At 46.0% G+C, this 230,686-nt stretch carries 191 protein-coding genes, 2 tRNA genes and 1 pseudogene (2 of these 194 cut by a window edge); 89 read left to right on the top strand and 105 right to left on the bottom strand.

The genetic code is table 11. The features are described 5' to 3' along the window. The 3 genes and pseudogenes from KOD92_RS27395 to KOD92_RS08510 all read left to right on the top strand — a co-directional run. Positions 1 to 146: the 3' end of an ABC transporter permease gene (locus tag KOD92_RS27395; RefSeq protein WP_229254597.1), read on the top strand. 211 nt of this gene lie to the left of the window's left edge; 146 of the gene's 357 nt are visible here — the last part of the coding sequence; its start codon lies beyond the left edge, outside the window; its stop codon occupies positions 144 to 146. A gap of 27 nt (positions 147 to 173) precedes the next feature. Next, positions 174 to 533, top strand: a pseudogene (locus tag KOD92_RS27690) (ABC transporter permease); the annotation flags it as partial. Positions 534 to 599: 66 nt separating this feature from the next. Continuing rightward, entirely contained in the window at positions 600 to 2,237 is a 1,638-nt protein-coding gene (locus tag KOD92_RS08510) for an FtsX-like permease family protein (protein WP_406566164.1), read from the top strand. 601 nt (positions 2,238 to 2,838) lie between these two features. Here KOD92_RS08510 and KOD92_RS08505 read toward each other — a convergent pair. Then, positions 2,839 to 6,867, bottom strand: coding sequence for a hybrid sensor histidine kinase/response regulator transcription factor (locus KOD92_RS08505; protein WP_215233116.1), 4,029 nt, complete (start codon positions 6,865 to 6,867; stop codon positions 2,839 to 2,841). 220 nt (positions 6,868 to 7,087) lie between these two features. Between KOD92_RS08505 and KOD92_RS08500 the strand changes: the two genes are divergently transcribed. From KOD92_RS08500 to KOD92_RS08485, 4 genes are all read left to right on the top strand, one after another. Continuing rightward, the gene (locus tag KOD92_RS08500; protein ID WP_229254595.1) at positions 7,088 to 10,174 is read left to right on the top strand and encodes a SusC/RagA family TonB-linked outer membrane protein; all 3,087 of its coding nucleotides are present in this window, start codon (positions 7,088 to 7,090) and stop codon (positions 10,172 to 10,174) included. 20 nt (positions 10,175 to 10,194) lie between these two features. Further along, the gene (locus KOD92_RS08495) at positions 10,195 to 11,700 is read left to right on the top strand and encodes a RagB/SusD family nutrient uptake outer membrane protein (RefSeq protein WP_215233115.1); all 1,506 of its coding nucleotides are present in this window, start codon (positions 10,195 to 10,197) and stop codon (positions 11,698 to 11,700) included. Between the two features lie 85 nt (positions 11,701 to 11,785). Further along, positions 11,786 to 14,299 (top strand): membrane or secreted protein, encoded by a 2,514-nt coding sequence (locus tag KOD92_RS08490; RefSeq protein ID WP_215233114.1) that lies wholly within the window; start codon positions 11,786 to 11,788, stop codon positions 14,297 to 14,299. 100 nt (positions 14,300 to 14,399) lie between these two features. Further along, positions 14,400 to 14,834 (top strand): helix-turn-helix domain-containing protein, encoded by a 435-nt coding sequence (locus KOD92_RS08485; RefSeq protein WP_215233113.1) that lies wholly within the window; start codon positions 14,400 to 14,402, stop codon positions 14,832 to 14,834. Between the two features lie 174 nt (positions 14,835 to 15,008). Here KOD92_RS08485 and KOD92_RS08480 read toward each other — a convergent pair whose 3' ends face one another. From KOD92_RS08480 to KOD92_RS08465, 4 genes are all read right to left on the bottom strand, one after another. Next, positions 15,009 to 15,938 (bottom strand): hypothetical protein, encoded by a 930-nt coding sequence (locus tag KOD92_RS08480; protein ID WP_215233112.1) that lies wholly within the window; start codon positions 15,936 to 15,938, stop codon positions 15,009 to 15,011. Positions 15,939 to 15,940: 2 nt separating this feature from the next. Further along, positions 15,941 to 16,936, bottom strand: coding sequence for a DGQHR domain-containing protein (locus tag KOD92_RS08475; RefSeq protein ID WP_215233111.1), 996 nt, complete (start codon positions 16,934 to 16,936; stop codon positions 15,941 to 15,943). A 552-nt stretch (positions 16,937 to 17,488) separates the two neighbouring features. Next, complete coding sequence (locus tag KOD92_RS08470; protein ID WP_215233110.1) at positions 17,489 to 17,899, bottom strand: type II toxin-antitoxin system VapC family toxin; 411 nt, start codon at positions 17,897 to 17,899, stop codon at positions 17,489 to 17,491. Continuing rightward, on the bottom strand, positions 17,896 to 18,147 hold the full coding sequence (locus KOD92_RS08465) for a hypothetical protein (RefSeq protein WP_215233109.1): 252 nt from the start codon (positions 18,145 to 18,147) through the stop codon (positions 17,896 to 17,898). Before KOD92_RS08465 ends, KOD92_RS08470 begins: the two co-directional genes overlap by 4 nt. Before the next feature lie 277 nt (positions 18,148 to 18,424). Between KOD92_RS08465 and KOD92_RS08460 the strand changes: the two genes are divergently transcribed. Continuing rightward, positions 18,425 to 18,991 carry a cupin domain-containing protein gene (locus KOD92_RS08460; protein WP_215233108.1) on the top strand — a complete coding sequence of 189 codons (567 nt, stop codon included), beginning with the start codon at positions 18,425 to 18,427 and terminating at the stop codon, positions 18,989 to 18,991. Between the two features lie 28 nt (positions 18,992 to 19,019). On the opposite strand, the gene KOD92_RS08455 is transcribed toward KOD92_RS08460, so the two are convergent. The 6 genes from KOD92_RS08455 to KOD92_RS08430 form a co-directional block, all read right to left on the bottom strand. Further along, the gene (locus tag KOD92_RS08455) at positions 19,020 to 19,832 is read right to left on the bottom strand and encodes a sulfite exporter TauE/SafE family protein (RefSeq protein WP_215233107.1); all 813 of its coding nucleotides are present in this window, start codon (positions 19,830 to 19,832) and stop codon (positions 19,020 to 19,022) included. A 91-nt stretch (positions 19,833 to 19,923) separates the two neighbouring features. Continuing rightward, positions 19,924 to 20,832, bottom strand: a complete 909-nt coding sequence (locus KOD92_RS08450; protein WP_215233106.1) for an alpha/beta hydrolase — start codon at positions 20,830 to 20,832, stop codon at positions 19,924 to 19,926. Between the two features lie 42 nt (positions 20,833 to 20,874). Further along, a complete protein-coding gene (locus tag KOD92_RS08445) occupies positions 20,875 to 23,073 on the bottom strand; it encodes an alpha-galactosidase (protein WP_215233105.1) in 2,199 nt (732 codons plus the stop codon). Positions 23,074 to 23,100: 27 nt separating this feature from the next. Beyond that, positions 23,101 to 25,842, bottom strand: coding sequence for a PQQ-dependent sugar dehydrogenase (locus KOD92_RS08440; protein WP_215233104.1), 2,742 nt, complete (start codon positions 25,840 to 25,842; stop codon positions 23,101 to 23,103). A gap of 53 nt (positions 25,843 to 25,895) precedes the next feature. Next, the gene (locus KOD92_RS08435) at positions 25,896 to 27,206 is read right to left on the bottom strand and encodes a serine hydrolase domain-containing protein (RefSeq protein WP_215233103.1); all 1,311 of its coding nucleotides are present in this window, start codon (positions 27,204 to 27,206) and stop codon (positions 25,896 to 25,898) included. Between the two features lie 42 nt (positions 27,207 to 27,248). Next, positions 27,249 to 28,370, bottom strand: coding sequence for a glycoside hydrolase family 26 protein (locus KOD92_RS08430; protein ID WP_215233102.1), 1,122 nt, complete (start codon positions 28,368 to 28,370; stop codon positions 27,249 to 27,251). Positions 28,371 to 28,804: 434 nt separating this feature from the next. On the opposite strand from KOD92_RS08430, the gene KOD92_RS08425 reads away from it, so the two are divergent. The 4 genes from KOD92_RS08425 (at position 28,805) to KOD92_RS27390 (ending at position 31,854) form a co-directional block, all read left to right on the top strand. Continuing rightward, positions 28,805 to 29,224, top strand: coding sequence for a helix-turn-helix domain-containing protein (locus KOD92_RS08425; protein ID WP_215233101.1), 420 nt, complete (start codon positions 28,805 to 28,807; stop codon positions 29,222 to 29,224). Between the two features lie 202 nt (positions 29,225 to 29,426). Beyond that, positions 29,427 to 30,662: an AbiH family protein gene (locus KOD92_RS08420; protein ID WP_215233100.1), complete on the top strand. Its 1,236-nt coding sequence runs from the start codon at positions 29,427 to 29,429 to the stop codon at positions 30,660 to 30,662. A gap of 135 nt (positions 30,663 to 30,797) precedes the next feature. Continuing rightward, complete coding sequence (locus KOD92_RS08415) at positions 30,798 to 31,619, top strand: PDDEXK nuclease domain-containing protein (protein WP_229254594.1); 822 nt, start codon at positions 30,798 to 30,800, stop codon at positions 31,617 to 31,619. Then, positions 31,612 to 31,854: a PDDEXK nuclease domain-containing protein gene (locus KOD92_RS27390; RefSeq protein ID WP_229254618.1), complete on the top strand. Its 243-nt coding sequence runs from the start codon at positions 31,612 to 31,614 to the stop codon at positions 31,852 to 31,854. Before KOD92_RS08415 ends, KOD92_RS27390 begins: the two co-directional genes overlap by 8 nt. Before the next feature lie 15 nt (positions 31,855 to 31,869). Here the strand turns inward: KOD92_RS27390 and KOD92_RS08410 are convergent, their stop codons facing one another. The 7 genes from KOD92_RS08410 to KOD92_RS08380 all read right to left on the bottom strand — a co-directional run bounded on the left by KOD92_RS08410 (position 31,870) and on the right by KOD92_RS08380 (position 46,595). Next, positions 31,870 to 32,181: a helix-turn-helix transcriptional regulator gene (locus KOD92_RS08410; protein ID WP_215233099.1), complete on the bottom strand. Its 312-nt coding sequence runs from the start codon at positions 32,179 to 32,181 to the stop codon at positions 31,870 to 31,872. A gap of 251 nt (positions 32,182 to 32,432) precedes the next feature. Next, positions 32,433 to 36,014 carry a VCBS repeat-containing protein gene (locus tag KOD92_RS08405; protein WP_215233098.1) on the bottom strand — a complete coding sequence of 1,194 codons (3,582 nt, stop codon included), beginning with the start codon at positions 36,012 to 36,014 and terminating at the stop codon, positions 32,433 to 32,435. Positions 36,015 to 36,101: 87 nt separating this feature from the next. After that, entirely contained in the window at positions 36,102 to 37,631 is a 1,530-nt protein-coding gene (locus KOD92_RS08400; RefSeq protein WP_215233097.1) for a RagB/SusD family nutrient uptake outer membrane protein, read from the bottom strand. A 26-nt stretch (positions 37,632 to 37,657) separates the two neighbouring features. After that, the gene (locus KOD92_RS08395) at positions 37,658 to 40,840 is read right to left on the bottom strand and encodes a SusC/RagA family TonB-linked outer membrane protein (protein WP_215233096.1); all 3,183 of its coding nucleotides are present in this window, start codon (positions 40,838 to 40,840) and stop codon (positions 37,658 to 37,660) included. A gap of 71 nt (positions 40,841 to 40,911) precedes the next feature. Then, positions 40,912 to 43,974 carry a glycosyl hydrolase gene (locus KOD92_RS08390; RefSeq protein WP_215233095.1) on the bottom strand — a complete coding sequence of 1,021 codons (3,063 nt, stop codon included), beginning with the start codon at positions 43,972 to 43,974 and terminating at the stop codon, positions 40,912 to 40,914. Positions 43,975 to 44,152: 178 nt separating this feature from the next. Next, complete coding sequence (locus KOD92_RS08385; protein ID WP_229254593.1) at positions 44,153 to 45,829, bottom strand: sensor histidine kinase; 1,677 nt, start codon at positions 45,827 to 45,829, stop codon at positions 44,153 to 44,155. Between the two features lie 118 nt (positions 45,830 to 45,947). Further along, positions 45,948 to 46,595, bottom strand: coding sequence for a response regulator transcription factor (locus KOD92_RS08380; RefSeq protein WP_215233093.1), 648 nt, complete (start codon positions 46,593 to 46,595; stop codon positions 45,948 to 45,950). A 190-nt stretch (positions 46,596 to 46,785) separates the two neighbouring features. On the opposite strand from KOD92_RS08380, the gene KOD92_RS27530 reads away from it, so the two are divergent. Further along, positions 46,786 to 46,914 (top strand): nucleotidyltransferase family protein, encoded by a 129-nt coding sequence (locus KOD92_RS27530; protein WP_255567382.1) that lies wholly within the window; start codon positions 46,786 to 46,788, stop codon positions 46,912 to 46,914. A 707-nt stretch (positions 46,915 to 47,621) separates the two neighbouring features. Here KOD92_RS27530 and KOD92_RS08370 read toward each other — a convergent pair. The 5 genes from KOD92_RS08370 to KOD92_RS08355 form a co-directional block, all read right to left on the bottom strand. Then, positions 47,622 to 48,725 (bottom strand): hypothetical protein, encoded by a 1,104-nt coding sequence (locus KOD92_RS08370; RefSeq protein ID WP_215233092.1) that lies wholly within the window; start codon positions 48,723 to 48,725, stop codon positions 47,622 to 47,624. A 56-nt stretch (positions 48,726 to 48,781) separates the two neighbouring features. After that, positions 48,782 to 48,967: a hypothetical protein gene (locus tag KOD92_RS27685; protein ID WP_406566162.1), complete on the bottom strand. Its 186-nt coding sequence runs from the start codon at positions 48,965 to 48,967 to the stop codon at positions 48,782 to 48,784. A gap of 429 nt (positions 48,968 to 49,396) precedes the next feature. Next, positions 49,397 to 49,795 carry a gliding motility-associated C-terminal domain-containing protein gene (locus KOD92_RS08365; RefSeq protein WP_215233091.1) on the bottom strand — a complete coding sequence of 133 codons (399 nt, stop codon included), beginning with the start codon at positions 49,793 to 49,795 and terminating at the stop codon, positions 49,397 to 49,399. 31 nt (positions 49,796 to 49,826) lie between these two features. Next, entirely contained in the window at positions 49,827 to 50,477 is a 651-nt protein-coding gene (locus KOD92_RS08360) for a hypothetical protein (RefSeq protein ID WP_215233090.1), read from the bottom strand. Beyond that, positions 50,465 to 51,154: a polymorphic toxin type 23 domain-containing protein gene (locus KOD92_RS08355; RefSeq protein ID WP_215233089.1), complete on the bottom strand. Its 690-nt coding sequence runs from the start codon at positions 51,152 to 51,154 to the stop codon at positions 50,465 to 50,467. The genes KOD92_RS08360 and KOD92_RS08355 overlap by 13 nt, the downstream gene beginning before the upstream one ends. 163 nt (positions 51,155 to 51,317) lie before the next feature. Between KOD92_RS08355 and KOD92_RS08350 the strand changes: the two genes are divergently transcribed. After that, complete coding sequence (locus KOD92_RS08350; RefSeq protein ID WP_215233524.1) at positions 51,318 to 51,854, top strand: helix-turn-helix domain-containing protein; 537 nt, start codon at positions 51,318 to 51,320, stop codon at positions 51,852 to 51,854. On the opposite strand, the gene KOD92_RS08345 is transcribed toward KOD92_RS08350, so the two are convergent. From KOD92_RS08345 to KOD92_RS08335, 4 genes are all read right to left on the bottom strand, one after another. Next, positions 51,851 to 52,309 (bottom strand): phage integrase SAM-like domain-containing protein, encoded by a 459-nt coding sequence (locus tag KOD92_RS08345; protein WP_229254592.1) that lies wholly within the window; start codon positions 52,307 to 52,309, stop codon positions 51,851 to 51,853. The genes KOD92_RS08350 and KOD92_RS08345 overlap by 4 nt on opposite strands. Further along, positions 52,306 to 52,506, bottom strand: coding sequence for a hypothetical protein (locus KOD92_RS27385; RefSeq protein WP_229254591.1), 201 nt, complete (start codon positions 52,504 to 52,506; stop codon positions 52,306 to 52,308). The genes KOD92_RS08345 and KOD92_RS27385 overlap by 4 nt, the downstream gene beginning before the upstream one ends. Before the next feature lie 72 nt (positions 52,507 to 52,578). Beyond that, positions 52,579 to 52,743: a hypothetical protein gene (locus KOD92_RS08340; RefSeq protein WP_215233088.1), complete on the bottom strand. Its 165-nt coding sequence runs from the start codon at positions 52,741 to 52,743 to the stop codon at positions 52,579 to 52,581. 27 nt (positions 52,744 to 52,770) lie between these two features. After that, positions 52,771 to 52,843: transfer RNA gene (locus KOD92_RS08335), tRNA-Lys, on the bottom strand. Positions 52,844 to 53,317: 474 nt separating this feature from the next. Between KOD92_RS08335 and KOD92_RS08330 the strand changes: the two genes are divergently transcribed. Then, positions 53,318 to 54,670: a WG repeat-containing protein gene (locus KOD92_RS08330; protein WP_215233087.1), complete on the top strand. Its 1,353-nt coding sequence runs from the start codon at positions 53,318 to 53,320 to the stop codon at positions 54,668 to 54,670. On the opposite strand, the gene KOD92_RS08325 is transcribed toward KOD92_RS08330, so the two are convergent. The 9 genes from KOD92_RS08325 to KOD92_RS08285 all read right to left on the bottom strand — a co-directional run bounded on the left by KOD92_RS08325 (position 54,667) and on the right by KOD92_RS08285 (position 64,537). Continuing rightward, on the bottom strand, positions 54,667 to 55,641 hold the full coding sequence (locus KOD92_RS08325; protein ID WP_215233086.1) for an ABC transporter permease: 975 nt from the start codon (positions 55,639 to 55,641) through the stop codon (positions 54,667 to 54,669). The genes KOD92_RS08330 and KOD92_RS08325 overlap by 4 nt on opposite strands. Further along, on the bottom strand, positions 55,638 to 57,158 hold the full coding sequence (locus KOD92_RS08320; RefSeq protein WP_215233085.1) for a sugar ABC transporter ATP-binding protein: 1,521 nt from the start codon (positions 57,156 to 57,158) through the stop codon (positions 55,638 to 55,640). The genes KOD92_RS08325 and KOD92_RS08320 overlap by 4 nt, the downstream gene beginning before the upstream one ends. Positions 57,159 to 57,160: 2 nt before the next feature. Continuing rightward, on the bottom strand, positions 57,161 to 57,808 hold the full coding sequence (locus KOD92_RS08315) for a DUF2291 domain-containing protein (protein WP_215233084.1): 648 nt from the start codon (positions 57,806 to 57,808) through the stop codon (positions 57,161 to 57,163). A 2-nt stretch (positions 57,809 to 57,810) separates the two neighbouring features. Then, positions 57,811 to 58,767: a D-ribose ABC transporter substrate-binding protein gene (locus KOD92_RS08310; protein WP_215233083.1), complete on the bottom strand. Its 957-nt coding sequence runs from the start codon at positions 58,765 to 58,767 to the stop codon at positions 57,811 to 57,813. 11 nt (positions 58,768 to 58,778) lie between these two features. Next, positions 58,779 to 60,185, bottom strand: coding sequence for a DUF1593 domain-containing protein (locus tag KOD92_RS08305; RefSeq protein ID WP_215233082.1), 1,407 nt, complete (start codon positions 60,183 to 60,185; stop codon positions 58,779 to 58,781). Between the two features lie 57 nt (positions 60,186 to 60,242). After that, the gene (locus KOD92_RS08300) at positions 60,243 to 61,208 is read right to left on the bottom strand and encodes a transketolase family protein (RefSeq protein WP_215233081.1); all 966 of its coding nucleotides are present in this window, start codon (positions 61,206 to 61,208) and stop codon (positions 60,243 to 60,245) included. 39 nt (positions 61,209 to 61,247) lie between these two features. Beyond that, the gene (locus KOD92_RS08295) at positions 61,248 to 62,075 is read right to left on the bottom strand and encodes a transketolase (RefSeq protein WP_215233080.1); all 828 of its coding nucleotides are present in this window, start codon (positions 62,073 to 62,075) and stop codon (positions 61,248 to 61,250) included. 5 nt (positions 62,076 to 62,080) lie between these two features. After that, positions 62,081 to 63,550 carry an L-fucose/L-arabinose isomerase family protein gene (locus KOD92_RS08290; protein ID WP_215233079.1) on the bottom strand — a complete coding sequence of 490 codons (1,470 nt, stop codon included), beginning with the start codon at positions 63,548 to 63,550 and terminating at the stop codon, positions 62,081 to 62,083. A gap of 219 nt (positions 63,551 to 63,769) precedes the next feature. Further along, positions 63,770 to 64,537: a DeoR/GlpR family DNA-binding transcription regulator gene (locus KOD92_RS08285; RefSeq protein ID WP_215233502.1), complete on the bottom strand. Its 768-nt coding sequence runs from the start codon at positions 64,535 to 64,537 to the stop codon at positions 63,770 to 63,772. A gap of 224 nt (positions 64,538 to 64,761) precedes the next feature. On the opposite strand from KOD92_RS08285, the gene KOD92_RS08280 reads away from it, so the two are divergent. From KOD92_RS08280 to KOD92_RS08265, 4 genes are all read left to right on the top strand, one after another. Further along, on the top strand, positions 64,762 to 65,535 hold the full coding sequence (locus KOD92_RS08280) for a 3-keto-disaccharide hydrolase (RefSeq protein WP_215233078.1): 774 nt from the start codon (positions 64,762 to 64,764) through the stop codon (positions 65,533 to 65,535). Positions 65,536 to 65,660: 125 nt separating this feature from the next. After that, positions 65,661 to 66,041 carry a helix-turn-helix domain-containing protein gene (locus KOD92_RS08275; protein ID WP_215233077.1) on the top strand — a complete coding sequence of 127 codons (381 nt, stop codon included), beginning with the start codon at positions 65,661 to 65,663 and terminating at the stop codon, positions 66,039 to 66,041. Between the two features lie 171 nt (positions 66,042 to 66,212). Then, positions 66,213 to 66,506 carry a type II toxin-antitoxin system HigB family toxin gene (locus KOD92_RS08270; protein WP_215233076.1) on the top strand — a complete coding sequence of 98 codons (294 nt, stop codon included), beginning with the start codon at positions 66,213 to 66,215 and terminating at the stop codon, positions 66,504 to 66,506. A 2-nt stretch (positions 66,507 to 66,508) separates the two neighbouring features. Continuing rightward, the gene (locus tag KOD92_RS08265) at positions 66,509 to 66,727 is read left to right on the top strand and encodes a hypothetical protein (protein WP_215233075.1); all 219 of its coding nucleotides are present in this window, start codon (positions 66,509 to 66,511) and stop codon (positions 66,725 to 66,727) included. Positions 66,728 to 66,733: 6 nt separating this feature from the next. On the opposite strand, the gene KOD92_RS08260 is transcribed toward KOD92_RS08265, so the two are convergent. From KOD92_RS08260 to KOD92_RS08235, 6 genes are all read right to left on the bottom strand, one after another. Then, positions 66,734 to 68,764 (bottom strand): aceric acid hydrolase, encoded by a 2,031-nt coding sequence (locus KOD92_RS08260; protein ID WP_215233074.1) that lies wholly within the window; start codon positions 68,762 to 68,764, stop codon positions 66,734 to 66,736. Between the two features lie 11 nt (positions 68,765 to 68,775). Further along, positions 68,776 to 70,611, bottom strand: a complete 1,836-nt coding sequence (locus KOD92_RS08255; RefSeq protein ID WP_229254589.1) for an exo-alpha-sialidase — start codon at positions 70,609 to 70,611, stop codon at positions 68,776 to 68,778. A 10-nt stretch (positions 70,612 to 70,621) separates the two neighbouring features. Then, on the bottom strand, positions 70,622 to 72,034 hold the full coding sequence (locus KOD92_RS08250; RefSeq protein WP_215233073.1) for a RagB/SusD family nutrient uptake outer membrane protein: 1,413 nt from the start codon (positions 72,032 to 72,034) through the stop codon (positions 70,622 to 70,624). Between the two features lie 19 nt (positions 72,035 to 72,053). Next, entirely contained in the window at positions 72,054 to 75,200 is a 3,147-nt protein-coding gene (locus KOD92_RS08245; protein WP_215233072.1) for a SusC/RagA family TonB-linked outer membrane protein, read from the bottom strand. A 267-nt stretch (positions 75,201 to 75,467) separates the two neighbouring features. Continuing rightward, a complete protein-coding gene (locus KOD92_RS08240) occupies positions 75,468 to 77,057 on the bottom strand; it encodes a DUF5060 domain-containing protein (protein WP_215233071.1) in 1,590 nt (529 codons plus the stop codon). 18 nt (positions 77,058 to 77,075) lie between these two features. Next, positions 77,076 to 78,590 carry an FGGY family carbohydrate kinase gene (locus KOD92_RS08235; protein ID WP_215233070.1) on the bottom strand — a complete coding sequence of 505 codons (1,515 nt, stop codon included), beginning with the start codon at positions 78,588 to 78,590 and terminating at the stop codon, positions 77,076 to 77,078. A gap of 140 nt (positions 78,591 to 78,730) precedes the next feature. Between KOD92_RS08235 and KOD92_RS08230 the strand changes: the two genes are divergently transcribed. Continuing rightward, the gene (locus KOD92_RS08230) at positions 78,731 to 81,049 is read left to right on the top strand and encodes a DUF5703 domain-containing protein (protein ID WP_229254588.1); all 2,319 of its coding nucleotides are present in this window, start codon (positions 78,731 to 78,733) and stop codon (positions 81,047 to 81,049) included. Here KOD92_RS08230 and KOD92_RS08225 read toward each other — a convergent pair. The 10 genes from KOD92_RS08225 to KOD92_RS08180 all read right to left on the bottom strand — a co-directional run bounded on the left by KOD92_RS08225 (position 81,038) and on the right by KOD92_RS08180 (position 97,005). Then, positions 81,038 to 81,634 (bottom strand): DUF3826 domain-containing protein, encoded by a 597-nt coding sequence (locus KOD92_RS08225; protein ID WP_215233069.1) that lies wholly within the window; start codon positions 81,632 to 81,634, stop codon positions 81,038 to 81,040. The genes KOD92_RS08230 and KOD92_RS08225 overlap by 12 nt on opposite strands. 7 nt (positions 81,635 to 81,641) lie before the next feature. After that, positions 81,642 to 82,535: a sugar phosphate isomerase/epimerase family protein gene (locus KOD92_RS08220; protein ID WP_215233068.1), complete on the bottom strand. Its 894-nt coding sequence runs from the start codon at positions 82,533 to 82,535 to the stop codon at positions 81,642 to 81,644. A 1-nt stretch (position 82,536) separates the two neighbouring features. Next, positions 82,537 to 83,622 carry a sialidase family protein gene (locus tag KOD92_RS08215; RefSeq protein ID WP_215233067.1) on the bottom strand — a complete coding sequence of 362 codons (1,086 nt, stop codon included), beginning with the start codon at positions 83,620 to 83,622 and terminating at the stop codon, positions 82,537 to 82,539. Between the two features lie 5 nt (positions 83,623 to 83,627). Continuing rightward, positions 83,628 to 85,196 (bottom strand): MGH1-like glycoside hydrolase domain-containing protein, encoded by a 1,569-nt coding sequence (locus KOD92_RS08210; RefSeq protein ID WP_229254587.1) that lies wholly within the window; start codon positions 85,194 to 85,196, stop codon positions 83,628 to 83,630. 10 nt (positions 85,197 to 85,206) lie between these two features. Next, positions 85,207 to 88,347 carry a DUF6298 domain-containing protein gene (locus KOD92_RS08205; RefSeq protein WP_229254586.1) on the bottom strand — a complete coding sequence of 1,047 codons (3,141 nt, stop codon included), beginning with the start codon at positions 88,345 to 88,347 and terminating at the stop codon, positions 85,207 to 85,209. A gap of 108 nt (positions 88,348 to 88,455) precedes the next feature. Beyond that, positions 88,456 to 90,168 carry a pectate lyase family protein gene (locus KOD92_RS08200; protein ID WP_215233066.1) on the bottom strand — a complete coding sequence of 571 codons (1,713 nt, stop codon included), beginning with the start codon at positions 90,166 to 90,168 and terminating at the stop codon, positions 88,456 to 88,458. Between the two features lie 98 nt (positions 90,169 to 90,266). After that, entirely contained in the window at positions 90,267 to 92,021 is a 1,755-nt protein-coding gene (locus KOD92_RS08195) for a RagB/SusD family nutrient uptake outer membrane protein (RefSeq protein WP_215233065.1), read from the bottom strand. A 10-nt stretch (positions 92,022 to 92,031) separates the two neighbouring features. Continuing rightward, complete coding sequence (locus tag KOD92_RS08190) at positions 92,032 to 95,160, bottom strand: SusC/RagA family TonB-linked outer membrane protein (RefSeq protein ID WP_215233064.1); 3,129 nt, start codon at positions 95,158 to 95,160, stop codon at positions 92,032 to 92,034. A gap of 284 nt (positions 95,161 to 95,444) precedes the next feature. Beyond that, the gene (locus KOD92_RS08185; protein WP_215233063.1) at positions 95,445 to 96,662 is read right to left on the bottom strand and encodes an RNA polymerase sigma factor; all 1,218 of its coding nucleotides are present in this window, start codon (positions 96,660 to 96,662) and stop codon (positions 95,445 to 95,447) included. Beyond that, entirely contained in the window at positions 96,652 to 97,005 is a 354-nt protein-coding gene (locus KOD92_RS08180) for a YciI family protein (protein ID WP_215233062.1), read from the bottom strand. Before KOD92_RS08180 ends, KOD92_RS08185 begins: the two co-directional genes overlap by 11 nt. 228 nt (positions 97,006 to 97,233) lie before the next feature. Between KOD92_RS08180 and KOD92_RS08175 the strand changes: the two genes are divergently transcribed. The 3 genes from KOD92_RS08175 to KOD92_RS08165 all read left to right on the top strand — a co-directional run bounded on the left by KOD92_RS08175 (position 97,234) and on the right by KOD92_RS08165 (position 99,331). Next, entirely contained in the window at positions 97,234 to 98,535 is a 1,302-nt protein-coding gene (locus KOD92_RS08175; protein ID WP_215233061.1) for an amidohydrolase/deacetylase family metallohydrolase, read from the top strand. 72 nt (positions 98,536 to 98,607) lie between these two features. Further along, positions 98,608 to 98,691: transfer RNA gene (locus KOD92_RS08170), tRNA-Leu, on the top strand. 157 nt (positions 98,692 to 98,848) lie between these two features. After that, positions 98,849 to 99,331 carry a hypothetical protein gene (locus KOD92_RS08165; protein ID WP_229254585.1) on the top strand — a complete coding sequence of 161 codons (483 nt, stop codon included), beginning with the start codon at positions 98,849 to 98,851 and terminating at the stop codon, positions 99,329 to 99,331. A gap of 3 nt (positions 99,332 to 99,334) precedes the next feature. Here KOD92_RS08165 and KOD92_RS08160 read toward each other — a convergent pair whose 3' ends face one another. Next, on the bottom strand, positions 99,335 to 99,949 hold the full coding sequence (locus KOD92_RS08160; protein ID WP_215233060.1) for a deoxynucleoside kinase: 615 nt from the start codon (positions 99,947 to 99,949) through the stop codon (positions 99,335 to 99,337). A 153-nt stretch (positions 99,950 to 100,102) separates the two neighbouring features. On the opposite strand from KOD92_RS08160, the gene trhO reads away from it, so the two are divergent. Continuing rightward, positions 100,103 to 101,089, top strand: a complete 987-nt coding sequence (trhO, locus tag KOD92_RS08155; protein WP_215233059.1) for an oxygen-dependent tRNA uridine(34) hydroxylase TrhO — start codon at positions 100,103 to 100,105, stop codon at positions 101,087 to 101,089. Here the strand turns inward: trhO and KOD92_RS08150 are convergent. After that, positions 101,086 to 101,577, bottom strand: a complete 492-nt coding sequence (locus KOD92_RS08150) for a GNAT family N-acetyltransferase (RefSeq protein WP_215233058.1) — start codon at positions 101,575 to 101,577, stop codon at positions 101,086 to 101,088. The two genes, trhO and KOD92_RS08150, sit on opposite strands and share 4 nt — an antisense overlap. A gap of 116 nt (positions 101,578 to 101,693) precedes the next feature. On the opposite strand from KOD92_RS08150, the gene surE (KOD92_RS08145) reads away from it, so the two are divergent. Further along, positions 101,694 to 102,461, top strand: coding sequence for a 5'/3'-nucleotidase SurE (gene surE, locus KOD92_RS08145; RefSeq protein ID WP_215233057.1), 768 nt, complete (start codon positions 101,694 to 101,696; stop codon positions 102,459 to 102,461). A gap of 13 nt (positions 102,462 to 102,474) precedes the next feature. Then, positions 102,475 to 104,040, top strand: coding sequence for a GH3 family domain-containing protein (locus tag KOD92_RS08140; protein ID WP_215233056.1), 1,566 nt, complete (start codon positions 102,475 to 102,477; stop codon positions 104,038 to 104,040). Here KOD92_RS08140 and KOD92_RS08135 read toward each other — a convergent pair whose 3' ends face one another. Next, complete coding sequence (locus tag KOD92_RS08135) at positions 104,041 to 104,655, bottom strand: LysE family translocator (RefSeq protein WP_215233055.1); 615 nt, start codon at positions 104,653 to 104,655, stop codon at positions 104,041 to 104,043. It abuts the gene before it with no gap. A gap of 1 nt (position 104,656) precedes the next feature. Beyond that, the gene (locus KOD92_RS08130) at positions 104,657 to 105,202 is read right to left on the bottom strand and encodes an NUDIX domain-containing protein (RefSeq protein WP_215233054.1); all 546 of its coding nucleotides are present in this window, start codon (positions 105,200 to 105,202) and stop codon (positions 104,657 to 104,659) included. A gap of 47 nt (positions 105,203 to 105,249) precedes the next feature. Between KOD92_RS08130 and KOD92_RS08125 the strand changes: the two genes are divergently transcribed. Both KOD92_RS08125 and KOD92_RS08120 read left to right on the top strand, forming a co-directional pair. Continuing rightward, the gene (locus tag KOD92_RS08125) at positions 105,250 to 106,263 is read left to right on the top strand and encodes a cation diffusion facilitator family transporter (RefSeq protein WP_215233053.1); all 1,014 of its coding nucleotides are present in this window, start codon (positions 105,250 to 105,252) and stop codon (positions 106,261 to 106,263) included. A 25-nt stretch (positions 106,264 to 106,288) separates the two neighbouring features. Then, complete coding sequence (locus KOD92_RS08120) at positions 106,289 to 107,212, top strand: sugar phosphate isomerase/epimerase family protein (RefSeq protein ID WP_215233052.1); 924 nt, start codon at positions 106,289 to 106,291, stop codon at positions 107,210 to 107,212. Positions 107,213 to 107,441: 229 nt separating this feature from the next. Here the strand turns inward: KOD92_RS08120 and folE are convergent, their stop codons facing one another. Then, positions 107,442 to 108,131: a GTP cyclohydrolase I FolE gene (gene folE / locus KOD92_RS08115; protein ID WP_215233051.1), complete on the bottom strand. Its 690-nt coding sequence runs from the start codon at positions 108,129 to 108,131 to the stop codon at positions 107,442 to 107,444. After that, a complete protein-coding gene (locus tag KOD92_RS08110; protein WP_215233050.1) occupies positions 108,091 to 108,507 on the bottom strand; it encodes a 6-pyruvoyl trahydropterin synthase family protein in 417 nt (138 codons plus the stop codon). The genes folE and KOD92_RS08110 overlap by 41 nt, the downstream gene beginning before the upstream one ends. Positions 108,508 to 108,852: 345 nt before the next feature. On the opposite strand from KOD92_RS08110, the gene KOD92_RS08105 reads away from it, so the two are divergent. From KOD92_RS08105 to KOD92_RS08085, 5 genes are all read left to right on the top strand, one after another. Beyond that, positions 108,853 to 110,079, top strand: a complete 1,227-nt coding sequence (locus tag KOD92_RS08105; protein WP_215233049.1) for a sugar MFS transporter — start codon at positions 108,853 to 108,855, stop codon at positions 110,077 to 110,079. A 3-nt stretch (positions 110,080 to 110,082) separates the two neighbouring features. Beyond that, positions 110,083 to 111,174 carry a mevalonate kinase family protein gene (locus KOD92_RS08100; protein ID WP_215233048.1) on the top strand — a complete coding sequence of 364 codons (1,092 nt, stop codon included), beginning with the start codon at positions 110,083 to 110,085 and terminating at the stop codon, positions 111,172 to 111,174. Positions 111,175 to 111,248: 74 nt separating this feature from the next. Further along, entirely contained in the window at positions 111,249 to 113,255 is a 2,007-nt protein-coding gene (gene ispG / locus KOD92_RS08095) for a (E)-4-hydroxy-3-methylbut-2-enyl-diphosphate synthase (RefSeq protein ID WP_215233047.1), read from the top strand. Positions 113,256 to 113,280: 25 nt separating this feature from the next. After that, the gene (locus KOD92_RS08090) at positions 113,281 to 113,460 is read left to right on the top strand and encodes a DUF6728 family protein (RefSeq protein ID WP_215233046.1); all 180 of its coding nucleotides are present in this window, start codon (positions 113,281 to 113,283) and stop codon (positions 113,458 to 113,460) included. Beyond that, complete coding sequence (locus tag KOD92_RS08085) at positions 113,457 to 113,810, top strand: MmcQ/YjbR family DNA-binding protein (protein WP_215233045.1); 354 nt, start codon at positions 113,457 to 113,459, stop codon at positions 113,808 to 113,810. Before KOD92_RS08090 ends, KOD92_RS08085 begins: the two co-directional genes overlap by 4 nt. Here the strand turns inward: KOD92_RS08085 and gldC are convergent, their stop codons facing one another. Together gldC and KOD92_RS08075 are read right to left on the bottom strand one after the other, a co-directional pair. Next, positions 113,811 to 114,152: a gliding motility protein GldC gene (gldC, locus tag KOD92_RS08080; protein WP_215233044.1), complete on the bottom strand. Its 342-nt coding sequence runs from the start codon at positions 114,150 to 114,152 to the stop codon at positions 113,811 to 113,813. Positions 114,153 to 114,209: 57 nt separating this feature from the next. Beyond that, a complete protein-coding gene (locus tag KOD92_RS08075) occupies positions 114,210 to 114,935 on the bottom strand; it encodes a DUF4197 domain-containing protein (protein WP_215233043.1) in 726 nt (241 codons plus the stop codon). Positions 114,936 to 115,041: 106 nt separating this feature from the next. Here KOD92_RS08075 and KOD92_RS08070 point away from each other — a divergent pair, with 106 nt between their 5' ends. From KOD92_RS08070 to KOD92_RS08050, 5 genes are read left to right on the top strand one after another with little or no spacing between them, the layout of a single operon-like run. Then, entirely contained in the window at positions 115,042 to 116,313 is a 1,272-nt protein-coding gene (locus KOD92_RS08070; protein WP_215233042.1) for a competence/damage-inducible protein A, read from the top strand. Between the two features lie 43 nt (positions 116,314 to 116,356). Continuing rightward, on the top strand, positions 116,357 to 117,649 hold the full coding sequence (locus KOD92_RS08065) for a dihydrolipoamide acetyltransferase family protein (RefSeq protein ID WP_215233041.1): 1,293 nt from the start codon (positions 116,357 to 116,359) through the stop codon (positions 117,647 to 117,649). Continuing rightward, complete coding sequence (locus KOD92_RS08060) at positions 117,649 to 118,182, top strand: 5' nucleotidase, NT5C type (RefSeq protein ID WP_215233040.1); 534 nt, start codon at positions 117,649 to 117,651, stop codon at positions 118,180 to 118,182. The genes KOD92_RS08065 and KOD92_RS08060 overlap by 1 nt, the downstream gene beginning before the upstream one ends. Continuing rightward, positions 118,179 to 118,856 carry a response regulator gene (locus KOD92_RS08055; RefSeq protein ID WP_215233039.1) on the top strand — a complete coding sequence of 226 codons (678 nt, stop codon included), beginning with the start codon at positions 118,179 to 118,181 and terminating at the stop codon, positions 118,854 to 118,856. The genes KOD92_RS08060 and KOD92_RS08055 overlap by 4 nt, the downstream gene beginning before the upstream one ends. A gap of 3 nt (positions 118,857 to 118,859) precedes the next feature. Continuing rightward, positions 118,860 to 120,236: a sensor histidine kinase gene (locus KOD92_RS08050; protein WP_215233038.1), complete on the top strand. Its 1,377-nt coding sequence runs from the start codon at positions 118,860 to 118,862 to the stop codon at positions 120,234 to 120,236. Between the two features lie 176 nt (positions 120,237 to 120,412). Here KOD92_RS08050 and KOD92_RS08045 read toward each other — a convergent pair whose 3' ends face one another. The 3 genes from KOD92_RS08045 to KOD92_RS08035 form a co-directional block, all read right to left on the bottom strand. Continuing rightward, positions 120,413 to 121,159 carry an acyl-CoA desaturase gene (locus KOD92_RS08045; protein WP_215233037.1) on the bottom strand — a complete coding sequence of 249 codons (747 nt, stop codon included), beginning with the start codon at positions 121,157 to 121,159 and terminating at the stop codon, positions 120,413 to 120,415. A gap of 137 nt (positions 121,160 to 121,296) precedes the next feature. After that, the gene (locus KOD92_RS08040) at positions 121,297 to 121,968 is read right to left on the bottom strand and encodes a DUF4159 domain-containing protein (protein WP_215233036.1); all 672 of its coding nucleotides are present in this window, start codon (positions 121,966 to 121,968) and stop codon (positions 121,297 to 121,299) included. Positions 121,969 to 121,990: 22 nt separating this feature from the next. After that, positions 121,991 to 122,698, bottom strand: coding sequence for an RsmE family RNA methyltransferase (locus KOD92_RS08035; RefSeq protein WP_215233035.1), 708 nt, complete (start codon positions 122,696 to 122,698; stop codon positions 121,991 to 121,993). A 389-nt stretch (positions 122,699 to 123,087) separates the two neighbouring features. Between KOD92_RS08035 and KOD92_RS08030 the strand changes: the two genes are divergently transcribed. Then, entirely contained in the window at positions 123,088 to 124,098 is a 1,011-nt protein-coding gene (locus tag KOD92_RS08030) for a glutamine synthetase beta-grasp domain-containing protein (protein ID WP_215233034.1), read from the top strand. Between the two features lie 74 nt (positions 124,099 to 124,172). Here KOD92_RS08030 and KOD92_RS08025 read toward each other — a convergent pair whose 3' ends face one another. Next, entirely contained in the window at positions 124,173 to 124,724 is a 552-nt protein-coding gene (locus KOD92_RS08025; RefSeq protein WP_215233033.1) for a hypothetical protein, read from the bottom strand. 32 nt (positions 124,725 to 124,756) lie between these two features. Next, positions 124,757 to 126,943 (bottom strand): glutamine synthetase III family protein, encoded by a 2,187-nt coding sequence (locus tag KOD92_RS08020; protein ID WP_215233032.1) that lies wholly within the window; start codon positions 126,941 to 126,943, stop codon positions 124,757 to 124,759. 153 nt (positions 126,944 to 127,096) lie between these two features. On the opposite strand from KOD92_RS08020, the gene KOD92_RS08015 reads away from it, so the two are divergent. Then, positions 127,097 to 128,932, top strand: a complete 1,836-nt coding sequence (locus tag KOD92_RS08015) for an LTA synthase family protein (protein WP_215233031.1) — start codon at positions 127,097 to 127,099, stop codon at positions 128,930 to 128,932. A gap of 37 nt (positions 128,933 to 128,969) precedes the next feature. Next, positions 128,970 to 130,298: a tRNA (N(6)-L-threonylcarbamoyladenosine(37)-C(2))-methylthiotransferase MtaB gene (gene mtaB, locus KOD92_RS08010; protein WP_215233030.1), complete on the top strand. Its 1,329-nt coding sequence runs from the start codon at positions 128,970 to 128,972 to the stop codon at positions 130,296 to 130,298. 859 nt (positions 130,299 to 131,157) lie between these two features. Here mtaB and KOD92_RS08005 read toward each other — a convergent pair. The 3 genes from KOD92_RS08005 to KOD92_RS07995 form a co-directional block, all read right to left on the bottom strand. After that, entirely contained in the window at positions 131,158 to 132,477 is a 1,320-nt protein-coding gene (locus KOD92_RS08005; RefSeq protein ID WP_215233029.1) for an ammonium transporter, read from the bottom strand. 47 nt (positions 132,478 to 132,524) lie between these two features. Continuing rightward, positions 132,525 to 133,724 (bottom strand): porin, encoded by a 1,200-nt coding sequence (locus KOD92_RS08000; protein WP_229254584.1) that lies wholly within the window; start codon positions 133,722 to 133,724, stop codon positions 132,525 to 132,527. A 345-nt stretch (positions 133,725 to 134,069) separates the two neighbouring features. Continuing rightward, on the bottom strand, positions 134,070 to 134,417 hold the full coding sequence (locus tag KOD92_RS07995; protein WP_215233028.1) for a 4Fe-4S binding protein: 348 nt from the start codon (positions 134,415 to 134,417) through the stop codon (positions 134,070 to 134,072). Between the two features lie 129 nt (positions 134,418 to 134,546). Here KOD92_RS07995 and KOD92_RS07990 point away from each other — a divergent pair, with 129 nt between their 5' ends. Then, on the top strand, positions 134,547 to 135,563 hold the full coding sequence (locus KOD92_RS07990; RefSeq protein WP_215233027.1) for an acyl-CoA reductase: 1,017 nt from the start codon (positions 134,547 to 134,549) through the stop codon (positions 135,561 to 135,563). A 3-nt stretch (positions 135,564 to 135,566) separates the two neighbouring features. On the opposite strand, the gene KOD92_RS07985 is transcribed toward KOD92_RS07990, so the two are convergent. Next, positions 135,567 to 136,364 (bottom strand): alpha/beta hydrolase, encoded by a 798-nt coding sequence (locus KOD92_RS07985; protein WP_229254583.1) that lies wholly within the window; start codon positions 136,362 to 136,364, stop codon positions 135,567 to 135,569. 104 nt (positions 136,365 to 136,468) lie between these two features. Between KOD92_RS07985 and KOD92_RS07980 the strand changes: the two genes are divergently transcribed. The 7 genes from KOD92_RS07980 (at position 136,469) to KOD92_RS07950 (ending at position 143,812) form a co-directional block, all read left to right on the top strand. Further along, complete coding sequence (locus tag KOD92_RS07980; protein WP_215233026.1) at positions 136,469 to 137,176, top strand: esterase family protein; 708 nt, start codon at positions 136,469 to 136,471, stop codon at positions 137,174 to 137,176. Positions 137,177 to 137,212: 36 nt separating this feature from the next. Further along, on the top strand, positions 137,213 to 138,373 hold the full coding sequence (locus KOD92_RS07975) for a glutathione synthase (RefSeq protein WP_215233025.1): 1,161 nt from the start codon (positions 137,213 to 137,215) through the stop codon (positions 138,371 to 138,373). A gap of 22 nt (positions 138,374 to 138,395) precedes the next feature. After that, entirely contained in the window at positions 138,396 to 139,496 is a 1,101-nt protein-coding gene (locus tag KOD92_RS07970; protein WP_215233024.1) for a carboxylate-amine ligase, read from the top strand. Between the two features lie 139 nt (positions 139,497 to 139,635). Continuing rightward, the gene (locus KOD92_RS07965; RefSeq protein ID WP_215233023.1) at positions 139,636 to 140,478 is read left to right on the top strand and encodes a type 1 glutamine amidotransferase; all 843 of its coding nucleotides are present in this window, start codon (positions 139,636 to 139,638) and stop codon (positions 140,476 to 140,478) included. After that, positions 140,471 to 141,661: an ATP-grasp domain-containing protein gene (locus KOD92_RS07960; RefSeq protein ID WP_215233022.1), complete on the top strand. Its 1,191-nt coding sequence runs from the start codon at positions 140,471 to 140,473 to the stop codon at positions 141,659 to 141,661. Before KOD92_RS07965 ends, KOD92_RS07960 begins: the two co-directional genes overlap by 8 nt. Before the next feature lie 50 nt (positions 141,662 to 141,711). Further along, entirely contained in the window at positions 141,712 to 142,923 is a 1,212-nt protein-coding gene (locus KOD92_RS07955; protein ID WP_215233021.1) for an aspartate aminotransferase family protein, read from the top strand. 10 nt (positions 142,924 to 142,933) lie between these two features. Then, entirely contained in the window at positions 142,934 to 143,812 is an 879-nt protein-coding gene (locus tag KOD92_RS07950; RefSeq protein WP_215233020.1) for an aldose 1-epimerase family protein, read from the top strand. A 21-nt stretch (positions 143,813 to 143,833) separates the two neighbouring features. Here KOD92_RS07950 and KOD92_RS07945 read toward each other — a convergent pair whose 3' ends face one another. From KOD92_RS07945 to KOD92_RS07925, 5 genes are all read right to left on the bottom strand, one after another. Next, the gene (locus KOD92_RS07945; RefSeq protein WP_215233019.1) at positions 143,834 to 144,229 is read right to left on the bottom strand and encodes a type II toxin-antitoxin system HicB family antitoxin; all 396 of its coding nucleotides are present in this window, start codon (positions 144,227 to 144,229) and stop codon (positions 143,834 to 143,836) included. Beyond that, complete coding sequence (locus KOD92_RS27680) at positions 144,226 to 144,417, bottom strand: type II toxin-antitoxin system HicA family toxin (RefSeq protein ID WP_215233018.1); 192 nt, start codon at positions 144,415 to 144,417, stop codon at positions 144,226 to 144,228. The genes KOD92_RS07945 and KOD92_RS27680 overlap by 4 nt, the downstream gene beginning before the upstream one ends. A 106-nt stretch (positions 144,418 to 144,523) precedes the next feature. Then, the gene (gene trxA / locus KOD92_RS07935; protein ID WP_215233017.1) at positions 144,524 to 144,856 is read right to left on the bottom strand and encodes a thioredoxin; all 333 of its coding nucleotides are present in this window, start codon (positions 144,854 to 144,856) and stop codon (positions 144,524 to 144,526) included. An 86-nt stretch (positions 144,857 to 144,942) separates the two neighbouring features. Beyond that, the gene (gene dnaE, locus KOD92_RS07930) at positions 144,943 to 148,593 is read right to left on the bottom strand and encodes a DNA polymerase III subunit alpha (RefSeq protein ID WP_215233016.1); all 3,651 of its coding nucleotides are present in this window, start codon (positions 148,591 to 148,593) and stop codon (positions 144,943 to 144,945) included. 52 nt (positions 148,594 to 148,645) lie between these two features. After that, a complete protein-coding gene (locus KOD92_RS07925; RefSeq protein ID WP_215233015.1) occupies positions 148,646 to 149,317 on the bottom strand; it encodes a DUF2461 domain-containing protein in 672 nt (223 codons plus the stop codon). A 114-nt stretch (positions 149,318 to 149,431) separates the two neighbouring features. Here KOD92_RS07925 and KOD92_RS07920 point away from each other — a divergent pair, with 114 nt between their 5' ends. The 6 genes from KOD92_RS07920 to KOD92_RS07895 are packed head-to-tail and all read left to right on the top strand — an operon-like array spanning position 149,432 to position 153,119. Continuing rightward, positions 149,432 to 149,629, top strand: a complete 198-nt coding sequence (locus KOD92_RS07920) for a hypothetical protein (RefSeq protein WP_215233014.1) — start codon at positions 149,432 to 149,434, stop codon at positions 149,627 to 149,629. A 13-nt stretch (positions 149,630 to 149,642) separates the two neighbouring features. Continuing rightward, positions 149,643 to 149,966 carry a type II toxin-antitoxin system RelE/ParE family toxin gene (locus KOD92_RS07915; RefSeq protein WP_215233013.1) on the top strand — a complete coding sequence of 108 codons (324 nt, stop codon included), beginning with the start codon at positions 149,643 to 149,645 and terminating at the stop codon, positions 149,964 to 149,966. 20 nt (positions 149,967 to 149,986) lie between these two features. Beyond that, positions 149,987 to 150,964 carry a tryptophan--tRNA ligase gene (trpS, locus tag KOD92_RS07910; RefSeq protein ID WP_215233012.1) on the top strand — a complete coding sequence of 326 codons (978 nt, stop codon included), beginning with the start codon at positions 149,987 to 149,989 and terminating at the stop codon, positions 150,962 to 150,964. Next, the gene (locus KOD92_RS07905; protein ID WP_215233011.1) at positions 150,961 to 151,536 is read left to right on the top strand and encodes a phosphatase PAP2 family protein; all 576 of its coding nucleotides are present in this window, start codon (positions 150,961 to 150,963) and stop codon (positions 151,534 to 151,536) included. The genes trpS and KOD92_RS07905 overlap by 4 nt, the downstream gene beginning before the upstream one ends. A 38-nt stretch (positions 151,537 to 151,574) precedes the next feature. Beyond that, entirely contained in the window at positions 151,575 to 152,519 is a 945-nt protein-coding gene (locus tag KOD92_RS07900) for a ribose-phosphate pyrophosphokinase (RefSeq protein ID WP_215233010.1), read from the top strand. Positions 152,520 to 152,555: 36 nt separating this feature from the next. After that, positions 152,556 to 153,119 (top strand): 50S ribosomal protein L25/general stress protein Ctc, encoded by a 564-nt coding sequence (locus tag KOD92_RS07895; RefSeq protein ID WP_215233009.1) that lies wholly within the window; start codon positions 152,556 to 152,558, stop codon positions 153,117 to 153,119. Between the two features lie 60 nt (positions 153,120 to 153,179). Here the strand turns inward: KOD92_RS07895 and KOD92_RS07890 are convergent, their stop codons facing one another. Continuing rightward, positions 153,180 to 154,106: a 2-hydroxyacid dehydrogenase gene (locus tag KOD92_RS07890; protein WP_215233008.1), complete on the bottom strand. Its 927-nt coding sequence runs from the start codon at positions 154,104 to 154,106 to the stop codon at positions 153,180 to 153,182. Positions 154,107 to 154,202: 96 nt separating this feature from the next. On the opposite strand from KOD92_RS07890, the gene pdxA reads away from it, so the two are divergent. From pdxA to KOD92_RS07860, 6 genes are all read left to right on the top strand, one after another. After that, positions 154,203 to 155,309, top strand: coding sequence for a 4-hydroxythreonine-4-phosphate dehydrogenase PdxA (pdxA, locus tag KOD92_RS07885; RefSeq protein WP_215233007.1), 1,107 nt, complete (start codon positions 154,203 to 154,205; stop codon positions 155,307 to 155,309). Positions 155,310 to 155,381: 72 nt separating this feature from the next. Next, the gene (locus KOD92_RS07880) at positions 155,382 to 156,269 is read left to right on the top strand and encodes a YicC/YloC family endoribonuclease (RefSeq protein WP_215233006.1); all 888 of its coding nucleotides are present in this window, start codon (positions 155,382 to 155,384) and stop codon (positions 156,267 to 156,269) included. Positions 156,270 to 156,273: 4 nt separating this feature from the next. After that, positions 156,274 to 156,900 carry a DNA-3-methyladenine glycosylase gene (locus KOD92_RS07875; RefSeq protein ID WP_215233005.1) on the top strand — a complete coding sequence of 209 codons (627 nt, stop codon included), beginning with the start codon at positions 156,274 to 156,276 and terminating at the stop codon, positions 156,898 to 156,900. A 175-nt stretch (positions 156,901 to 157,075) separates the two neighbouring features. After that, positions 157,076 to 158,872, top strand: coding sequence for a tetratricopeptide repeat-containing sensor histidine kinase (locus KOD92_RS07870; RefSeq protein ID WP_215233004.1), 1,797 nt, complete (start codon positions 157,076 to 157,078; stop codon positions 158,870 to 158,872). Next, positions 158,865 to 160,055: a class I SAM-dependent methyltransferase gene (locus KOD92_RS07865; RefSeq protein ID WP_215233003.1), complete on the top strand. Its 1,191-nt coding sequence runs from the start codon at positions 158,865 to 158,867 to the stop codon at positions 160,053 to 160,055. Before KOD92_RS07870 ends, KOD92_RS07865 begins: the two co-directional genes overlap by 8 nt. Before the next feature lie 63 nt (positions 160,056 to 160,118). Next, a complete protein-coding gene (locus tag KOD92_RS07860) occupies positions 160,119 to 162,437 on the top strand; it encodes an efflux RND transporter permease subunit (RefSeq protein ID WP_215233002.1) in 2,319 nt (772 codons plus the stop codon). 79 nt (positions 162,438 to 162,516) lie between these two features. Here the strand turns inward: KOD92_RS07860 and KOD92_RS07855 are convergent, their stop codons facing one another. Then, positions 162,517 to 163,254, bottom strand: coding sequence for a peptidase (locus KOD92_RS07855; RefSeq protein ID WP_215233001.1), 738 nt, complete (start codon positions 163,252 to 163,254; stop codon positions 162,517 to 162,519). A gap of 324 nt (positions 163,255 to 163,578) precedes the next feature. On the opposite strand from KOD92_RS07855, the gene KOD92_RS07850 reads away from it, so the two are divergent. After that, complete coding sequence (locus KOD92_RS07850) at positions 163,579 to 164,268, top strand: SGNH/GDSL hydrolase family protein (protein WP_215233000.1); 690 nt, start codon at positions 163,579 to 163,581, stop codon at positions 164,266 to 164,268. 9 nt (positions 164,269 to 164,277) lie between these two features. On the opposite strand, the gene KOD92_RS07845 is transcribed toward KOD92_RS07850, so the two are convergent. Further along, positions 164,278 to 165,180, bottom strand: a complete 903-nt coding sequence (locus KOD92_RS07845; protein WP_215232999.1) for a diacylglycerol/lipid kinase family protein — start codon at positions 165,178 to 165,180, stop codon at positions 164,278 to 164,280. An 83-nt stretch (positions 165,181 to 165,263) separates the two neighbouring features. Here KOD92_RS07845 and surE (KOD92_RS07840) point away from each other — a divergent pair, with 83 nt between their 5' ends. The 3 genes from surE (KOD92_RS07840) to KOD92_RS07830 all read left to right on the top strand — a co-directional run bounded on the left by surE (KOD92_RS07840) (position 165,264) and on the right by KOD92_RS07830 (position 169,826). Continuing rightward, entirely contained in the window at positions 165,264 to 165,998 is a 735-nt protein-coding gene (gene surE, locus KOD92_RS07840; RefSeq protein WP_215232998.1) for a 5'/3'-nucleotidase SurE, read from the top strand. Positions 165,999 to 166,161: 163 nt separating this feature from the next. Continuing rightward, positions 166,162 to 167,460, top strand: a complete 1,299-nt coding sequence (locus KOD92_RS07835; RefSeq protein ID WP_215232997.1) for an MFS transporter — start codon at positions 166,162 to 166,164, stop codon at positions 167,458 to 167,460. 44 nt (positions 167,461 to 167,504) lie between these two features. After that, complete coding sequence (locus KOD92_RS07830; protein WP_215232996.1) at positions 167,505 to 169,826, top strand: DUF7133 domain-containing protein; 2,322 nt, start codon at positions 167,505 to 167,507, stop codon at positions 169,824 to 169,826. Positions 169,827 to 169,840: 14 nt separating this feature from the next. Here KOD92_RS07830 and KOD92_RS07825 read toward each other — a convergent pair whose 3' ends face one another. The 7 genes from KOD92_RS07825 to KOD92_RS07795 form a co-directional block, all read right to left on the bottom strand. Next, entirely contained in the window at positions 169,841 to 170,398 is a 558-nt protein-coding gene (locus tag KOD92_RS07825; RefSeq protein ID WP_215232995.1) for a gliding motility-associated C-terminal domain-containing protein, read from the bottom strand. 66 nt (positions 170,399 to 170,464) lie between these two features. Then, positions 170,465 to 170,794, bottom strand: a complete 330-nt coding sequence (locus tag KOD92_RS07820) for a hypothetical protein (protein WP_215232994.1) — start codon at positions 170,792 to 170,794, stop codon at positions 170,465 to 170,467. An 801-nt stretch (positions 170,795 to 171,595) separates the two neighbouring features. Continuing rightward, entirely contained in the window at positions 171,596 to 172,024 is a 429-nt protein-coding gene (locus KOD92_RS07815) for a hypothetical protein (RefSeq protein ID WP_215232993.1), read from the bottom strand. A 333-nt stretch (positions 172,025 to 172,357) separates the two neighbouring features. After that, on the bottom strand, positions 172,358 to 172,774 hold the full coding sequence (locus tag KOD92_RS07810) for a hypothetical protein (RefSeq protein ID WP_215232992.1): 417 nt from the start codon (positions 172,772 to 172,774) through the stop codon (positions 172,358 to 172,360). Positions 172,775 to 173,076: 302 nt separating this feature from the next. After that, on the bottom strand, positions 173,077 to 173,628 hold the full coding sequence (locus tag KOD92_RS07805) for a hypothetical protein (protein WP_215232991.1): 552 nt from the start codon (positions 173,626 to 173,628) through the stop codon (positions 173,077 to 173,079). A gap of 102 nt (positions 173,629 to 173,730) precedes the next feature. After that, the gene (locus KOD92_RS07800) at positions 173,731 to 174,192 is read right to left on the bottom strand and encodes a hypothetical protein (protein ID WP_215232990.1); all 462 of its coding nucleotides are present in this window, start codon (positions 174,190 to 174,192) and stop codon (positions 173,731 to 173,733) included. 2 nt (positions 174,193 to 174,194) lie between these two features. Then, positions 174,195 to 177,386 carry an RHS repeat domain-containing protein gene (locus KOD92_RS07795; RefSeq protein WP_215232989.1) on the bottom strand — a complete coding sequence of 1,064 codons (3,192 nt, stop codon included), beginning with the start codon at positions 177,384 to 177,386 and terminating at the stop codon, positions 174,195 to 174,197. 139 nt (positions 177,387 to 177,525) lie between these two features. Between KOD92_RS07795 and KOD92_RS07790 the strand changes: the two genes are divergently transcribed. From KOD92_RS07790 to KOD92_RS07775, 4 genes are all read left to right on the top strand, one after another. Next, positions 177,526 to 178,080 carry a TetR/AcrR family transcriptional regulator gene (locus tag KOD92_RS07790; RefSeq protein WP_215232988.1) on the top strand — a complete coding sequence of 185 codons (555 nt, stop codon included), beginning with the start codon at positions 177,526 to 177,528 and terminating at the stop codon, positions 178,078 to 178,080. Between the two features lie 52 nt (positions 178,081 to 178,132). After that, positions 178,133 to 179,044, top strand: coding sequence for an NAD(P)/FAD-dependent oxidoreductase (locus KOD92_RS07785; RefSeq protein WP_215232987.1), 912 nt, complete (start codon positions 178,133 to 178,135; stop codon positions 179,042 to 179,044). A 34-nt stretch (positions 179,045 to 179,078) separates the two neighbouring features. After that, positions 179,079 to 180,257 carry a THUMP domain-containing class I SAM-dependent RNA methyltransferase gene (locus KOD92_RS07780; RefSeq protein ID WP_215232986.1) on the top strand — a complete coding sequence of 393 codons (1,179 nt, stop codon included), beginning with the start codon at positions 179,079 to 179,081 and terminating at the stop codon, positions 180,255 to 180,257. 77 nt (positions 180,258 to 180,334) lie between these two features. Continuing rightward, on the top strand, positions 180,335 to 180,508 hold the full coding sequence (locus tag KOD92_RS07775) for a hypothetical protein (protein ID WP_215233523.1): 174 nt from the start codon (positions 180,335 to 180,337) through the stop codon (positions 180,506 to 180,508). Positions 180,509 to 180,617: 109 nt separating this feature from the next. Here the strand turns inward: KOD92_RS07775 and KOD92_RS07770 are convergent, their stop codons facing one another. Further along, entirely contained in the window at positions 180,618 to 182,057 is a 1,440-nt protein-coding gene (locus KOD92_RS07770) for an arabinose isomerase (protein ID WP_215232985.1), read from the bottom strand. 175 nt (positions 182,058 to 182,232) lie between these two features. Between KOD92_RS07770 and KOD92_RS07765 the strand changes: the two genes are divergently transcribed. Continuing rightward, a complete protein-coding gene (locus KOD92_RS07765) occupies positions 182,233 to 183,120 on the top strand; it encodes an AraC family transcriptional regulator (RefSeq protein ID WP_215232984.1) in 888 nt (295 codons plus the stop codon). Between the two features lie 59 nt (positions 183,121 to 183,179). Beyond that, entirely contained in the window at positions 183,180 to 183,749 is a 570-nt protein-coding gene (locus KOD92_RS07760; RefSeq protein WP_215232983.1) for a hypothetical protein, read from the top strand. On the opposite strand, the gene treZ is transcribed toward KOD92_RS07760, so the two are convergent. Both treZ and glgX read right to left on the bottom strand, forming a co-directional pair. Beyond that, positions 183,744 to 185,576: a malto-oligosyltrehalose trehalohydrolase gene (treZ, locus tag KOD92_RS07755; protein ID WP_215232982.1), complete on the bottom strand. Its 1,833-nt coding sequence runs from the start codon at positions 185,574 to 185,576 to the stop codon at positions 183,744 to 183,746. The two genes, KOD92_RS07760 and treZ, sit on opposite strands and share 6 nt — an antisense overlap. Then, entirely contained in the window at positions 185,573 to 187,753 is a 2,181-nt protein-coding gene (gene glgX / locus KOD92_RS07750) for a glycogen debranching protein GlgX (RefSeq protein WP_215232981.1), read from the bottom strand. Before glgX ends, treZ begins: the two co-directional genes overlap by 4 nt. A 193-nt stretch (positions 187,754 to 187,946) precedes the next feature. Here glgX and KOD92_RS07745 point away from each other — a divergent pair, with 193 nt between their 5' ends. The 7 genes from KOD92_RS07745 to KOD92_RS07715 all read left to right on the top strand — a co-directional run bounded on the left by KOD92_RS07745 (position 187,947) and on the right by KOD92_RS07715 (position 196,000). Next, positions 187,947 to 188,210: a hypothetical protein gene (locus KOD92_RS07745; RefSeq protein WP_215232980.1), complete on the top strand. Its 264-nt coding sequence runs from the start codon at positions 187,947 to 187,949 to the stop codon at positions 188,208 to 188,210. A 97-nt stretch (positions 188,211 to 188,307) separates the two neighbouring features. Beyond that, positions 188,308 to 189,903: a response regulator gene (locus tag KOD92_RS07740; RefSeq protein ID WP_215232979.1), complete on the top strand. Its 1,596-nt coding sequence runs from the start codon at positions 188,308 to 188,310 to the stop codon at positions 189,901 to 189,903. 14 nt (positions 189,904 to 189,917) lie between these two features. Further along, the gene (locus tag KOD92_RS07735) at positions 189,918 to 193,517 is read left to right on the top strand and encodes a response regulator (RefSeq protein ID WP_215232978.1); all 3,600 of its coding nucleotides are present in this window, start codon (positions 189,918 to 189,920) and stop codon (positions 193,515 to 193,517) included. Positions 193,518 to 193,755: 238 nt separating this feature from the next. Further along, on the top strand, positions 193,756 to 194,121 hold the full coding sequence (locus tag KOD92_RS07730; RefSeq protein ID WP_215232977.1) for a response regulator: 366 nt from the start codon (positions 193,756 to 193,758) through the stop codon (positions 194,119 to 194,121). A gap of 9 nt (positions 194,122 to 194,130) precedes the next feature. Continuing rightward, entirely contained in the window at positions 194,131 to 194,940 is an 810-nt protein-coding gene (locus tag KOD92_RS07725) for a CheR family methyltransferase (RefSeq protein ID WP_215232976.1), read from the top strand. After that, entirely contained in the window at positions 194,922 to 195,503 is a 582-nt protein-coding gene (locus tag KOD92_RS07720; protein WP_215232975.1) for a chemotaxis protein CheB, read from the top strand. The genes KOD92_RS07725 and KOD92_RS07720 overlap by 19 nt, the downstream gene beginning before the upstream one ends. A 122-nt stretch (positions 195,504 to 195,625) precedes the next feature. Further along, positions 195,626 to 196,000 (top strand): DUF983 domain-containing protein, encoded by a 375-nt coding sequence (locus KOD92_RS07715; RefSeq protein WP_215232974.1) that lies wholly within the window; start codon positions 195,626 to 195,628, stop codon positions 195,998 to 196,000. 190 nt (positions 196,001 to 196,190) lie between these two features. Here KOD92_RS07715 and KOD92_RS07710 read toward each other — a convergent pair whose 3' ends face one another. Beyond that, a complete protein-coding gene (locus KOD92_RS07710; RefSeq protein ID WP_215232973.1) occupies positions 196,191 to 197,090 on the bottom strand; it encodes a helix-turn-helix domain-containing protein in 900 nt (299 codons plus the stop codon). Positions 197,091 to 197,307: 217 nt separating this feature from the next. Here KOD92_RS07710 and KOD92_RS07705 point away from each other — a divergent pair, with 217 nt between their 5' ends. The 6 genes from KOD92_RS07705 to KOD92_RS07680 all read left to right on the top strand — a co-directional run bounded on the left by KOD92_RS07705 (position 197,308) and on the right by KOD92_RS07680 (position 205,906). Continuing rightward, positions 197,308 to 198,822: a tail fiber domain-containing protein gene (locus tag KOD92_RS07705; RefSeq protein ID WP_215232972.1), complete on the top strand. Its 1,515-nt coding sequence runs from the start codon at positions 197,308 to 197,310 to the stop codon at positions 198,820 to 198,822. Next, entirely contained in the window at positions 198,819 to 200,291 is a 1,473-nt protein-coding gene (locus KOD92_RS07700; protein WP_215232971.1) for a tail fiber domain-containing protein, read from the top strand. Before KOD92_RS07705 ends, KOD92_RS07700 begins: the two co-directional genes overlap by 4 nt. After that, positions 200,288 to 201,703, top strand: a complete 1,416-nt coding sequence (locus KOD92_RS07695; protein ID WP_215232970.1) for a tail fiber domain-containing protein — start codon at positions 200,288 to 200,290, stop codon at positions 201,701 to 201,703. The genes KOD92_RS07700 and KOD92_RS07695 overlap by 4 nt, the downstream gene beginning before the upstream one ends. Before the next feature lie 103 nt (positions 201,704 to 201,806). Further along, a complete protein-coding gene (locus KOD92_RS07690) occupies positions 201,807 to 203,216 on the top strand; it encodes a tail fiber domain-containing protein (protein ID WP_215232969.1) in 1,410 nt (469 codons plus the stop codon). Beyond that, positions 203,213 to 203,908, top strand: coding sequence for a T9SS type A sorting domain-containing protein (locus KOD92_RS07685; protein WP_215232968.1), 696 nt, complete (start codon positions 203,213 to 203,215; stop codon positions 203,906 to 203,908). The genes KOD92_RS07690 and KOD92_RS07685 overlap by 4 nt, the downstream gene beginning before the upstream one ends. Positions 203,909 to 204,001: 93 nt before the next feature. After that, complete coding sequence (locus KOD92_RS07680; RefSeq protein ID WP_215232967.1) at positions 204,002 to 205,906, top strand: CocE/NonD family hydrolase; 1,905 nt, start codon at positions 204,002 to 204,004, stop codon at positions 205,904 to 205,906. A gap of 9 nt (positions 205,907 to 205,915) precedes the next feature. Here KOD92_RS07680 and KOD92_RS07675 read toward each other — a convergent pair whose 3' ends face one another. The 4 genes from KOD92_RS07675 to KOD92_RS07660 are packed head-to-tail and all read right to left on the bottom strand — an operon-like array spanning position 205,916 to position 210,406. Continuing rightward, the gene (locus KOD92_RS07675; protein WP_215232966.1) at positions 205,916 to 207,634 is read right to left on the bottom strand and encodes a HAMP domain-containing sensor histidine kinase; all 1,719 of its coding nucleotides are present in this window, start codon (positions 207,632 to 207,634) and stop codon (positions 205,916 to 205,918) included. A 1-nt stretch (position 207,635) separates the two neighbouring features. Then, the gene (locus tag KOD92_RS07670; protein WP_215232965.1) at positions 207,636 to 208,751 is read right to left on the bottom strand and encodes a sensor protein KdpD; all 1,116 of its coding nucleotides are present in this window, start codon (positions 208,749 to 208,751) and stop codon (positions 207,636 to 207,638) included. Continuing rightward, positions 208,752 to 209,849, bottom strand: coding sequence for a porin (locus KOD92_RS07665; protein ID WP_215232964.1), 1,098 nt, complete (start codon positions 209,847 to 209,849; stop codon positions 208,752 to 208,754). Then, complete coding sequence (locus KOD92_RS07660) at positions 209,846 to 210,406, bottom strand: K(+)-transporting ATPase subunit C (RefSeq protein ID WP_215232963.1); 561 nt, start codon at positions 210,404 to 210,406, stop codon at positions 209,846 to 209,848. Before KOD92_RS07660 ends, KOD92_RS07665 begins: the two co-directional genes overlap by 4 nt. 32 nt (positions 210,407 to 210,438) lie before the next feature. Here KOD92_RS07660 and KOD92_RS07655 point away from each other — a divergent pair, with 32 nt between their 5' ends. Beyond that, complete coding sequence (locus KOD92_RS07655) at positions 210,439 to 210,705, top strand: hypothetical protein (RefSeq protein ID WP_215232962.1); 267 nt, start codon at positions 210,439 to 210,441, stop codon at positions 210,703 to 210,705. Between the two features lie 52 nt (positions 210,706 to 210,757). Here KOD92_RS07655 and kdpB read toward each other — a convergent pair whose 3' ends face one another. The 10 genes from kdpB to KOD92_RS07600 form a co-directional block, all read right to left on the bottom strand. Then, on the bottom strand, positions 210,758 to 212,797 hold the full coding sequence (gene kdpB / locus KOD92_RS07650) for a potassium-transporting ATPase subunit KdpB (protein WP_215232961.1): 2,040 nt from the start codon (positions 212,795 to 212,797) through the stop codon (positions 210,758 to 210,760). A gap of 12 nt (positions 212,798 to 212,809) precedes the next feature. Further along, positions 212,810 to 214,498 carry a potassium-transporting ATPase subunit KdpA gene (gene kdpA, locus KOD92_RS07645; protein ID WP_215232960.1) on the bottom strand — a complete coding sequence of 563 codons (1,689 nt, stop codon included), beginning with the start codon at positions 214,496 to 214,498 and terminating at the stop codon, positions 212,810 to 212,812. A gap of 343 nt (positions 214,499 to 214,841) precedes the next feature. Next, positions 214,842 to 216,179, bottom strand: coding sequence for a sigma-54-dependent transcriptional regulator (locus KOD92_RS07635; protein WP_215232959.1), 1,338 nt, complete (start codon positions 216,177 to 216,179; stop codon positions 214,842 to 214,844). A gap of 13 nt (positions 216,180 to 216,192) precedes the next feature. Next, the gene (locus KOD92_RS07630; protein ID WP_215232958.1) at positions 216,193 to 216,618 is read right to left on the bottom strand and encodes a response regulator; all 426 of its coding nucleotides are present in this window, start codon (positions 216,616 to 216,618) and stop codon (positions 216,193 to 216,195) included. A gap of 128 nt (positions 216,619 to 216,746) precedes the next feature. After that, positions 216,747 to 217,514 (bottom strand): SDR family NAD(P)-dependent oxidoreductase, encoded by a 768-nt coding sequence (locus KOD92_RS07625; protein WP_310589442.1) that lies wholly within the window; start codon positions 217,512 to 217,514, stop codon positions 216,747 to 216,749. Positions 217,515 to 217,601: 87 nt separating this feature from the next. Then, a complete protein-coding gene (locus tag KOD92_RS07620; RefSeq protein WP_215232957.1) occupies positions 217,602 to 218,507 on the bottom strand; it encodes a helix-turn-helix domain-containing protein in 906 nt (301 codons plus the stop codon). 28 nt (positions 218,508 to 218,535) lie between these two features. Then, positions 218,536 to 218,805: a UBP-type zinc finger domain-containing protein gene (locus KOD92_RS07615; protein ID WP_215232956.1), complete on the bottom strand. Its 270-nt coding sequence runs from the start codon at positions 218,803 to 218,805 to the stop codon at positions 218,536 to 218,538. Next, entirely contained in the window at positions 218,805 to 220,466 is a 1,662-nt protein-coding gene (locus KOD92_RS07610) for a response regulator (protein WP_215232955.1), read from the bottom strand. Before KOD92_RS07610 ends, KOD92_RS07615 begins: the two co-directional genes overlap by 1 nt. Before the next feature lie 33 nt (positions 220,467 to 220,499). Next, positions 220,500 to 221,900 carry an ATP-binding protein gene (locus KOD92_RS07605; protein ID WP_215232954.1) on the bottom strand — a complete coding sequence of 467 codons (1,401 nt, stop codon included), beginning with the start codon at positions 221,898 to 221,900 and terminating at the stop codon, positions 220,500 to 220,502. Positions 221,901 to 222,011: 111 nt separating this feature from the next. After that, complete coding sequence (locus KOD92_RS07600; RefSeq protein ID WP_215232953.1) at positions 222,012 to 222,371, bottom strand: hypothetical protein; 360 nt, start codon at positions 222,369 to 222,371, stop codon at positions 222,012 to 222,014. A gap of 107 nt (positions 222,372 to 222,478) precedes the next feature. Between KOD92_RS07600 and KOD92_RS07595 the strand changes: the two genes are divergently transcribed. Then, positions 222,479 to 223,228 carry a DUF72 domain-containing protein gene (locus KOD92_RS07595; RefSeq protein WP_215232952.1) on the top strand — a complete coding sequence of 250 codons (750 nt, stop codon included), beginning with the start codon at positions 222,479 to 222,481 and terminating at the stop codon, positions 223,226 to 223,228. A gap of 15 nt (positions 223,229 to 223,243) precedes the next feature. Continuing rightward, positions 223,244 to 225,967: a DNA ligase D gene (gene ligD, locus KOD92_RS07590; RefSeq protein ID WP_229254582.1), complete on the top strand. Its 2,724-nt coding sequence runs from the start codon at positions 223,244 to 223,246 to the stop codon at positions 225,965 to 225,967. A 243-nt stretch (positions 225,968 to 226,210) separates the two neighbouring features. Here the strand turns inward: ligD and KOD92_RS07585 are convergent, their stop codons facing one another. From KOD92_RS07585 to KOD92_RS07575, 3 genes are all read right to left on the bottom strand, one after another. After that, on the bottom strand, positions 226,211 to 226,585 hold the full coding sequence (locus KOD92_RS07585; RefSeq protein WP_229254581.1) for a DUF3592 domain-containing protein: 375 nt from the start codon (positions 226,583 to 226,585) through the stop codon (positions 226,211 to 226,213). Positions 226,586 to 226,736: 151 nt separating this feature from the next. After that, positions 226,737 to 227,204 carry a response regulator gene (locus tag KOD92_RS07580; protein WP_215232951.1) on the bottom strand — a complete coding sequence of 156 codons (468 nt, stop codon included), beginning with the start codon at positions 227,202 to 227,204 and terminating at the stop codon, positions 226,737 to 226,739. Positions 227,205 to 227,377: 173 nt separating this feature from the next. Further along, entirely contained in the window at positions 227,378 to 228,343 is a 966-nt protein-coding gene (locus tag KOD92_RS07575; protein WP_215232950.1) for an MBL fold metallo-hydrolase, read from the bottom strand. A gap of 193 nt (positions 228,344 to 228,536) precedes the next feature. On the opposite strand from KOD92_RS07575, the gene KOD92_RS07570 reads away from it, so the two are divergent. Continuing rightward, on the top strand, positions 228,537 to 230,171 hold the full coding sequence (locus KOD92_RS07570; RefSeq protein ID WP_215232949.1) for an alpha-amylase family glycosyl hydrolase: 1,635 nt from the start codon (positions 228,537 to 228,539) through the stop codon (positions 230,169 to 230,171). 24 nt (positions 230,172 to 230,195) lie between these two features. Next, positions 230,196 to 230,686, top strand: the 5' portion of a protein-coding gene (locus KOD92_RS07565; RefSeq protein WP_215232948.1) for a CinA family protein. It continues 22 nt past the right edge of the window; the window shows 491 of its 513 coding nt (coding positions 1-491); its start codon is at positions 230,196 to 230,198; its stop codon lies off the right edge, out of view.

Below are 230,686 nucleotides of genomic sequence, written 5' to 3'. Positions count from 1 at the left end.
TCCAAATGGCACCAGCCATTGCGCCTTTGGTTAAGAAAGAATTTAGCGATATTAAGGCGTTTTGCCGTGTTGCCGAAGGCTCGGCGAATGGGATCATTACCATTGAAAGTCAAGACAAAAAGAAGTCCGTTCAATTGTATCAGTAAGACAGGCTTGCCTATGCCGATGGGAGCTTTCTTACACTATTCACATTTCCACTTATTTCTGGAAATATTCAATCCGCTCTTTCTGAGACAAATACCATTGTAATATCAGCTTCACGGGCTAAAAAATATTTTGGTTTGGAGAACGCTCTTGGCAAAACATTGGTAGTCAATAATCAGTTTGGAAAAACATTATACAATGTCACGGCTGTGTACGCAGACATGCCCGAAAATTCGGACATTCAATTTGATGCAATTCTTTCGCTGCAAACGCTCGCCAACCCAGCTAACTTGAATGGCAACGGCTGGGCGCGGCTCGATGGTTTTGATGGCTCCTACGTCACCAACTATTTCCAACTAACCGGCAAAGCCAATTCAGCTACTCTTGAAAGCAAGATTAACACATTAAAAACCAAGCTCGACCCGCAGGATAAAAGCAAATTTGTGCTTCAACCTATGTCTCAGATTCACTTGGGCTCTTCCATGGATGACCCTTACCAAACAAGTGGCAGCTTGTCGTTCGTCTACCTCCTGGGTGGCATTGCTATTCTGATTTTGGTCATTGCCTGGTTCAATTACATTAATCTTTCAACGGCTGCGTCGCTCAAACGGGCCAAAGAAGTGGGCGTCAGAAAAGTTGTAGGCGCAGGCCGGTTTCAGTTGGTTAACCAATTTTTAGGCGAGTCTTTTCTGCTGAACATCATTGGCTTCGTGGTGGCAGTACTGCTGGTTTATTCGTTTCAAAAGCCTTTTAATGATTTTACGCAGAAAAACTTCTCAATCGAAAGGTTGCTTGCTGACCCTTCGTGGATTGCTGCGGCGATCTTGCTGGTCTTGGGTGCATTTCTGTCAGGCAGCTACGTTGCATTTTCGATCACTTCTTTGCAACCTATCCAAATACTGAAAGGCACTTCGGGCTTAAAACTGAATGCAGGTAAAGAAAACTGGCTTCGGAAAGTGCTGGTGATCGCGCAGTTCAGTGTTTCTATCATCCTGATCATTGCCACGCTGGTCTTGTACAAGCAGCTTCAATACATGCAAAATAAAGACCTGGGCTTCAAAGCCGAGCAAAGGCTGGTGATCAACGGCCCGCAGCTTGAAGACGACAAAGCGCTCGGCACAAGCTCGGCATTGCTAGACAATCAGGTCAGTGCGCTTCCCTATGTCAACAACCTTTGTCACACAGGCATCGTGCCGGGCAATTACTATTCATTCAATGCAGCAGGCATTGTCAAGCAAGGCGAAAAATCCGACGACGCTAAAAAAGGCTATGCGATGGGCATCATTGATGATCGCTATTTATCTGTCTTTCAAATCGGGCTGGTAACTGGCCGGAATTTTACGGTCCACGAAGCGGAACAAGGTTGGGAAAAAAGTGGAAAGCTCATGATCAATGAATCCGCAGCGCGGCAGCTTGGATTTGAATCGCCGCAGAAAGCGGCGGGGGCAATGATCAGCTGGGGACAGTCTTTTGAGATTGTCGGCGTGGTAAAAGATTACAATCACCAGGGGTTGCAAAAGGCGGTTGATCCGATCATTTTCATGCCGCGCCGCTCGGGTGGAAAGCTCGTTTTGCAACTCGCTACGACCAATATGCAGCGGCAACTCAAAGAATTGGAAGCGCTTTACAAGGCTGCCTACCCGGGCAATCCATTCGAATATTACTTTGTGGACCAGAAATACAACGAGCAATACAATGATGAAAAGCAATACAGCCAAGTTTTCGCGCTGGCCTCGATGCTGGCCATATTCATTGCCTGTCTGGGTTTGTTTGGCCTGGCGAGTTACATGACCGAGCAGCGTACCAAGGAAATCGGCGTCCGGAAAGTGCTGGGCGCAAGCATTGCCAGCATTCTTGCATTGGTGTCAAAGGACTTTTTACGGCTTGTCATCATTTCCATTCTCATCGCGTGCCCTATTGCCGGTTATCTGATGAAAAAATGGTTACAGGATTTCGCCTACCAAACCGACATTGCCTGGTGGATGTTTGCGGGCGCAGGCGGACTTGTCATCGTCATTGCAATTCTCACTGTCGGCTTCCAAAGCCTAAAAGCCGCGCTGATGAACCCGGTCCAGTCGCTTCGAAATGAATAGTTAAATCCATAAACATTCCAATGATATGCTTGGTAATTACTTCAACACCCCTGTAATATTGGGATGATCAAGGACATATAGCAAAACACCTTCCCCGATCATTCCTGTGGCTCCTGTTAGTATTATTTTCACTTTCGGTTTCTACAACACTATTTCAGCGTCCAAAACATGGAGAACGTATTTTCAATGATCTCACGCTGTTCTCTTCCCGAAAATTTATTGAAGAAAGGTATTGATTTACACCGAATGCCTGATTACAGATCAGAGTGTACAATAGATTAACATCGATATCAGCGATCTGCTAATCCGCTATTGCCGCACGAAAAAGTTCTAGTACGGGTGCTATCTGAACGGAAATTTCGTCACCGATAATCTTTTTTAGATAGGGAGAATTGGAGAACTGAGCAAGGAATGAAAACTATACTCTGATTTTCAATTGATTAAGTGCGACACTAATTTCCAGTGATCCAGTAATTGGTCCGACATTTGTTCCAGTACAAGTACAGAAGCCCTTCAACGCATGTTGACGGGCTTTTTGCTTTTGGCAGATTCCAAAAACCCGGTTACAACCTTACTTCATTGGTTGATAGTCAGACTCCGGTCAGGCTGACCAAACCGAGCTATCCAGCGAATCTGCCCTATACTTACCAGAAGCCTTCTTGCCATATTCCTTAGGCGAGACCCCAAATTCTTCCCTAAAACATTTGGAGAAATAAGACAGATTTGAAAAGCCCACATCATACATTACCTCAGACACATTCCCCTCATTATTTCCCAGCAGCAGGGATGCCTTTTTGATGCGGTATTTCTTAATAATCTCATTGGCAGAAAACTGCGTCAAAGTTTTAAGCTTTCGGGACAAATGCGCCGAGCTCATGCCCATTTCCGAGGCAAGCACTTCTACATTGAATTCGGGATCGGAGATGTGCACTTCAACGATACTCATCACTTTTTTGACAAACTTCTCATCGACATTCTCTTTGCCGTCTTTCACTTCCGGTGTTATGATCAGGTTTTGACGGACATAGGTGCTCATTTCTTCCTTACGCTGCAAAAGATTACTAATCTGCGCATCAAGCAGTTCAATGTCAAATGGTTTGGTAATATAAGCGTCGGCGCCAACCCTGATCCCTTCGATTTTCTGGGAAGTCAGGCTCCGCGCAGTGAGCAATATTACCGCGATCCGGCTGGTTTTAGGATCGCTTTTGAGCATTTTACAAAACTTCAAACCATCCATAATTGGCATCATAACGTCTGAAATTATCAGATCTGGTAGATATTGACCAGCTTTCAGCAATCCTTCTTCTCCATCGCCCGCAATCACAAAGCGGTATTTATCATGAAGTGTTAGTCGTATAAAATCAACCATATCCGGGTTGTCTTCCACGATCATTAGCAGCGGCTTATTACGGCCAGAATTGACCGTTTCATACGCTTCCGTATTTGACAATGGTGCCTGGAAAATGGGAAATGAATCCGGATCACTGTGTTCCAATACCAATTGCTCGGCATTCCCTTTTGGAAGCAAAATTGTAAAAACGCTTCCTTCCCCTGGCTCGCTTTCGAGCTTTATTTCTCCACTGTGCATTTTTACATATTCCAACGTCAGCGCAAGCCCAATCCCCGAACCCATTTCCCTTTTTCTGGATTCGGCGGTCTGGTAAAAGCGTTCGAAAATGCGTTTTTGATCGTCGGCTGAAATACCAATCCCAGTGTCCGAAATGGCTATTTGCACCGCAAAATCGTCAGGATCTTCTTCATTTATAATTTCAACATTCACCGCGATTGAACCGCCCTTTGGCGTGAACTTAAAAGCATTTGACAAAAGATTTAATACGATCGTTTCGATCTTTTCTGCATCGGCAAAAAGCTCAAATTCCGCTGTGCTGATGGTGAATGTGTAATCAACCTCGTGCCTGGCTGCTTTGTCGGCAAAATGTGAGTAGAGCTCTCGCAGCAACCCGATAATCTCAATTTTAGACGTATTAAGATACAGTTTATCTTCCTGCATTTTCTTGAAATCCAGGACCTGGTTCACAACCCGAAGCAAGCGGTGCGAATTCTTTTCGGCCAGCGAGATCAGCTTGAAATTATCAGCATCCAGCTTCCCATTTCGCATGATCTGGTGAATGGGAGGCAGTATGAGGCTAATCGGCGTGCGCAGCTCGTGGGAAATATTGGTAAAAAACTGCTCCTTGGTTTGCTCTATTTCTTCGGCATGGGCAATTTCCAGCTTACTAATTTTCAGCTCATTTTCCAGTTTGATTCTACCTGAATAGATTTTCAATGCAACGTAAACGCCCGCCGCAATTAATATCACGTACAAAGCCAAAAACCCTTTGCTTAACAGCAATGGCGGATTAATGGTAATTTCCGTTACGCTTATTTCCTTGCTCCAAATCCCGTTATTGTTGGTGCCCCTCACCTTAAAAGTGTACGTTCCGGGCGAGAGGTTCGAGTATACTGCAAAGTTTTTATTGCCCGAAGTCGTCGTCCAGTTTTCGTCGGCACCTTCGAGCTTATAGGAATACGTGTTCATTTCCGGTTGCCAGAAATGCAATGATGCAAATTTCAATTCCAGCGAGCGTTGTCCATAGTCGAGCTCTATTTTGGGCATATAGGAAATATCCCGATCCAGAATCACGCGGTTATCTAGTTTTTCACCGATTTCCACTTCCTTGTTGTTGAGTAACAAATCGGTCAGAATCACCCTGGGCTGATAACCATTTGGGATCGCCTTCTCTGGTGAGAATGAGATATAACCATTGTCTCCGCCAAAAAACAGCTCGCCGGAAGCGGATTTGCCCACGCAACCGGCGTAGAAACTCTTAATGGGGAGATTTTTATTGAGTGGGTAGAATTCTACTTTTCGACTTGCAGGCGTAAATTTTTCCAGTGCCGTATTGGTCGCAACCCAAATATTGCCCTTTTGATCTTCCGTAATGGTGGCCCTGGCCATGTTATGGTTCGGGATGGCGTGAAAAGACGCCTTTTTTGTGGAAGGGACATATTCAACCAGTCCATTCTCTGTGGCAGCCCAGATGCTTCCGCTTTTGGATTTGAAAAAGCTGCTAACCGTTTTGCGATCCGCTACCCGGGCAAAAGGAAGGATTTTTTTCTTTACACCAGTGTTCAAATCCAGCCTGAACAGCTCGTCAAACTCAATCAGCCAGAGCGATTCTTTGTCTGATAGGAACTGATCGGTCTCGGCTTTTGATACCAGCTGGAAATGCAGGTCTTTAACATTCTCCAACCTTTTCGTCGATTTGAAAATGCCGCCTTCCCAGGTTCCGACCAGCAATGTCCCGTCAGGCGTTTCTACAAAATTGTTAATGTAATTGGAAGCCAAGCCATTGTTTTGCCCGGCGGTAATGGTCTCCATGATCTGCTTTGCATCATCCCAAACGTGAATGCCCGCAACAGTGCCGATCCAGATGCGCTCATCGCGGTCTTCATGCAAGACGGTCACATTATTGATCATCAGACGGCCTGGCCCGGGCGACTCTATGCTGAATTTGCGGCTCTGACCAGTCTTTGGATCAAAACGGATAACGCCGTGCAGCGTGCCGATCCAGTAAATTCCTTTCTTGCTGACCAGAAAAGACTTCACCTGACTTCCAATCGTCTGCCCGCCAACCTGCTGCATCACATGATGATATTGGTACAGATTATCCATTTGGTTAACCTTGCTGATCCCGTTGGACGTTACAAACCAAACCACACCCGCCCGGTCTTCAAATATCTGCCAGATCACATTGTTGGCAATCGAGTAAGGCGATTGCGGATTGTGAAAATAGCGCTCAGTGGTGTTATTGACGAGATTATAAATGTTTAAACCGAAATCGGTGCCGAGCCAGATTTTATTGTCATTTCCCGTATAAATGGCTTTGACAACCTGATTACTCAGTTTCGTTTGTTTGTTCAGGTTTTCATGCGCGCCGGTAAGCATATTGAAGCGGCAAAGGCCGGTTTCCGTGCCTACCCAGAGCAGGGCATCATTTCCTGCGATGGGTTTAATGTCGCAAATGAGGTTGTTCTGAGCATTTGGAGCGCCTTTTCTTTTCAGATTGAAGGCTGTGAATGTGCTTGTTTTGGGATCCAGTCTGTTAAGCTGGTCGTAAGTGCCGATCCATAACATGCCTTTTTTGTCTTGAAATATCGTGCGGACGGTGTTATGGCTGAGGTCGCTGTTTTGCGTGGTTAATGTTGTGAACGTCCCATTATTCGGGTTGTATTTGATCAGCCCAGTCATGGTCCCGATCCAGAGATTGCCGTCTGCGCCTTTTGAAAAGCAACGTATGTTCGTATGCGTTCCAGTGGGAATGCGGGTGATTTTAAATGTGATCGTGTTGATCTTGCTCAATCCGTTCACTGTCCCGATCCAGAGATCGTCGCCGTCCGCGTAAACACTCTGGACGCCGTTGCTGGGAATGGAGTTTGGTGTTCCGTCTTTCTTGAAAATCCTGAAATGATAGCCGTCGTACCGGGCCAGGCCGTCGCCGGTGGCGATCCAGATGAAGTGATTGCGGTCCTGCGCAACGGCATTGATCAGGTTGGTGGGCAAGCCCTCGCTGACTGAGAGTGTACTGAAAAATTTCTCCTGCCCATGCGAAGAAAGGCACGCCAGCATTAAAAAGAAAATAATCCCCCACGTTCTGCTTATCCGACCGACCCGACACATTCGCTTTTGGCGTGAAAACTGACTTTTTGAACAAAAAATATAATAAATACCAGACAAATATCAGAAAATTATCGCTTTCCGTCAGATTATTTCTAATCGAATTTAGGCGGTGGATCTACCTTGCAACCATGAATTATAATGTAAAATATAAACTTAATCCATCAATTCCATGAAGAAAATATTACTGCTTTTGCAGATTTTCCTAATGACTTCCTGCACAGTGCTCTTAGCGCAGCAGACGGTCATCAAAGGAAAAGTGACTGACAACACGGGAGGCGGCCTGCCCGGCGTGAATGTGGTTTTGAAAGGAAACACGAGCGGAACGTCCACTGACCAGAATGGCGATTATTCGCTGGCCCTACCCAACGGCGCGACCGGGGAGCAAACGCTCGTTTTTTCTTTTATAGGGTATATCAAACAGGAAATCGCCATCGCGAACCGGACTGTAATTGATGTAAAATTGCTGGTAGACACGCAAAACCTGGACGAAGTCGTCGTTGTCGGATATGGAACGACTGCCAAGAAAAACCTGACTACGGCCATCTCGAAAGTTGATCCTACAAAAATTCCAACATCGGCCAATAACAATGTATCGGAGCTGCTCTTTGGTCGTGCGGCTGGTTTGCAGGTTACACAGCAAAGCTCGCAGCCGGGCGGTAACATTACGGTTTCGATCCGTGGAAAAGGCAACCCCTTGCTGGTCATTGACGGCGTGGTGTATCCGGGAAATAGCATGGAGCCGGGAAATGGTTCCGTTGAAATGCAGGGTGTTAACCGGGGTGGACTGGCTGGCCTGAACCCAAACGACATTGAATCCATCGAATTTCTGAAAGATGCGAGTGCGGCAATTTACGGCGTTTCGGCGGCCAATGGTGTTATGATCATTACCACCAAAAAAGGAAAAGCGGGCCGCATGAGTGTAAGCTACGATGGCAACCGTTCTTTTTCAAGGAATATGCCGTATCTGAAACCATTGAGCGCGTCGGATTACATGCTGTATTTCAACCAGTTAAGCAAAGACAAATACCAGGCAGACCGCAATATGGCACCGTTTGGAAATGTGCCTGCGGATTTGAGCGGTTACACAGAGAAGTTTACCGATGAGCAAATACGCAACGCGGGAGAAGGAACGGACTGGCTCGGACAGGTTTTGCGGCCGGGAAGCATTGACAACCACAATGTGAGCGTCAATGGCGGCACCGAAAAAGCGACTTACTTCTTTTCCGGCAACTATTTCAACCAGGTCGGGTCCATGAAAAAGTCCGATCTGACACGTTTCTCGGGCAGGCTAAATGTAAATTTTGTTTTGAGCAAGATATTCAGGCTGAATGTGAATGTGAATGCAAACCGCAATGCATATTCCAATCCACAGGCAGGCTGGCAAACGGGTGGCTCGGGAACGCAGGGCTTTAACGCATTACAGGCCGCATTGGCCTATCCTTCCTCTGTTCCGGTTTACAATGCAGATGGCACTTACAGCCAGTTTGCAATCACGGGCAACCCGGTTTCGCTGCTCGATATAAAGGATAAAACCAAAGCGCAGGGCTTGCTGGCCAATACATCCCTTGACATCGACATTATCCCAAACACATTGACAGCCAAGCTCCTATATGGTAACAACAGCGAAAATTCAATTCGTGATTTCTACATTCCTATCACGGTTTTCTGGGGGCAACTCTACAAAGCAAGGGCTTCACTGGCCGAAACACGCAGACAGAATCAGACGATGGAAGCAACCGTTTCCTACAAAAAATCATTTGGCGACTGGCTTAATCTGGATGTCGTGACGGGTGTAGGTCAGTATCTGGAAGATTTCTCAGGTTTCAGCGTAGAAACTTCGGATATGCAGGATGCGATCAACACCGACAACCTGGCCTCTGCTACCGGCCCGAAAGTAATTGGCTCATACAGAGGGGTTAACAAGCTACGCTCGTTCTTTATCCGTAGCAACTTTGATTTTCTGGATCGTTACCTGCTTTCGCTGACCGTGCGCCGCGATGGTGCAGACAAGTTTTTTCCCGACAATAAATACCAGTATTTCCCTTCTGTGTCGGCGGGCTGGAAGATCAATAATGAGGCATTTATGCAGGGTATCCCTACGATCAGCACTTTGAAACTGCGCGCCAGCTATGGGATGACAGGCGAGCGCCCGGGCAGTGTCGCTTATGGTGCTTATGGCGCTGATCCTAATGCTGTTACATTCAACAATGGCTCGGCGGTTTACTTCCCATATCGCCTCACAGCATTTGATAACCCCAACCTTCGCTGGCCGATCACGAAGACCTTTAACGCAGGTCTGGATTTTGGTTTGTTCAAAGAGCGTATTACGGGTTCTGTGGATGTTTTTACAGAAAACCGCACGCGTTTGTTAAGCAGCGCTACCACCCAGCAGCTGTCCATTATTTCAACTTCTCCTATCAACGGCGGTCATCAGCGACGAAAAGGTTTTGAGTTCAGCATTAATACGGAGAATTTGAAAACCAAGAATTTTAGCTGGAACACGACATTGAATGTCACGCATTTTACAAACCGCTGGGTGGAGCGCTTCCCAAATGATCCTCCGGCGCAATATGGCCGTGTGAATGATCCGGTGGGCGGCGATATCATTTATGTATATCAAACGAATGGCATTTTGCAAGCAGGTCAGGAAGTGCCTGCCTGGCAGCCAGCTTCGGCAAGTAAGCCTGGTAACCCCATTTTTGTCGATAACAACGGTGATGGAAAGCTGGATTTCAATGATGTAAAAAGCTACTCCGGCATTCCCAAAGCGATCGTCGGATTTGGTAACAACTTCACTTACGGCAAGTTTGATTTGAGCGTGTTTTTCTACGGACAATATGGCGCGTGGGGCAATGACTTCACCACGCTTTGGGGTGACCCGGTGAGCTTGCTATCCAGCAACCAAAGCGGAACAGAGCGGATCAAAGATGCTTGGAGCACGTCCAATCCAGACGGAACGCTACCTGGCGCAGCCTATAATGAAGGCGCGATCGCATTGGACGCCGGACTCGATACAAGGCTTGTCAAAAGGGATTTTCTTCGCTGCCGGAACATTACATTGGGCTACACCATCAATTCAGGTGGTTTGACCAAATATGTGAAGAGCCTCCGGGTTTTCGCCGATGTACAAAACGCATTCATTCTGACAGGTTTCAAAGGTGTTGACCCAGAGATCCAGGCGAGCTCGATCAAAGGCGGACCGGCTCCTTACCCGATGGTGAGAACCGTATCCCTTGGTCTGCGGGCTAATTTTTAACATTCGACATTCAAAATCATATGAAAAAGATCATCATTGCCGGTATAGTGGCGGCCAGCTTAACCGTCACCAGCTGCGAGAAAAATTTTGACCCGGTGCTCACCGGCGTGCTCTCCCCTGCCAACTTTCCTAAAACCGAGGCTGACTTTAAACTTTACACATTGCAGGCTTACAAGCCCTTTGGCTCGAAATGGGGTTACAGCGATGTGGAATACCAAAACATGTTTTTTAGCCCGGAATACGGACATTTAGCAATGTTTGACCTGCCCACCGATCAGATGAATGTGTTTACGGAATGGGGTGGTTTCTGGGAATTTTTCAGCAAAGGAGATTTCACATTTCTCAGAACGCAAGGAAAGCAAAGCCATTTTGAAAAAGTGCGTTACGTTACCCGAATGACCCAGGTGATTGCCGATATTGAAAAAGCAACCATCAGCGATGCCGCCAAAAACAAATTCATCGCCGAGGCCAGAATGGGACGCGCCTGGACGATGTACTATCTGCTGCACATGTACGGCCCGGTTCCCGTAATCCTCGACGCCGCCAAAATCAACACCAATGCCGAAAGCGACCTCACCCGCCCATCGCGAGAAACGTACGTTTCCATGATTGCGGCTGATCTTAATTTTGCGGCTGAAAATCTGGAACTAAGCCCTTCGGAATATGGCAGGTTTAACAAAGGATTGGCACTGGGCATGTTGACGCGGTTGTATCTCAATGAAAAAAAATGGGCGGAGGCCGAAAAAGCAGCGCGGGCAACGATTGCATTGGGCAAATACAGCTTGGTTTCTGACTATGCCGGCTTGTTCCGCGAATCGACGGAAGTGAATACTGAAACCATCTGGGCGGTGAACTGCGACCCGGTGGCGCCCACTAATGGCGAGGGTGGCGGCAATTTCAACGCAATGGCACTTTATTGTTTGCCAAACGATTTCAAAAGCATCAAACTCGGAGGTGGCTGGGCCAATCCGAGCGGCGTCTTCTGCCCTACCTGGGCATTTTACGACACTTTTGATCCGGCAGATAAACGCAGAAACCTGCTCATTCCAACCTACACCGACAAAGCCGGAAAAGTACGCAACCGCACCAACATGCGTGGTCCTGTTCTGAGAAAATATCCTGACGAATCTTCACCGGGTGCTGACGTTCAGGGAAATGACATGCCAGTTTTGAGGTATGCCGATGTGTTACTAATGCTGGCCGAGTCTATTAACCAGTTATCCGGCCCGACGGCTGAGGCCATCGCTTTGGTCAACGAAGTAAGGACGAAACACGGCGGGGTTGCCGTCTTACCGGCGACGGCTACGGCTTCCAAAGCTGCATTCAATGACGCTATTCTTCGGGAAAGGGGCTTTGAATTCTATTTTGAAGGCGTCCGCAAGATTGATCTGGTTCGTCATGGAAAATGGGCTTCCGCGCTGGAAGCAGCCGGAAAAGTGAACCACGGGCCGTCTGAACTATTTCCTTTGCCGCAATATGTGATTAATGTTGGGGAGGGAAAGATTGAGCAGACAGCTGGATATTGATTTTGGTGGTCGGCTTTCAGCAGTCGGCCATCGCCTTTTATTGTGTGCGATTTTTTTGGAGCATTTACTTTTTAACCTTTTTTCAATGAAACTTGTCGGTGCCTTTTTTTTCTTCTTCCTTTTTGCAGTTCAAATGACTTTTGGTCAGCAAACGAATGATGTTTATGTGGACAAAGATGGCGTTATGCGCTGGGGCACGACAAAAGAGGAAGTGAAAGGGTTTGGGGTAAATTACACGGTTCCATTTGCCTATGCTTACCGGGTGGCAAAACAACTTGGCGTTTCGCCCGAAAAAGCCATTGACAATGATGTATACCACTTTTCACGACTTGGTTTTGATCTTTACCGCGTCCACGTCTGGGATACAGAGATCAGCGATACGCTGGGAAATCTGCTAGAGAATGAGCATTTGAAACTGCTGGATTATGCATTGAAAAAGATGAAAGACCGCGGCATCCGGTTTGTGCTCACGCCCATTGCTTACTGGGGAAATGGCTGGCCGGAAAAGGATGAAAAAACGCCGGGATTTTCGCGGAAATATGGCAAAGCAGCTTGCCTGACCAATCCCGATGCGATTAAAGCACAGCAAAATTATTTGTATCAGTTTCTCAACCACGTCAATCCTTACACCGGCGTGGCTTACAAGAACGAGCCCGATTTGATTGCTTTTGAGATCAGCAACGAGCCTCAGCACGGCGGGAAAGCCAGTGACGTGACTGCATTTATCAATGGTATGACGAGTTCCATGCGGAAGACCGGCTCTAAAAAGCCGGTCTTTTATAACATCAGCCACAGCATTCATCTGGCCCAGGGCTATTTCGATGCCGACATTCAAGGCGGAACATTCCAGTGGTATCCCACGGGATTGCAAGCCAAACACGAGATCATGGGCAATTTGCTGCCAAATGTGGACGACTACAAAATCCCCTTCGCAACCAATCCCAGGTTTAAACAAATGGCCAAGATTGTCTATGAATTCGATGCTGCCGATGTGGGCCGCTCTTATATTTATCCCGCTATGGCGCGCAGTTTCCGCACCGCCGGCATGCAGCTAGCCACGCACTTTGCTTACGACCCAACTTTTTTTGCCTATGCCAATACGGAGTATGACACGCATTATATGAACCTGATTTACACGCCGCAGAAAGCATTGAGCCTGAAAATAGCGTCGGAAGTTTTTCACAATGTTCCGCTATATAAAGATTTCGGCAAATTCCCGGCAGATACTTCTTTTGGCGATTTCAGGGTAAGTTATGGGCAGGATCTGGCGGAGATGGTCACGAAGGAAAAATTTATTTATACCAACAATACAGCCACGATTCCACCCAATGCAGCAGCATTGGAACATATTAGTGGCTCAGGCAACTCGGCAGTTGTAAAATACGAAGGAACGGGCGCTTACTTTCTGGATAAGCTTGAAAACGGCGTGTGGCGATTGGAAGTTTTGCCTGATGCAATCTGGGTGCAGGATCCATTTGGATACAATAGTCTGGACAAAGTCCTTGCTGTTATCAACTGGCGCCCGTGGCCAATGTCGATCCAACTGCCGGATCTGGGAAATGATTTTGAGATTATGCCATTGAACCAGGAAAATAATGCCAAAAGTGTTTTCACCAAAAATCAGACATTTGACATTACGCCCGGCACTTATATGCTCGTTAAAAAAGGGGCTTCAAGCAAGTTAAATGCAACCAGCAAATGGAAGAATATCACATTAAACGAATTCGTAGCACCGGCAACAACGCTGACAAAAACCTACGTGCTTCACACGCCAGTTAATCAGGTTTCCGCAGGCGAAAGCCTGCCTTTCAAAGTGCAGATTGTTTCTTTAAAAAAGCCTGAAGCGGCGCGTATCAGAATTTTTACCCAAGGTGCAAAGCCTGTGGACCTGGCATTGGCACACGAGCGTGGCTATCATTACTCTGCAATTGTACCAGAAGACCTCTTGAAAGGCAACGTCTTGAAATACAGCATTGTAATCAAAGAAAACGGAGCAGAAAGCTTCTATCCCTCCGATCAGGAAAAGCCTTTCGAAACGCACATTCAGGCAAAATCTTCACCAATTACCATTTTTAATGCAGCATTGGATCACGAGCAATTATTGAGACCATATCTGAAAACTTCGCGCTTGACACCCTTGCCCGAAAAGGGAACTTCCGAGCTGAATATAAGCCCGGAAAAAGCAGAAGAATATGCAATGCGTTATAATTTCAAAAACAATGTAGCAGGCCGCACTTCGGATTTATCATCGAAAAACAAGTTGGTTTTTCAAGGCCACTCGCTCGATCAAAAACCTTGCACCATTCAGCTTGCACTTATCGGCAAGGATGGTTCCGTTTACGGCGCTACATTGGATCTAAAACCGGATATCAGCTCGTATGCTGTATCGACGGACGATATGCAAAAAGTAAACTTCGTCAGTCTCCCACGCCCTTACCCCGGATTTCTACCCTATTCACTAGACACCACACCAAAAGCTGGAAATGTTGATTTAATAAATGTCGAAACTCTACAAATCGCCATTATCCCAACACAAGCCACCGATCAGGCTAAAAAACCACTTGCTGGCATCGCGATTCAAAAAGTAACGCTGGAATGACCTAACCGTCCGGTAACTTACATTTCGGTCCGTGTAAATTATCCGGAAACTTCCCGGGAGATTTACATAAATTGCCATTTTAACCAAACACCCTTTCCAGATGACACATACTACCTCCAATCCCAAGATCCACGAAGGCCGTAATCTCAAAAGGTTTCGCGAAATGCTCGCGATCAAACAAGACGCTCTCGCATTCGAATTAGGCGAAGATTGGAACCAGCAAAAAGTCTCCCTGCTAGAACAGAGGGAAAAGATCGATTCGGATATTTTGGAGCAGGTGGCGGCAATTTTGAAAATTCCGGCGGAGGCGATTCGGAATTTTGATGAAAATCAAGCGATTAATATCATCACGAATACTTACCACGACTTTAAGGATAGCGCATTCGTCAACAATGGAGATACTCCAACATTCAATGTAAATCCGATTGAAGAGATCAGGAAGTTACATCACGAAAAAATGGAGCTTTATGAGCGGATGTTGAAGGAGAAGGATGAGATGATGGAAAGGTTGGAGCGGTTGATTGGGGGGAGGTAAATAGGTAAACTGCAAAGCTCCGGAGGAGCAACCTGTTTCTAGAAATGAATGATAATAATTTGTTGGGCCCCGGCGGGGCCTCCTGTGAAATGTCGGCTTGTATGCTAAACTAAAGGTTGACTGATTTCATGTAGAACTACTATAAATAAAATGTAAAAAAATGTCACGAAAAACTTACCTCTTTGCTGCTTCCAAATATTGATTCCGCTCCCTAGCGAAATCTTTGCCAAAACCGCTTCTCACCATATACTCATTATATAGTTCGTTGTTAAATTCAATTAAATAAGAGGTCAGATGAGCAAGACTACTAGTATGGTTTATTCTGAGATCTTGCATTCCAATACTAAAAAGGGTCTTTAAAAAGTCACTATCAAGATTCTTCATCTCAATGTATGGAATTGAATTCTCTAAATCCAAAATTGTCGATTCACCATTATAGTTGAGAGCATTTCTTAGGCTTGATGGGAAATCATTCCTAAATGCCGAAAAATGAGACAAGAAGCAATTAAACATAGTCCTTTCATTGTGATCACAGTTTGGAATAAATTCTCTGAAAGTTGCTTCTAATTGAATCCAGTTAAGTTTATGAACGCTTTCTCCTTTAAAGCTTAGGGTAAGAATTATGTTTCCAACAGCGTTCACTTCTTTTAATTTAAAATAATAATTTCCGCTGTCTAATGTTATTGGAGATGAGTAGACGGCAAGTGAAAATTGTTCCAATCGATCCTTTTGCTCGCGACTCAAAAAAATAAATCCTCTGTTTAAAAATCGAAAAAAACATGTGACGGCGAAAAAGGTCAAATAGTAGAATGTCACAAAAGACCAGCAAGGAGAATTCGATTTCGACTTTAAAAAATCCGCATATTGTACGGCTGACTTATTCATAAAGAGCTCAATGTCACAATGAAGTGCCCGATAGTAATCTTCTTTTCGAATTTCGATTTCCACTGATTTGCCTGAAAGCTTGTTAAGGGAAACGATATTGGATGTTATTACATCTTTAAATGACCAATGTTGATATTTTGCTCTTTTAACTCCATATGATATTAATGGCAGAACGTTCTCATTTCGAACACTTAGATAGTTTTTACCGAAAAGATTCATGCTCAAAATAAATGTTCCCCAGTGATGTTGCTATATCGCCTTTCGTACTCATTTAATTCTTTTCTCATATCGGAAACCACCTTATTGAAGGTTGCATTGCCCGTCCCAGTGTAGGAATCGAAATTTAATTTCGATATGGGTTCTAGCACATTAGATATCGATTCTATCTTCAAATCACTGTGCTCTTTTAATGTTTTATCAACTACTTCGTGAAAAATAGCGAATAGAGATCTAAAAAAAGTAGCGTTTGTCAATTTAGCTTTTTCGGATTTGCTCAGCTTTAATACTCTTTCAGACGCTTCTAAATAGTTCTTTACACCCTTGAATATTATATCATTATCTTTATCTTCAAAAAAGCCACTTTCGAAGATATCATTTGTTGATTGATTAAATGACACTCTTGTAATCTTTCCAACTTGGCTTTTTGATGGAGATAGAAGGCCGGCCAGGACACTGTCTGTGTTGAGCCTATCAAACAGTTGACGCTGTCTCTCCTCTTTTTTTGATTCTCTCCCGGACATATTCTTGATATCTAGAAGAAGAGTAGTTGGTACACCTCGCTGGGTTGTATTAATATCAATAAAAAGATTTACTTCTTGATTAGTATTTAATTTATTAAAAATGATGACTGGGATAACATATTTTTTAGTGGATTTTAGCAATCCATATAACCGGTGTTGACCATCCAATACCATGAAACTATTTTTAGCAGTAAAAAACGAAATTTCGCTTTTTGTCTGATCTATGTGAAACTTAGCATTATCCTGAGCACTCAATATAAGTGCCGAGGGGATAACGCCTTTAAGGTCATCCAAATGTCTGGCTATATCGCGCGCCCTAGATTCATTAAGCATCCTTTGGAATCCCTTTTCCGAATCATCATCTCTTCGCGAAACGAAACAGACTGCCTTAAGGACGTCGTTTGGAAGAACTGATACATAGAAAGTCTTTTCATTCTGAGTACACTCTAAGCATTTAAACTTTACATTCTCGCTCATATCAATGTTAACTTAGATATTGTGGATTTCGGGCAATGGGATCAGATAAAAACTAAATATAAGGTATTAATATTATCAAAGTTACTCATCTGGCCTTTCAACGGCTAGACTTATAGACACTCACGGGGAATCAAACCCCTTAAACTCGAATTAACTCCACTCCTCCCACCTCCGCGTTCCGCACAATCGTATCAATTGCGAAATTACTATTCTCTTCACCCAGTGATTCACAGTCTGAGATCTTACCTACAAATTCTCCGGCAAATCCTTCGGTCACGTTGTAAGTTTTCGCAATTCAGCAAGGGCATTAATCGCCATAATCCTTGACTTTTCAAGAGCTTTCGGGTTCCAGAGTTTGCGTGTTTCGTGCTCTTTCCATTTGCTGGATTCAGAAGCGGTGACGAATTCCTAGTTCTGTAATATGTTTTCTCTCGTTTGTATAGTCATTCAAAATCAATGTATTACCAGTATACTGCGATTACTTCACCAGTAGTCAGCATCAAGAAGTTATTGATATCACAATGTACCAAGGCGTAGTCGCGTAGCTTGAAATTACAGGATTGTGATTTTAAGCTTGGAGAACTTTTGGATCCGCTTGAAATCGGATTTGTTGAAGGTGATTAGCTCTGTACAGTGATCTTCGGCTATGGCTGTATGAATGCAATCACTAATATTTTGAAAACCAACCAATTTAGCTAGTTGAATGCCGCGCATCATTTGGTTTAAATCATAAGATACCGGTTCTGAGGGCAAAAAGGTGTTTAGCATCCGCTCAATGTTGTCTGGTTGTTGCCCCAAACGATGCAGTACATAAGCCACCTCTTGCAGACAAAGTAATGAAACAAAAAAACGGTTATTGTCTGTGGCTGCCTTATAGAGTGGGTAAGCTAGCTCTGCTTTATCAGGTTCTTGCGAAATAAGCAGATGGATCAAAACATCGGTATCAAAATAGACTTTGTTCATTCGCCCAGCATTTCATTTGCCAAGTCTGACAAATTTAAATTAGGTGGGACACTTACATCTTTAAACAGCTCGCGCAGTTCCAGCGTCTTTTTATAAAGCTCTTTTTGATCAACCGGTGCGGCAATAGGCTCGTCATCAATGATGAGTCGAAATGTACGACTTCCAAATTTGGCTTTGGCAGTAGCGAGAATATTCTCGATCACTTGCGCATTGATGTTGGCGGGATTTATCTGAAATGTCTGCTGCATAGTATTGATCATTTCATCGAAAATACAATGTTTACAGGAAAAATTCAACGAACAAGCCTGAATACTGGAAGAGTGACTTCCATTCGCGCTATTTCCAACTTATTTAAAGGTAGCGCTCCGCACCTCCTACATGCTTACATTAGTTGCGCTTCTCCTCTAAAATTTCAGCTTAAATAATCAACGCAAACGCTACGCGTCCATCTATCGGAATGCGCACATTTGACTTTTCCAAATGCCTTTTAACCTGAACAAATCAACTTTCAACATTCCTTATCCTATGAAAAGAAACGCATTCATTGGCAGTATGGCTGTCATTAGTTCACTTCCTGCCATTGTATTTGCGAAGGCAGCGGCATTTAGGGGAATGATCGAAAAAGTGTTTAAAACGAAGGCTGGTGAAGGGCGTAAGCATGGGCACATTCAGTTAAAGGGCGTCAATGCGAATGTATTGGATGTTAAGGTTTCGGGTAGTGATACGAATGGTGGTTTTGCAATTTTTGAGCAAACTTCACTCAGTGAGGGCCGCGGAACGCCGCTGCATGTGCACCCGGGCCAGGATGAAGTTTTTTATGTGCTTGAAGGCGCGTATGAATTTCTTGTTGATAAGGAAAGATTTAGCCTGACTGCCGGTGAGAGTATCTTTCTGCCGCGGGCAGTTCCCCACGCCTGGACCCAGGCATCGGCCAAAGGGAAAATGCTGGTAACCTTGCAGCCGGCTGGAAAATTGGAAGATTTTTTCTTGCAAATGGCAGCGCTGACACATGATCCTTCGCCACAGGAAATTGCCAAAATATTTGAACAAAACGAAATGAAGGTGATAGGGCCACCATTGAAATTGGATTAATGGTGCACCCTACATTGCATTATCAATGTCACATAGAATTTGGCAAAAATTGCTGAAAAACATCATAGCCATAGCGCAGGATCATCAGTGAAACGACGACCAGAAATATTTTCCGGACGAATCCATTTCCTTCGCGCAATGCCATTCTGCTGCCGATAATGTTGCCGGCAATGTTAAAAACAGCCATTGTGATGCCGATGCCTAACAGGAAATTCCCATTCCGTATAAAAACAAGCAATGCCGAAATATTAGTGACACAATTAATGAGCTTTGCATATCCCGAAGCTGTTACGAAATCGAACCGTAGCAAAACAACAAAACCCAGGATCAGAAAACTTCCTGTTCCCGGGCCAAAGAATCCGTCATAAAAGCCAACTACCAGACCGATCAAAGAGCCCAGCACCAACTGTTTAGCCAAAGGAAGTCCCTTGTTTTGTGCTGCTCCGAGGTTTTTATTTGTGTAAACGTAAATCAGCATTATAACCAAAATGATCAAAATCACCGGTCGTAAAACTTCTGCCCTGACCATGCTTACCACTTTGGCGCCTAGAAAAGAGGCCGTAAAAGCAGCCAGACTAACGACGATGAGGAGACGATAGTCAAACCTAATCCGCTTGCTATAATTGTAAGCGGCCACAGATGTTCCGGAAATAGCCGCGATCTTGTTGGTGCCGAAAAGGGTCGCAACAGCCTTATCCGGAAATGCGATCAGGAGCGCTGGGATCTGTATCAGCCCGCCCCCTCCTACCACAGCGTCAATAAACCCGGCAACAAAAGCCAGTGAGCTTAATGCGACGAGCAAGGCAAACGAATAATCTGTGGTGAAAGAACTTAGATCCATGATGGACGCAATTTAGCGTCTAAAAAGCCAGTTCATATCGTTTTCGCACCGGAATATCTGATTTAAGTTTTGCGCTGCTTCTAATGAGTGCCTACTTTTTCTGAACCATTCCAATGTCCGTTAACCACCCTAAAAAGCTTTCAGGCCAGTATTTAAGGGTTTCTCCTTTTGTAAAATCCATTGCAAATCCATGAGAGCCTTTGTTGTAAATATGCATTTCGGCCGGAATTTCTGCTTTCAGCAATGATGAATAAAAATCAACACATTTGGCGGCTGTTGTCAGCTTATCGTCGTGGGCATTGATGAGAAAAACCGGGGGACAACTTTCCTTTCGAACCGTGTAGGTTTTAAGAAATGCGGCATAAAAAAGACCTGCGAAATTGGGTTTCCAGCTAACCTTGCCTGGTTCTTTATTTATTTCGTCGGTTGCGGCGAGTTCTACCGCCAATGTTCCGCCAGCCGAAAAACCTGCTATGCCAATTTTATTGGGATCAATCTTCAGTTTAGATGCATCTTTTCGCAAAGTGATAATGGCCTGCTTTGCGTCATCGAATGCAGCTGCGAAATAGGTTTCTCTGGGAATTACAAAATTTTTGGTGCTATCCCTGGTATTCAGGCGATACTTCAACACCATCGATGCCACGCCCCGTTCTTTCAGCCAAAGCGCAAGGTCTGTTCCTTCCCGATCGAACCAATTATCTACAAAACCGCCTCCGGGACATATCACAACCGCAACGCCCGTTTCCTTTCCCGGCGGTGGTAAATGCAGGACGTAATTTGGAACGGACACTTTGCGAAAGACGCGGTTCTTTTTTGAAAGCGACTGGGGATTTACATCGAAATTTACCACCTCTTCGCCAGTAGCATATTTCACGGGATTGTCTGTGATACCCGATGGCCATAGCGGTTTTTCTTCGGATGTTTGGGCATCAGCGGTAAATCGCAGGGTAAGCGAAAGACCGAGGCTCAAAAGCGTTATCGATAAGTATTTCAGGTTCATAGCGCAAGATTTATGATCATAAACTCTTCAAAAAACAGCACCCTACATCGCCTCAATCTCCAACACTACACTCGTTCTTCTCGCATTCACAACCGGATTAAACCCGGCCGTCATCAAATATTCTCCTGAATAAACCTGATCTTCTTTGATGGCAGATTTGGTCCCAGGATAGAGATTCAATTCTCTCACTTTATAGTTTTTTGCTGCATCCAAACCTTCCAGCCGGATCGGCGTATCCGAGCCGTCGCCATTTCTGTTTCCGACCAAATAGGAGAATAGAATGGCTTTGGATTTGTTTTTCGCCGCGTACATCAACGCAGCGTAATCGTTTTTCTTAGGATCAACCAACCGGGAAAGATCGCCCTGGAAAATGACATCTTTCACCGCATTATAATTAACAACGGCCTGTTGGCTGAATTGCAGATCTTTTTCATCCAAATGACTTACCACAATGTCATAACCTAGCCGGCCCATCATGGCCACATCCGTGCGGAATTTCAAAGGCTGTTTTCCCCAATCCGTTACGTGTGCGCTTTGCGCGATCGAGGGAAAAAAGTAGGAATATTCCCATTGCATGAACACGCGCTCCAAAGGATCGGTGTTGTCGCTGGGCCAGAATTCTGTGAAATATTTCAGCGCTTCATAATCGACCCGGCCACCGCCGCCCGAGCAAAGCATCATGGGCACTTTCGGATATTTTGCACGCAGCTTTTCCAACACTTTATACAATCCTTTTACATAATCCACATAAAGCTTGCCCTGACTTTGCTTGCTTTTTTCGAGGTAAGCCGAGTAAGGGTTGAATGTGGTTGCGTTGCAGTCCCATTTGATGTAGGCGATCTCCGGATTTTCGGTAAAAAGCTTATCCAGAATGCCATAGACAAAATCCTGAACTTCCGGGTTTGACAAATCCAGCGGAAGCTGGTTGCGCATGTAATGTTCGGGCCGCTGCGGTTGTTTGATCACCCAGTCCGGATGTTTTTCATACAACTCACTCTTTGGATTTACCATTTCCGGCTCCACCCAGATCCCGAATTTGATTCCGGTTTTCTGCGCTTCCTTCACCAGATAACCGATCCCGTTTGGCAATTTCTTTACATTTTCCTGCCAATCTCCCAAGCCCGCCCCGTCGCCATTTCTTGGATATTTGTTGGCAAACCAGCCGTCGTCCAATAAAAACAGATCGACGCCCAGCTTCTTGCCATCTTTGAAAAGCTCAGAAAGTTTACTTTCATTAAAATCAAAATAAGTGGCCTCCCAATTGTTCAGAAGCGTCATTCTGGTGCCTTCCCCATCGAGAATCCGATATTTTCGGGCCCAGTTATGCAGGTTGCGGCTGGCTTCTCCTTTTCCGTTTTCTGAGAATGTGTAGATAAAAGAAGGTGTTTTAAATTCCTGTTTCGAGGCGAGCGGATATTCTGAGGAATAAGGATTTATACCCGCGATTAAGCGCAGATTATGATACGAATCCACCTCAAATTCCATTTTGAAATTGCCTGACCAGGCTAATGTTCCCAGCAAAACTTTCCCCTCCGTTTCTGTTGCCGGTTTATCAAAAGACAAGGAGAAACTCGGTGGCTGATAAAGATTGGCGCGCGTTCCCAATTTAGAATCCAGCACCCGGATTCCAGCAGTCAATTGCTCTTCTTCCGGGTTCATTTCTTTTGCCCAGGTGCCATTGTAATGCGTCAGATAATAATCTTTTGCAATGAAATAGAGATTGGCGGAGGCGTATTTTTGAAGCGTAACGGGTTTCTTCTCTTCACTTTTGATCACACTCCATTGCTCCACGACATTTTCTTGGAAATAGGTTTTGTAAAAAAGTGTCACTTCCACCGCATACACCGGATCTTTCAGAACAATGCTTGTAAGACTAACATTGTCGTTTTCCTTCGCCATGTTGTGGCTTACATATACAAGATCCAATGATTTATTTCCGTCGCCATGCGTCAATTGCAGGGCGGGCTCTGAGACATTCCAGGTTCCAGCAGGCGTATAAGCCGAGTTGTAAATCCCCGCATTTCCGTCCCGTTGACGGCTCTGCGATGGGATGAGTTTGTACTCTGCGGGCTGACTTAATTTCTTTCCGAAATAGGTTATTTCAAGATGATTATCCTTGTCTGTTTGCAGCACCAGCACATTCTGTCTGGTTTCAATCGGGATAATGGTTGGCGCATTCTGGGCAAAAGAGCTGGCTGCGGTTACCGCCAGTAAAACGCTGTTGAAAATATGCTTATACACAACTATACTATTTGATATGGATTGATTTTAATCGCCTGCGCCGAAACGAACAGCTTTGATTCGGATCGGCGCTCCTGTAAAGACAAAATAAACATCTTTTACACCAGAAGCCGCACCGGCAGCAATGTCAAGAATCATTTTATCACTGTATTCACCCGAAAATTTTCCTAAAAGAACTCCATCGGCGCTGCCTGAATGCGCCTCTATGGTTCCAGAGGGAGTTGTCGGCGCATTCCGCCCGGATGCCCGGACGATTTCAATGTGCTTGATGCCCGTCAGATCAGTGCCCTTAAACCTGAACGATGCGCCGGAATTTCTAACAAATGCCATAGTACTGTCATTGTTGAAACTGATATCTTTAACCTGATCGGCCAATGTGACCGGGACCACTGGATTTCGAAGGACAAGCGTTGCTTCCGAGGATTGCGAGGACGCTGTTTTGGTGCCCCGATCGGCATATGCAGCGCGGAATATGAAGCTGCCTTCCATATCGCCCTTGGGAACAACGGTTGTATAAGTGCCTTTCACAGGCAATGTTTTGGCTGGTTTCGGCGCGTCCGACAAGCTCATAATGTAGCGGACAATCCCTTTCACATCGCTTTCCGCCATGGTCGGGTGCGCGGGCATGAATGCATCTCCCCAAACGCCCGAACCACCATTCAATATCTTCTTGGACAAACCTGCTACGGCGGCGGGATCACCCTTGTATTTGGCAGATATAGCCGTAAAAGATGGCCCCAGCACCTTTTCTTTAATGGCATGACAAGCCTTGCAATCGCCATTATTGATCAGTGAAATGGCTGTTGCGTATTGCGCCGAAGCATCCACGCTCATTTGTTTTTGCGCGATGCGAGTTAAGTTAAAACCCTCGGAAAGATAGTTCGTACTGACAGAAACCTGGGAAGGCGCGATCTTCTTGTTCGCAAGACTGCCGTCTTCCTTATCGCTCACACGCACCTCATAGTCGATGCTTTTTCCAGGAAAATAGAAGGTGGAATTTCCTTTGGTTATCTTAAATTCAACCACCGGCGGTTCGTTGCCAGCCTTAATTTCAACCGATTTTGTATTTTTTTCTCCCGCTTTATCTGTTACCGTCAATGTTGCCTGATAAGTGCCCGGCGTGGTAAAAGTGATCGACGGATTAGCCTCTTTCAGCGTCTTGAAAACGGCTTTGTTTTTGCTGACAACCCATTCATATTGCAGCGCGTCGTCTTCATCAAAATCTTTGGTGCCTTCCGATGACAGCGTGACTTGCATGGGAAGCGCGCCCGCCGTTTTGCTGGCTGATGCTTCTACCAATGGCTTTCTGTTTCCGCTGTTGTACTCGATCCTGATCAGTTCTGCTTCCGGGTTATCTTTGAAATATCCATTTCCATATTCGAGCACATACAGATCACCGTCAGGCCCGAATTTCATATCGATCGGCCCCTTTAATTTCAAATCAGGAAGGAAGCGCTCCATGGATTGGTATTCGCCGTTTTCATCCATTTCTACTACATTGATCCATCCCCTAACCCAGTCGGTGATGAACCATTTGCCTTCGTAATATGCTGGAAATAGTCGCGATGCATTTTTGAAATCATCTTTTCTGAAAACCGGGCCGCCTACTGCGCTGTTACCGCCACTTTCCATGAGCGGGAACTCCTGGCTTTGCGCTTTTGAATACCAGATAAAAGCAGGCTGCGCAGCCGGAAGCTCCTTTAAACCAGTGCTGTTGGGAGAATTGTTGACCGGATGGGCAGGGTCAAAAGGCGCGCCGGAAACTTTGGTAGCGAAGTCATATTTCACATAAGCCTTGTTATTGGCAACAAAATATGGCCATCCGTAAAATCCAGGTCCTTTGGCGCGGTTGAATTCATCATAGGATTGCGGTCCGCGTTTTTCCAGGTCATCGCGGGAACCATCGGGGCCTACTTCTCCCCAGTAAAGCCAGCCGGTTTTCGAATCGATCGTTGGCCGCCACGGGTTTCTGTTGCCCATCGTGTAAATCTCAGGTTTGGTTTGCGGTGTTCCCTGAGGGAAAAGGTTGCCTTTTGGAATGGTGTAACTTCCATTGGGTTCAGGATGAATGCGCAAGATTTTCCCTCTCAAATCATTCGTATTCGGAGATGACTTCTGGGAATCGCGGGGCGATTCTCCCGGCCTTTCATCCAGCGGAGCAAAACCATCGGAAGCGCGGGAAAATGTGTTATCACCCGTCGTCAGATACAGGTTTTTATCTTTGTCGAAAAGCATGCCTCCGCCTACGTGGCAGCATTCTTCACGCTGGACCGGCACTTCCAAAACCACCTTTCGCGAGCTTTCCAACAACTCCTTACCATGCCACTCGTAGCGAACAAGCACGTTTTTCGCCTCGTCGCCAGCCAGCGAATAGTAAATGTAAATCCAGTGGTTTTTCTCATAATCCGGATCCAGGATCACGCCCTGCATGCCATCTTCCCCTTCGGTAACTTCGCCCGCTTTATTTACATATTTTGTACTCACGGCAAACTCAGCCACCGTTTCCATTGCTTGCGATTTCGGATCGTACACCTTCAACTTACCTTTCCGCTCCGCATAAAGTACCCGGCCGTCTTTCAGGATCTGAAACTGCATGGGCTCTTCAAGCCTTTGCGCAAGAACGACTTTGGTAAAGCGGTTAGCTTCCGGTTTTTTAGCGGTTTGGGCGAGTAAACTTTCAGTAGTTAAAAGCAAGCTTAGCAATGCAGAAAAGAGCAGTGAAGGTTTCAGCACTGCGTATCTTTTGCAGAAATTGTCTGACTTTGACATTAGGAAAATACTTAAATAAATTTCAATTATATAAGTCTGAACAGCTAATAATATTACTTGAAGAGCTGATAGGCTTTGCTCAAAAATGGCTTATACATCGGCTCGTGCTTGGGCATGTTCAGGTAAAACAGCACAATCATATTGTTTTCCGGATCGATAATGTAATCTGTGCCGTACAATCCGCCCCAGGCAAATGCGGTGTTGGAAACTTCCGGAACCGGTTTCTTTTCTGCATTGTAGAGCTCAAATCCTAGCCCGAACTGAAAGCCTTTTCCACCGGAATTCACCTCAGGAAGGCGGTTCACTTTGGTCATCAGCTCAATTGTCTCGGGTTTAAGGATACGCTTGCCGTTGTACTCACCTTTATTGAGCAGCATTTGACAAAATTTGGCATAGTCGCCAATAGGTCCGTTCAGACCGATAGCTCCCTCCGCATAAGTTTGTACCGGACTGATTGTCGTCTCGCTATACTTGTTGGATTCCGGCACCAGTTTACCATCAATGTCACTGTAAGCCTTTACGAACCGGCTCATTTTCGAGGGCTCATAATACCAGTCTGTTTCGGTCATGCCCAATGGATCCAAAATCGTTGATTTGACATATTCACGCAGACTTTTTCCTGATATAAGCTCCACCATATAAGCCAGCATATTGGTGCTGATATGGTAACTCCACTCGCTGCCGGGATCGAAACCCAGTGGGTATTTTGCCAGCGCGATCATCTCATCTTTGAGATATTTCGAAGTGCCAGCGCCGCCGGTCCGCTGTCCCGGGCCTGCCGGTGGCGTTGTACCTGAGGTTTCAGCGGCACTTTTGTTCTCCATTTCGGCGCGACGTGCCTTTCCCACCAGTCCGGCGCTGATGCCCGACGAATGCGACATCAGGTGCGCGAATGTCATCGGCGTTTTCACCGGCCTTGTCTCAAATGTTCCATCCTCTTTAATGGCCGTGGCTACTTTATCGGATATCCCGGGGAAATATTTAGAAACCGGATCATCAACCGAAACCAATCCCTTTTCTACCAAGGTCATAAAAGCTACGGTTGTCACTGCTTTGGTTTGAGAAAACAGGATATAGTAATCGTCCACAGCGGCCGGAACCTTGTTTTCAACGTCTTTATACCCAAATGCTTTGTTGTAAATTACATTCCCGCCTTTGGCAACAAAACCTACTATGCTACTCGCCTTTTTCTGATCGATAAAACTTTGCAGCAGCGAGTCAATGCGTTTTGTTTTGTCTTCGCTCGTGCCGGTAGCTCTGAGGTCAGCTTTGTAGTTTAATGTTTGCGGCGCGGGAGATTTTTGCTGCGCTATTGTGCTGTTGAATGCAGCTAAAAGCGCAATGCTTAAATAGATTTTTTTCATTACTCTTAATTTTAGATTGATAAGGGCTAAGCCATCAAAGCGCTATCTGCCATAAATATTTTTCAAATCGCCTTCAAAAAGTGTGTATTTGTCATCATAAAACTTCTTAAAATCCGGAACGGCAGGATGCCCGGGGAAAGGTGCGTAATAATGCGTTTCACTTTTGGTATCGTTACGCCAGACGAGTACATAGGCGAGATTTAATTTGTTGGTTTGTAAGACTTTAAGCAAAACATCGGTATACCAAACAGGATTTACAATGGATTCCAGACCTGTCTCGATCATAGCAGCCAGTTTCTTATTTTCCAGTGCAAAATCATTTACGATTTTAAGTTTTTTTACCACCTGATCCAAATTGTACTTGCCATCGCGGCCCATATCTCCGTAGTTATCCATTCCAACAAGATCAACCCATTCGTTGCCTGGATAGCGCTCCGTGAATTCTGCAACGCTATTGAACTTATTGTCAGGAGAAAAGGCGTAAATCAGGTTGTGAACATCCATGCTATCCCTGAGATAACCCGCCGTAAATTGCCACAATGACTTGAACTCTGCCGGAGTACAATGTGATTTGCCCCACCAGAACCAGTCTCCGTCAAACTCATGATAAGGTCTGAAAATAAGCGGAATAGCCTCTCCATCGGCACCTTTCAGACTTTTGAACCAGCCAGCCAGACCCTGTAAAATGAGTTTGTAATCCTCATGGTTTTTGCCTCCCGGAACAATGTATTTCACCGCCGGCAATGAAACAGAATCCTTCCAATAGAATCCACCGCCCGATACCGGGTTAGAGAAATGCCAGGATATGGTTGTAATTCCACCACGTGCGTAGGTGTCGGTGACCAACTTTCTTAGACGGTCTTCACTCTTTTTGGTGAATTCCGCAGATCGGCCCGTTAGCGGCGCAATGTCAACCCCAATTACTGCCGGGTGTGAGCCAACGACAGATTTTACGTCCGATCTTCCCGGCTCGTCACGCCAGCCGTGTCCGTAATCTGTTGCGTCCTGATGTCCAAAAAGTGTATGCTTTTTGGCTAGCTTATGCATATTATTATAAAGTGCGACGGTTTCCGGTGTCGCCTTTGGATCAATTAGTTTTTGCGCCCATGAAAGCGAGGATGATGCAATTAAAAGTGCAGTATAAGCGATTACTATTTTATTCATTTTAAATAAAGCTGTACGGAACGTTGTTTGAAAGTTTTAAATAGAGCGGTCAAGACTTGCTGATCATGAAATATCGCAAATGCCTATGGCTAGTTTCAAAGATGCAGCTATTAACAGGCCGAATGTGTTTTTTCTATTCATAAATAGCTTCTAGCTTAGGAGTACTTTAAATGAAGAAATGGCTGGCGATCGTAAAAAATGGAATTTTTTCCTGCAAAAATAGGATAGATCAGCATGCGGACCGGTTAAGGAAAACCCTACTTTTTTAAAATTTAGGGTTTTCCCTTGGAGTCAGTATAACTGACTGCGTCTGTTTGCAACACAATTGATCGGTAACATACATTGCGATCCCTACGCGGGCCGCCCGTAAGATATCCGAGCACTTCCCGGCAGATTTATATAAATTGCTTTTTTTAACCAAACACCCTTTCCACATGGCACATACTACCTCCAATCCAAAGATCCACGAAGGCCGTAACCTTAAAAGATTTCGAGAGATGCTCGGGATAAAACAAGATTTCCTTGCGTTCGAGCTCGGCGAAGAATGGAACCAGCAGAAGATTTCATTGCTCGAACAGAGGGAAAAGATCGATTCGGACATTTTGGATCAAGTTTCGGCAATTCTGAAAATTCCTGCTGAGGCGATTAGGAATTTTGATGAACAGCAGGCGATCACTGTAATTTCCAGCACTTTCAACGACAACTCTCAGCTAAGTACCCTGATCAATAATTACAACAATCCTATTGATGCAGTCTTAAAACTTCATGAAGAAAAGATGGCACTTTATGAGAGAATGTTGAAGGAGAAGGATGAGATGATGGGGCGGTTGGAGCGGTTGATTGGGGGGAAATGAAAAGGGCAAACCTTAGCTCCGGCGGAGCTACCTGTTTATAGAAAAAATCAATGATCATAAATATTTGGCCCCAGCGGGGCCTCCTGTGAATTGGCGATAAATCAGGAGGCCCCGCTGGGGCCTTTCGACAAACTTGACATCTACTTTTCTATAAACAGGGAGCCGCTCTGCGGCATTCACAAACATCTTTTAAAAGCTCCAAATGAACCGAATAGTCATTCTTGGCAATGGATTTGACATTGCTCATGGTCTTCCTACGGGTTACAGGGATTTTATCAATTCCCTGCAGAACGACTTCATTACATTAGTAAATGACCCGGAGCAACATGATCGAATAATTGACAGAAACTCTCTATTTTTTTTCACAACTGCAGATGCCGAATCCATTCCTCCAAATGCACAGCTATATAAGATTGTTATCGAGACGTCAGAACCTCTTCAATCTTGGGAAGCTTTGAAAAAACATGTGTTTATAATGTATGGGCATGAGGAAGTAGGAACTGGGTGGCGCACTTCCTCAAAATACAAGGCACAGGTATCTTCACATAACAAGTTGATTGAATACGCATTTAATGAATTGCAAAGTAAAACTTGGGGAGGGTTCGAAAACGATTATAGAAATCTTCTTGTCAATATCATAAATATTAAGAAGCAAAAGGAAGCTCCCATAATAGCTAACTACTCTGTTGAATCTCTAAATTTAGACCTGAAGCAAATTATCGAATTGCTCTATGACTATTTAAAAAAAATACCGGTCCCAAAAGTTTTAGATAGAAAAATATTTTTCCCGTTGTTAACCAAGCCACTTAGAACCTGGAAAGATAGTGACCGAAATATGTCCAGATATGGTCTTACACAATTAAGTGAGAAAAAGGCAAACATTGAGGACAGCCAAACGGACAGCTTAGAAAATGTGTTATTTCTAAGCTTTAACTACACTTCGACCATTCAAAACTACTTATTTAAGAGCGAAAATTTTAATGCCATAAATAGTTGCAATGGAGAGTATAATAGCACTAACAGGGTCACAACCTCTCTTAGGTATATACATGGTGATCTTGATGATGGGGTGCCAAGCTCGCTCATCTTCGGATATGGTGACGAACTTGATGAACATCAGTCAATTCTCGAAACACTTGGTAATGAGTTTTTGAAGCATATAAAGTCTGTGTTATATACTCGTAGTCCCTATTATAGAGAAGTCATTGATTTCTCGGAAGCGGATGAATTTGACATTGTTATTTACGGTCACTCGTGCTCCAATACAGATAGGACGCTCTTAAACACATTGTTTGAGCATAAAAACTGCATATCAATCCAGCCTTATCTGTATAATGAAGAAGACACGTCAATTTACATAAACATCTACCGATGCTTTAAGGATAAAAAGCTAATGCGCCTACGTGTGGTCGATCAGACCAATACTGTAAAAGGATAGCGTAACCCTTTCTTTAAATTAATTTCATCCAAATAGCAACCGGCTCATATCACTTATCCTAGGACGCAACTAATAGTAAGACATTTTCAGTCGCCGTTTGTAAATTACCGCATTCAAAAAACACACTTAATCTGAATGCAGCTAACTACCAACCAGTACCCGCAAATTCTCGCAGAACTAAAAGTTACCATCCGTCAAAGTCGCCTTAAAGCTTCCCTTTCGGCCAATGCAGAAATGTTGATGCTTTACTGGCAAATCGGGAAAACAATCATTGAGCAGCAGCAGGCTGCAAGTTGGGGAGCGAAGATCATCGATCAGCTCGCCTCAGACCTTCGAAAAGAATTTCCTGATATGCGAGGACTTTCGCCCAGAAACCTGAAATACATGCGCCAATTCGCTACCGCATATCCTGACCGGGCAATTGTGCAAGCGGCACTTGCACAAATTACATGGTACCATCATATCACACTGCTGACCAAAGTCAAAGAGCCGGAGGAAAGGCATTTTTACATTCAAGAAACAGCGACGCAGGGTTGGTCCCGGGACGTGATGGTCGCTCAGATCGAGACGGGATATTTCCGAAGAAAAGGTCATGCGCTCACCAACTTCAACAAGACATTGCCTGACGCTATGTCGGATTTGGCTAAGTACATTACAAAAGATCCATATGTGTTTGATTTTTTGTCACTGACGGATGAACACAATGAAAAAGATCTTGAAGATGCATTAACTGACCACATTACGAAATTCTTATTGGAACTAGGTGCCGGTTTCGCGTACGTCGGCAGGCAATATCTCTTGGAAGTTGGTGAGCAAGACTTCTTCATTGATCTGCTATTTTATCATGTGAAGCTGCATGCGTTCGTAGTAATAGAATTGAAAAGAGGAAAATTCATGCCTGAGTATGCAGGGAAATTAAATCGCTCCGGCGACCCGGTTCTATTTGTCTGTGATTGACGATAAGCTGAAATCAGAATTAGATCAGCCGAGCATTGGAATACTGATATGTCAGTCAAAAGACAAGGTTGTAGCTGAGTATGCGCTGAAAGATATTACTAAACCAATTGGTATCTCGTCCTACAAGCTGACTGAATCAATCCCGGAAAATTTAAAAGGGAAACTTCCCACCATTGAAGAAATTGAAAAAGAACTTGGAGCTTTGAAGAATCAAGACGTTGCCAACGAGAGTTGATTCTTGCATTAAAAATCACCCCACCCTAACCTCAATCAACTCCACCCCCAAAACCTCCTCAATCCGCACAATCGTATCAATCGTAAAATTGCTACTCCCTTTCACCCAGGAATTAACAGTCTGAGGAGTTACCTGCAATTTCTCCGCCAAGTCCTTTTGGCTCATTCCAAGTTTTCGCAATTGGGCTAATATATTAATCGCAATAACCCTCGATTTTTCAAGTGCTTTGGGATTTTCGGCTTTGCGGGCTGCGCGCTCTTTCCATTTGCTGGATTCGGTAGCTGTGACCGACTCCAATTTTTGTAATATATCTTCTCTCGTTTGCATAGTCATTCAAAATCAATGTATCCCGAATCTTCTGTGTTCGGTCAAATTCGTTTTCCTTAATTCCTTCAAACCGCGCCGCCCAAAGCGTTTCGGGAACAATGCGTGTAAGCTCAACAATCTTCATGGAAACTGCCGTACTTTGCGGCTTGCTAATGCGTGTACAGACTAACTACTAGTTTTCAAAGCTAGCAAAATTATGCTAATAATAAGATTATAACCTGATTTTTGTCATAGTTGCCAGGATAAAAGCGCTATTTTGGGTGATAGTTCTTCACCTGCCGTTGCTGACCCCTCACGTCTGTAATAATGACATTCACTACGTCTTTATCAATCGTGAGAAAACGGCCGGATTGCGACAGAAATGAGGATCCATAGGTAAATTCGTGGTTCAGAATTTTTCCATTTTTATACTGCACGCGGGCACTCATGTCCGTCGATTCTAAGAGAATGTTATTGACATTACGTTTCAATTCAAATGCCTTTACGACGTCCCGGTTTTGGCTGGCAATCATCATGTAGCGTCCCTGGCTACTTCGTAATTTGACCAGCGCTTTTCCGTTGCCTGGAATGTAAAGGCCGCTTTGTAAAATCGTCTGCGCATTGAAATTGCCCTGCCCGTCGCCTAGTAATACCAGCCCGTTTAGCGCATCATACCGGCCTATCGAAACGTCGGTTCCGTAATCGTTGCCCGTTATGGCTACGTCCAGATTTCCGTCTCCGTCATAGTCATCGACCACCATTCCGTTCAGTATAGATATTTGCGCCTGTTTGGCAAGCGGAATCAGTGTGAATTTTCCATTGCCATCGTTTCGCAGGAAACAGGATTGCAGCATGTTCGCTTTCAGGCGGATAGCCCCTCTGCGTTGTTCGGCAGAGAGCAGCTCCTCCATCGTGGCTCCGGCGTAAGATTTGAAGCTGCCATACTTCTTTTTGAAACTGTTCATTTGCTTGATCAAATCCTCCCGGCCGTGCATGGGGAACTCGTTCAATGCTCCATTCTGGTTTGGTAAGAAAAGCGAAGGAATCGCTGAGTAGTTGCCGCTATTGTCAAAATCTTTGGCCGTTATGTACACCGGGTACTGTTCACTCGCCTGAAACAATGTGTTCAGGCCTGCATTGCCTACAATGTAATCCATCCGGCCCGTGTGCCGAAAATCACCTGCGACAATGCTATTCCACCAGCCGGTTTTGTCACCAACGCCGGTTGTTCCGGTGATGGAATCAAATCGACCGTGCTTATTCTTTAAAAATGTAATGGGCATCCACTCGCCGACCAAAATCAGATCGGGCCAGGTATCATTATCAAAATCAGTGACTAAGGCGTCGCAAACCAGGCCAATATTTGTCAGGGCGGGGACTATGTCTTTGGTAACGTCTGTAAATTTGGCTTGTCCATTCCGGCTATCATTTCGAAGAATAATGCTCGACACTGGTTTGGGATAATGCCAGGGTTCGACGCGGCCAGAGACAAATAGATCCAATTTCCCGTCGCGGTTGAAATCCAAAGCACGAACACACAATTTGCTGGTCAGGTTGATTGGTAAGGCATTCGGTGCTTCTTGGAAATTCCCCATTCCATCATTAATGTACAGCTTGTCCTGATAAGCCGGCGTGTTAGACGCATGTTTGTAACCGCCCCGTGCAATGTACAGATCCAACGCCGAATCGCCATTGGCATCAAAGAGCAGGATGCCTTCGTCTTTATAATCGCCTTGAACAGCTTGTTGCGGCACAACATTTCGCTGTGAGAACTTTCCGTTTTGTTGCTGAAAAAAAACTTGGGCGGGGTCGTGCGCATTTCCTCCGATTACCAGATCATCCGTACCATTGCCATCCACATCCCCCACCGCCAGACCCGGACTGTATTCCGATAATTTATGCGGCAGCAGTTTTTGAATGTTAAAATCAATGAAGTCAAATTCTTTGTGCCGGTATGTTAAACCGATTTCTTTTGTGACATCGGTAAAAATAGCGTTCACTGCCAGTTTTGGCTTTGACCAATCATAATTTACAGAAGCATTTTTACTGTACACAGTCAACCGCTGATCGGCTTTGATATTTTGCAGGATTTGCTTTTTTCCGTTTGGCCATTTGATAACGACAGAGTCAAGCTTTGAAACATTGCCCAGACCGAAATGAGCAATACACTGGTTTGTAGACAAATAACCGCGATAGGGCGTATGCTCATAAACCTGCTGTTTGTTGCCAGCGTAGTGAATGGATACAAACGTCCCCAAGCCCGCAATGTTCAGGCTATCGCCGACTATGTTAAGTTGCATATAATGTGCGCTTTCTTTATTCCGTTCGCGGGCGTTGTTCTTGTAAATCAGCGCTTTATCATTGATGTTGTTGATGACGATATCCAGCGCACCGTCGTTATCCAGATCGGCATAAACCGCGCCATTTGAAAACGTCGGCTTATCAAAGCCCCAATCCGAGGTAACATCCCGAAAGGTCAGCTCACCCGTATTTTGGTAGGCGTAATTGTGAATCTTGACGACCGGGATCTGGGCTAAAAGCTGCGCTTTTATGGTCGTTTCATTAGGGTGATCCCGGTAAGCGATGAAATCATGATCGGTTACGTCTTTGGGATAGCCGTTGGTGACGATCAGATCCCGGAAACCGTCGTTATTAAAATCAGTCAGCAAAGGCGTCCAGCTCCAATCTGTCTGCGCTATGCCGCTCATAAAACCTATTTCGCTGAAAGCCGGACTACCAATTGAATCCCCGGCCCCAACGCGCGGTCCCTGATTGAGTTGCAGTGTATTCCGAACGTATTGATACTGATACCCGTACAGATCAAAGTTGAGATGACTCGCGTAATTGTTAGCCATCATCATCATTTTCTTCCGGTAATTATCTTTCGGATTCATGTCCAGCTCCACCAGATCGGCCAGTCCATCGTTGTTAATATCGCCAATGTCCTGCCCCATCGCATTGAGCGACGTATGCTTGAAATACTCACGCGAGCGGTCGGTAAAACTCCCGTTTTGGTTGTTGATGTAAAGAATATTGCTGGACAAAAAATCATTTGCCACCGATATATCTTTCCAGCCATCCTGATTCAGATCAACCACCGTGGCCGTGTGCCCGAAGCCATCCAGCGACATGCCGGACTGCGAGGATACATCTTTATACCGGGCATGTTTAACCGTAGCATTCCAATCGTTACGAAATAAACGTCCTGTACTGCGCCGGCCTTCAAAACGGATCAATCCAAACTGGTTCGGATTCTGTTCCGGTGAAGCTTCATTAACGGTGAGGTACATATCCAGATCACCATCATTATCATAATCAAAAAAGTTCGCCATCGTTGACTGCACATGGATGTCTAACCCATACTCAGCGGCCAGTTCTTTAAAAATGGGAATGCCGTCATTTGTTTCTTTTTGATTGACATACAATAAATTACGACGCTGCAGTGAGTCTTTTGAAAGCGTATTACAGACATAAATATCTTCCCACCCATCATTGTTGATATCGACCACGGCCACTCCTCTCCCCCATCGACCTTTACCCTCGACCCCAGCCTTTTCGGTTACGTCACTAAACTCAAACGTTGCTCCCTGCGCCCCTTTATTAAGATATAACCGACTCGAAACCCGGTTGCCCACGAAGTAAATATCCGGCCAGCCATCTTTATTGAAATCGCCGATTCCCACGCCCCCACCGTTATAGATATTGACCATATCCAATGGGTTAATCGAGTCATTTTCAGCAATACGATTGTTAAAATCAATGCCCGACTTCGACGACGAAATGGCTTCAAATAATGTATCTTCCTTGCAGGATGCCAGCGCAAATGCCAAATAAAGAACGTAGTGAAATTTCATGGGTTTGTATATTCAACACGACAAATGTCAAACTTCCCGAAAGCAGTCAGCTTCCGGGAAGTGGGGCACGTCAAGGGACATAGCGGATCAGTAACCTGGGTTTTGCGCCAGTTCCTGGTTGGTGGCAATTTGTCGTTGCGGGATCGGCATCAGGTCTTTTCCAGGGGGCACAGTGATGCCATACCGTTCTTTTACATACTTGGCTTGCTCACCCGACCGGCGGAGCAAAAACCAGAGCGAGAATTCACCTGCCAGCTCATGCCGGTATTCTTCCAGCAAAATTTTCATTACATCTGATCCGGCGGCTGCACCAAGACCAGCGCGTTTGCGAATTTGTCCGTTAATGATGGCCAATGCACCAGCAGAATTACCGCTTTTAAACAGGGCTTCGGCTTTACTGAGCAGCACTTGCCCGTAACGCATGAGGATCAGGTTTTGACCACTGAATATATAAGCCGGGTTGCCTGAATTCCCCGTCGCAGCAGGGTCACGCCAGGTTTTCACGCCATAGTAACCCGAACGCAATCCGTCCGATCCTTTCCACGGTTTCGCTACGGTTCCCAATGTGTTCATGCCCGGGTAGTTTTGTTTTACCAATGGGTAATCACTGATTTTGATCGCCGGGCTGGGATGCACATCGCCGGGCCCAAGGACGGTTGGTAATTTCCGGGTATCACCCGCTTCAAATGAATCATACAGCTTCTTATCCGCGAAAGAGTAGCCAAATTGTGACACTTCTTCCGGCATTCCAAAGGTCGCCAGCCAATGAGAGTCGTTGGCATGGCCCCAGGACATATCGCTGCCTGCAATGTACTGAATCTCAAAAATGGACTCTTTCCCGTTTTGATTATTGAACTCATGGATGTTGACAAACTTATCTTCCAGCTGGTATTTGCCGGTCAATTGCTCATACGTAGCGGCAGCCTCGGCATATTTCTTCAACCACATCTGCGCATCACCGAGGTAAGCCAGGGCGGCTCCTTTAGTGGCGCGGCCAATATCAGCAGCGGCCAAATCCTGCTGCCAGGGCAATAGGTTAGCAGCTGCTTGCATATCAGCGGCAACCGCGGTGAAAACCTCATCCTGCGTATTTCGGGGATGACGGCCGTCGTCGGTTACGGTCTGCAACTCCAATGGAACGCCCCCGAAATTGGATGCCAGGTAATAGTAAAAAACACCTCTCAGAAACAACGTCTCACCCGTCAGCCGATTGGCCAGCGTGTCCGAAATAACCTTATTGGTTTTCATTGTTTCAATGATCGGGATGGCCGAGTTAGCACGCGCAACACCCTGATACGCTCTCGACCAGAAAATATTCAACGCATCAAAACCGGTGGGCACTTCATACGTTTCAAAGAATGTATCTGCTCCAAAGTTTTTGAAATCCTGCGAGAGGAAATTGGCCTGGTACCACAATGCTTTCAGCGTAAAATCGACATCGTGGAACGTATCGTAAATACCTGTTACCAAGGCAATGCCGTCTTCGGGTTTTTTAAACAGCGCATCTTCGGTGATGCCCTGCGTATTTTTTTGTTCCAGAAACGATTCCTTGCAGCTGATCGGCAACAGCACCACTGCCAGAAAACCGAGCAGACCTATTGTTTTATATAATTTCATATTCAGTTTATGTATTTTGATAAAGATTAAAACTGTACACTCAGGCCGAGTGTAAAGAAGCGTGAGGTTGGGTAATTGCCCACATCAACACCTTTCACAGTCGCACTAGTGCTGCCGTTGTTTGGATCGCTAACCTGCCCGATTTCAGGATCTAAGCCCGTGTATTTGGTGAACGTAATCAGGTTCTGCCCGCTTACATACACCCGAACGCGGGTGGAAGTAATTTTGCGAACCAATGCAGCTGGCAATGTGTATCCGATTTGCAGGTTCCGCAACCGCAGAAACGAGCCGTCCTCTACGTAGGCATCCGAAACGCGCGTGTTACCGCTTTTATCATCCCGAACGGCACGAGCGTAGGTGGTCGAGGGATTGGTCTCCGTCCAGCGGTTCAGATAAAACTCTTCGCTGACATTCTCCACGCCCACGCCCCCGTTGGTGGCCAGACTTTGCAGATTCCGCTTTGCATAATTCAGAATGTCGTTGCCGACCGATGCATACCAAAACATGGAAACGTCGAACTGGCCGTATGAACCATCAAAGTTTACACCCCCGAAGAATTTCGGAATCGGGCTGCCAATGATTACCCGGTCATTGTCGGTAATACGCTCATCCCCGTCAGTATCGACGAACTGGCGGTCACCGGGTGCGGTAGATGATGCCTGGTAAAACGTACCAGCACCATGTTTAGCAGCTGCGGCCGCATTCAATGCATTAATTTCGTCCTGCGCCTGGAAAATCCCGGCTGATTTGAAGCCGTAGAAAGCACCTACCTGACCACCCACTTGTGACTGTGAGAATGTAGTCCAAAGGTTGCCGCCAAAAGTTGGGAATCCCAGATCGGAGAAGTTACCCACCGAGGTAAGTCCGTCGGCAAAGCTTAGAATCTTGTTGCTAACGGTCGTAACATTTGCACTGATACCCCATTTAAATGGTTTACTCGATTCACGGTATTCCAACCCCAGTTCCAGACCACTATTGCGAATGCTACCCACGTTACGGGTGGCCGTGCTGAAACCTGTTTGGCTAGGTACATTCACGTTCAGCAGGAAGCCGCTCGATGAGCGCACGTAGTAATCAGCTGTGAAATTGATACGACCATTAAGGAATGACGCGTCCAGACCAATGTTCGACTGCGTTTGATTTTCCCACGTTAAATTCGGATTAGGCAACGCGCTCAGGACAAGGCCATCGTAATATGTTTTGGTTTGCCCAAATACATAGCCGCGGTTATCGATCCGGCTGCTCCCTGAACTATAAATGCCCTGATACTGAAACAGTCCGATATTCTGGTTGCCAGCTTTTCCCCAACTACCGCGCAACTTTAAATCGCTTAGCGCATTCACTGACGCAAGGAGAGGTTCATCTTTCAGACGCCACGCTACCGACAAAGATGGGAATACACCGTATTTGTTACCCGGCCCAAAACGCGAAGAGCCGTCCCGACGTACAGTACCAGTGATGATGTAGCGATCCAGCAATTTATAGGTCAAACGCCCAAACTGGGAGGCCAGCGACCAGGTCTGCTGATTTCCATACGGCGTTACAGTCTGGATGGACCCAACATTGCGCAGTTCATCGCTGATTAGTCCGGAGCCACTTGCGCCACTCTGGCGAAACCTGTTTTCCTGGGCTGATACCCCGCCCACAAAATCAATGGAATGAATGCCGAATATTTTGCTGTAAGCAATTGTATTTTCCCACAACCACTCAGCCGTGTTGCTGGCATTCTGAGAATAAAAAGCGAGTGGCGGCGTGATTAACCGGTCGTTTGTCGGCGTGAAATAATAACCCGATCCATCGCTGGTGTTCCAGCCAAAGTTTGTTTTCAGGCGCAAACCAGTAACAGGCGTAATTTCCAGATAAGTAGTGGTCAGCAGGTTATTGGATTCCTGCTGCCGGTCGGTGGTTTCCAGATCGGCGATCACGTTGGTACTTCCCGAAACCGCCGTAGCGCCTTTGGTATAGTAGCCGTAATTTTCATTGGCATCTTTTACCTGATCCGTCAATGGATTACCGGTCATGGTGGGTACAAGTTTGGTAAGGTTACCAACGCCATTCTGGCCCGAGCCGAAACCGACGAAACCACCCGTGCGGGTATACTTCATGCTCGTTGAAACTTTGATCCATTTGGCAGGCGTATAATCCAGGTTCAAGCTTCCATTGTAACGTCTAAAATTCGAAAATTTAATTGTTCCGCGCTGATCAAAATAACCCAGCGAAAGCGAGGTCTGTACTTTGTCGCTGCCACCGCGCAATGCTAAATTATAGTTTTGGCGGTAGCCTGTTTGGTATACCTCCTTCTGCCAATCGATGTTTTTTAATGTGGACGGATTGCGCCATTCCGGCAAAACCGGATAAGACTCCTTGTCAGCGATCTCTGTTGCAAACGAAGCAAAATCCTGTGCATTCAGTACTTTATATAATTTGGGAATTGCCTGCATCGATCCGTAAGCATCGAAGGACACCTGCAATGCGCCTTGCTTGCCGCGCTTGGTCGTAACGATAACGACCCCGTTAGAAGCCCGGTTGCCATAAATGGCTGTTGCCGACGCGTCTTTGAGTATTTCCATCGAGGCAATATCATTGGGATTCAATGTATTGAGGCCGCCAGAGATAGGATAACCATCCACAACATAGAGGGGCGAGTTGTCACCAAACGTACCCGTTCCGCGAATTTGAACGGAAACGCCACCGCCCGGCGAACCATCGTTATTGGTCACCTGAACACCCGCCGAGCGGCCCTGAAGTGCCTGATCCAGCGTGGTGACCGGCACTTTCTCAATTTGCGCCGCACTTACTGAACTGATGGCCCCGGTAATGTCTTTCCGCTGTTGCGTACCATAACCGACCACGACAACTTCGTTCAAGGCCTTAATGTCCGGCACCAAATCAACATCAATAACCGACTTCGTACCCACCGCAATATCCTGGCTGGTGTAGCCGACGCTACTAAATACCAGCGTTGCCGTATTGTCGCGAACGGTGATCGTATACGTACCATCTGCATTCGAGACCGTACCAGTCGTGGTGCCTTTAATAGTAATGTTAGTGCCGGGCACAACACCTGTGCCCTGGCTCTCGGTGACCTTACCCGTAACCTGCCTGTCTTGCGCAATAGCCGAGCAGACTGTCAGCACTACCAGAATAAGTGAACTCAACGTCAGCGTTTTGTACTGATTGATTCTGTCAAATAATACAGTTTCTTTCATATTTATATTTAGAATTTATTGATACAATTGGATAAGATTCTTTACCCCGACCCATGCGTCGGGATGACTGGTTAAGGTTTGATAATTTTTACGGTTGAAGACTCATTCAGCGTACGGATACGTAGCAAATAAATGCCGGTGCTTTTGCCCAAGGGCAGTATCTGACGCTCGATTTCAGCAGCTTGCTCAATCTTTTTTTCAAGCACTGTTCTGCCGTTCACCGTAGTCAGCGACATCCACACCGCAGCTCCCGCGGCACCCCGAATTTCCACTTGTGCACTTTCTCCAACAACAGGATTTCCCAACACTGAAACCTGGAAAGCACTCGTTTTTTCCTCAGCCGCCAGACGCGCACTGCTCAACACAGCTGGTTCGGTCCCGAATATCAATTGACCTTTGTAATAGATCGTTACGTGATTATTCGTATCCATTGCTGCCGCTGGCTTGAATGAATGGTCATTGCTTTCGTTAAATTTAGACCAGTCGGCCTTCGCGATTCGGTACTGGATATTACCGGTATTGCTTGCCGGGTATAACATGCCCACGGTTGGCTTGATATTGAGCTGCAAATAGGTATCGCTTTTGCTTCGCTCCCCTACCCGCACGAACTGACCCGTTACATTGGCGTTGCCGAGCTTAGCATAGTCCGTGAAAAAATTTAGATTCTGCGTTCCTTCGGCAGTAAACCAGTAGCGTACCGATAGATCCCCGTATGAAACGGGCACATTCCCCTCGTTAACGATGCTCATGAATGTGTTGATCGAGCTGTTATTCGTTGCATTGTTCCGGTTTTGGGTCAATGCTTTCAGTTTCACGACCGACGGAACCACATCGGGTTCAATACCCCAGATCAATTGCGCTACACCATCTGAACCGGTACGGTATAATGTGATGTGGTTGTTGAGGGTAAAATTCGTTGCTGCCTGATATGAATAGTCGTCTTGCTCGCTCAGGTTCGTATAATCGCTGTTGACAATTCGCGATTGGATTATGCCTGAATTTCCAACCGCCAGATTGCCCGCCGATGGATCAAAACTGTATTCCAGATATCCGGTAGCACCATTTCGTGGATTAGGCAGGGACACATATTTGGTTTTGATTTTATTGCCACCGAGTTGGGCGTAATCAATATAAGCATTGATACCCGCGGAATTTTCAGCCGTAAACCAATACCGAACTGTAAGCTCACTATATGGAACTGGCGTTGAACCCTCATTAACCAGCATTAGATTCGGCCGGATCGCCGAGTTGCTGGCATTGCCTTTGTCAGCGTCCTGATATTGCACTTTCAGCGTAACGGGTGGCCGCCAGTTTGGAAGCTCATCCCGCGTGATCACATCATTATCTGCATACACTGCTTGTAACTGATCAATGGGCTGTTTTTTGATATAATCCGATCCGGTCCACACCGCAAACCACGACCACCATGTAGCAAATCCACGAACTTTGTCGGCGTTTGGCAAATTGCCCGTTTCGGTTAATGCTACCAGTTTTCTGCCGTTGAACTGCGCTTGTGCATTAGCCCAGTTGCCACTCAGGTTGGCAGTTGGGTCTGCATAAATGTCTTCGCCAACTACGTCCACGTATTGATCGCCAGGATACCAGGCGGGGTTAATCGTGTCAGTGCCTGTATATACCCAGATCAGGTTATGCAACTGGTGGTAATTGGTCAGTCGATTGTACATCAATTGCCAGAGTTCTTTGAACGGGCCCGCTCCTTTCGCTCCCCACCAGAACCAGCCGCCGGGAGCTTCGTGCAGCGGGCGCCAGAGAACCGGCACGTCAGCCGCCTGAAATTTTTTGAGTTGCAGGGCAATGGCGTCAATGTCACTAAGCAACAGTTGGTAACGGGTGCCGTTTTTGTCGGCCAGCGCGGCAGCAAGATCAAAAGTTGTTGCCTCGGTATAAAATCCCCGCCACCAGAGTTGATCGGGTGCCTGATTGATCAGATCGGTCGGCGCATTCCAGTGCCACAGCAAACTAATAATTCCCCGACCTTCGCCTTTCTTGGCCCAATCAATAATGGCTTCGCTGCTACGCATGGGATTCGTGCCAAACTGAACCCGGCTAGGCGAATAGTCCATGAGATCGAACGAACCAATGGCTGGTTCTTTGCCCGTTTTTTCCAGGACATATTCAACATCATCCTGTTGACCTGAAAGTACCTTACTGCCATATTGGTCAACCAGATACGAAAACAATCCCTTCGTTGACAATGTAGCCTGCGCATCGACCAGCATTTTTGAAGGTTTGATTGGCAGCGAGGCCGTGGTTGGCGTCAGTTGAATGTAGTCGATATCGAAGTATCCCCAACCTCTGTATATGGTGATGGTATTTAGTCCGGCTTTCAACAAAAACTTTCCGGCACCGGAACTGGTAAACCCTCCAATTGTTTGTTTTAATGTACTGCTTCCTTTTTCATCATTTACCTGAAAGTCAACTCCTTTGTCGCCATTGGGTGAGGCGTAGCCGAAAGACAAATCATACAGCCCCGCCATGGCGTTGACCGTAATACTTACCTGATCTGTCGCGTTATCGAAGCCTGTTACATAGCCCGTTCCTGAAAATCCAGTATTGGCGCTTGACACATCCACGCCCGTCAGATCGCCAGCCTCAGCTTCTGCCCGCCCATTGACCAGCCGAACAATGGTGGGTGGCTTTACCGACGCGGGTGTCAGCACGATGAAGTCAATGCCGTAATAGCCCCAGTTTTTGTTGATTGTAATGGTGTTCTGTCCGTTCAACAGTTGAAACGAACCGATTACCGCAGCTCCAAAGTCGGTATTGGTTAATTTTAAATCCTGCTCGCTGCTGGCACCGTTGACAGTCACCTGGGTCTTTTTATCGCCGTAAGGTGAGTAATAGCCAACGGTGAGCTGATAACTTCCGGCCGGAGCTGAAAACGTGAAAACCATGTTATCGCCCCCATTGCTATCATCATCAAAACCCCAGGCATAGCCCGTACCGGAATATCCGGGTTGATCCTGCACAATCTGTACGCCATTCAGCGTTACGCCCTGAGCAGCTTCGGCTTCCAGTTTAATCGGATCAGCGCCCAATAGCGAGGTGCTAATGCTAAGTAAAGCAATCAGAGTAAAGGCGTGAATGGCTGTCAGCTTTCGAATTGCTGACATACAATGGGTTTGTACAGGTGCTTGCATGCCGGGTGAAATAAAATTTAGGAATAGCCGAAATAGAATTTTATCCAGCAAAAATAGGACGAACCGACATGGTCATAGAATAAGGAAAACCCTACTTTTTTAAAACTTAGGGAAAACCCGAGGCAGGAAAAGCAGATACGCGCGGACTGTGTCAGGCGACGACTTCCGATTTTTGTAGCTTTTGCATGGGCAATGAAATCATAACGGATGTTCCATTTCCGACTTCACTTTGCCACATGACGTGCCCGCCGAGGTAGGCAATACGCGACTGAATGTTGGCGATGCCATTTCCTTTTGATAGCAGATGATCGAAATCAGCCCCCAGGCCATCGTCATCTACACTTATCAAAGTTGTTTCTTCATTGACCATCAGCTGGACCGTCACCACCTGGGCATGTGCGTGTTTCAGCGCGTTATTCAGCAGCTCTTGCACTACCCGGTAGATCATGACGGCAGCCTCATCGCCCAAAGGCGGCATTTCGCCATAATGGTCTAAAATCAGCTTCGTCTTGTTAACCAGATTTAGTTTTTGCACCAGGTCTTCCAGCGCCGGAACGAGGCCGAAGGTTGACAGCGCATACGGTCGCAGATCATTTGAGATCAGCCGGGTTTCGGTGCAGGCTTCATCCAGAAACTGGTTTAAGGGTTCCTTGACGGATGAAGGCAATTCTTCCTGATGCGCTTCAATGAAAAGTTTGATACGTGAAAGTTGAATTCCCAGACCGTCGTGCAAATCACGCGCGATCCGGCTCCTTTCGCCTTCCTGGCCTTCGATCATGGCACGCAGCGATTTAAGCTCCAATTGTCGAATTTGCTGCTGGGCAATGACCGTGTGCTGATGATCAATCAATTTTTGCTGACGCCTTAGATACGCTAGTGTGAATACACCTATCACGCTGATTATGAAGCCAATGAATAGCGCTGAATTTAGTACATTCTGATTGCGGCTTTGTTCTTCAATCAGTTGTTTTTCGACTGCCAATGTTTCGATCTGACTATCCAGTTCCTGCAAACGAATACTTTTTGTTTGCTCGGATGCGTAAAACTGGACCGTATAATCTTGCATTTTCATTGACCACTCGTATGCGTTTTGATAGTCGCCCATACGCGAATAGCTATCTGCTGTATGCCGCGACAATTCCCGCAGCATGCCCAGACTATTTTCAACCTTCGACAAGTCGTAGCTCTTCTGGTATTCTTCAATAGCAGCCAGACTATGTTCTCTGAACTGCTCAACCAGGCCCAGGTAAAAGTGATTTAAGGCAATTAACCAGTTCACTTTTAATTGATTTGAAATGATCAGACTTCGGCTGGCAAAATAGTACGCAGAATCGGGTTGCTTGGCGCGTGAATATGTATTGGCCAGCAAACTAAGGGCATACGCCTGAGAATAGGGCTGGTTGTATTTTACGCTAAGCCGCTCGGTCTCGCGCAAGTGCGTTTTCAAACCGGGCGGCATAGATTCTTGATGTTGGGCGATATTATCCAACCCCAATCGAGCCTCGATGACTTTGGGCATGTTATGGGTCCGCTCGAAATATTGCTGGGCTTTTTTCAGGTATTGTTGGGCGTAAGCATGCATGAAATAATCCTGAGAATAGTAGTCTCCGATTACCAGATACTGATTGTAATACCCCAACGAATCGCCCATCAGGCTGTAATATTTCAAACTGCTCAAATAAGAGTCCATCGTGTATTTATTGTATCCGTACTGCCGATGGTAAAGTTTACCCAGGGAATCATAAGCCTTTGCCGCCTGACTGTAATCATTATCCTGAACCAACAGATTGATCTGTTTTTTTAAGCTAACAACAGACGTCGTGTCCATTACCGCCTTCGCAGATTGAAATGCGCCGGTCAGGATACTTAAGAAAAGGAGGATGATTCGCCAATCAGGCCGGGGAGAACAGGATTTCACGAGCATTATCTATAATAACAAAATAAAACTAATCGATCATTTGCATCTCCATTGCCGTCTTGATCAGCAGGGCTGTATTGGGAACGCCGAACTTCATAAGCAGACTGCTTCGGTGAAATTCAATGGCTTTGGCGCTCACAAATAACTGAGCGGCCATTTGCTGCGTTGTTAATCCCTGCGCAATGCGGGTAAGCACTTCCGATTCGCGAGGGCTGAGGTGTGGTTTTACGCCAATACCAGCTGTTGACCTTCTGGTCTTGGGACTATCGTTCAGGAGAATCTGCGTGATGGATTCATTGAAATACTGTTTATCGTGGTAAACTGCCTGGATAGCCTGTAACAATTCCGTTTTTGTAGTATTCTTCAACAAATAGCCTTTGGCCCCTTTTTTCACCATCCGCTTAATGAGGCTCGCATCGTCGTGCATAGTTAGTGCTATCACGTTCGTTTGCGGATATGTCCGGACTATATATTCACAAAGGCCGAGGCCGTCTTCAATGTGGGGAAAGGAAATATCCAGAAGCACGACGTCGATGGCGGTCAGGCTTAATCGCTCCATGGCAGAGGGTACCGTGTAACAGCGCTCCGTCACTTCAATATCCAATGAGCCTGAAATAAGCGACTCGATGCCTTCAACAAAGACATTATGGTCATCCGCGATGAGGACTCGTATCATTTATATATATACAGTAGAAATTTATATCTATCGAAAGTACGACGAATCAGCCGTGAACATAAATCAAACAGTTTCCATTTTGCAAATATTAGGGAAAACCCTAAGGACATTATTGAACATTAGCTTGCCGCATAAACAGGTTTTTGAAATTTTATATCTTACCAAAAAAATTTAAAAACCCCACACACCAATGAAGACCTCCCTATCTCATCTCCCAGAAAACAAGCAAGACCAGTTAAGAGCGCAAACCCAAATTGTTTTCGACAAAGTAGCGGCTGGAATGATCATTCTCTTCGGCAGCTATGCGAGGGGTGACTGAGTTGAGGATTATCAGAAGAAGTACGAGTATGTAAGCGATTTCGATATTTTGATTGTCACCAAGGACAAAAATTCAGCGAAGCAAGTCAAAGAATCGCGAGTAATCTACACATTAATAGATGTTGGAGGACACCGCCTCCATTTTAACGTGAGCGGGGAAAATATCCAGCGATTGTATTTAAAAATGGTGGTAGTGATAATTTGACAGTATAGGATGGAATACTTGATTCACTCTATAAATCCACTGGTGCTATATTAACCACGTAAGATAGGGCTGGTTTTGGCGCAAGCGACATTGATTCTAACCAAATATCCATTACTCTGCAGGTTATCTCAATAGAAAATGGTTTAAGGGCATTGAATATAAATCCCAGCTACTTCCTCGTTGCCCGACCAGAAACTATAAGTAAATGCTTCTTCCCAGGGTAAGGGAATTTAGAGATTCTCTTTGCTCCGGATCTCGCCTTCCGGAAATGGAATGATCTCGGGTGTTGTTCTGTCTTGCCGTTCCTTCTAGCCGCTTACTACTCTATCGTAATTATGCGATGATATCGTTCGCTTAAATAAGTGTTCATACCATCCGGTACACAACTGTAGAGTACTTCGTAACGTCCAGTAGGAATATCTATTGGAATTGAAAAATAAGGATGCTGGAAAATAGGATGAGGCAAAAAGCCCTTAACATAATCGTTAACAAGTACAAAATTTTTACCCGTCTCTATATTTGACAGCAATAGCTTTTGATCCTTCCAAAAAACTGCCCCGGGTGTCACAAAAATACACAACATCCAAATTGTTGGGTGTTGTGTATTTTTGTGACATGTGGGTGAGAGACATCAGCCGGGGTTGCATAAACGAGTTTTGGACTATCACGATGTTCTCAGCTTTTATCAAATTGTCCAAAGGCGTGGGTCGCCCGTCGATCAAAATTTCTTTCACGTAGTTTCCGTCTATAAGATTTTCCGGTATATTGACTGATAATATATTTGTCCCATGACGAGATAATTTGAGCCTTCTGCTCTCGCTGAAATCGTTACTGAGTACAAGTTCATAAGTATGATTACTTAAAAAATTATATCCAGCAAACGAAACTGTTCTACTGCTATCCGTTACAATGTTTGGCCAATAGTCTTGTGCCATCAAAGGCTCGCCATATTCTATGGTTAGGACGTCTGATAATTTAAATGCTTTTCCTCCTCTGAGGAACTCCACCGTATAATCACCTACTTCAAGATATCGGGGAATAGTAATTGATACTGGCGTTGCCGAATTTTCAGTATCAGGTGGAGAGGCCTTCATTTGCGAAAGTATTAATTTACCCGAGGTGTTATGGGAAAAGCGTACTTGATTGTCGCTCTCGTCCGTTCCAAGTTTAGTACCCCAGTACTTGACGAAAATCTTCATCTCTAAATCCATCCCACTAATAGGAAACACGTAAGGCTTACCGTTAGATAGGATTTCCAAAGGCTTATTAGGAATTACCCTTACTTCCATTGGCGGTATTGCAAACTCATTACCTTCATAATTGATCGAACCATTTTTCCAACCCATTTGAACGGGCCAGGGCTCGGACAACTTTTTCTCCCAATTTTTAAATGAAACTTTTATCTTATTACCACCCTGATAATCAGCTGGTAATTTAATGATAATACTCCCCCCCGCCAGAGTGGAGATGTTTTCTTGAGGAACGCCATAGACCTTAAATTCAAAGATACCATTAGCCTCCATGTGGGTTAATGGTAACGGCTTATCACTCTCCTTGCAGTTAATCAAAGAGAACATGACGATTGATATAAAAGTAAGATGCTTCAAATTATAGCGAGTATGGATGCGAAGCCGGAAGTTTCCGACTTCGCAAACTATGAAATCTAGTCAACTAGCACCACCATTCTGCTCACAAAATAATCCCCAGTCTTCATTCTACAAACGTACGATCCACGAGGTAGATCTTTTACATTTAATGAGTGCTGACTTCTACCGGAGTTAAAAGATAGGTCTCCAGAGTTGGTCACGATATTACCTCTCATATCTTTCAAGTCAATTCGTACACTCAAAGCTTCTCGCAAGCTGAATCAACTGGGAACAATAATGCTTCATAAGTGGCCGATACCTGGTTGAAGCATCGTTTCTGCACTCTCGCATTATAAGGGCTGAAGACAGGTGGATATTCGTTTATTTCCTCGTTTAGTGTCCCCAAATTGTTGGTTACTTTTTTTGGGGACAAATCATCTTGCTTTACATCAAACCCATTGCCGTTCATGTATTCTGGCCCGAATGCCGGGGGTATTAAAATTGGCCATGCCCAGCTGCTTTGCCACAAGGTTTGGATAAGCCGTCAGTTGACCGTCGAGATATAATCCGCCGTTTTGGGCAGTTCTTCTTCTGTTTGGGCGAATTCCTCTGAGTTTTCCCAACACGAGGTGCAAAAGGTACTTGGCCCAATGGTAATCCTTGCTCAAGCCGTCCAGTTATTTCCGACCTTCTTAAAGCAACGTAATACCCATTTTATACTTGAAAGCGCCCTTGTACCGGCTTCCATCTGGCCGAAGTCCGTCCCATCCATACTCCTTCACATTCATCTTAGAATTGAAGTATGGCTTTTGGTAAAACATTGTATCACCCTCGGCACTGTATATGGAAAATCCCCAAACATCTGTAATTACATCGTTGATAAATGGCTGAAAAAAATCATTCACTCCATCTTTGTTGGGAGAGAATACATTAGGCACATAGACGTGTTTCTTATCAAGAGTGTATTCAACAGGCTGTGTTCCGCAGCAGGATTCATATTCCTTTGAAATTGCCTCAGGGCTCTCCTGAGAAGTGCAATTTTGTGAAATACAAACAAGCGATGCCAAAAGTAGGAAGGCTTGAAATTTCATAATGTAGCTGAGTTAAAATTTGACTAAATGATTACTTCCGGCTTGCTTCCCATTTTCTAAATTCATTTTTATCACACCAAAACCAGGACTTTCTGATAATCCAGCTGCGCTCAGGGTCAGGCATTTTATTTTGTGAAACGAACTTCCCCTTCCCTATTTGTTTGGCTTGCTTTACAGTCAGTTCGGAAGCAAGATCAGTTTCAATAACCGGATCATAATATTTCAGTATTAAAAAGTCCAAGGCTGCCGGGCTAATCAATTTCAGCCATACATAACCTAGATTCATAGACATCCCTCCTGGTGACTCCATAAACTGGCATTTAATTCTATCTCCATCAATTTTATAAGTGCCCCATTGCGTCCCTCGATTGTAAAAACCAAATGACTTATTTTCAACTGATTTGAAATAGTCTTGCCGGTAACCATAGATAAACATTCCGTTTCCAAAAAATGCAATATCAACTGGAAATGATGCTGATCCATTTGGATCTGATTCAAGCCGGGTATAATTAAAGGAATAGTAACCATCAAAACGAAGACCTGACGTTTCTGTTAACTGTTTCGTACCATGAAAGCAAAAGCCATATTTGCGAAAGCTACTCCTTACTTTGCGGGAAGGGAGACAATCTGAAAGTAATAAGGCCGTGCAAACTAAGCAGCCAAATACTCTTATTTTCCCCATAACGAATAACGATTATAATAACCAGTTCCGAAGAAAAATCCTTTTTGAAATTCGCTATCTCTTGTGTAGTAATTTTGATGTCCAAATGGCAAATAGAAAAAGCCGTTGCGGTGCACCCAATTTTGTGTTCTGTCTTGAACCCTCGGATGGCTGTAACCCACTCGGTCAATTGTATTTCCAACTTTGACTCCAGCCCAGAGCGGACTTTCATATATCAATCCATTCATCCAGCTACCAAAGCCATTCGTGTTCTTGTTACCCAGCCGGTCGGTAGCGGTTGGATCTACAGTTGACTTTTCCCCTCGTGGATCATTGTTATAAAGTCTTGTACCTACTGTGAGGTTTCCGTAACTGATCTCGACAGCATTAGAATGCCAGCGGTCGTGGTCATCGAAGGCAAGGAAATCATTTTCAATTCTAAATGAAAGTTTACCTGCCGACACTGTGACTCCGCCAACCGTTTGCGCAGCCGGGCCCGCGAGACCAGGTTTGGCTCCATAATACGTTTGGTAATAGCTAAGTCCATATCCGCTATACTTAATACCACCGCCCATTGCATAGTGATTCTTACCACCGCCACCGCCAATGCTGATGTTGAATTTACTAGGATTATAAGAAACGCCCCAGCTATAATTCCAACCGCCCCATCCAACACCAACACCCGGATTTGTTGACACGTCTCCATGAGTTTTGTAGATGTTTGCTGAAATTCCAAGTGCCAGAGGATCCAGTCCCGCGGTGACTGTGGTGTCGCTATTGGAAAAGTTGTACTTGAAGAGTTTAGTCGAGACATATAAGTTTGAACCTCAGCTCAACTATGATCCACAAAACTATGATTCCATGGTAGAAAAAAAAGCAAATGAGAAGGGTAACCAGCATATTCTGACAGGAGGCCAGATTGTGACCAGGAAGGACTTGGAAGAATTCAAGCAAGACATTTTGCAGGAAATACACAAGTTATTAAGGCCTATCAATCGGGACACAACCAAGAAATGGCTTAAATCCAGGGAAGTCCGAAAAATGCTTGATATCTCCCCAGGGAAGCTTTATTTGCTCCGGGCAAATCGCCAGTTAGGCTTTATGCGAATTGTCGGGGTGATCTACTATGACCATGAAGACATAGAAAAGATGTTGAACGTTTCAAAACCCCGATGTCTAAATGAAAAATCACGCATAGTCACTACGAATGGATTTGGAAGACAAATCCCGCCAATTTGGCATCAAGTCGTTGTTTACTTCTCTCAACAGGCCGCTTCGAATAGACAGGCAATAGCCTTTTTCAAGTACTATAGGTGCCGAAGGTGGCTCAGCGATCGCGGTAAGCCAATTAAAAACTGGAAAAAGCTGGCATGGACATGGATCTGGTATAAAGCTTAATTTATCAAATGCGATACAATAAGGGTGCCCATGTATTTCTGGATCAGCTCGTCTACAATCGGCAGGATCGGCACCATTTCGCCGACCTGGGTCTTTCCCCGCTTGCGAACCAGCCAACGCTCCTTAGTTGTACCAACTAGCACAATACTATCGCGGGTAAGATTGTAAATATCCTGATAGGCAAATCCGGTAAAGCCCTCCATGGGGTTCCGGGTAATGAAATCCTTTTTAACACCGATCAGGTAGTCATAGAGCTCTTCTGCAAAAAGGCCTGACAGCTGCGAAAATTTGAGGTCGGACAATTTGTACTGGTATTTAATAAAGGCGGTGACATGCCTTTTCAGTTTTCGCCAGTGGCGAAGCGTATTGTCTGAACGCATCCCGCGTCCAACCATCAGCTCAAATTTTTCGATATGCTGGTCAAATGCTTCGAGCAGCGTCTGCTCTTTCTTCAAAATTTGTTTGCAGGCGTCAGGCGTGTCCTCGACCGGCTTTCCTTTGAAGATGTTTTTAGCATGTTTGGTGTAATGCTGTCAAACTGGGATTGCAGCACCATGAATTGGGAGGTAAGCGCAGTCCGCGCCTGATCAATAGCGATGTTGATCAATTTGGCTTCCATGCCTGGCGAGGTCACTTTTTTGTCTTGGAACACCAGTCGTCCGGGTGCACCTTTTTTCCGAGAGAAATTTCACAAATCTTCGAAGAAGCTGATTCTTAGATCATTTTAAACAAGAAAAGCGCCCTTTGAGGCGCTTTCAGTGATCCCGCCGCGCGACGGTCGCTGGGATTCGAAGCCGATCGCGGCCCCGGCCAGGACCCATACATTAAAAGCGGCCGGCGCTCCGGGGTATTGCTCTATCAGCTGAGTTACCCAAGAGGTGAGAAACAAGAAAAGCGCCCTTTGAGGCGCTTTCAGTGATCCCGCTGGGATTCGAACCCAGGACCCATACATTAAAAGTGTATTGCTCTACCAGCTGAGCTACGGAATCTTATTTTTTGCTGCTATTACCTTGCGAACCCAGGACCCATACATTAAAAGCGGACGCCGCGCGGTGTATTGCTCTACCAGCTGAGCTACGGAATCAATTTGGGATTTTCAAGTATGATCTTACAAACTATCTCCCGTTACACAACCCACTCTATTTCTTGTACAAACCCAAGACTTGTCGTTGATTGTGGTGCAAAAGTATTAGTAAAATTGTACGAAACAAATTTTTCAAAATAGATTTATGAAGAAATTATTAAGATTTTAGGTAAGCGCTTGTTTCCGTGGGAATTAATGGAAACGGAAAATCGATTTATTTTTTCAAGCTGCTTCCGCTCAGTTCTGATTTATTGTTTGCAGGGCGATAAATAAGTCGCGAACTGAATGCAATTGGCATAAAATTAGCCTGAAAAGTACCTATTGGCTATATTAGCTGAAAAGGATTCAACCCGATACTGACTTAAAACCGCTTTTCTGAATGTTTGCTCTGGCTGCTAGGTGTTTCATTTCTCTCTTTTTCATACTGAATTTTAATCATCTGCTGGCGCAAACCGAACCAGGCAATGCAAAGTCCTGGCTTGATGCGTATACCGAACATCGTGAATACGACGGGGTGTATGTGGTCAAGAAAGTGTCTGTGCCCTGCCGGACTTATGAAACCTATCTCACCGATCAGAATGGGCGGAAACTGACGCCTGCATTCCGGGATATCGGCGATTTTTCTGACGGGCTGGCTGAATTTGTGCCGATGGAACTGGGTCCTGATGGAAATGGATTACACGGATTTATTAATAAGCAAGGCGAAATAGTTGTGCAGCCGATTTACGCGGGCACGGATAAGTTTATCAATGGAAAAACCTGGGTTATTTATCCAGTGGGCAAGCAATTTGGACTTTCTTATATTGATACAAAAGGAAATACGCTGTACAAGATCCCGATTGAAAACTATAAAAATGACTTCCTGATCGCCGCCGCAGAGCAAAATCACGTATGCAACCGCGACACGCGTGAGGATATTATCTGGTGGAAAAACAGGGATATGTTTATCCTCAACTGGAATTTCAGCAAGTTCAACGAGCGCGAGATTAAGAAGTCGAAGTACATTTATCATTTCAACTTTGGGGGCAAATATGGGATTATTGACAAGAATATGATCCTGCGCGTGCCGGTTGCGCTGGATGATATTGACCCTACCTACAAATTTTCTGGCCAGGGGATGGAGCGCGTTCAATATGGCGATAAGTTCGGCTATGTCAGTCCCTACACCGGCGACCTGATCGTGCCGTTTGAGTACACCGATACGCGCAAGCCGACTGCCGGTTTATTTTGGGTAAAAAAGAATAATAAATGGGGTTGCATTGACAAAACGGGCAAAGTAAGGATCGATTTTCTTTACGACGAAGCCACAGGTTTCACTGCCGAAGACCGCTCCGCAGTAGCCATTAATGGAAAATTCGGGCATATTGACAAGAAAGGCAGGATTCGAACGCCACTGAAATACGATTTCGCTTCCTACTATAACCACGGCATTTCGATGGTGCGGGTGGACGATAAATATGGGTACATTGACACGACCGGAAAGTTCATAACGGAGGTTATATACGACGAGGCATTACCGTTTGACAAAACCACAACAACGGCCGAGCGCACGTGGCTGCGGTACGAGCTGGCCATGGACGGAACAGAGAAATTTGTAGGTTTCTCGTATAAATTGAATGCCGTTTTCATATTGATCGCATTGCTGATTTTCGTCCGTATCAACAGCTATCTATTCAGGAAATTTGAAGGCAAAAAATGGCTAAACCGATTGAAAACTAAGAAAACGTCCTAGTCGTTTTTGGAGTTAGCCTTATCAATAATCACTGCGAGCAATATCACCAGCCCTTTTACAACCTGCTGCCAAAAAGGCGACACATTCAGCAGCACCAGTCCGTTATTTAAGACCCCAATAATCAGTGCGCCCTGAACGGTACCGAGCACGCTGCCCCGACCTCCTGACAGCGACGTCCCTCCTATTACCACGGCCGCGATCGAATCGAGTTCGTAGCTGACACCTGCATTGGGCTGCGCCGAATCAAGTCTGGACGTAACCAAAAGCCCGCCTACCGCTGCGAGCGCCCCGCCGATGGTATACACGATAATCTTAACCTTATTCACCTGAATACCAGATAGTCGCGAAGCACTTTCATTCCCTCCAATCGCATAAATGTACTTGCCTAACCTGGTTTTGGTAGTGATAAAAACAGCGAGCAGCACGATCAGCACAGAAATCCAAACTGGCACGGGAACTCCCAAAAACCAGCCGGTACCCAGGTACAAAAACGTATCGCCCAATCCGCTGATCGGAAAACCCTTCGTCCAGAGCATCGTGAAGCCGCGTGCGACAGTGAGCATAGCCAGCGTCGCTACAAATGGTGGAACTTTGAATTTCGTAATCGTCCAGCCATTCAATGCCCCAAGCGCAGAGCCCGTTAATATCCCGGCCAGGGAAGCGCCCAGAACTGTGAAACCGATGTACAAATTATCGCTCGGAATCTCAATGCCACTTTTGAGCAGCCCGGCTGTGATCGCGCCGCAAAGCGCCAATACCGAGCCGACAGATAAGTCGATCCCTGCCGTTAATACAATCAAAGTCATCCCAGTCGAAATGCAGATATTGACTGAGATCTGCCGCATTACATTCCATAAATTGGAAACGCTGAGAAACTTGTCCGACAGGATACTCAGGCCAACACAGAGTAAAAAAAGCGCGATAAGCGACTGAAAACGAAGTAATTTATCTTTATCTAATGCCAGGTTCATAATTGCTTTTCATAAATCGATTGAGGGATCGCTGCTTTCAGGATCAGATCCTCGGTTGCTTCGGCAGCAGTAAATTCGGCTGTGAGCTCACCTTCCGCCATTACCAGAACACGATCCGAAACGGCCAGTATTTCGGGCAATTCGGAAGATACCACGATGATTCCCAGACCGTTATCTGCCAGTTGAATGATTAGTTTATAAATCTCACTTTTTGCGTGAATATCAATTCCACGCGTAGGTTCGTCGAGCAGGAGAAGCTTCGGTTTCGTCGCCAGCCATTTTGCCAGGACAATTTTCTGCTGGTTACCTCCGCTAAGATTCTTGGCTTGCTGTTTTCCGGAAGGTGTCTTGATTTTAAGCTCGCTAATATACTTTTCGGCCAGCGCAGCTTCCTTGTTTTCACTCGAAATGCCCATATTTTCCAGGTCTGACAGCGTGGTCAGGCAGATATTCGTTTTCACATCCATTCCCAAAACCAGCCCGTCCTTTTTCCTGTCTTCCGGCACCAGCGCCAGGCCCGCGGCGATTGCCTGTGCGGGTTTCGAGATAGACAATGCTTTTCCTTCCACCCGAATAGTACCCTGCGACCGCGCCGCGTGCAAACCGAAAATTGTTTCTAATAACTCCGTCCGCCCCGCGCCCATTAACCCGAAAATCCCCACGATTTCGCCCCGGCGCACTTCAAAATTAATATCCTTCAATATCCACTCATTCTTGCGCAATGCGTGCTGCAAAGTGAGATTTTCAATTTGTAGTAAAACCTCAGTGGCGCCTTGTGACAGCTTTTTCCGCATCACTTCAATCTTCCGCCCCACCATTTTCGTAATCAGCTGGTCTTGATCAATATCCTGCATTTTACCCGAATCAACAGACTTTCCGTCCCTCAAAACCACAAAATGATCTGCGATCCGGAAGAGCTCGTCTAGCTTGTGCGACACGTACACGATCGCTTTGTTCTCAGCTTTCAGTTCCTCAATTATCCCGAACAATACCTCCACCTCGCTGCCGGTAATCGCCGAAGTAGGCTCGTCCATAATGATCAGCTCCGCCTCTGTGAGTAACGCTTTCGCTATTTCCACGATCTGCTGCTGGCCCACTTTCAGGTTCACCACACGCGTTTCCGGGGAGACTTTCAGTTTTAATCTATCCAGCAGCTCCTGCGTTTTGCGGCGCATTTTATTTTTATCCAGCGTGCCATATTGGCTCAGCATTTCGCGACCGAGGAATATATTTTCGGTGATCGTCAGGTAAGGTATCAGATTGAGTTCCTGGTGAATAATCGCGATGCCGTGTTGCTGCGCTTCTTTGGGGTTATTGAATTTGACAAGATTGTCTTTCCAGAAAATCTGTCCCTCGTAGTCTGCATAAACGCCCGACAATATCTTCATCAGCGTCGATTTACCCGCACCATTTTCCCCTATTAAGGCAGTGACTTTTCCGGCTTCAAGCGTCAGGTTCACGTTTTCCAGAGCCACTACTCCCGGAAATCTTTTGGTAATATTCTCTGCGGTCAGCATGATTATTCCGGTTTGGTTTCTGATGAATCGTCTATCGAAAGTCGGATCGGGATAATCTCAATTTTGGCAAGATCAGGGTATTTCTGGTTGAGTTCGAGTGCGCCGGAAAAGGTAATCTCATCTCCCTTTTTTACTTTGGCAAGAAACGATGGAAGCACTTTATCGCGGATAATCTGGTTCAGTTCCGCGGAAATGGCATTGAGATCCGAAGAATTGCCGAAATCATTAATATCGATCTGCCCCGAAGCGTCGCGGACTGCATTCCCAAAAATGTACTCCGTAGCTAAAAGCACACGTTTGCTCCCAGCCTTTGTATTTACATCAACGATCACCTGGTTTTCCTCCACCGACTGAACGATACCCCGCCCATTTACCAGAAAATATTTGATATTTCCAATGCTCATCGACTTCCCATATTTGGAAAATGCCTGCTCCGGATCCGTTTTTAAAAGATCAAAAAGCAGCGCTGCATCAGGAGCAGTAGCAAGTGCTGGCGTCAGCTTTTGAGACCAGAAATTAGCAGCGAACTTTCTGCCATTAAATAAATCGGTGCCCGCCTTTACCTCATCCAGTTTTTTGAAATAAACCGAATTATAGGCTACGAATGCAATCACCAGCAAAAAAAGCAGGTATCTGAGCGTCTTTTTCATAGTCAATCCTCTTTCCCGTAAGCGGCGTAGTTCTTGATATTATCGCGCTTCACCAGCTCCACCGCCACAGGCATTTTTTTAGGAAATTTCCGCTCGCCTTTGAAATATTGGTCGGCAAAAGTGGCGGCAGTTTGTGCCATGACAATCGGAAACTGCATGCCAGTCGCCACAATTTTTCCATCCTGGATCGACTTCACCACATCCTCGGCGCCATCAAAGCCAAATACCTTCACATGATCCGCCTTTCCCGCAGCCACCAAAGCCTGGTAAGCGCCCATTGCCATCGCATCATTTCCGCAAAAAACGGCATCAATATCGGGCTGCGCCTGCAAGATCGATTCGAGGACTTCCATTGCTTTATTACGGTCAAAATCAGCGCTTTGCTGAGCAACCATTTTCAGATCAGCATACTGGTCGACCACGCTGTGAAACCCTTTGGAACGGTTCCATGTATTGTTGTCTCCCACCATCCCAAGTATCTCGACGTATTTACCCTTCTTATTTAAAGTCTCCACAAAATACTTTCCAATCGCCACGCAGCCGGAATAGCTGTCGGACAGGATCTGCGACGTGGCAGCTCCATTTGCATTCACTTCCCTATCCATACAAAAAACCGGCACACCGACGGCAGTAGCATTTTTTACATTCACGATCGAACCGTCGGCGTCAGTAGGGTTAAATAAAATGGCATCGTAGCCCGAAGCGATCGCATTCTCGAAATGGTCGGTTTCCTGTGATGTATTGTTTTGGGAATCAAACACTTTCGATTCATAACCTAGCTCTTTCGCCTTGGCCTGCGCCTGCTCGGCCAGAAAAACGAACCACGGATTATTAAGCGTGGAAACGACAATCGCCATTTTCTTGGGCTCCTCTTCGCTTTGTCTTGTTTTACAACCAATTAATCCAAGTCCAAAAAGGGCGCAGATCAACAGGGGTCTATATGTATTCAATAATTTCATAGGAATTGGTTTTACGGGTACACCGTAACGATCACCCGCTGGTACCGCGTGAGTGCAGGTTTTCCATTGTCTGTTACCGCCAGAATAACATGGATCGTCTCTGGCTGCATTACTTTCGGGGCCGTAAACGAAGTCGTAACCGCTTTGGCGTCAACGATCCCTAAAGGCTCTTTTACATTGTAGCTACCCGGCTCTGGGTAGTAAATCCATTCATAGCTCAGCGCATTTCCGTCGGGATCCTGCGAACCTTCGGCGCTCAGCGTCACCTTCTCGCCAGTTTTCGCCTTGATTGCATTTCCATTCTTTGAAACAGCTTTCGGCGGGTGATTGGCTTCTTTAAAAGGCTTGACCGTCCAGTCCATACGCGCAGCAAAATCGTTCTGAAATGCTTCCCGCCAGCGCCATAGCGTGGCTTTGTTGCTGGTGTGAAAATTCCCGTCCACCCCTTTTACCTCGTCCATCGCGTCGGTATAAATCGGTCGGGTTTCCGGCTCGTAGAAATATTTTAAGGTCCTGGGTTTATAGAGTTCGTACCTGCCGCCCCAGCCGCCATATTCGGGATGCTCGGGTACATTCAGGCCATTTTCTATCAAACCTAAAAAAGACGGCGTGTCGCCCTCCATTAAAAATTTGGTAAAAGGATATTCAGCTCCCAGCGGCCCGTGACTTCTTACGTGCTCATCAAGCCATGGATTATCCACTATCTCAAAATTAGCGCCCACAAACCGACCATGGAATTTATCCCCGCTTATGCCCGACCAGGTCGCATAATGGTAAGCGCCCGCAGCGTGGTAGCCCGGACTGCCCACATAGAAAAGGTCAGGGAAATTCTTGCGGATCCACGGGCTGGTATCGTCCTGGTCAGAGATCGTGTACATGCGGATCTTGGAAACAAATTGCTTTACATCTTCCGGAGCCCGCGTTTTGCGTACTTTCCATAATGCCTGCGCCAGACAGTTCGCTCCTCCCCACACGGGAATCCAAACCGGCCGGTCGTCCTTTTTATCAATCACTTTGATAATCCATTCTGACCCTTCGGAATCTTTTCCATCACCGATCGCCTGCATACCAAATTCGGGAATGCTCGGCTTGGTAATACTCAGCAGGTATTCGGTAGTAGGATATCCTTTTTCATGCAACAAGAGGTTGTTCCTTACTTTTCCATAAGCCTGTATCAGCTGCTTGATCTTCTCCGGCGCGACGCGATTGGGCTGGTGAATCGAGGTAGTCGCGACCAGGCCTTCAATATCCCATTGATTGGAATAAGTTAGAAAACGGACAAGCGACTGAGTATCATCGGGTTCATTTTCAATATCCGTCAATACAAGAATGCGCGATTTAACAGCAGGCCCCTGAGCAAAACCCGGAACCGACAATGCGAGCAGCGAAAAGATGAAAAGCTTTTTGATCCGTTTCATAGGACAGGAAAACGGTGAAAGATTGGACTGTTAGATTTCAGACAACACCAGGAACGATTAACCCTGACAAAGTTTGTGAGCGGTCGCTGCAATACCTGCTTCGGAAATGCCGTAATGCGTAAATATTTCCTGCTGAGAACCGGTGACAGTATATTCATCAGGTATAGCGATAATTTTAAATGCATTCCTGTGGCCGGCCTGTAATAAATACGATGCACACGCTTCTCCGAGGCCGCCGTAAATGCTATGTTCTTCAACAGTTAAAATCGGCTTGCCTGACAATGCAATTTCATCCAAAAGATTGTAATCCAAAGGCTTGATCGTGTGCATACTCACTACCGTAGCCGATAAGCCAGACTCTTTTTCCAGCTTTTCAGCAGCCTGCAATGCGGGCGCGACGGTTTCTCCGGTTGCAATAATAGTCAGATCCGCACCCTCGCGGACAATGCGTCCTTTGCCAAATTCAAATGTCTTTTCATCCTCTGAAAGCAGCTCCATTACTTTTTTTCCAAATCTTAAATAAACCGGAAAATCTGCCTCTGCCGCGAGCCTGATCGCCTGTTCTGTTTCAAAATTATCCGCCGGTGCCACGATCAAGAGGTTATTAATTGTTCTTAAAACCGCGAAATCGTGTAAACTATGGTGCGTGGAACCCAATGCACCGTAGCTCACGCCGGCACTGATACCAATCAGTTTGACCGGATTATCCGAGTAAGCCACATCGTTTTTGATCTGCTCCAATGCACGCGCAGTCAAAAAACAAGCGGGAGAAACGGCGAAAACTTTTTTACCGGCAGATGCCAGTCCAGCCGAAACACCGACCAGGTTTTGCTCGGCAATACCTACTTCCACGATCTGATCAGGGAATTTCTGGCCAAACGGAACGAGCTTCCCCGAGCCGCGCGAGTCGCTTGTGACCACGATAATATCCCGGTCGTGCTCGGCCAGCGTTTGTAATGTTTGGGAAAAAACTTCCAGATTGGCCTGGTGTTTTAAAGCAATGTTTTCAATTGTCGCTTCCACTCCTTGTTCTTTTAGTGTCCCGGGTTTCCCGGAATATGGTTACGCAAGACTTTCTTCTGCTACGCCCAGCTCCTGCAGTGCGTCTGAATATTGTTCCTCGCTGGGCACGCCGTGGTGCCATTTCAACTGACTTTCCATGTAGCTAACTCCCTTACCTTTAATGGTATGCGCGATTACCAGGCTAGGTTTTCCTTTTTCAAAAGGTATTGCGTCAAAAGCTGCTTTCAACTGTTCAAAATCGTGACCGTCTACGTGCCGCACAGCCCAGCCGAATGCTTCAAATTTCGCATCTACGGGATCAGTATTGCAGACGTCGCTCGTTGCGCCGCTGATCTGTAAGCTATTTTTGTCAATGATCGCGCAAAGATTGTCTAGCTTGTAATGAGCGGCCGATAATGCGGCTTCCCAGTTGGAACCTTCGGGCAACTCGCCGTCGCCCAGCAATGTAAAAACGCGATAATCCTTTTTATCGAGCTTGCCCGCAATCGCGGTACCCACACTCAGCGAGAGTCCGTGGCCCAACGCACCTGTATTTTGCTCCACGCCACGCACCTTACGTGTCGGGTGCCCAATATAGTGCGATTGATACGTGCACAGAGTTTCAAGATCCGACTCAGGAAAAAAACCTTTTGAGGCTAAAACCACATAAAGCGCCTCCACGGTATGTCCCTTACTTTGAATATAACGATCCCGATCGGGCGACGAAAAATCCGCCGAATCCACATTCAGAACGTGGTTATAAAGTACATTCAGAATATCGATACAAGAGAGACTTCCCCCGGTATGGCCTGCCTTCGCCTGGTAGATGTACTTGAGTATTTTACGCCGGTACTCCACCGACTTCCGTGCAAGCTCCTTTTCTGACATTGTTATTAATATTGAGAAACCAATTCTCTGCTTGAATGGCCGTTTGGCACTGAATCACGGATAGGCTCGTCGAAAACCTGCACTTCCCAGCCCATATAGTTACCCAGCGCCTCTTTCAATATGCTGGCCGTTTTGGATGCATTCATCACCACGTGGTGTTCAAAACCATTGTTACAGATATAATGCATCAATTTTTGAAGGTTCGGGATTTCCGCTACTGCGCGGTTTCCAAACGTTTTCAGCGAATCGTCGGTCAGTCTGCCCTCGCCTACATAAGCTTTCATAATCCCTTTCGGATCGTCGGTACTGATTCGGCCGAAAGTCAGCGGCATTGCCGGCGTGCGGCCGGATAATGCACCGTACGTATTTTCCTCTCCCACCGAGGTGCCGAGGATCGGCGCGGTGCTGATTTCTATATCTGGTAAAAAGGACTTAGCCCAGTTTCCGCAATGGAAAAGCACGCATTTATTGTCGTCGTCGGCATAATTGTTATTCCAATCCACGAGCGCACTCGGCGTCCCGGAGGCGAGTTGCAGCGCGTACATACTCAGCGTACCCGTCACATCCACCTCGCAGCCGCTCGGCGACATACTTTCACTCATAATGCTCATGGAAGTACACACATTGCAGCCGTAATTCTGCTGAATCGAAGTCCAGCACTGGATCGCAGTCGCGTCGAGCGCATTTTCCTGAACAAATTCGGCTAGTACTACGTCGAGTTTGGCCATTTGAAACAAAGCCTCGTCCGGCGTGCGGCCAACGGAAGCGTAGTCCCTTATTTTTTGTAAATGCTGCTGCACGCTGGTATCGTGCTGGGTGAGTTTATTGGCTCTGCCGAGAATTTCCGAGAGATCGACAGTGACCACTGAAATCCCGTTCCGTTGCAATATCTTTTCACTGTACCGAACCGTGTTAAATCCGCCCGGCCTGGCTCCTATTGCGCCAATCCTGACATTTCGCAGACCTTTTGTAACGCGACAAACCGCCACGAAATCCTGTAAATCCTTGATAAAAGTGGGGTCTTGCGGGTGTACGACGTGCTTGGTCGTGAGCGTGTACTTGATCCCAAATTGGTAAAGGTTGTTACAGGCCGATATTTTCCCGCACCACGAATCCCTCCTGCGTGCCACGTCGAGTTTATTCAGATCGTCGGGGTAGCCCTGGACCAATACCGGCACATTCAGTTCAGATAATTTGAGAGTTTCAGCAATCCCGCGTTCGTCGCCGAAATTGGGCAATACGACGAGCACGCCTATTATTTCGTCGCGATGCGCCCGGAATAAAGCAGCACATTTTTGTGCATCCTGAAAAGTCTCAACGCCGCCGAGCTTGGTAGCCTCCGTATCCAGCATCACCGCCGGGATTGCAAGCTTTTTAAAAAGATCAATAATCTCAACACGGGCCTCCGCAACCAGCCGATCCGGAAAAAAATCCCGGTTCCCAATAATCACTCCAATACTTGATTTCATCTTCATGGTTTTTATGGCTATTGGCTTTTAGCAATTGGCTGTTGGCTATTAGCTTTTAGCTTTTAGCTTTTAGCCTTCAATAAATATCAAAACAGATTGTTTACTTATCCCACTTTACGGCGGCTCGTTCCACGGCGGCTCGTTCCACGGTGGCTCGTTCCACAGCGGCTTATTCATTCATTCATTCATTCATTCATTCATTCAATCATTCAATCATTCAATCACTCACCCCGCAACAATCAACTCAATCTCATTATCATGAAAAAGCTGCTTATGCTTATCTTCCACGCCGGCGTCGGTGATGATATAATCTATCAATGAAAGTGCGCCCAGACTCGCAAATGCGCTTTTTCCCACTTTTGTAGAATCGGCCACGAGGTAAGTGGTGTCTGCCGCATCTATCATCGCCTTTTTTACTACTAAATCACTGATACTAGGATAAGTAAGTCCCGATTTCAGGGATAATCCCGCGGTAGCCAGAAACAGTTTCTGCACGTTCAGACCTTTAAAAAAGTCGGCGGCTTTTTGTCCGGTGAGCGACAAGGTTGGCGGCTTGAATTCGCCTCCCGTCATGATCACCTCAATCCCGGTTTCTGCGCCGAGCAGCAATGCGATATTCAGCGCATTGGTGATGACGGTCAAATGCCGGTTGCTGCCTCTCAGCTTTTTAGCTATTTCAGTCGTCGTCGAGCCGGAATCCAGAATAATCGTATCTCCATTATCAATGTATTCCAGGCATTTTGATGCGATCAGTTCCTTTTTATCCAGGTTCTCCTGATTACCCAGCGAGAAATTCCGGACCTGATCTTCCACATTTTTCAAAAACGCGCCCCCGTGTTCCTTGATCACCAGACCGTCCTTTTCGAGCTTATCCAGGTCCTGCCGGATCGTCACTTCCGTAACTTTGAATAGCTTGGCCAGGTTGATCACTTTTGCGGAGCCGTCCTCCTTCAACAATTCGAGTATCTTATCCCTTCTCTGATTCGCAAGCATTGTTCCCATTGTTATTTTGGTTTCCTTTTTTAGCTAAAATAGAAGGAAAACAAACACTTATCCGATATAAAAGGAAAATTTACTTTTTACAACTATTGCCACCGCTCATTAAACTCGCAAAAGCAAATTTACGAAAATAAAAGAAACTAAAAAGTAATAATTGAAAATATAACAATACAATTATGCTACTAATTCTTAAATTGTGAATAATCAATTATGCCGTTATGAAATACAAAATCCTTTCCAGATACCTGTTGTTTCCTTTCGTCCTGGGTGCAGGTACGGAAGCTTTTGCTCAGACTGCTAAAAAAGATACCGTCCCGCCCCCTTCGGCAACCGAAGATTGGTCTATAAAACCGCCGCTGGTCACGCCCGGCCAGCTTGAAGCGCCGCCTTCCGACGCTATTGTGCTCTTGGGAAGTGATGACGATGCCGGGAAATGGCAGCACGCCGATGGTTCAGCTATAAAATGGAAGGTCGGAAACGGAGAGATGACGATTGTGCCGAAGGCGACAGATATTGAAACAAAACAAAAGTTCGGTAGCATTCAGCTGCATTTGGAATGGAAAACGCCTGATCCTGCGCAGGACAAAGGAATGAACCGCGGCAATAGTGGGGTACTGTTAATGGGGCTTTATGAATTGCAGATCTACGAATCTTATCAATATCTCACCAAAATCTATTACAACGGTCAGGCCGGGAGCATTTACAAGCAACACGCGCCGCTGGTGAATGTGGCCAACGCACCGCAGACCTGGCAAACCTACGATATCGTTTTTGAAGCCCCCGTTTTCAACCCCGACAAAACCCTGAAAACCCCCGCTTACATGACCGTTTTCCACAACAACGTACTCATCCTCAATCACGTAGAACTCAGTGGGCCTATGGTATACCAGGGCTACCCGGAATACAAATACCACGAAAGCAAACTTCCTCTGCGCTTGCAGGAACACGGCAGCAGAGTAAGTTTCCGGAATATTTGGGTTAGGGAGTTGTGATGCTTTTGCCTTAGGATAACCCATCGGGGTATTTCGGACAAGAGATTTTCTCGATGAAATATACTGTCGGATATTGGCTGTCGTGATATCTTCATAGACGCTTCCATTGTCAAATACAAACGCTAATGATGGAAAACGAACAATTGAAGTATAACACAGAAGCGGAATATGATTCCGCTATGGAAGAAATCTACGGATTGATGTCCCGGGGCGAACAAAATCTCTCGGAGGTAGAGACTGAGAAGTTGCGAGTCATGGCTATCGCAGCCGAACAATATGAGGAGCTTCACTTCCCTTTTCCTCCTCCCCTAACGATTACCGAAAAAGTCGAGCAGAAACGCTTCGAACTCAATCTATCTGTTACAGGCCTTGCTAATATGCTAGGACTCGGGAAAGCAAAGCTCTCGCAGATCCTAAATGGTAAAAAGGAACCGGATGTAACCTTCCTTAGGGCCGTTTATCACAAACTGGGCATCGATCCCGGGGTTTCGTTAGATCAAGGCTAGCCCAACCGCATCAGCGGTAGCCATACGGACACTTGTCTCGCGCAGTTTTAGAATATTTGGGTTCGGAGGTGTATTTACCGCTAAGGAAATGGTAGCTACCGATTAAAAACGAAATGTGAGCAGTTACAAGACAATTTTAAAGATTGAAGTCATAACTTCAATTAGATTGTCTTGGTTATTGTTTCGCACAAAGCAATTAGATTATTTAGTGGTAAATATCCAATTTATGAAACCGCGCTGGACAAATGGTACAATGTCGCGTTAAAGGCCGATTGGAAGCATTTTGGGCAAATGCGACAAAGCTTTGGATCCGTGGATGCAGTTGGAAATGACCTTTACGTTTTTAATATTGGTGGAAATAAGTGTAGACTAATTGCTCGAATAATCTTTAAGTCACAGATGATCTACATACGATTTATCGGCACCCACGATCAATACGATAAGATTAACCTCTCAAAATTATAAGCATGGAGACTATCACATCGGAAAATCAATATGAAGCAGCGCTCGAAGATCTTCACTTATTGATGAAAATAGGTGAGGACAAAATATCAGATGAGGAGGCTCATGAAATCGAAATGCTCGGACTAGCGATCCAGGCGTACGAAAAGATCCACTACCCCTTTCCAATACCTAAAAACCGTCCGAAAGCACCGGGTCATCGACCACAGCTTCCAGCACGATAGAAACATTTACCGCACCAACGGCAGCCACACCGACATTTCACCGTGGCCGCGATTGCCCCAGGCGTAATATGGGACGAGTTTTACGGGGATGGTTTTTGGTGCGGCGATACTTACTTCGCGGTATAGCTTTTTGCTCCAATTGGTATTGTCAAGCAAAACGGCGTCGCCTTGCAATGCAGTGATGGGGCTGTTTTCGATTGTGATCGGTGTGGGTTTAAAATTATTATTAACCGAAACCGCGACATCGAAAATCGTTTTTCCTTTTGGAAGATCCATAGATTCGACGCAGTACACAATCGGCCCGCGTTTTACCGCAACCTGATTCCGCGTTTCCTCTACCAGCGGATTCGATTCGATCAATTTAACCGGCATAGGAAGCAGCAATTCCACTTTGTCACCCTTTTTCCAGGCTCTTTCTACTTCCGCATAAGTGCCAGCGTTCAAAGAAACGGTTTGCTTTTTCCCGTTCACAGCTAACGTAGCACCTGAGCACCAGCCTGGAATCCTGAAAAACATCGCGAATGCATTTGAAGGGGCTTCTTCAACTTGAACCGATACTTTACCGTCCCACGGGTAATCAGTTGTCTGTGAAAGCCTTAATACACCATTTTTAAATCGCGTATCCAGTTCATTTCCTCCATACAAATTAAAGAAAACACCCGCATCGGACACGCTGTAAACGTATTGATTCACCTCAGAAACCGTCCGAACCGTATTAGGCGGACAGCAGTTCGACTTGGAGATGTAACGCAGGCGCTCCTTCTCCCAGCGCTGCTTGAAAGGAAGTGCGTCCGAATAGGCTAAGGGATTAGTATACAAAAACTTATCTCCCTGCAAATTAATACCAGATAAAACACTGTTATAAAGCGCCAGCTCGACAATATCCGCATACTTGGCGTCGCCTGTGATTTGCAGCATCCGCCAGTTCCACAGCACATTGCCGATATTCGCGCAGGTTTCGTTGTGAGCAGTGAAGTTGGGCAGCTGGTAATCGCGCCCGTAAGACTGATGGATTTTCTGCACCTCGTCTGGTTTATAGGAAGTGCCGTCGGGCGAAACACCGTCGTAAAGTGCCCCGCAACCGCCTGTGACGTACATTTTGTGATTCGTTACATCGTCCCACATTACATTCAGCTGATCCATCAAAGCCTGGTCGCCTGTTTCTGCGTACACGTCCGCAACTCCTGCGTACAGGTAATTGGCACGTACCGCGTGGCCCATTACTTTGGTCTGTTTCAAAAACGGAATCCGGTCCTGGTTGTCGTCAGTACCTTCCGTAGCTCCTTTGATCGCGATCAGGTGCTTGACCAGTTTAAGATATTTCTCATCCCGCGTGGTGCGGTACATTTCCGACAAACCCATATAATGCGACGGACAAATTGCATTTCTGGACTGTTCCGGCGTCGCATTTGCGTAAAAACCGATCAGAAAGTCAGAAGCTTTTTTGGCAACATTCATCAGGGTAGACTTTCCCGTTGCGCGGTAATGTACACAGGCTGCGGTCATCAGGTGACCGAAATTATAAGCTTCAAAACTCAGCCGATCATCGAACATTTTTGCTTCGCCTTTCTGCTTTTGCTGGATGATCGCTTTGGTATATATGTATCCATCAGCCCGTTGCGCTTTCGCCATGACCTCGATCGCATGATCCATTAATGCATCCAGCTTCGGATCTTTGGTCGCGGCATACATGCCGGCGACGGCTTCAAATGTTTTGTAAAAATCCCCGTCATGAAATGAAGGACCCTTGAAATTGCCTTCTTTTAAACCCGCGGCAATCTCGAAATTCCGGAAAGAATGGCTCAATTCAGGATCAGTATATACTTTCCAGAGGTTAGGCACCATCGTTTCCCGGCAAACCTTAAAACGATCAGCCCAAAACCCGGTAGTCCATTCAACCGCATTCATATCCGTACCGTGAAGTTTCGCGTGAGTGCTTCGGGAAGTGTTAACCAGCGCATTTTCCTGGGCAAATACAGCCTGCGTCAGTGCCAGTCCTGCAAATGGAATAAATAGTAACCTTCTGAAATTCTTCATTTTTATCACTTTCAAAGAATGCTTGTGGTCAAATTATGGATTCTGAAAACTGCCTCTCTGTCTTTGCTACCTGCATCCGGCAGGTCGTACATCTGGTCAGTCGGGGTGTCTGCATTCGGAAATCTTCTTGTATCACCAGTTCGGAAGGTAATACGTTCTACCGCTTCCATTGGAGCGAAAAGTATCTGATTACCAAGCTCTTTATCATTAATTCTAACAGTGTACAATCTCGTTTCAGTGTTCAGTTTGATCGTAATCCTGTATAGTTCATCGGTTTTATATTCGATCAAATTCTTATTCCGATATCCAGCCTTCACACGAATATGTCCTGTCGAATCAAACGAAAGCCGCATGCCTGGATTGCCCAGCGCATTTTGTAACTCAATATCCAACAACCCATTTTTGTCCTGCCCTGGGGTTACCGTAAACTCGACCATCAACTTCTTTGTGGCAGGAATAATTCGCTCTGCTTTTGCATAGTCAAACGGATCGAAATCCCTCAAAACGAGAGCCTTGTCGCCTTTCTGACCCTTTTCTATTTTTACCGGAGCCCATAATGGACTATAAATATTCCACTCGCTCAATTCTACACCTGACTTTATCTCGTTAAAGTCCGCTTTAACATGAGAAACAGCTTTTTCAGTAAGTGGTACCGGAACCGATGACACCCAGATATCCTCCTTATTCATGCTGTACGTGACCCACATCTTCCCGTCACCCGACATACCATTGCCTTCTGAAATGCCCCTCACATATTGCGGACCATACGATTTATAGTTGCCGCCGTACCGCATCGCCGTAATCTCACCATTCACAAGCAACAAATTTTTGTAATCAATACCATCGTCACTGACAGAAACTGCCAGCGGCCAGCGAAATTCGGCGGGATTATAGACCGTCGCGTATTTCCCGTCCGACGTTTTCTGCCCCCATATCTTGGCATTACTATTCACAAATCCAGGCGCCCTTTTTGGCTTATAAAGCCAGGTCTTGCCATCATCTTTGCTCATGCTGGTTAGCGCATTCTTCCATAACCCAACTACCCTCCCATCCGGCAAATGATATGAACTGAACGCTTTATATTCCCCTTTCAGCGAAATCAACGGATCGTCGCGATCAGCTTCTTCCACCCATTGTTGCACCGCCAACTTATTGGCAAGCAGCTCATTACAAGCCGCCACGAAGGCTTTATCCTTGCTCGTTTCATAAAACGGATAATCCGATTTCTGTTTCCAGGAAGCATTGTTGCGGATGAAATAGATAGGTCCAAGCGACCCGTCTTCCTTGATTTCACGCACGACCCGCCCTATTCCGTTCCCATCATTCGGGTCATCTTTCGCATCAAGCGCAATGCCGTAGTAGCCCAGCGTCAGCAACTTACCGTTTTTAGATACATAAAAACCCATCCGCTGATGCATTACTGCATACAGGTTTTTAGCAACACCGGGATATTCCTTTTTCGTAGTTCCGTCGGGGATTTTGTACGGCGGAAAAATGACTTTTGGCGTCGTCCAGCTCACGCCGTCTTTGGAGGTTTGCAATAAAGTCTGCCCCGGCGGAATATGCTCGCCGACCGGATTACTCAGATAATTTAGGTAAAAACTACCCTTCCAATAAGCCAGCATCGGCGCGTGGTTGTAAGTCCAGCTTAATGCAGCATCACCTCCAAAGTCTGTCCGGTTTGCCCGAAAAGTCTGATAAGAATGCGCCCCAATCACCGGCCGCAACTGACCGTGGTGATAGTCAATATTCGAAAGCATTTTGCCTGTATAACGAATCGTATCCTGCGCCAAAAGCCCAGGATACGAGGATGTTAACATTAATAAACTCAATAATAACTTGTTCATTCCAAATTGTTTAGTACCCGGCATTCTGCGTGATTTTGGCATTCTGGTCGCGCACGATATTCGGGATCGGCAGGAGCAGTTTCGCCTCGGTCACCGGCTTTCCTTTTTGTGTCAAAACAGGAATTGCCCGTCCCGTTCTTTTTAAATCAAACCATCGGTGAAATTCAAATGCCAGCTCAACGCGCCGCTCGTGCTCGACTGCCAGCGCAACCGTATTGTATTTGGCCGGATATCCCGCCGCACCATACAAAGGCAGGTTAGATCTTTTACGCACTTCATTCAGATAAGTCACGTCGCCGGTCGCTTCTGTCAGCAACAAAAGCAGGTCAGCGTAGCGGAAAACGATAAAATTGTTATTTGCAGCAATGCTCTGATTGATCAGCGGCGCTGTTTTATCAGCCCATTTCTTAGGAAAAAATGCGGGCGTAAATACACCTTTCGCATCCGTGTATCCCGTATCTACTGACGCCAATCTGCGCGTGTCACCCTGCTCGTATTCAGCCAATACATCATTTACTACCTGGTTCATCCCTGCCCCGTAAAAGCCCAATGCATTGGAATTAGGAAAAAATTCGAGGTAATAATTGCTGTAAGGATTCGTCGCAGCGCCGCCGAGGTATTGAATTTCGAAAATCGACTCTTTCGTATTTTTATTTTTCACGTCCCACAAAGCAGCATAAGAATGAAGAAGCTCAAATTTTTTGCTGTCATAAATCTCTTTCAGCTCTTTCGTTGCATTCGCTTTGTCTCCTGCGAGCAGGTACACTTTCCCGAGCAGCATTTGCGCTGCGCTTTTGGTAGTACGGCCCGCAATAGCGGCAGTAGCAGGCAGTTTTGTCTTCGCATCAGCCAGGTCCTTGATGATCTGTGCATGGATTTCAGCAGCCGGCGACCGTAGTATATCGTAGGCTTCAGCGGCAGAAAGTGGCGTCAGTACCAGCGGCACATCGCCCCAGATCTGTACCATATTATAATAGTAAAGCGAGCGGAGAAAAAGCATTTCTCCCTGCGTCTGCGCCTTGTAAGCCGGGTCAATATCAGCAGTTTCGATCTTGCTCAATATGACATTGATATTGTATAGCGACTTGTAGAAATCCTGCCAGAACTGGTAAACCATCGTATTTGCAGGTGCAAGTGAATAGTCGCGGAACTGCCATTTATCAGCCTGATTTCCCGAAATATTCAGGATCGTTACATTGTCCGCCATCAGTTCCCCGGTATAAGAAACCGGCCCCTGCGGGTGATAAACGGTGTAAAGTGTATTGTAAGCCGCATTCACAGCCAGGTCGAAATCCGAGCGGGTCCTGTAAAAATTCTCCGCGTTAGGATTTGAAATCGGCGCGAGTTCGAGAAACGATTCCTTGCAGCCCGACAATGTGGCGACCAGGGTGATCAGTGTAAAAATGAATATGTTCTTTTTCATAACAGATTTGGCGAATGGATTAAAAATCAGCTTTAATACCTACTGTGATTACTCTCGGCAGTGGATAAGATCCATAATCTACCCCCGAAAAAGCACCCGGTACCGGCGCGTTTCCGCTCGTGTAAGAACCCGCAGTTTCCATGCTGCTGCTGTAAGACGTAGTGCCGTAAGTTGTGTTTTCAGGATCGTAGCCAGTGTATTTGCTAAACAAATGCACATTTTCAGCATTGATATAAACCCGCGCGTCACGAATCTTCAACTTGCTCGTCACCGACGATGGTAATGCATAGGAAACGCGGATATTTTTCACCCGGATAAAACTCGCATCCTCTACCCAATAGGACGAAAACTGCTTCTGCAAACCCAGGTAATTGACCGAAGGCTTAAAGTGTTTCCCGTCGCCCGGCTGGCTTTCCGACCGCCAGTAGTTGTACATACTTTCGTAAAAATTGCGTCCATTATCCCAGGTACCGAGGTATCTGACATTGTTATTTGCAATCTCACCACCAAAAGAACCTTGCAGCAAAAACGAGAATTCAAATCCTTTGTACCCAACTGTGTTCGTAATTCCGGCAATGAAATCGGGTTGATAGTTTCCGAGAATAGTGCGGTCCGCGTCTGAAATTTTACCGTCACCATTCACGTCACGCGCTTTTGGGTCACCCGGAGTTGTACTTACGTGATGCGGGTAAGCATCTATTTCTGCCTGATTTTTGAAAACTCCATCGAAAATATAACCGAAGAAATTCGAAACCGGCTGGCCCACTTCCGTGCGCACCGTCACCACATTATCTACGTATTGAATAGGTGCATTGCCCGGCCCGAGTTGCAAAACTTTGTTACGGTTGCGGGAAATGTTGAAATCCGTATTCCAATAGAAATCCCCTGCAAAGTTTTTGGTAGAAATATTCAACTCCACGCCTCGGTTACGCATTTTACCAATGTTTGTCAGCTGAGAAGAAAAGCCGGTAATATCGGGAATCGGCACAAAAAGCAGCATATCGCGCGTAATCGAATTGTAATACTCAGCTGAGAGGTTGATCCTATTATTAAACAGACCGAGATCCACACCGATATTAAACTGATTAGTTTTCTCCCACTTCAATCCGGGATTAGCCAAACCACTCACTTTCAAACCATTGGCAAGCGTCGCACCATTTACATAAGGCGCTCCGGCGAGCAAACTGATCGGGCCGTAATTTGGTATCTGGTTGTTTCCGGTCACACCGTAACTCGCACGTAGTTTTAGATTATTGATCGCCGGTACCGAGCTCAGGAAGCTTTCATCAGAGATTAGCCAACCCGCTGATACAGAAGGGAAATAGCCCCATTTATTATCGCTACCAAATCGCGACATTCCATCTCGGCGAATCGCGCCAGCCAGGAAGTATTTGTTTTTGAAATTATACTGGACCCGCGCCAGGTACGACAGCAGCGACCATTCACTCGCAGTCGTGTTACCCGCCGTCACCGTTCCTGCATTCAATGTATGTACGAGATCATTGGGGAAATTATTCGAAGCCACGTACATCGTTTCATCGCGCTGCTTCTGAATTGTGTAGCCTAATAAACCCGTGAATGCGTGCTCACCAATCTTCTTATCATAGTTCAATGTATTCTCGCTCAGCCAGTTGATCATATATGCATCTCCTGCATTTCCCTGTGCAGCAAGTACAGCTGAGTAGCCGTATTTCTGTTTATCATTCCAGTAAAAACTGTTTCTGGTGTTGTATAAATTGCCGCTCAGACTCGTGCGGAAACGCAGGTCTTTCACTACTTCATATTCCAAAAACCCGGTTGCTAGCGTGTTGAATGACTTTCTCGCTTTATCAACCTCCCTGGTCAGGGAATAGGGATGCCAAAGGTTCATATCAGCAAAAGAAGTAAACCGGAACCAGGTAGAATTCGGGTCTCGGAAGCCGAGATTGCCGTTTTCGTTGTAAACTGGAAAGTGCGGGTTGCTTTGTAAACCAAGGCTGATCACGTCGCTTTTGCCCTGTGTACCTTCCGTACGGTCGAAGATCGAAGTAATACCCAAATTCAGCCCAACCGTCAGCCGGCTATTGATCGCAGTTTTCACATTCGATCTGATCGACAGTCTTTTATAGTAATTCTCGTCTAAAACAGCAGTCTGATCCAGGTATGCCGCCGAGAATAAATACTGCGTTTTCTCTGTCCCGCCCGACACGCTGAACTGCGCATTGAACGAAGGGGCAGTACGGAACATCACATCCTGCCAGTCGGTCCCTTTTCCGAATTGTTCCGGATTGTTTCTAAAATCGTCGGGTATTCGCAACGTAGCAGGTCTGACATCATTCAAATCACTCGCATTTCCACCCTGAGCGATCCATGCGTTGTTTTTTGCATCCTTATAGGTTTCGATAAATTGCTGCGCATCCATCATTTTCACCCGGCGAACTACTTTTTGCGTTCCGTATTCAATATTTGCGCTAACATTCACTTTACCAGCCTTACCCATTTTAGTAGTAACTAAAATCACCCCGCTCGACCCTCTTGAACCATAAATAGCAGCAGAAGAAGCATCTTTCAATACCTCAATAGATTCGATATCCTGCGGATTGATCAGGTTCAGATTGAAATTTTCCAGCGGAACGCCGTCTACTACGATAAGCGGATTAGTACCCGCAGTAATGGAGCTCACGCCCCGGATCTTGATCACCGGCGAAGCACCCGGCGCACCCTGCGATTGCGAAATATTCACACCCGGCATAGTACCTGCCAGCGACTGCGTCACGTTGCTGAACGACCTGTCCTTAAACTTGTCATAATTAACCGAAATCACCGAACCCGTCACCGCACGCTTGCTCTGCGTTCCATAACCTACCACTACCACTTCTTCGAGCGCCTTGTTTTCAGCCGACAATTTTACAGCCACTTCGTTTCGGGAACCTACCGGCTCTTCAACCGTTTTATAACCTACAAAACTGAAAACCAAAACCGTATTTCCATCAGGAACGTCAATACTGTAAGCTCCATCTGCGTCGGTAGTCGTACCTCTTTGTGTTCCTTTAATGATCACGCTCACGCCCGGAAGGGGGTCCGTATCGCTGATTCCCGTGACCCTGCCTTTGACTTTAATCGTCTGCGCATCAGCAGCCGTAACCGCCACAAGGAATGCCAGAATAATTGGTAAGATGTGTTTCATAGTTTAGAAGCAGCGTTGAACATGGTGACAGGATTTTCCTTATTTTTCTTTTATATTCTATTTTTTACGAAAATTATGAATAAAAAGAAACAGAAAAAATAATTCGAAGAAATTTTATGTCTTTTCCTATAAAAATTTGTAAAATAGACGCTTACAGGGAAGGGAATTCTTTAAAAAGTAAAAGAATGAAGCGCGAGTCGGCGTTTTATGAAAACAACTTCGTAAAGTACGAGTCCGAATAGATAGTGTAGAGGCAGTTAGGCCAAATCAATTTACCGCCCGAATCCGCAATGCGAGATAAGGTTTCATCGGCAGCCTGATTGATTTGCGGTCTTTGTCGAAAATGCGATATTCTACCGGGGCGCCGGCTTCGAATATTTCCGGAAGTTTTGTGATTGTCATGTTCCAGGTATCGATCACTTCTACTTGGAATTTTGTTTTTGCAGCCGGACCGGCTTTTTTAGGCAGATTAAATGCCCATTCCTGCTGCATTTTTTTACCAAAATAAATTAAATAATAGCTGCTGTCAGCGGTAGTGGCGGTATGATGGTCTTTCCAGGGATCGGCCAGTTCGAGCGGGCCGGGAGCTTCTTCTAATATCTTTTTCAAAAAAGCGATACGCGCCGGGCTGCTTCCGATCAGCCGGCCGCCTTTGGCCCAATTAATGGTATCGCCCGCATTTTTGTAAGTTTCACCGTGCGTCACATACGTACCCGTAATGGTACCCTGCCAGAATGCTTCCGTCATTTCTTCGCCACTCAAATGTCCCCAGCGCTGCGGCAAATCGCCTTCGTAACAAACTTCATCGTAAACCATCGGCTTAAGAAACACGTCACGCAGCAGTACAGCGCGCCCGAAATCTTCAACCGTCGAACCATTTTGAATGCTCACGTGCGTGAATTCCGGCTTCCAGTTGTCGTAATAAACACTCCCATTATGAATGGAACACAAATGCTGATATGGATCCGAATCAACCACAGCTTTTGTATAAATATCCCAATCCGCGCGGGGCTTCGTTTTAATATAATCAAACTCATTTGCCAGCGACCACCATACGTTTCTAAAAGATGAAAGCCTGGCTGTGAGGTACTTAATATATTTAAGATCATTGTCCCGGCCCATGCTATCGAAACCCCAGCGACCTTTATCGTAAGGGTGAAAAATGATCACATCAGCCTCAATCCCAAGCGCTTTCAGGTCATCGATCCTCTTTTCCAGGTGCTCAAAAAAAGCAGGTTCAAAGCGGGTGAAGTCCCATTCTAATTTCACTCTTCCGGTACTCGTTTTACCTTCGCCTTTTTTCACATACGGATAAAAAAGCGGCTCGTTTTCGACATTAGCGTAGTATTTCGGAAAAACGCACATGCGCACTTTGTTGAATGGCGCGGTCGACAAAGTCTTTAAAGTAATCTCCTCCAATGCTGTCGGCTGGTGCGTCCATGCATACAAAGTTGTCCCGAAAGGATAGTACCGTTTACCGTCTGCATATTTAAAGTGGTAAGTATCAGCCACTTTCACAGGTCCGTGGTTTTCACCGGTGGGGTCGACGCAGGTAAAACTCCCAGACTTGCCGCTCAATACCTTACTATTACTGAACGTTCTATATTTCCACTCCCCGACAGACTGCGGCATAAAACGTACTTTATAAACCCCTTTTCCATCATAAAATCCAGCAGCTTTTATCTTCTCTTTTCCATTACTAAACTCCGCGCCCAGCGTAATATCTTCGAATGGATTTCCATTTTCAGGGCCTTTCAGACTGATCTCAAACCGGTCCCAGCGTTCAATTTTCGTTTGGGAGAATACTTGATGAAAAGTAGCGGTAAAAAGTAAAGTAAACAGCAGAATGGATTTCATGAAAGGCATTTAAGTGGTTCAGTTTTGTTCAGATGGAATCAGTACCGGGCGCGAACCAACAGCCTCCTGCCAACCCTGGTAGCTCTTTTTTACAAGACCATTTTGTGGGGAAGGTACCGTTGTTGCGTTGCTTTTTTTAAGTTGTGTCAAATGATCTACACTGGCGTAAACTCCTGATTGTAAACCAGAAAGAAAAGCTGCACCCAATGCGGACACTTCCTGCAAGGCGGGATTCACAACTGGCTTTTCGAGCAGATCGGCGAGGAATTGTATTACAAAACCATTGGTAGTAAGCCCGCCGTCGACCATCAGTTGCTCCAAAACAATATCCGAATCAGCCTCCATCGCCGTGATCACATCCTTGATCTGAAAAGCCACCGATTCCAGCGCGGCGCGTACAATATGGTTTTTGGTATGGTCAAAAGTCAGTCCTGTAATCGACGCTTTGCGGTTCATATCCCAATGTGGCGCGCCTAATCCGCTGAAAGCCGGAACGAGGTAAACGCCGCCGTTATCGCTCACGCTTTTCGCCATTTCTTCGGTTTCCCGGCTGTTTTCAAACAATCCCAGGTTATTTTTCAACCACTCGATTGTCGCTCCGCAGGTTACGATCACGCCTTCCAGTGCATATTCCACGTGCGAACCGGTGCTGTACCCCATCGTCGTGACCATGCCTTGCGAGGATATTTTGGGCGCATTTCCAATGTTCATCAATATCGACGATCCCGTCCCCAGCGTCGCCTTGGCAATACCCGGTTCAAAACAACCTTCTCCAAAAGCAGCCGCGTGCGAGTCGCCGATCATCGCTGTAATAGGCAGGGGTTTTTCAAACAATCCGCCGAAATAAGATTCGCCGAATTGGCTTGCAGAAGGCTGAATAGCGGGCAGATGCAAGCCAGAAAGGCCAAGTTCATTCAAAATTTCTCCGTCCCAATTCAGCGATTCCAGATTAAAAAAGAGCGTGCGGGAAGCGTTGGTATGGTCTGTCAGATAGCGCTTTCCGCCCGTCAGTTTATAAAGCAGCCAGGTATCGATGGTCCCGAAATAGGCTTGTCCGGCCTGAATCGCATCCCTAACCCTGTTGTTGTTTTCATAAAGCCAGCAAACCTTGGTTCCTGAAAAATAGGGATCGATCAGCAAACCCGTTTTAGATCTGATCAGATCGGAATACCCTTCCGAAATCAGCTTTTCACAAATCCCTGTCGACCGCTTGCATTGCCACACGACCGCATTATAGATCGGTTTGCCTGATTCGCCCCAGATCACGAAAGTCTCCCGCTGGTTGGAAATGCCACAAGAGACAATATCCCCAGGCGACCCGCCTTTTTCAGCGAAATCTTCCAAACACTTTTTTACAGAAACGAGCACATTTGCATAAATCTCTTGCGGCTCCTGTTCCACAAATCCACCTTTTAGATAAAAGGTTTTAAGCGGCTCAACCCCTCTTGCGACCGGTTCTCCCAAGCTATTGAATATGACCGATTTGGTGCTACTTGTGCCCTGATCGATCGCTAAAACAAATGGACCTTGCATAGCTTATATGAAGAATAACGAGTAAATAATGAGTCGGACCTTATTAAAACAAAGAAAAGAAAAATAAACGAAAACAAAGAAAGATATCATTTATTTCCTCTAATTTAAACTTTACAAAGTATCATTTTCCAGTTGCTGTTATGCTTACCTACATGGGCCAATTTCGTTTTGGGGAGACGATCATTAAATCCCTTCTACTGTCTATAATTTGCTCAAACGCGCTCGCACAATCGAGTGAAATTGACAGGTATAACGTAATCTGGACAACCCAAAGCAAGAATTCGGGCGAATCTATGCCTTGCGGTGGCGGAGATATTGGTTTAAATGTGTGGGTTGAAAATGGCGACGTACTATTCTATATGGCACGAAGCGGAACATTTGACGAGAACAATCAGATGCTCAAACCTGGCCGAATGCGATTGCGCCTCTCCCCTAACCCGTTCACAGCAAACGATTTCAAACAGGAACTGCGCCTTTCCGAAGGTAGCGTGCGCATCTCGGCAGGCGGGACGGTATTGGATATTTGGGTTGATGTATTCCGTCCGGTGATCCACGTAGCAATCAAAAGCGCCCAACCGACGCAACTGAATGCATTTTACGAATCCTGGCGTATTGACGATCATGTTGTAACGGGCACCGAGCTCCGCGCCAATTCGTACAAGGCACCGCAGACTTTTGAGGTAAAGACCTTGAAAGATGAAGTTGCATTTCAGGGAAATGAGATTCTTTTCTACCATAAAAATCGGGCAGACCAGGAGAATATATTTGACTTTACAGTCAGGAAAGAACAAATGGAAGCAGTTAAGGATCAGCTATTTAACCCTGTAAAAAACAACACTTTCGGAGGGATTGTGAGAGGCAGAAATTTGCGCGCAGCCGGGAACGCCGAAGGTGTTTATGCGAGTTCAAAATTCAGGGCGTGGAAGTTGGAAAGCATGAAAAACGCACGGTCGCATGAAATCGAAATTGGGTTGCATGTGGCACAGTCTGAGACTTTGGTAGAATGGAAAGCGGGCTTGGCAGCGGTTTTCAGGGATGCAGATCTGAACAAAAAAACAGCACTTGTAAAAACTCAGGCTTGGTGGAAACAATTCTGGGACAGGAGTTACATTACAATCGAAGGAAAGGACAATACCATTTCACGGAACTACCAGCTTTTTAGATATCAGCTGGCGTGCAATGCATTCGGAAAGTGGCCTACCAAATTTAATGGAGGTTTATTCGCATTTGACCCTGAATATGTAGATAAGAAATACAGCTATTCGCCAGACTTCCTGCTTTGGGGCGGCGGTACCTTCACTGCCCAGAATCAGCGTCTCGTTTATTTCCCGATGTGCAAAAATGGCGATTTTGACCTATTGAAGCCACAATTTGATTTTTACTTAAATAATCTTCGGAATGCAGAACTCCGCAGCGAGCATTACTGGAAGCACAAAGGCGCAAGTTTTACCGAACAGATTGAAAATTTTGGCTTACCGAATGTGACCGAATACGGAATGAAGCGACCCGCCGGTTATGACCCGGGTATGGAACACAATGCCTGGCTAGAATACCAATGGGAAACGGTGTTTGAATTTTGCCTTATGATGCTGGAAACCGAGCGATATGAAGGGCGGGATATCAGTGCTTACATTCCATTTATAGAAAGCTGCCTGACATTTTACGATGAACATTACCAAATGCTGGCCAGACAGCGCGGGGCAAAAACGCTGGACGAAAATGGGCATTATATCCTCTACCCGACCACAGCCGCGGAAACTTTCAAGATGACCTACAATTCCACGACCGTCATTTCCGCTCTGAAAGTGATCCTGGAAAGGCTGCTCGCACTACCCGAAAAATACCTGGAAAAACCGCAACGCGAGCAGTGGTCGACGATGTTGAAGAAAGTCCCGCCGATTCCATTCGCCGAATTTGAAGGACATAAAACGCTGGCGCCGGCCTTAGCGTGGGCGCGGGTGCAAAATTCCGAGACTCCTCAATTGTATCCTGTTTTTCCGTGGGGCATTTACGGCGTCGGGAAGCCGGGGTTGGAAATCGCGATCAATACCTACAAATATGACCCGCATGCGGTGAAGTTCAGGAGTCACGTCGGCTGGCGGCAATACAGCATTTTTGCGGCCCGACTAGGTTTGACCGAAGAAGCCGCTGCGCTCACGCGCGAAAAATTCAAAGATTCCAATCACCGCTTCCCGACATTCTGGGGCCCGGGTTTCGACTGGACACCCGACCACAACTGGGGTGGCTCGGCGATGATCGGCTTACAGGAAATGCTCCTGCAAACGGACGATCGCAAACTATTTCTCCTGCCCGCCTGGCCCAAAGAATGGAATGGAAAATTCAAGCTGCACGCACCTTACCAAACGATTTTGGAGGGAGATATTAAAGACGGGAAGGTTGAAAATCTGAAAGTTACGCCAGCGTCACGCGCCGCGGATGTGACAATTTTACCGCTTTAAACGCGCATTCCAGGCTGCCCTTTCCTTTTGCAGATCGTACCCGCGCTTGGCGAGATAGTTGTTGATCCGACCTTTGTATTTGCCAAAAATCTGATGCTTTTCCTCCGACGAGCCGGCGTCCATCGCCAATTCACGGGCCTCAACCAGCCAGGTATTGATCTGCGTTTTTTCATCTGGCTGAAGCGATGGGATCATATCCTGATAAGCTTTATTTGTGACAGCTAACACATTGAAGGTCATGCCATTTTTTACCGCATCGACCTGCTCACTGGTCAACTCGGCTGACAGTTTTTTCAGATATTCGCTATGAAGCAATGTAAGCCGACTTGCCGCAGTTTCCTCAGTCCCCACTTTGGCTTTCTTGCCTTCGTGAATCGCGTTGAGTTCACGATATTGATTCACGATCAACGACTTGACGCGGTTGTATTTTGCTGAGTCCGCAATTTCCAATGTATTCACAATCTTCGAGGCGCGCTGATCGAGCGTTTTGGCATAATTCAATTCCTCCTGCGCAGAATTCTGTGAATATGCCTTCAAACTCACAAAAAGCATTACCAAATAAACAATGGAATTTCTTGTATTCATCTTGATCTTATTTTGTTTGAAAAACAGATTTCATGTAGGCAGTATTAGCACCATAGTTACCTTTCACATTTTGGGGCTGAGTTGCGTCGCGTGAACGTTCAATGACCAGCCAGCCTTTCCAGCCCATTTGGTCCAGCGTTTTTCTGACTTTATGCATATCGAGCCGGGTGCTATTTTCCAGCCAAACGCCGTCTTTATCTGTACAATGAATCTGGCAAATGCGATTTTTACCCAAAATCCGCAACTCTTCGCTCACATCCCGACCTGCTTCTAATGCATTTGAGAAGTTGAAGTAGATCTGAATGGCTTTCGAACCCACATCCTTTAAGAGTTTCACTTCCTCCGCAGCGCTCAGCGCCGTTTCTATTCCGATAATAACGCCAGCTTTTTCCGCCAGTGGAGCAATTGATTTCAGCCTTTCAACGATCAGGGGCCGCAATTCAGGATTTTTGGTTAAATCACCCTGAATACCCAGCGGCAGAAAAGCGACTTTGATATTCATTTGCTGCATTGTTTGAATACAGTCGCCAACCATCTTTTCGACACCTTCGCGTTTCGCAAATGACTGCGCATAAAAGCCCGTCATCGCCAGCGAGCAAAAAGTCAGGTTCAGTTCTTTGGCTTTGTCGAGATATTGCTGCCTGACCTGCGGGTCTGCAAGTTTGTTATCGAACGTTTCCCGATTTCCCAGGCCGCCCATATCAATCTCTAAACCATCGGCCCCGATCTCGCGGGCAAGTGGCAATGCACTGATTTTCTGCCTTTTGAGGATCATGAGGTCAATTACTGCGATCTGATACCGTTGAGTTTTTAGAGGCTGGGCAAATGCGTTGTCCAGCTTTAAATAAGCCGCCGAGACAGTCCCGGCGGCTATGATGTTGATGAAATGTCTTCTTTTCATATCAAATTCCAGCCGGCCAAGTACCGTTTTCGATTGACTTACCCTTCAATTTGGAAGGATCGATTTTTATATATTTGATCTTTTCCCGCCGCCAAGTGTACACAATATGCACCATGCCGTCCGCAGACTGGATCACAGAGGGATACGAGTATTGACTGATTGGCGAATCTTCCAAAACGAGCACCGCATCCCAGTTTTTACCGTCCTTTGAAACCGAGACATTTAAAGGTGTCCGAGGCCCCTTCACCTCAGTGCCCGGAGGTAGCACGTGGTTATAAACCAGCAGTTGCCTACCATCCTGTAAAGTCACAGCATCTGTCCCGGAATTATTATTCGGTAAGTTGGAAGCCTTCATTTCAGACCATGTTTTGCCATTGTCCTTTGACCACGATTCCATAATCGCGCGGTTTTTACTACGTGCCAGTATCTGCAAATCACCATTTGGGTGCGTCAGAATGCTGGGCTGTATTGCATTGATCGTTTTGCCGTCGTTTATGGGACCAACTTTCCGCCACGTTTTTCCGAGATCAGGCGTTACCTCGAAATGCACACGCCAACCATTTTTACCTTCGGTACTTGTCGGGCACCATAGTTCCCCGTTTTTCAGCATGACCGGCTTGTTCTTGACCGGCCCGAGATAATCCTCTTTCAACGCCTGCGGCTTCGACCAGCTTTTTCCATTGTCTTTCGAAGTGATCAGATACCCTTTCCATGCAGCCACATTCGGCCCGACTTTGTAAAAAAGCATCAGCTCGCCATTTGGTACCTGGTATAAAACCGGGTTCCAGCAAGCATACCGCAGTTTTTCATCCTGAATTCCATTCGCTACGGAAACCGGCGCACTCCATTTGTCCTTTTCAAGGCGCGTCACCCAGATTTCCACATCCGGATTTCGTTCTTTTGTGCCGCCAAAGAATGCTGCAACCAATCCGTCGGGTGTTTCTGCAATCGTGGAAGCGTGGCATTCGGGAAAAGGCGCTTTTTCGTAGATGAACTCATCGACGACAATCCCGTCTTTCCAGCTTTGCGCATTGGCTGCCGAAAGCACAGTAAGTGTCAGAAATGCAGTTCCGAGCCAGTTTTTCATATTTTTCATAGTTTATTCTCCGGGTTATGATTGGAATTTTGAATGAGTAATCTTTCTAAATTTGGAGAAGAACCGATCTTCTTTCCATTTGAGAAAAGGGTCAGACCTTTTCCTTTCTTATAATGTTCGCCGGTTTTGTCCCAGATGATCGTCAGAATATTTCCGTGATACAGCACATTATCGAGGCAAAACCAGTCCCATTTCTCTTGGGGGATCAGCGGATTCACTTCAATTATATTATCTGTCCGGGGCCGCAAACCGACCAGTCCGGTGATGATCAGGTCGTTGAAAGTCGAGTGATTGTAGTACCGGCTCCGCTCCTGGTCTCCTTTCAGCCAGTAGCCCGTCGTTTCGTCCAGGTACTCGCCAATATAAGGCTTGCCCCGGTAATATTGCGACTCCACATACAGCTCCATCAACCTGAAATAGGTGGTATCCGCCAGGTTTTCGTGGTCGGGCTGGTTCATTCGGTTGGCCATTCCGGTGAGCGTCTGTGAAGTTGCAAACGGCCACACCGCGCCGTCCCATTCACATTTGCAGCAGCCGTGGGTGCGGAATTCAGGGTGGCGGCGCTCGGCTGTCGTGAGGCCGAACGGCGCCAGAAAACCTTTTGGATCGGATACCTGTTTCCAGGCTTCGTCGTGTTTCTTTTCGGGTAAATTGAAGTACCAGGGAATGTAGCCGATCGCCTCTCTTACTCCCGCAAAATCTCCTGTCCCTTGCTTTTTAACCGTTTCAAAAAACTGGCTTTCCGCGTTCCAGAGCTTATTTTCTATCAATCTTTTTAATGTATCCGCCTTTGCACTGTAAAGACTTGCCACTTCCGGCTTTCCATCAAGCGCAGCGATTTCGGCGAGGGCTTTTGCATTGCCATACATATAACTATTGATCGTCGGCCGCGCATTTTGCTCGCGCCTGCCCCCGCTGAGCGACTCTTCCATTCCATCTTTCACGTCCGTCTGCCAGAACAACCCGCTCGGTGTGCGGCGGTCTTTTTCCCACGTTTTGTATTCGTCCTGTAAATCGGGCAGCAGGTTTGTCAGGTATTTTTGATCCAGATTTACCTTGTACCGGTTCAATAATGCATCGGCCGTCCAGCTGCTGAACGTGAGCAGTTTCTTCATCCTTCCACCCTCATTTCCCCGAAACCAAACGTGTACATAATCGTTGAGATACTGAGGGTTACGCAGCCAGCGGCCTTCGTAAATATGGTGTCCGAGCGCGCAACTAATCATATTATACTTATCGGCGTAATTGCGGTCGACCAGGAATTCGGTGATAATATAGCCTTGCGGCGTTTGGTGCAAATGCTTCCGAAACGTCCACCACCGATAGTAGTAGATCTCCTGAAAATTGTACTGCGGACATTCGAAAAGGGGAATATTCGCCTTCATCCAATCCCACGATTGCGCGTTGGAGATCGCATTCACCTTATTTTCATCCTCCATCGCATTAAAGCGCTCGACATGGTGCCTGAAACTTTCCGCATTCAAAACAGCATTTGAATGCGTCCGTTTCGAACAGGAAGTGGTAAATGCAACAAAAATCAGCAGTAAAACAAGAGTATACTTCATGCCTGAAAACCTATTTTTTTGAAATCCACAAAACTACCGGCGCGTTGCCCGATAATGCGACCAGAATAACCTTTCCGCCCTTAATAATCTCTTCTTTTCCAAGATATTGACCGGAAACAGGATCGATTTTCCTTAGTTTAAAATTGCCTTTGAAGTCGGACAGATTAATTTGCAGCGGCGCAGGTTTTTCAGTGTAAATGACCTTACTATCTCCTTTTATTTCCAGTTCAAAAATCATCTGACCCGAATGCTCGACGGGTCGCATATCAGCTATTTGAGCCAGCATTTTGACGTCAATTGTTTTAGGAAATGCACTTATTGAACCTCCGGCCAGCATTACCGCCCAGCCAAAACGATCAGCTCCGTCCGCATTGTAGAGCACAGGTTTTTCCGGGTATTTTTTCCGGTATTCCAAAACACTTTGGTAAACTGATTCAAACGAAACTTTACCTGATTTCTGAATTCTTGCGTGCTGCCTCGGAGCGAGGTTTTTGCCGCCTTCCGGAGCATAAAAAGTGCCGTCTTCCCGCATTTGCCAATAGCGGATATCAATGATATCGACGATATTCCGGTATTTGTTTTCGGCTAATATTGCATCCTGCACATCTTTGGTAGTACTCAAAGCAACTAATACATTCCGTCCCTTTTCTCGCTCCCACTCAGCGATCACGTCCAGCCAGAATTTTACAAAGTCCAGAGGACCAGTATATTCCGCGCTCACAAACTGAATTACACTGTTGTTTTCGGAGAAGTTATCCAGGCATTTTCGGATGTACGCGCGGTGTAATTCCCGGCGCGCCGGATCGGCAATATCGTAGAACTGATCGGCCATGAAAATCCTTTTGTCGCCCGCATAAGGCGGCGGCTCGGGGAAACCGGTATTGTTGATATTATTGGCAGACCGCCACGGAAAATCGGCATAATGTGCGCCGGCTTCGAGGATATTGTGCTGGAAATAATTCTGGTGAAACAGTATCAAACCTTTCTGATCGGCAAGGGTTGCAAATTGTTGCAGGCGGTCCCAATACCAGGCGTTGTACTTCGTCAGGTCATATTTGCTCAAATTATCCCACGCACTTCCCTGTCCACCTCTTGCAAAAGGTTGCTCATAAAAAGGGGCCCAAACTTCGGCGTCCATGCGCCGCGTCCGCTCGTGATCATCGCGCCTCCGATCGTACCAGAGTCCATAATTGTGGTCGAGAACCGAAACATTTTTTGCCACCAGCGAGTCCGTCATCTCATCCAGAACATCAGTCAAACCAGCCCCATATCGGCCCGGTACAAATCTGGTAATGTGCGGTTTAGCCGATTTAACATCATACGCACGCGTACTCCCACGCCACCACGGAACCTCCTGCCGAGCACCAGTAACCAGCGTCCCGTCCCGAACGAGAAGGCCGTTTTTTATTGTGAGGGGGGAAGTAAGGGGAGGAAAGGGAGTAAGGGGACGAAGGGGACCATTTTTCCTCCCTTTCTCCTTTTCCTCCCTTTCCTCCTTCCTCCCTTTCCTCCCTTCCTCCCTTTCCTCCCTTTCCTCCCTTTCCTCCTTCCTCCCTTCCTCCTTCCTCCCTTCCTCCCTTTTTCCCAAGAAATCAATCCAATCTTTCAGCTGCAATGCGGGTTTAAATGAATTGGCCGCCAACTTTGCCGCCTGTTCAATTGTCGGGCTGGATGCTTCTGATTCTTTTGGGATTAAGAATGCGCGTGTAAGTGCTTCTTTGCCAATTCGTTCCGATAATTGTGCATAGTATAAACTTCGCGGCTGAATGTGTTCATTGTTGTTCTCCCAATATCCGTCGCCTGCAAATTGCGACCAGATTCCGAAAGCGTAGTTAACAGCTCCCGGCGGACTGAAATTCTCAACCCGGGATGCGCTGCATTGCCACAAAACGCTGTTCGCTGCTGTCCAGCCTGCCCCCTGTCCATCTTGGCCGCGGTTACTTAAACGCAATGCATTTCCGTCGATATTAACATTATCAAACAATACCCCGGATGCCCAGCTGTCGATTGCACCGCTGAAACTGTGCGGCAAATGCGACTCGCATTGTACGAATGCATTGGGCCCCGGCGAAACAAAACCTACGGAAAAATCGTGATAACCAAATTCTGCATAACACCGCTGGAAAAGTGTTTGCTGCCCCTGGGTAAAAAATGTGTAGCGCCGCTGCCCGCCGATTTCCGAAACAGGTTCGGTAGACTGGCAATCCTCAACCGTGATTTTTGATGTTGTTTCGAACAATGCAACTGCTGAGCCAGCCAAATGTTTAAAATTCACCTGCCTTACCCATGCATTTTCAGTATTTTCAAAAGTAATCCCCATCCAGCGATGATCCTCATCCTTAGGGTTTTGCGGGTCAAATTCTGAGTCGATCGTCAAGTTTTCAATGCCTATTTGACTGATCCTCCCATTCCATTTGTAAGTTTCTACGCTCGCGATCCCAAGTTTTGCATCCAGCGCAGTTGTTATTGGCGCGTCGATGGTAATTTCATTTCCCGAAACCGACTTCACGATCCTGTCCCAGACAATATCCCGCTGCCCGGGCTTCCAGCCCAGCCAGCCGGTTTCACCTCCAAACTCCTCCATTTTCAGCAACTTAATCCATTCTTTGGTAGACGGTCGCCGAATTCGAATGCGGTCTCCCGTCTTTATTCCGCTTGCATTTTTAATATGAAAAACGGTCGCATTGACGGGCACATATTCGTTGGCCACTTCACTTTTCACACCCGGCTGCGCATCGTTTTTACCAAAAACACGGATCACCGTTTCACGCGTGGTGCCCGTTCCCAGCAGAACAGTGCCTTCTTTTCCAGCCCCGCTGCCACGCAAAACCACGCCAGACTGACGTATCGTCAAACTTCCATTGATCTGATACACTCCCTTTTCCAGCAAAACAGCTCCCCGAAAACCTTCCTTATCCACAGGCAGATTACCCACAAAATCGATCGCTTCCTGAATGCGCAGCGTCGCGTCGCCGGGTTCATTTTTTACAAAAACCTTGGCACCAACCTCTGGAATAGCCGAGTTGCCGCCCTGATAACCGCAATGCGAGAAATCGACGATCCGGTTCCCGAGCGAGTCGGGTTTGTAAATGAGGCGGTTATCCTGGCCAAGACTGAGCGGGGATACAGGTTGTTCCTTTTTTTGACCCAAACAACAGGTTACCAAAAGGAAATACAACCCCGTTATAAACAGGGCTGTATTCAATCCAATCACCTTTGATATGTAAGTTTGCTGATTCAAGTTGCGCGTTTGAGTTACCTATCGGCCTTGCTTGCTTTCTTTTTTGGAAGAATTTACGGGTGCAGCAGCCAGGGTATCATGGTTATTTTTCGGGTCCGACCAGTCTACTTTTTTCTTTGGGTCAATACCATTGATGAATTTTTCAATGTTTGAATAGCCGTCGCCGCTCATATCTTTCTGTGCATCAGCGGGATCTTTCGGATTCAGGCTGTATCTCAACTCCCATTCGTCCGGCATTCCGTCCTTGTCCGAATCCTTGTAGGGCGTTCCTTTGTATTCCGGGTAGCCTCCCACCTGGGATATGTCCGTAATGATACCGTTTTTATAAGAATCGATCGGCAACCGGCGGTGCTCAAATTGCGTTTCAGGCAGCTTCACATTGGGCAGCGGATTGATTTTCCCCGTGCGTACCTGCGTGGTTACGCGCGTATCAACCGGGTCGCGGCGGGGCAATGTGGCTCCGGCATTGGCCAGCACATAATCGAAAGATTCCCTGGCCGACATGATCGGAAATTCGGGCATTGGAAGCGGTTTGTTCCACTTCATTGCTTCCGTGTACTTGTCTGTATCCGGAAGATCTTCCACCTGCACGCCACCTGCCCAGTTGTTTTTCGTCACTTTTTCATTGCCTTCCATGATATTCCCCTCCACATAGGCACGACCGAAAACGAGGTGGTCGAGCTTGCTTCTGCCCGCTTCCGGTTTCAGGATCCGGTGGCCGATCGGAGAATTTTTAGGCGTTTCCGGGCCGGGTTTAAAATAGTTGTTGATGATGTTGTACATCGCCCGGTAATCTCCGCCGTCGATCGAGCGGTGAACCCAGTTGAAAACGACGTTATTGGCAAAATTGAATATCCCATACCAACCAATCGAAGGATTCCGACCTGCATTATTAGCCCACAGGTTGCGCATAAAAGTACAGTTCTCGCCACCCAGCGTACTGCCGAAAGAGTGGTTCCAGGTATCAAGTGTTTCTGAAAAAATGGAATTCTGGATCGTGATATTGACGGTCGGCAGTTTCTGTTCCTGCGCGCCCGTGCTATCATTATACATGTGCCGGTACATCGACATATTTTCATCCAGCCCCCAACTCGCCGACACGTGGTCGATCATGATGTTTCCGATCGGATTACCTCCAATCGAATCGTCGCGGCGGCCGACAAATGTTTCGCCACGGCGGAAACGCATGTGACGGATCACGACATCGTGCGTATTGATCCAAACCGTCTCGCCCGCCACACAAACGCCGTCGCCCGGAGCAGTCTGCCCGGCGATGGTAATGTACGGCGCGCGGATAATAAGCGGCGTTTTGATCCGGATAATACCTGCGACATTGAATACGATAATGCGCGCCCCGCCCTGCTCGCAGGCATCGCGTAGCGTTCCTGGGCCACTGTCTTCCAGGCTTGTAACCACGTACACTTTCCCACCGCGACCGCCAAAACTGAATGCACCTCCGCCCTGCGCGCCAGGAAACGCGGGGATTTCAGACTGCGGCAGATCAACCGGCCGGGCTGCCCACGGAATATAAGGTTTTCCCGCCTTCGCCTCCGCCTCAATGATCGGCAACGCTTTCTGCCAGGCTATTTCCGACCTCCTGCCCGCCTCCGCCAGCAAAGAATCGCTGGTCTTCTGCGCCGCCGCCGGTATTTTAGGATACTGCGCAAAACCCGGCGAAGCGATTCCTGCAAGTAGTACGATGAGTGGAATATGTTTTTTGCTGAATGTCATTTTTGGGAATTTTAATGATTGAATGACTGAATGATTGAATGAGCGAATGAGCGAATTTTTCCTCCCTTCCTCCTTCCTCCCTCCTCCCTTTCCTCCCCCTACTTCAAAGGATCAAACGTTCCCGAGGGCCAGCCGGCTGTTTGTTCCAGCTTTGGATTGTTGGCGAGGGCTGCGGGCGGGATTGGGAAATAGTAGTACTCGGGTAGCCAGTTGATTTTGTATTTGGTGTCTAAAACTCTTGGTACAATCTCGAAATAGCGCAGGTAGGCTGAATCCAGTGGCATTGCGTCGCGGCGGGTTGCGAAATCAGGGGCTGTAATGGCGTTGGTTTTTAGCTTTATATCAATGCCGGTTCTTGTTTTGCCATTTAAAACAGTTTCGAATTTTTTCCATCTTCTCAAATCCCAGAAACGTTTTCCTTCGAATGCAAACTCTATTTGTCTTTCGTACAAAATCGCGTCGAACATTTCCGGGCGGGTCATTTTTGGTTTTAAACCATACAATCCGTCGACGCCTGCGTCAATTCCTGCCCTTTTTCTGACTGCAATGAGCTGGTCGTAAGCTTCTTGCAACTTGTTGATCCCGCACGCAGCTTCTGCAAAGTTGAGCAACACCTCGGCGTACCTTATTTCAATCCAGTCGCCGCCGCTGTTTACCACTGCTCCGGTTGCCAGGTTTGGGTCAATCGCTTTTCTGGCGTAAAATCCGGTGGTAGTCGCTTTTTGTTCAACCGTTTTATTATCAACCAGATAGGTCCACAAACGGTAATTTGCATTTCCGTTAATATGCCAGGTCGCGCCGTTGAATGCGATGGTCTGGTCGAATCTTGGATCGCGGTTCTTGTAAAAAAGCTGTGGATTGTAACCTGAGCCTGCTTCCGTAATCTTCTTTCCGTTTTTCATTGGAAAAGCCTGTACGATCTCCCAGGTCGGCTGATTGGAACCACCTGCCGTGCCGAGGTAAGAGGGTCGGGTACTGTTATCATAACCCTGATTTTTGCTCACCTGATCGCCGACCAGATTATTATAGCTGGTAACCCACACTGCTTCCGGGTTATTCGCCTCTTCAAACCACAACTTTTGGAAATTATCGTGCAGCCTGAACCCATTTGCAGAAAGCAGCTCAATCGCCTGTTTATTAGCATCATAAGCACCCTGCCAGCGTTCCGGCAGATCTTGCGGGTTAAACTGCGGACTTGCCCAGTTGAGCAATATCCTCCCTTTGTAAGCCGCTGCGGCGCCATTTGTAATGCGGCCCCAGTCATTTGAATTGGCCCATCTTCCGGGCAAACCGGCAATACTAAAATCGAGATCTTTCACAATCTGCGCAATGCTTTCGGAGGTCGAACTCCTGGGAATAGCGGCTTCATCTTTCGCTTCCTGACCTACCCCTTCCAGCGGTTCCAGCACCAGCGGAACACCGCCGTACAATCTCACCAGTTCGTAATACCGGTGTGCGCGGAAGAACGTCACCTGCGCCATGAGCTCATTTTTATAAGCCTGACTTAATGTGCCTTCGGGCGTTTTGAGCAAAAACTGGTTGATAGAACGGATCTTACCGTAATTATTGGTCGCATTGACTACAGTACCAAAGTCCACAACGGTATTCAGCTGCACGGTACCTTCAAAAAAGCGCGTTTCGCCTGCTATTTCATCCGAGCATTTAAGGAAATCGCCAGTCGGCCAAACGGGCAGATTCTGGTCGTACACATAATCGACGTACGCCCGCGCGAGCAGCGAATCGTTGAATACCTGCTCCTCGTTGAAAGCAGATAAGTCCGTTTTTTCAAGCACATCCTGACAGGAAGAAAGTGCCAAAACAGTCAATAGGATAGGAATATGACGCATTTTCATAATTTCTCTGTTAAAGCGTGAGGTTCAAACCGAGTGAGAATGTCCGCAGCACCGGATAAGTATTGTAGGCTCCCACCGCATCCTTGTAATCGTAGGGATTATAAAAATTCACCGGATTCATACCCACAGCGTAGATTTTCAGATTGGAAACACCCAGTTTTTTAGTGATATTCTGTCCGAGCGAATATGCCAGATTGATACTTCTCATGCGGAAAGAAAATGAATTCCTGAACCAGAATGACGATACTACGGTGTAGGAATCTTCATAAAAAGGATCGGGGTAAGCAGCATCGGTATTATTCGCAGCGTAATGGTCGTTCCAGAAAACGGGCCTAGAAACCTGCGTGGTCGCACGTTTGCGGGCGTCGCCTTCTACGACAGCCTGGCCGCCAAATGAACCCGCAGTGACCATATCCAGACTGAATCCGCGGTAATTGAAACCGAGCGAAAATCCGAAATTGTAGTGATTGCTTTCTTTATGCGTGAGCCAATCCAGGTCCTCTTCCGTGATTTTCCCGTCGGGGCCGCTGTACGTTCCGTCTGCCTGGCGCGGTCCGCGAATATCCTTGTAGTAAAGCATTCCGGGTTTTGGAGCTGTTCCAAAAATGGTATAGTCCGGTGCCGTTTCCAGAAACGCATCCACTTCCTGCTGGGAACGGAACATGCCCAGATAATGATAACCCTGCACGCCCATGTCACTGGAACGGCCGGTCGGGTCGCGCCAGGTGCCCACGTTCAAAGGCTCTACGTCGACTACTATATTCTTGTTATCGTTCCAGGCGAGGAAACCGCCCACATTGTATGCAAGGTCTTTACCGATCTTATCTTTCCAGCCCAATGAGATTTCGGTTCCGAATGTGTTAATGGTCGCATAGTTTTCAGCGGGCATTGCCGAGCCGATCGTGAGCGGAACGGAGGCCGAAAGTGTGGTCAATAAGTTGTAACCGTGATCGTGGTAAATGTCAAATCCGGCTGATAACCTGCTGTTCAGAAATGAAGCGTCGAGCCCGATATTTTTCTTTGTCACGTCGTCCCAGCGGCCCATGTAGTTGGGTAGCTTTTCCAGTTTAATACCGACAGCGCGGCCACTGTTTCCACCAAAAACAGCTCCATTTGAAGCCTGCGGGGTATAACGCTGCATCCATTGCCAGGCCGCTGTGCGGTCGCCACCGAGAAAACCTATTGAAGCGCGCAGTTTCAGAAAATCAACAAAAGGTACTTTACTTTTGAAAAAACCCTCTTCCGAAATCACCCAGCCCGCAGAAAAACTTGGAAAAGTACCCCAGCGATATTCGGGTGCAAACTTGGTAGAAGCGTCGCGGCGGAAGGAGAATTCGAAGAGATATTTATCCGCAAAACTATAATTGACCCGACCTACATAAGACTGAACACCGCCTTCATTCGCCAGATTGGGCCCAATATCCTTGACACCGAGTGCCGACATCAGGTAATCATTTCCCCCATCAAAAATCCCTTCCTTGGAAGCAGCAATACTCTCGGCATAAGTCTCAGACTGCTCGATCAGCGCCAGAACCCCTATGGAATGGCGGCCGAAATCCCGGTTGTAGTTCAGGTTGAAATTGAACTGATAAGCGTCGGTATAGCCTGGGTTAAAGCGCAGCAGATCAGCATTTTTGATCATCGTTGGCGGGTTGGGTGTACCGCCGTAAATGTGCCTGTTCTCACCCTGCATCGAGAATCCGTACCCTTTATAAAACGTACCATATTGCTTTCCCCAATCATTACCTAGGTTCCGGTTGTAAATCGCTTTCGCTTTCAGTCCGGGGATGAAAGGGATATTCACTTCGAGATATGCATTAATATTTAAAACTACATTTCTGGCCCGCGTGTAGTTATTCAGTCGCTGCGCTTCAAAGAAATGAAAGCCCGTCGTGCCCGATCCGCCCGGCAGCAATACCGGCAGACCGTCTACATAAGGCGGGATAAACTGGGGAGTATTGAGCAAATTGGTAACATCCTTTTCTGCATTCTCGCCGCCTTGTTTGAGGTAAAATAGCTTATTATCAGACAGATTACCACTCACGCCCAGCCCAGCTTTGATATTTTTGGTCACATTCACATCGGTACTTGCCCGGAAATTCCATTTTTTGTAGTCGATCTTTTCTACATTTCCATTCTGGTAATAATAGGCCGCGCCCGCGTAGAAAGTGGCTTTTTCGGAACCGCCGCTGATATTGACCGTGTGCCGCATATTGAGCGACGGTTTCCACGCCATATCATACCAGTTATAGTTGTTTTTACGAAAATGTTCCAGCTCATCCGGCGAATAGAATTCCGCATTGTCGGGCTGTAAACCGCGGGTTGTATTATAATCGTTGAGGTAAGTAGCGAGCTGCACACCGTTCATCATTTTCGATTCATAAGCCGCATCGGAAGAACCCACAGTACCGCTGTAACTGATCTGCGGTTTCCCGGATTTTCCTCTCTTGGTACGAACGACAATCACACCAAGTGCTGCCCGCGCACCATATACGGCGGCCGCTCCGTCTTTCAAAACCGAAAAGCTTTCGATCTCGGATGCATCCAGCAGCCTGAAATCGGCTTCTGTCCGTACCACATCGTCGATTACATATAACGGAGCACTTGAACCACCATCCTTGGAGGCAGCCGGCGGGTTACGGATTACGATAGACGCCTGATTTCCAGGCCGAGAAGTACCGCCTGTTATATTTACACCGGGCAATTTCCCCACCAATGCGGAAGAGATATCCCCTACCGGCAGCTCGTCAATTTCCTTTACCCGCACCGTACCGACAGCGCCCGTGAGGTGCGACCTTTTCTGCTCGCCATAACCTACTACCACCACATCTTCCAGCGCTTTCACGTCTGGTTCCAGGGTAATATTAAGCGCGGTTTGCTTTCCAATTTCGATGGTCTGACTGGTGAAACCTACGTAACTGATCACGACTGAGCGGCCCTGTGCAGGTACATTCAGGGTAAATTTCCCTTCGGCATTCGTAATTGTACCCGTGTTAGAACCAGCTACCAGCACCGACACGCCCGGCAGCGGCTCTTTCGATCCTCCGTCAGTTACTGTACCGCTGAGCTGTCTCGTCTGCGCTTTCCCGCACAGTGCAATGCACAGCAGGAATAAGGTAAGTAGAAATTTCCTTGACATGTAACTGAGCTATTTAAAATATCATTATTTAAATAATATGTCAGTTGTAAATTGATAAAATACAATTTAAACCATGTTCAAGTCTATTTGAGGCGGTTCTAGTAAGCAAGTACTTTCTAATTTTTATTTTTGCAAACGATACCGGGAACGATTGCAGTGTATAAAAACAAATATTCGAAAAAATAAGAAAGTGTTTAATGGACACAATCTTACGCTATCGCAAAGAGAAGAAAGAGACCTGAAACTTTTAGGAAAATTGGATTATGGCAATATTTCGGACCACATTACCGACGTCGGCCGATTGCGCGCTTTTCTGCCTCGGTACTGGCCAGAGAAAGTGCGTTTTCCAGATATTGAGTGGATTTGGCCGGATCGGCTTCTTTGTGTAGTTCTGCCAATAACAAATAATAGAAACGGTTACCGGTCAATTTAAGCTTTTCAGCTTCCCCGATAGCGGGGTCGGCGCCCCGGGCTTTGTAAAGTGCGTACGTGCGGTTGAGGGCGGCGGCAGGTGAATATTGGATTTGCAGCAACAGGTTATAGTATTGCAGGATCTGTTCCCATTTTTCCTGTGTATCTTCTTTTTGTGTGTGCAAGAAAGCGATACCGGCTTCAAGGTGATAGCGCGACAAATGGGTTCCGCCTTTTGCTTGGTTTAAAAAATAGGCTCCTTTACTGATTAAGTCACTGTTCCAGAGTTGAGTATCCTGTTCATCATACAAAATAAGCTCTCCGGTTTCATCGGTGCGCGCATCAAACCGGGAAGCGTGAAAACACATCAATGCGAGTAGCGCGTTTACTTTGGGCGTATTGGTCAGCGTACTTTCGATCAGCATCGTGCAAAGCCGCATAGCTTCCAGACAAAGCTCCTTCCGCAATATTTTGTTCTGACTTTGAGAATAATATCCTTCATTAAAAACCAGATAAATGGTCAGCAAAACCGAATCGAGCCGGCCCTCGATCAATTCTGGTTCGGGCATTTCGATCTGAATATTGTGCTCCCTGAGCTTCTCTTTGGCGCGCGTCAGACGTTTGTTGATCACGTCTTTGCTCGTATTGAACGCATCGGCGATCTCGCCTATTCCGAAACCGCATAATATTCGCAGCGACAATCCGATTTGCGCTTCGGAAGAAATGACAGGCTTACAAATCGCAAAAATCATTTGCAACTGGCTGTCATTGATGTTGTTGGGCGACAAATCTATCTCGGTTTGAGAATCGTCCTGGATGTTAATGTCAAGAACTGGCGCAACTTTCATGTCGAAAGTTGCGCCTCGTTGCAGGTAGTTCTTTGATTTGTTTTTAGCAACCTGATAAAGCCAGCCCACTGGATTCGGCGGTACTCCCTCAATGCCCCAGGCCTGCGCCGCTACCAGAAAAGTTTCGCTTGCAATATCCTCCGCAATTTCAATTTGTCGAAACCCGAACCGCCGGCAAAGTACCGAGACGATTTTGCGGTATTCGGTTCGGAACAAATGCGGGATCAGGTTGCTACTTTTCATGCACGGACGTGATCTTTCTTACTTCCACACTGTTTCCTTCTCCGAATAAGATAGGACACGCGGCAGCCATTTTTGTTGCTTCTTCCAGACTTTCTGCTTTGACCATAATGAAGCCGGCCAGCGATTCCTTGATCTCCACGAAGGGTCCGTCAGTTTCTATACCGCCGGATTTGAGCACTTTACCTTCGGTCGAAAGTCCCTTCCCGCCGATAAATTTGTCCTGCGCGGCGATTCCGCCGACCCAGTCATTGTACATTTTCATAAATTCCTGCAATTGTTCGGGCGAAGGTTGTGCTTCCTTGGTCAACAGGTCGAGGCGCATTAAAATCAGGTATTCTTCCATGTTCATTTTGTTAGAGATGAAACTGTAGTGTTTTGTAGACCAGCACTAACCGCACTGGTTAAACCTAATACAAACGAGATTCACAAAACAGGACACGAGTTGAAAAAAGAAATTAAAGATTCAGCATTTCAGCAGTAAAATATTTCTCTCATTTTAATCTTCACATCCATTAAATTGCGCATTCAGCGCTAATGCCGCATTTTTATATTCCTAAACCTATTAAAAACTATGAATCTGAATTGTCTACGATATCTCATTTTACTTTTCTTTTTCTGCGAACCCTTGCAGGCGCAGCAGCAACCTAAATACAGCATTATTATCAAAGGCGGCCACGTGATCGATCCTAAAAATAATATTGACGGTATTTTGGATATCGCTGTGGAAGGTACTCTGGGCGGAACTGACGGAAAGATTGCGCTGGTTGCAAAAGATATTGACCCGAAGCTGGCTGTCCAGGTAGTCGATGCGAAAGGAATGTATGTGACGCCCGGCCTGATCGATATTCACGTCCATTATTTCTGGGGAACGGATTTGAAAGGTACTTACCGAAATGGCCCGGCCGGGTTGCAGCCTGACGGATTTACATTCAGGTCGGGCGTTACTACCGTGGTGGATGCGGGCAGCTCGGGGTGGAAAACTTTCGAAACTTTCAAGGCGCAAACTATCGACTTATCGAAAACGCGCGTGCTGGCTATGCTGAATATCGTTGGCGAAGGAATGGCGGGCGGGAAATTTGAAAATAGCCTGGAAGAAATGGACGCTGCGAAAACAGCGGAAATGGCCAAAAAGTATCCCGAGCAGATAGTAGGCGTAAAACTGGCGCATTTCAGCGGGCACGACTGGACTCCAACCGATCGCGCGATTGAGGCTGCATCGCCGGCAAACATTCCGGTTATGGTCGATTTCGGCAGTTCGGATCCCTATCTGCCATTGGAAGAATTGTTTCTGAAAAAATTCCGTAAAGGAGATATTTACACGCATTGTTTTGGTGGAAACAGCAGTAATAGTCCGAAGGGAAGGGAATCACTTGTTGACATTTCGACTAACAAAGTAAAGCCTTACGTGATCGAGGCGCAGAAAAAAGGCGTGATTTTCGACGTTGGTTTCGGCGGCGCCAGCTTTCTGCTGGCTCAGGGACAGCCTGCGATCAAGCAGGGATTTTACCCCAATTCCATCAGCAGCGATCACCATATTACCAGCATGAATGGCCCGATGAAGGATATGAACAATATCATGTCTTTTTTCATGGCGATGGGAATGGACCTGAAAAGTGTGATCGGCGCGAGTACCTGGAACCCGGCGAAGGAGATCAAACGGGAGGATCTCGGGCATTTGTCGGTCGGCGCTGTTGCTGATATTGCTGTGCTGAACCTGCGGAAGGGGAAATTTGGATTTTATGCGCGCGATGGAAAGATAGAAGGGAAGCAACGGTTTGAAACTGAGGCGACAATCAAAGGCGGCAATATTGTTTATACGCTGAATGCATTGGTGGAGCCGATTAATTTGCCGCGGCCAGCCGTGAAGAATTAAGATCTTTCCCAAAAAACCTCAAAATCGTGCTTGCGAGGTATTATTTAAATATTACTTTTGCAACCAAATAGCGGCCAGGTGGTGGAATTGGTAGACACGCTACTTTGAGGGGGTAGTGCCCGTTTGGGTATAGGAGTTCGACTCTCCTTCTGGTCACAGTCGATAAAGTGCGTTTGAGCGATCAACGCACTTTTTTTTATTTTCATTTCTTGTAGAAATTCCCTGCCGTAAAAAGCTTAGCATTAGTTGCTTGGGTCGAGTTTAGGGTCTATATTTAAATCCTGTTTGCAAATTCTACTCAACACTGAATCGTTTGAAAAGACAATTTTACCTCAACAAGATCCTACCCTTTTTCACTGCCTTTCTGCTGATTTTTGTCTGTTTTTCTGCTTCCGGACAGTGCAAAGAGAAAATCAGTGAGTCCAACGATCAGAAAGTGCATTACCACGAAATTCCTTTGAAGGGAAAAAGCGAATACCTGACACTTTCACGCACAGGCGAAGAGCGGCTTTTTAGTTACCATAACACGGACCTTGATCTGGTATTTCACGCCAGGATGTTCACAGAAATACGCTTTATTTCCAGCACGGGCAACTTTTCACTTTTCACCACTTCCTCCGACCGCAGCCGCTGGTTTACTGCATTCACACTCACTTCGCCACTTACGCCGAAAGAAATACTAAAAATGCGGGGAACGGAAAAAATAGAGATCATTCTGCCGGAGGAAAAACGCATTTTTATTGTCAGCGCATCCAGCAACAACCTGATCCGTAAAGCATTGGGCTGTCTGAAATAGCCATTAAATATAAAAAAGCTCCTTATTCAGCAACGCGACAATTGCATTGAAATCTTCCGGATTGGCGGCAAAATCCATTTGGTTCACATCAATTTCTATGATCTTCCCGTGGTCGTAATGCTTCGCAAAATCCTCGTAGTAGTGGTTGAGGTTAGATAGGTATTCTGTTGAAATATCTTCTTCGAACTTCCTTCCGCGTTTTTTGATCTGCGAAACAAGTTTTGGAATATCTGCTTTGAGATAAATCAGTAGGTCTGGCTGGGAAACGGTGTTGATAATAGACTTAAAAAGAAGCTGGTAAGTCTGATAATCGCGCTCGGTCATCACACCCGATTCATATAAATTTCTTGCAAAAATGTACGCGTCCTCGTAAATAGTGCGGTCCTGGATGATCGTGGCGTAAGTGGTAGCGCGGATCTGCTGCACCTGCGCGAAACGGCTGTTCAGGAAAAATATCTGCAAATTGAATGCCCAGCGATCCATATCCTGGTAAAAATCAGCGAGATATGGATTACCTTCCACGGCCTCGTACATCACATCCCACTTATAATATTCGCCCAGCATCTGGGTCAGCGTGGTTTTTCCGGCACCGATATTCCCGATGATTGCAATGTGCATAACTGTTTATGTTGAGATTTAAGATTGGGTGCGATTTGCAAAAGTATGTATTTCGGTCAGAGTTCGAACTGCTGCTTTTTGATTTTCGTTGAAGTTGTGGGATTCGTATATTTGCACTCGATTTCCGCTTATTATTTTACCAATACCATTGAAATGAAGCCGTACAGGGTAATCCTATATTATTGCTACTCTTCTATTGCAGACACCGAAACTTACCGGGACGAACATCACGTATTTTGCGTGCAACACAACCTGCTGGGCCGCATTATCGTGGCGCCTGAGGGATTGAACGGAACTGTTTCGGGTACGCCTGAGGATTGTGAAACATATATGAATTACGTGCGCTCCGACGAGCGTTTCAGTCACGTTCAGTTTAAGATTGAGGAGCACGATAAAGTGGCTTTTCAAAAGCTGCACGTACGCGTGAAAGACGAGATCGTCAACTCCGACCTGCCTGTTAATCCGCTGGAAAAAACCGGAAAACACCTTGAACCGGCTGAATTCAAGAAGCTGATCAATGATCCGGATGTAGTATTGGTGGATATGCGTTCTGATTACGAGCATGAAGTCGGCAAGTTCAAGGGTGCGATCACATTTGATATGCATAACCTCCGCGAGCTACCCGATCATATCCATGAAATTGAGCATTTGAAGGATAAAAAAATCGTCACTTACTGCACGGGCGGGATCAAATGTGAGAAAGCGAGCGCCTACCTGCTAGACCAGGGATTTACGGATGTGTACCAGCTTCACGGCGGCATTATCCGCTACGGACTGGAAGAAGGCGGAGAAAATTTCGACGGAAAATGCTACGTTTTCGACAACCGGATTACAGTGGATGTAAACAGCATTAACCCGACTGTGATCTCCAAATGCCACATTTGCAACGAACCCTGCGACCGGATGATCAACTGCGCAAACGCGGAATGCAACACGCACGTGCCGGTTTGCGAGAAATGCGGGGAGGAAATGGAAGGCGCCTGTTCAGCCGAATGCAAGGCGCATCCCGGAAAGCGTATTTATGACGGGACTGGCTATTATGTGAGCCAGAGCAACCATTATCATCCTTTGCAGGGATTGAAAAGTCAGAAGAAGAACATTAAGAAAATGAAGCTGGCGCAACAGACACAGCCGCTTTAAAGTGTTTTTTCCAGAATAAAATCATTCATCCAGTACGGGCCGATCGGAATATCTTTTTCGCCGGTGACGGTATATCCCTGCTTTTCGTAAAAGTGCCTGGCCTTATTGAATCGGTTTACATTCAATGCTAAAACTTTTCCACCGGCGCCTCTCACGAAGTTTTCGGCTTCCTGCAACAGGAATTTGCCCGCGCCTGTCCCCTGCGTGGAAGGAAGTACGTATATTTTATGTAACTTAAACTTTTCAGGTTCTTCTTCGGCTACGGATGCAAAGCCTTCCGGCCGGGTTTCATTCAGCAATAGCAGGAAATGCTGGCCTCCCAGCATCTGTTCTTTAAGTGCCCCCGGAGAATATATTTTATCAAACATATAGTCGATCTGTTCCTTCGTAAGGATTTCACCATAAGTAGGTTCCCAGGTTTTTTCCTGGATGGAAATGATCTCCGGTATATCGGCTACGTTAGCGTGCTTTATTGAGAATGCAGGCATAATGCTTAAATTTGGCGCTTAAAACTGCAAATAAATATTTATTAACCTTAAAAACCAGCATTACTTCATCGCAGCAACGGCGCTTCAATATGCCCGTTTTTGATAAGTAGAAATATATGAAACCCCTCATTTTAGTTACTAATGACGACGGGATTACTTCCAAAGGGATCCGGACACTGGTAGAGATCATGCAGGAGCTTGGCGAAGTAGTAGTTGTCGCGCCGAATAGCCCTCAGTCAGGAATGGGACACGCCATTACGATCGGTGAACCTTTGAGATTATACTCCACGCATATTTTTGAGAATGTAGATGAATATGAATGCTCCGGCACACCGGCGGACTGCGTTAAGATCGCAAAGCACCATATTCTCCTCAACCGGAAACCGGACCTGGTCGTAAGCGGGATCAACCACGGAAGCAACAATTCGATCAATGTGCTTTATTCGGGGACGATGTCGGCGGCAATCGAGGCGGCGATTGAAGGTATCCCGGCGATTGGATTTTCATTGTGTGATTTTCGGGAAGATGCCGATTTCAGTCACGCGGTACCGTTTGTGAAATCTATTACCGAAGAGGCTATTAAAAACGGGATCCCGAATGGGATCGCATTGAATGTGAATATCCCGGCAAAAAGCGACCTGCCTTTGAAAGGAGTCAAAGTATGCAGACAGGCGCACGCAAAATGGCAGGAAAAATTCGACTACCGCGTCGACCCGAATGGACGGGGTTATTTCTGGATGGCGGGCGAATTCGTGAATTTTGACACAGAAAAAGAAGATACGGATGTTTGGGCGCTCGATAACAATTATGTTTCGGTTGTCCCTTGTCAATATGATCTCACAGGCTACGAAGCGCTGAATCAGCTTTCGTCCTGGGATCTGTAATCATCAATCAACTATGGCATTAGTAGGGAGCATATTAAAGAGAGGCATTCATTACAGCAATATTTTCGCCAACAGAAGAAAGGCTACGCTGCAACAACAGCAAAAAAAGACACTGGCCAAGTTGCTGGCGAAGGCGCGCTACACTGAATTTGGTGAGAAATACAATTTTGACGAGCTGCTATCTTCTATTTTATTTGGTGAAAAAGGGGCTTTTTACGAACTATACAAACGTTCGGTGCCTGTGTACGACTATAATAAGATATTCAACGAATGGTGGCATAAGTCTATTGAGGGAGAAAAGGACGTTTGCTGGCCGGGCCAGATCAAGTATTACGCATTAAGCTCTGGCACTTCCGAAGCGTCTACCAAGCATATTCCGGTGACGAAAGCAATGTCCCGGGCGATGCAAAAAACGAGTATCCGCCAGATCCTGTCACTCGGCAATTACAAAGACCTTCCCGACGATCTGTACGAAAAAGGTTTCTTGATGCTCGGCGGGAGCACAAATCTCAACGACCAGGACAAGCATTTCGAAGGCGATTTGAGCGGAATTCAGGCCAAACAGATCCCATATTGGTTTCGTCCCTATTACAAGCCCGGCGAAAAAATTGCTGCGCAGAAAGACTGGGCATTAAAGCTTGAAGAAATTACCAAGCAGGCGCACGAATGGGATATTGGCTTTATAGTGGGCGTTCCCGCGTGGATCCAGCTTTTAATGGAAAAGATCATTGACCATTATAAAGTAAAAACCATTCACGATATCTGGCCGAACCTGCGCGTTTTTGGTCACGGCGGCGTCTCTTTTGAACCCTACCGAAAAGGATTTGAAAAGCTGCTCGCCCGCCCGCTGATCTACATTAATACTTACCTCGCTTCCGAGGGATTTATAGCTTATCAAACCCGCCCCAATGCGCAGGGAATGGAGCTAGTTTGCGATAACGGGCTATTTTTTGAATTTATCCCATTCACGCAGGAAAACTTCGACTCCGAAGGTACGATGCAGGCGAATCCTGAAACGCTGATGATCGATCAGGTGGAGGAAGGAAAGGAATATGCATTGCTGCTCTCAACCTGTGCTGGTGCATGGAGATACCTGATCGGCGATACGGTGAAGTTTATTGATAAAACAAAGGGTGAAATCGTCATTACAGGGCGAACCAAGCATTACCTGAGCCTTTGTGGGGAACACCTTTCGGTGGATAATATGAACAAGGCGATCGATCTGGTTTCTGATGAAATGGGACTGACTGTCAAGGAGTTTACGGTAAGCGGCGTGGAGCACGGTACTATGTTTGCGCACCAGTGGTATATTGGTGTAGAGGAAAAAGATGTGGACACTGAGGTTTTGAAGAAAAAACTGGACGCAAAATTATCGGAGCTAAACGACGATTACGCGGTGGAGCGGCGGCATGCATTGCAGGAGATATTTGTCACTGTGCTGCCGAATCAGGTTTTTTACGATTGGATGAAATCAAAAGGGAAAATGGGCGGCCAGCACAAGTTTCCGCGCGTATTCAAAAACTTCCTGATCGACGATTGGAAAAGCTTTCTGAAAAGTCAGGGATATTTAGCTGAATAGCTATTTAATAAAATTGGTATAAGCGATCTGACAGGCGATGAGAATAAAAACCACGCCTGTCACTTTGTTAAATACGGTCACCACCCGCGGCGTAAATAGTCTTTTGAGCCGCTGCGCCGAAAATGCAATCCCGCATTCTACCAGAAATACTGCCACTACACTCGCCCCGAAAAAAAGTAACACCTGGTTCATATCGTAATGCAGGTTGGTCCTGATATAGGAAGCGATCGTAACCCAACTGATGAAGTTCACGGGATTCAGGCCATTTAACAAAAACCCGGTCGTGAAATAATAGACCAGATTCCCCAGGCTGGTTTGCGGATAAGCGATCCTGGGTTGGCCTTTAATGAGATTGCTTAATCCAAGAATAATCAGGAAAATCACACCGGCACCTGCCATATACTGTTTAAAATTGGGTATATCAGGTAAAAGCGCGGTGCCGAAAATGGCGAAAAAGACGAATATAATATCGCAGACGAAAACGCCGAATGAAATCTTCACACCTGCCCAGAATCCATTGTCTACGCTATTTTGAACGAGCGAAAAAAATACGGTCCCGAAGGTAAGGCACAATGCAATGCCGGTGAGCGTGCCGTAAAATAGCGATTCCAGCATATCAGATTCCCTTCAACCTGGCTGTCATCAGAATCGCGCAGACAGACAGTGAATCTGTGATTTCGGAACGCATTACCATTTCCACAGCCTGCGCCAGAGGCACTTTTTTTACCTGCAACACTTCTGTCTCTTCCGGCTCCGCTTCCTGCTGGGACAACTCTTCCGCTATATATAGGAAACCTTCTTCGTTTGTGGCAGAATTGGAAGTGTGAATGCGGGCCAGCTTGGTCCATTTCGCGGCGACCAAACCGGTTTCTTCTTTGAGCTCTCGCTTGGCGGCATCGAGTCCGTCGGCACCTAAAACGCCGCCGCCTTCGGGAATTTCCCAGGAATATTCATCGATCGCGTAACGGTATTGTCCTACCAGGTAAATGTTCCCGTCCGTGTCTACAGGTATGACGCCAATCGCCTGATTCTTAAATTTTACCAGTCCGTAAATGCCTTTGTTGCCCGATGGATTGATCACATCCCGGTGACTTAATTCCAGCCAGGCGTTTTCATATACAGTTTGGGACGAAAGTGTTTTCCAGTTATTTTCTGTGGACATAACCCGCAATTTCTTAGTAATTTTAGGACCGGAATTTCAGATCCCAGATGCAAATAAACCAAAATAAGCGAAAACAACGTCTCATACTGCTGTCTTTTGTAGCCAGCATTCTGCTGACAGGACTGAAATTTTTCGCCTATTATCTGACCTCTTCGAATGCGATTTTAAGCGACGCACTGGAATCCATTATCAATGTAATTGCCAGTGGTTTTGCCTTTTACAGCATCTACCTTTCAGCCCAGCCCAAAGATCGCAACCACCCTTACGGACACGGTAAAATCGAGTTTTTCTCCGCCGGTTTCGAAGGCGCGCTAATCGTAATAGCCTCGCTCTTCATTATTATTGAAGCAGTGCAGCGGCTGATGAACCCCGCTCCTATTCAAAATCTGCTGCAAGGTTCGGGATTTATATTGTTTACGATTCTGGTCAATACCGTAATCGGATACAAATTGCTGACCGAGGGCAAAAAGGCTAACTCGCTGGCACTGATCGCCGATGGAAGGCATTTGATGTCGGACAGTGTGAGTAGCGCGATACTTATTGTGAGTGTTGGCCTGATCATTTTGACAGGTTACGACTGGATCGACAGCGTTGCATCGCTCTTCTTCGGTGCTTTTCTGGCTTACAACGGTTTTCAGCTCGCGAGTAAGTCGGTCGCCGGTTTAATGGATGCTACGGATGAAATTCTGCTTGAAAAAGTGGTGCAAACCTTGAAAAAGAACAAGAAGAAGGATTGGATTGACGTTCATAACCTGCGCGTGCAGCAATACGGTTCCGACCTGCACATTGACTGCCATTTGACGCTTCCCTATTATTGGGAACTTCAAAAAGTCCACGAAACAATTCATAACTTTGAAAACACCCTGAAAGACAACCACACAGGCGAAACGGAGATTTTCGTTCACGCCGATCCCTGTCTTTTCCAATGCTGCTATTTTTGCAGGATCGACGATTGCCCGGTACGTCAACACGCTTTTGTGCAGGATATCGAGTGGGATTCGGCGAAGCTGGTGAAGAATGAAAAGCTCTATACGGAGGCCAAGATCAATATCCAAGAATAAACTTTTAATCTAAATTCTACCTAAAATGTACGTTTCACGACGCGATTTTCTTAAACAGGCAGGAGCAACTGCGCTTGCTGCAACCGCTTTTACCGATCTTTTTGCAGCTGAGCCTGCAAAAAAGCTTTGGTTTGACATTTCCCTCGCTGAATGGTCGCTCCATAAAGAATTGTTTGCCAAAAAACTGACAAACATGGACTTCCCTGAACTGGCTAAAAAAGAGTTCGGAATATCGATTGTCGAGTACGTAAACCAGTTTTTCAAAGACAAAGCGGAAGACAAAACTTACCTGAACGACCTGATCAAAAGACAAAAAGACAATGGCGTTACTGCGCATTTGATCATGATCGACGGCGAAGGCGGGTTGGGTGAACTCGATGCCGCAGTGCGTAACAAAGCTGTTGAAAACCACTACAAATGGGTTGAAGCTGCGAAATACCTTGGTTGCAAAACGATCCGCGTCAATGCATTCGGAAAAGGTTCAAACGAGGAAATCGCCAAAGCAGCGGTTGAAGGTTTGGGTAAATTGGGAGAGTTCGCTAAAAAAACGGGTATCAATGTAATCGTTGAAAACCACGGTGGTTCATCTTCAAACGGCCAGTGGCTTTCGGGCGTGATGAAGCAGGTGAATTTGAAAAACGTAGGTACACTGCCTGATTTTGGCAATTTCTGTATCAAAAGAAGCGCCAGCGGCTGCGAAGAATCTTACGACAGATATCAGGGCACAAAAGAATTAATGCCTTTCGCAAAAGGAGTAAGTGCAAAAACTTACGATTTTGACGAAAAAGGAAACTGCATCGAAACCGATTACACCAAGATCCTGAAAATCGTGAAAGACGCTGGCTTCAAGGGCATTGCAGGTATTGAATACGAAGGAAGCAAGCTTTCCGAACGCGAAGGTATCAAAGCGACGAAAGCGTTGTTGGAGCGGGTTGGGCCGATGGTTTAAATTTGTTGCCGACGTTCGGCATCTTACCCCCAACCCCCTGAGAGGGGGCTTTGCTTAATCTGGTTTTTTACCCCCAACCCCCTGGGAGGGGGCTACGGAACTACTTAAAAGAGAAGGCATTTTGCAAATTGCAAAATGCCTTCTCTCATTCGATACCAACATCCCAGAAGCTAAGCCCCCTCTCAGGGGGTTGGGGGTATAACGCTCCCAGGGGGTCAAGGACTTGGCGTCACATCCCCAAATAACTCAAAAATTCCTTCTTAGTACCCTCATTCTCAAACTTGCCGCCATAAAAAGCAGTGACTGTCGAGCTGCCGGAGTCACGGATTCCTCGGGATTGAACGCACATGTGCTGCGCGTCGATCACGACTGCTACATCTTCGGTTTGCAAAGCTTGTTTCAGTTCGTTGGCGATCTGAACAGTTAATCTTTCCTGGACTTGCGGGCGCTTTGAATAGTATTCGACAATCCGGTTCAGTTTCGAAAGACCGATCACTTTTCCGCTCGAAATGTACGCTACGTGCGCTTTTCCATAGATAGGTACGAAATGGTGCTCGCAGTTGGAGAATACCGCAATATCCTTTTCGACCAGCATCTGATCGTATTTATATTTATTGTCAAAAAGCGTGACAGCAGGTTTATTCTTGGGATCCAACCCACTGAAAACCTCCTTAATGTACATTTTAGCAACCCTTTTTGGAGTTCCTTTCAAGCTGTCGTCGGTCAGATCAAGCCCCATTATTTCCATAATGTGCCTGAAATGCTTCTCGATCAGCTCGATTTTCACCTCATCCTCCATAGCGAAAGCATCCTTCCGGAGTGGCGTTTCGATGGAGTTAAATACGTGATCGTCACCAATCTCTTCCAAATCCAAAAGATCAGCTGGCGGGATATTCGACAAAGTTCCGTTCGGTTTCATATAGTCTGATTTTCAGGTCTAGCCCCGAATCAATTTTAGGTCTTAAAATAGAATGTATAACGATCGCTATATTTTCAGCGGAGGGGTTGAGGGAATGGAATTCGGGTACGTCAAGATTCAAATTCTTATGATCAAACCTGTCTAACACAGATTCTTTCACAATGTCGCTAAGGATCTTCATATCAATCACATAGCCGGTGTCGGGATTGACTTCACCCGTCACCTGAATAATCAGCTCGTAATTATGCCCGTGAAAATTGGGGTTGTTGCATTTACCAAATACTGCTTCGTTTTTCTCTTCCGACCACCCAGGGTTGTGAAGACGATGCGCCGCATTGAAATGCTCCTTTCGGAACACAGCCACCTTTTGAACCATATTGTAAATCACTTAAAATGTTAAATACTTTAAATGTCGTAACAAAGTTTGTGTCCAACACATTTAAAGCTTCGAGCCTGCGTGAAATGCTCATCGGAGTCACTTGCTTTGGGTAAACGACGTTTCTGAATAAAATGTTCACGTCACTTGAAAATCCGGCAGTGAATAAGCGGCTTGCAACAGATTTTTTTAATTCGTAAAAAAAATAAAAAACTGCTTATTGCGTGTAAATTGCGGCCAAACGCAGAATAAAGGATACCCTTAATTGCGATTATGCAGTATTGTATACAAAAAGTTAAATTTCCCCACGTATAAACCCCGGACAACCCATTAACAAACATTTAAATGAGCAAAAAAAATAGCTACCTGGTTCCCCTCTTAATCATTGGCGTCATTTTCTTCATCATGGGTTTTGTGACCTGGGTAAATGGAACACTGATCAGTTTCTTCAAAAAGGCATTTTCTCTTGACAATACCAGTTCCTACCTGGTCACTTTCGCATTCTTTATTTCTTATACATTGATGGCGATCCCGTCCTCGATCGTTCTCAAAAAGACGGGATTTAAAAACGGTATGTCGCTGGCTCTCCTTGTGATGGCAGCGGGTACTTTGATATTCATTCCGGCTGCCTCGATGGCGTCTTACGGACTTTTTCTGGTAGGTCTTTTTACGATCGGTATCGGTTTAACTGTGCTGCAAACTGCTTCCAATCCGTATGTTACAATCCTTGGCCCGCGCAATAGTGCAGCCCAACGTATCAGTATCATGGGTATTGCCAACAAAACGGCCGGTGTGATCAGTCAGCTGATATTCGGTCAGTTGCTGCTCGCAGGCGCCTCGTCTGTTGATCCAAAAGACGAACTGGATAAGGTAGTGACTCCCTACATTGTGCTCACGGTAGTTCTGGTTATAACTGCGATTATGATCCGGATGTCGAAAGGCTTAGTGGAAGTGAGTGAAGAGGAAGAGGAGCCGGCAGATATTACTTCGTCGCAAGTGGTTGTAAATAAGACGAGTGTACTTCAATTTCCAAACCTGGTAATGGGCGTAATTGCCTTGTTCTGTTATGTGGGTGTGGAAGTAATTGCGGGTGATACGATTATCAGCTATGGTATTGACCTTGGTTTTGCCGAAGAAGAGGCCCGCCTTTTTGGTACCTATACATTATATGGTATGATGTTCGGATATATTCTGGGCGTGGTACTGATCCCGAAATACGTTTCACAGCAGGCTTATCTTAAATTTTGTGCGATACTCGGTGTGATCGTGACGCTGGTTGCGGTAAACTCAACCGGTTTCACTTCGGTACTTTGTATTGCAGTACTGGGTTTCGCAAATGCGGTGATTTGGCCTGCGTTGTGGCCTTTGTCGCTGAGTGGTTTGGGTAAATTTACAAAAACTGCTTCCGCCCTATTGGTGATGGGTATTTCCGGCGGGGCTATTCTTCCGCTGGTCTACGGCGGCATTGCTGACTCTATCGGCAGCACGCAGCAGGCTTACTGGATCATGCTTCCGCTTTATCTTTTTATCCTTTATTTCGGCCTGTTTGGTCACAAAAAGAAAAGCTGGTAATTGATGAGGATATCCACTCCCGGCCGCATTTGTCTTTTTGGTGAACATCAGGATTATCTTGGACTGCCAGTTATAGCAGCGGCGATTTCGCGCAGAATAGGCATTGAAGGCACTTACAGGAACGACGACAAGGTCATTCTCAATTTACCTGATTTAGGTTTGAGGCAGGAATTTTCGCTCCTGACTACATTCCCATACGTGATGCAGCGGGACTATTTCCGCAGTACGATTAATGTATTAAAGCGTAAAGGTTTAAGGTTTTCGAAAGGATTTGAATGCAACATTTCAGGTAATATCCCGATCAATTCAGGCACTTCCAGCTCTTCTGCTCTAATCGTTTCCTGGGCTCATTTTCTGGATAAAATGAGCGATAACCCTGTGAATTTTTCACAAAAAGAGCTGGGTGAGATTGCGAATGCAGCCGAGGTGCTCGAATTCGGTGAACCCGGCGGTATGATGGATCATTACTCTACGGCGATCGGAAACGTGATTTATCTGGAATCTACGCCGGAGATTAAGGTTGAAACGCTGACCCCAAAGCTCGGCACATTTGTCCTGGGCGACTCTCTTGAACCAAAAGATACACTCGGGATCCTGGCCAGATGCAGGTTTGGAATGGAAGAGGTGATCAGAAAAATAACTTTATCAAATCCGCATTTTTCGATATTCAATGCTCCGTCTGAGGATTTGAAGGACTATCGAAATATTCTTTCGGAAGACGAATTGGGGCTTTTAAAAGCAAATATTGAAGACAGAGATATTCTGCTGCAAGGTAAAAAACTCCTCAGCAAGAGTCCCGATGAAACAGCTGACCCTGCATTTGACATGACCTTCGGCGACCTTCTTTACAAGCATTACAAAAATCTGCGCGATTACAAACGCACTTCCACTCCCAAAATCGAACGCATGATGGACGCAGCTTTACACGCTGGCGCATTGGGAGGAAAAATAAATGGCTCTGGCGGAGGCGGTTGTATGTTTGTATATGCTCCGCAAAAAGCAGAAGAAGTTGCGGAAGCAATTGAGCAACAAGGCGGTAAGAGCTACATTATAACCGTAGATTCCGGTACTGTGATCGAAGATGCAAATGTGTAAAAACGCACGATTGTAATTCCGTTTCTGTTATTCTTTTCAGACCTTTGTGGCCGCTGGATCTCATTAAAAATCCCATGATCATCACACCTTCTGAAACGAAAACCAATCTCTACTGTCCGTCACTGACAGCATACGAACGCAGAAAAACAATCACCATTCACATCGGAGACCTGCCAATGGGCTCCGACTACCCTATTCGCGTGCAGTCGATGACAACCGTGGACACAATGGACACGCAAGGCTCTATTGATGAAGTAGTTAGAATGGTTGATTCAGGCTGCGAATACGTGAGGATCACCGCGCCAAGCGTGAAGGAAGCGCAGAATCTAGAAAATATCAGGAACGGTTTACATAAAATGGGAATTCACGTCCCGCTGATCGCTGATATTCACTTTACGCCAAATGCGGCCGAGCTCGCGGCCAGGATCGTGGAAAAGGTACGGATCAACCCTGGTAACTACGCTGATAAGAAACGTTTTGAAATTATAGATTATACGGACGCTTCGTACGCCGCGGAGCTGGAAAGGATCAGGGAAAAATTTATTCCGCTGGTGAAAATTTGCAAAGAATACGGCACTGCGATGCGGATTGGCACCAATCACGGTTCTTTGTCCGACAGGATTTTGAGCCGGTATGGAGATACGCCGCTGGGAATGGTCGAATCCGCACTGGAATTTTTGCGGATCTGCGAAGAGCTAGGCTATTTCAATATCGCGTTGTCGATGAAATCCAGCAATACCCAGGTCATGGTGGAAGCGTACCGCCTGCTGGTGCAGCGCCTCGATCAGGAAGGTTTGAAACCTTATCCGTTGCATTTAGGCGTGACCGAAGCTGGCGAAGCGGAAGACGGCCGCATTAAGTCTGCGGTTGGTATTGGTACTTTACTGGAAGATGGACTGGGAGATACTGTGAGAGTATCGCTAACCGAAGCGCCTGAAAAAGAAGCACCTGTGGCGCGTGCATTGATAGAAAGATACACAAACCGCGTGCCGCACCAGCCGATCGAGCCCGTCGAGACTTGTCCGATCAACCCATTTCAATACACCAGAAGAGAAACAAGAGAAGTAAATAATATCGGGCATCTGAATGTACCCCGCGTGATCGCCGACTATTCGGCTATTCCGGTTCAGAACCTGGCCGATCTGAAAAGCATTGGCCACTTTTTTCTCCCAGTTCCCGACAAATGGGCGATGAACGATCTGGGCGCCGACTACATTTACACCGGCAAAAATCCCGTTCCGTTCATGTTACCGAATGGATTAAAAGAAATCCTGGATTACGAACAATGGGCGCTGCATCCGGAAAAAAACAACAAGTTCCCGCTATTTGAAGCAACAGAATGGACTGCCAAAGCGGGCGGGTTGATCTCAGAACAGCTCAATTTTATAGTAGGTAATATTCATTCTCTTGACCTGAACTTCCTCGAAGGCATTCGCGAGCGCAGTAATGTAGTACTGGTTATTTTGAGTGAAAATAAGCACGCAATGCCAGAATTGCGGCGGTTTTTTTACAAACTCGTGACTTTGAAAATTAAGCTTCCGGTGATTATCCAGCGCGGCTACGAAACCGATCTGGGCGACAAGCTTACCTTATATTCAGCTACCGATATCGGCGGCCTGCTCGTCGACGGATTCGGTGACGGCGCGATGGTATCCCCTCGTTTTCCGGCGGAAACGCTGCACGATGATAAGCTCGTGGCAGCAGCTGCCTACAATAATATCGCATTCGGTATTTTGCAGGCTGCTCGGACAAGGATGTCAAAAACAGAATATATTTCTTGTCCTTCGTGTGGGAGAACACTTTTTGATTTACAGGAAACAACCGCGATGATCCGCAAGCATACTGAGCATTTAAAAGGCGTAAAAATCGGTATCATGGGTTGCATTGTGAATGGACCCGGAGAAATGGCAGATGCAGATTATGGGTATGTGGGAATGGGAAAAGACAAAATTGCCCTTTACCGTGGCCAGGAAGTGATTAAAAGATCGGTTACAGCTGCGAAAGCGGTGGAGGAACTGATTGAGCTTATTCGGGAGGATGGCCGCTGGATAGAACCCAGCGAGCGTGAAGTTTTGGTTTAATAAAAAGCAACAATCAGAAAAAATTATGAAAAAGTACTTTCAGCTGGGTGACGTATTTTATTATTTCGTACGTGTATTCAAGAAAAAAGACCCCAATTCGCCAGACTCTTTTAACCTGCGCATGATGCACGGTATCAATCGCATTTCAATTGTAATGTTCCTGATCTGCGTGATTGTGATGATTATCAGAGCACTTACAAGATGAATTTAGAAACGCTCCGCGACTATTGCTTACAATTACCGGAAGTGACCGAAGAGTTACCCTTCGGGCCTGACACACTGGTATTTAAAATAAAGGGAAAGGTATTTTTGCTAACCTCGCTGGACTCACCGACCTTTGGCTTTAATGCAAAGTGTAATCCTGAAAAAGCAGTAGAGTTGAGAGAAGAATATCCGGACGTAGTCCCTGGTTGGCATATGAATAAGAAACACTGGAATACTGTGAATGTTACTGGCAGTATTCCAAGTGAAACTTTGTTTGCTTGGGTAAAAGATTCGTACGATCTCGTAGTGGCGAGTTTGCCTAAGAAAGACCGGGAAGCACTGAAAAGCTAACTATTTCGCAGCCTTCATTTCCTCGTCCAGATTTCTGCTAAGCGTTTCGCACAAACCTTCAATAGCCTCCGCCATAACGCGGTCGCTCGTTGCCGTCAGCATTGTATCTGCGATCCCGCTCATCAATTCAATATAGAATCTTTTCATTTCGAAAACCTCCATATCCTTTGTCCAAAGGTCGATTTTGAGCGTACCTCTGTGGTAATGGTCCCAAACTGCTATTGCGATCGCGCGGGTATCGTTGATCCCTTCGTTCGGATTATCGGTAGCCTCCCAGAATATTTTTTCCGGTATATTTTTATCGTCAAGTTCAACGGTGAAATGGATTTCTGATTTTTTCATAACGGTGTTAATTTTCAGCAAAAGTAAGCATTAAGCCTTTACGAAAGCCTGTTGATGCTATTTTCCCGATTTACTGAAAACCTTTTTCAACAGGTCCGTCACGCGCGCTCCCGGGTCTTCACGAATTTTCTTTTCCTCCTGCGCTATCAGTACGTACAGCCCGTCGATCGTTTTTTGGGTTGCATATTCCTTCAAGTTCGGGTTTACTTTTTTCACTAATGGTATTTGGTTGTAAGTATTGACGATATCCGTGTAGTATTCAGTCGCTTTATTCAGATTCAATGTACTATCTACAACCGGAAAGAAGGTTTTGAACAACTCATCATTCGTACTTTTTCTAAGGTATTGAGTCGCAGCATCATCCTGACCTTTCAAAATCCCAAGTGCATCGGGAACGGTCATAGAAGTAATTGCTTTCACAAAAATCGGCTTTGATTTCTTAGCGGCATCTTCGGCTGCACGGTTAAGTGAAAGCGTAAATTTATCAACCTGATCGCTCAACCCCATTTTCCGCAAAGTTTCTGCGACTTTCTGAGCCTCGGGCGGCACTGCAATTTTGATCAACTCATTTTTAAAAAATCCATCCACTTTGGAAGCCTCGGCCGACCCGTTACTGATACCGACATTCAAAGCCTGTTTCAAACCCTGCACGATCTCGTTCTCACCCAGCCCGGTCTCTTTTCCACTGAGCTTGTCAAGTGCTTTGCCAAGGTTGAACTGCGCCATCGAAACGGGGCCGCAAAGCAGCGAAAGCAACGTTATAACTATAATTTTATGTTTCATTACAAAAGAATTGGTTGACATTGTACTAAGCCTCAAACGTACTCAATAACGATTAATTTTACTTATTTTTGGGAATTAACGGTTCTTAACAATCCATTTCAACAAGATGATTTCTTCTACCAGGGCTGAAATAATTACCATCGGCGACGAAATTCTTTTTGGTCAGATTATCGACACCAATACCCAATGGATTGGCACTCAATTAACTGACATTGGCATTCGCCCGACGCGCAAAACATCGGTCGGCGACAATAAGCAGGATATCCTGAGTGCATTTACCGAAGCGAGCCAACGGGCCAGCGTGATCATTGTAACCGGCGGACTCGGCCCTACCCGCGATGATATTACAAAACACACATTCTGCGAATATTTTCATACCGAGCTGGAAATCAATCAGGACGCACTTGCTCTTGTAACTTCCTTCTTTGCAAAGCGCGGCCGCGTGATGACCGAATTAAATATCCAACAGGCGGCACTTCCAAAAAACTGTACCTACATACCAAATCTTTGGGGAACGGCGCCTGGAATGTGGTTCGAAAAAGATAATGTAGTGTATGTTTCGCTTCCGGGGGTTCCTTATGAGATGAAGAATCTGATGGAGCATGAAATCCTGCCCAGACTGAAAGCAAGATTTTCGACAACCATCATCCAGCATAAATCAATACGAACGATTGGTATCGGGGAATCCTTTCTTGCAGAAAAAATTGCAGACTGGGAAACTGCTCTTCCTGAACATATTAAGCTGGCTTACCTGCCGCATTTTGGCCAGGTCCGGCTGCGGCTTACGGGAACCGGAACAGATCAGGGAATACTCGACAGGGACTTGCAAGCACAGGTTTCCGCAGTCACGCCCCTGATCGAAGAGTTCATATTCGGCTACGATCTCGACGAACTTGAAACGGTGGTAGGGTCTTTGTTGAAAGAAAACAATGCAACGCTGGGCACCGCCGAAAGCTGCACGGGAGGCTATGTAGCCAGTAGGATCACAAGCGTGTCGGGCTCATCTCAGTATTTTGAAGGATCGGTGGTGAGTTATAGTAATGCCGTTAAAACGAACGTGTTGGGAGTGAAAAAGGAGACACTTCTCGAATTTGGGGCGGTAAGTGAGCAAACTGCCCGCGAAATGGCCGAAGGTGCGCGAAAAGTACTCAATACTACATTTGCAATAGCCACAACGGGAATCGCCGGTCCAGATGGTGGCACTCCTGATAAACCGGTAGGGACAGTTTGGATCGCCTGCGCGACGCCGAATGAAACCTTTACCCAGCTTCTCAGCCTCAGAAACGACAGAAAGATAAATATTGAATTGACATCTTCTTATGCCCTCAACCTTTTGCGGAAAACGATCCTGAAAGGTAATCTGATCGTTCAGGGATAAGATTCATTGCAGGCGGCATTTGTTGCCGGTTAATATAATCAGTATGAAAATATTAGAAATGGTAATGCCTTCAATGGGCGAAAGTATCATGGAATGTACGGTTTTGCACCTGCTCAAAAAAGAGGGTGACAGCGTTGCAATCGATGATTCTATTCTTGAAGTTGCTACGGATAAGGTGGATACCGAAGTACCTTGTCCTTATGTGGGCAAAATTTCAAAATGGCTTGTCAAGGAAAATGATGTAGTGCCGGTTGGAAATCCGGTGGCGCATATTGAAGTAGACGACGATACGCCGGGCGAATCTCGCATTTCGCCGGCTGAGCCAGCCACCGAGCCGAAAAGTGAGCCAGTGGAAGAGGTTGCAATCGCCGAGCAACTTGAAAATGAGTTCGAACAGGTAATCAGTAAAAAACGCGATAATACCCCGAATGCATCAGGCAACAGCCAGTTTTACTCTCCATTGGTATTGAGCATTGCGAAAGAAGAAGATATCAGCGCGGCGGAACTGGCCGAAATACATGGTTCCGGGCTGGAAAGCCGCGTTACTAAAAACGATATTATCGCATTCCTGGAAAACAGGAAGGCTAAACCGCAGCCAGCTCCGGTCGCCACCTCGATGAACGGCAGCAGCGATATCATCGAAATGGACCGAATGCGCAAGATGATCGCGCAGCGGATGGTGGATTCCAAGCGGATTTCAGCTCACGTTACTTCCTTTATAGAAACGGATATGACGCCGGTGGTGCAGTGGCGCGAGCATGTGAAAAATGAATACCGGAAAAAGTCGGGTGACAGCATTACGTTCACGCCTATTCTCATTGAAGCTGTTGTGAAGGCGATCAAAGATTATCCGCTGATCAATATTTCTGTCGACGGCGATAAGATCGTTAAAAAGAAAGATATTAATATCGGAATGGCGGTTGCATTGCCGGACGGTAACCTGATCGTGCCGGTCATTCACCGAGCCGACCAATACGACTTGCCTGGCCTGGCGCGGAAGGTGAATGAGCTGGCCAAGAGAGCACGCGAGAACAAGCTCAAAGCTGACGATCTTGCGGGCGGTACCTATACGGTTTCCAACATCGGAGCATTCGCCAATTTAATGGGAACTCCTATTATTGTTCAGCCTCAGGTGGCGATTATGGCATTTGGCGCGATCAAGAAAAAGCCGGCTGTGATCGAAACGCCGCAGGGTGATCTGCTGGGAATCCGAAGCCTGATGTTCATATCTCATTCCTACGATCACCGCGTAGTCGACGGTTCTTTGGGCGGGTTGTTCCTGAAACGCGTTAACGATTATCTTGAAAATTTTGACACACACCGAATCCTGATATAATGCTGCGTCTTACACTGGATATGGACGATGTGCTGGCCAATACCCACGAGAAGCTGGTGAATGTGGTGCTCAACGATTTTGATACCAATTTCACCGAAAAAGACTTGATGTCCAAGGCGTTGCGGGAAGTACTTCACCCGAAGCAACTTACCAAGCTGCACCGCATTATGGACTCGCCGGGATTTTTTGCTGATATCAAAGTGAAGGAAGGCGCGGGGGAAACTGTATACCAATTGTCTAAGTTTTACGAGCTTTTCGTCGCTACTGCCTGTATGGAATTTCCGAATTCTTTCAGGGATAAATTTGACTGGCTTAAAAAGCATTTTTCTTTTATTCCGTGGACAAATATTGTGTTCTGCGGTTATAAGAGCATTATTCAGTCTGACTATCTCATCGACGACCACGTCAAAAACCTGGTTGCATTCAAAGGTCAGGGTATACTATTTTCTGCGCCGCATAATTTGAAGGAAACTGCATACAAACGCGTTTCAAACTGGAACGAGGTGTCTGAGCTATTTTTACCGATCTCATGAAGCTATTATTGATTGAAGATGAACCGAAAACGCTGCAATCCATTAAGCAGGGATTGGAAGAAAATGGTTACGAAGTAGATATTGCTTATGACGGTCTGATCGGTAAACAACTGGCTAAAAGCAACTCCTACCAGCTGATTATCAGCGACATTATCATCCCCGGAATCAATGGGATCGAGCTTTGCCGGGAAATCCGCAGCTGGGGCGATGAGACGCCGATTTTAATGCTGACCGCTCTGGGAAGTACCGACGATAAAGTGACGGGGCTGGATGCGGGAGCTGACGATTACCTTGTTAAACCATTCGAATTCAAAGAGCTGCTAGCCAGGGTTCGGGCGCTGACCAAGCGAGGCGGCAATGTGGGCCACACGGCGCAGGTATTGCGTTTCGCTGATCTGGAAATTTCTATTGATGCGAAAACAGTGCATCGCGCAGGCAATAAGATCAACCTTACCGCTCGTGAATTTAACCTGCTCGTATATTTAATACGGAATCAGGGAAGGGTGATTTCAAAAGTTGAAATTGCGGAGCAGGTTTGGGATATTGGCTTTGATACCGGCACAAATGTGATCGAAGTTTACGTCAACTATCTGCGTAAAAAGATCGACAAGGATTACCCGGTGAAACTCATTCACACCCTGTTCGGAATGGGTTATGTGCTTAAAGTAGAATAAGTTATGCAGATCCGCACCCGACTTACGGTTCAGTTCTCGCTGCTGGTAAGCGGTATCCTGCTGATCACTTTTCTGGCAATCTATTTCTTCTCGTATTACAACGTAACTGAGGATTTCTACGATCGCCTGCGCTCAAAAGCCAAGTCTCAGGCGGAGCTGTTACTCAAAGTACCTCAGGTGAATACCGAAGTTTTAAAGGCGCTGGATGAAACGAACCGCGACCTGATCTATGACGAGAATACCTTTATTTTCGACGAAAAGAATCGCCTGATTTATAGCAACCCCACCATTCCGCAATCCAAATCGCTGCACGTATCCAACTATTGGCTGGACGAAATACGGAAGGCCGGCCAGATCCGGTATACCGATGGAGATTTCAAAGTGGTGGGTTTATATTACAATTATCCCTTCGGTCGCGCGGTGGTTATGCTGGGTGCCAAAGATTTATACGGACAAGCTAACTTGTCCAATCTCAGCACATTACTCACAGTTCTTTTCTTCATCGTCACCTTTATCGTGACAATTGTCGGGTGGATTTTTTCGAAACGCGCTTTGCGACCGATCTCAAAAGTAATGAACTCAGTGGAAGGAATCCTGCCTCAAAAGCTTGATATGCGGCTGGAAGTCCCAAACCAAAAAGACGAAATAGGGCGGCTTACGACTACATTTAATAAGTTACTTGATCGCATTGAAACTGCATTTCAGATGCAGAAGATCTTTGTCGCCAACGTGTCGCACGAATTGAAAAATCCGCTGACCAAGATCCGGTCACAGCTGGAGGTGAGTATGCTGAAAGAGCGAAACCCGCAGGAATACAGGCTCACGATCGCATCTGTATTAGAAGATATTGAAGAACTCGCACAGCTGTCCAATACATTACTTGAACTGGCGAAAGTGAGCGAACACCAGCGAGAACTTTTAACTGAGGTAGTGCGGGTGGATGAGTTGCTGCTGGATTGTCGCCTCAATCTGGCCGAAGCGAATCCGATTTACAATATCCTACTCAATTTTGACGAGTTACCCGAAGATGATACCTGGCTGGAAGTAACGGGAAATTCGACTTTACTTAAAACTGCATTCCTGAATTTAATGGACAATGCGTGCAAATTTTCGGATAATCACGCAGTCAATGTATATCTGCAACCGTCGCGCAAAAATCTAACGATCGGATTTTCAGATCAGGGAAAAGGAATTCCGGCAGTAGATCAGGGATTGGTGTTTCAACCGTTTTTCAGGAGTGACAATACGGCGAATATTAAAGGTTATGGAATAGGCTTGTCGCTGGTAGATCGGATCGTGAAGTTGCATAACGGGAACATATCCATTCAGCCCAACCAACCCAAGGGAACCACGTTCCGCTTAACTTTCTCGCACCTCTAAGCAAATTCTAACGCGCTATTAACGCCATCTTAAGTATTAGGTGATTAATTTGTATTGTCGGAAGAAACAAAGGCATAGATTAAGTTAATCCTTTGACCGACATTCTATCGAATTTCATTTTTTGTGGTGTTAATAAGCAAACTTGGCAGGCGTATCTCACGTCTGCCAAAGTTTTTTTAGTGCTTCTTGCGAATTTCGATGATCTTCAATCGGTTGAGCAACTTGATAACCGGATAGGTAGGATCCACTTCAAACCATTTGCTTCCGAAGTTGATCGAATTTGGTCTTTTGTGGTGATTGTTCTGGAAAAGCTCGCCCATCATTAAAAAGTCAAATACAAGCGAGTTTTTAGATTTGTCTTCGTTATCAAAATTCTGATAGCCGTATTTGTGACCACTCCAATTTACGATCGCGCCATGAATTGGTCCCATCAAAAAGTGGATCGGCAGCAGAAAGAAAAACGCCCAGTGCATATCCAGATACAGATAAGCCAGCACGTAAAATGCGACGTAGATCAATACCCAGCCAATGCGCGAGAACCAGGAATCACCCAATTTTTCGACAATTCTCCATTCCGGATAATTTCTTTCAAAACGATTTTCAATCGCTCTCTTACGGTGCAGTACTGCATTGTAAATGTGCTTTGTCTCCCACATCATCGTAAATACGTTTTTGGTATGATGCGGTGAATGCGGGTCTTTTTCCGTGTCGCTGAAAGCGTGGTGCATTCTGTGCAAGATCGCGTATGCGCGCGGACTCAAATAGGAAGAGCCCTGTGAAAGATAGGTCAGCAGATAGAAAAAACGCTCCCACGGCTTGCTCATAATGAACATTTTATGCGCGGAATAACGGTGTAAAAAGAAGGTTTGACAGAAGAGTGATAAGTACCAGTGTAAAACAAATACTATAAGAACAATATACATGGAAAGCTTGCGGGATTAAGAACTTAAATGTTGTACAAAAGTAAGGGTCAAACGTTAGAAAAACGAAATTTGCACGATGAAATTTGGAATATAACGTTAATTTCCGTTTACAGAATTAAATTTAAAAAGGCATAAAATTACTGGATCATGAATGCATAGCTTAACAGATTTGCGCCCATTTGCAATGCTTTCCGGCGCATTTCTTCGGGATCATTATAAACGCTCTGATCTTCCCAGCCATTTCCTAAATCAGTTTCATAACTATAATAACAGATAAGCCGGCCCTGCCAGATCAGCCCGAATCCCTGCGGCTGCTTTCCGTCGTGCTCGTGTACCTTCGGTAAGCCTTCGGGAAATACATACTTGACGCGATAAATCTGATGATCGAAAGGTAATTCCACAAAGCTCAGTTCGGGAAAGACTTTTTTCATTTCGCGGCGGACAAACTGGTCCAGCCCGTAGTTATCATCGATATGCAGGAAACCGCCTGAAAGCAGATAATTTCTCAGATTCTGCGCCTCAGCATCCGAAAAAACGACGTTTCCATGACCGGTCATGTGCACAAAAGGGTACGTAAAAATGTCCGGGCTGCCTACCTCTACTACGTCTTCAACCGGATTTATGTTCATTTTCAGTTCCGAATTGCAAAACTTGATCAGGTTTGGGAGCGACGTTTTATTTGCATACCAATCACCTCCGCCGCCATATTTAAGCTTGGCGATTTTGAGCGACGATTGTGCAAATAAGGCTCCACTATGAGCCAGTAAACTGACCAGCAAACCAACAGTGACTATTTTTAAATATCTCATATATCGAGGTCACACTGAAATTTTAAAGGATCTGCGCCAGGTTAATCGCGTGGCAGGCGGCTACTGCTGCGGTTTCGGTTCTTAGTCGTGTAGGTCCAAGCGATACCGTTGTATATCCATTTTCGATCGCCAGCGCTACTTCCCTTTCACTGAAATCACCCTCTGGACCAATTAACAAAGTCGTACCAGTGCCTTTTTCAATTTTGGTAAAAACATGGTCCACCCGGTTTTGGTCAGGCACGTAAGCGATTAGTTTGGTATCGGAGGATGCACTTTTAATAAACGATTCATACTTATTGTTTACTGTAATGATTGGCTTATAAAATTGTTGCGACTGTTTCATCGCGCTTGCGGCAATGCGGTTGAGCCTGCCCAGGTTCACCACGCGGTTCAACGTCTCGGGATTTGTATGCTCAGTGGTAATAAAGTCAATGCGCTCCACTCCTATCTCGGTCATTTTTTCAACCATCCACTCATTTCGTTCTGCTTTCCTGGTCGGTGCAATCGCCATATTTACGGAAAAAGATCTGGGTTCGATCAATTCGGATTCCACAACTTCGTATCCCACCTTACGCCCCTGAACATTGAGCCTGCACGTTTGCAGCAGCCCCCTGCCATTAGTAACGAATATCATATCACCTGAGCCTAAACGAAGTACTTTGGAGCTGTGTCGGGCTTCCTCTTCTTCCAGTTCAAAAACGTTGTCTTCGGGTTGATAAAAAATGTGCATTTCTAATATTGGCTGTTCAAAAAAAGTGTTCTGATAAGCTCAAAAATAGGGAATTAATTGACAAAACCACATTGAAAGAAGACAATGCAGGAACGACTTGAAGCAGTTTCGGTAAAATTGTTTTTATGTAAAATCACTATGATTTGCACAGAGAAATAGCAGTTTTAAAACCAATTTTTCAAGAATTTACATATTTTGCTGCCATTACGCTTGAAATTGAATCTTCGGTAAATTATAGGAAAAGTGCATTTTTTACTGACAATACTACCATCAACACAATATTATTCTGTCTAAGTTTAATTTTTCTTATTTTTTATTTTTTGGAAATACATTTTTGCATTAATATTGTGTCGTTATAATAATTCGTCACCACTTTATCTAGTACTATTATGTCAAAATCCAAGCTGGAATATATTTGGTTGGATGGCTACAAGCCGACCCAAAGTCTACGCAGCAAAACCAAAATTGAAAACGATTTTAGTGGAAAATTGGAAGATTGCAGCAACTGGTCATTTGATGGTTCATCTACTGAACAAGCGCTTGGCGGTTCTTCTGACTGTTTACTGAAACCCGTTTACATCATTCCAGATCCATTGCGCAGAGATGCATATCTTGTTATGTGCGAAGTTCTTAATGCAGACGGTACAGCTCACGTATCTAACGGTCGTGCAACAATTGAAGATGATGACAATGATTTCTGGTTCGGTTTTGAGCAGGAATATTTCCTTTGGGATATTGATACAAACAAACCATTGGGCTTCCCGGCAAACGGATACCCTGCACCACAAGGACCTTACTATTGCTCAGTAGGTGCACAAAATGCATACGGTCGCGAAATTATCGAGGAGCATTTGGATGCTTGTCTTGATGCGGGACTGAATGTTGAAGGTATCAATGCAGAGGTTGCGGCAGGACAGTGGGAATTCCAGATTTTCGCAAAAGGCGCGAAAGAAGCTGGCGACCAGATCTGGTTGGGCCGTTATTTGTTGGAAAGAATTGGTGAAAAATATGGTGTTGCTATCAACTGGCATTGCAAGCCTTTGGGCGCGCTTGACTGGAACGGAAGCGGAATGCACGCTAACTTCTCAAACTCCGCTTTGAGAAATGCAGGCAGCAAGGAAGTATTCGATAAAGTTTGCGAATCTTTCCGCCCGGTTGTGAAAGAACACATTGATGTTTACGGTGCTGATAACCACCTTCGTTTGACTGGAAAGCACGAAACTGCTTCTATCCACGATTTCAGCTACGGTGTTTCTGACCGCGGTGCATCTATCCGTATCCCTGTTTTGGTTCCTCAAAAAGGATGGAGCGGATATCTGGAAGATCGTCGTCCTAACTCGGCTGCTGATCCTTACAAAGTTGCTGCACGTATCATCAAAACAGTTAAATCTGCTCTTTGATTTTAATAGAAATATAAGAAAGCGAAAAAGCCACCAGATCGGTGGCTTTTTCGTTTATAAGCTAATTTTTCAGATCAATCCTGCTCTTCGCTTCCTGTGAACGAATACAAAGTTGGATCCAGCTCAACGCTGCCTGCATTGAAACGAGCGATAAAATCGTCAATCACCTTATCTGTAATTTCGGTTTTATTCAAGCCCACTTCCAGTCCGACGCCGTACTCGAATGAATCGTCAACTTCCACGTGCTCGCGTACTGTGATCTCTTCATTTTCCTCTATCTCCTCGATGAACTCAGTAAGCAGCATTTCTGCATCCTCCTCTTCTTCCGCGGAGATCTTATAGTTTTCAGGGCGCTCATCCTGAGAGATATAGTTCGGCATTTCTTTCTTCAACCGTTCCAAAGCCTCATCGTAAACGAGGGTGGAATGATGCAGGCGAAGTGTATAGATCAAGGCGTCATAGATCACCTCAGCGTCTTTATACATTCCCACAAACTGAACATGCGCGTGTTCGTTGTTCTCCTCCTCATCTTCAAATTCATCGTCTACATGTATGAAGTTTGAGTTTTCCGCCTTGCACTCATTTCTAAGTTGAGCAATTTCTTCTGGATCGAATCCCGGATTCATAGTTTCAGTTTATTAATTTATTTGATTCTAATTTATTCCAAAAATAGCATTTCGCGGTATTTTGCCAAAGGCCAATCTTCATCATCGATCAGTAATTCAAGTTTGTCTGCGTGATAACGTATCTCCTCAAAAAAGCCTTTTACCTCGGAACCGTAGCATTTTGCTCTTTCATACAGATCTTCAATATTGTTCGCTTTTTTTCTACCCTCGGTCATTTCGTGCACCAGACGTTTGATAATCACAATATGCGTGGAAATGTCCCGGATAATCTCTTTAATCGGCGCCGCCTCTTCAAGCATTTCCAGGTCGGTCAGCGAGCGAGCAGTTTGGGCCAGTTTGAACTGATATTTTACAACAGTAGAAACAATGTGATTCAGTGCCAGATCGCCTATTACGCGCGACTCGATCTGTAATTTCTTAACATAATTTTCAAGCTCGATCTCATAACGCGCGTGCAATTCCCTCGAACTCAAAACGCCGGTCCTTTCAAAAACGCCGATTGTTTTGTCGGTTTTGTAGGCAAAAAGCGCATCGTATGTTTCCTTGATATTGCTAAGTCCGCGCTCCTTGGCCATTTGAATCCATTCATCGGAATAACCATTTCCTTCGAACAGAATGTCTTTCGATTCCGTAAAGTACCTTTTCAGAATTTCAACCGTCGCTACTTTTTTCTCTTCCCCACCGGCAAGTCGCTCGTCCATTTCCTTTTTGAAATCGAGTAACTGGTTTGCAACGATCGTATTCAATACGATCATAGGCGAGGCACTGTTTTGCGCGCTTCCTACTGCGCGGTATTCGAATTTATTTCCTGTAAAACAAAAAGGCGAGGTCCGGTTTCTGTCCGTATTATCCCTTTGGAGGTTCGGAATGCGGGTTATACCTAATTTATAGTAAAAATTCTCACCTTTTTCGAGCGTAATCTCACCTTTACTAACCAGCTCTTCGAGCATATTGGTCAGTTCATTTCCTAAAAATACCGACACAATTGACGGCGGCGCTTCGTTGGCACCCAGCCTGTGCTCATTACCAGCAGAAGAAATAGAAGCGCGGAGTAAATCGGCGTGGTCGTGAACTGCTTTAACTACATTCATCAAAAAGGTGAGGAATCGCAGGTTTTCTTTGGGTTTTGAAGTCGGCGCAAGCAAATTAATACCGGTATCTGTGGACAAGGACCAGTTATTGTGCTTTCCGCTTCCATTAATACCTGCAAAAGGTTTTTCATGAAAAAGTACCTGGAAATTATGCTTGTCGCCGATTTTCTGCATTAAGTCCATCAGCAATGCATTATGGTCGATCGCGAGGTTTACTTCCTCAAAAGTCGGCGCGCATTCAAATTGTCCCGGGGCCACTTCATTATGTCGCGTGCGAACCGGAATACCCAGTTTCAACGCTTCGAACTCAAAATCCACCATAAATGCATTTACGCGGGGAGAAATTGATCCAAAATAGTGATCGTCGAGTTGCTGCCCGCGTGCGGGACTGTGTCCAAAAACTGTCCTTCCCGCCATTAACAGGTCGGGACGGGCATAGTATAACGCTTTATCAACCAAGAAATATTCCTGTTCGATACCCAGCGTCGGCGTCACTTTATCTACATCCCTGTTAAAAAACTGGCAAACCGAAGTAGCGGCTTTATCCAGCATAACCAGCGATTTGAGCAACGGAGCCTTATAATCGAGCGCCTCGCCGGTGTAGGAAATGAAAACAGAAGGAATACACAAAGTCTTTCCTCCGGCCCCATTGTCCATTAAAAACGCAGGCGAGCTTGGGTCCCAGCCTGTGTAGCCACGGGCCTCAAAAGTAGCCCGCAAACCGCCGCTCGGAAAAGAAGAAGCGTCAGGTTCCTGCTGCACCAATGCACTCCCTTTGAACTTTTCGACGGCTTTTCCATCGATGGTGAGGTCAAAAAACGAGTCGTGCTTTTCGGCAGTAGTACCTGTCAAAGGCTGAAACCAGTGGGTATAATGCGTTGCGCCTTTCGATATTGCCCAGCTTTTCATAGCAGCGGAAACCTCGTCAGCCACCTCCCTGTCAATCGTTGATCCTGAGCGGATTGCGTTAGAAACTTTCGCGTACGCCTCAGCAGAGAGCAGCGTTTTCATAACGTCATCACTAAAAGTATTTATGCCATACAAGTCGGCAACTCTTTCAGCCGGAGGGGTCAATATCGGAGCAACGCGGCCCTGTGCAATTTCAAATGCCTTGGAACGAAAAGTCATCTTTATTCAATCAGTTATACAAAATCTCCTCAAAATAAAATATTTAAGGATAGCGATGACAATATACGTTTACATTTTCGCATTTAAGTTTTGCGCCGCAGGATAGTTCTCCGCCATTTTTCGGAACTTTGCGATAGTTTTTGACCGACACCAATGCGTAAGAGATTAGAATTTTTTGCCCTTTACGGGATTAGCTGGATCATACTTTTCCAGCTTTTCCGTGTCATATTTTTCATTTACCATTACCAGAAAGCTGCCGAGCTTCCTCCGTTCCTATGGGTACAGAGCGCAATGCATGGTTTGCAAATGGACATTTCCTTTGCCGGATATATTCTTTTGATACCTACGCTGCTGCTGGTATTTACTGCTAACAAATCAGCCTGGTACCAAAAGTTTTTAACGTTTTATAGTTACACATTAGGCGCTATAATTTCAGTTCTAGTAGTTATTGACCTGGAATTATTCAAAGCATGGGGTTTCCGCATTGACACTACTTCTCTACATTATCTCGAAACACCTGCCGAAGCAATCGCCTCAATGGGTGCGGCTCCCGTACTTCCGCTGCTGCTATTGATGATTGTATTGATCGGTTTAACACTTGCCGTACTCCGCACAATTATTCGCCGCACAGTTCCACTTTTTCAGAAAACGGCGTTCGTTTATACCATTCCGGCATTCTTGATTTTGACAGTTAGCTTGATCATTCCGATCCGTGGCGGATTTCAGCTCGCGCCCATGAATGAAAGTGCAGTGTTTTTTTCGGATAAAAGTTTTGCCAATTATGCCGCCGTGAATGTGCCCTGGAATTATATGAGCTCCATGATCAACGCGGGCTATTCGAATAAAAATCCTTTTGTCTATTATAATGATAGCGAAGCAGATTCGCTGATTAGAGACTTGTATACTACGTCGGGAGATCGCCAGCAGCTTGTCGATACTACGGGCAAAATTAACGTGATTGTTATTATCTGGGAGAGTTTAACAGCAAAGGTAGTGTCGGGTTTAAATGGGTTGGAGAACGTCACGCCGCAGTTCGATTCGCTTTCGAAAGAGGGTATCTTGTTCACAAATATGTACGCCAGCGGAAATAGGAGCGATAAAGGTATTGTCGCAATTCTCAGCGGTTACCCCGCACAGCCCACGCATTCTATCATCAAAACCCCTAAAAAAACACTTACACTACCTTCCTTACCGAAGGAATTTCGCAAGAACGGCTGGAAAACTTCCTTTTATTATGGAGGTGAAACCGAGTTTGCCAATATGAAATCGTATTTGTTGCAAGAGAATTTTGACAGGATTATTGACAAAGGTGATTTTGCAAAAGAAGATATGAATTCCAAATGGGGAGCCCACGACCACGTGGTACTGAACAAGTTAATGCAGGATTTGGATAAAGAAAAACAACCATTCTTTTCAACGATTTTTACATTGAGCAGCCACGAACCGTTTGAGGTACCAGCGAAAACGGTTATACCCGGAAATGATCCCGAACATCTGTTTCTCAATGCACACCATTATACCGATTCGGCGATTGGTGATTTTATTAAAACTGCCAAGACAAAACCGTGGTGGGACAATACATTAATAGTAATTGTCGCCGATCATGGTCACCCGCTTCCATACACTCAAAAAGCCAAAACAGGCGAATTTCATATACCTATGCTCTGGCTGGGCGGCGCGCTTACTTCACATAAGATAAAAGTGAATGCACTATGTTCGCAAACCGACCTGGCCGCTACGTTGCTGGGCCAGCTAAAATTAGACCCCAATGCGTTTCAATGGACCAGCGACATATTCAACAAAGACCGCAAATCGTTTGCGTATTTCGCATTTAATAATGGATTGGGCTGGGTGCGGCCGGGCGGATTTCTGGTCAGGGACAACCTGGGCGGCAATATTACGGAACGGGAAGGCGCATTGAATGCAGAAGAAGAAAAACTCGCTAAGGCTTATTTGCAAGCATCTTTTGGGGATTATATCAGGCGTTGAGGATAAAAGCCGTATTTTTGCCGGATATTTTTAGGAAATGAAAAAAGTTGCATTTTATACACTGGGCTGTAAGCTCAACTATTCTGAAAGTTCTTCGATAGCGCGTTTATTTGAGGCGAAGGGGCATTCACGGGTAGAATTCAATGAAAATCCCGATGTTTTTATAATCAATACCTGCTCGGTAACCGAGAATGCGGATAAGAAGTGTCGCAAGATCGTTCGGGAGGCGCAAAAGATCAATCCGGATGGGTTTGTGGCGATAATTGGTTGCTATGCCCAGCTTAAACCGCAGGAAATTTCAGAAATTCCAGGTGTAGATGCAGTGTTGGGAGCGGCTGAAAAATTCCGTCTCGCCGATCTGGTAGATACCTTCGAGAAAACACCAGCCGGACAACCTGCCAGAGTACTAGCCTCGCACATTGACCAGGCGGTCGAATACCATACTTCCTATTCATTAAATGACCGCACACGCACTTTCCTGAAAGTGCAGGACGGTTGCGACTACCCTTGCTCCTATTGCACAATCCCGCTTGCAAGAGGGAAAAGCCGGTCGGATACGATTGAAAATATTATCAATGCAGCCCGGGATATTGCCGCGCGCGATGTGAAAGAGATTGTGTTAACCGGCGTGAATATCGGCGATTTTGGTATTCAGAATGGCGTAAAGAAAGAGACTTTCCTTGATTTGGTTAAAGCGCTGGACGAGGTGGAAGGTATCGAGCGTTTCAGGATTTCTTCTATTGAACCAAACCTGCTCACTGACGAGATAATTTCTTTTGTAGCGCAATCCAAACGATTTGTACCACATTTCCATATCCCGTTACAATCCGGTTCCAATAGGGTTTTGGGGCTGATGAAACGTCGCTACAAAAGAGAACTTTATACCGAGCGCGTCGCTGCGATCAAGGCGCTGATGCCGAATTGCTGCATCGGTGTCGACGTGATTGTTGGTCACCCCGGAGAAACGCAGGAGCTGTTTGAAGAGTCGTACCGCTTTCTAAACGAACTAGATATTTCCTACCTTCACGTTTTTACTTATTCTGAAAGAGAGAATACAGCTGCGCTGGAAATCAGACCGATCGTTCCTAAAAACATCAGAGCCGACCGTTCAAAGATGCTGCATATTTTATCTGACAAAAAAAGAAGGGCATTCTACGACAGCCAGATCGGAAAAACGGGAACCGTCCTTTTTGAAGATGAGATTCAGAACGGCCAGATGCTCGGCTTCACTGAAAATTATGTGAGAGTTGCGGTGAAATATGACCCGCTGCTTATTAATGAGACCAAGGAAATTCGCTACGATCATATTAATAGCGAGGGACTTATGGAGGTCACGGAAATTGCAGAGGAGATATTGGTGCATTAGCATCCCTTTATGTCTTTTCCGTCGACTGAAGTCGACGGGTATTGATGGGAACGGCCGACTTTGGTCGGCGTTTGCATGTTTTTAGGGGAATGTTTCGATACTAGAGTCAATACCCGTTGACTTCAGTCAACGGTAGGTACTCGCGCTTGTACGAATTCAATCATTAACGGTGACTGAGAACGGCCGGCTTTGTGTGCATTTGTCGCTCTGAGAATGCTCCGCAATAAAAAACCAATCCATTCGCATTATTCTTTTCCGTCGACTGAAGTCGACGGGTATTGACTGGGATAGCCGACTTTGGTCGGCGTTTGTAGGTTTTTAGGGGAATGTTTCGATATTACAATCAATGCCCGTTGACTTCAGTCAACGGTAGTTACCCAACCCCCAAGAAATTCAATCATCAAACGGTGACCGAAAACGGCTGACTTTGCCTGCATTTGTCGCTCTCAGAATGCTCCCAAATAATAATCAATCCATTCGCATTATTCTTCGCCGTCGACTGAAGTCGACGGGTATTGACTGGGATAGCCGACTTTGGTCGGCGTGCGTTGGTTTTAGGGGAATGTTTCGATATTAAAATCAATACCCGTTGACTTCAGTCAACGGTAGTTACTCACACCAACATGATATAATAATTGGTTTGTCACCCAAACTAACATTCTTTACTAATTCATTCACATTTAAGCAAACAATATCTAATAATCGGTTCTCTCCCAATCAATGCGATTCGATCAACGTTTGTCGCGAGTTTGACCGGATCCTAATCTTGCCAACATACTGGACACCGACTATGAACACTTTCTAACAAAAACAGCCCGACCATCTGGCCGGGCTGCTTTTGTTAATGTTGTTAACTTTATTAAGCTTCCACCAAGAACTCATCGTGCTGACTAACATCAAGACCAGTTTTTTCATCCTGTTCAGAAACACGTAGCGGCAGAATGAGATCGGTAATTTTCAAAAGAAGGAATGAACCTGCAAATGCGAATGCGGAAACACCTACCAATGCAATCACGTGGTTGATAAACAATTTCGTTTCACCGAAAGCAAGACCTTGATCGGTAACCAGCGGGTTAATGCCGCTCGTTGCGAAAATCCCGGTCATCAACATACCAACCATACCACCAACACCGTGGCAAGGAAATACATCCAGTGTATCGTCCAAAGTAGAACGGGTGCGCAGGTGAGCTACATAGTTACTGATGATCGAAGCGACGGTACCGATGAAAAGTGCTGCCGGAACAGTTACAAAACCCGCTGCAGGGGTGATCGCAACCAAACCTACAACCGCACCGATACAAAATCCAAGCGCTGAAACCTTCTTGCCTTTTGCAGCATCAAAAAGTACCCATGACAAGCCAGCCGCACCAGCAGCAGTATTTGTAGTAGCGAAAGCCGAAACAGCCAGCGGACTTGCTGCAAGCGCAGATCCTGCATTGAATCCAAACCATCCGAACCAAAGCAAACCAGTTCCCAAAAGAACGAAAGGAATGTTAGCAGGAGGCAATACGTGATCTTCCAGCAACGATTTACGTCTTTTCAGATAAAGCGCACCTGCCAAAGCAGCCCAGCCAGCAGACATGTGTACCACAGTTCCACCTGCAAAGTCAAGCACACCCATTTTGAATAGGATACCATCTGCGTGCCACGTCATGTGAGCCAATGGAGAGTAGATAAAAAGACAGAAAAGGATAATAAATAATACGTAAGAACGGAAATTGACACGCTCAGCCATTGAACCAGTTACTAATGCAGGTGTGATCACCGCAAACTTCATTTGGAACATTGCGAACAATCCGAAAGGAATCGTTCCCCAGATCGGCCCGTCCAATACTCCTTTGAACATAAAGTGAGTCATCGGATTACCGATAAACCCGCCCATATCGTCACCAAATGCAAGACTAAAACCAACTACAACCCAAAGAACACTGATTACGCCCATTGCTATGAAGCTTTGAAGCATTGTCGAGATCACGTTTTTGTTATTCACCATCCCGCCGTAGAAATAAGCAAGACCTGGCGTCATTAATAGTACCAGCGCCGCAGAAACAAGCAGCCACGCTGTATCACCGCCGTTTACCCCTTCGGTGACAATTTGGGTCGGTACATTTGGCACAAAAACACCTAAGATGCTGATTGCCAATAGAATGATTAATGGGACGAAATTACGTTTTTCCATTTTAGTAAATTGTTATGATATTGATTAAGAAGGTATGTTGTAGAATATTAGAATTTGTAAATGAAAGCTAGACCGAATGTTGTCTGGCTGTTTTTCGTGAAGTTGCCGTCAGAATCTTCAAACTGCTGCTCTTCTCCTGAACCTGCCACTTTCGGATAAGCATCAAGACGGAACTCAGGTTTAACAAGAATGTGTCCGTCAGCCAGGCTGATGTTACCTGTCAATGTTACTGAATTCACACTTGTTCCCATTCCAGCTCTGGTTAGCAAACCACGTACGCCGCTGTCATTGGTGAAATATTCGTAACGAGCGCCGATACCGAAGTTATCAGTGATAGCAGAGTTGGCATAAACGGCTACACCACCCCAGGTTTTTGCAGCCTCAGGACCGCCAAAACCCTGGAAATCACCCTTCTGGCTTCCGTATGCGGCATTTAGACCAAGAAGGAAATTGTCACTTACCTGGAAGCTGGTGGCAAGGTCAAGTACCTGGTAAAAAGCTTTCGGTTCTTCGAATGTGACGGTGTCAGGATTTGCTTCGTTACTTCCGATGTAGTTGATGTACACGTTCCAGTTGTCGACCGGCTTGAAGTACAGCTGGCTGATAAATCCTTTTTTGCGGTTGTTATCACCGAGTCCATCCACATTGTTAACGACCCCAACCATTAAAGAAGCCCTGTCGGAAAAAGCATAGGTTGCTTTCAAACCGGCGTGGTAAAATGGACCATTGTTGAACAGGTTCGAGAGGGAGTAGTTGAAGTTGGCCGGTGCGTCGATCACTTCATATCCAATGTGCGTTCCGAACTGCCCCGCGGTCATCGAAAATTTGTCTGTGAATTTGTAGGTGAAATAAGCTTGTTTGATAGCAAGTGCGGTGCTGAACAATGCATTTCCGTAGTTACCCATATTCGCATTAGGTCCGAACGAAAGATCGACTACCGCCTCAGACTTTGCATTAGTGTAAGCTACTTTCGCCTGCACGAGTCCCAGCGAGAATTGTCCTGATCTCTGATCAAAAACCCTTGCATTGGTTGCGCCCATGTTGGACCGTGACGCAGGCTTGTTGAAGTTGGCCATATAATATGAATCCAGATACCCGGAAAAGGCAAATGCTCCTTTTCCTTCTTCCTCGTCCACTTCAACGGCAACAATTGTATCAGCTTTCATAATCGTCTTGTCTTCTCCCGACTTCGCAAAACCCAAAAACGAGATCATCAAAGATAATACTGTACAATAGACTTTTTTCATAATTATATTCTGTTTAAGTGAGGACTACTTTCCGGCTGTAATTGTAGATCAAATATTATCTATTAATTATATTTTTCAAATAAAGACACAAGATTTTATCTGGAAAAATACAATTATCATGTTTTTTTACAGTTTTTTAAAGTTTTTGAAACATAATAATGCCATTTATACCTATTTCTTGTCCTAAACTAATATTCTGTGTTAGTGATGATATACAGAATATTATTTACCGACACGTCGCATACTTATTAAGAAATTTTATTATTATAATGCCATTTAGGAATACAATAGGCACAAAAAAAGCCCCGCAGTAAGCGGGGCTGGCAAATATCAGTATGGGTAAGCTTATTCGCCGTGCATCCAGGCTTTCTTAGCCAGCAGCGTATCTTCTTCTTCTTCATTCTCAGGATCGGGCACGCAGCAGTCAACAGGGCAAACAGCAGCACATTGCGGCTCTTCATGAAATCCGACACACTCGGTACACTTATCTGTTACTATATAATAGAATTCGTCAGAAACTGGTGACTGTTTTTCTTTTCCGCTTACCACGGTACCATCGCCAAAATCCACTTCGTCTAAATTGGTACCATCGCCCCAGGTCCATTCTACACCGCCTTCATAAATCGCTGTATTGGGGCACTCTGGCTCGCACGCCCCACAATTTATGCATTCATCGGTTATCATTATAGCCATAGTCGCCGGATTGTTTATATTTGTTGCTATTTCTACTGTTTAGAATAACAAATATAACTATTTATAGTTTCCCAACAATCGGAAAAAATAAAACGGTAGGTGAATAAAACTTTTTATAATTCAGTCAGAATGCTATCGAGAGTCCAGAGAATAAATGCTTTTGCAAATCTTGGAAAATTCATTACAAGCACGGAAAACCAGGAAATCGTTGAAGATTGGGTAGCTTATGCCAAGAGCAGAAACAATTGGTTTACTCCCGAAAACGTTACCCGGTCACTGGAAGCGATTGCCCGGGAATATTTATCCCGCGAGCACCTTGAAAAATGGGCAGCACAATATCCCGAGCCCGTTTCTCCAAAAAAAGTCGGTGTTGTAATGGCCGGCAATATTCCTGCGGTAGGTTTTCACGATGCGCTAAGTGTGCTCATCAGCGGACATATTCTATTGGTAAAACTAAGTTCCGACGATACCATCCTGATCACTGCGCTTTTGAATAAGCTGGTGGAAATTGAGCCGGAACTGACAGAATCCATTGTATTTGTGGACAGACTCAATGATTCCGACGCTTATATTGCCACGGGCAGCGATAATACAGCGCGCTACTTTCATTATTATTTTGCTAAAAAACCTAATATAATCCGTAGAAACCGCACGTCTGTCGCGATACTCACCGGTGACGAAACTTCGCAGGAACTCGAAGCTCTGGGCAAAGATATACTTCAATATTTCGGGTTAGGCTGCCGCAATGTGTCGAAAGTGTTTGTTCCCTCAGGATATGATTTTACCAAGTTTTATGAATCTATCCAGCACATGGATTCGCTGTTTTTACATAATCACAAATACTTCAATAACTACGAATACAACAAGTCGATTTTCCTGATTAACAGAGTCCCGCACGTAGATAACGGGTTTTTGATGATCACAGAAAACAAGGCGCTAGTTTCGCCGATCAGCGTTTTGCATTTTGAAACATACGACGATTTGGAAGCTGTGAAATCAGCACTGAAAGAAGCAGAAGAAAAAGTCCAGTGCGTGATCGGGCATGCTGATTTGCATGGTATCCTTCCATTTGGAAAGTCTCAGGAGCCCGGCCTTTTCGATTATGCCGACGGTGTGGATACGATGGCATTCCTGAGTCAGCTTTGATATTTAATCCAAAACCTTTGAAACCCATCTTAAAAACTGCGGCATAACCTGTCCCCAGGTGGAGGGATTATGCTCGCCGCCTGCCACTTCGGTATAGAAAACGTCCTTGTTCCAGACAAATCCTTTACGCTCCATTTCGCCGATGCATTCCAGTGTATCCTGCACGGAATCGATCACACCATCGCCATCTCGGTCGTCGTTTTCGTCATTTGAGCCGCATTGAAACCAGCATTTGAGTCTGGGAGGCGCGGCAGTTTCTCTGATTTGCGCGTGCATAATGCGATCAAAATCCTCGTATCCGTCACCAATTGCCTTTTGTCGCCACCAAAGTGAACCGGAGAATATACCCGCGACGGAAAACTGTTCAGAGTGGTTCCAGGCAATATCCAGCGCCATAAGTCCGCCAAGCGAAAAACCCGCATATGCATTTCCCAGTAACCTTACATTATATTGTTCATTGAGAAACGGTAGCAGTTCGCTGATCACAAAACTTGTCGTCGCCCCCGCCTCTGCGCCCCGACCTGCATAATCGGCGCGTATTGCGGTTCCATATTCATCGATCCGCCTATGATTCGCGTGGATCCCCGCAATGATCATCGGCCGCATTTCCTGTGCATGCTGTATGCGAGCCGCCGTTTCAGACAAGTTCAGTGCAGGAAAATCTTGTCCATCGTTAAATAGCAGCAAAGGGTAAACGGAAGATTTATCGAAATCAAGCGGAAGCAGAATAGTAACATCCACCTCCCGCTTCAAAAAGTTGGAATAAATATGGGCGTGGACGAAAGAAAGGGAAGAACTCAAACCTGTGGAACTGTTGACAGAGACAAAAAGAACGCGCAAGTTATTAATTTGCTTCCTATGATTTGTTTTGTATATTTCATTTATCAATAATCCGACCTAACCAATTGGAAGAGCAGCACCTGAAATACTATTCCCACCACCTCGAAAGGGATGTTGACCTGCTCATTTACGGAAACTGGGGCTACCCTATCCTCGTCTTCCCCACAACTCTCGGCCGATATTACCAGGCCAAGGATATGGGGCTGATAGAGTCGATCCGGCCGCTGGTCGAGTCGGGAAAATACAAGGTATATTGTGTGGATTCTATTGATGCGGATTCCTGGTACGCCAAGCACCTCAATCCGCAATACCGCGTTTTGAACCACAATCAGTACGACCAATTTTTGAATAACGAGTTAGTCCCGCATATACGGAATGCATGCAATGTAGAAAAGGTAGGTGTCGCGGGATGTAGTTTCGGTGGGTTTCACGCGGCTAATTTCGCATTCAGGCATCCCGAGCAAGTTGCTTATGTCATCAGTATGAGCGGCGCATTCGATATCCGCAGCTTTACCGACGGATTTTATGACGATACTGTGTATTTCAACAACCCGGTAGATTTCATGCCGAACGAGCAGGGCTGGCGGTTTGGTCATATGAAAATTGTGCTCGGTACCTCTGAGTGGGACATCTGTCTGGAAAGCAATGTGAAGATGTCCGGTATATTGAATGCCAGTGGTATTGATCACTGGCTCGATATTAGGGGCTGGGAAAAACACGACTGGCCGCTCTGGAACAAAATGTTCCCGGACTATCTTTCCAGGATCATGTAAGCAGACTATATCAATAACAAAACCAGAATTTTGAGTATGAAAAAAATAGGAATACTATTTGGAATGGAAAATACTTTTCCAAATGCATTTATCGAAAGAGTTAACAGTAAAGGTGAACCAGATATCATTGCCGAGGCAGTGACCATAGATAAAGTAGCGCAGGCAGCGCCAACCGAATATGCAGTAATCATCGACCGGATTTCACAGGATGTGCCATTTTACAGGGCTTATCTTAAAAATGCTGCGATTTCTGGTACAGCAGTGATCAATAACCCTTTCTGGTGGAGTGCCGACGAGAAGTTCTTTAATAATGCATTGGCTGAGAAAATAGGTGTTCCGGTTCCAAAAACGGTGTTGCTTCCTTCGAAGGAGCGCCCTGATGGTACTTCTGAAACGTCTTTCCGTAACCTGGCATTCCCAATGGCCTGGGAGGAAATATTTGAATATGTGGGCTTCCCGGCTTACATGAAACCCCACGACGGCGGCGGCTGGAAAAGTGTATATAAGGTTGTAAATCCACACGATATGTGGTTCAAACACGAGGAAACGGGCCAGTTGGTCATGATGTTGCAGGAGGAAATCGAATTTACAGATTACGTTCGCTGCTATTGCATTGGCCAGAAAGACGTACTGATCATGCCCTACGAACCGCGCAATCCGCATCATTTGAGGTATGCTTCCGAATTAAAAGCGACTGGCGAAGAGAGGGAAAAGTTGCTGGAAACAATCAAAGACTATACATTGAGATTAAACCAGGCGCTTGGTTACGACTTCAATACCGTCGAGTTTGCAGTGCGCGACGGCATACCTTACGCAATCGATTTCTGTAACCCGGCACCCGACGCCGACATTTACTCTGTTGGCCCCGACAATTTTGAATGGGTTGTGGAAGCCGCCGCTAATATGGCGATCGAGCGCGCAAAACAGCAGGTACCCGGTCAAGTGAACCTTACCTGGGGCACTTTCATGAAAGACGCAATTCAAACTGCTCCGTCCCAAAAAGCTTCCGAGCCGACGCCGGAACCTATTCCTTCGGCCAAAGAAGTGAATGTGAAGGCGGTTACCCCGAAAAAATCGGTAAAGCCGCCGAAAGCGGGCGGGGATGAACCCATTGCAGAACCAGATCCGCAAATGCCTACGCAGCGAGCAGCTGTAACAAAAGCGCCTGCTAAAAATTCCAAGTTGAAAAAATCCTGATCCAAGCATTTATAGTATCCTTATGCCCAACTTCACACTTGGAATTGAAGAAGAATTTCAGACAATAGATCCCGTGACGCGCAACTTGCGGTCACACATGTCCAAACTGGTTGAGGACGGAAAAATCACCTTAAAGGAGCGGGTAAAGGCGGAGATGCACCAGGCGGTGGTAGAAGTTGGGACTAACATCTGCCACAATATCCAGGAAGCGCGTGAGGAAGTGACTTACCTCCGCAAAATGATCCTGGACCTGGCCCAAAAACAGGATTTGCAGGTCGCAGCGGCAGGTACCCACCCATTTGCAGACTGGGTCGATCAGCTGATTACCGATGATCCGAGATACGATGAAATTATTGATGAAATGCGCGATGTCGCACGTGGCAACCTTATATTCGGGCTCCACGTGCACGTCGGACTGGAAGATCGGAACGAGGGAATTCAGATTATGAATGCTGTCAGGTATTTCCTCCCGCATATTTACGCATTGTCTACGAACTCGCCATTCTGGTGTGGCCGGAATACAGGTTTCAAATCTTATCGGTCAAAGGTTTTTGATAAATTTCCGAGGACGGGTATCCCGGATTTTTTTTCGAGCGCGTCGGAATATGATGAATATGTAAATCTGCTCGTCAAAACGAAGTGCATTGACAATGGAAAGAAGATCTGGTGGGATATTCGCGTGCATCCGTTTTTTAATACGATCGAGTTCAGGATGTGCGATGTGCCGATGCGAACGGACGAAACGATCTGTCTGGCGGCGATCATGCAGGCTTTGGTAGCGAAAATTTACAAGCTGCACCGGATGAACCTGAGTTTCCGTATTTACGACCGAATGCTGATCAATGAAAATAAGTGGCGCGCGGCAAGGTATGGTATCTCAGGAAAACTGATTGATTTTGGAAAACAGGAAGAAGTGGAATATAAACTGCTGGCCGGCGAGCTGCTTGAATTTATAGACGATGTAGTCGACGAGCTGGGGAGCCGCAAGGAGATTGAATACATTCACAAGATCATGGAAATGGGAACCGGCGCGGACAGGCAACTCGCTGTTTTCGAGGAAACCGGAAGCATGAATGCAGTTGTAGATTATATCGTAGCTGAAACAAAGATCGGACTGGACTAGCAGGTTCCGATTCGCATTTAATGCCTGAAACCGAACTTATACGGGTTGGTTTTGTTTAAATATTTTACCGAAAAATAAATTAACCAGGTTAAACGCTGCCAGCAGGCAACCTTACGCTAAGCTGCAAGCCCTCATAAAAATGAACGACAATACAAGACATTTCCGGATTGCTATCCTGGATATGTACGACGGTTTCGAAAACGAAGGAATGCGTTGCATTAAGAAAATCGTCACCAATTTTGGTGAGCAGGAAACTGTGCCTGTTACTTACACGGTTTTCAACGTGAGACAAAATCTCGAAGTGCCGGATATGAGTTTCGACGCTTACATTTCAACGGGCGGCCCGGGTAATCCTTCACCTGTCGGAGACTTATGGGAGAAGAAATTTTTCACCTTCCTGGATCAGCTGTTTCAATATAACTTAAAACGCCAGAACCGGGTTAAAAAGCACCTTTTTCTGATCTGCCACTCATTTCAGATGGCGTGCATTCACTGGCAGCTGGCTGGTGTTAGTAAGAGACGAAAGACTTCATTCGGGACTTTTCCTGTTCATAAAACAAGTTTAGGTCGCAAAGATCCAATGCTGAACGCGCTCGCTGATCCCTTCTGGATCGTGGATTCACGCGATTTCCAAGTGACGCAACCTAATCAATATGCATTTGATAGTATGGGGGCGAAATTACTTTGTCTGGAAAAAATGCGCCCGCACGTGCCACTGGAAAGGGCTATAATGGCAATTCGCTTTTCAAACGAAATCATCGGGACACAATTTCATCCCGAGGCAGACGCGGAAGGAATGCTGAGATATTTTTTAAGAGAAGATAAAAAGACAAGCATTATCGCCGCACACGGGGAAACGAAATACAACGATATGATCGCGCATTTAAATGATCCTGACAAAATATCGATGACAGAATCCGTTATTCTTCCGGCGTTTTTGAAAAATGCGCTGAACAAATCTTTCGCTCTCGCATATGCATAAGGTAGCCCGGGAAGCATTCAATCAGTCATTTTCGGAAAAGAAATACCAGGAATTTGCGACTTACATCGAATCCTCTTATCCTGGCCAACTGGAATTTCGCATAGCTGAAACACCCGTTTTTGTGCCTGCGGACCTGAAAGAAAAGATATTGCGAACCTCCGACCAAATCATTGAAACACTCCGTTCGCCGGATTTTGTGGCTAAAACGGATCGCGCGGTTCCTGGTAATCAATATGTTCCGGGTGAAAACGCACATACTTCCTTTCTCGCGATCGACTACGCAATTTGCAAAAATGAGAACGGAGAACTCGAACCTCAATTAATTGAATTACAAGGATTTCCGTCGGTATTTGGCTATCAGGCATTTTTGTCGGAAGCTTTCAAGACGCATTTTGATATTCCACAAAATCTTGAATATCTTTTCGGTTCGGCAAATTATAATGAATACACTGCGAAATTGAAATCGCTTATTCTCGCCGGTGAAGATCCAGAATCGGTTATCCTTCTTGAAATTTTTCCTGATAAACAAAAGACAAGGATTGATTTCGCAGTTACGGAGCAAATGCTCGGCATTAAAGCGGTTTGCTACACCAAATTGATTCGGGAAGGACGAGAACTGTTTTACGAAAAGGACGGGAGAAAGATCAGGATTAAAAGAATCTATAACCGGCTCATTTTCGACGATCTGCTGAATTATCCGGATCTTATCACAAATTATCATTTCACGGACCAAGTGGACGTTAACTGGGTCGGACATCCTAATTGGTTTTTTCGGATCAGTAAGTTCTCAATGCCATTTTTGCAGGGTCCTTACATTCCTGAGACGCGATTTGTAAGTGATTACCTGGGAAAATTTCCGGCGGATCTGGAAAATTTCGTTTTAAAACCGCTTTTCTCGTTTGCAGGCTCTGGCGTGAAATTGCATATTACCCAAGCTGATCTGGAAGAACTTGCTGATCCTGAGAACTATATTTTACAGCGCAAAGTCAATTACGAACCTGTGATTCAGGCGCCCGACGGTCTGGTAAAATGTGAGATCAGAATGATGTATGCCTGGAATGATGAATCCGAAAAGCCGGAACTGCTAATTAGTCTGAGCCGGCTAAGCCGTGGCGAAATGATCGGTGTGCGGTTCAACAAGGATTTTACCTGGGTCGGAAGCAGCGCTACTTTTTTTGAATAGTCAGTTAATTCCAAAAGTAAAATACTGTAAAAAAGTATTAATAGTATATAATGTATATTACACATAGGCAGCAATTCTTTGACAATCTGGCCCAAACTTCTGACTATCCATTAGCACTTGAAATAGAGAAAGCGGAGGGAGTATACATGTTTGGCGCAGACGGAAAAAAATATATTGATCTGATTTCAGGTATTGCGGTTAGTAATGTCGGTCACCGGCACCCGAAGGTTATCGCTGCGATTCACGAGCAGTTGGAAAAACATATGCATCTGCTGGTATATGGCGAATTCGTGCAGAGTACGCAGGTGAGATTGGCGAGCGCATTGACTAAAACACTCGATTTGTCCCCTCCTAACCCCTCGCCTTTTGGCAAAATTGACAACGTTTACTTCACGAATTCGGGAACCGAAGCGACAGAGGGAGCGATGAAACTGGCGAAGCGATTTACCGGACGTAGCGAATTTGTTTCCTGCTTCAATGCATATCACGGCGCTACTCAAGGCGCTTTAAGTTTGGCAGGTGCTGATTTTTTCAAGCAAAATTTCCGCCCGCTTTTGCCGGGCATTAAACATATTCAACACGGTTTACTGGCTGATCTTGAACAGATTACCAGCAAAACCGCAGCTGTTGTGATTGAAGTGATCGGAGGGGAATCGGGCGTCAGCATACCGGAAGTTGAATATTTGATCCAGCTTCGCAAGCGCTGCTCGGAAGTTGGCGCACTGTTAATCCTGGACGAGATTCAAACTGGCTTCGGCCGCACGGGTACTTTCTGGGCTTTTGAACAATTCGATATTTACCCGGATATTTTACTGAGCGCCAAAGGAATGGGCGGCGGAATGCCGATCGGCGCTTTCATGGCATCACAGGAAGTAATGAGCGTTTTTAAGAACAATCCAATTCTCGGTCATATCACGACTTTCGGCGGTCACCCGGTTAGCTGCGCCTCCTCGCTTGCGGCGTTAGAAGTCGTTTTGGAGGAAAACTTGCATTCCTCGGCAATAGAGAAGGGTAAGCTATTTAAATCTTTGTTGAACCATTCAGAAATCAGCGAAGTGAGGGGAAAAGGATTGATGCTTGCAGCGCAGATGGAATCTTTCGAAAAACTAAAAAATACAATTGACCGCTGCATTGAAAACGGGGTGGTCACCGACTGGTTTCTTTTCTGCGACAACGCAATGCGAATCGCCCCTCCGCTCACCATTAGCGAGGAGCAGATTCGGGAAGCCTGTGCAGTAATCATTGATGTTTTGAACAACTAAACCTTGACTTATGGAATATTCGATAGAAAATGACAGTCTTAAAATCAGCGTGAAAGAGACCGGCGCTGAACTGTGCCGCATTCAGTCAAAAGTTACGGGAAAGGATTTTTTGTGGGACGCCGATCCAGCCGTTTGGTCAAGCTATGCGCCGGTTCTATTTCCGGTAATAGGTGCTATTAAAAACGGTTTTGTTAAATATCGGGGTCAGGAGTATGCAGTGCCGCGGCACGGGATTGTTCGCAATAATGCGAATGTGAAGCTTGTCGACCGCTCTGAAACTAGTCTCACTTTTGGATTGAAATATTCAGATGAAACGCTTGCTATCTATCCTTTCGAATTTGAGTTCAGAATAACTTATAGTTTGTCAGCGCATAAACTAATTGTAAATCACGAAATCACAAATCACGGAACCGGAGAAATGCTTTTTTCCCTAGGCGGCCACCCAGCGTTTAAATGCCCGATGAATGCTGGCGAAACTTATGAAGACTATTACCTTGAATTTGAAGCCATTGAAAATGATTCTACCTGGTTACTAACCAAAGACGGACTGGTAGGAACTGAAACTCGGAAGATATTTGATAACACCAATATTCTTCATTTGAATCACCATTTGTTTGACAATGATGCATTGATATTCAAGCATTTAGTATCTAAACAGGTAAGTTTTCGAAGTACCAAATCCCCACAGGTAATAACCGTCCACTACCAAGACTTCCCCTATCTCGGCATCTGGGCCAAGCCAAACGGAAATTTCATCTGCATAGAACCGTGGCTTGGCATAGCAGATAGTGCGGATTCTGATCAGAATTTTGAAACGAAAGAGGGAATATTAATCTTGCCGGCTGGACAAGATTTTAAGGCGAGTTTCACTATCGAGATAAACGAATAGGCTGAATTTTGGCAGTATAACTCAAAGTTTTACTGCCAAAAGTTCACTTCCCAATTTATGCAAAGCTGCTTCTATTTTCTTCACCTGTGCAGGTCGCGGCTTCTTCAAGCCGGATGCATAGTGGTTTAATAACTTCTCGTTAATTCCCGTAATTTTCGCAATCCCAGTCTGGCTGAATATCCCTTTATAGTATTGTAAAAAGCTGCCAACGTCCAGCTTCCATTCGATCTCATATTCGCCTTTTAGTGCGGCGGGAATATTTTTATCATCGAATGATTTTATGATCTCTATGCATTCAAACACTGACTTTTTCACTTCCTCAATGGTAGCCCCACCACCGTTTATTCCCTTAACATTTTCGGAATGAGCGCCAAAAAAGTCTTTGCTCCGCGCTATGATTACTTTAATGATTTTCATTTCTTCTCTAAGTCTAGGCCCATAATCTTGATAGCTTCCAAACGCGTAGGTTCTGCCATTTCCTTGGAACCATGATTGGCAACAGAAAAGGTTTTGTTACCCTTTTTATAAATGTAGTGGCTCCCTCGTGTTCTAACATGTAACCAACCGTTGCGTCGGATAATCCGATGAAATTCTGAATATTTCATAGTGTGTGGTCAAGTATAAAAGTATACAATAATATACCTTTCTACAAGCACTCACAAAAAAAGCCCCCAATCGGGAGCTTTCATTTATCTATCGGTAGAAGGCTGTTTATACAGTAGCTTCGATTTGTGCATTCAATTTGTCTTCAAGCGTTGTCTTAGGTACAACACCAACAACTTTATCAACCAATTGTCCGTTTTTGAAGATCATCAAGGTCGGGATACTACGGATACCAAATTTTGCAGGTACCGAAGAATTCATATCCACATCCATTTTACCGATAACTGCTTTTCCTTCGTATTCTCCGGCAAGTTGCTCTACAACCGGCCCGATCATTTTACAAGGTCCGCACCACTCTGCCCAGAAATCAACAAGTACTGGCTTGTCGCTTTGGATCAATTCTTCAAAGGTGCTATCGGTAATTTCAAGTGCTTTTCCCATGTTACAAAATGTCTAATGTTTTTTATAAATCTGATATAATAAGGATTTTTAGTATCTAAAAGTTCCTCATTTATTTTCAATAAAACTCAGTTCAAAAAGAATTGTACCCCGTGAAATCCGCGTAAAACTTTGAACAGATCGTTGGTAGGCGCAACGCGGTAACCACGTGAAAGCATCTCCACTTCCAGCCGGGTTTCTGGGTCCACAACTGTCATATTCACAGCACATTGGCCAGGGTGATGACTGAAAGTATCATTAAGCAAATGGATAAACTGCGCGTCAATCTGATCCAGAGTAAGGTTAATGCGAATCTTTCTGCACATTTTCCCCATAATCTCAGGTAGCAGTTGTATTTGAGAAATCTTAAATTCAAATTGGTCTTCCTGTTTCCAGCGATTTTGAACCTTACCTTTTATATATAAAAACTGCCCTGTCTGCAGATAGTTCTTAAAGCGAATATAGTCCTCGCCACCCAGAAGCATTTCAATTGAACCTTTGTAATCTTCCAACTTGAAAATCATAAAAAGGCTTCCATTTTTCGACATTCTTTCCTGGGCGCTCGTCACAATACCGGCCACACAAACTTCCTTCCCGAAATACCTCGGCGACCGCTCACCCTCAGCAATTTCCATTAATTTATCCACGGTACAATTACAAAAATTGTCCAGCTCAACACGGAAAGTATCAAGCGGGTGCCCGGAGATGTAGAATCCAACCACTTCCTGCTCGTAACGCAATTTGGCCAGATCGTCCCACGGACCGACATCTGCCGCTTTCGGCTTTGCCAGCAATGACCCTCCATCGCCCAGCATTCCAAAAAGTGAAGCCTGCGCCGACGATTTTTCTGCGTGGTAGTTATTGGCGTAACGAATTAATTTCTCAATAAAAGTGCCGTTTTCACCAGACTCAACCGCAAAATAATGTGCGCGATGATATTCAGCAAAACAGTCAAAGCCGCCCGCATAAGCCAGACTTTCAATCGTTTTTTTATTGACGGTTCTTAAATTGACCCGGGTGATAAAATCAAAAATATCAGCAAATGGACCGCCCGCTCCACGTTCTTCTATAATCGACTCAACAGCGGCATCGCCGCTGCCTTTTACACCCGCCAAACCAAAACGAATCTCGCCTCGGCTGTTTACGTTAAACTGCCGATCCGACTCATTTATATCCGGGCCTAAAACGGTTATTCCCAAAGCTTTACATTCTTCCATAAAGAATGTGATCTTATCAATGTTACCAAGCGAGCTTGTCAATACCGCCGCCATATATTCGGCTGGATAATGCGCTTTGAGATAGGCGGTCTGATACGCGACAAATGCGTAACACGTTGAGTGTGACTTGTTAAACGCGTACGATGCAAATGCTTCCCAGTCGGTCCAGATCTTTTCGAGCTTCTTGGTATCCAATCCCCTTTCTGCACCGCCTTTCATGAAATCGCCTTTCATTTTGTTCAGCGTCTCAATCTGCTTCTTACCCATCGCTTTCCGCAAAGTATCCGCCTGGCCTTTTGTAAAACCGGCGAGTTTTTGCGAAAGAAGCATTACCTGCTCCTGGTAAACTGTAATCCCGTAAGTATCAGACAAATACTCTTCCAGCTCAGGCAAATCGTAGGTAATTTCCTCGTGCCCGTTTTTACGACGGATAAAGTTCGGAATGTATGCGATCGGGCCCGGCCGGTACAATGCATTCATCGCGATTAAGTGCTCAAAACGGTCGGGAATGAGGTCGCGCATGTGCTTTTTCATCCCGTCGGATTCAAACTGGAAAATCGCATTGGTTTCTCCTCTTTGAAACAATTCAAAAACTTTGGGATCGTCGAGCGGCACATCGTCGATAACGATCTCAATATTATGGTTTTGTTTGATGAGGCGCAGCGCTTCCTTGATAATAGTAAGGTTTCGCAGCCCCAGAAAGTCCATTTTAATAACACCCGCATCCTCAATGATCTTTCCCTGATATTGGGTGATCAAAAAGTCGGAGTCTTTGGAAGTACTAACCGGGATAATTTCTGTCAAATCACTTGGCGCGATGATGATACCGGCTGCGTGAATACCTGTATTCCGGACTGTCCCTTCGAGTCGACGGGCTTCCTGTAAAACGCTGGCTTGCAAATCTTTACCTAGTGCGATCTGCCGCATTTTCTTGACATTATCAAGTTCTTCAGGCGCAATACCTTCTTTCTTGGTCAAACTACCTTCTCCTTCCAGCGGCGCTGTAAAGATCCGGTTTAGCGTCATATTATAGGTAGGCTTATCCGGAACCAGCTTGGCCAGTGCATTCGCATCTGCCAGAGGAAGATCCATCACGCGGGCCACGTCTTTTATAGCGGATTTCGCGGCCATTGTACCATAAGTAACAATTTGCGCTACCTGGTTGTAACCATATTTTTTAACCACATAATCGATCACTTTCTGCCGGCCTTCATCATCAAAGTCCGTATCAATATCAGGAAGTGAAATACGGTCAGGATTCAGGAAACGCTCAAAAAGAAGATCGTACTTAATAGGGTCGATATTGGTGATACCCGTTGCATAAGCCACTACGGAGCCAGCCGCAGAACCACGGCCAGGACCGATAAAAACGCCCATTTTTCGTCCGGCATCAATAAAATCGGCCACGATCAGGAAGTAACCCGGAAAGCCCATATTCCGGATCGTGTTCAATTCGAAGTTCAGGCGATCCTCGATCTCAGGCGTAATGGTACCGTATTTAAACTTCGCCCCTTCGAAAGTAAGGTGTTTTAAGTATTCCCATTGATTGAGCACATCAGCTGTAAGCTCTTTTTTCCCAGCCATTTCCGACAAAGTATGTGTCTTGAATTCGTCGGGAATCGGGAAGTTGGGGAGCAGAATATCTTTTCTGAGATCAAGTGTTTTTATCTTGTCAACGATCTCATTCGTATTGTCCAGCGACTCGGGTAAGTCGTTGAACAGCTGCATCATTTCGCTCGTTTTCTTGAAATAAAACTGATCATTGAAGAATGCAAAACGGGAGCCTTTAGGAATACCTTTTTCATCGTCAAAATCCTTTGCCGAAGGTGTACTTTGCTTGTCTCCGGTATTGATACACAGCAAGATATCGTGCGCGTTCCAATCTTCCTGATCCACATAATGCGAATCGTTTGAGCAGATCACTTTTACATTATACTTCTTGGCAAATTTCAGAAGTGCTTCATTGACAATATATTGATCGCGGATTTCATGGCGTTGCAATTCGACGTAAAAATCATCACCGAAAAGATCCAGCCACCATTTAAATTCCTTTTCAGCCGCTTCTTCTCCCTGCCTTAAAATAGTTTTTGGAATAATCGCCCCAATGCAGCAGGTCGTCGCGATCAACCCCTTGTGGTATTTAACGATCAGCTCTTTATCGATCCTCGGATATTTACCATACATCCCTTCAATAAAGCCGAGCGAACACATTTTAACGAGGTTTTTATACCCTATCTCATCTTTTGCAAGCAGCAATTGGTGAAAGCGTACGTCCTTTTTATCCTTGGTAAATTGCCTGATATGCCGGTCTTCAACAACATAAAATTCACAGCCGACAATCGGTTTGATCCCCTGCTTGTTTCCCTCGGCCACAAACTCGAAAACACCGAACATATTACCGTGGTCGGTAATCGCGACGGCGGGCATATTGTCTTCTTTGGCCTTTTTGAAAAGCTTCTTAATATCGGCCGCACCATCGAGAAGTGAAAACTGGGTGTGGCAGTGTAAGTGGGAAAATTGCATCTGGAATGGGTTGTATTAGGTCGGATTGGCTGTGCATGAAATCAGTAAACGGTCAATGCTCCGTGGGCTGTTCATACAATACATAATTCATATAATCGGCAAAAGGTTTAAGGAGTTCGATACCTTTTAATACGTGCTTGCCGAAATCCCTGGAAGCCACTTCTTTATCCGTAAAGCGATGGACAAAAAAAAGTTGCTTGCGTTTGAGCAGCTCAATTTCCGGGTGGTCTTTGGAGTAACCTTTCGGTACAGTCTTCAAAGCGTCGCCCTGGATTTCCGGGAAATACGCCTTGAATTTTTCATCTTCAATGATCGCTTTCAGCTCGTCGGCATTATAATCGATTTCCTGTCGGTACCGGGCGAGCTGCTCAGAAGTAGTCTCCCACATTCCGCCACCCAGGAAGGTCTGGTCGCCGGGCTGGATCTGTAAGTAGTAGTCGATCTTGCCTGCACTTTTACCGCCCGGGCCAATGCCGGCTGAAAGGTTATTTTTATAAGGAGCCTTATTTTTCGAGAATCGAATATCCCTGTTAATCCGGAGCAAACACTCTTTCACCTGCAAATTGCCCAGATCCTGAAATTTTCCGACTTCTTCGATCAGATAACCCACGAGCTTCTCCATATCCGCCTTCGCAGCATCATAATGCTTTCTGTTTTCCTGAAACCAATCCCTGTTATTGTTTGCTGCTAATTGACTGAGAAAGTGAAGCGTTGCGGATTCCATTATCTGTTTTTGAAGGTATATTATTCAACTTTACTGCGATTTCTGATCCAATTTAACGAATTTTACAGATTAGAAAACGGAAAACTTCTTAAAACTGGTAACCCGGAGAAAGCTATGAACCGCCCATATTTGTCCAAAGAAAATAAGAAAAAGACTACTGTCACAGTTCCAAACGACGACCGGGAACGATTAAAAGCAGAGGCGGAGAAACAAAAGGTGATTGATTCTTTGACCCGGGCTTTGAATGAAGTGAGGTTAATGGAAGAAGGAAAGATGCCCAAACCTAACATCAACGATCTTTTCAAAGATTAATAGCCCCGCACTAATGATTGAAATCACTTACACACATGAATTTCAGAGAGAATATAAAAGATTGTCGAGAAAGTACTCATCCCTGGAATCGGATATCAAGGGACTTGTCGAAACATTATTGACAAACCCTATGGCAGGAACGCCGCTGGGATCGCAGCTCTTCAAAATCAGATGGCCGGTAACGAGCAAAGGGAAAGGCAAAAGCGGAGGAGTCAGAGTAATCACCTATTTCAAGGTTATTAACAACGAACTTTATCTGTTGGATATTTATGACAAATCCGAAAGAGAAACGATCTCAATCAAAGAACTTCGATCAATAATTCAATCAATAAGATAATACAAGCAACTGAGTATTAAATGGCTAGAATCCTCACAGGCATTCAAAGTAGCGGAAGACCGCATTTAGGTAACATACTGGGAGCTATTGCCCCTGCTATTGAACTTTCAAAAGACCCAAAAAACGAGTCGTTCTTTTTCATAGCCGACCTGCATTCTCTTACTTCATTAAAGGACGGAGGCGAACGTCGGGCCTTCGTAAGAGCGATTGCGGCGACCTGGCTCGCTTTCGGTTTTGATTATAAGAAAAATGTGTTTTGGAGACAATCCAGGGTGCAGGAACACACCGAACTGGCCTGGTACCTAAGCTGCTTCACGCCGTTTCCAATGCTGGCAAATGCCACTTCTTTTAAAGAAAAATCTGAGAAACTCGCCGATGTAAACGCCGGACTATTCACTTATCCGGTATTACAAGCAGCCGATATCTTACTTTATAATGCAAATATTATCCCCGTAGGAAAGGACCAGAAGCAACATCTGGAAATGACCAAGGATATTGCCAGTCGCTTCAATCAACTGGCCGGTGAGGACATATTAGTGTTGCCCGAGCCGCAGATCGACGAGCGGATCATGACAATACCCGGGCTCGACGGTCAGAAAATGAGCAAATCTTACCATAATTATATTGACATTTTTCTGCCGGAGAATGAATTAAAGAAGGTGATCAAAAAAATCGTTTCTGATTCGACCCCGCTGGAAGAACCCAAGGACCCGGACTCAGATATTACTTTCAAATTGTATAGCCTGATCGCATCGCCCGCCGAAATCGAAACGATGCGTGCCAATTACCTGAATGGTGGCTACGGTTACGGCCATGCCAAACAGGCTTTGCTGGAATGCATGCTGGAAAAATTTGCGGAGCCAAGACGGATATTCAATTATTATATGGAGAATGATCCAGAACTCGAATCCATCCTGGTAGAAGGTGAAGAAAAAGCACGCGCTATTGCACAGGAGACGATCGTAAAAGTGCGTAAAGTTCTAGGTTTCAGCTCATGACGGAAACAGTAGAGATGCTCATTCGGTCCGACCAGGAACTTTTCCTCTGGCTTAATGGCTGGCATACACCCTGGCTTGATACGCTTATGGCGTGGATTACCTACAAATACACCTGGTTCCCGATGTATGTAGTTCTGATCGCATTCACGCTGGCCTCTGACAGGAAAAAAGGTTTGGCGGAGTTGATCTTTGTTTTACTCGCAGTCGTGATCGCTGATCAGATTACATCCGGACTGATGAAACCCTACTTTATTCGTTTCCGTCCATGCCACGAACCTGCCCTGGATGGAATGGTGCATGAAGTAACAGGTTGCGGCGGACTTTATGGGTTTGCGTCTTCGCACGCTTCTACCAGTTTCGCACTGGCAATTAGCTGGTTTACGTTTTTAAGAACCAAAGTGAAGTATGCCGGCCTGCTGTTTGCATGGGCCGGTTTATATGCTTACAGCCGCATTTACGTAGGTGTCCACTACCCTGCCGATATATTCATTGGCGCACTGGTCGGGTTGCTGGTCGGCTGGCTTTGTGTCAGGTTGTATTACATTTTTTCGAATAAATTCTATCTTAATTAATTGATTTTGTTTAATTTTGCGCAAATTTTAGTCCATCCATGGGTTCATTCAATACGGTAAAAATATTCTCAGGAAGTCAGTCAGAATACTTGGCAAAAGACATTGCCAGATATTACGGGAAAGAACTTGGCGGATATAATTTACGGAAGTTCGCGGATGGTGAATTGTCGCCAAGCTTCGAGGAATCCGTCAGAGGTTGTGATGTTTTTTTAATTCAATCCACTTTTCCTCCGGCTGATAACCTGATGGAGCTCCTCCTGATGGTCGACGCTGCACGCAGGGCCTCAGCGCATTACGTTACCGTCGTTATTCCTTATTTCGGATACGCGCGCCAGGACAGAAAAGACAAACCCAGGGTCGCTATTGCAGCGAAAGTGGTTGCCAATTTACTCACATCTGTTGGTGTAGATCGCTTGATGACGATTGATCTGCACGCGGGACAGATTCAGGGATTTTTCGATTTGCCCGTTGATCACCTTGAAGGAACATCGATTTTCGTTCCCTACATTAAATCACTTGGCTTGAAAAACCTGTTGATCGCTTCCCCCGATATGGGCGGAGCCGCTCGCGCCAGAAATTTTGCCAAATTTCTGAATGTAGATATGATCCTTTGCGATAAACATCGTAAACGGGCCAACGAAATCGCCAGCATGCAGGTGATCGGTGATGTGGAAGGAATGGACGTAGTGCTCGTCGATGACTTGATCGATACCGGCGGCACGCTCTGTAAAGCTGCCGAACTAATCCTGGATAAAGGTGCTAGTTCTGTGAGAGCGATCAGTACCCACGCTATTATGTCGGGTAAGGCGCACGAAAATATTGCAAATTCTGTTCTTGAGGAATTGATCATCACCGACACTATTCCTTTAAAACAGCAGAATGAAAAAATCCGCGTGTTATCGGTTGCAGAGATATTTGCAAAGGCGATCGGGCGGATCAGAGATCATGAATCTATTAGTTCATTATTTATAAATTATCAGTAAATTTTATTTTTTTTAACTTTCTTAATTAATATTCTTATGAAAAAGCATGAGATTGTAGGGTTTAAAAGAGCGAATCTCGGCAAGACGGAAGCCCAGGAACTACGTTCACAAGGTTATGTTCCGTCAGTGCTGTACGGAGGAAACGAGCAGGTACATTTTTACGCGCCGGCGATGTTGTTCCGCGAATTGCTTTTCACACCGGATATTTTTGATGTGACTCTCAATATTGAGGGAACTATATACAATGCGATTCTTCAGGAAAAGCAATTCCACCCTGTTAACGATTCGTTGATCCATGCGGATTTCTTACAAATTGTTGACGGCAAGGAAATTAAAGTAGACGTACCGGTTAAATTGACAGGTACATCCACCGGAGTAATGAAGGGTGGGAAAATGAACCAAAAATTGCGTAAATTGCGCGTACAAGGTCTGGCTGAAAATATTCCTGACTATGTAGATGTAGACGTGACCGAGCTGGATTTAGGAAAATCTGTTAAGGTTGGTGCAGTAAAAGCTGAAAATTTTGTTATATTGACAGCTGCAAGCAACCCGATCGCCTCAGTAGAGATACCACGTGCGCTTCGCGGTACGCTTAAATAAGTATTTTATTTTTCATGGCTAATAGATGCAAACGTGCCGACCATTGGTCGGCATATTTGTTTATAACCATTCCTCAATTTGCTGCACCAGCACTTCATTGATCCGAACGTAGCTTTCGTGCGTCCAGCCTCCAATGTGCGGCGTGAGTACGACATTGTTCGAAGTCCTTAGATAATCGAATGCATCTTGCTGCGATGGGGTTAGTTTGTTGATCTTCTCATTTTCCAGCACATCCAGACACGCGCCGCGGATCTTGCCGCTTTGCAAGCCTTTCACGACTGAATCCAGTTTCACGATCTCTCCCCTCGACAAATTCATTAGAAAAAAAGGTTTAGCGCATTTCTCTATAAAATCATCATCAATTAAATACCTGCTCAGGTCAGTCAACGGAACGTGCAGGCTGATAATATCTGCCTTTTCCATGATCTCTTCCATAGAGGATTCAGCAGCATATTGATCGCCATAGTGATCACGGTACTTATCATACGCAAGCACTTCGCAGCCAAACCCGCTCAGTCGCTTCGCAGTCGCGCTTCCATTGTTGCCGTAGCCGATCAGTCCGACAGTTTTACCCATTAATTCAATACCCCGGTTCCCTTCGCGATCCCAAATCCCCTGCCGCACTTCCCTATCGGCTTTCAGCAAATTATTAAACAAGCTTAACAGCATTCCCAGCGCCTGCTCAGCTACTGCGTCGCGATTGCCTTTTCCGGCATGAAAAACCTCTACCTGCATGTCTTCGACTACTTTCAGGTCGATCAGATCGAGTCCGGCGCCGGCCCGGGCGATGAAACGCAGCTTTTTACCAGCAGCAAGCAGTTCCTGATCGAGGAGTGTTTTGCTTCGGATAAACAGCCCTTCATACTCTTGCAACGCGGCTTTAATATCCTCCCGACGGTATTCAGGATGGTACGCATATTCCCAGCCACGCGTTTCGAGCATATTAAAAAGAGACGGGTGCATGGAGTCTGCAATGAGGATTTTCATAGGAGCAAAGGATTTTTTGTAACTTGGCGGTTTAAGCCGCTGGCAAAAATAACAGAGATTTGGTCAGCAGAATAGATTCAACCGCATTAAACGTACATGAGCGATCAACACAGCGATAAACCCGTCATAGGAATCACAATCGGGGATTATAACGGAATTGGACCAGAAGTAATACTTAAAGCATTAGAAGGAAATCAGTTAGCCAAATTATGTACGCCGGTCATTTACGGTTCACTGAAAGTTTTGAATCAATACCGCAACCTGCTCGATATGAAAGAATGGGCATTGCACGGGATTCAAAAAGTGGATCAGGTCAATCCCAAACTGACCAATGTGATCACCTGCTGGCAGGATAACCAGACAGAGGCGCAGCCGGGACAGGTAACTGCGGAAGCCGGACAAGGTTCGCTGGCTGCTTTAAAACGCGCCGTCGAAGATCTGAAGGAAGGCAGAATACATGCGCTGGTTACCGGCCCGATCAATAAGGATAATATTCAAAGTGAGGAATTCAAATTCCCGGGTCACACCGAGTTTCTGGCGCAGGCTTTTGAAAAAGAAGATGCGCTGATGTTTATGGTAGCCGGCGAGCTGCGCGTGGGCGTTTTGACCGGACATATCCCGCTTGACAAAGTGAAATCGCAGATCACCGCAGAAAAGCTGACCGCCAAGATCGAGCAGATATTGCAGTCACTGAAAGGCGATTTTGGTATTAAAAAACCAAAACTGGCTGTTCTCGGCCTCAATCCGCACGCAGGAGAAAATGGTTTGCTGGGCACAGAAGAGCAGGAAGTGATACAGCCGGTGATCAAGGCATTTAAAGAGAAAGGAAACCTGGTAGTGGGCCCTTTCCCCGCCGACGGTTTTTTCGCCGCAGGCACTTACAAACAATATGACGCTGTGCTGGCAATGTACCACGATCAGGGATTGATACCGTTCAAAACGCTTGCATTCAATGAAGGTGTGAACTTCACGGCCGGGCTCTCGGCTGTGCGTACTTCTCCAGATCACGGAACCGCTTATAATATCGCAGGAAAAAACCTCGCGGAACCCGGCTCGCTATTACAGGCAATTTACCTGGCGTGCGATATCTCACGTTTCCGGGCCTTTAATGGTGAAATGGAGAAGAATGCACTGATATCCAAACCACAACAATCCGAAAGCCAGCATCCGGCGAAATCGGGAGGTAAGCAGAGGTTTAATTAGCTGTTAGCTGTTAGCTGTTAGCTATTAGCTATTCAAATGGGAAGTTGATAACACGTTACTAAATATACAGAAATGCTAAAATCCATGACCGGATATGGTGTATCCAACATCGAGTCCGACTCAATTAATGTAACCGTCGAAATAAAGACGCTTAATTCTAAATTTCTGGATATCTATTGCAGGATTCCCAGAAATTACTCGGAGAAAGAAATCGAGATCAGAAACCTGATCACACAATCGATGGAGAGAGGAAAAGTTGAATTCACGCTGACAGTGCAGCCGGTGGGTAAAACGATCGCTTCTACGTCGGTTAACAGGCCGCTGATCAATGCATATTACCAGGATCTGATTGCAACTGCGAGCGAACTGCAATTTGCACCCGACCTTACCGAGCTTTTCCGCATTGCGCTGCAAATGCCGAATGCGTACAACAATGAAACGGTTGACGAAACGAGCCGTGAAAATGACTGGACGCAGATTAAAGTAGCGGTAATGAATGCGTTGCACAAATGTACCGTTTTCAGGGAGCAGGAAGGGAAAATGACTTCTGACAAGTTTACCGACTATATTAAGAATATCGAAAATCTGCTTGCCGGCGTGACCGAGCAGGATAAGCAACGCATTCCAAATGTGCGTGAGCGGCTTGAAAAGCAGGTGCGCGAGTTGCTGTCGGACGATAATTTTGATTCGAACCGGTTTGAGCAGGAATTGATCTATTATGTAGAGAAATTTGATATTTCCGAAGAAAAAATACGTTTGGCCAATCACCTAACCTATTTCATCGAAACTATGAAAGCCTCCGAAAGCAATGGTAAGAAGCTCAATTTCATCGCGCAGGAAATCGGACGCGAGATCAATACGATCGGTTCGAAAGCGAACGATGTGGCGATCCAGCATTTGGTTGTGCAAATGAAGGATGAGCTCGAAAAGATCAAGGAACAAACGATGAATATCATTTAGCAATATGCAGGAAAGCAAACTTCCGCTTTCTTTTTACCAGTCACACGATACGCTCACGCTTGCCGAAAAATTGCTGGGCTGTGAGCTCGTTCACGAAAGTCCCGAAGGAATTACCTCCGGGATTATCGTGGAAACCGAGGCTTACCTGCGTGACGATCCCGCCTGCCACGCATTCAACCGCCGTACTCCCCGAACTGAGCCAATGTATGGAGAGCCAGGTACCATTTATGTGTATCTGATTTATGGTATGTATCAGTGTTTCAATATAGTAAGTAATGTCGCCGGCGTGGGAGAGGCTGTTTTGATCCGCGCTTTGCAGCCAACAGCCGGGCTGGACCTAATGCAGCTAAGACGCCAGGTAATCCCAAAAATTCCGGTATTGCCCGCAAAGCCTCAAAAGGAATTTGCAGTGAAAGAGCTCTGTCGCGGCCCCGGAAAGTTGGTGAAAGCAATGGGAATTGATCGGACATTGCATAATAATCTTACTTTAACCGACGGTCCCATTTACCTGACAGCTCCCGCCACAACCGATTTTGAGGTTACAATTACTACCCGCATTGGAATCAACGTCGGCGCTGCTCTGCCCTATCGGTTTTTTATCAAAAACAATCCTTTTGTTAGTAAAGGGTAGGATAAAATGCAAATAAAAGATTATAAAATTCTACTTTGACGGATCTACATCCCCAGACTTTACAATTGATTTTTTATCTTTGAGTTGCGCAACCCCGTTTCTCAACGAATACCATGAAATTCTCTCACTCTTTCCTGATTCCCTGGAAGCCTTGCCGGCATGGTATTACAACGTTATGAGGGTAATCTTTAAATTGCTTCCCTTTCTTTCCGTTATACTATTACTTGCGGGAAGTCAATGCAGCCGGGATAAGAGTATAGTTTCGCTGGCCGAAGGGACCATTTTAGAAAAAGAAGATTTTGCGGAAGACACTGCTTTAATACTAAAATATCACAAACTCGGTGCCTCCTATTTATTCCTCGACGCCGACAAATCAATGCTTTACGCAAAGCACGTCTTGCGCCTCTCTCAAAAACACGATTGGAAAAAAGGTAAAATACTCGCTTACAATTTATTAAGCACCTATTACCTGCTCGATGGAAGTTATGATGTGCTCCGGGAGCTTTCAAATGAAACGATGATCCTGTCCAAACAGCTGGGACTTCCATTCTACACGGCGCATGCGCAGCGTTTTATGGCTGAAAGCTATTCAGAGTTCCGGCAGTGGGATTCGGCGAGGATCAATTACAATCAGGCTATTCAGGTATTTGCGCGGCTCGGAGCCGATAGCGCAAGAGCATTGACCATGGTAAACCTGGGCAACTGCTATCGCGAAAAAGAGCTGAACGATCAGGCCAAGCAGCATTATAAGCGGGCTTATGAAGTATTTGATAAGCTTAATTCCGATTGGGGCAGAGCTGTGGTTTTGCAGGAAGAGGGGTACTTGAATGTCAGGGAGCTCAACTTTACAGCCGCAGTAAAGTACTTCCAAAGAAGTCTCGCACTTTCACAAAAAAACAAAAACAGATACGGTGAGCTAAACACGCTGAACGACCTGAGCAACGCATATTATCATCGGAAAGAATACGACAAATCCGTTCAGACCTGCCTGAAAGCGCTGGAACATTCCAAGATCTATCATTCTACCCAGCAAACGAATTGGGCGCTTACTACGCTTTCCCGGGCTTATAAAGCTAAAAATATGCCCGATAGCGCGCTATTTTACAATGAACAAGTGAACAACAACCGGCGGATGGTGCACGATGAAACGGTGAAACGCCAGTATACCATGTACCAGCTGATGTACGATAACCAGATAATGGGCTCAGAAATCCAGCAGCGGATTATTAATCAGCAGCGGAGTATTCAGCGGTTTTTGATTGGCTTTTCAGCTTTGATCATCGCATTTGCTGCATTTCTCTGGTTCAATAACAAAAAGCTCCGTCGCAAGAATGCGGCGATTCAGGAAGCCCTGATAAAAGGACAAACTATTGAACGCAAGCGAGTTGCAGCTGAACTACACGATCATTTGGGAGGCACGCTGGCGTCGCTGAACTGGTATATGTATGGTATTGATAAAAAACTGCTCTCGCTGGAAGAGCAAAAAATATATGATAGTGTTCATCAAATGGTGGGATCGGCTTACCGGGAAGTGCGCAGCCTTTCGCACAATCTGATGCCCGCGGAACTGGAAGAACACGGATTGATCACGGCGCTCGACAGGCTGATCAGCAAGTTGAACGAAAACAAAAACATTCAGTTCGAGTTCAATCTGACCGGTTTGAGCGACCGGCTGAACAACAAGATCGAGTTTGAACTTTACAGCATTGTACTTGAATTGACCAACAATATTATCAAGCATTCAGGCGCGACTGCGGCAACGATTGAATTGACTGAAAATACCAGGAGCATATCTTTAAGGGTCCGGGACAATGGCAGTGGAATGATAGAGCCGGGCCGCCAGGGAACGGGCTTGCGGAATGTAAAAAGTCGTGTCGAGAGCCTTCATGGCAAGATTAATATACATAATGAAGCCTCCAAGGGAACGAGCATAGAGATTGAGATACCAAGTAAAAAGAGTGTGTATGACTAATCCTGAAAAGGTAACAGAATTTACGAACGAAATAGAGAAAAGTATCGCTGAACAGAATTTCAGCAAACTGTCACTGGGGAATTATCGCGGAGCGGAAGAAAACCTCAAAAATATCTACCTCAAAAGGGTTTTGATCAAACAAGAAGAAAAACTGAGCTTCACCTACCGGTACAAAACCCGGGATATCACTAAAAATTTCAGCTTTCCCGAGGCACTGGAAATACTGAGAAACGTAATAGGGACTGATTTTCAAGCAGCTACCCTCCAAACCACGAGCTTCGACCTGCAACTGGATATTCAGAAAAATGGCAAAGTGCAAGTCCGGAAGAAGGAAACTGCATTGCGCGAGGTGCCTTCGCTCGAACATGATAAATCGAAAAAAAGGCTGATCCAGGCGGCGGAAAAACCGTATCTGCATGAGTTGGGCATCACCGACGAGCAGGGAAACGTGCTAAAAAATGCCCAGGACAAGTACCGGCAGATTAATCATTACATCGAGCTTCTGAGCGGCCTGATCAGGGAAATCCCTAAAAAGGACCAGCTGAAAGTGGCCGATATGGGATCAGGAAAAGGGTATCTTACATTCGCGCTTTACGATTATCTGCACAATGTACTTCACCAGCAGGCAGCGGTGACCGGCGTCGAATTTCGCGAGGATCTGGTTGAACTATGCAATTCGATCGCACGAAAATCGGGTTTTGAGCAGCTTCAATTTGAGGAAGGGACGATCGAAGGCTTTAGTACCGAAGCCATTGATATATTGATCGCCCTGCACGCATGCGACACCGCCACAGACGATGCAATATGGAAAGGGATTTCTTCTGAGGCCAGCCTGATCGTGGTTGCGCCCTGCTGCCACAAGCAGATACGCCGGGAAATGGAAGCGCACAAAGCGAGCAATGATGTCCAGTTTCTTACCCGGTACGGTATTTTTCTGGAAAGACAGGCGGAGATGGTAACCGACGGACTACGCGCGCTGATCCTGGAATATTTCGGATACAAAACGAAAGTGTTCGAATTTATTTCCGATGCGCATACTCCCAAGAATGTTATGATCGTGGGAATCAGGGACACCCGGAACAAATCCGACGAAGAACTGATCTTAAAAAAGATAAAAGAGGCCAAAGATTACTTCGGTATCAGCTACCATCACCTCGAAAGAATAGCTGGTATAGAACGATAAAAATGCCCTCATTTACTTCCCTGTGCCTATATTGCGACTTTTTTTTAACCTGACGAAATAAATATGTGGAATAAAATAGCGACTTACATTATCCGTTACCGGTTTATGTGGGTTGCGCTCGTGCTGGTGTCAACAGTCTTCATGGCTTTCGAGGCCAGTAAAATTGAACTCTCCTACAACTTTGCAAGAATTCTCCCTTCCAACGATCCCGTAGAAAAGGAATATCAGGATTTCCGAAAATTATTCGGGGAAGATGGCAGCGTAATGGTAATCGGTTGGCAAGATCCGGAGCTATTTAACATCGATAAATTTCGCGATTGGTACAAGCTTTCGGAAGAGATCAAGGCTTCCGCAGGTATCAAGAGTGTGCTCTCGCTCGCGAACGTTTACAAAGTCGTTCGGAATGATAGTCTGACAAGGTTTGACTTCGCGCCGGTGATCCGGCAAATGCCCGAAACGCAGGCAGAGGCGGATAGTCTTAAAAAGGAAATCATAAATCTGCCTATCTATGAGGGACTTGTGATCAATAGCAAGACGAATGCGACTTTGATCGTCGTAACTTTCAATGATAAAGAACTGAATTCGAAGCGCCGCCTGACGATCGTAGATGATATAGAGCAAATGGCGGAAACTTTCGCTACGAAATATAATACCGACCTGCATTATTCGGGGATGCCCTACATCAGGACGGTGAATATGAAGAAGATATCGGGCGAAATGCAGCTGTTCATGGGACTGGCAGTTTTCGTGACCTTACTTATTCTGTGGGCGTTTTTCCGTTCTCTCCGGCTCACATTACTTTCCATTGTAGTAGTACTGATAGGTGTTGTCTTCTCCGTGGGGATATTGCATTTATTTAATTACAAGATCACTGCGCTTACCGGATTGATCCCGCCGCTGCTGATTGTGATCGGTGTGCCGAATTGTGTTTTCCTGATCAACAAATACCAGTCAGAGCTGATCTCGCACAACAACAAGGATGAAGCGCTGATGCAAATGATCCGGCAGATCGGACTTTCCACCTTTCTGGCCAACATGACTACCGCGATCGGATTCGGGGTATTTTACTTTACCAATAGCAGTCTTTTAGTTGAATTTGGCATCGTCGCTGCGATCAGCGTTATGGTTACTTATGTGCTTTGCCTGCTGCTGCTGCCTATTACGCTGCATTACATGAGCACGCCGAAAGCGCGCCACCTCAAACATCTGGAAGGCAGATGGGCTATCGGTTTTTTGCGTAAAATCGATTATCTGGTTCACAATCGCCGTAAAGAGATTTACATGGCGATGGTCGTGATGATCATCGTTTCGGTTTTTGGAATGCAGAAAATCAAAACCATCGGTTATGTGGTCGACGATCTTCCTAAAAAAGATGTGGTATATACCGACCTTCGGTTTTTCGAGAAAAACTTCAATGGTGTGCTTCCTTTCGAAGTAATGATCAATACGAAGCAGCCCAATGGCGTTTTCGGCGACCAGGCAGAGGCACTTTATAAGATTAAGGCATTTCAAAACGAAATGGCTAAGTTTCCGGAGTTTTCGAAACCACTTTCCATTGTGGAAGCGTCCCGCTTTTTGTACCAGGCTTACCGCGGCGGAGATGCTAAATACTTTGCATTGCCGGGCGTTTTGGAATTAAATAAACTGACCAACTACGTCCAGGGACAGCAGGGAGCGGCCAAGCAGCTGAACTCTTTTCTGAACGAGGACAAGAGCGTGACCCGGGTAAGCTTTCAAATGGCCGACGTAGGTTCGGAGCGGATCAAAGAATTGATGAACCAAATCCGCCCGAAAGTGGACTCTATTTTTAGTTCCGAGAAATACAAGGTAAGTCTGACCGGACACAGTCTGGTATTCCTGAAAAGCAACGATTATTTGCTCAGTAACCTCTATGAAAGCCTTCTGATCGCAATCGTGCTGATCGCGATTGTTGGTATGGTACTGTTTCGGTCGATCCCTATTATCTTATTGTCAAAACTACCCTGTCTCATTCCGCTGGCATTGACGGCCGGAATTATGGGTTACTTTGATATCTATTTCAAACCGACTACGATCCTGATTTTCAGTATCACCTTCGGAATTGCATCGGACGGTACCGTGTACTTTCTTACCCGCTATCGGGAAGAGCTAATGAACGGATTATCACCTTCGAATGCAGTCACAAAGTCGATTTTTGGAACCGGACTGAGCATGATCTACACGGCGGTAATCTTGTTTTGCGGCTTTTCGATATTTGCTGCTTCTAGCTTTGGGGGAACTGCTGCTATGGGTGTGATGGTGTCTATTACCCTGCTTGTGGCAATGTGTACCAACCTGATTTTGCTGCCTGCACTACTATTGTCCATCGCGAAGAGGCAGGGCAAAGATGTAATGCCAAGCTGATATAAAAAGATCGGCTCAGGATGCATGAAGCATTCTGAGCCGACCATAATATATAGATTAGGCCGAAGCCCCGGGATCGTTAAACGGTTCCGGGGCTTGGTATTTTTTCAAAGCTTTGGTCCATCCATTCTTCCGGAATGTCGTCAAGCGCATCTTTCAATTTATCAGCCCACATTTCGGAGATCACCTGCAAGTCTTTTTGCTCGTATCGGTGCTCCACAATTGCGAAACTGTCTTTTTTATACAAAACCACATCAATTGGGAAGTCCACATCATTGTTGCTGACACGCGTAGAATCGAATGAAAGAAACCCGGCTTTCAGCGCCTGTTTCATGGTCGATTCCTGGTTCAGTACCCTGTTCAATATAGCCTTTCCCTGGCCGGAATTGCCAATGATCACGTAAGGCGAACCCTCATCGAGCTCTACCCAATTGCCTTCTGAATACAATAAAAACAACTTGTGCTCCTTATCGTCTTTCAGCTGCCCGCCTACGATGGTATTGAGGTTGAATTTGAAGCCAGACTTTTCAAGATTGGCCCTATCCTCTTCGGCAACGCGCTTAATCTGCTCTCCGAATGCATTTACAGCTTTATAAAGCTTATTGTAAACCACACCTTCATTAATCAGCTCCTCAAAGTAATGCACCGCCTTATCCCGCACCGACCGCAGCCCGCTCGTCATGATGAACATCGAATAGTTGTCGTGCTGAGTGACATACATTTTCTTTTTGACCGTCGTATTCGTGCCTGCGGTAATCCGCGTATCCGCCAGTGCGACAAGTCCTTCCTTTACTTTTATTCCTAAACAATAAGTCATTTCAATTTGCTTAAATGGGCCGGACACTTGGTGTCGTGATAACTGGTTAATTCGTCCGGCAGAACCTTAAACCGGCGTCAAAAGTACCAAATTGACGGATGAACCAGACATAAAATACGTTTTTTCGTGACAATTTTTGAAAATTGCAGTTGAAGCACTACCACCTTTTACATCCAGAAAAGGCACTTATGCATACGATTATTGAAACTAGACAGCGCATCCAGGCAGCAAGATTCGGAACAAAATCTTCAATGAAAAGAAAATTTAACACTGGTAGAAGTTACGATTGTTGATCCGGAAGGTACTTCTTGAAGTATATAAGGTATGAGATCGATCACAACCATAATATGCATTGTGCTGCTGCTTGCCGGCTGCGGGGACAAAACTCCGTTGACCGTAGATCCGGGTAGCGAACAGAAAGGCAGGAGATACCTTGCATTGGGCGATTCCTATACGATCGGGGAAAGTGTGGAGGAAAGAGACAGGTGGCCGGTCCTGTTTGCCCAAGCTATGAATAACCGAGGCAGGCCCGTACAGAATCCCTACATCATTGCCCGCACAGGCTGGACAACGGGCGATCTGCTTCTTGCACTTACTAATTTTAACCCAAAGGAAAACTACGATATTGTCTCACTCCTGATTGGCGTCAATAACCAATATCAGGGACGCAGTCTCGAAGAGTACCGCGTAGAATTTCGGGAGTTACTGCTTAAAAGTATCGCTTATGCCGGAGGAGAACCTGGTCAGGTTTTCGTGCTTTCCACGCCAGATTGGGGCGTTACTCCGTTTGGGATCGAAAATCGCGAAACCGTTGAAAAGGAAATCGACGAGCTGAATGCTGTTGCGAAGGCAGAATGTGACAAGGAAAAAGTGCTGTTCATTGATATTACTTCCATTTCCCGCCGCGCATTGAATGATCCCACACTAATTGCGCGGGATAACCTTCATTTTTCAGGAAAAATGCATCAGCTCTGGGTAGATGAAGTTTTCAAAAACACCAAATTCCGGTTCTAGCGGTTCGGACTACTTCTCGGCTAGGATAAATTCGAGCATTGACGGCATTACCTGTATATTGATTTTCGCAGGCTTATCTGCCTTGATCCGCTCATCGTCAACGTGCGCATCTTTCCAGTCACACGTGATCTGCACCCGCCTGGCGCGGATCGTTTTGAATTTAAATTCCTGTCCGGCTTCGTCTATCTCATTTTTTAGGCGCGATTCCAGTTTTTTCCGGTCCACATCTTCTACCAGCACCAGTTCCAATATCCCATCGCCGGGGTCCGCGTCTGGCGCGAGAATCAGATTGGGGCCGATGGAGCGGATATTCATTACTTCTATCATGATATAGTGCCCGGAATACTCCTTTTCATCGGCTATGATCTGGCAGTGACGTGCCTCATAGGTCTGAATAATTTCAAGCATCACCCGCTTCGCTGCATCCAGCTTTTCCTCAGCGCTGTCTCCAAGTTCGGGTTCCAGCTTACTCATCACTTTCATCAGCTTTGGAAAAATCCCCAGCCCGAAAGCTTCAAGAAAGAATACCTCTTCCCCAAAACCCTCCACTTTGCCGATATCGAACGGTTTCAGGCTCTGGTGATGCCACTGCCGGATAATATCCTTTGCGTCGCCTTCAATACCCAGCGCACAGGCCACATTGTTGGCGGTTCCGTGAGGGAGTAGCGCGAGCGGGAATTCCTTCTGAAGTCGCGTTCTGTTCATCAATGCTTTTGCCACGCGCCGCACAGTTCCGTCCCCTCCCGCAATGGTCAGAAAATCCGAATCTGCCTGAAAGTTATCCCAGTCATCTTCCTTCACGGAAGCGTAAGCGCACTCAAAACCTTCTTTTTTAATCAACTTGGTCAGTTCTTTTTTGCTGAAATCGTTGTCCCCTGCGGTGGGGTTATGCAAAAGAGTGGTTTTTTTCATATGATCAATTTAGGACTATACGGAATGTTCAAAAAACATACCAGGCACAATTTTATTAAAACAAACGTAAAAATGATATACGTATGAAAATCCTGGTAACAAACGACGATGGAATTTACAGCCCCGGAATCGCAGCACTAGCGAAAATAGCAGCGAGATTTGGAGAAGTCAAAATAGTAGCCCCCGATGTAGAGCAATCTTCTATGGGCCACGCGATAACTGCATCACGTCCACTATCTTATAAAAAGTCGCCAATCGATTTTGGCGGAATCGAAGCTTATCGTGTGAATGGTACCCCGGCAGACTGTGTGGCGCTCGGCCAGCATTTGTGGGATAAGCCTGACGTGGTCCTTTCCGGAATCAATCTTGGTCCCAACCTGGGTAATGCGATGTGGCATTCAGGTACACTTGCAGCAGCCAAGCAAGCGGTACTATTCGGGATTAAGGGAATTGCATTGAGTACTCCAACCGATATCGAGCCCGATTTCGATGCGCTGGATCCTTTTGTCGAAAGAGCACTGGACCTTTTATTTAAGAATCCTCACCTTAATCTGGTTAACGTAAATTTCCCGCACAAACCGCAAGGCGTGCGCTGGACCAGACAATCGGTGCGGTTGTATGACAACAATATTGTCCCCGGACTGGATCCAATGGGCCGGAAGCATTACTGGTTCACGGTTGTTCCGCTCGAACCCGCCGAAGAAGGCACCGACCGCTGGGCGATTGAAAATCACTTCGTATCTATCACCCCGTTACGCCTGGACCTGACGAACGAAGCCGAGCTGATCAAAGCGCAACTCGCTTATCCTATTACCTGATCTGCCCCAGAATAAGCATTTATACGAATCCTGCCGGATACCTGGCGGGATTCTTTTTTTGAAGTCTTTGCCGTTCCGGTAAGGGGTAGAATGCAGAAACAACAGTCTTATCCGAGACAATAGTTTTTAAACCATTCCCGAATCCAAGAACAAGTACCTTATTATGGAACAACCCAAAATTGGCAATTACCGCTGGATTATTTGTGCGCTCCTATTTTTTGCAACTACCATTAACTATATAGACAGACAGATCCTGGGGCTTTTAAAACCCACACTGGAAGTCGAGTTCAACTGGACCGAATCGGACTACGCCAATATTGTCATGATCTTTGCGGCCTGCTACGCGCTGGGTTATATTGTTTTCGGGAATATCATTGATAAGATCGGCTCGAAAATGGGCTACGCAGTTTCAATTGTAGTGTGGAGTATTGCTGCGATCCTGCATGCATTTGTGAAAACCACGTTTGGTTTCGGCGCTGTAAGGGCACTTTTGGGGCTTGGCGAATCGGGTAACTTTCCGGCCGCAGTAAAAGCGACTGCCGAATGGTTTCCTAAACGCGAGCGTGCATTAGCCACCGGTATATTCAACTCCGGTACAAGCATCGGGGCAGTTGCTGCTCCTATTCTAGTACCCTGGCTACTCGGCGCTTACGGCTGGCAGGAAGCGTTTCTGATCACGGGTGCCCTGGGTTTTGTCTGGCTGATATTCTGGTGGTTATTCTACGAAATCCCGTCCCGCCACAAAAAAGTATCTCCCGAAGAATATGCGTATATACACATTGATAATGAAGTAGTTGAAGGCGAAGATCAATCCCCTATTCACTGGACAAAATTGCTGAAACTGCGTCAGTCGTGGGTTTTTATTGTAGGTAAATTCCTGACCGATCCGATCTGGTGGTTTTTCCTTTTCTGGCTACCCTCCTATTTCGCCACTACATTCGACCTGGACCTTAAAAAGCCAAGTCTCCATCTCGCGATCGTTTACACAGCAACAACATTTGGAAGTATCGGCGGAGGTTATCTTTCTTCTTATCTGATCAAAAAAGGCTGGCAGCCGCTGAGAGCACGTAAAATGGCACTATTGATCGTTGCATTCGCTGTGTTGCCTATTATTTTGGCGCAGTTTGCCAGCAATGTGTGGGTTGTGGTTGGAATTATCAGTATTGCAGCGGCAGCGCACCAGGCGTGGAGCGCGAATATTTTTACCGTCGTTTCGGATATGTTCCCTAAACGTGCGGTTAGCTCGGTGGTGGGTATTGGTGGAATGGCGGGATCGTTGGGATCCACTTTCTTCCCGCTCGTGGTGGGTGCATTGCTTGACTATTATAAAGGAGTCGGCAATATCGGGGCGGGCTATAATGTACTGTTCGTGATCTGCGGACTGGCATACTTTCTTGCCTGGATCATCATACATTTTCTGACCAAGAATATGAAACCCGTCGAAGAAGCGTTAAAAGATTGATTTTTAGATAAAACACCATTGAACCGCAGGAATAACTTCTTGAAATGAAAAAGTACCGCTATCCGTTCCTCTTCCTGGCCCTTTCGTTTTCGCTGGTCTACTGCAAAACCAACAAGCAGACCGCAACCGGAACTACTGCAAGTAATACCGTTGAAACAGCGAAAGAGGAAACTCCGGCTAAAAAACCGGCAGGATCTCCATTCATCGCGCCCGAGAAAACCATTGGTCTGATGCAGATTGAGGAAGGTTTTGAAGTGAAGCTAGTTGCAGCCGAGCCGCTGGTAAGTGCGCCGGTCGCCATGCAGTTTGACGATCAGGCGAGAATGTGGGTGGTGGAAATGACCGGCTACATGCCCGATACCATCGGTACCGGTGAGGATATTCCGAATGGTAATATTGTTATTCTTGAAGATAAAAATAGGGACGGGGTTTATGACGATCGAAAAGTAATCATCGATTCCCTGGTACTACCGAGAGCGATTTGCCTGATCGAAAACGGTATTCTGGTAGCTGAGCCGACCAATCTTTGGTTTTATGAATTAAAAAATGACAAAGCCGGAAAACGGGTATTGGTTGATCCCAAATACACAGAAGGCGGCAATGTGGAACACCAGCCAAACGGACTGCTCCGCGCGATGGACAACTGGATATACAATGCGAAATCAGACAAACGTTATCGCAAACAAGGTAACAAATGGCTGATCGAACGGACGCATTTTCGTGGCCAATGGGGTATTTGTCAGGATAATTACGGCAGACTTTACTACAACAATAACTCTCAAAACCTGATCGGAGACTATTTCCCGGCGGGTGTGGGCGCTTCTAACAAAAACCAGAAAGGTGTGGCTGGCTACAATGAAAAATCGGTGGCCAATAACAAGGTATACCCGCTTCACCCCACTCCGGGCGTGAACAGAGGCTACATGAAAAATATCCTTGACGATAGCCTGAGACTGAACGATTTCACCGCCGCAGCTGGTCCCGTTGTGTACCGGGGAGACCTTTTTGGTCAGGCTTATGAATTCAATGCATTTGTTCCTGAACCGTCGGCGAATTTGATCAAACGCAATATTCTGGCTCAAAAAGGATATGTAGTTAAAGGCGAGCAGGCGTATAAAGGAAAGGAATTTCTGGCGAGCACCGACGAGCGTTTTCGGCCTGTAAGTCTTTACAATGCGCCCGACGGTGCGATGTATATTCTGGATATGTACCGCGGTATTATCCAGCACAAAACGTATTTGACCCCTTACCTGAAAGAGCAGATCGGCAAAAGGGAGCTGACGCAACCACTTTCAAGCGGACGGATTTATAAGGTTGTCCCGAAAAAATCGTCGGCGAAACCGGTCATGATCCCGAATGAGGCGGGCGAGCTGGTGAAGTTACTGGGTCACGCAAACGGCTGGGTACGCGACCGGGCGCAGCAAAAACTGGTCGACGGGAAATACAACCAGACGGTTTCTGCACTACGCGACGCTGTGAAGCAAACTGCGAATCCACTGCTCGCGATTCATGCACTATGGACTTTGGAAGGATTAAATTCACTCAAAACCGAAGAGGTACTTGCCTGGCTGAGACGCCCGGACTGGACTTACAGAATGCAGGCGCTGGCAGTAGCCCCGGCAATAATGACGCCAAGTTCTTACCAGCAGCTGACTACGGTATTTGATGATCTGATTAATAACAACGATACGCTTTCCGCTCCTTACGTGGCATTTTTGTGTAAAAACATTTCAAAATTCGACACGGTAGCATCAAAGAATATGCTGACTAAGCTGGCTACCAAGTACCCGAACAACCGCTTCGTCGCAGACGCGGTAATCAGTAATCTGGAAGGTCAGGAAGAAATGTTCCAAACGGAATTAACGGCTTCACTGAGCGACCAGAATCTGGTCATTAATAAACAGCTTCAAAAAGTCATCACCGGAGTGAGGAGTGCCCAGGGTAATCGTGATCCTGCTATGCTGAAAAGGCAGTTTCCAAAGGGAGAAGCATTGTTTACGTCCATTTGCCAGACCTGCCACGGCGCAGATGGAGGCGGCGTGAAATCCCTGGCGCCTCCGCTGAACCAATCGGAATGGGTCACTGGCAGCAAAGACAAGCTGATCTCCATCATCCTGTTCGGTCTGACTGGCCCGGTGCGGGTAAATGGCCACATTTACCAAACGCCGGAAGTAAGCGGCGACATGCCGGGAATAGGCTACGACAAGGATATGCCCAACGAAGACATCTCGCAGCTCCTGAGCTTTATCCGCAAATCATGGCGCAACAATGCAGACAACGTAACAACGGAAGAAGTTACCCGCGTAAGACAAAAACTTACCGGCCGTGAGAAGGCGTTTACGGAGGCGGAGTTGAATGGGATTTGAGAGACTTATAGATACTAGAAGCACTCCTTTTCCGCATTGGCAATTGATCTATCTAATGTACCGTCCTTGCCTGCCTGAATGGGGTAGTAACATCCGGTTTTTGTTTTAAAAACCTCCGATTCACTTCCACAGATGATAGCACATGCCTGACCTTCCACAATGTGTTTCGTTGCTTCTATGTCATCCACGCGCATTTTATATCTAAACAGCCCTCTATACCGCGAACCGTCGGGCCTTAATCCGTCCCAACCATACTCAGCAATTTCCATTTTTAAATTGAAATAAGGCTTCTGATAAAGTATTGTATCACCGACAGCACTGTATATGGTAAAGCCCCACACATCGGTAACGATATCATTCACAAATGGCACGAAATAATCATTCACGCCGTCTTTATTAGGAGTGAAAACATTGGAGACATAAATTCGCTTCTTTTCGTAAGAAAATTCAACCGGCTGTGTACCGCAACAGGATTCGTATTCCTGGCTAGTTGGTTTTGGTTGGTCTTGGGCAGAGCAAGTTTGTGCGGTGCAAATGGATAGGATGAGAAATATGGTTAGTGTGTTCTTCATTTGATTACTGTTTAAATATGCTAATTGTATGAAATAGTGCCAAGACCCGAAGAAGATTATCTAAAGCTAATTTTTTTCGCCTTCCATAATACATAGCCAAAGACTATCAGTAACAGTGACATTCCGCATAAAACGAAGCCACCATTTTTTGAGAAATCTGTTCGCTTGAAATATTTTACCTTCGTAATCCAATTCGTAGTTGATATCAAATCCGATTTTCTGTAATTGTTCGCCTGCCCAGTCTCTTATCGCATCTGCCGAATCATCATCAACTTCAATAATGACAGAAGGAATTTCGTCACTAATCTGTATTAGTATATTCTTGAACGATTCTTGTTCTTGATAGAGATTATTAACAAGATAACTTATGTGATTTTTACCTAATTTAACTTTCATTCCTTTAATTTTTTAAGAAGTTGCCGATCTAGATGAAGATGTTGGATTGGTGGATATAATTTTCCCTGTTTGAGGATTGACAACTACCTCGCAAAATTGGCCGATAAAGCGTTGACTCTGTCGTCCTAACGGGTCAGTTAAAATATTTCCAGTTTTCAAAAGATTCTTTGCATTCAAAATCACGTTAGGATTGATCTGTAATCGACCTAATTTGAAGAGTCATTTGTAAATTAAATATCTCAGAATGCTGTAAATGCCGGGCCATGTATTCTGCTCGATTCTTAGAATAAAGTTCTCACTACTTTGAAGTATCAAATTAACACTGGAACAGTTACGATTAGCTCCCTTATTATTAAATATCTCTTTTAAATCAACATTTTTAATGTCAAAGTAAGTTAGATATAGATCGCAGACGAATATTATCGTTTATAATTATTCTGAAGTTTGTTAGAATCCACCAATACATATTATCGGGGTAAAAGGATAACATAATCTCCTCATCATCGGCTAATTTAACCATTTCAGCAATATTGATTTGATCTTCTTCATGCAAATCCTCAAACAACTTTGTATAACGTGCTTGCATTTTCAGTCATAAAAATTTTGCCCTTATTGTGGAAATACTCTTCATGACTACTTCAAAGTTTTAGTTAATTGAATGCTATTTGAGCTTGTTTGTGAAAATTTGTAGCCAAGATGCTTAGCAGCTCCAGCGTTCAGGAGCTTTTTTTCGATTATGTCAACGCCATTCAATATGATTCTATTAGCTCCGCCAAGTCTTGCTTCGGCTTCGAATGTTTTTTAAAGTTTTGTAATGCTGGTCCCTTCATCCAAACTAGCGAGAGCCTGAATAGTTCTCGTATATGTTCCTTTTGAAATTGTGGAATTGCGTCTTATATAGAATCCCGCTAATGTTTCTACAGTGTACTGTGCTTCCTGAATAGAGGCCCTCCCCAACCACTGTGCCCTAACCAACCCAACAAGTGGCTTAACCAGCCATTCCAATGGCTTAGCAATCGGAATGATCTTGAAGTCAATCGTATGATCACTCTCGATCCCATCCACCGCCGGCAACTGCTGCCCCGGCTCCCAGCCGGTTGCCTTCATTCTCGCCAGCAGACCAAACGGTTTATCCTTCTCCGCCCTCTTCTTTTCCCGGTCTTCCTGCTGGCGCTGCTCCTGGCGAAACATTTCTTCGGCGGCTTTGCCTTCGAAGTGCCAGCTTTGCATGCAGTCCGGAATACTAAGATTTGTAGGCTAAGTTACAAGCCCGGACGTGCTGGTTTTTTGTGCTAAATGCGTTAATTCATGTTAAATTTTTGGGAACAAAAACAAAGAATATTTTTTCCAATTACTCAGCCTTGCATTCTTTGATGTAAGCTTTCGCCTTCTTTATGCTCCGTTTCTACAAAACGACTCTCAACTTTTCCGGGTAATGGCTCGCAATACCAGTTATCGTGATTTGATTAATTAAGCCCGTTATATTTCATAAACATCGCACTTTTGAAAGTCCATATTTTTGTTCGCCATAATATTTATACCACTTTTATGGAATTGCAATTATCAACAGCTTTGCTCTAATTCAATTTTTCTTTTGAAATAAAGGCGTAATACCTCCTCATCTCGTTCTATTAATTGATCGTGAAAATCCTCATCTTTCACCAACTCATCAAATCCAAGCAAAGTATTCACGTTACTAGTTTCGTTTCCACAATAAACATTTATAAACCAGTTTTGTGGTACAGAGTGGTCTAATATTTCAAACAACTGGGACGGAAACCAAAATGGTTTTCCATAAGTATCAATTAAATAATATATTGTATTGGAATCTTTGTAAGATACGACTCCCATTACGAGATGTTTATTACCTAATTCTAATCCATAACCTCCGAAAGTATAATCGACAATATTTAAGTGAACCGTGTCCATATTGTTTTGATCAGATCTCTCCCATGTCGTTGCTTTACAAGTTATTTTCATACTTACTTAAATTTAAAATCATCAACTGCTTTTAAAACGCCATTAGACCACTGTCCGACGTAGTGTATTTCAACTCTGCGTTATAACTGTAAGCCCGGCTCATCTTAAATTTGATCGAGTCTTAGTTCTTTCAATATCTGATATAGTGCATCGAAGTCTGTTATCTCGACTTTCTTGAGAATTTCTATAATCTTTGCCGTATTATTCTCTTTGACTGCCAAGTCAAATTCATCCATTAGGCCACTTATATAGAGTCGCTCATTAACAGTCATACCTTTATATTTTTGATCCATCTCTGATGATTATGGTTTGAGTACTTTGAAATCAATTATTTTAATATTCTTCGGATCTATAATAAGTTCTGGTAATCCTCCGATGTTTCCGTCTAACGGTAGTGCTGGACGAGATTTTATGATGCTGTTAATACTCGTCTTACCTTTTATCATAAATTCTGCAGTATTAATTGCTCCACTTGCTCCGCCAGAAGGCAAACCTGCAAGATTCCTAAAATCGCTGATGGATGTGGGATTTACTGTTGTCCATGAGAATCCTTGTGCTCTGGCATCTCCTCCAAATACTCGATAGACGATCGTCTCTCCTTTTGTGGCAACCTTCCCAATACCCCTCCACAACCAACTTGCCCTGATCAACTTCGCAGCCCACTCAACTGGCTTGCCCAGCGGCATTGCAAACGATTCAATCGTATGATCCGACTCAATCCCATCCACCGCTGGCAGCTGCTGCCCCGGCTCCAAGCCGCTGGCTTTCATTCTGGCTAACAACCCAAACGGCTTATCCTTCTCTGCCCGTTTCTTCTCTCTATCCTCCTGCTCGCGCTGCTCCTGCCGGAACATATCTTCGGCGGCTTTGCCTTCGAAATGCCAGCTGCGTATGCCGTGAAATCTAATAAAAATCGGAAAGACAAGGCACGGGCACTAACATGCAGCATATGGATTTTAAATTTCAGGTAGTGTTTGAGGTTTTAGCCAAAGCGATATAAATTCTCGATTATGGCCTATTACTGCAACACAATCTTTGATAAATTCGACTGCCTTGCCCTTTTTCTTAGGGTTACCTATACATACCCACCCAGTTTTCATATTGAGAAATACAGGAAAATCAATTTCACCAACTTGGTAGGAGCCCAAGCCTGATGGTAAGTCATCCAAAATTTTTAACATTCCCTTTTGTCTATACGGAACATTAAACTCCGATTTCATTTTTTTATCTAACCCACAAAATCCCGATACTTGAACAATTCTATTATCATCATTAATTGCAGTAAGATTTAATTTGTTTATTGAGATATCAAAATTAATCTCCTGAACTCGTGGCTCTGTATTAAAAGACCATTCTTCAATATCGTATAATAGCTCCTTTTGTTCAATAATATCAGTGTATTCTATCAAAAATTCCATGATCAATGAACATAATTAAAATGATAAATAACATTCGTTGTAGGATTAATTCCCAATTCATAAAAACCTTTTGAACCATTAAATGTTCCTGGAACTTTCCAATTCACACCACCCTTAAAATAAGCATCTGGGATACCCTTGCCGGTAGACATAATTTCTTGAATAATTAAAGGCGAATTCATGTAAGGTCTTGCCAATTGCCCTTTGTTCGCTCCCCTAGAAACGGTTTCCGTTAAATGCTTTCCGGCTGATTTAGTAAAAGTATATTGAGCAGACTGGGTTCCTTCCTTAGCCCCAACCCTGCCCAACCACTGCGCCCGCACCAACCCAACAAGCGGCTTAAATAACCATTCTAATGGCTTAGCAATCGGAATGATCGTAAAATCAATCGTATGATCCACCTCAATCCCATCCACCACCGGCAGCTGCTGCCCCGGCTCCCAGCCGGTCGCCTTCATTCGCGCCAGCAGCCCAAAGGGTTTGTCCTTCTCAGCCCGTTTCTTCTCTCTATCTTCTTGCTCCCGCTGCTCCTGCCGGAACATTTCCTCGGCGGCTTTGCCTTCGAAGTGCCAGCTTTGCATTCCGTCCGGATCAATGAAGATAAGCGGATTATCGTTGCCGTAAGTGTAGGGACTAAAACGTCTTGCTACCTCGCTCATCGGGTCGGTTGTGCCCCACCGGCCGATCTCGGGCATGTACATCCTTGCCCCATAGTCCACATACCCTGCTCCAACCTGCCGCTCCTTGCCATTATACAAATACCGGTTGGCCCAATCCTGCACTTTCGGTACCGCCCCGTCGCGGTTAATACATAGCCCAAACGGATAGTAATCCGTCCGTTGCAGCGTGCTGCCCTTTTCGTCAAAGACCAGCCTGGTGCTGCCCAGATGATCTTTCAATGCATAATGAAAAACGGGTTTGCCGGCTATTAAGGCTGCTTCGCCCGCCGCCAGCTGCACCCGGTACAAGCTGCTGACATTTCCCACCTTCCGGTACTCGAAGATCCCTGCGTATTGAAGCGTGATCGTGTCGGCAACATATTGCAGCTTCCGCCCTGATGCATCATAATCATAAGTAAATGTCTTTGCCCCGATCTTGACGGTTTTGGCAAGGTCCAGCTGGTTGTAGGTGATGGTGGCATTTCGCCCGCCGTCAGTGGTCATATTGCCGTTTGCGTCGTAGGCGTAGCTGCTTAGACCGGCTTTTATTCCGGTGTTGCTGGCCGAATTGTCGGTGACTGAGGTAAGCCTGTTGCCGGAGTAGGCATAAACCAGCTGGTCCTGGGCTGAGCCGGCGCGGGTGAGCGTTTTCAGGTTGCCGTTCGGGTCGTAAGTGATTGACTGCTCGGTGTCGGTGTAGCCATTGATCCCGGTCGAGGCGGTCAGCCGGCTTGCGCCGTCGTAGGTGAAACTTAGCCCTTTTGCAGGCAGGGTTTTGTCCTGCCAGTCCATTTGACTGATGTTGCCATTTGTATAGCTGTTTCCTTTCAGGTAGGCCAGCCCGTAGCCAAAGAATGCAAGCTCGGGGCCATCGTTTTGTTTTTTGTAGACAGTTTTTGCTGAGGTTTGCCAGCTGCGGATGTTTTGGGTATAAGTCGTTTTTCTCAGAAAGTAATTGCCGTCTTTCGACTGCAGCCACTTCGTGTACAGCTTCCCTAGCGGATTGTATCGCTGCGCGGTCGTGTAAGCTTCGTGTGAACCAGTTGGCGCGCTTACCGTTTCATGCGTGCTCAAAAGGCGGTCTGCGTGATCGTAGGTATAGGTAGCAACGTGCGTGTTGGTATTGTTACCACCTAGAATCTGCTCGGTTTTCTGCGCTGATATTACCGGCGCCAGATCGTACAAGTATTGGCTAGATACCCTTTCGATTGCGCCTGCGGCTAGTCCGTATAATTCGCGGTTGGTTTGCAGCGGGCGGTATTCGGCATCATAGTAATTGACAGTGGTCAGCCAGGCGCCGGTGCCGCCTGCCGCGGGCAATACCCGGGCGCGGGTGCCGGTTGGGTAGCCTTTTACATTGGCGTTATTTGCAGGGTAGTAGACTGAACTGTAAGCCAGATTGGCTGCTTTGGAAAAAGCGTAATCATCGTAAAAAGTGATATTTAGAAGATTGGCTTCCGTAGCTGTTTTCGGCGCTGTTTTGTCCAGGGTATAGCCCGCTATTTGCCCATTGCTGCGCTCTTCGTGGTGAAGTGTGTTGACATCTACTGCTGCTGACCAGTCTGCCCGGCTTTGGTCCGAGGCGACTTCGCCAGTGGCAATTGGCCGGTTTCTTCCGTCGTATTTGGTAAAACCCCAAACGCCGCGCGCGGCCTGGCCCGCATTGCGTGAAAGCGCCGGCCGGTTGAAACGGTCGTAGACCAGCTCGGTTGTCCCAGCACTGGGGATGGTTTTGGAAATGTTCCTGCCGCGCTCGTCGTAGCTGTAAGTAAATGCCTGCTCGGAAAGCGAAGGGTTGTCCTGGTAGCCCGGCTGCAAAACTGCTCGCAATAGCCCCAGATCATCGTACACATAGTAAGTCGAAAGGGTTTGCTGGGCCGAGGCGACGATCTGCTCGCAGACGATTTGGCCCAGCTTATCGGTAAAGGTATTGGTAACATTCCCAGCCTCGTCGGTTTCATTGATCCAGGATAAACTCCCTGCTGCGTAGTGGCCGGCCTGCGATAAAGTATTGTTACTTAGGTCGAAATCGTAGCGTTTGACCTGATTGGCTGCATTGACCTTGTGTTTGATAACCGAAGCTGCGCTTTTGTTGCCAGGCGCCTGCTGACCGGTAACCCTACCGAGCGGGGATTTTTCGTAGAAGGTCTGCTGGTAGGGTTTGCCCAAATCCGAAGCATCCAGCCCAGCCGGTGCCGATTGATAAAAGCTTGCAGAAGAATTCGCTGCATTCGGCTGAAAAGAACCGCTGCCCGCTGCCGGGTAAGGCAAATGCTTTTGAGATAGCCGTCCCAAAACGTCGTAGCTGGAACCGCCTATCAAATCGGAACCTGACGGACTTTGGCCCACATCGACCGTCTGAACCGGTCTTCCCAACCCGTCGAAGTACTGGACCTGGGTCGATACTTTGCTCACATCGCCCGCCGCCGCGCCGGTTTGTTTGTAGGTGCGCGTCAGGATGTAGTTTTGGGTGCTGGTAGGCTGGGCGAAAAGCTGATTTACACAAAAGACAAAAAGCAGTAATAGTTTCTTCATCAGAAAGTCTGGCTAAACAAATTGATTTTTTGTTTAGACGTCAGTCTTCCGATTCGGTCACATTAATTTTTACAATAAAAAGCAGTATGTCTCACATTTGAGACAAAACACTTACATTTGCATAAAACATAATTTCTCCTTGAAAGACACCGAACAAAGCATCATCGAAGCAGCGATCCTTATATTCAATGAGGATCTTTCTGCGCCTTTGGAAAAGGTGGCGGAAAAGGCGCAGACGACGCGGCGGACGCTCCACAGGTATTTCAAAGACAGAAACGAGCTGATGCAGAAATGCAAAACGGAGATCAGAAAAGCTTGTCACAAGGCTATGCAGAAAGCGTATGACAGTACCGAAGACCCTGTAAAGCGACTTGAATACATGTTCTATGCAGGAATAGAATGCGGCACAAAGGACACTTTTTTGCACAAACTACACACTTTACACGACCACGATCATCGTGCACATGACAAGGAATGTGCCGAATATGATGACACTTTCTCTGTCTGGAAATCGCATTTGCAATATCTTCAAAAGGAAGGGCTGATCAGCTCAATGATGACGGTGGAATGGATGCACCAACTGTTCCAGGGTATTGTAGGCGCTTCCGTTTCTTCCAGAAATAATCCGCAAAATGATTTAGAAGTGGTTAAGAAGCTAGGCTGGTTTTCATTCAGTCGAGGAATAGGGCTGTAAAATTTTTTACCCATACATGTCTCACATTTGAGACATTTTAAACAAAAAACAAATGATATCTGAACACGATTTTGATGTAGTGATCATCGGCGGCAGCTATGCCGGATTATCGGCCGGCATGGCGCTCGGCCGCTCGATGTGGAAAGTTGCAATTATCGACAGCGGTAAACCCTGCAATGCACAAACCCCGCATTCACACAATTTTATCACCCACGACGGCGACACGCCAGCGGCCATTGCTGCCTCTGCAAAGGAGCAGGTACTCGCCTACCCGACCGTGCATTTTATAGAAGATCTGGCTGTAAATGCTTCCGGCACGGACAATGATTTTACGATCAACACACAAAATGGCCAGCAGCTGAAAGCCAAAAAATTGCTCTTCGCGACCGGTGTGAAAGATCTGATGCCCGACCTGCCCGGCCATTCCGAATGCTGGGGAATCAGTGTGATACATTGCCCGTTTTGCCACGGATACGAATACCGCGACGAGGAAACAGGCATTATGACAAACGGTGAAATGACGCTTGACTTTGCAAAACTGATCCGCAACTGGACACCGAAACTGACCATTTTCACAAACGGTCCTGCAACATTTGACGATCTTATCAGAGCAACCTTAACCCAAATCGGTGTCGGTCTCAACGAGAAAATAATCACTGAAATCGAGCATAAAAACGGGTACATCAGCCAGCTCGTATTCGCCGATCAGGAAACACACAGGTTGAAAGCGCTGTATTCGCGACCGCCGTTTATACAGCATTGCCAGCTCCCGGAACAGCTCGGCTGCATGTTAAGCCCGCAAGGTCATATTGTGGTAGATCCAACTCAGAAGACCAATATAGCCGGCATTTTTGCAGCTGGTGATAATACCGCAATGGCAAGATCCGTCTCCGGCGCAGTTGCTGCGGGCGGTATGGCGGGCGCCAGGATCTGTCACGAGTTGATCAGCCAGCAATATTCTTAGTATGTTTGCAGGCCATTAACGCTCATAATTTCCGATGTCAATATATAATACCCCGGCCAATATCATCATTACGTGCTACCGTCGCCTGGCTCCTTTTCTGGAACAGGAAGTAAAGGAACTCGGCTATGAGGTAGAAGAAACGTTTGCGACCGGCCTCCGCATTACAGGTACAGCAAATGACTGTATCAGATTGAATATAAACCTATACTGCGCAAGTCAGGTGTTGTATAGTCTGGGTAAATTCACTTCCCGGAATGCGACCGACGTGTACCGCTTTTTATCTGAAATACCTTGGGAAGATCTTTTGCCGGAAGACGGTTTTTTCTCCGTAACCAGCAACGTTCACAATGAAACTGTCAACAACTCGATGTTCGTGAATGTGAAGGTAAAAGATGCGATTGTTGACCGGATCAGGGCTAAAAAGGGCATTCGGCCTTCTTCCGGCTCTGAAATGGACCGGGCTGTGATACATCTTTTCTGGAAAGAAGACCAGGCTGAGATCTTTATTGATACATCGGGAGAAACGATCGCGCGCCACGGTTACCGCAAAATCCCGGGACAGGCGCCTATGCTCGAATCGCTCGCCTCAGCTACTATCCTGGCGAGTAAGTGGGACAGGAAATCTGCATTCATTAATCCAATGTGCGGCGCGGGCACGCTGGCGATCGAGGCTGCATTGATCGCGACCAACAGCAAACCCGGCCTTTTCAGGAATAATTACTCTTTCATGTATTTCCACGGTTACGACGAAGAGTTTTATTATGCAGAACAGGACAAAGTGGAAGCCCAGATTACCGAGGCTCCCGGTTTGAGGATCATCGCAACCGACCATAGCGAGAAAGCGATTGAGAATGCGAAGAAGAACGCAATTGCTGCCGGAGTAGCAAATATGATTGAGTTTTCGGTTTGCGATTTTGCTGATACAGAGATTCCACAGGAAAATAAGGGTGTCTTTTTTGTCAATCCGGAATACGGCGAGCGGTTGGGCGAAGAGCAGGAACTTGAAGAGACTTATGGACGAATTGGTGATTTTATGAAACAAAAGTGTGGAGGATATTCCGGTTACATCTTCACTGGAAACCTGGATCTGGCCAAGAAGATCGGCTTGAAAGCCAAGCGCAGAATTGAGTTTTATTCTGGTAAAATCGACTGTCGTTTACTGGAATACGAGCTTTATGAAGGTACCAGACGCACAATTACGCCGACTGAATAAAAGCATTATAGTCTTTTGACTGGAATCTTTGGCACGATAATTAGATTATTAAGACCATAATCAAACAAACAGTTGTCATGAGACAGTCACAGAATTCGGGGACGATGAGTCAAAGCCAGAATCCCCGGGCAAGGCCTGAAAACAAAGACAATTTGGACAGTAGGCACAAGGAAGAGGAAATGGTGAAAGGTAATCACATTACCAATAATCAGAAGGATCACCATAGCCTTAATAAGCAAAGTGAAAATTAGAGTGTAAGTCTTTGTGTTTATTGTGATTAGACCGAGAGCCGGGTTCAGAATTTCTGAATCCGGCTTTCTTTTTGCAGCAATGTGGGTAAAAATGGAAGTGTGGGTTTAGCTAGCAAACTATCCTTGTCTCAATACCCAATAACTGACCCAACTTGCTGATTTTGGAGCTGATATGCCCTATTCCTACTGCACAATGGTGAGCCGGACCGTGACCGTTCCAGCATGCTACAAATTTCCGCGCGCCCAAAGAGAAACGGTAGCGGCTGTTGGTATTACCAATTTCAAGGACCGGACCGGCGACTGATTCTCCCTCTGCGACGAGCAAAATCACCTTTCCATCCACCGTTTCTACCACCGAAAGCAATGTAACCGGCCCGTGCTTCACGCTCATTTCCACAGACAGCCCATTCCCGACTTTTCCATGATACACATACAGCGGCCGGACTTTTGTTTTTCCTTCCGCAATCGCAATATGTCCCGGTCCGTCGTGGCCCATTAATACAATATCATCGTTAAAATCCATTGCATAATATTCTGTAAATGAACCGCCTGCGCCGAAACTATCCATAATTTTCATCGCCTGCGCATTCTTGATTTCATATTCGCCGGCGACTGGAATACCGCGGGCTGTGAGCAGTGAGTTGCCTAATATCACAGAGCTCATGGTATTTTCATTCCATGCATTGCCGGTACCTTTATGATAATATGCCATCGAACCCAGCTGATATTTTTCAACGAGCTTGTCCAAGGCCACAGCTGTTTTTGCAGCTCTATCCAGCTCAATTTCAGCGCAATCTTCCTTGATCTCAAAGGTCGAGTGAAATGTCGCCAGCATCTGTTTGACTTCTGGTTCACTTACCTGCTCACGCAATGCAGAAAGTTCGTCTACCTCAATCACTTCAATATGTCCGCCGAAAGTGGCAGTTTGCAAAGTGAGGTCAGAATAAATATCGAGCATTCCTCCATAATAATTGCCCATTACCCCCAGCCGATTGTGCGTCATAATATGGGCTACCTGCGCCGCTTCGATCCATTCCCTCGCCTCATCCCAGGCAAGCGGATCGTCGTGGAGCATTCCGGTAATCTGGCTAAACGGGATTTTTGCGCGGTTGAATACGTTCGCAATCTCGGGCACGGGGCACGCGGAGCAGTAAGCCAGCCACTCGCCAGTCATTTTGGTCCTGTCGCCGAGTTGGTTAAACCATTTGTAGTCGATAGCTGCTTCGGGCGCCAGGTTCAATACGATCACCGGCACTTTTGCGCGGCGGACTACCGGAAGTACAGTGGCGGAAAGTGCGTAGGTGGTAACATACAAAAACAGCAGGTCCACGTCGGCGCGCCGGAACTCGTGCCCGGCGTCGAGCGCTTTTTCGGGCGAATCGATCAACCCGAGGTTGACGATCTCAGCGCCAAAACTGCCCAGCTTTTCGGAAACGGTTTCCAGGTAGCCTTTGAGCCTTTCTTCCAGCCCGTCAAACTGTTCCCAATAGGCTTGTAATCCGATGCCGAAAAGCCCGACTTTAAGCCGGTAGCTGCTGTGACTTACCATATCAAAAAATACAAATTCGAAATAATAAAGGTAGATTCCGCAGCTCAGCTTGTTTGATTTAAAAACTGCATTTAGTAGATTTGAGCCCGCTAAATGAAACTTTGGTTCGCAAAAGTAGGACATAAATAAGATCGCAGTCAATGAATAAAGTGATTCATTATTTGCACATATTGATATGGAACTGTACAGAAAGTATTTCAGCACCGAACAACTTGAAGAGCTGGCTGACTCGGAACCGAACTGGGGTGTCTCGATCTTGAATGTTGGTCACAACCTGCACCCGGCGGGAAAACTGTACCCCGACAATAACCACCCGGACAGTTATTATTTTGACTGGGAAAAAGGCAGGGTGATCCAGGAATTTCAGCTCGTTTATATTTCAAGTGGCAGCGGCGTATTTGAAACCGAGACCATCCCTCCGACCCTCGTAGAAGCCGGTACCGCATTTCTGCTTTTCCCGAATGTTTGGCACCGATACAAGCCTTCTCAGGAAACAGGCTGGGAGGAATTCTGGGTGGGTTTCGGCGGACATTATTCCGAATATTTAATGCGCCAGGAATGCTTCAAACCTGACAGTCCGCTTATCCGCATCGGTTTTAATTCTGAGCTGCTCAATGTATTTATCAGGCTCGTTCAAACGCTCAAATTCGAAGGAATAGCATTCAAACAAATATCGTCCTGCCTGGTGATCCAGCTGCTCGGGCTCGTTTATGCGTCGGCGTTAATGACCGACCGGTCGCGGTCCCATAAAGAAAAGCTAGTTCACCGGATGCGCTACCAGATCCACGAGCACAGTACGGATATCATCGATATGGAGAAATTGGCTGCCCAGCACGGAGTGAGTTACGGCTGGTTTAGAAAAGCGTTTAAAGAAGTGATAGGCACTTCTCCGGGTCAATATCATTTGAATTTAAAAATAGAAAAAGCTTGTCAGATGCTGCGGGAATCTTCTTTATCAGTTTCCGAAATTGCATTCAAGACCGGCTTTGAATCCGAGTTCTATTTTTCCCGGATATTCAAGAAAAAAATGACCGTACCTCCTACTTCTTACAGGGAAGGATAGCAGAAAAGGTAATTTAAGAACCGTACTTTCGTTGATATGGAGGTTTTAAAATGTTACCGATGAAATATATCGCTTTCTTACTGATCATCATCGGCCTGAGCTCCTGCGAGTGGATCGGCAATGCGCCTAGTTTTGGTGACGATTTCGTTACTTATACGATCCGCGAAGGCCGGCACGAGGTGGAGAATAATCTGAATACGCCCTTCACTTCCTCTTCCATGAATTTTCAGGCGGTATTCGACAGCAGCTGCGTTTATCAGAATGCAATACCTGAGAATCAGAACGATATCAATAAGTTGTACGGGTTTTCGGATTGCAGCTCAGGGCACCAAAGCAACAGTGCCCGCTTCGGCTGGAACTGGCGCGAAGGGGCACTGCGTATTTATGCTTATGTATATGTGAACGGGACGCGGCAGGAAAAAGAACTCGGTACCGCCGAACTAAATGAGCCGGCCAGCTTCAAGATCGCACTGCGCGACAATTCTTATCTATTTACATTCCGCGGAATGGAAACCAGTATGCCGCGACACTGCACGGGCGGGGTCGGCGTTGCTTATAAACTGCTGCCCTACTTCGGCGGGGACGAGCCTGCACCTCAGGATATCAGGATCAAAATCCGCAATTTATAAGGCTGCGAATAGTGAAAACGATTCAGCCGCAACAGTCAGCTTACCGTCCGTTTTTTCAGGTAAAGTTTGTTCCCCATTCCATTCTTCATCCGACGAAGCAATCAGCTTCTGCCAGTTTTGACCCGCAGGCAAAGTAATATCCTCCGTGTTTTTGGAAAAATTAAGAATACCTAAAATGCGCTGCCCGCCGGTATTCCGCTCCAAAATGATAGTTTCGGAACCTTCCGGCACGGTGACTTCCAGGCCTGACCTGTCAGCAGACCGTAATGCAGGCTGCTCTTTCCTTAATTTGATCAGCGCTTTGTAAAAGCGGAACATCGTCTGGTGCGGCTCTTGTTCGAGCAGGTTCCACTGCAGTGTCGAGTTATTAAATGTCTCCTCTCCAACCGGATCAGGCGCGTCGCCCTCAATATGAAATGCGGCAAACTCACTCTTCCGGCCTTTTCTTACCGCCTCGGCAAGCTCGGGATCTGTGTGGCTCACGAAATATTGGAACGGGTTACTTTCGCTATATTCTTCCCCCATAAACAGCAGCGGCAAAAACGGGCTCACGATAACAGTTCCGGCCAGCAGCTTCTGCATTTCAAAACTCACCAGCTGGCTCGTCCGCTCGCCGAGCATACGGTTTCCAACGTGGTCGTGATTTTGGGAGAAAACGATAAACTGGTGTCCGGGGAAACCCTCAGCCTTCACCCCAAATGTGCGTTTGCGATGCTCGGAATAAATACCGTCGAAGACATAAGCGTCGCGGAATGACTTAGCAAGCGAGGTAATCGGGTCGAAGTCGGAATAATAGCCGCTTTTTTCCTGGCCGGAAGATACCCTTAACGCGTGGTGAAATTCATCCACCCATTGCGCATCCATTCCGTAACCATTTTCTGAGCCCGGTTTGATATAGCGGGTATCGTTCAGATCCATTTCCACGATCAGGTAATGCTGCTTTCCTGTGGATTTGCTCAGTTCTTCCGTGCGCATTTTCATCTCTGCCAACAAATGCACCGGACTGAAATCCTTGATCGCATGAACCGCATCGAGGCGCAAACCGTCGATATGGAAATCGCGGAACCACATCAATGCATTTTCGATAAAATAATGCCTCACCGCATCGCTCCAAGCGTCGTCGAAATTAATCGCCTCTCCCCAGGGGGTATTGTATTTATTGGTAAAATATGGCCCGAACTGCCCGAATATATTACCTTCCGGTCCCATGTGGTTGTAAACCATGTCAAGGATTACCGCTATTCCTTTGGCGTGGCAGGCATTTACAAAGCTTTGCATTGCCTGCGGCCCGCCATACGAATCCTGAACACTATAAGGAAAAACGCCGTCGTAGCCCCAGTTGCGCGGACCGGCAAACTGCGAAACGGGCATTAGTTCAATAGCAGTTATGCCCAGTTCCACCAGATATTCCAGGCGCGTTTCCATAGCAGCGAGCGTTCCTTCGGAAGTAAATGTCCCGATATGCGCTTCGTAGATGATATAATCGGGAAGGGAAGGATTTACCCACTGCGCGTCGGTCCACTGAAAAGCATTCAGGTCAACCGTCTCCGACGCGCCGTGCACGCCTTGTGACTGAAAAAGTGAGGCGGGATCAGGCAACAGTTTTCCATTGCCCAAATCAAACTGGTAAGAATCGCCCGGCTTTACTTCTGTCGTTTCGGAATGCCAATATCCGTATTCCAGCTTTTCCAGACTGATTTTTTTGCCAGAACTTTCAATTGACAAAGTCACCTCGTTCGCCTCTGGCGCCCAGACCAGAACTTCGGCTTCTCCCTGATGATTAAATCTGATACCAGGAATTCCTGGTTTTGTGTTGATGAGCTTCATATTTTTTGTTCTTCCAAAGCATGTTTAAAAACGATGACTGACCGGCTATCGACAGTTACAGCTGTATCAGGCTTGAATATCTCGCCGTTTTCGCTGACGTAGCTTTCGCTGGTATCTATCACTTTCCGCCACTCACTGCCATATTTTTCGGGCGGCAGCATGTATTGTACCGGTTCGTAATGCGCATTAAAAATCATATAAAAGCTATCGTCGTAAATCGGCTCGCCTTTCGGATTCATGTGACGTATCCCCTTACCATTCAGGAAGATACCCAGCGATTTGGCATAATCGTGGTTCCAGTTTTCCTCGGGCATTTCTTGTCCGTCGGGCAAAAACCAGGCAATATCTTCCAGCCCTATTCCCTTAATTGGCATACCTCGGAACCAGTGTTTCCGGCGGAATGTAGGGTGGGCTTTACAGAATGCGATCAGCTTTTGGGTAAAATCCAGCAGCTCCTGATCGGCTTTGTCCCAGTTAAGCCACGAAATCTCATTATCCTGGCAATACGCATTGTTATTCCCTTGCTGCGTTCTGCCCCACTCATCGCCTGCTACCAGCATGGGTACACCTTGCGAAAGAAAAAGTGTAGTCAGGAAATTTCGCTTCTGGCGGTTTCTGAGCTTGATAACCTCGGGATCTTCGGAAGGCCCTTCGTCGCCACAGTTCCACGATTGGTTGTGGCTTTCGCCATCCATATTGTTTTCACCGTTTTCGAAGTTACGCTTCTCATTATACGATACGAGGTCATTCAAAGTGAAGCCATCGTGCGCAGTGATGAAGTTGATACTTGCTGTCGGATGACGATCTTCCCCTTTGTATAAATCGGAACTTCCCGTAAAGCGTTCAGCGAATTCGGCCAGCATACTATCTGCACCCCGCCAGTAATCGCGCATACAATCCCGGTAGCGGCCATTCCATTCTGCCCAGCCTATTGGAAACTTACCTACCTGATATCCATCCTGACCAATATCCCAAGGCTCGGCGATCAGCTTAACCTGTGAAATAATAGGATCCTGGTGGATAATATCAAAAAACGCGCTCAAACGGTCCACTTCGTGTAACTCGCGCGCCAGTGTGGAGGCGAGGTCAAAACGGAAACCATCGACGTGCATTTCTGTGATCCAGTAGCGTAAACTGTCCATGATCAACCGCAATACATTCGGCAGGCGCGCATTCAACGTATTACCGGTACCGGTGTAATCCATATAATAGCGACCGTCCATTAACCGGTAGTATGCCATATTATCAATACCCCTGAAAGAAAGCGTCGGCCCCATTTGATTGCCCTCGCCGGTGTGATTGTACACCACATCGAGTATCACTTCGATTCCCGCCTTATGCATTTCCTTCACCATATTCTTAAATTCGAGTACCTGCTCGCCGTGGGTACCTGAACTGCTGTAACGCACATCCGGCGCGAAAAAACCGACTGAGTTGTATCCCCAGTAATTGGTCAGACTTCTTTCCTTCAAATGTCTGTCGGATACGAAATGGTGCACAGGCATCAATTCAAGCGCATTAATACCCAACTTTTTCAGATAGTTGATACTTGCCGGGTGCGCCAAACCTGCGTAGGTTCCCCGAATATCTTCGGGAATATCAGGATGCAGATTGGTGAAACCCTTTACGTGCGCTTCGTAAATAATAGTATCGTGATACGGAATTTCAGGCGCTTTCACATCTTCCCAGTCGAAAGTATGGTCTATAACAACAGACTTCGGAATATAGCAGGCGCTGTCCAGATCACTGAAACTCAGGTCTTCCTCAGGGTCTCCTATCTTGTAACCGAAAAGCGCATCGTGCCACTGGATCGTTCCCGAAATAGCTTTGGCGTAAGGATCTATCAAAAGTTTGTTTGGGTTAAATCGCAGCCCGACTGTCGGCTCGTATGGACCGTGTACGCGGTAGCCGTAAAGCTGTCCGGGTTTCAGATCGGGAACGTATACATGCCATACGTAATGGGAAACTTCCCTTATACGGATCTTAACGTTTTCAGTAAGACTCTCTGGTGAATCAAACAAACACAGTTCAACGCCAGTCGCATGCTCGGAGTACAGTGCAAAATTCACCCCTTTTCCATCCCACGTTGCGCCAAGGGGATAAGGTTCCCCCGGATACACGACAACGTTATCCAATTTCGACTGGTCGACTAATTTTTGATTGGCAATTTTTCTCATCTTGCAAAATTTATTTTCCCGCTAAAATTCCTCTGACAGGCCAACTGTACAGCTTTTGCGGAATGCATTACAGCATAAAAAAAAGGCCTGCCGGTTCGTTAGTACGCCATTTGCTATAAAATTATGCCAACCGGGCTCGCCCGCAGACGGGAAATATTTCCCCATTTGCCATATTTAACACAACCTTAATGCGATGACAGATCAACAGCTCTTATTGGAAATGCAACAGTTTTTGGAAGAGGTATCCGTTACGAACGAGGATACTACTTTCGATCCCGACAAAGATTACCTGGTGGAGGCGCTGATCACGCTGGTGCGCGAAGAAGAGAAAACTTCTATTGTTGAGGATTTTGATACACCTTATCTTCATCCCATGCTCACGGTGCAGAAATGGGTGGAAGAGCTGAAATTGCTGGTTGCCGGAAAGCTGCGGGACGAAAGTGTTGGTTCAGAGTAAGAAAATGCCTTATTTGCGCAAATAAACGGGTTTTTGGTATGATTTTTATAGGTAAAAAATCATACACACACTCCTTTTTGTTCCTTTACCAACGCTTATGATCCTGATTGTCGACGACAGGCCGGAAAACATTCTACCTCTAAAAAAAATCCTGGAATTACACGGTTTTAAAACGGACACTGCTGAGTCCGGTGAAGAGGCATTGAAGAAAGTTCTGAATACAAGCTATTCCGTCATTATCCTGGACGTGCAAATGCCCGGTATGGATGGATTTGAAGTAGCCGAAGCAATCGCAGGGTTCAGCCGCGCGAAAGACACGCCGATCATTTTCCTTTCGGCTGTTAACACCGATAAGCGCTTCATTACCAAGGGTTATACCTCAGGCGGGATCGATTACCTGACCAAGCCGGTTGATGCTGATATTCTGCTGCTTAAAGTCAAAACGTTCATTCGCCTCTACGAGCAGCAGCAGCAGCTGAAAGCGATCCAGGAATCGCTGCGGCAGGAAATTGATACCAGGAAACATGCGCAGGAAGAACTGGCGCTGAGAATGCAGGAACTCCGGTTTATCCTCGAATCGTTGCCGCAGATCGCATTTACGATCAAAACTGACGGCAAAATAGAATTTGTGAACGAACACTGGTTCCAGTTTTCAACCGACTCGGGTGTTTTTCCCGAAACCCACCCCGAAGACGATTTTCACGAACGCTGGGAAGCGCATTTTAATAGCGGCAGTGAGTTTACCAGCGAGGCGAGGCTTAAACATCTTGAAACCAACGATTACCGGTACTTTCTGTTGAAGATCATCCCGATATTTCAGAATAGCGAAATTGTCCGCTGGGTAGGTACATTCACAGATATTCACCAGCAAAAAATAGTCAACGAGCTGCTCGAACATAAGGTGGAACTGCGCACCCGCGAGCTTCTTGACAAAAATTCGGAACTTGAAATCACCAATCACGAATTACAGCAATTCGCCTGGGTGGTTTCTCACGATTTGAAAGAGCCGCTCCGCAAGATCCAGACATTCAGTCATTTAATTAAAGATAAGTACCTGAGTGATAATTTGGAAGCGACTTCTTATCTGAACCGCTCCATCAACTCATCCGCCAGAATGTCGCGCCTGATAAGCGATCTGCTCGACTATTCGCGGTTGTCTGTCAAGGCATTTTTCCAACCCACCGATTTGAACCAGCTGATTTCCGAGCTGCTTTCTGATTTTGATGAAAGTATCCTCGAAAAGAATGCTACGGTGCAGGTAGGAAAGCTGCCGATCATCGACACCATTCCTAGCCAGATCAGGCAGGTGTTTCAGAACCTGATCAGTAATGCGCTGAAATTTTCGAAAAAGGATGTACCGCCAATTATCCATATCACTGCCGATCTGATCGATAGTAAAGACGTTTCCGCAGATATTTCACCTGACGGAAAATTTTGCAGGATTACGATCGCAGACAACGGGATCGGCTTCAACGAAAAATTCCTCGACCGGATCTTTGTTATTTTTCAGCGGCTCAATAACCTCAGTAATTATGAAGGCACAGGTATCGGACTGGCTATTGCCAAGAAGATCATGGACAAACATAACGGGCTGATCTCTGCGCAAAGCATTGAGAATGAAGGCGCTAAATTCATGCTGGTAATGCCGCTCGTGCAGGACCAGATTTCCCAGGAAACGACATCAGACATATAAGGTAAGAAGCTTCTATGAAAAAAACCTCTAACTCAATTATACAGCAACTTCAGATTGTATTCTCTTTTTCAGTCCTCCTTCTCATTTTCAGTTTGCTGGCCTCCTATTACAGCACCCAAAAGCTGATCAGGAACTCGGAGCTGGTTAATCACACCAACGAAGTGCTCCTGGAAGCAGAAGCGATCATTTCACACATGAAAGACGCCGAAACCGGGCAGCGCGGCTTCCTGGTGACGCACGATCCTGAATTTCTTACACCGTATAACGGAGCTTACGAAAAAACGACGAATAGCTACAACCGTCTTACCGAACTGACTGCCGACAACCCGGAGCAGCAACGGTACCTGCGGGAAGTTAAGGCTTTGTATGAAGCCAAATTCGGGCAGATGCAAAATATCATCGATATGGCGCGGAAAAGTCAGAATATGGTGGAGGATACCGAGGCCAGACTTCGGGAAATGGTGAGAGGCAAGAAGGTAATGGACGATCTTCGGCTGGCGGTGAAGCAAATCAAGGAACAGGAAAAAGCGATCCTGGCAACCCGCCTGGAACAGCAGCAGATCTACATTCAATATACCCCCATCCTGCTCATATTAGCGGCATTGATCTCGATCCTGATCACGCTTTTCGCCTATTTGAGGATCAAAAATGATATGGACAAAAGGATCGTCCAGCAGCAGATTGAGACTGATAAATATGCAGAAACACAGCGAAGAATCGCTCATATTGAGGAAGTTACCCAGGACGTTTCCGACGGCGACTATTCTGTAAGGGCAGTGGAAGATAGTGAGGATGAATTGGGCCGAATTGCAATTGCGCTCAATAAAATGGCGGGCTCGCTCGAACAGACCTTTAATGATTTGAACAGTAAAAACTGGTTGCAGGCCGGTGCAGTGCGGGTGAGCGACGCGATCAGAGGCGAGCGGATCCTGAAAAAACTGACCAGTAACCTCCTCAATACCGTGATCGAATATACCGGCGCGCAGTTGGGTACCATATATATTTTGGATAGTGACTGGAATTTCAGACTGAGCAGCAGCCACGCAGTCCGGAATCCGTCGGAGTTCCTGGTTTCGGGCGAAGGGTTGGCGGGACAGGTTATTGCAAATAAAAAACCGCTGATTGTCAATAACATACCTGATAACTACCTGCGGGTTTCGTCTTCTCTGGGCGAAAGTAATCCGGCGGCACTTGCTATTCTGCCGCTTACCTATTCCTACGAATGTATCGGGGTAATAGAACTCGCATTCCTGAAAGAACCCGACGAATTGCAAATTCGCTTTTTACAGGAAAACCTGGAATCGATGGCGACGGGCGTAAATTCTGCATTGGATTACCTCAAACTTCAAAACTTCCTGGAAGAAACGCAGGCGCAGTCGGAAGAACTGCAAACGCAACATAATGAGCTCGAAAACCTGAATGCGGAATTGGAAGCGCAGTCGCAGAAATTGCAGGCATCGGAAGAAGAGCTGCGGGTACAGCAGGAAGAATTGCAGCAAACCAATGAAGAGCTGGAAGAAAGAAGCGGGTTGCTGGAAGAGAAGAATATCGAGATCGTTAAAAAAGCCGAAGAACTTGAACTGACAACGCGGTACAAATCTGAATTCCTGGCCAATATGTCGCACGAACTGCGAACTCCATTGAACTCTATCTTACTGCTTAGCAGGCTATTATCAGAAAATGATGATCAGAATCTAACGGATGAGCAAATTGAATATGCGACGGTTATCCAGTCTTCCGGCAACGGTTTGCTGGGGCTGATCGACGAGATACTTGACCTTTCCAAAATTGAGGCGGGCAAGATGGAGCTCGATTATGTGAATGTGGCTGTGAAGGAGATCACCGAGGATTTGAAAGGTCTGTTCTCCCCTGTTGCCCGCGAGAAGAATCTGGAATTTGAGATTAACATTTCCCCAGACGTGCCGGCGGTCATTGAAACGGACAAAATGCGTTTGGAACAGATCCTTAAAAACCTGATCTCGAATGCATTAAAGTTTACTTCCGTTGGCTCCGTGCAGGTGAATATCAAGTTGCAGGAAGGAAACGATCGCATGCTTTGCTTCTCTGTGCGCGATACCGGAATTGGCGTAGCTCCTGAAAAACAGCAGCATATTTTCGAAGCATTTCAGCAAGCCGACGGATCTACCAAACGCAAATATGGCGGAACCGGCTTGGGGCTGTCGATCAGCCGGGAGTTGGTGAAACTGCTGGGTGGGGAAATATCGCTGACCAGCATTGTTAACAAGGGAAGTGAGTTTACCCTATTCATTCCGATTGATGCAAAAGATACTGTTGAACAACCCGAAAACCAGAATTTCTTCAAAAGTACGCCCGATGAACCTGTGGTACGTAAAGCTGAGCCCGACTACCGGTTTATCAGTACTGTAATCCCCGAAAGTATTCCCGACGACCGCAATACGATCATCAGCACGGATAAGACCATATTGATCGTAGAGGACGATACTTATTTTGCCAAATCGCTGCTCGAATACACGCGTCGGCAAGGTTACAAGGGGATCGTTTCGGTACGTGGCGATGAGGGGCTGCAACTGGCCAAAACCTTTAAGCCGATGGGGATATTGCTCGATATTCAGCTGCCTGTGGTAAGCGGCTGGGAGGTAATGGACCAACTGAAATCCGATCCTGAAACGAGGCATATTCCGGTGCATATTATGTCATCCCACCGACTGAAAAACGAGAGTCTGATGAAAGGCGCGGTTGATTTTATCGACAAGCCCGTCGCGATCGACAAGATGCAGGAAGTGTTTAAAAAGATTGAATATGTGATCAGTAAAAAATCTAAGAAAGTACTGATCCTGGAAGATAACTCAATGCATGCCAAGGCGTTGGCTTATTTCCTGGCCACATTCCATATTAATTCAGAATTGAAAAGTGACCTCGCCGAAGGAATACAGGCGTTGAAAGAAAATCAGGTGGATTGTGTGATCCTGGATATGGGTATCCCCGATAAAAAGGCTTACGAGGCGCTGGAAGAGGCGAAAAAGAACCCTGGTTTTGAGAATATTCCTATTATTATTTTTACGGGAAAAAGTCTGTCGATGTCCGAGGAGCTCAGGATCAAGCAATATGCAGATTCTATCATCGTCAAAACGGCGCATTCTTACCAGCGGATGCTCGATGAAGTTTCGCTGTTCCTGCATGTGGTGGAGGAAAATAAAAAGAATCCTCAGAAACTGATCGATCAGAAGAAGCTAGGCGGCCTGAGCGAGATATTGAGCAATAAAACGGTATTGATCGCCGACGATGATGTGCGGAATATATTCTCACTATCCAAGTCGCTTGAAAACTATAAAATGAATGTGATCACGGCGCTCGACGGTAAAGAAGCGTTGGCCAAGCTGGAAGAAAATCCTTCGGTGGACGTGGTGCTGCTGGATATGATGATGCCTCAGATGGACGGTTACGAAACGGCGCGACGCATTCGGGAGAATATCAAATGGCGGAACCTGCCCGTAATTGCAGTAACGGCCAAAGCGATGACCGGCGACCGCGAGAAGTGCATCAACGCAGGCGCATCGGATTACATTACCAAGCCGGTGGATATCGACCAGTTGATGTCGCTGCTGCGGGTTTGGCTTTATGAGAGGTATTGAATTTTCAATGATTGAATGATTGAATGACTGAATGATTGAATTTTCAATGAGCCGCCGTGGAACGGTGAGTTAGTGAATGTGTGAGTTAATGAATGAATGAGTGAGTTAGTGAATTTTGAATAAGTGAATAGAATTAATGGTTAGGAATAAGGACTATTCAATCATTCAATCATTCAATCATTCAATCATTCAGTCATTCAATCATTCAATCATTCAATCATTCAACATTAAAAATACTATGAGTAAGAAACGGGTTTTGATTATTGATGATGATTCGCGGAATATTTTTGCGCTGAAAGCTACTTTGAAGGCGAAAGGATTTGATTGCGTTTCGAGTTCCGGTGCGCTGGATGCTTTGGATCTGTTGCGGACCAATGAAGCAATAGATGCAGTGCTGATTGACATGATGATGCCGGAAATGGATGGTTATGAGGCGATTCCGATCATGAAGGCTATCGAGCACCGGGCTGGTATCCCTGTAATCGCTGTCACCGCGCAGGCGATGGTGGGCGACCGGGAGAAATGTTTGCAGGCTGGTGCCGATGGTTATATTTCAAAACCGATCGACGTGGATAAGTTGCTGGGATTGCTGGCGGGTATTTAAGTGTGAAAAATGATTGAAGATGAAGATATCGACCTGCTGCTGAATGACTTATTCGATTTATACGGATATGATTTCACGAGCTATTCCCGGGCGTCGCTCCAAAGGCGGATCGAGCGGCTGTGCATGCTCGACAAGTTTCCGAGCTTCGCCGAGCTGAGGTATCGCGTACGGAATGATCCTGAATACCTGAAAAGGTTTGTGGAAGAAATTACGGTGAATGTGACGGAAATGTTCCGTGATCCTTCATTTTACAAATCCCTTCGCGATGATATTCTGCCCGTTTTGGGCACCAAGCCTTTTATCCGGATCTGGCACGCGGGCTGCTCGACAGGCGAGGAGGTATATTCGATGGCAATCTTGCTGAAAGAGGCTAACCTGCTTCGCAAATCGCTTTTATACGCAACAGATCTGAACCCTACTGTGCTGGAAAAAGTACGAAAAGGAATTTTTCCACTTACCCAGATGAAGCAGTACTCCGAAAGCTATATTGCCTCCGGCGGGACGCGCGACTTTTCGAGTTATTACACTGCAAATTACGGTCAGGCGAAATTTGACAGTGAACTTTCAGAGAAAATTATTATCTCGACACATAACCTCGTTTCCGACAGCTCCTTTAATGAATTTGACCTGATACTCTGTCGGAATGTGCTTATTTATTTTGATAAAAAATTGCAGGACAGGGTATTGCAGCTTTTCGACGCCAGCCTGGGCACACTAAGCTACCTGGCGCTGGGCACGAAGGAAACGCTGAAATTTTCTGTCGTCCAGAATAAGTTCAAGCAATTGAACCGAGAAAAAATATGGAAGAAAATAGAATAACGCCGCATTGTGAACTGTTGCTGATCGGCGGGTCGGCGGGTAGCCTGGAAGTACTTTTCAAACTCCTGCCGCTGCTGAAAGCCGACCTCCCCTTTCCGGTAGTATTGGTGCTGCACCGTCGAAATTCCGGTGATTCTTCACTGACGGAACTGCTGGCGAGCAAAAGTTCGCTGTTTACTTCCGAAGTGGAAGACAAGGATCCGATCCTGGCAGGCAATATCTACCTCGCTCCTGCCGACTACCACTTACTAATTGAAAACGACCGTTCATTCTCCCTGGACTACTCTGAGAAAATTAATTACAGCCGCCCGAGTATTGACGTCACATTTGAATCAGCAGCGAACATTTACGGATGTTCGGTCGTAGCCGCGCTTTTATCGGGTGCGAATGAAGACGGTACCAGGGGACTTATGGCTATTCAGAAAGCAGGCGGGCGCACAGTTGCACAACTTCCGGCTACTGCGCAAATGCCCTTTATGCCGCAGCACGCTATCACTTCCGACGCCGCCGGTCTAGTGCTGGATATTCCGGGAATGGCGCATTTCTTCAATACGCTGGAATAGATTTTATAATCGTTGATTTTTACCATAAAAGGTATCTTTTGTCATTTTTCCTAACCGCTTTTTTGAGGAGATTTGTCCAGATCCTAATAAAAGGCACCGCCTCTCACATAAACGGATTGATCATGGCCAAGCACAGCAGAATATACAGCGTATTATTTAATAAATGCCCGCGATGCGGGGAAGGTGATTTTTTTGTGAGCAAAAGCGCTTACGACCTCAGGAATTTTGAAAAAATGCACAAACACTGTCCGCATTGCGGCGAGAACCTGGTACCAGAGCCCGGCTTTTACCAGGGTGCCCTGTACATGAGCTATGCATTTTACGTAGCCTTCATGGTGATCGTTTTCCTGATCGTAGTCAACTTTTTCGAGCAATATCTCGACTATTTCCTCTTCGGAATCATCCCCATACTAATTATCCTAACCCCCTGGTTCTACCGCCTGGCAAGACGCGCCTGGCTGGCGATTTTTATCAAGCCAGCTGCGGGGGAGGTTTAATTTTGAATGATTGAATGATTGAATGATTGAATTAGTGAATGAGTGAATGATTGAATGAGTGAGTTAGTGGATGAGTGAATAAAGTAGATTTAGAAAAGTTATTTTAAGTCACGATGAGAATGCCCTTGTTTTCCTTTCATCCTACCTTCCTCTTTTACTCACTAATAAGGTCATTCAATCATTCAATCATTCAATCATTCAAAACTCCTTCCTTCCACCCCTCCGGCCCAAGGCCCGTTTCCTTCTTGAAAAACTTGCTGAAATAGGAATTGTCTGCGAATTGGAGCTGGTCGGAAACTTGTGAGATTGTCAGTTTTCGACTCACAAGTAAACGCTTCGCTTCCAATACGATACGTGCGCGCACTACTTCTCCGGCCTGCATCCCGAGGTCGGCTTTGCATAATGCATTCAAATGATTGGGGGTGATATTCAAAAGCGCTGCGTATGCACCGGGTTGCTTCATCGTTGCAAAATGCTTGTCGACCAGCCTCTGGAATTGTCTGATCACCGGGTTTCTCAACTCAATTTTTCGTCCATTCAAAATTTGATCCGGCTTGCCTGACTGCCCCGCCGGCCCGTTCCTGGCGACTGTAAAAAGCAGCTGCAAGAGCAGGGCGCGTATCATATCCTTGCGAAACAGCAGCTCCCCTTTCTCCTGCACGAGCAGCTCTTCGAAAATGCCTTGCACTTTGGCAAAAGTGGCCTTGCCGAGCTCCAAAACGTTATTCCGGCTATCGCTGGTCAGGAACGAAAAGTAATCGAGGTAATCGGGTTGCAGCAGGAAAGACTTGAAAAATGACTCGGAAAAATTAACTACATACCCTTCCGGTTCGCCTTCGAAACGCCAGTCGTGCACCTGTCCGGGCACCATGAAATACATCTGCCGCTCCGCCACGGGGAAATGATTGAAATCAATGATATGCGACCCTGCGCCTTCGGTGAAAAGTACCAGGTGATAGAAACTGTGGCGGTGCGGGAAAACGAGATTCTGGTGTTCTCTCAGGTACTCCGAAAACCGGCTGATCATAAAATCCTCCGCCCGATACTCCGAAAGCGGCCCGATATCCAGTCTTGGAAAAGTAGAACGCATAAAAAAGAAAAAAGTAACGACCCCAAATCTAAAAATATCTAAACTCAATTCCTCCTTCCTCCCTTCCTCCCTTTCCTCCTTCCTCCCTTTCCTCCATCCTCCCCTAAAACTACCGCTAAATTGTTCACACCCACCGCTTGCCTATCCGTTTGCCAGTCTTAAAATCCAATGTGCATATTCGGTCTGCATTAAAGTCAAAATTTAAACATAACTGACTATGAGACCGGAATTTTATGAAGACACACGCTGTGATTCACTCACAATATGGAAGAAGTGGAAGTTATCACGCACGTATTTGCTGGCGTTGATTTTACTGTGCGGCGCGGTGGACGTGCGCGGGCAGGTGCCGAAAATGTTCAGCTTTCAAGGAATAGCACGGGACGCAAGCGGGAAGATTGTTGCTAACAAATCTATATTGGTAGAAGTGAACATCGTAAATCCTGATGATGGACAGGCTGTTTACGGCGAAACTTATCAACCTACCACCAATTCACAAGGCATATTTACAATAGCGGTGGGTGACATCGGTTTATCTGCGGGTAATGCCGGAGATATGTCGGCCAAAGACTGGATACATAAAAATTTTTCATTAAGGCTTTTCTTAAATATTGAAGGTATCGGCGGCCAATATGTTGAACTTGAAAGTGAGCCATTATTGAGCGTTCCCTACGCATTCGTTTCTGATCATTCTGCATTTGCAGAAAAAGCAGGTAGCGTAAATAGTTTAACTCATGATCTCCCAATTATTCAAACCGGCACTGCTAGTGGACCTGCATTATCTACTGTCGGTGTAGGGAATAAGCTAATTTGGTATCCGAAGAAGGCATCATTCAGAGTTGGTCAGATAACCGGAAATCAATGGGAAGAAGCTCAAATTGGCGATAACTCCTTCGCTGCCGGGTTAGATGTTCTTGCTTCCGGTGCACAATCAATCGCACTAGGAAACGGAACAACCGCCAATGCACTAAACGGCATCGCACTTGGTAAGTATAATGACATTCCAACTACCGACTTATTTGGCAGCCCGCAAGGAAGACTATTACAAGTTGGAAATGGCGGCGGACCAGGGAGCCGAAGCAATGCACTCACAATACTTAATAGCGGAAAAGTTGGAATTGGAGGCGCCGTTCTCGTGCCTGAGCATTTGCTAGATCTCGGTGGACGTGCTCGTATTCGTCATTCGGCGAATCAGACTGCGGGAATTTTTCTCGACGGGCCTCTTACAAAAGAATCAAGTTTTGTCGGAATGAAAGCTGACAACGAAGTTGGTTTTTTCATTGGCGGTGACTGGCGCTTTTGGGTAAATGGCCAGGGTAACGGTTACCTCAACGGCAACATCATCCAAACCTCCGACCGGCGCCTGAAGCGCAACTTCTCTCCTGTTACAAACAGCCTTTCCAAATTAACCAACCTTACTGGCCAGCATTATTTCTGGAAAGACACTACCAAAAGCCAGGAGCTGCAAACGGGACTGGTCGCTCAGGAAGTGGAGCAATACTTCCCTGAGCTGGTCACCACGGACGATAAGGGTTTCAAAGCAGTCAACTACATCGGCCTGATCCCGCATTTGATCGAGTCTGTCAAATTGATTGGCGTGCTGGAAAAGAAGTTGGAAAGTTTCACAGCAAGAGAAGACCAGATGCAAAAGGAAGTAGCCAATGTAATCCGCGATCTAAGATCAGAACTCAGCATTATCAAAGCTGCCAACAATTCAAACCAACAATCCAAATGAAAAATCAATACACGTTTATGCGAAAGAGGCTATTCAAACTTCAATGGAAAATATGCTGCCTGATATGTCTTGTGAGCTTAATCTCACTAACTGCCCAGGCGCAGGCGCCGAATCAATTCAGTTTTCAGGGTGTAGCGCGGGATGCGAGCGGGAAGGTGATTGCGAATGGGAATGTGACGGTGGCGATCGAAATAAAATTGTCTCCAAATGGAGGCACCATAGTCGAGGAGATTCACGATGCCTTAACAACCGGGACTGGGGTATTCACTATCCAAATTGGCAGCGGAGGTGGAAACTTAGCAGACGTCAATTGGGATGCAGGCCCAAAATTTTTGAATGTTAAGATAGATCCCTCGGGAGGAAATGATCTCTCTGATTACATCGATCTTGGCTCTACGCAATTATTAAGTGTCCCATATGCATTGATGGCCAATGTGGCAGCTAAACTGCCGGAACTTGATCCCATTTCACAAGTTGGAGTTTTTGGACAAGGAAAGACGCTAAATACCATTTCAACGGCGCCAAGCTTGATCTGGTATCCGAGAAAAGATGCTTTCAAAGTGGGACAGGGCGCGGTGAACGAAAATTCCTTTGGAGCTCATTCGGTTGCATTGGGAGATAGGAGCATCGCATCGGCAAATTATTCCACGGCAATAGGACTCGAAACCATTGCAAACGTCGAGGGTGGGACCGTGCTCGGCAAATTCAATAACATTCCCTTAATAGACTTAGAAGGAAATCAAGATAACCGTCTCTTACAAATTGGGAACGGAATGAATGATGAAAATCGCTCCAATGCACTTACCATGATGAAAGATGGAAAGACAGGAATTGGAACAAACGTACTCAACCCAAAGTATCTCCTAGACATCGGCGGTAGGGCACGGATCAAGCATACAAATGAAACCGCAGGAATTCACTTCAATAATTCTGCTAACGTTGAGAGCGGGTTTGTGGGAATGAGGAACGATGATCACATTGGGTTCTTCATTGGAGGAAAATGGAGCTTCTATGTGAATGGTGCTGGTGAGGGCTACCTCAATGGAAGTATAATGCAAACCTCTGACCGCCGCCTGAAACGCAACTTCTCTCCTGTTACAAACAGCCTTTCCAAATTAAGCAACATCACCGGCCAGCATTATTTCTGGAAAGACACTACCAAAAGCCAGGAGCTGCAAACGGGGCTGATCGCCCAGGAAGTGGAGCAATACTTCCCTGAGCTGGTCACCACGGACGATAAGGGTTTCAAAGCAGTCAACTACATCGGCCTGATCCCGCATTTGATCGAGTCTGTCAAAACATTGAAAGCGCAGACGGAGGTGATCGGCGCGCTGGAAAAGAAGCTTGAAAGTGTCACAGCCAGGGAAACCCAAATGCGTGATGAAATAAAAGCAAGTCTGCTCCGTGAACTCCGCTCGGAACTAAGCAACATCAAAGCCGCCAACAACTCAAACCAACAATCCAAATGAAAGATCAATACACATTTATGCGAAAAAAGCGATTCAAACTCCACTGGAAACTATGCTGCCTGTTTTGGCTGGCGTATTTACTCTCCCCCATTGCAAACGCTCAGGCACCGAATCAGTTCAGCTTTCAAGGGGTGGCAAGGGACGCAAGCGGGAAGGTGATTGCGAATGCGAGTGTTAGTCTAATTACCAAGATAAATTCAACTGCAAATCCAGATGTGGTGTATGAACAAGTCCATGAAGCCGCCACCAATAGTGTTGGCGTGTTCACAATTCAAATTGGAAACCCACTGAGCGGAGATTTTGCCGCCATCGATTGGAGTCAGGGTCCCTACTTTCTAAACATCAATATGGATCCTTCGGGAGGGAATAACCCAGCCGATTATATTGATCTTGGAACTACACAAATACTGAGTGTTCCTTACGCTCTGACGGCAAACAAATTGCCTAATCTGGATCCTATAAATCAAAAGGGAGTATTCGGATCGGGCCAGTCGATTATTGCGTTTTCAAATGGGCCAAGCCTGATCTGGTATCCTAGGAAAGACGCTTTTAAAGTTGGAACTGGTGTTGCAGGCGATATTTCTTTGGGAGAACATTCTGTGGCATTAGGGAATTCCAGTACTGCAAGGGCTAAAAAAGCTATCGCCATAGGTGTCAATGCTTTCGCAAATGTCGAAGGAGGAACGGTATTGGGGAGATATAACAACGTACCCGAAATAGATTCCGAGGGAAATCAAGACGATCGACTCCTGCAAATCGGCAACGGCACCGCAGATGATAAGCGAAGCAATGCACTTACGATGATGGGTGATGGAAAAATAGGTATAGGAACAAACGTACTTAATCCTAAATATCTTCTGGATGTTGGTGGTCGAATAAGAGTAAAGTATAATGCGAGAACTGCGGGAATTCATTTTGATGATTCTAATGGCATTGAGGCTGGGTTTGTTGGAATGAAAAACAATGAAGACATGGGTTTCTTTATAGGAGGAGACTGGCGCTTCTGGGTAAATGAACAAGGAAATGGATTCCTAAACGGCAACATCATCCAAACCTCCGACCGCCGCTTAAAACGTAACTTTTCCCCTGTTGTAAACAGCCTTTCCAAATTAACCAACCTTACCGGCCAGCATTACTTCTGGAAAGACAGTACCAAAAGTCAAGCGCTGCAAACCGGGTTGGTTGCCCAGGAAGTGGAACAATACTTCCCTGAGCTGGTCACCACGGATGAGAAGGGTTTCAAAGCAGTCAACTACATCGGCCTGATCCCGCATTTGATCGAATCTGTCAAAACATTGAAAGCGCAGACGGAGGTGATTGTCGCGCTGGAAAAGCAAATGCAAGCGCTCCGTGCGGAAGTGAATAGTATCAAAACTGTGAATTCTGATAATCTAAAACAGATGTCCAAATGAAAAATATATGGTATACCGTCATCGGCCCGGCTGCTGATCCAAACAAACATCAAAAGTGCTTTCCTATTGTAAATCAACCATACACAACAAATCAGTAACAATTATGAAAAACACATTATTATCAATTAGTATGCTCAAACGTATTTTTGAAAAAACGTTTTGGAGGAGAGAACTGGCCTTTGGGCTTGCAGCTTTCGTGCTGCTTTCATTTAGCACATTTGCGCAGGCGCCGAATGCTTTTACGTTTCAGGGAGTGGCGCGGGATGCGAATGGGAAGGTCTTGGCTAACACTGAAATCATATTCAAGGCAACAATATTTAAGGGCTTGCCAGATGTAGGTATTCCGGTCACTACCGATCAACTCGTTCTTTTAACGAATTCCTCAGGTGTATTCACAACAACTTTATCTGGCGCGTACGCAGGATCCCTCAATTCTGAAAATCTTAGCGAGGGAGACTTTTACGTTGAAACAAAAATAAACGGCATATTCCTAGGTATAACCAAACTGGAAAGTGTTCCCTTTTCCCTAGTTGCCAACAAACTTCCGAATCTGGATCCGATAGCTCAGATAGGGCAGATAGGCGCTGGTAAATCAATAATTCCTGAGTCTTTAAATTCCTCAGCGCCCAGCTTCATCTGGTATCCTAAAAGAAATGCATTCAAGGTAGGTACTGGCGCAGCAAATGAGGATTCATTCGCAGAAAACTCAGTTGCACTTGGTACAGGTGTCTTAGCAAATGTATCTGATGGAACAGCGCTTGGTCGATTCAATGATCTAAGCAACAACCTATTCCAAGGAGCGGAATTTCAGCGTCTGTTCCAGATAGGTAATGGGTCGGCTAGCAATAGTCGGAAAAATGCACTCACAATATTAAAAAATGGAAATGTAGGAATAGGTAATAATGTACTTGAACCTGAACATCTACTTGATCTTGGCGGGCGCATGAGAATAAAGTATGCTAATAATCAGACAGCTGGTATCTTTCTAGATGGCAATACAACCAAGGAAGCTGCATTCGTGGGTATGAAACAAGATAGTGAAGTAGGCTTTTTTATTGGAGGAGATTGGAAATTTTGGGTTAATAGTGGCGGAGAAGGCTTTCTAGTAGGAACTCATCATTCATCTGATCGAAGGCTTAAACGTGACTTCGCTCCATTGTGCAATAGCCTAGGTAGTATCAATAACCTAAAAGGCCAGCACTATTACTGGAAGGACACAACAAGAACGCAACAACTTCAAACCGGCCTTATTGCACAGGATGTTGAGCAATATTTCCCTGAATTAGTTAGTACAGATGAAAAAGGATTCAAATCAGTCAACTACATCGGCTTAATTCCTCACCTGATTGAATCAGTAAAAGCATTAAAAGCAAAAGATGAAGAATTTGCTGCATTGCAAAAGGAGCTTGTTGGCTATAAAAGCCTGCAAAATCAAATTGATGAATTGAAAGCTGAACTTTCTAAACAGGCAGCTTCTGGTAATTCCACTAACCAAACCACGCAAACAAAATGAAAAAGCTTTATTTAACAGTTCTGGGATCAGCATTTGCGGTTGCTAGTCAGGCGCAGTCTATTTCTCCCGGCGGCATATATGCTGCGGCTAATGTGAGCACAGGCAATGGTGTGAGCCTGGAATGGGTGCTCGGGGATATTAATGCATTTGTGAATTTATCTACGTTGCCAGTGAAGCTTATCCGCTTTGAAGGAACGCTGACAGCCGACGGTTCTGCAAAACTGGAATGGGAAACTGCGGAAGAGTATAACAACCAGGGCTTCGAAGTGCAGAAAGCAACCGACGCAGTCAACTTTGAGAATATCGGCTGGATTGACGGTGCTGGCAATGCTAAGACCAGAAACGTTTATCAATTTCTGGATAAACAGCTAACCACCGCCAGCTATTATCGATTGAAACAGGTGGACGCGGATGGACAGTTTTCATTCAGTAAGATCATTCGAGTAATTCCCCATCACGAAAGTCTGGACCGGTTTACCGCGTATCCAAATCCCGCCAAAGATGGCAAGGTTACTGCAACACTTCCGGAAAGAAGTTTCAAGCTGAGCCTGTACGATACGGCAGGGAGGCTTCTTAAACAGATTGACAATCCGCAAACGCAGGAGCAGATCCGCCTGCCTGGATCGGGCAATTATTTAATCAGTATTGAATCAGCGGCAGGAAATAAGACGGTTAAAGTCGTTCAACCTTAAACCGTAATTTTCTATCAATAAAAAGGACCCTGGCATACAACACCAGGGTCTTTTCTGCTTAAATTGGGCTATCAATCACCAAGCTCCTCAACCTTGAAAATATTCAACATCCCAGCACTTCTCACTTCACTGCTCCTGACCTGGTCTGCTGCCTTTGCACAAACTCCTCTCACCCAGGATTCCCTCTACATCCGGCAGAATTATACCAAGATAGAGCGGATGGTGCCTATGCGGGATGGGGCGAAATTGTTTACTTCGATTTATATTCCAAAGGCTATTTCGGCGGCGAATCAATATCCTATTCTGCTTAATCGCACACCTTACAGCGTCGCGCCTTATGGTGAGCAGTTGTTCAAATTGTCGATTGGGCCGAGTATGCATTTTGCTCGGGACGGGTATATTTTCGTTTATCAGGATGTGCGGGGAAAATATATGTCTGAGGGTGAGTTTGAAGCAAACCGGCCGTTTGTTCCTGTCAAAAAAAGCAAATCTGACATTGATGAAAGTTCGGATACTTTTGATACCATTGACTGGCTGCTGAAAAATCTTGAAAATAACAATGGAAAAGTAGGAACGTGGGGCATATCTGCTCCTGGGTTTTATACCACCATGACAGCGATCGACGCGCATCCTGCATTGAAAGTAGCATCGCCCCAGGCGCCGGTGACCGACTGGTTTATGGGCGACGACCGGCATCATAACGGCGCATTTTTTCTGATGGGGACCTTCGCATTTCTTTCATCTTACGGCGCGCCGAGACCTACGCCCACTCCCAAAGGAGCACCCGGGTTTGCTGCTTACGGAACACCTGACTCTTATGAATTTTACAAAAAGCTGGGGCCGCTTAAAAACGTGAACGAGAAGATCTTTCAAGGCGAAAACCGAATTTGGATTCAAATGATGGAGAATGAGACGTATAACGATTTTTGGAAAGCGAGAACGCCGGTGCCACATTTGAAGAACATCAAACCCGCCGTGATGGTAGTCGGCGGCTGGTTCGATCAGGAGGATTTATATGGTCCGCTTAAAACATACCAGGGAATAGAAAACAACAAACCGAAGTCCCCTAACCTACTCGTCATGGGCCCGTGGATCCACGGCGGCTGGGCGCGAGGTACGGGCGAGTCGCTTGGGAATATTCGTTTCGGATCTAAAACGAGCGAATTTTACCAGAAAGAAATTGAGCTGCCGTACTTCAATCATTTCTTGAAAGACCAGCCTGATCCTGCATTGCCAAAAGCATACATATTTGAAACCGGCTCTAATGAATGGAAAAAATACGATCAGTGGCCACCGAAGAATACGATTGAGAAAAAGCTGTATTTCCACCCGGACGGTACGCTTTCCTTCACGCCGACGATGACCACCATGCAATATCCAGCAAAGCCTGTGTTCCACGAGTATACCAGTGACCCCGACAAACCGGTACCCTATACTTCCGAAATTCGCATCATTAGAGGGAGTGATTTCATGTATGAAGACCAGCGTTTTGCTTCAACCAGGCCTGATGTACTCGTTTACAAATCGGCTGTGCTAGATCAGGATGTGACGATTTCCGGTAATGTATTTGCAGATCTTTTTGTCTCCACAACCGGTACCGACGCTGATTTTGTGGTGAAACTGATCGACGTGTATCCTGGCGATGCGCCCAATGATAGTCCGATCAATCCAAATATGAAAATGGGCGGTTTTCAGCTTTTGATACGCGGTGAAGTAATGCGATCCAAGTTCAGGAACAGCTTTTCAAAACCTGAACCAATGGTACCTGGCAAAGTAGAACACGTCAAATTCGATATGCAGGATGCGGCGCACTGCTTCAAAAAAGGCCACAAAATCATGGTGCAGGTACAAAGCTCATGGTTTCCGCTGGTTGACCGAAATCCGCAGAAATTTGTGAACATTTACAAAGCATCGGCGGACGATTTTCAAAAGGCGCAGCATCGGGTCTATTTGTCGGGGAGCAGCTCTTCGTATGTTGGAGTAAGGGTTCTCGAATAGCGACTGTTATTAAGCCTTTTTCAACCCGATCGTAAAAGTACTCCCCGCCCCTAGCTCACTTTCAACCCTGAGCGTCCCTTCCTGGGCTTCCATAAACTCGCGGCTGATCGCCAGACCGAGGCCGGTACCCTCGCGGGTGGAGCCGGGAATGCGGAAATATCGGTCGAAAATGCGGTTTTTGTATTCCTGAGAAATACCCTGACCGGAGTCCTTTATGGCGATTTGGACAATCCCTTGCGATTCAATTACGCTGATCGAGATATTGGAATGATCGTAAGAATATCGGATCGCATTGGAAATCAGGTTAGTGAGCACCCAGGCAGTTTTCTCGGCATCGGCCAAAACGCTCAACTCAGTTTCTGGTGCGATCAGCTGAATGTGCCGACTCTCCGCCTGCATTTCATTTGCCGCAATTGCATAGCCCAGCATTTCCGAAACGGGTGAACCGGCGATATTCAGCTGGATCTGTCCGCTTTCTACCTGGGTTATGTTCAGCAATTCACCAGTGATTTTCAGTAACCGGTCTGCATCGTCTCGGATACCTTCGATCAGCTGCCGCTGTTCCTCATTGGTAGTCCCGACAGATTCGTTCCGAAGCAGATCGAGCGTAATTTTGATCGAAGAAATAGGCGTTTTTAGTTCGTGGGAAATATTCGCGATGAAGTTCGTTTTGGCAAAATCCAACTCTTTATACGGTGTTACATTCCTGAGAATGATCACATTACCGATCGACCTGACTTCCTTTTCACCAGTTGGCAAAATGGCGATATTCACATTCTCCTTCTCGAAATAACTTTCTTTTCCGTCAGCGTATATTTTTAACGGTTGCTGTTCTTGCTGGCTAGCCGGCCCGAACGAATCTTTCACCAGCGATCTCACCAGATCATTTCGCAACGCAATTTCGGCCGCATTCGCCCCGATCATTTCGCCGGCACTCAACCCAGTGACTTTTCTGGCTTCTTCATTTGCAAAAATAATTGTCCTGTGTTCATCCAGTCCGATCACAGGATCGTGCATATTGTCGATCAGTGTTTCCACGCGCTTCTTCTCCATCATCACCTTGGCCAGATTACTATTATTGTATTCTTCCAATTTCTCCGCCATGATATTGAAAGACTGCGCGAGCTGCCCGTACTCGTCTTTACTGCCAAAATGAACGCGCTCACGATAATTTTCATTGGCAATCTGGCCGATACTTTCAGTAAGCTCATGAATCGGATTTGCGATATTTCCGGGAAGGTTAAGAAACAATGTGAACGCAATCAGAAAACATATCGTACCTGCAATTGCTATCCAGAGCGTCGATTCCCGCGCAGTTTCCGCAGCGGCAAGGCTCTTCGCATTGATCGCATTCAGGTTTAAACTCATAATTTCGGTAATATCTTCCCGGACATTAGAAACAGCCGCAGCATCGGAGAAATTGGTTTTTAGTTCAGAAAAATGGCGAGAAAGCTCTTCGGTCAGCTCTTTTTCGCCGGCCTCGGTGATATTCTTTTGCTGATCGGCGAGACTTTTCTCAAACAGCTGCAATGCACTGCGATCGGTGGGCATTTCTTCCAACGCATTCAACATCAACCTGCTGTATTCAAGTGAGTTGTAGTTGGCTTTGAGTAAATCGCGCGAGCCGGAAGACAATATATTGACCTGCCGCACGCCGAGTACCGCGAGAATGGTAACCATCGCAAATAATACACCGGTACCTAATCTCAGTTTCGTTTTGATTTTCATTTCAGGAGAGAATAACGAGGTCAATGTCGGAAGAAGACATCTTTTTTAAAAGTCCGTTGAAGACATTCGTCGCGAGGATCACTTTCAGAAGGTTCAAATGCGGCTTACCCACGCAAATCGTCGTGATCTTGTTCTGCTCGGCCACCTCCACGATCGTTTTCGCAATACTGCTGCTTTCGATCCGGATCACATTCCCACCGAGTTCCGTGGCGAGTTTGAAATTGTTGATCAAATGCCGCTGTTTGGCCAGCCCGATCCTATTTGCCGATTCTGCCGGCGTTTGCACATACAGCAAATACCAGCTGCTATGGTAATAATTAGCGAGCCGCGCAGTTTTTCGGATCACAATCTTTGCCGTTTTTTCATTGCTGCTGATGCACGCCAGAAAACGTTCGTGCTTCAAAACCAGGCCCGGCTGTACTTCATTTTCCACTTTCCGTTCTACCTGCGAGGCTACTTCTTTCAAAGCCAGCTCCCGCAGTTGCAGAATATGCTGCGGCTTGAAAAAATGCTGTAACGCGGCCTGAATCTTCTCATCCTTGTAAATTTTCCCTTCTTTCAGCCGGTTAATCAGCTCGTCGGCGGTAAGATCGATATTGACCACTTCGTCGGCGAGCGCGAGCACTTTATCCGGGATACGTTCCGCCACTTCAATGCCCGTAATCTGCCGAACTTCGTTGTTCAGGCTTTCAATATGCTGGATATTCACGGCCGAGATCACGTTAATGCCGGCTTCGAGAATATCCAGCACATCCTGCCAGCGCTTTGCATTTTTGCTGCCGTCAATATTGGTATGCGCCAATTCGTCGACCACCACCACCTCGGGCCGCAGACTGATTACTGCCTGGACATCAAGCTCTTCCAGCTCTTTCCCTTTGTAAAACAATTTCCTTCGTGGAATCACAGGCAGCCCGGCTAGCAATTCGTGCGTTTCTTTCCGCTGATGCGTTTCGATGTAGCCGATCTTTACGTCGATCCCCGTCCGGAGCAGCGCGTGCGCTTCCTGCAACATGCGGTAGGTCTTGCCCACACCCGCACTCATCCCGATATAGATCTTGAACTTTCCACGTCTCGACCTTTTGATAAGATCCAGAAAATGTGCTGCGCTGCTTTCCATTTAGAGAGTGCTGAGATTAAATGAAAGTGAGGTGGTCAGATAGCTTTTATTCCGCTGAAAATCAGCACCCGAATCGAACATCGCAGCCTTACTATGCAGATTCCGGGCCTCGATCCGCCAAATAACCTGCGGACTGATCTGGTAGTCAAGATTAAGGGAAAAACCGTAGGTTTGGAATCCCTCAGATGCTTGTGACGAGATAATTACGCCCTTTTTATCACTAAAATATTCTCCCCTCGCAGCAAGATTCAGCTTGGGTGTGAGTGTAAATCGAGCTATAACTACGGGCACAAACCAGGTATTATAAGTGCTTGCACCCTTCGCTTTTTGTTCTGTTCCAATATCAAAACCGGCCGTAAGACCCACTTTTTCTGATAATTGGAAAACTCCATAAAAATTATGGTGGTACCGCATCTGCCGCACGCTGTCAGGCTTATCGCTACCAATAAACGTACTGTAATTTAGCGTAATAGAAGTATTTGGTTTAAAAGTCACCTGCGTTCCCAAAGCTGGCGTCTTGTTTCCTTCGACTCTCTGAATGCGTTGCCAACCATTGAGATAGAGCGCCGCCAGGTACCACTTTTCGTTTTCGCTCGTTAAACTTAACCGCGCCCCGGTTTCGAAATAAGGCGTATTCTCTGCTACCAGACTGCGCGAAAGTGCCCAGTTATCTTTTCCGACAGCACTTTCAAAACCAATATGAGACGGCATGACCCCCGCATCGATCCAGAAATTCTTGCTTTTTGAGAGCCTGAATCCCGCATTCGCTTCAAATACATTCTTCAAGACGCCCGGCTCGACGGCGTAATTCGCGTTCATATAAGTACCTGCCGCGAATGCAAGATTGGCGCGCACGTTGTCAGTTTGATAAGCTGCCCTGAGAAAAGCCAGGTTCAAATTGACTTCGCTCGTCCTGTTAAAATTATATATAAACCCGGGCAACGAGTGGCTCTTACTGTTCGTCAGATCCTGTGTGTAATAGGTTTCGAGATATGCATTGATGCTGAATGGATTGTCCTTCCCAGTTGAATCCTGCGCTTCAACCCGACTACATAAGCCTGATAATGATATTGTTAAGAAAAAAAGTGCGGTTTTCATTTCAATTGATCGAGAGCGATATTAAGTTTTAATACATTGATTTTGGATGGACCGAAAAGTCCGAGCAGCGGCCCCTGGATATTGCTTTCAACCAGATCCCCCACCTTTCCGGCCGGCAGATTGCGCATTTTGGCAATTCTTTCAACCTGAACCAGCGCTGCTTTTGGCGAAATATCCGGATCCAGTCCGCTGCCACTCGCAGTCACCAGCTCCACGGGAATTTGTGTCTTTTTTATGCCCGCATTATGTACCAGAAACGTATCAATACGCGCCTGAACGACCGCCAGGTATTCTGCATTTGAAGGACCTTTATTGCTTCCGCCGCTGCCCGCAGCATTGTAATCCACCGCAGAAGGCCGGGAGCTGAAGTATTTGTCCTCGGTAAATTTTTGTCCGATATTCGCATAGTATTTTTGTCCGCCAGCTTCAATAACTTCACCCCGACCCTTAAAAGGCGTTATCTGCGCAATACCAAAAATGATAATAGTATAAATTCCGGAGAAAAATACCAGCGTAACAAGCGTCAACCTGACCGCTGGAAGAATATGTTGTTTCATGATTTTGTTGTTATATTTATCTAAAAAAAATTATGGAAGCTATTTTGAAGGTTCATCCCGCCGAATTCACGGACGAACTGATCGAGAAGATCAGGTTGCTCCTGCGCGGACGTGAAGATTCTGAAATCACCATCAGCATTTCTGAACGTCCTTCGTCTGGCATTTTAAGGAAAGAGAGCAGTAGCGAATACTTCGATCGTCTCGAAAAATCTTTAAAGAATCTTGAAGAGAGAAATATGGTGACGTTTAGCGGAGATTCACTTGAACTCTTCACAAAACACCTCGAACAGGGCAGATGAGCAATACTATTTTTGATTCTATAGTGTGCATGGTCACTATGAGCAATAGTTCTCAAAACCACAAACCAACCACCATATCAATTACCTTGATCCCCGCAAAAGGCACCAGAATACCTCCCAGACCGTAGATGAGCAGGTTTCTTCGCAGCAATGCACTCGCACCAATTGGTTTGTAGGCTACTCCTTTTAATGCAAGCGGGATCAGCAGCGGGATAATGATCGCATTGAAAATGACCGCCGACAGGATCGCGCTTTCCGGTGAATGCAGCCCCATGATATTCAACCCCTGCAACGCCGGTATCGAAGCAATAAAGAGCGCGGGCACGATCGCAAAATACTTCGCTACGTCATTAGCAATACTGAAAGTAGTGAGCGTTCCGCGGGTCATTAAAAGCTGTTTTCCGATTTCTACGATCTCGATCAGCTTGGTTGGGTCGTTATCCAAATCGACCATATTGCCCGCTTCTTTGGCGGCCTGCGTACCGCTGTTCATCGCCACCCCCACGTCGGCCTGCGCCAGAGCCGGCGCATCGTTGGTCCCGTCGCCCATCATCGCCACGAGCTTTCCTTTTTGCTGCTCGGCTTTGATATAGTTCATTTTATCCTCCGGCCTGGCTTCGGCAATGTAATCGTCCACGCCGGCTTTTTCGGCAATATACTTGGCCGTCAATGGATTATCTCCCGTTACCATAACCGTTTTTACGCCCATTTTGCGCAACCTTTCAAACCGTTCCTGAATACCCGGCTTGATCACATCCTGTAATTCAATTACACCAATAACCCGCTCATTTTCAGACACAACCAGAGGAGTACCGCCGTTACTGGATATGTCACGGACTTTTGCGGCAGTTTCTTCCGGGAATGCATTTCCGGCATTTTCAGTCAGCCGGCGAATTGCGTCGGAAGCTCCTTTACGAATCCTCGTTTCCCTGAAATCGACGCCTGAACTGCGCGTTTCAGCCGTGAATTCGATGAATACAGGGTTTTCAACACGCAGCTTTTCCGGGGCCAGGGCGGCTAGTTCGAGGATCGATTTCCCTTCAGGCGTTTCGTCGGCGATTGAACTTAATGCAGCACTTTTAATGAATTCATCCGGTTCAATTCCGTTGGCCGCCCAGAAATGCGTGGCTTTCCGGTTACCGATCGTGATCGTGCCGGTTTTATCCAAAAGCAAAGTGTCAATATCCCCCGCCGTTTCGACCGCTTTTCCACTTTTAGTGATCACATTGGCCCGCAGCGCACGGTCCATTCCCGCAATACCAATCGCCGAAAGCAGCCCACCAATGGTAGTAGGGATCAGGCAAACGAACAGCGAAATGAAGGCGGCGATGGTAATGGGGGTATTGGCGAAGTCAGCGAAAGGTTTTAGAGTAATGCAAACGATAATAAAAACGAGTGTAAAACCGGCCAGCAGTATCGTCAATGCAATTTCATTAGGTGTTTTCTGGCGACTGGCGCCTTCTACCAGCGCGATCATTTTGTCCAGAAAGCTTTCACCAGGCTCGGTCGTAACTTTTACTTTTATCCGATCGGAAAGCACTTTGGTACCGCCCGTCACACTGCTTTTATCACCACCAGCCTCCCTGATCACCGGCGCAGATTCGCCCGTGATCGCGCTTTCATCTATCGTCGCCAAACCTTCCACGATCTCGCCATCGGTTGGGATAATATCGCCAGTTTCGCACAGAAAGAACTGTCCTTTTTGAAGTTGCGATGATGGAACTACCTGAACTTCATCCAGATACATTTCACCTACTGTCCGTATCCATTTGGCCGGCGTTTCCTCCCTGGTCTTCCGCAAACTATTCGCCTGCGCCTTTCCCCTCGCTTCGGCAATCGCTTCGGCAAAGTTGGCAAACAACAAAGTGAGCAACAAAACCACGAGGACAATCAGATTATACAACAAACTGCCCTGCGAACGCTCGCCCGTGAGTATCCAGATATTCACGATGAGCATGACGAATGTACCGATCCAGACCGTGAACATCACAGGGTTGCGGAACATGATCTTTGGGTTGAGCTTAACAAAAGATTGCACCAGCGCTTCCCGTATTAAATCCCCTTGAAATAGGGATGTATTTTGAGCTTTCATATTGATTATCAATTATTTCATTGAAAAATATTCCGCGATCGGTCCGAGCGTAAGTGCAGGAAAAAACGACAGGGCGGTGATGATAGCGATGACGGCGAAGATCATAATACCGAATGTTCCTGTGTCCGTTTTGAGCGTGCCGGCACTTTCGGGAATGTGTTTTTTGGAAGCCAGGATCCCCGCTATTGCGACCGGGCCGATAATGGGAAGAAAGCGCGACAGGATCAGTACGATACCGCAGCTGATATTCCACCACGGTGTGTTATCTCCCAGCCCCTCAAAGCCGCTTCCATTGTTGGCCGAAGAAGAAGTATACTCGTACAACATTTCGCTAAAACCGTGAAAACCTGGATTATTGAGCGTTCCGGCTGTATATTGGGGTAAGGTTGTGCCTAATGCAGTCGCAGCCAGAATCAGCAAAGGATGCAGCAAAGCGACGATCATCGCGATCTTCATTTCCCTCGCTTCTATCTTTTTCCCCATCAATTCCGGCGTGCGGCCCACCATTAAGCCACTCATAAACACTGCCAGAATGATAAATATGTAGAAATTGAGGATGCCCGCTCCTACTCCGCCGTAAAATGCATTCGTCATCATTGCGAGCATCTGTGCGAGACCGGACATCGGCATAAAGCTGTCGTGCATCGCATTTATGGAACCCGTTGAAATGACGGTAGTGGCTATACTCCAGAATGCGGAGAATGCAGTTCCGAACCTGATTTCCTTCCCCTCCGTAGCGCCACTGGAAACGTCAATACCCATTTCGGCGATTGCGGGGTTACCTTTTAGTTCTGAAAATACCGTTGGAACGACGAGCAGCAAAAAGCCGATCGTCATCACGCCGAAGATCACCCAGGAGAGTTTGCGTTTTTTGAGATAAAAACCCAGTGCAAAAACCATTGCGATCGGGATAAACATTTGCGCAAACATCTCGACCATATTGGTTACATAGTTCGGATTCTCAAATGGGTGCGCAGAGTTCGCTCCGAAAAAACCACCTCCATTTGTTCCCACGTGCTTAATCGGTACAAAAGCAGCCACCGGCCCGGTAGAAACTTGTACGGTGTCACCCTGCATGGAGACGAAACTATCCTTGCCTTCGAACGTCATAGGAACGCCATTCAGCAACAGGATCACCGCCACCACCAGCGAAACAGGCAGCAATATTCTAGTGCACGATTTGATCATCAATTCATAAAAATTCCCCAGCTTATCTGCGCTACGCTCCCGGAAAGCAATGATCACCACAGCGGCAGCCGCCATACCTGTGCCTGCACTCACAAATTGCAGGAACATCAGGAACAACTGTCCCAGGTAACTCACGCCCGTTTCACCGGAATAGTGTTGCAGGTTACAATTGACCACGAAAGAAATAGTGGTATTAAACGCCAGTTCCGCAGATTGAGACGGGTTTCCGTCCGGGTTTAGCGGCAGCCAGCCCTGGTTCATCAGCACGAACATACCCAGGAAAAACCAGACCATATTGATCGTGAGAAGAGCCGAAAGGTGCTGTTTCCAGTTCATTTCTGACTGGACGCGGATACCGCTGAGTTTGTAAAAAAGCTTTTCAACTGGTCCCAGAATCAGGTCGAGCAAAGTCCGCTCGCCAGCGTAAATTTTTGCAATGTATTTTCCGAATGGTATCGCGAGCGCAATAGTGGTTGCGAAAACGAAAACGATACCCAGAATCTCAGTATTCATATTTTCTAGGTTAAAATTTTTCAGGTCTGACGAGCACGTAACCCATGTAGCAGAAGACCAGGATGGAGATGATGAATAGCGCCAGCATAATTCAGATTTTTTCGAAAAAACCGATGGATTTGTAAAACAGCGCGAAGCAAAGTGCGCCGGTAAGCAGAAGAAGGATTGTTGTCATGATATGCGTATTGTTAAATGTTCGGGAATACTTCTGCCAAAATTGTTCCGCTATCATTGAAAACTATATAGAGAGCTAATTACCAGTCAATTACAAAAAACAGCCACTTTAACCAATAAAAAAAGCCTATCAAAATGATAGGCTCGTTCTCAAAATGAAAATGTATGCTTACAGTTTATACTCTTCGACTTTGCGGTATAAAGTGGCAATTCCAATTTCCAGAAGCCGCGCGGCTTCCGCCTTGTTTCCGTTGGTATGATTTAAAACCTTTCTTAAATGGAGCTTTTCGGCACTGGCTAAGGAGAATGCGGATAAGCTGGAATTACTATCGTTTCGCGCCTGCACCAATTCAAATGGCAGGCTTTCCACGTCCAGAATTGGTCCGTCAGTCAGGATTACGCTTCTCTCTATGACGTTTTTAAGCTCGCGGATATTTCCGTTCCAGCGATTTTGTTCCAGCAGCTCAATATAGGCTGGCGATAATGCATTCACTTTTTTATTCGCTTTGAAGGCAAATGTTTTGGCAAAAGTGGTTGCAAGCGCTTCAATATCCCCTGCCCGCTCCCGCAGTGCCGGAATGACGATTTCGAACACCGACAGCCTGTAATACAGATCGCTCCTGAAATGGCCCGCTTCTATTTCCTTCGTGAGATCACGGTTCGTAGCCGCTACGACGCGCACATTTACCTTGGTGGGCTGGGTATCGCCGATTTTCAGAAACTCGCCCGATTCGAGTACACGCAGCAATTTTGCCTGTAACTCCAGCGCCAGTTCACCAATTTCGTCGAGGAAAATGGTACCGTTATTTGCTTCCTCAAATAATCCTTTCTTATCGCGCACTGCATTTGTAAATGCGCCCGCCCGGTAACCGAACATTTCGCTTTCAAGCAGTTCCTTTCCGAATGCCGAACAGTTGATCGCTACGAAAGGCTTTTTCGATCTGCCGCTGGCCTGGTGGATCGACTGCGCAAAAACCTCTTTTCCGGTCCCTGTTTCTCCGAGCAGCAACACCGAAGTATCCGTCGGCGCTACTTTTCTGGCCAGATCGACGCTTGCCAGCAGTTTTTTAGATTTGCCAATAATGGCATCGAACGAATATTTTTCTCTAACCTGCTTTTCGAGCTGGTGCACGCGCCTGTTGAGTTCGGCTTTTTCGAGCGCCCGATAGATCAGCGGAATGATCCGATTGTTGTCGTCGCCTTTGGTAATATAATCGAATGCACCATTTTTGATAGCCTGCACGCCGTCGGGAATATTGCCGTAGGCGGTCATGAGGACGGTTTCTAACAGTGGAAACTTTTCTCTTACTGTTTGAATAAAGTCCACGCCGTTACCGTCCGGCAGTTTGACATCACATAAAAGTACATCGGTATCCGACTGCCCCAATTCGCGGAGGCCCGATTTCAAATCTGCTGCTTCCGCCACTTCAAAGCCTTCTAGCCTGACAATACGGGCAATCAGGCCTCTCAGTTTCGCCTCGTCGTCAATGATCAGAATTCTCTTCATGAGCCGCGTGCGATCACACGTGAAGGTTGGGATGGAGGCAGCATTGCCAATAATCGTAAATAATTTTCAGCCGGCTTTTCAGCTCGTGAAAGCTGTTTTCCTTTTTGAAGAAACCCTGAATAGTAGAATCGTAGGCGGTTTCAATAACGAGCGGATTGTCGGCGGTGCTCAGAAAGATAAATGGAATTGCCTTTTTTCTCAGGTATTCGTTCCGGTCTATCCTCTCCCTCAGTTCGAGTCCGTTCATAACCGGCATATTGATATCGCAAATGATTAAAAAAGGCTGTTCCTGAGTCGTTTCGAGATACAGCAGCGCTTCGAGGCCATTTGCAAAGAAGATCAGCTTGTTGGGAATCATCAATTCTTCAATGACACTCTGGATTAAGAATTGATCGTCTGTGTCGTCTTCAATGGAAATGATCGGACCTTTTATTGACATTATCTGTGTATTAAGGCGAATTATTCAGGCGCAAATATCGGATTAATTCACTCCAATACCAATCCGGTCTGCGCAGGAATCCTTCCTGCGCATTTATTCGCCCGTTTTGCGCAGATACCAAACACCCACTACAAATTCATCCCGCCCGATACCTCTATCCGCTGCGCATTCACCCAGCCAGCTTCCGGTGAGCATAGGAATGCAACCACCCCACCGATATCATCAGGCTGACCCACCCGGCCGAGTGCGGTAATGCTGTTCATGTGCGCTTCCAGGCCGGGGTGAGCTTCAAATGCACGTTTTGTAAAATCGGTGTGTATGATACCAGGAGCGACGATATTGACTGTAATTCCCCGACCGCCCAGCTCCTTGGCCAGATACTTGGTTGTTACCTCCATTGCACCTTTCATTGAAGCATAAGCTGCGTAGCCAGGTGTGGCAAAACGGGTGAGTCCGGTAGACAAGTTGACAATGCGGCCCTGATCGGCAATATAAGGCAGTGCTTTTTGGGTTAGAAAGTAAACACCTTTGAAATGTACATTCAGCAACTCGTCGAATGCTTCTTCCGTAGTGTCGGCAAAAGCTGAAAACCGATCTATACCTGCATTATTGATCAGGAAATCGAAGGTATCCCGGTTCCAATGCGTTTTCAGAATGCCCGATAATGTGCCGAAGAAAGCTCCAAACGATTTTGTATCCGCTGTATTGAGCTGAACAGCTACCGCTTTCCGACCGAGTGATTCGATCTCTGAGACGACCTCCGTAGCCTCCTTCTCGCTGCTGTTGTAAATCACAATTACATCATTTCCTTTACCAGCCAGTGCGAGCGCCATGTTTTTTCCCAGGCCGCGACTTGCTCCCGTTACCAATGCAATTTTGCTATTCGATTCCATCATTTTATTTGTTAAAGTTGATGGAACAAAGGTATCTCCTGCCAAGAAAATCAATTTGTCGGTTTCAAACCAAAACTTGCGAAATTCAAATCAGAGGCGAAAAGCGCGGGGATTCAGGGAAGTGTGTTTCTTGAAAAGGTTGTTAAAATGAGAAGTTTCCTCAAAGCCCAGGCTGTAAGCGATTTCGGATACATTCCAGTCTGTATGCTTTAACAAGATTTTGGATTCTTTGACAATGCGCTCGGTGATCAGTTCAGTAGTCGTTTTGCCGGTTATTTCCTTCAACACTTTATTCAGGTAGTTCACGTGGATCGAGAGCTGATCTGCAAAGTCCCGGGCGGAACGGAAAGCAAGCTTCTGATGCGGAGGTTCTATTGGAAACTGCCTTTCCAGCAGCTCGATGAATAATGAAGAAACCCGGCGATACGCGTTTGTCTCAACGCCCGCAGCTGAAACAGGTTGCAATTTCTGACCAAAATGAATCAGCTCGATCACATAATTGCGGAGCAGATCATACTTATAAATGTAATCTGACTCCACCTCCCTAAACATTTTTGCAAAGATTTGACTGATCTCTTGGATCTGATTATCGGAAAGGAAAAATATCGGGTCGCCGCCGGGCTTGAAAACAGGCAACTCCCGAAGCTTCACGCCGCTATTATCCTGCGTAAGAAAGTCCTCTGAAAAAATACAGAACATCCCGGACTGGTTTTCGTTTTGCGGTATGTAATTGTAAGGAATCTGCGGCGTTGCAAAAAGCAACGCATTATCCTCAATATCAATTACTTTATCCGCATATTCCGCCCGGTTCTTGCCAATTATCAGACTGATCTTATAGTAAGCCCGCCGGTTATAAGGCATTACCTGAGCCTTTCCTGCACGGTACAGCTCTTCGGTCTTGAATACATTAAAATGACCGATCTCCTTCTGAAAAGGCTCAGGGATCAACTGTTCGATTTCCTTATAAAACTCCGGGACTGACGTTGCTTTTTGCATGCGTGAAAGTTACGAAATTCAATCCTGCTTACTCGTACTCTACAAATGCTTCATCCTGATAACACCAAAGCCATTTTTCGTCCGGCTCCGCGGATATTACCACCGGGTGCGCTGTGGCATGGAAGTGCTTCGTCATGTGCGTAGCAGGTGAGCTGTCGCAGCAGAGTGTTATGCCGCAGGTCTGGCAGGTTCGCAGGTGCATCCAGCGTCCGCCGGTTTTCACACATTCTTCACAAACGAGCTCTTTCGGCAGCTTTAAGTCGGTTATTTCGGTAATATGCTGACAAGTCTGATCCATTATACTTCGCTTAAATATTGGTGAACAAAACTGATGGCCATCGATCCTTCGCCTACTGCCGAGGTAACCCGGTTCATAGCACCGGCCCTCACATCGCCGGCTGCAAATATCCCCGGTGAGCTCGTTTCGAGCAAATAAGGGTCGCGGGCAGAGCGCCAGATCTGTTTGAAATTACCGTAACCCTTCATTTCGCGGCCCGTTTCGATGAACCCTTTCTTGTTTTTAATAATTTCAAGACCAACCCAATCTGTGTAAGGCCGGGCGCCGATGAATATAAAAAGTGCATCGGAAGGCACGGTACGCTCTTCACTGGTATTCAGGTCAACCAGCTTTAACGATTCCAGCCGATCGCTTCCCGTGGCTTCCACGATTTCTGTACACCCTAAAATAGTGATATTCTCAGTTCCCTTGATCTGGTCGATCAGGTAGGACGACATCGATGAGGTAAGGTCATTTTTACGGATTAAAATAAAAACGTTGCGCGCGAATTTGGACAGGTACATCGCAGCCTGGCCCGCCGAATTACCTCCACCGAGCACATAAACGTCCTTATTACCGCAGGAAGCAGCCTCGGTACTGGCAGCTCCATAGTAAATGCCTTTTCCTGTAAAGTCTTCAATCCCTTTCGTTTCCAGCTTCCTATAATCTACGCCGGTCGTGATTACCACAGCTTTTGCGTTGATCTCCGTATCATCGCCAAGAACGATCGTTTTGTATTTATCCTTTAATTTAATCTCCTTCACATATTGTGGAGAAAGCATTTCGGTACCGAAACGCGTAGCCTGCGTAACTGCCCGGCGGGTAAGTTCCGCGCCGCTCAAGCCAGTTGGAAAGCCTAGGTAATTCTCAATTCTTGAACTTGTACCAGCCTGTCCCCCAGGCGCTTTGCGCTCGATCAATAAAGTACTTAAACCTTCCGACGCACCATATACCGACGCGGCAAGACCTGCCGGACCGGCACCGATTATGATTACGTCATAAATCTGCTGTTTGGTCTTGGCATTCAAGCCGATCCGACCCGCAATATCAATCAGCGAAGGCGTTTTTAACAAAGTACCATCCTCAAATATCACAACCGGAAAATCTACCGGACAGAGACTATTCGTCGCGCTGATCTGTTTTCCAACTTCGTTTGACTCGGCGTCCAGCCAAGTATAAGGCATTAAATTCCCAGCAAGAAAGTCCTTGATTTCGTGAGACTTAGGTGAGAATTGATAACCTAACACTTTAATACCTTTAAAGTCCGGCCGGTAGTCTCCTTGCCAGTCGTTCAACAGTTCATCGATGGCCGGGTAAAGCTTTTCTTCCGGCGGGTCCCAGGGTTTCATCAGATAATAATCCAGCTGGACATCATTGATCGCTTTGATCGCGGCTTCGGTATCTGAATAGGCGGTTAGTAAAACTTTTTTGGCAAAAGGAAACAGTACTTTGGCTTTTTCTAAAAATTCCACTCCCTCCATCTCCGGCATACGCTGGTCGGAAATAAAAATAGCTACCTCCTCCCCTTTATTCTGCAATTCGAGCAGGCTTTCCATTGCCTCAGCGACGGATGTGGTGCTGAGTACCTTGTACTTATCTCTGTAATGTGATTTTAGATCGCGGCTGATAGCCCTTAAAACCTGAGGATCGTCGTCAATTGAAAATATAATGGGCAAACCCATAGTAGGAAACGTTTTTAAGATGCAGAAACTAATTTATCCATTAATCGGGAAACAAACCAGAAATTCAGTTTTCCCGGGCTCTGTTTGCAGGGTTACTGAGCCATGATGTTGCCGCACGATCCGCATCACCACATCCAGCCCGAGCCCCGTACCTTTTCCTACTGATTTGGTGGTAAAGAACGGATCGAAGATCTTGGAGCGGATTTCCTTTGGAATGCCCGGCCCGTTATCGCAGATCGCCACCTTCACGAAATCCTTTTCACGGAAAGTCACAATCTTAAGTTCTGCTCCCTCCTGCCCTTCCAGTGCATCTATCGCATTGTCAATCAGGTTTGTCCATACCTGATTAAGCTCGCCCACCATTGCTTTTATCTTGGGTAAAGTGGTGTCAAATTCCTCGATCACCTTCACATTTGCCTTTTTGATCTTGTAGTTCAGCATAATGATCGTGTTGCGGATACCGACGTGAATATCCACCACCTCGCGCTCGCCGCCACGGTCCATGTGCGTAAAAGTTTTGACAGAACCTACCAGGTCAGCGATCCGTTTGGAAGCTTCCTGAATATCCGCCACCATTCTTTCCGTAGTCAGATTATTATTGATCCACAGCAAGATAGGCGAAAGATCGTTCTTATTGATCTTACTTTTCAGCTCTTCCAGATCCTCCTCAGTTATGCCGAATTCCACCAGGTTTTCGGCAATATCCGAGCAGCCGGTAATACTGTTATCATCGAGCCAATCAAGGATTTCATCCTCCTTTTCGGAGCGCTTCATCATACTCAGCACCGGCCTGTCGGTCGACTGTAATATCGCCTCCATTTTATTGTTGATCACGTCCACTTCCTCGGGAGACAAGTGAATGGAAATCAGCTTTTTGAAATCACCTGGCTGCATTAACAAATGGTTTTTGAGAGAAACCGATCCACGCACGATCGCGGCGGCCGGATTGTTCAGCTCGTGCGCCAATCCTGCCGACAATTTGCCCAGCGCCATCATTTTCTCATTCTGCTGTTCCAGTTCTGTAAATTCCCGGACGCGGGAAGTCATCACGATCACCAGCGCCTGAGTGAGTTCGTAAAATGAAACGATCAGATGTCGCAGCAAATCTTTCGGCAAAGTCATAATCTGCGTCAGCTCCACGCATTGACCGAATGCAACGCCGATTTTGCCCCTTGAAAAAGGCAGGCTACCGGTAATAGTACCGGGCAGTAATTCTGAAATCGTGTGTTTGGTATTGTTTTGAATGCGGTAGAGCTCAATTTTACCCGAAAACAAAATGTGGGTACCTTCCAGCTCCTCGCCGGGTCGCGTCATATATTCGCCTTCCTGCAATTCGTAGTGCCGGCTGTTATCGATCATCCATTGCAGCTGATCCTCAGGGACTTCTTTGAAAACCTCAATAGCTCGAAGGTCTTCGACAGTAATATTTTTCATTGAACGTAAGTATTGTCGTGATGCCAGTCACTAATTACGCGATAAAATCGCCAGGTCAGGAAAAATTTTCGCTGAGCCTGACGAATGCGGTGGTAAAGCGTGGGAGCGTCATTAAATCGCCCCCGGAGATACGATCCGGTTGTATATCTTATATTCAGGAATGCCCTGAATCGGTTCCGCCACACTTATTTCCACCCAGTCGCGGTTATTTTGATGAACAAAAACGCCATTGCAAGTCGGAAACAACATTTTTAGTATGTCAACAGAATCTGGTTCCAGGTTGATTTCTTCGTGTCCGACTTCACTTACATAGTAAAAGCCTTTACAAAGCCCTACCGAAGTTTCGAACTCGATTTTAACCAGACTACCTGACAGTTCCGGCTGCATTACCTCTACTACAATCTCCTCACGCAAATCCTCGGCAGTACCCAGCGTTTCTTCCTGCTCGCCCAAAATATCTATTACTCCCATATTCAGCGGTTTTTTTAATGCTCCGAGATCCGAGACGCAAAAACCATTCCTGACGGACGGTTTTAGTATGTTCGTGAAAACGGAATGATTATTTATTTGAAGCCAATATGGAACAACAACCTCACATTCATATTGGTACGTCAGGGTGGAGCTACAAGCACTGGGCCAAAATATTCTATCCGCCCGAGGTAAAATCCAAAGACTATTTGTCCTACTACTCGACACAATTCCAGGTTTCGGAGATCAATAACAGTTTCTATAAAATCCCTAAAAGAGAAACGGTTCAGAAGTGGGTAGAATCGGTACCGGCGCATTTTTTGTTTTGCCCGAAAATGAGCCGCTACCTGTCGCACCTGAAAAAACTGAACGATCCGGAAGAACCTCTACGCCGGTTTTTCGATGTTTTTGATCCTTTCAAAGATCATCTCGGCCCGATTCTGATCCAACTTCCCGCCGTCGTCAGATTTAAAGAGGAGCTGGTTACTGCTTTTTTCGAATTACTCAAACAGAAATATTCAGACTACCGGTTTGCAATAGAGGTCAGGCACGAATCGTGGTTCTCGGGTGAGAGCATTCAACTGATGAAGGATTTTGGAGTGACGCTTGCAATTGCCGAGTCGGAAGCGTTTCCGTACCACGAAGAAGTGACTGCCAAGGATATTTTTGTGCGCTTTCACGGTCCAAAGGAATTATACAGTTCCTCTTATTCCGAAGCCGCGATACAGGGTTATGCCGAAAAGTTTGTGCATTGGCGAAGTCAGGGGCATAATATTTGGGCATTCTATAATAATGACGTCAACGGGCATGCTTTTAGAAATGCGGCTATGCTGCAACGCTTTGTTGACGCTATGACCTGAATCTTTTTAACCTCAATGTTGAAGATCATGAGCCTTTCCAAATACAATGAAAAGAGAAAGTTTGACAAAACACCAGAACCGAAAGGTGGCGAAGCTGAATCTGAAAAGCTGATTTTCGTGATCCAGAAGCACGACGCTTCCCGGCTTCATTACGATTTCAGGCTTGAAATGGATGGAGTACTCAAAAGCTGGGCGGTGCCGAAAGGCCCGTCAACCGATCCGTCGGTGAAACGGCTGGCGATGATGGTGGAGGATCATCCCTACGATTACAAAGATTTTGAAGGCATTATCCCAAAGGGAAATTATGGAGCCGGCACTGTAATGGTCTGGGATTTTGGGACTTACGAGCCGCTGGAAAAAGCCAGATCGAAAAAGGAAATGGAGAAACTGCTCCTGAAAGAATTGAAGTCGGGCTCTATCAAGATCAAACTGAAAGGTAAAAAGCTGCAAGGCGAGTTCGCGTTGGTGAAAACCTCTATGGAGGAAAATTCCTGGCTGCTGATCAAACACCGCGATAAGTACGCAGATGAAGCGGATATAACCGAAAAAGACAGGTCAGTTTTATCTAAAAAAACACTGGAAGGCATTGAAAAATCGCCCCAGCACGTGTATGGAGAGGAAGATGCTGACAACAAGGACGAAAAGAAAGCTAAGCCGGCTAAGAAAAGTACAGCAAAAGCAAATGAGGTTTTAGAGGAAACAAGCGAGGAAAAAGATTCTGGCAAGACTAAAAAAAAAACAGCGGACTTCCTGAAAAGCGCTCCGAAAAGTAAGTTTCCAGAAACATTAATGCCGATGCTGGCCACACTGGTCGACGGGCCTTTCGACGATCCGGGCTGGGAATATGAAGTAAAATGGGACGGTTACCGCGCAATTGCGTACATGAATAAAGGCGAAATAGACCTGAAATCGCGGAACAAAAAATCGTTTAACGAAAAGTTCTATCCCGTTTATGATGATCTGAAAGATTGGAAAATAAATGCGGTTCTGGACGGTGAGATCGTAGTGATCAAGGACAACGGACAATCGGATTTCAATGCATTACAGAACTGGCGCAGTGAAGCCGACGGTCAGCTTGTTTACTACGTTTTCGATATCCTGTGGCTCGATGGCAAGGATCTGACGGGGCTTCCACTTTCAGAAAGAAAAGCCATTTTACAAAGCATAGTGACAGACGATGTTCCTGCCAAGCTCGGTTACAGCATTGCTGCCGAAGGTACCGCGTTTTTCGAGGCCGCGCAGAATATGGGGTTGGAAGGTATTATTGCCAAAAAATCGGACAGTACTTATTCGCCGGGAATCAGGACAAAAGAATGGTTGAAGATTAAGGTTAACAAGCGGCAGGAAGTGATCATTGCCGGTTATACGCAGAACGCCGGGTCTTCAAAACTATTCAGTTCATTGCTGCTTGGCGCGTACGAAAATGGTCACCTGCAATATGTCGGTAAGGTGGGTACCGGCTTTAAAGACAAGCAACAGAAGGAAATGTTGGAACAATTCAAACCACTCATTACCGAAAATAGCCCTTTTGCAGAAACCCCTGATTACAATAAGCCTTCACGGTTCAGACCAAATCCACCAAAAGCCGACGCTACCTGGCTCAAACCCGAGCTGGTATGTGAAGTAAGTTTTGCTGAAATCACGTCCGACGGTGTTTTCCGGCATCCCTCTTTTGAAGGAATGCGGGAAGATAAGTCGGCCAAAGATGTGGTGCGGGAAATCGAAGAACCGACTGAGGAAGTTATCGGGGAAACCGAAAAGCAAGAGGCTCATCATGAAGTGATTAAGAAACCAGCCAAGGCGGAACGAAAAACACTTCTTAACCCAAAAGATGAAACGCAGACACGCAAACTTAATGGGCAGGACTTGAAATTCTCTAACCTGAGCAAACTATTCTGGCCCGACGACAAAATCACAAAACGCGAGCTGATCAATTATTACTACCAGGTTGCGCCTGTTATGATGCCGTATCTGGAAAACCGGCCGATGTCACTTAACCGTTTTCCGAATGGTATTAAAGGAAAAAGTTTTTACCAAAAAGATGTGACCGGCAAGGTTCCGTCCTGGATTGAGACTTTTCCGTATGAAGCTGATAATGAGAAGAAAAACTTCATGCTCAGCAACAACGAGGCTAGTTTGCTATACATGATCAACCTCGGATGTATCGACGTAAATCCGTGGAACAGCCGCATTGAAGCGCCCGATAATCCTGACTGGTGCCTGCTGGACCTGGACCCGGACACGACCAATACATTCGAACAAGTGATATTGACTGCTCAAACTATCAAGCAGCTTCTCGACTCGATACAGGTGGAAAGCTATTGCAAAACGTCCGGCTCCACGGGCCTGCATATTTATATTCCCCTTGGCGCGAAATATACCTATGACCAATGCCAGATGTTCGCCAATTGGGTTGCGTCGCAAGTGCAGCACGAACTGCCCAAGTTCACGAGTATAGAGAGAATGACTAAGAACAGGAAGGGGAAATTGTACATTGACTATCTGCAAAACCGGCCGAAAGCGACGCTGGCTGCACCGTACTCCGTGAGGCCAAAGCCAGGTGCGACCGTGTCCATGCCTTTGCATTGGGACGAAGTAAAGGAAGGATTGCAGTTGCGGGATTTTACGATTCACAATGCAATGGAGCGCGTGCAGCAGGAAGGTGATCTGTTCAAACCCGTACTTGGCAAAGGGATTGATCTGGAAGCTGTGATTGGAAAAATCGATATGGAAAAATAGCTATTATGGCTGCCAAAAGGTCGGATTTTAAAGTATTTGTACCGATAGTTAAGTGAACTTGACCAGTCAGTCAACAACCTTTGCGAAAACAGGCTATAACTATTTTGTTTGTAACGGCTTAATGAAAGTGGGTACCACACACTATAACTTTAATCTATACACACACTTACTTCTTCTATCCTCTTTTCCGGTCCGCGATGCCATTATATTGATGCGGACACTTTGGAGCAGCTGCTATCCAACCTATTGAAGAAGGGTTTCCGAGTGGTGTAAGAATATCGCTCTTCTATCGTAAGCTGGATCGTATTTTACAAGAACCTTGCTTCCCTCACGTATTACTTCATATTTAGAATAAGATAACACTTCCGTCATCTCGGCCACGAATTCGTTTCCCTGCTCGGGTTCCACTTTTACCTTTACCTGAAATTCGGGTTGGTTGTTGAGATACTCGCCTGTGGGTTCGATATTCAGTACAGTCGCACTGGCTTCGATGCCCTCTCTGAGCACTTTCCTTTTTCTTTCTTCCCGCTGGCGTTTGCGGACAGACGTGTAGACGGAATAAGCGATCATGAAGATCAGTATAATGGTGGCACCAATTGCCCTGTCGGAGTTTTCCACGACTTTGAAAAATTATGATTTAAGTCAAATTAAAGGATGTAATCTTTTAATTCGACTTTTTCAGTTATCGAACGGTATACGATCTTACTAATAGGTACCGTCAGTGCACAAAGCTACCAGGAAATACTACCAATCTGACGGTGCCGGTCGTTCAGATTGAATTTTCTTTGCGCGTAGGCACGGGAAGTGTATTGTAATCCATCCAGTAATGGCAAATGGTTTCGATCAGAAACCGAAGTTCTTCAAATTCGACTGGCTTGACAATGAACGAGTTTGCTCCTGCGGCGTAGCATTTTTGAATGTCCTCGTCGGATGAACTGCTTGTGAGGATAATAATCGGCAGCGTTGACCACTTCGTAACGAAATTATCAGGCGTCTTTCTGATTAGCCGCAGCAGATCGGAACCGTCGATATTTGGCATTTTTAGATCGAGGATGATCAGGCCGGGACGGCTGCCGGAAAATTCAGGAGCAGACTGCAGAACCATAAACTGGTAAAGCTCAGCTGCTCCCTGAAAAAAGCGCACACGGTAATTGGGTAAAAATTCATTGAATATTGTACGGATCAGTAGTCTGTGATCCGCTGAATCGTCGACCAGGTAAATTTCTTTTTTTTCCATGAACAGTTTAGTTGATTACTTTAATCCTTGCTCATGAGTGACATGCAAAAATTAGACCACATACACAAATTATGGCGTAGTCACAACAAAACTTCCGGCTTCGGATTTATTTAAAATAATGGCGATGAAGCTGAATGCGGTGAAATCTTTCACCGCATTCAACTGTATAAGGGTTAAAACAAGCTTTTTTGTGTTCGATATCTTGCGTAAAGTGCCAAGCCGAGTGCAGACAGGGCCGCTACTGCGCTTATTGTCAAAAACATTTCTACCGGATTCGAGCCTTCTTTTGGAAGCGAAACCACGCCTGAACTATCTGTAATTGCAGGAGACATCACATACCTGCCCTTTTTGGGAACGGCGAGATCCTGGAAATAGTAGGCCAGTTCGAGCAAGTCCTGCTGCATTTCCTGTCCACTCATAGGCTTGCCGTGCCCCGCCGCAACAATATTTGGCATTAACGAGGCGAGTGTCTCCACCGAACTTTCGGCCCTGAGCCAGTCGCAGGTGAAATACTTAGGTGGTCCCGAAACGATCTTGCTTTGGGTTAACGTTGAAAAAGCCGATTCAGCAGCCGTGGTCACAAAAGCATCTCCCGCAATCAGAACCTTATCTCTTTCCCTCCAAAAACTTACATGCCCCGGAGAGTGCCCTGGAGTATGAATGTAACTCCAATCAGGCAAAAAAGGAACGGATGCATCTATTCCCGGAAATGCTTCCACTATGCCCGTTAGATCTTCGGATTGTTTGGGGTAAAATTCTGATAGATAGGTCATTAATCCACCACCAACAGACGGATCAGCTGGTGGATAAGCCGATTTTCCTGTCAAATACGGTAATTCCAGGTAATGCGCAAATACCGGCACTTCCCATTCCGTAGCCAGGCGTTTTACAGCACCAATATGATCGAAATGCCCGTGGGTAAGTAGTATCGCTGCGGGCCTGGATCCTTCACCAAACAGGCTGGCGACCATTTTCTTGATTTTGGAATAGCCTGTCTTTAAACCGCCGTCGATCAATACCCACGATCCGTCCGACTCGTTTTTTACAACAAATACATTGGCAAAAATGTCAGTAAGCCCCCATATTCCGTCCGCTACTTCAAAGTATGATTTTTCCTGTCCAATCGCGTTTTTTTCCATTTCAATAGTAGTTATGTACCAGATTGTTCTCGCTAAGTTAAAAACCATGCCATGCAACAATCCTTGTGCAGCTCAACCTGAATCAGTCGCGAAAATGCACATCTTGCTTTCATTTGATCACTAAAAAACCGCAAAAAACGACTCAGGCGCGATTTTTGAGTACGCAACCGATCATTGATCAAACTGATTAACCATGAATTTGGAACAAACATTGAGAGAGCCGATTGCTCCGACAAAATATCTTTGGTGGCAGCACGGGGTTATTTATCAGATTTACCCGCGCTCTTTTCAGGATTCGAATGGGGATGGAGTTGGGGATCTGAAAGGTATCGTCAGCAGGCTGGACTATCTTAAATGGCTTGGAATCGATTGCATCTGGCTGTCACCGATTTTCTCGTCGCCTATGGCGGATTTTGGTTATGATATTTCCGATTACTGCGGTGTCCACCCACTTTTTGGTACGATGGCGGATTTCGACGAGCTGTTGGAAGAGACCCACAGCCGCGGCATGAAAGTGCTGCTCGATCTGGTTCCAAACCACACTTCCAACCAGCATCCCTGGTTTCTGGAAAGCAGATCTTCCCGGAATAACCCAAAACGTGACTGGTATATCTGGCACGACGGCGGCGAAAACGGTGAACTCCCAAATAACTGGCTGAGCGTTTTCGGCGGTCACGCCTGGGAATGGGATGAGACTACCGGACAATATTACTATCACGCATTTTTGAAAGAGCAACCCGACCTGAACTGGCGAAACCCGGACGTTCAGCAGGCAATGCTGGACGTTATGCGATTCTGGCTGGATAAAGGAATTGATGGTTTTCGCGTGGATGTAATGTGGCACATGATCAAAGACAGCCAGCTGCGGGATAATCCCGTAGCACCGGATTCCCCGTTCCATGCCGACGACCTTATTTACGATCATTATATTCCCACCTACTCCACCGACCAGCCCGAGGTGCACGAAATTGTGCGAATGATGCGGGCATTAACAGACGAATATGAGGAGCGCGTGCTGATCGGCGAGATCTATCTTCCTATTCATAAATTGGTGACTTATTACGGCCAGGGAGGCTCAGAGGCACATTTACCATTTAACTTTCAGCTGCTTACATTACCCTGGGATGCTGCCAGGATTGCGTCTTCCATCGATGAATATGAAGGTGCATTGCCGATGAACGGCTGGCCAAATTGGGTATTAGGTAACCATGATAAGCCGCGTATCGCGAGTCGCGTGGGACGGTCACAAGCGAAGGTAGCGGCGATGATGCTGCTTACACTGCGCGGTACCCCTACGATTTATTATGGCGATGAGATTGCAATGCGGGACGTGCCCATTCCAATGGATGAGATTGTGGATCCGCAGGGATTGAATATGCCCGAGCTGAATGTAAGCCGGGATCCCGCGCGCACGCCAATGCAGTGGAGCAACGAAATCCACAGTGGGTTTTCACAACATAAACCTTGGCTGCGGTTGCCTTATAACTCCGGAAGGGTCAATGTTGAAATGCAAAAAAAAGATCCGCATTCCATGCTGGCGTTTTACCACAAACTGATAGCGGCGCGCAAGCAATATGCAGCTTTGAATATCGGCGCATACATTCCCGTCTATTCGGACCAGCAACTGATATCCTACATCCGGCAGTTTGGGGACGAGCGTTTCCTGGTTATTTTGAATCTGACTCACCGCCCGGGATATTTCAGGCCACGCACTGGCAGCTACTCGGGAATTGTCATATTATGTACTGAGATAGAGCGGGTTGGAATGAGCGTGTCGGGAATTATTGCAATGGGTGGTGATGAAGGATTGCTTATTAAACTTAATTAATTCATCTCTTACAAGCCAAAATATATGCCTTCACAAATTGTAAACGAATGCAGTAAAGCTTTGGCAGAGCGGGGCCTGAGCGTTGCTTTTGCCGAAAGTGCCACTGCCGGGCGCCTGGCCGCCGAATTTTCGCTCTGCGAAGAGTCAGGTAAAGTATTAAAAGGCGGCCTGGTTTGTTACGATGCATTATTGAAACAGACAATCCTGCACGTGCCCGCGGATATGATCAAAAGATTTACGCCCGAAAGTGCAGAGGTTACCCAGGAGCTCGCGCAGCGGTTGCAGACTTTCATGCCGGCTGATATTCATTTAGCTGTTACCGGGCTTACCTGTCCGGGCGGTAGTGAAACTGAGGAAAAACCGGTGGGCACAATATTTCTGCACATCTATTTTAAAGAGAAATCCATAGCGATCCGCGAAGTTTTCGAAGGTGAGGCGGAAGAAATCGTTTTGCAGGCAATCGACAGGGCGGCACAGGCGATCCTTGCTGAGCTTCCGGTTCATGCCGGGAAAGC

The organism is Dyadobacter linearis (assembly GCF_907165045.1).
In the GTDB taxonomy this organism is placed as follows: domain Bacteria; phylum Bacteroidota; class Bacteroidia; order Cytophagales; family Spirosomataceae; genus Dyadobacter; species Dyadobacter linearis.
The sequence above is the reverse complement of the archived record's forward strand: the minus strand, read 5'-3'. Positions and strand labels throughout refer to the sequence as shown.

Bases quoted from the DNA above. Each gene is read 5' to 3' on its own strand.
- KOD92_RS08510 (WP_406566164.1), top strand. From the start codon at position 600: ATGTCTCAGATTCACTTGGGCTCTTCCATGGATGACCCTTACCAAACA.
- KOD92_RS08505 (WP_215233116.1), bottom strand. From the start codon at position 6,867: ATGCTGGCGTGCCTTTCTTCGCATGGGCAGGAGAAATTTTTCAGTACA.
- KOD92_RS08500 (WP_229254595.1), top strand. From the start codon at position 7,088: ATGAAGAAAATATTACTGCTTTTGCAGATTTTCCTAATGACTTCCTGC.
- KOD92_RS08495 (WP_215233115.1), top strand. From the start codon at position 10,195: ATGAAAAAGATCATCATTGCCGGTATAGTGGCGGCCAGCTTAACCGTC.
- KOD92_RS08490 (WP_215233114.1), top strand. From the start codon at position 11,786: ATGAAACTTGTCGGTGCCTTTTTTTTCTTCTTCCTTTTTGCAGTTCAA.
- KOD92_RS08485 (WP_215233113.1), top strand. From the start codon at position 14,400: ATGACACATACTACCTCCAATCCCAAGATCCACGAAGGCCGTAATCTC.
- KOD92_RS08480 (WP_215233112.1), bottom strand. From the start codon at position 15,938: ATGAATCTTTTCGGTAAAAACTATCTAAGTGTTCGAAATGAGAACGTT.
- KOD92_RS08475 (WP_215233111.1), bottom strand. From the start codon at position 16,936: ATGAGCGAGAATGTAAAGTTTAAATGCTTAGAGTGTACTCAGAATGAA.
- KOD92_RS08470 (WP_215233110.1), bottom strand. From the start codon at position 17,899: ATGAACAAAGTCTATTTTGATACCGATGTTTTGATCCATCTGCTTATT.
- KOD92_RS08465 (WP_215233109.1), bottom strand. From the start codon at position 18,147: ATGCAGCAGACATTTCAGATAAATCCCGCCAACATCAATGCGCAAGTG.
- KOD92_RS08460 (WP_215233108.1), top strand. From the start codon at position 18,425: ATGAAAAGAAACGCATTCATTGGCAGTATGGCTGTCATTAGTTCACTT.
- KOD92_RS08455 (WP_215233107.1), bottom strand. From the start codon at position 19,832: ATGGATCTAAGTTCTTTCACCACAGATTATTCGTTTGCCTTGCTCGTC.
- KOD92_RS08450 (WP_215233106.1), bottom strand. From the start codon at position 20,832: ATGAACCTGAAATACTTATCGATAACGCTTTTGAGCCTCGGTCTTTCG.
- KOD92_RS08440 (WP_215233104.1), bottom strand. From the start codon at position 25,842: ATGTCAAAGTCAGACAATTTCTGCAAAAGATACGCAGTGCTGAAACCT.
- KOD92_RS08435 (WP_215233103.1), bottom strand. From the start codon at position 27,206: ATGAAAAAAATCTATTTAAGCATTGCGCTTTTAGCTGCATTCAACAGC.
- KOD92_RS08430 (WP_215233102.1), bottom strand. From the start codon at position 28,370: ATGAATAAAATAGTAATCGCTTATACTGCACTTTTAATTGCATCATCC.
- KOD92_RS08425 (WP_215233101.1), top strand. From the start codon at position 28,805: ATGGCACATACTACCTCCAATCCAAAGATCCACGAAGGCCGTAACCTT.
- KOD92_RS08420 (WP_215233100.1), top strand. From the start codon at position 29,427: ATGAACCGAATAGTCATTCTTGGCAATGGATTTGACATTGCTCATGGT.
- KOD92_RS08415 (WP_229254594.1), top strand. From the start codon at position 30,798: ATGCAGCTAACTACCAACCAGTACCCGCAAATTCTCGCAGAACTAAAA.
- KOD92_RS08410 (WP_215233099.1), bottom strand. From the start codon at position 32,181: ATGCAAACGAGAGAAGATATATTACAAAAATTGGAGTCGGTCACAGCT.
- KOD92_RS08405 (WP_215233098.1), bottom strand. From the start codon at position 36,014: ATGAAATTTCACTACGTTCTTTATTTGGCATTTGCGCTGGCATCCTGC.
- KOD92_RS08400 (WP_215233097.1), bottom strand. From the start codon at position 37,631: ATGAAATTATATAAAACAATAGGTCTGCTCGGTTTTCTGGCAGTGGTG.
- KOD92_RS08395 (WP_215233096.1), bottom strand. From the start codon at position 40,840: ATGAAAGAAACTGTATTATTTGACAGAATCAATCAGTACAAAACGCTG.
- KOD92_RS08390 (WP_215233095.1), bottom strand. From the start codon at position 43,974: ATGTCAGCAATTCGAAAGCTGACAGCCATTCACGCCTTTACTCTGATT.
- KOD92_RS08385 (WP_229254593.1), bottom strand. From the start codon at position 45,829: ATGGACACGACGTCTGTTGTTAGCTTAAAAAAACAGATCAATCTGTTG.
- KOD92_RS08380 (WP_215233093.1), bottom strand. From the start codon at position 46,595: ATGATACGAGTCCTCATCGCGGATGACCATAATGTCTTTGTTGAAGGC.
- KOD92_RS27530 (WP_255567382.1), top strand. From the start codon at position 46,786: ATGAAGACCTCCCTATCTCATCTCCCAGAAAACAAGCAAGACCAGTTA.
- KOD92_RS08365 (WP_215233091.1), bottom strand. From the start codon at position 49,795: ATGAAATTTCAAGCCTTCCTACTTTTGGCATCGCTTGTTTGTATTTCA.
- KOD92_RS08360 (WP_215233090.1), bottom strand. From the start codon at position 50,477: ATGGGGAAAATAAGAGTATTTGGCTGCTTAGTTTGCACGGCCTTATTA.
- KOD92_RS08350 (WP_215233524.1), top strand. From the start codon at position 51,318: ATGGTAGAAAAAAAAGCAAATGAGAAGGGTAACCAGCATATTCTGACA.
- KOD92_RS08330 (WP_215233087.1), top strand. From the start codon at position 53,318: ATGTTTGCTCTGGCTGCTAGGTGTTTCATTTCTCTCTTTTTCATACTG.
- KOD92_RS08325 (WP_215233086.1), bottom strand. From the start codon at position 55,641: ATGAACCTGGCATTAGATAAAGATAAATTACTTCGTTTTCAGTCGCTT.
- KOD92_RS08320 (WP_215233085.1), bottom strand. From the start codon at position 57,158: ATGCTGACCGCAGAGAATATTACCAAAAGATTTCCGGGAGTAGTGGCT.
- KOD92_RS08315 (WP_215233084.1), bottom strand. From the start codon at position 57,808: ATGAAAAAGACGCTCAGATACCTGCTTTTTTTGCTGGTGATTGCATTC.
- KOD92_RS08310 (WP_215233083.1), bottom strand. From the start codon at position 58,767: ATGAAATTATTGAATACATATAGACCCCTGTTGATCTGCGCCCTTTTT.
- KOD92_RS08305 (WP_215233082.1), bottom strand. From the start codon at position 60,185: ATGAAACGGATCAAAAAGCTTTTCATCTTTTCGCTGCTCGCATTGTCG.
- KOD92_RS08295 (WP_215233080.1), bottom strand. From the start codon at position 62,075: ATGTCAGAAAAGGAGCTTGCACGGAAGTCGGTGGAGTACCGGCGTAAA.
- KOD92_RS08290 (WP_215233079.1), bottom strand. From the start codon at position 63,550: ATGAAGATGAAATCAAGTATTGGAGTGATTATTGGGAACCGGGATTTT.
- KOD92_RS08285 (WP_215233502.1), bottom strand. From the start codon at position 64,537: ATGCTTGCGAATCAGAGAAGGGATAAGATACTCGAATTGTTGAAGGAG.
- KOD92_RS08280 (WP_215233078.1), top strand. From the start codon at position 64,762: ATGAAATACAAAATCCTTTCCAGATACCTGTTGTTTCCTTTCGTCCTG.
- KOD92_RS08275 (WP_215233077.1), top strand. From the start codon at position 65,661: ATGATGGAAAACGAACAATTGAAGTATAACACAGAAGCGGAATATGAT.
- KOD92_RS08265 (WP_215233075.1), top strand. From the start codon at position 66,509: ATGGAGACTATCACATCGGAAAATCAATATGAAGCAGCGCTCGAAGAT.
- KOD92_RS08260 (WP_215233074.1), bottom strand. From the start codon at position 68,764: ATGAAGAATTTCAGAAGGTTACTATTTATTCCATTTGCAGGACTGGCA.
- KOD92_RS08255 (WP_229254589.1), bottom strand. From the start codon at position 70,611: ATGAACAAGTTATTATTGAGTTTATTAATGTTAACATCCTCGTATCCT.
- KOD92_RS08250 (WP_215233073.1), bottom strand. From the start codon at position 72,034: ATGAAAAAGAACATATTCATTTTTACACTGATCACCCTGGTCGCCACA.
- KOD92_RS08245 (WP_215233072.1), bottom strand. From the start codon at position 75,200: ATGAAACACATCTTACCAATTATTCTGGCATTCCTTGTGGCGGTTACG.
- KOD92_RS08240 (WP_215233071.1), bottom strand. From the start codon at position 77,057: ATGAAATCCATTCTGCTGTTTACTTTACTTTTTACCGCTACTTTTCAT.
- KOD92_RS08235 (WP_215233070.1), bottom strand. From the start codon at position 78,590: ATGCAAGGTCCATTTGTTTTAGCGATCGATCAGGGCACAAGTAGCACC.
- KOD92_RS08230 (WP_229254588.1), top strand. From the start codon at position 78,731: ATGCTTACCTACATGGGCCAATTTCGTTTTGGGGAGACGATCATTAAA.
- KOD92_RS08225 (WP_215233069.1), bottom strand. From the start codon at position 81,634: ATGAATACAAGAAATTCCATTGTTTATTTGGTAATGCTTTTTGTGAGT.
- KOD92_RS08220 (WP_215233068.1), bottom strand. From the start codon at position 82,535: ATGAAAAGAAGACATTTCATCAACATCATAGCCGCCGGGACTGTCTCG.
- KOD92_RS08215 (WP_215233067.1), bottom strand. From the start codon at position 83,622: ATGAAAAACTGGCTCGGAACTGCATTTCTGACACTTACTGTGCTTTCG.
- KOD92_RS08210 (WP_229254587.1), bottom strand. From the start codon at position 85,196: ATGAAGTATACTCTTGTTTTACTGCTGATTTTTGTTGCATTTACCACT.
- KOD92_RS08200 (WP_215233066.1), bottom strand. From the start codon at position 90,168: ATGACATTCAGCAAAAAACATATTCCACTCATCGTACTACTTGCAGGA.
- KOD92_RS08195 (WP_215233065.1), bottom strand. From the start codon at position 92,021: ATGAAAATGCGTCATATTCCTATCCTATTGACTGTTTTGGCACTTTCT.
- KOD92_RS08190 (WP_215233064.1), bottom strand. From the start codon at position 95,160: ATGTCAAGGAAATTTCTACTTACCTTATTCCTGCTGTGCATTGCACTG.
- KOD92_RS08185 (WP_215233063.1), bottom strand. From the start codon at position 96,662: ATGAAAAGTAGCAACCTGATCCCGCATTTGTTCCGAACCGAATACCGC.
- KOD92_RS08180 (WP_215233062.1), bottom strand. From the start codon at position 97,005: ATGGAAGAATACCTGATTTTAATGCGCCTCGACCTGTTGACCAAGGAA.
- KOD92_RS08175 (WP_215233061.1), top strand. From the start codon at position 97,234: ATGAATCTGAATTGTCTACGATATCTCATTTTACTTTTCTTTTTCTGC.
- KOD92_RS08160 (WP_215233060.1), bottom strand. From the start codon at position 99,949: ATGCACATTGCAATCATCGGGAATATCGGTGCCGGAAAAACCACGCTG.
- trhO (WP_215233059.1), top strand. From the start codon at position 100,103: ATGAAGCCGTACAGGGTAATCCTATATTATTGCTACTCTTCTATTGCA.
- KOD92_RS08150 (WP_215233058.1), bottom strand. From the start codon at position 101,577: ATGCCTGCATTCTCAATAAAGCACGCTAACGTAGCCGATATACCGGAG.
- surE (WP_215233057.1), top strand. From the start codon at position 101,694: ATGAAACCCCTCATTTTAGTTACTAATGACGACGGGATTACTTCCAAA.
- KOD92_RS08140 (WP_215233056.1), top strand. From the start codon at position 102,475: ATGGCATTAGTAGGGAGCATATTAAAGAGAGGCATTCATTACAGCAAT.
- KOD92_RS08135 (WP_215233055.1), bottom strand. From the start codon at position 104,655: ATGCTGGAATCGCTATTTTACGGCACGCTCACCGGCATTGCATTGTGC.
- KOD92_RS08130 (WP_215233054.1), bottom strand. From the start codon at position 105,202: ATGTCCACAGAAAATAACTGGAAAACACTTTCGTCCCAAACTGTATAT.
- KOD92_RS08125 (WP_215233053.1), top strand. From the start codon at position 105,250: ATGCAAATAAACCAAAATAAGCGAAAACAACGTCTCATACTGCTGTCT.
- KOD92_RS08120 (WP_215233052.1), top strand. From the start codon at position 106,289: ATGTACGTTTCACGACGCGATTTTCTTAAACAGGCAGGAGCAACTGCG.
- folE (WP_215233051.1), bottom strand. From the start codon at position 108,131: ATGAAACCGAACGGAACTTTGTCGAATATCCCGCCAGCTGATCTTTTG.
- KOD92_RS08110 (WP_215233050.1), bottom strand. From the start codon at position 108,507: ATGGTTCAAAAGGTGGCTGTGTTCCGAAAGGAGCATTTCAATGCGGCG.
- KOD92_RS08105 (WP_215233049.1), top strand. From the start codon at position 108,853: ATGAGCAAAAAAAATAGCTACCTGGTTCCCCTCTTAATCATTGGCGTC.
- KOD92_RS08100 (WP_215233048.1), top strand. From the start codon at position 110,083: ATGAGGATATCCACTCCCGGCCGCATTTGTCTTTTTGGTGAACATCAG.
- ispG (WP_215233047.1), top strand. From the start codon at position 111,249: ATGATCATCACACCTTCTGAAACGAAAACCAATCTCTACTGTCCGTCA.
- KOD92_RS08090 (WP_215233046.1), top strand. From the start codon at position 113,281: ATGAAAAAGTACTTTCAGCTGGGTGACGTATTTTATTATTTCGTACGT.
- KOD92_RS08085 (WP_215233045.1), top strand. From the start codon at position 113,457: ATGAATTTAGAAACGCTCCGCGACTATTGCTTACAATTACCGGAAGTG.
- gldC (WP_215233044.1), bottom strand. From the start codon at position 114,152: ATGAAAAAATCAGAAATCCATTTCACCGTTGAACTTGACGATAAAAAT.
- KOD92_RS08075 (WP_215233043.1), bottom strand. From the start codon at position 114,935: ATGAAACATAAAATTATAGTTATAACGTTGCTTTCGCTGCTTTGCGGC.
- KOD92_RS08070 (WP_215233042.1), top strand. From the start codon at position 115,042: ATGATTTCTTCTACCAGGGCTGAAATAATTACCATCGGCGACGAAATT.
- KOD92_RS08065 (WP_215233041.1), top strand. From the start codon at position 116,357: ATGAAAATATTAGAAATGGTAATGCCTTCAATGGGCGAAAGTATCATG.
- KOD92_RS08060 (WP_215233040.1), top strand. From the start codon at position 117,649: ATGCTGCGTCTTACACTGGATATGGACGATGTGCTGGCCAATACCCAC.
- KOD92_RS08055 (WP_215233039.1), top strand. From the start codon at position 118,179: ATGAAGCTATTATTGATTGAAGATGAACCGAAAACGCTGCAATCCATT.
- KOD92_RS08050 (WP_215233038.1), top strand. From the start codon at position 118,860: ATGCAGATCCGCACCCGACTTACGGTTCAGTTCTCGCTGCTGGTAAGC.
- KOD92_RS08045 (WP_215233037.1), bottom strand. From the start codon at position 121,159: ATGTATATTGTTCTTATAGTATTTGTTTTACACTGGTACTTATCACTC.
- KOD92_RS08040 (WP_215233036.1), bottom strand. From the start codon at position 121,968: ATGAGATATTTAAAAATAGTCACTGTTGGTTTGCTGGTCAGTTTACTG.
- KOD92_RS08035 (WP_215233035.1), bottom strand. From the start codon at position 122,698: ATGCACATTTTTTATCAACCCGAAGACAACGTTTTTGAACTGGAAGAA.
- KOD92_RS08030 (WP_215233034.1), top strand. From the start codon at position 123,088: ATGTCAAAATCCAAGCTGGAATATATTTGGTTGGATGGCTACAAGCCG.
- KOD92_RS08025 (WP_215233033.1), bottom strand. From the start codon at position 124,724: ATGAATCCGGGATTCGATCCAGAAGAAATTGCTCAACTTAGAAATGAG.
- KOD92_RS08020 (WP_215233032.1), bottom strand. From the start codon at position 126,943: ATGACTTTTCGTTCCAAGGCATTTGAAATTGCACAGGGCCGCGTTGCT.
- KOD92_RS08015 (WP_215233031.1), top strand. From the start codon at position 127,097: ATGCGTAAGAGATTAGAATTTTTTGCCCTTTACGGGATTAGCTGGATC.
- mtaB (WP_215233030.1), top strand. From the start codon at position 128,970: ATGAAAAAAGTTGCATTTTATACACTGGGCTGTAAGCTCAACTATTCT.
- KOD92_RS08005 (WP_215233029.1), bottom strand. From the start codon at position 132,477: ATGGAAAAACGTAATTTCGTCCCATTAATCATTCTATTGGCAATCAGC.
- KOD92_RS08000 (WP_229254584.1), bottom strand. From the start codon at position 133,724: ATGAAAAAAGTCTATTGTACAGTATTATCTTTGATGATCTCGTTTTTG.
- KOD92_RS07995 (WP_215233028.1), bottom strand. From the start codon at position 134,417: ATGGCTATAATGATAACCGATGAATGCATAAATTGTGGGGCGTGCGAG.
- KOD92_RS07990 (WP_215233027.1), top strand. From the start codon at position 134,547: ATGCTATCGAGAGTCCAGAGAATAAATGCTTTTGCAAATCTTGGAAAA.
- KOD92_RS07975 (WP_215233025.1), top strand. From the start codon at position 137,213: ATGAAAAAAATAGGAATACTATTTGGAATGGAAAATACTTTTCCAAAT.
- KOD92_RS07970 (WP_215233024.1), top strand. From the start codon at position 138,396: ATGCCCAACTTCACACTTGGAATTGAAGAAGAATTTCAGACAATAGAT.
- KOD92_RS07965 (WP_215233023.1), top strand. From the start codon at position 139,636: ATGAACGACAATACAAGACATTTCCGGATTGCTATCCTGGATATGTAC.
- KOD92_RS07960 (WP_215233022.1), top strand. From the start codon at position 140,471: ATGCATAAGGTAGCCCGGGAAGCATTCAATCAGTCATTTTCGGAAAAG.
- KOD92_RS07955 (WP_215233021.1), top strand. From the start codon at position 141,712: ATGTATATTACACATAGGCAGCAATTCTTTGACAATCTGGCCCAAACT.
- KOD92_RS07950 (WP_215233020.1), top strand. From the start codon at position 142,934: ATGGAATATTCGATAGAAAATGACAGTCTTAAAATCAGCGTGAAAGAG.
- KOD92_RS07945 (WP_215233019.1), bottom strand. From the start codon at position 144,229: ATGAAAATCATTAAAGTAATCATAGCGCGGAGCAAAGACTTTTTTGGC.
- KOD92_RS27680 (WP_215233018.1), bottom strand. From the start codon at position 144,417: ATGAAATATTCAGAATTTCATCGGATTATCCGACGCAACGGTTGGTTA.
- trxA (WP_215233017.1), bottom strand. From the start codon at position 144,856: ATGGGAAAAGCACTTGAAATTACCGATAGCACCTTTGAAGAATTGATC.
- dnaE (WP_215233016.1), bottom strand. From the start codon at position 148,593: ATGCAATTTTCCCACTTACACTGCCACACCCAGTTTTCACTTCTCGAT.
- KOD92_RS07925 (WP_215233015.1), bottom strand. From the start codon at position 149,317: ATGGAATCCGCAACGCTTCACTTTCTCAGTCAATTAGCAGCAAACAAT.
- KOD92_RS07920 (WP_215233014.1), top strand. From the start codon at position 149,432: ATGAACCGCCCATATTTGTCCAAAGAAAATAAGAAAAAGACTACTGTC.
- KOD92_RS07915 (WP_215233013.1), top strand. From the start codon at position 149,643: ATGATTGAAATCACTTACACACATGAATTTCAGAGAGAATATAAAAGA.
- trpS (WP_215233012.1), top strand. From the start codon at position 149,987: ATGGCTAGAATCCTCACAGGCATTCAAAGTAGCGGAAGACCGCATTTA.
- KOD92_RS07905 (WP_215233011.1), top strand. From the start codon at position 150,961: ATGACGGAAACAGTAGAGATGCTCATTCGGTCCGACCAGGAACTTTTC.
- KOD92_RS07900 (WP_215233010.1), top strand. From the start codon at position 151,575: ATGGGTTCATTCAATACGGTAAAAATATTCTCAGGAAGTCAGTCAGAA.
- KOD92_RS07895 (WP_215233009.1), top strand. From the start codon at position 152,556: ATGAAAAAGCATGAGATTGTAGGGTTTAAAAGAGCGAATCTCGGCAAG.
- KOD92_RS07890 (WP_215233008.1), bottom strand. From the start codon at position 154,106: ATGAAAATCCTCATTGCAGACTCCATGCACCCGTCTCTTTTTAATATG.
- pdxA (WP_215233007.1), top strand. From the start codon at position 154,203: ATGAGCGATCAACACAGCGATAAACCCGTCATAGGAATCACAATCGGG.
- KOD92_RS07880 (WP_215233006.1), top strand. From the start codon at position 155,382: ATGCTAAAATCCATGACCGGATATGGTGTATCCAACATCGAGTCCGAC.
- KOD92_RS07875 (WP_215233005.1), top strand. From the start codon at position 156,274: ATGCAGGAAAGCAAACTTCCGCTTTCTTTTTACCAGTCACACGATACG.
- KOD92_RS07870 (WP_215233004.1), top strand. From the start codon at position 157,076: ATGAGGGTAATCTTTAAATTGCTTCCCTTTCTTTCCGTTATACTATTA.
- KOD92_RS07865 (WP_215233003.1), top strand. From the start codon at position 158,865: ATGACTAATCCTGAAAAGGTAACAGAATTTACGAACGAAATAGAGAAA.
- KOD92_RS07860 (WP_215233002.1), top strand. From the start codon at position 160,119: ATGTGGAATAAAATAGCGACTTACATTATCCGTTACCGGTTTATGTGG.
- KOD92_RS07855 (WP_215233001.1), bottom strand. From the start codon at position 163,254: ATGACTTATTGTTTAGGAATAAAAGTAAAGGAAGGACTTGTCGCACTG.
- KOD92_RS07850 (WP_215233000.1), top strand. From the start codon at position 163,579: ATGAGATCGATCACAACCATAATATGCATTGTGCTGCTGCTTGCCGGC.
- KOD92_RS07845 (WP_215232999.1), bottom strand. From the start codon at position 165,180: ATGAAAAAAACCACTCTTTTGCATAACCCCACCGCAGGGGACAACGAT.
- surE (WP_215232998.1), top strand. From the start codon at position 165,264: ATGAAAATCCTGGTAACAAACGACGATGGAATTTACAGCCCCGGAATC.
- KOD92_RS07835 (WP_215232997.1), top strand. From the start codon at position 166,162: ATGGAACAACCCAAAATTGGCAATTACCGCTGGATTATTTGTGCGCTC.
- KOD92_RS07830 (WP_215232996.1), top strand. From the start codon at position 167,505: ATGAAAAAGTACCGCTATCCGTTCCTCTTCCTGGCCCTTTCGTTTTCG.
- KOD92_RS07825 (WP_215232995.1), bottom strand. From the start codon at position 170,398: ATGAAGAACACACTAACCATATTTCTCATCCTATCCATTTGCACCGCA.
- KOD92_RS07820 (WP_215232994.1), bottom strand. From the start codon at position 170,794: ATGAAAGTTAAATTAGGTAAAAATCACATAAGTTATCTTGTTAATAAT.
- KOD92_RS07815 (WP_215232993.1), bottom strand. From the start codon at position 172,024: ATGCAAAGCTGGCACTTCGAAGGCAAAGCCGCCGAAGAAATGTTTCGC.
- KOD92_RS07810 (WP_215232992.1), bottom strand. From the start codon at position 172,774: ATGAAAATAACTTGTAAAGCAACGACATGGGAGAGATCTGATCAAAAC.
- KOD92_RS07805 (WP_215232991.1), bottom strand. From the start codon at position 173,628: ATGTTCCGGCAGGAGCAGCGCGAGCAGGAGGATAGAGAGAAGAAACGG.
- KOD92_RS07800 (WP_215232990.1), bottom strand. From the start codon at position 174,192: ATGGAATTTTTGATAGAATACACTGATATTATTGAACAAAAGGAGCTA.
- KOD92_RS07795 (WP_215232989.1), bottom strand. From the start codon at position 177,386: ATGAAGAAACTATTACTGCTTTTTGTCTTTTGTGTAAATCAGCTTTTC.
- KOD92_RS07785 (WP_215232987.1), top strand. From the start codon at position 178,133: ATGATATCTGAACACGATTTTGATGTAGTGATCATCGGCGGCAGCTAT.
- KOD92_RS07780 (WP_215232986.1), top strand. From the start codon at position 179,079: ATGTCAATATATAATACCCCGGCCAATATCATCATTACGTGCTACCGT.
- KOD92_RS07775 (WP_215233523.1), top strand. From the start codon at position 180,335: ATGAGACAGTCACAGAATTCGGGGACGATGAGTCAAAGCCAGAATCCC.
- KOD92_RS07770 (WP_215232985.1), bottom strand. From the start codon at position 182,057: ATGGTAAGTCACAGCAGCTACCGGCTTAAAGTCGGGCTTTTCGGCATC.
- KOD92_RS07765 (WP_215232984.1), top strand. From the start codon at position 182,233: ATGGAACTGTACAGAAAGTATTTCAGCACCGAACAACTTGAAGAGCTG.
- KOD92_RS07760 (WP_215232983.1), top strand. From the start codon at position 183,180: ATGAAATATATCGCTTTCTTACTGATCATCATCGGCCTGAGCTCCTGC.
- treZ (WP_215232982.1), bottom strand. From the start codon at position 185,576: ATGAAGCTCATCAACACAAAACCAGGAATTCCTGGTATCAGATTTAAT.
- glgX (WP_215232981.1), bottom strand. From the start codon at position 187,753: ATGAGAAAAATTGCCAATCAAAAATTAGTCGACCAGTCGAAATTGGAT.
- KOD92_RS07745 (WP_215232980.1), top strand. From the start codon at position 187,947: ATGACAGATCAACAGCTCTTATTGGAAATGCAACAGTTTTTGGAAGAG.
- KOD92_RS07740 (WP_215232979.1), top strand. From the start codon at position 188,308: ATGATCCTGATTGTCGACGACAGGCCGGAAAACATTCTACCTCTAAAA.
- KOD92_RS07735 (WP_215232978.1), top strand. From the start codon at position 189,918: ATGAAAAAAACCTCTAACTCAATTATACAGCAACTTCAGATTGTATTC.
- KOD92_RS07730 (WP_215232977.1), top strand. From the start codon at position 193,756: ATGAGTAAGAAACGGGTTTTGATTATTGATGATGATTCGCGGAATATT.
- KOD92_RS07725 (WP_215232976.1), top strand. From the start codon at position 194,131: ATGATTGAAGATGAAGATATCGACCTGCTGCTGAATGACTTATTCGAT.
- KOD92_RS07720 (WP_215232975.1), top strand. From the start codon at position 194,922: ATGGAAGAAAATAGAATAACGCCGCATTGTGAACTGTTGCTGATCGGC.
- KOD92_RS07715 (WP_215232974.1), top strand. From the start codon at position 195,626: ATGGCCAAGCACAGCAGAATATACAGCGTATTATTTAATAAATGCCCG.
- KOD92_RS07710 (WP_215232973.1), bottom strand. From the start codon at position 197,090: ATGCGTTCTACTTTTCCAAGACTGGATATCGGGCCGCTTTCGGAGTAT.
- KOD92_RS07705 (WP_215232972.1), top strand. From the start codon at position 197,308: ATGAGACCGGAATTTTATGAAGACACACGCTGTGATTCACTCACAATA.
- KOD92_RS07700 (WP_215232971.1), top strand. From the start codon at position 198,819: ATGAAAAATCAATACACGTTTATGCGAAAGAGGCTATTCAAACTTCAA.
- KOD92_RS07695 (WP_215232970.1), top strand. From the start codon at position 200,288: ATGAAAGATCAATACACATTTATGCGAAAAAAGCGATTCAAACTCCAC.
- KOD92_RS07690 (WP_215232969.1), top strand. From the start codon at position 201,807: ATGAAAAACACATTATTATCAATTAGTATGCTCAAACGTATTTTTGAA.
- KOD92_RS07685 (WP_215232968.1), top strand. From the start codon at position 203,213: ATGAAAAAGCTTTATTTAACAGTTCTGGGATCAGCATTTGCGGTTGCT.
- KOD92_RS07675 (WP_215232966.1), bottom strand. From the start codon at position 207,634: ATGAAAATCAAAACGAAACTGAGATTAGGTACCGGTGTATTATTTGCG.
- KOD92_RS07670 (WP_215232965.1), bottom strand. From the start codon at position 208,751: ATGGAAAGCAGCGCAGCACATTTTCTGGATCTTATCAAAAGGTCGAGA.
- KOD92_RS07665 (WP_215232964.1), bottom strand. From the start codon at position 209,849: ATGAAAACCGCACTTTTTTTCTTAACAATATCATTATCAGGCTTATGT.
- KOD92_RS07660 (WP_215232963.1), bottom strand. From the start codon at position 210,406: ATGAAACAACATATTCTTCCAGCGGTCAGGTTGACGCTTGTTACGCTG.
- KOD92_RS07655 (WP_215232962.1), top strand. From the start codon at position 210,439: ATGGAAGCTATTTTGAAGGTTCATCCCGCCGAATTCACGGACGAACTG.
- kdpB (WP_215232961.1), bottom strand. From the start codon at position 212,797: ATGAAAGCTCAAAATACATCCCTATTTCAAGGGGATTTAATACGGGAA.
- kdpA (WP_215232960.1), bottom strand. From the start codon at position 214,498: ATGAATACTGAGATTCTGGGTATCGTTTTCGTTTTCGCAACCACTATT.
- KOD92_RS07635 (WP_215232959.1), bottom strand. From the start codon at position 216,179: ATGAAGAGAATTCTGATCATTGACGACGAGGCGAAACTGAGAGGCCTG.
- KOD92_RS07630 (WP_215232958.1), bottom strand. From the start codon at position 216,618: ATGTCAATAAAAGGTCCGATCATTTCCATTGAAGACGACACAGACGAT.
- KOD92_RS07625 (WP_310589442.1), bottom strand. From the start codon at position 217,514: ATGATGGAATCGAATAGCAAAATTGCATTGGTAACGGGAGCAAGTCGC.
- KOD92_RS07620 (WP_215232957.1), bottom strand. From the start codon at position 218,507: ATGCAAAAAGCAACGTCAGTCCCGGAGTTTTATAAGGAAATCGAACAG.
- KOD92_RS07615 (WP_215232956.1), bottom strand. From the start codon at position 218,805: ATGGATCAGACTTGTCAGCATATTACCGAAATAACCGACTTAAAGCTG.
- KOD92_RS07610 (WP_215232955.1), bottom strand. From the start codon at position 220,466: ATGGGTTTGCCCATTATATTTTCAATTGACGACGATCCTCAGGTTTTA.
- KOD92_RS07605 (WP_215232954.1), bottom strand. From the start codon at position 221,900: ATGAAAAATATTACTGTCGAAGACCTTCGAGCTATTGAGGTTTTCAAA.
- KOD92_RS07600 (WP_215232953.1), bottom strand. From the start codon at position 222,371: ATGGGAGTAATAGATATTTTGGGCGAGCAGGAAGAAACGCTGGGTACT.
- KOD92_RS07595 (WP_215232952.1), top strand. From the start codon at position 222,479: ATGGAACAACAACCTCACATTCATATTGGTACGTCAGGGTGGAGCTAC.
- ligD (WP_229254582.1), top strand. From the start codon at position 223,244: ATGTTGAAGATCATGAGCCTTTCCAAATACAATGAAAAGAGAAAGTTT.
- KOD92_RS07580 (WP_215232951.1), bottom strand. From the start codon at position 227,204: ATGGAAAAAAAAGAAATTTACCTGGTCGACGATTCAGCGGATCACAGA.
- KOD92_RS07575 (WP_215232950.1), bottom strand. From the start codon at position 228,343: ATGGAAAAAAACGCGATTGGACAGGAAAAATCATACTTTGAAGTAGCG.
- KOD92_RS07570 (WP_215232949.1), top strand. From the start codon at position 228,537: ATGAATTTGGAACAAACATTGAGAGAGCCGATTGCTCCGACAAAATAT.